Source organism: Cecembia calidifontis, assembly GCF_004216715.1.
Lineage (GTDB): Bacteria > Bacteroidota > Bacteroidia > Cytophagales > Cyclobacteriaceae > Cecembia_A > Cecembia_A calidifontis.
In genome coordinates this window covers 2690858-2921543 of sequence record NZ_SGXG01000001.1, presented here as the reverse complement: position 1 = coordinate 2921543, position 230686 = coordinate 2690858, and the positions used below count along the sequence as shown (strand labels likewise).

Genomic DNA, 230686 nt, shown 5'->3' with positions numbered 1-230686 from the left:
CTTGGAGTACATAGATTACCAAGAGACACCTATTGTTTTGAAAGCTGATGGGTTGGCCGCAGGCAAAGGGGTTTTGATTTGTAAAACCCATGAAGAGGCCAAGGATGCCCTTAAAGAAATGCTCTTAGAATCAAAATTCGGAGCTGCTTCTGAAAAAGTGGTCATTGAACAATTCCTGTCAGGTATTGAATTATCGGTTTTTGTGGCAACTGATGGTCATCATTACCGGATTTTACCAGAGGCCAAGGATTACAAAAGAATTGGAGAACAAGATACAGGGTTAAATACAGGAGGAATGGGGGCGATCAGTCCTGTTCCTTTTGCTGATCAGGAATTCTTAAATAAAGTAGAGAAGAGAATAGTCATACCTACTATCAAAGGCCTTGAAAATGAAGAAATCACATACACCGGTTTTCTTTTCATAGGTTTAATGAATGTCAATGGAGATCCTTATGTAATTGAGTACAATGTTCGTATGGGTGATCCGGAAACTCAGGCGGTTTTACCTAGAATAAAAAGTGACTTTGTGGACCTGCTGTATGCTATGGGAACACAACAACTCCACTCCTACCCTTTAGAAATTAATGACTTCTTTACTTCGACTGTGGTGATGGTAGCTGGAGGCTATCCAGAAGATTATAGAAAAGGAGACATTATCTTTGGGCTTGAAAACCTTTTACCAGAGTCAAAGGCTAAAGTATTTCATGCAGGAACAAAACTTAGCCCATCCGGTGAGGTATTAACTAATGGAGGAAGGGTATTGGCTATCACAGGAAAAGGCCAAAAACTGGAAGAGGCACTTGAAAATGCCTATGCCCAGGTATTAAAAATTAATTGGAACGGAGCGTATTTCAGACGGGATATTGGCCAAGATTTATTAAACTTGAAGAAATAAACCCAATTTTAACGAGGAGGATTTCCTCCCTATTGATATATACTAAGTGATATGGCAGGATGTAGTAGCTGCTCCACTACCACGGGAACAAGTGCGGGATGTAACAATAATGGCACATGTGGTACGAGCGATTGTAATAAAATGAACAGTTTTGATTGGTTATCCCATATGGGAATACCAACAGTCGATAAGTTTGATATAGTAGAAGTTAAATTCAAAGGTGGCAGAAAGGAATATTATAGAAATGTTGACCATATTCATTTGACTACTGGTGATCCGGTAGTAGTAGATGTGCCAAATGGTCATCATATCGGCTATGTATCCCTTCAGGGAGAATTAGTAAGACTTCAAATGCAAAAAAGGAAAATAAAGAATGATGACAACATTCTGAGGATTTACCGGATTGCCAACCAAAAAGACCTGGAAAAGTGGGAAGAAGCAAAAAACAGAGAAATCCCGACCCTTTACAGAACAAAGCAGATTATCGATGAACTCAAGTTGGAAATGAAACTTTCCGACATTGAGTACCAAGCAGACAACTCCAAAGCCACATTTTATTACTCTGCAGATGACAGGGTGGATTTTAGAGAATTGATCAAAATCCTTGCTTCTGAATTCAAAATCAGGGTAGAAATGCGCCAAATAAGCCTAAGACAAGAGGCAGGAAGGCTTGGTGGAATCGGTATTTGTGGAAGAGAACTGTGCTGCTCTACATGGATACATGATTTCAAAAGTGTCTCCACAGCAGCTGCACGCTATCAAAATTTATCCCTAAATCCAAGCAAACTATCAGGTCAATGCGGACGCCTAAAATGCTGTCTGAATTATGAGTTGGACACCTATATGGCGGCGTTGGAGGATGTTCCTACTGTTGAAAAACCATTATTGACCGAAGCTGGTCCTGCAAAACTTCAAAAAACGGATATTTTCCGTAAACTGATGTGGTTTAGCTATAACAATGAAAACAACTGGTATTCCATTTCTTGTGAAAGAGTAAAAGAAATACAAGAACTGAACGAAAACGGGATTCAGCCTTTTGATCTCCACAATAACAAAGCAAAAGGAATTGATGAAGAGGTACTTCAATCTAACTTAGAATTGGAAAGGTTAGATAAGAAATTCAGCACAAAAAAGAAAAAGAAGAAAAAGAAGAAGGGTAATACTGGTGTTCAGGAACCAGTAACTCAGCAAAGTAATAAACCTGTAGCAAAGGCAGAAATCAAAGAAACAATTAAGCCAGCTCAGGAAGGAGATAAAAATAAATCCAACAAACAAAAATCCGGAAGAAAAAACTTTGGAAATAAGGCTTCAAGAACGGAACCCTCTCCTAGCGCTGGGAAGAATTTACCAAAAAGAGAAAACCAAAATTCTGATGCTAAAGAAGTGCAAGAAAACAAGCAAAAGAATAAAGGTAAAAGAAGGTTTCCTCCCAGAAATAAAGGCGACCAAAATAAAGGCGAGTAAAAAATGAAGCAATACCGAATACTTTCTGGATTACTAATTGTCTTGCTGGTATTTACCAAATGTTCAGGGGACAGGGTATATGAACAGTACCATGGCCTTGAAAATCTTACCTGGGCCCTTCAGGACACGATTTCTTTTTCTATGAATTATCCTTTACCGGAAGGTCCTACGATCTTGGCTGTTAAATACAACAACGAGTATCCCTTCAGAAATCTTTATATTAGATACCTTCTCAGGGATAGTACCGACCAAATTTTCGAATCGCAATTGATCAATATTCCTTTATTCGAAAATACTACCGGAAAACCTTTGGGTAAAGGTTATGGCAGTACTTTTACAAGGTATGACACCATCCCTTTAAAATCAAAAGTTCCTTATTCAAAAATTCAGTTTATACAGTATATGAGACTGGAAGATCTTAAAGGGATAGAATCTATAGGATTAAAAAGGATCAAAGACTAATCAGTATTATCCTCTAGATTTTTTCCTAACCAATATTGTCTGGAAAAAAATAAAGCATAGGGCCATTTTTTTTCCTGCAGCTGAATGGGGTGATACGCAAAGGCCTCTTTTGCACCTGAGCACCTGTATAACCTATCATCATCTGTCAATATCGCTTTTGTATATTTTCCTTTTTCCAATTGAGCTAAATCCATCCATTTGGAATCTTTAAAAAGCCGAAGGTCAAAACCCTTATTCTCTTCCAGTAATTTAAGCTTCAGTAGCCATTTGGAATTAAAACTTAACTGATTTTTCTCCTGGATACCATCTTTTCCAAGAACTTGATTTTCAACAAATTCAATGTAAAGCTTGAGCATCTCTACCCCTGGGTTTTTCAACTGATCCGCCTTGAAATCCCGGGAACTTAGACTGGTAATCAAGGTGATACTTTTCCTGGCTCTCGTAACAGCCACATTTAACCGGTTTATCCCTCCAGGCTTTGAAAGTAATCCAAAATTTGCTATCAACCTTCCTGATTTATTTTTTGCATAACCAACAGAAAAAATCACCCTATCAAACTCATCTCCTTGAACATTTTCAATATTCTTAATCTTTATTGACAAAAGATCGATTTCAGCTTCTTCCAAAACCTTCTGCTGAATCAGTTCCATTTGGAAAAAATTGAAGGTGATGACCCCTATCTGGTCTCCTGGAAATTTTTTTTGAAGGAATTTAACCTCTTTAATAACTTCTTCTACCTCTACAAAATTGGTCTGTCGGTCCCAAACACCATCGGTTCTTATTAGTCGAAATGCTTCCTCGGGATGATTCATGAGTTCCCTATCAGGCAACATACTCAATCTTCCTTCGTAGAAATGCACATTAGAAAATTGAATGAGTCTCGCCTGAGTACTTCTGTAATGACCTTGTAACCAATATTTTTCAAAATATTTAGAACAAAGATCCAATAGGGAAACTGTATCATATTCCAAACCCTCTCCTTCCCCTTCAAGGCGTATAGCATACAGATCAAAGGGCTGTAATTGCCGGGAATCCCCAGCGATGACGACTTGCTTTCCTCTTAACATGGCAGGAAATCCTCTTTCCACAAAACATTGGGAAGACTCATCAAAAATTACCAAATCAAATGACTGTTTCAATGGAAAAAGGGCGGACACTGTTTCTGGGGAAGCCAACCAACAGGGCAAGAGTTTAAAAACCTCTTCTTCAAATGACTCCAAGACTTTTTTGACAGTCCACAACCTCTTTTTCTTACTCACCTGATGGTTAAGCTCCCTGTAAGTCAACCGGTTTCCTAGCCTGTTATATTCAAGATTTTTGAATGTTTTTTCCCGAACTCTTAAAGCAGAAATAAATTTTGAAAGCTTCCACTTTTCTTTCACTGCCCACATCAATTCCTCTTGGCTGTGAAGCGATTTTGGGGTACTGATTTCCCTCAGAACAGGATATTTCAATTCGATATGTTCGATCCATGCCAACCTTAAGCCTGCTAAAAACTTTTGGCTAACTGATTCAAAACTGTGTTCTGGATAATGGTCCCATATTCTTTCTATCAATTCTTTTTCCTCATGGGGTATCTGTTCTCTTAAAGTATCAAAAGCAACAAGATCATCAAAAATCAATTTTAGCTCTCCTTTTATATCTTCTATTTCCTTACCAGATTCCTGCAAAAACAAATGATGAATTTGAACTTTTGAAAACAATAAACTCCAATATGGCTGTCTTGTTTCCAACCAATCCAATTTTTCAAGCAAAGACCCAAGTCTTGAAATAAAGTCATTACCTTCTACAACTTGATCCAGAAGAAATTTCCCATCATCACCCAATTCCTCCAATAATTCCCTTGCTTTGATGGCATTGAGATGGGAAATTGAAAAATGATTAAACTGGGTAAAATCAAAAGGTTTATTGGGAAGCTCCAACCAGGATTTTTGAGAAAGCAAGGTGTATTGGTGATTTACATTTAATCTATTTTCCAGCCTTTTTAAGAGTATGTCATTTCCATGATCATCTAGGGACAATTCGTTTTTCTCCAAAATTTCAAATAATGGCAGGAACCTCTTCTTTTTCCATGGCCAAAGCAAAACATTAATTAACTCCCTGTTTCTGTGTTGAAATTCAAGGGACAACTTTAAATTAGTCTCCACCTCTTCATCTGCTGAAAACCATTCCACTCCATATTCGGAAAGCATCAGCTTTATGGCTTCAACTTTTTTATTCAGCCAATCTTGATCTAATACTGAAAAATCAACTTTCAATAGGCCCAAAAATGCTCCCATTGTATCGGGTTGACTCAGGAGTTGGAGGCATTCTTTCAATTTTTCCTTTTCTTCGTATAAGGTAAAAAGATAGGAAATGTCAAAATTTCGGAACTGACCGAAACTAGTGATGACTTCAGACTTAAAGGTTTCGATTTCATCAAAGGTTTCTTGAAACCTTGAGATAGTTTGCGGTGAGAAAAGACTAAAACTAATCCTATGCAGCCAAAATGAATCATTCCTTTGGTATTTTTTGTAATAAATCCCATAAATTTTGAGATTTCTTAAGAAGGAATCCACCTTATTGAATGTTAACTTTTTATAGTATTGGCGCATATCAAAATGCTCCTCTGAAAAATTCGACTCCAGGTATAAGGCTTTTACAGGCAAATCACACTCTTCTGTATTAAAGAGTGCCTTTTTATAATTCTCAAAAAATTCAGCGTTATTTTCTATACTCCTTGACAACTGGAAAAACTGCCTCTCAAGTTGAATAGAATCAATAGACCTATTCGTTTCTTCGTATTTATCAATAGCGTCTATTTGGTGCTGGATTTTTTTAAAAAGTGCTTTTTTATCTGCTCTAAAATCATGTACCAAAGCCAAAAAATCCCCAAAACCAATTTCTGAAAGTCTTTGGAAAACCACATCAATCGCCACTCTTTTTTGGGAAACAATGAGCACTTTTTTCCCTCTGGATATATAATCAAGTGCAAGGTTACTTATCAATTGGGACTTTCCTGTACCGGGAGGTCCTTCGACAACCACCGACATGCCGGATCTCACCGCTTTAAGGACTTGTTCCTGATAGGCATCCAATGGAAAGCAACTGTATAATTGGTCTTCTCTTACCGTATTCGGAAAATCATCCCTCCTTGCAAAATGGTGATAAAAAATATCATCCAGGGAATTAAAATCATTGCTTTTCAAAAGTGATTCATAATCTTGAATCAAGAAACTGGCCTTTTGCGAAAAAAGCCCCAATACGGCAACAGGCATCAGTTTCAGTTTTCCTAACTCAAGCCTTTCTTCATCCAAACTTTTGGAGGATTCAGGGAAATTTCTCAGTCTATTTTCATAAAGTTCAGAATTGAAATTGACAACCAATTCTTTTTTCAAATACTGATAAAGATCATTTAAGAATCCAACGGTATCATCCGAAAAACCTTCAAGCGGATTTTCTTCTTCAAAATTTAAAGGTTCAGTACCGTAGGCATGGGCATAGGCCAAAAAGAAAGTCTTATTAAAAAAAGGCGGATCTGTTTTTGAAAAATGTAATTCCCATATTTCTGCCTGTCTGACCAATTCTACCGGAAAAAAAATCAAAGGTCCACGAACAACCTGACCATTGATCAACTTACCTTCCACAAAAGGCCAGCCAATGAAGAGGCTTTTTTCTCCTGTTTCAGATTCGGCAGTTTCAGCTAGAGAAAGAATCCTGCCCAATTTTTTTGAAACAATATTTACATTTTCATCTCTTGCATCTGCAAGAGGAAGAAGAGGAATGGACTTTTTTTTGCCAAGTAGCTGTTCAATGTAAAAAAAAGCAGGTTGATGGTTCAAAAAGTTAAACTCATTCAGGTCCACCATCTGAGAAGGTATCAGTTTGGAAAGGTATAAGGACCTATTCCTGCTGGACAAATCCACTAACCTGTTTAAATAAACCTGAAAGATATCCTTTAGCATGTACTTTACTTAAATGGGGAATCCTTTTCTTTGGCCATGTGATTGTAAACAATGCCGTCCATTATTCCTGGAATCCATTTATTAAGGAATACAGCCAATTTGCCCTGTCCTGTAAGTACCAGGTCTCTTTTTCTTTTTAGGGTAGCTTTCAAAATTTCATTGGCTACTTCTTCTGAGCTCATCATTTTGGCTTCCTCTCTTGGAGATTCCCCCTGAACCGATCCATCTGCCCTTAGGGCATTGTTCCTGATATTGGAAGCAGTAAACCCAGGGCTAGCCACCAAGATATGGACGCCTCTTTTCATAACTTCCGTCCTTAAGGATTCAAAAAATCCATTCATCGCAAATTTACTTGCTGTGTAAGCCGTTCTTGCGGGTGTACCTCGGTAACCATTAATGGAAGAAACTCCAACGATAGAACCCTTATTTTTAAGGATTTCAGGAAGACAAAACTTGGTGGCATAAACTGTACCCCAAAAATTGGTATCCATAACCTTATGAAATACTTCTAAATCCAGATCTTCAAATAATGCGCGCATGCTAATTCCTGCATTGTTAATAAGGACATCAATCCTTCCAAAATGCCTGATCGTTTGTTCCGCCATTCTTTTATTATCAGACTCAGAAGCGGCATCTGCTAAAATTCCCAAAACGGTAATTCCTCCTTTTTCCAGATTCTTTACCGAATTGGACAATTTTTCTTCATTCCTTCCCGTAATTACAACTTTAGCCCCTTCCCTACCGAAGGCAAATGCACAAGCTTCACCAATTCCAGAAGTGGCACCTGTCACGATTACAACTTTATCTTTTAAACTCATCTATTTGCGGATTAAATGTTAAAGATAAAAAAGATGGTTGTGATCAATTAAAATACGCATCAATTTTCTATGACTATTTTTATTTCTATCCAAAGCAAATCCCAATGTAGTATTCATGTTTTGTCAAGTAGCAGGCTACAAAGAATATTTTTTACTTAATTTTGCGCCCATGTCCAGAAAGATGAAAAATAAGGTTGTCACTAACCTCAAAATAGAAAGAATTGCGGCAGAAGGCAAATGCGTGGCACATCATGAAGGTAAAGTAGTCTTTGTCAATAACGTAGCTCCTGGGGATGTAGTAGATGTCAGGATTACGAAGGGCAAAAGTTCTTTCATGGAAGGTGAAGCCATTGCTTTTCATGAATATTCCAAAGAGCGGGTGGAACCATTTTGCTCACACTTTGGAACTTGTGGTGGCTGCAAGTGGCAACATATCAATTATGAGTTGCAGAAAACTTACAAAAGACAGCAGGTCTTGGATCAATTTACCAGAATAGCCAAGGTAGCTATTCCCGAAGTATTACCTATAATCGGTTCCTCCCATACACAATATTACAGAAATAAACTTGATTTCACTTTTTCTAATAACCGCTGGCTGACGAGAGAAGAGATCAATTCTGGGAAATCTTTTGAAAGAAATGCTTTGGGATTTCATATTCCCAAAATGTTTGATAAAATCATCGATATTGAGAACTGTTTTCTGCAAGGAGGAATATCAAATGAGGTAAGGAATAGGCTGAGGGAATTTGCTTTAGAAAATGGCTTAAGTTTTTATGATTTAAGAAACCAAGTTGGACTGCTCAGAAACCTTATAATAAGGACAACAAGCACAGATGAAACGATGGTTATTGTCCAATTTGGGGAAAATGATCGCGATGGCATCGAGCGGGTTATGCAGTTTTTGAAACTTAATTTTCCTTCTATTACCTCCCTTTTGTACATCATTAACTTAAAGAAAAATGAGACTTTCCATGATCAAGAAGTAATTACCTATCATGGAAAAGACTACATTGAGGAAAAAATGGAAGATCTTAAATTCAGAATTGGTCCAAAATCTTTTTACCAGACCAATTCTGAACAAGCTTATGAACTCTACAGGGTGGCCAGGGAATTTGCTGATTTGAAGGGAGAAGAGATTGTATATGATTTATATACCGGAACAGGAACCATTGCTAATTTTGTAGCTAAGCAGGCAAAAGCTGTCATAGGAATAGAATATGTAGAGGCAGCGATAGAAGACGCTAAGTTAAACTCAATAGTCAACGGATTGGACAATACCTCCTTCTATGCAGGAGACATGAAAGACATTTTGAAAGTTGAATTCTTGAAAAACCACCCAAAACCAGATGTAATCATTACAGATCCACCTAGAGCAGGAATGCATGAGGATGTAGTAAAGATGCTTCTGAGACTGGAAGCTCCAAAAATTGTCTATGTAAGCTGTAACCCAGCTACACAGGCAAGAGACATCGCCTTATTGGCGGAAAAATACGTCATAGACAAAATCCAGCCTGTGGACATGTTCCCCCAGACCTATCACGTAGAGAATGTTGTTCGATTAACTTTAAAATCATGATATCAGATTTCAACGATCCTGAATTATCCGGAAAATATTTAGGAACAATCACCAAAGATTTTGTAAAAGTATCCGATATCCTTAAGGAAGCTTCATATCAGGTCAGAAGTAGGAAATTCTCAGATTTTCCGATTTTTCCCATTTCAAAAGAAGAACAACCTATTGGACAGCTATTCCTTGGCAAAAATGAAAAAAATCTGGATTGGAATTATTACATTACCTATTTGGATGAGTTTATTCAAAGAAAATTAATTGCAGAAGAGCTTGTTGAAGACTTCAAAAAGGCATACAAAAACCCTGATGAATTTTGCTGTCTATTTGTAATGGACAAAGAATTCACCAGCTTTGTTTATGTCCCTTATCCCGAGGATTAAGTTTTGGTACAAGTTGACATAAATCAATTTAAAAACAAAATTTGACTTTTAAAGGATAAGGTCGTTCACTATTTTGGTTAGTCCCTTAATATTCTGTCAAACTCGTCCCTGGTTTTTTGACCTATCCCTTTGACAGATAAAAACTCTTCTTTTGAAGTTTTAAACAATTTTTCGAGGGTATGGAATTTTTGGATTAGGGCTAAAGATTTATCAAATCCTAATCCCGGAAAGGAAGCCAAAACCTTTAATTTTTGGACGAATACGGGATCAAAGGAATGCCCTTTTCTCTTGATTTTTCTCCAAATCTTTGGAATTGGAACAGCATTCACTTGATCCATTTGCCTGTAACATTGAAGTAATATGTCCACGGTCTGGGGGATATCTTTGGATCTTAACACCGGTACCTTGAATCTTAAAGAAACAGAGGCAATAGCACCTTGAATTGCTTCTGGTCTTACCTCTGTTTTTTCAAATTCCTCTTCATTTCCTTCAATTATTAAAACAGCACCCGTTCGAGTATTTGACATTTTTATTAACTGATCAAACAGCCGCCCATCTTTCAAGGATTGACAAAAATCCAATACTGTTTTTCTTTCCACCAATAGTTCATTATCAAAAAGAATATCGCCAACAAAAAGCCTCTTTTTGGTAAGAATTAGATTTCCTCTTTTTTCAAACTCCAAAAATAATCCATGAGGCTCCCGGTCATCCACCGTAACTTCCAATGGCAAAGAAGTAGCTGAAGTAGAAAAATCCATCATAAAAACAAACTTTACCTAAAAATATAAAACATAGAAAAAAAATACAATCCACTTTTGGGTGGATTGCTAAAAATGCTTCCAGCCTTGTGCTTTTAATTGGGCAACCGTTCCACTTTTGGTGACTAAAAGCTTACCATCTTCGGCTTTAGTAATGTGTCCAATGAAATGGATGTCCGGATGTTTCTCAAGCTTCTTGAAATCCTTCTGGTCAATAGTAAATAAAAGCTCATAATCTTCTCCCCCATTCAGCACACAGGTAATAGGGTCTAATCCAAATTCGACTGCGGTATCAAAAGTCTGTTTGTCAATAGGTAGTTTATCCTCATAGATTGTCACACCCACATTCGAAGCTTTACAAATATGGAACAATTCTGAAGCCAAACCATCAGAGATGTCCATCATACTGGTGGGAATAACTCCAAATTCCCTGAGTTCGTGGATGATATCCATTCTTGCTTCGGGCCTCAATTGTCTGGCTGTAACTATTTGGTATTTTTCCAATTCAGGTTTCATATCGGGATTGGACAAGAAAACCTGCTTCTCTCTTTCAAGGACCTGCAGTCCGACCAGAGCCCCTCCCAAGTCTCCTGTCACGCAGACAATATCATGTTCTTTCGCTCCAGAACGATATACCACTTCTTCTTTTTTGGCCTCTCCTATTGCCGTGACAGACAGAATCAATCCGGATCTTGAAGCAGTAGTATCACCACCTACCACATCCACCCCATAATGTTCTGCAGCAGCGTTAATTCCTGCATAGATAGCATCTACAGCTTCCACTGAAAATCTGTTAGAAAGAGCCATACTAACCGTGATTTGTTTAGGAATAGCATTCATCGCTGCCACATCAGAAATATTGACAGCGACTGCCTTAAAGCCAACATGTGTCAAGGGAGCATATGAAAGGTCGAAATGAACGCCTTCCAATAAAAGATCTGTAGTGATAACTTTCACATGATCACCGGCCGAGATAACAGCTGCATCATCTCCAATTCCCTTTAGCGTGCAAGAGTTTTTTATTTTTATTTGCTTATGGATATGGTCAATAAGACCAAATTCGCCTATTTCACTTATTTCTGTTCTTTTTTCTGACATAATTTTAGCAATTAAATTTATCCACCAAAGATAGAATGAAATCTACATCTATCTATCCAATAAAAGAATTACAAAAATACAATGTTAAAATTAGTTAAGATTAATAGTAAAGAAGTAATCAGAATCCCAGCTTAAGACTAAAAAATAAGGCCGATTATATCTAATCGGCCTTAAATCAACTTTTATTTGAAAAATTTAATCGAACTTTCCGATAAATTTATTTTAATTTTGTATTTGCTTTTCTTTGAAGAAATCTGCTTTTGATTTGGTATAGGCTCCACATCCTCCAGCTGGGGAATTACAAGATGTTGAAATTAAAATTTCATTGTTAGGCAATTCTGTAATTGCATTTATCCTACCTGATAACCCCTTGTTTTCTAATTCAATCCTTCTTATTGTACCGCCTCCAATGGTCAATTGAAAAATCTCATTCCCAAAGAATCCAATTACTTTTCCATCAATTTCAGTAAAATCCAATAGTGAAAGTAACTGATTATATTCAACGGTACCTATGACAGACCAATTAGTTCCATTTCGATCTGATGTCCTCGCAACTATGTTGCCTGTCCTACTATCTATTTCAATAGACATCAATCCTTCCTGATATTTAAAAATCCTTCCTTTGTTTTCAGAAATTCTTGAAAAATTTCCATTGGTATCAAATTTATATTTGTAAAAATCTAACTGAATGTAAAAATTATCATAATGAGATTCAATTTTTTCACAATTCACATAATAATCTATTAAATTTTCTTTTATGACCTGAGTACTCCTGATTACCACCCTATCATTTTCCAGATCTGTTTTTATCAACAAAAAACTGGGGGTATTAACAGCTAAACCATTTGACAAGGATCTGTAGGGAATAAATGCTGTACCTGACGGTAATAATCCAAAAGCCTCTCCTTCCCACAATGGAATGTCTTCAAAAAAAAGGAATTCCGGATCAATATCAACCATATTTAGTTTGATGGCATTTTCAAGATTCAAATTTGAAGGATTAAAAACAAAAACTTCTCTTTCAGTCCTTGTAATAAAAGCCTTCTCCGAAATAGGAAGTTTGTATCTCCCGATCCTGGATTGAAACTGCTGGAAACTTATTGGAAAGTTAGCGCTTGTAAGATTTAATGGATTGAAAAAGGCATTTCCTGATACAGCCTTTAAAACGGTCCCAAACAATTTTGTATTTGCAAGCCCCTGATCGACAAACTCTGACTTTGACCAAGATACAATCTCAACCGGTTGGGGAATTGGATCTGGATCATCTTCTTTACTACAACCCAGGATGGTCAGTAAAAAAACACCCAGCAAATAAAATTTATTGATTTTAACTAGTTTCATTATCTTTTTATTTCAAAGAAAATAAGAAAAAATTTAATCTGCAAATTCGTGGTTTTTATTTACAAATACTTATATTTGTATTTCAAAATAATTTATTTGTGATTTATAATCAACAACAAATTTGAAATAAGGAGTTTTTCCTCTTAGCTGACCAAAGTTGCAGTTGATTAAATTTCACAACAAAACTTCAAGTAGGTTAAAAATTAATTAAAACTAAATTGAATCATGAAAGTTAATTTTTTCGATTACCAAATTTATTCTGACGATTTAGACAGAATCTCTTTATCAAAAAAGGTAGTTATAAATACTATCAACCAATATTCGTTTTGTGTTGCGGAAGAAGATGAAGAATTTAAAAATTCACTGTTAAATTCAGATTTTCTAATTCCAGACGGCGAAGGAATAGTTTTGATGAGTTCTTTTTTGTTTAATAACAGGGTAAAGAAAATTTCAGGGTTTGATTTACATAAACACCTACTTGAAAAGAGTAACAAAGAGAAATTAAAATGTTTTTACCTGGGATCAACTAATGCTGTATTAGAAAAAATCACTAAAAATCTTGAATATGAATATCCAGATATTGTAGTTGAAACTTATTCTCCTCCTTTTAAAAGTCAACTTTCTGAACAAGACAATGAAGTCATAGCTGATAAAATCAATTCATTTAATCCAGACATAGTATTTGTAGGCATGACTGCCCCAAAACAAGAAAAGTGGGTAAATCAAAATAAACATAAATTGAATACAAAACTAATTTGCTCAATAGGGGCTGTTTTTGACTTTTATGCAGGAACTGTAAAAAGACCATCAAAAATACTCATTAGTCTCAAACTTGAATGGTTTGGAAGACTTTTAAGTAACCCAAAAAGATTATGGAAAAGGTATATCTATTACGGACCGATTTTTATTTACACTTGTGTGAATCAGTATTTTAAAATGAAATTCCTGAAAGTTTTTAAAACAAATCCTGTTTAAAAGCAATAAATCTGATGAAAAAACTACTACAAAAGGAGATTGAAAACTAATCAATCTCCTGGCAAATTTCAACAAGGACCCCATTTGTACTTTTAGGATGTAGAAAAACTACTAGTTTATTGTCTGCTCCCTTTTTTGGTGAATCATTCAGAATTTGAAAACCTTCTTTTTTTAACCTATCCATTTCTAAATAGATATCTTCTACATCGAAAGCAATGTGATGAACACCTTCAGGTTTTTTATCCAAATACTTTGCTATTGGGCTGTCAGTTCTGGTAGCTTCCAACAATTCAATTTTGGTATTTCCAATCATAAAAAAAGATGTCTTTACACCCTCACCCTCAACGATTTCCTCCTTATAATTCTCTTTACCTAACAATTTTACGAATAATTCATTTGAGCTTTTAAGATCTTTTACTGCTATTCCAATATGCTCTATTTTTCTCATTGTTTTGATTTTTTATATTTGTAAATGAATTATTTCAAAATTACGTATGTTTAATTAATGCTGCTAAATGAATTGAAAAAAATCATATGATTATAGTTACTGATAAGGCAAAGCAAAGAATCCTTGACTTGAAGAAAGAAGAAGGGAGACAGGAAAATGACAATATTAGGGTCTCTGTCAAAGGAGGTGGCTGTTCCGGATTAATGTATAATCTTGATTTTGATGCCAATATTACCGAAACAGACCATGTCTTTGAAGATAAGGGCATTAAAATTCTAGTAGACAGAAAAAGTTTACTTTACCTTGCGGGTACCGTCCTTGAGTTCTCTGACGGTTTAAACGGAAAAGGGTTCCAGTTTGTAAATCCCAATGCATCCAGAACCTGCGGTTGTGGAGAAAGCTTTTCAGTTTAAAAAAGTTGTACTGGATTACTCAAAATTCAACCGGTCTTTCAACCGGTTGAATTTTTTATAAGTTATTTTAATAGTATTGCAGAGAAAATAAACCCTTACGATGACAGATCAAATTAAGAAAATTCAGCTCAATGACTTACATGTAGCTTTGGGAGGAAAGATGGTACCCTTTGCCGGCTTTAACATGCCGGTAAGATATACTTCAGATATTGAAGAACATCAAACAGTGAGAGAAGGTGTGGGTGTATTTGATGTATCCCATATGGGTGAATTTATGGTAAATGGACCAAAAGCCCTGGAATTGATTCAGAAATTAACATCAAATGATGCCTCAAAACTCGTCAACGGTCAAGCACAATATTCTTGTTTTCCCAATGATAAAGGCGGTATAGTTGATGATTTAATTGTTTACAAGTTCGAAGATGAAAAATACATGCTGGTGGTAAATGCTTCCAATATTGAAAAAGATTGGGCTTGGATCAATAAACACAATACCATGGGAGCTAAATTGGAGAATATTTCAGACTCTATTTCCCTCTTTGCTGTGCAGGGGCCTAAAGCCATTGAGGCAGTGCAGGCTTTGACTCCGGTAAACCTATCTGATATTAAATTTTATCATTTTGTGGTCGGAGAATTTGCCGGAATTCCGGATGTTATCATCTCTGGAACGGGTTATACCGGTGCAGGAGGTTTTGAAATCTATGTAAAAAATGAAGAGGCTGAAAAGGTATGGAATGCAATTTTTGAAGCTGGAAAAGACTTCAACATCAGACCAATTGGTTTGGGTGCAAGAGATACACTAAGACTTGAAATGGGCTATTGTCTTTATGGAAATGACATCAATGACGAAACTTCGCCACTTGAAGCTGGATTAGGATGGATCACCAAATTTACCAAAGATTTTATCAACAGCGATAACCTTAAAAAACAAAAGGAAGAAGGAGTAAACAAAAAGCTGGTGGGATTTATTTTGGAGGAAAAGGGAATTCCTAGAGCTCATTACCCTATTATCAACAAAGAAGGACAAACCATTGGAGAAGTTACTTCTGGAACGATGTCACCCTCTATGGGAATAGGTATTGGGCTCGGTTATGTCAAATCAGAATACAGTCAACCCGGAACAGAAATATTTATTACAGTTAGAAATAAAAATCTAAAGTCCAAGGTCGAAAAATTACCTCTTCTTAAAAAATAAAGAGGCTGTATCATTAGTCGAATGGAAGCTTTGATGTTTGGCTATATGAAATTTGATTCTGATACCTACCCAAATAAAAAAGAGGCTGTCTCACTAATGGAGACAGCCTCTTTTTTATCTTAAACCTAATTAATATGCATTTTCGTTCTTAAAAAGAATGTCTTTTATTGTCATAAAAATTATCAAAATATCAAAACCGAAACTCCATTTTTCAATATAAAACAAGTCAAGCTTAAGTCTTGATTCCATATCATAATCAACCCTTATTTCACCTCTAAAACCCTTAGCTTGTGCCAAGCCAGTAATACCGGGCTTCACCAAATGTCTGAAATTATAATTACCATATCTCCTCCCAAAATCACGGTTCATCTCTACTGCATGAGGCCGAGGTCCAACAATTGACATGTCTCCAATTAAAACATTGATTAATTGGGGAAGTTCATCAATGCTTGTTCTTCTGAGAAATGCTCCTATTTTAGTAACTCTTGGATCGTCCTTCCTAGCTTGTTCAAAATTAGCTCCAGGATCATAAGTCATAGTTCTAAATTTCAAACATAAAAATTTATCATTGTATTGCCCATCTCTTAGTTGTCTGTAAAAAACAGGCCCTTTAGAATCCAGCTTAATTAAAATCCCAATCAGAGGAAAAAGCCAAACCCCAACGAATATTAAGAAAATACTTGAGATAAAAATATCCATAATTCTTTTGGCCAAAACCTGAGAACTATCTAAAAGACTATCAGAATACTTTCTAAAAACAATTCCAGTTCTAGGGCTTCTTTCTGTGATGCTGGAAGGATTTGATAAAAGGGTTTCCATAACAATAATAATTTAAAATTAGATGAAATCAAGACAAACTGATCATGTTAAAGTTTTGCTTATGATTTCATAGACCAAAAATAACATTAATAATTTTTCCAACAAATATTAAAAGCATTTTTTTTTATTTGAAATACATTAATCTAATTAAAAGTCGAATAAAAATCGGTCAATTTCATTAAAGATAAAATTTCAAAATGTCCACTTGAAGAAATAAAAAAAGCAAATATCAAAATCCGGCATATTTTTTGTTAATACTATTCAATCCTTATATCCATTTGAATATCATATCAATAGCAAAAAATAAGCCCTATGTTAAAGTTCAAATTTATCGGAAATCCTAAAAAAAAACCCTTAGATTATCCTTTAATCAATGCATTACCAATTCATGCAATTTTTTCCAAAGGTTTAGAAAAATATTTTGTATTAATGCTTACTACTCTTAAATTAATGAATAGAGGGTTCTGCAGAATCAACAATTTTGTCAATACAAAATCAAAAAATTACTTTCTAAATTTTTAAAAAGAGATTAGAAGGGTTTAAAAATCAATTTTCCGATAATGAAATCAATAATAAAAATAAAATATTTATTGACTTTAGCATTAGCAAGTCTATTTTTTAATATACTAAATGCAGCTACCTATCATTTTTCCACTACAGATGGTGATGACAACAGAACAACAGTACAAGCCCAAAACCCAAATACCCCATGGAAAAGTATTGAAAAATTAAACTCAATCTTCCCTTTGTTGCAACCTGGAGACCAGGTGCTTTTCAAAAGCGGGGATGTATTTTATGGGGAAATTAGGATAACAAGATCAGGAACCAGTGGATCCCCAATTGTTTTTGGTAGTTATGGAAGTGGAAACAAACCTTTAATTACAGGCCTTGTCCGCACCACAGATTGGGTAAGCGTAGGATCCAATTTATTTGAAACGAGATTACCGGTAGCGCAGAGCAGCTTAAATGTTGTCATTATTGATGGCGTAATCAGAGCGATGGGAAGATTTCCAAATCCTGATGCAAACAACAAAGGTTACCTAACAATTAATTCTGTTACTCAGGGAACTGTTTCAAGTACTGAATTGAATTCCCCAACAAACTTGAATGGTGGAGAAGTTGTCATACGAAAAAACAATTGGATTATAGATAGACATCCCATTACTAATCATTCGGGAAGCACTATTACCTACAATACAGCAGGAAGCAGTTACAGCCCTGCTGTTGGATTTGGATTTTTTATTCAAAACCACCCCGGAACACTTGACCAACACGGTGAATGGTTTTATAACGTTGGAGAAAACAGGCTTAGGATTTTTTATGATAAAGGCTCACCTAATAATAAAGTCGAAATTTCTCAAGTAACCGATTTAATTACTTTACAAAACAACATTAGCAATATCACATTTCGAAATTTGAATCTTTCTGGAGCCAACAGGAACATAATCTCTATCCAAAACTCCACCAACATTATATTTGAAAACTGCGTTTTAGAAAATGTAGGGGAATTTGCAGTCCGAAGTGTAGGCTCTAATAATTTGACCATTGATAAAACAATTATTCAAAACGTCCACAATGGAGGTGTTTTTCAGCAATGGAATGATACAAAATTGAAAATCTCCAATAGCACCTTTCATAACATCTTCATTTTCCCAGGGATGGGAAGAAATGGTGATCTTCAAGGGATGGGGATTTACATGAGTGAAACCGCAGGTGATGGTCTGATAGAAAATAACATTTTTACCAATTGTGGTTACATCCCAATTAATTTCAACGGTAATAACACTGTTGTTAAAAATAATTATATTGATACTTTCAACACCGTCAAGGATGATGGAGCTGGAATTTATACATACACAGGCAGAAGTAATACCAATTACACAAATAGAAAGGTAATAAATAACATTGTCATCAATGGTATAGGTGCCAGAGAAGGAACAAGGCCTTATGGCCCAAACGATCCACCTTATGTCGAGGGTATTTATATGGATGACAACGCCTCAGGTGTTGAAATTTCAGGAAATACAATAGCAAATATTGCAAGCTCAGGGATTTTTATTCACAATGCCAGAAATATTACCATTACTAAAAACAATATTTATAATACTGCATATTCACTTAAATTCTCCCATGATAATTTGGGAGATCCCATTCGAAACATCTCGGTAACAGGCAACTCATTTTTACAAAGGAGTGAAGCCCAACTCCATGTCACTGCTGTATCAAGACTTAATGACATTAATCAATTTGGAACATTTGACAACAATGTTTACAGCAAACCGGTAAATGAAAAAAACAATTTTATAATTTCTACTCCTCAGGGAAGAAGATCCCTTGATCTTACAGATTGGCAAAACGATTTTGGTTTTGATAAAAACTCAAAAAGAAGCCCCATTTCCTTTCCTGAACCAAAAATATTAGAAATAAAAGGGGAGAATAAAATTAATAATGGGAACTTCGGTACCAATCAAAACAATTCCAGCTGTTGGTCAAGTGCAGGTGGATGTAATACCTCTATTATAGATAATTCTTCACTTGATGGAAGGGCACTGAGAGTTGATAAACCCAATCCAAGTATATTGATGATCAATGTTGGCTCTATTGAAAAAGGAAAATCATATAGGTTTAAATTTTCGATAATTGGAAATAACGGTTCATCATTAAATGCTTATATAAGAGAGAATCAAACTCCTTGGTCCCGAATCTCAAACGAGAGATCAATATCAATAACCAATCAAAGGCAGGAAATTGAATTTGTATTCAATGCTACCGAGACAAGGAATAACGCTGTAGTAATTTTGGAATCCAGGGCAAATGGAACATTTTATCAATTAGATAATTTGGTATTGGAAGAAGTAACAATTGAGGCAATAAAAATTGACGATTTCCTGTTTTTTGATTACAATAGAAATAGTTCTCCCAAATCCATCAGCCTTCCCGGAAATTATGTTGATTTAAATGGGACTGAAGTAGGAAGTAGTGTTTCAATCCCTGGCTTTTACTCTGTCATGCTATTAAAAAAAAACGGTGAAGCCCCTCAAGTAACTTTAAGCCCTTCGGTAAAAATTATAAATCCCAGTCCTAATGCTACTTTTACTACTACTGCCAGCATTACTGTTAATATTGAAGCTTCCAGTCCTAATGGAAAAATCGAAAAGGTTGAATTGTTCAGAAACTCTGTTTTAGCATTGAGTTCTTCCGGAAGTCCATCTATTTATAGTTTTACGATTGGAAATCTACAAGTTGGCACCCTGGAATTAAAGGCTAGGGCTACTGATGAAAAAGGAATAGTTGGTGAATCGGCGATTGTCAGAGTAAATATTGTTAAGCCAAACATTCTCCCCAATGTTCAAATAATAAATCCCACAAATGGGGATAGCTTTGAGAAAGGAAAAATGATACTTATTGAAGCTGTAACTTCAGACGAAGATGGAGAAGTTACCCAAGTGGACTTTTTTTGGGGAAATAACCTCATAGGAACAGTAAATCAGGCACCATTCGTGACCTCCTTTACTCCTCAGAATGTGGGGAATTTTTTCCTTTCAGCTGTAGCTTATGATGACAAAGGAGATTCCAACAAATCGAACACAATTTCGATAACAGTTAATGATGAAACTACTCTCCCAAAAATATTCTTTGTTAGCCCAGAAAATGACCAGGAATTCGCAGAAGGATCAAACATTCTTATTTCAGTCGCATTTGACGGCAGTGATGAATTAATCGATAGAATTGAATATTATAATGGAAGTGAATTAATCGGCAGTTCCAATTCAAAACCTTTTTCATTTGATTGGAAGAATGTTTCTCCGGGTGTTTACAGCATAAAAGCAAGAGCCATAGGTAAAGACCCTAATAAAACCAATGAATCAGAAACCATCCAAATCAGGGTGATTGCTGAGGGACAGAATACCTTTAGAATAGTTTCTCCGGAAAGAAATTCAGTATTACCAGCTGGTTTTGATTTACCAATAAAAGTCCACCTCCCTACAAGTTCAAAAAGTATAAGGACTATTGAATATTATAGGGGCAACACATTAATCGGCCGCGTAAATACTGCACCCTATATTTTCATCTGGAAAAATATTCCTCAAGGAGAATTCAATTTAGTAGCACGTATTATATATGATGACAATACTGCTCTTTTAAGTAATATCTTAAGAGTAAATATTGTAAATAACAGAATCCCCTCTGTTAGAGTGAATTATGACATCCTTGAAACCAATTCAGAAAATAAAAAACCGGATGTTTCCTTTACAGTTGATTATGAAAACGTAGCCACAATTGTTGAAAAGGTTGAATTTTTTGCAAATGGAAAATCAATTGGTCTATCTCTAACGGAACCTTTTGATTTTCTTTGGGAAGGCGTCGAACCAGGTTCTTATTCTGTAAAAGTTGTGATTACTGATAAATTTGGAATAGAATATACATCAGCTATTGAGTCGATAATAATTAAAAACTTATCTGATGACAAAGAAGGATTTTCACTAAAAATTGGCCCGAACCCTACAAGTAATCAGTTGAGCCTGTTCTTTCTTAATTCCAAATCAGATAATTATTATGAGATAAAGATCATTTCTATGAATGGCCAGATCATGAAGGAATTTAGCGAAAATAGTATTGATGCAACAATTACAATGGATGTTTCTTTTTTAATAAGAGGGACTTACATTGTTCAAGTAACTGATGGTTTTAGATTTTTGGTCTCTGAGAAATTTATTAAAAACTAAGATAAAAAGTTGAGTTAGAATATGTCCATATACTAATCATAATCCCCTTATTATGCTTATTTGTTTCTCTTTAAATTATTTCGCATCCATTTTTTGACTTTGTCCAAATTGAAAAACAGTTTACCTGTGTTTTTAATTACTTTAATTAGGTTATCAAAAGCAACTTTTGATATCAGGATAAATGAATGCTTAATATTTAGGGGAAAATAGTAAATGTCCCCACAAAAAATAAACTGCTCTGTAAAATATTCCTTGTGTTTACCTTCCCCTATACAAAGGTCATATTTATTAACAAAATCAGAATTCATGGCAAATTCTATGGTTTTGTATTGTAATACCGTGCCAGGCGAATACTCAGAATAGTTTGAATCATAACCTGTGTAATAGTAAATCATGACACCTCCATCATATATGGGGTTAAGGTTATAGGCAACAGGTTTATCTTCAACAAATAAAATAAACCCTAATATTTTCCCTTCTCTTGCTCTTTCCAAGTATTCATTAATATACAAATCAGAATATTTGAGTCCTTGATTTAAAAATTGAAATTGGAATGATTTATCAGAAATTTCTTTTGCAAGGGGGAGAAATTCCAAGATTTCTTCAGGCGACTTATACACCTTAAAATATTCCGTATGGGTGCAGGAACTGCTAACTTTTTTTATTTTTCTTTTTAATGTAGACCTGGTTTTTGATTGGAATGTCTGAAGATATTCTTCTGGACTAATATTACAATCCAAAAAATAATGTTTATACTGATTGGGAGTGTAACAGATGTAACCATTCTTAAAAGAAAGAACAGGCAATTTTTGTGAAATAGGATAAGAAATATATAACAGTATTTTCCTGTTCTCCTTTCCATTTATGTCAATTATTGGTTCATAAGCCGCAGAGATAGGTTTGGTTTGAAAAATATCAATATTGCACCAATAGCCTTTAAAGTTCAAGTTACGCAATGCAACTTCACCAAAATTAAAGCTCAAATTAATATTGTCATCAAGTATATCGTAAATAGCAGGTATATGCATAATGTTTCAATAATAAATCCTGATAAAGATACATTTTGCATATTTGTACACAAAAAGCACCTATTAAATTAAATAATCTAGTTGTTAGCCTCTCGATAAGCTTCTTTAATTTTAGGATTGATAAAATTCAATCTTCCATCAACATAATTAGTTCACTAATAAAGTCTTTATCTTCCCAAGTATCAACCAATTTAGAAAAGTCAGCTGTAAAAGAAGGATGAACCATGATTTCAACATTTTTGCCCCTTAAGTTGTTTTTTCGAATGACAAAGGCATTTATTGTTTTAAAATAATCAGAAAATGCAAGTCCGTTTGATTTCAAGAGATTATTAATAAATTTTCTATAATAATATTTTACATAATTCCCTTCTGAATAGGTCTGGGCCATTCTCATTTTAATATTTCTCTTTTTGGCAATTTTGAAAAATACAGAAAACAAAAAAGGAATGGTATGAATATGATGATGAGAATTTAAATGACATAAATTAATACCACTATCAATAATTTTATCCAATTGAAGATTTATTTCATCAGTAATTTTTTCAAGGATCCCCCTATTCAAAATTTTAGGATTCCAATAATTATTTTTATTCCAGGTCCCATCATGATTCAACAATAAATCAACATCAAATTTACCCATTGGATACCCTTCAGTCAAATTAATATGTGCACCAATAGTAGACAGCCTGTTTTCTTTGATATACTTAATCGCTGAATCGGTCCCCTCTTCATTTGCCATCAATGAAGCACTGGTAATTAGCTCATTTTTAAAACAAAAGATTATACCCTCATTGACTAATTCTGATTTCCCAAAATCATCAGCATTAATAATAAGATTTGGATGACACCTTAAAAATTCTTTTACTTCTTGGATTTGATCTGTTATTACCATCTCAATACCGTCCTAAATAAAATATGAGAGGTCTGGTTTTTTGCCCAAAATAGCTATTTTGGGTTTGCACCAAAAAACATAAACCTCCCATGAGTAATATTACATTGTTTTCTCAGATTATTAAAAAAATCGAGCGTTCAATTTTCAAGAAACTGGTTGAAGAGAAGCAAACGGACAAGGGCTGCAAAGGCTTTGACAGCTGGACGCATTTGGTTTCCATGCTTTTTTGCCATTTTGCCAAAAGTACTTCTGTAAGGGATATTTCAAACGGCCTGCGTTCGGCCACGGGGAACCTCAACCATCTGGGGATTGCCAAGGCACCATCCAAGTCCAGTATCAGTTATCAGAACAAGCGCAGGGACTCTGACCTGTTCAAGGAGCTGTATTACGGGCTTCTGAAGCATTTAGGACAGCAGGCGTCCCTGAGCAGGGTAAAACTACGGATCAAGGCTCCCGTCTATCTGCTCGACTCCACGGTGGTAAGTCTTTGCCTTTCGATGTTTGACTGGGCAACCTTCAGGACCAAAAAGGGTGCTGTAAAGATGCATACGCTTCTGGACTATGACGGGAAACTCCCTGTTTATGTGAATATTACAGAAGGAAGTATGGCAGACAATAAAGGCGCTTATGATATTCCTTTGGAGAAAGGATCCGTTATAGTGGCGGACCGCTATTACAATGACTTTCCGATGCTCAACATTTGGGACAGCAAGGGGGTCTTTTTCGTCATAAGGCACAAGGATAACCTTAAGTTCAGCACAATCAATGAACGTCGACTCCCTGAAAATACTGCACAGGAAGTACTGATAGACGAAGAAATTGAACTGGTAAACCCGCAGTCAAAAGTGAAGTACCCCGGAAAACTCAGAAGAGTGGCTGTATGGGACGAAAAAAACCGACAGACCGTCGAACTGATTACCAATAACTTCAAATGGTCAGCAAAGACAATCGGTGATCTTTACCGGTGCCGATGGGAGATTGAGATCTTCTTCAGGGACATCAAGCAGTTACTCCATATCAAAACCTTTATCGGAACATCGAAAAATGCCGTGATGATCCAGATATGGACCGCGCTGATCACCATTCTGCTCCTAAAAGTGATGAAGGCAACCGCTAAATTCGGATGGCATCTGTCCAATCTGGTTGCATTTATCAGACTGAACATATTCGTTAAAATAGAGCTGCAAAAGTGGCTGGACAAACCCTTTGAAGACCATGAAAAACCTCCTCAAAAAAGCCAACAGGGGGTTCTATTTCCGGATTACAGATAAAATCACAATAGAAATTGCAGAAACACAGCTAAACATCTGTCTTGTAAATTATTTAGGACAGCATTGTTACCATCTAAACAATTTTTAATGAACAATTAATGATTAATAGAGCAGGAACTTTATATTAAGATTTAGGTTGTAGTATAGTCATTTAAGGCTAAACATTTTCATTAAACCTAAAATGGAAAATTAGTCTCAATTCATTGTTAATTAAGTTGATTAAACCAATAAAATTTTTTGATTCATTTACTTTTCATTTTACAAACCGATTTAATAGACTAAATTTGACTTCATTCATACAATTACAAAATTATTAAATGAAAACCCGTATGAACCCTAAATTCAATAAGTTTGATTATTTTTTAACCTTCATTTTTCTCCTCATAACTTCAAAAGGCACTTTCATCACTCAATCAAACATCATTTGGGGTATTTTCCTTCTAGTGCTCATATCATACAGTTTTTACATGAAGAGGGTATTCAAAGAAGACTTACTGGTTTTTTTCTACTTTATGGTGGGATATTTATTATTAATATTTGTCAGAAACTACACCATTAATTTTCTCCCTTTCAGCTCTTTAATCAGCGATATAATTTTTCTTTTTAAATTTATTTTGCTCAGTTATGCATTTTGCCTGGCATTGAAAGAAAACCTATTTTATCAATTTTCAACAGTTGTCTATCATTTAACTCTCATTTCCTTAGTTTTTTATTCAGTTCAATTACTTGGTGGAGGAAATTTTTTGTTTTCCCTTGGAAGAACTGTCATGGGGGTTCTGCCTCCTATTAATGATATTACAGATACTTATTCAAATATTATTGTTTTCACTTATGATCGGATACATTCAATTAGAAATTCCGGCTTTGCATGGGAACCAGGAGCATTTGGATGTTTTTTGGTTTTTGCTATCTACTTTCACCTTCTTCAAAACGATTTCAAATTAGATAAAAGATTTTTTATCTTATCTATTGCATTAGCAACAACCCTTTCTACAACTGCTTTTGTGAGTTATGCGGTGTTAAGCCTCTTTATTTACAGACAAAAGGGAGGGTCTTGGAATATGGGACTTGTTGCATTATTCACAATAATGGCCTTGGCATTTATCTACTTACCATTTCTAGGTGATAAAATAACCCAAACATACAAAGAGGATTTAGAGAAACTAGAAGATTTTGAGTCAATTAAATTCGATCTTCAGTACTATCTTGAAAACGGAGGAGAAGTTAAAATGAATAGGTTCTCCAGCGCAGTTTTTACATACCGGCATTTAAAGGAAAAACTGATTTTAGGAGTCGGCAATACTTATGGCGATATCCCAAGTACTGTTTATGAAGTTCCAATTTCTAACTTCAACCTATCAAACAGTATTTTTGATTTCATGGCTAGATTTGGCCTTGTCGGATTGTTATTTTTACTTTTTCAAGTAGGAAGATTGGCATTCATAAAATTTGGAAGTTATGAGGCATCTTTCTATCAAATTGTAATCTTTCTCGGTTTAGGTTTTGGTGAACCCATCTTTGCCCTTCCTTTGGGACTGATTTTCATCTTCATCCCCTATTTATGTGTTGGTTTTGAAGAAGAAGATGATGAAGAACAAGAAATTGGCGCTTAGGTTCAAATTATTTTTTGAGTTAAAATTTAGAAAGGGGACTATGACACAAACTGTGTAAGTTGGTTTCACTACTTACGAAGTTAAAGTTAAACCTCGAAATTCTCTGTGTGATTTAGAAGAAATCGCACAGGGAATTTGAGGAACCCGCGGTAGGCGCCCCCCGGTCTGTGTGTGGACAATTTCTTACCTTTATAACACACAGATTACAAAAATGAAAAAAGAAGATCTCCTAAATGATGACTTCCTCAAGCAGTTCAGGACTGCCGGGGAGCTTAATTCCTTCCTTCAACAGCTTCAGAAAAGAGCCGTTGAGAAAATGCTTGAAGGCGAGCTGGATGCCCATCTTGGCTATGAAAAGCATCAGAATTCCGATAATCCCAATTCAAGGAACGGCTATTCCACCAAAACAATAAAAAACACATTTGGGGAAGCTGAAATCAAAGTTCCAAGAGACAGGGAGGGTAGCTTTGAGCCTGCTCTCGTGCCCAAACGCAGAAGCATGGCGGAGGGCGTTGAAAACGTGATCATATCCATGTATGCCAAGGGAATGTCAAACCAGGACATCGAAGAGCAGATCCGCGAGCTTTATGACATCAATGTATCCACTTCCACCATCTCAAGGGTTACCGGTGCCGTAGCGGAGGATATTGTTGCATGGAGAAACAGGCCGCTTGACCCTGTATACCTGATCGTTTGGATGGACGGTATATCCTTCAAAGTCAGGGAGAACTCCAAAGTGGTCAACAAGACCGTTTACATTGCCGTTGGCCTCAGAACTAACGGCCTTAACCCAGATTGCAGCTATCCGCCTGTAAGTAGCTGTAATTTGGGTATTTCTGTTTTTTTGAGTTCAAGTTTGTGTACTACGGATTTTCTTTTTGTAAACGGTTGGTATTTGGCCTGAAGAATATCGTAAATTTCTTTTAGGTTTTTGTTTGGAACTGTACACTTGCGTGTGGTAATGATTTTGTCATAGGTGTTTTTCCCTGATGTAGTGATGACCTTTTGTGTGTTGCCTATTCTTACTATTTCACCCCAGCAGCTTTTTATTCCATTCTGTTTGAGCTGGTACCTCACTGTATTGACTATCCAATATGCAAGGATTCCCAGATGTAGATGCGCCATGGTGGCATCATCATTTTTATGGTAAATCGGTCTAAGGTCCAAGTCGGTTTTGAGGGTGCGGAAAGCATTTTCTATTTCCCTGATAGTGTTATAGATATTCCAGATGATGTACTCCTCCTGCACGTTCAGGTTTGTCCGTAAAAAATAGATACCCAGATTATCAGCTTTTGCCTGCTCCCGTTCCGGGTTTTTCTTCCATGACATTGCTGTCGCCTGTTCTGTTTTAGGGTCACTTTCAACAGTGATCTCATAATAATACTGGACTGATGGATACTTTTCTTTGGCCCTCCCGATGCGCTGGTGGACTTTATCGGTTTTTTTGACCCCTCCCTTGCTGTTGAGAGCATGGTGTATTTTTTGCAGTTCCTGTTCAAACCTTTCTTCGAACTGTAGCTTCATGCCTTCCTCTTTCTTCTCTTTGGAAGGGCTTTTGACTTCTAAATAATAGTCTGTGTTTTTTTCTGTGGACACTGCTCTGAGTCTGATGTTCTGCTTTGATTTTGTTTCCAGCAGAGTTGTAAGCCTGTCGGGCACATAGCTATAATCCTTGAGTTTTGTCCTGCTTACACAGAGGTAGCTGTATCCTTTGCTCTGGATAAGATGCAGGTTTTCTTCGGTGGCTATGCCTGCATCGAGTACCACTACCGCAGGTCCTGTACAGGTGTGGACGGAAAGCTTTTCAATCATTGCGGCAAGTGTGTTGCAGTCTGCTATGTTTCCTTCCAGGATAGAGGAGTACTTGATAAACCCTTCCACATTCACTACCAGTGCCAGCACAACAAGTTTCGCATCTTTTCTTTTTTCCTTACTCCTCCCGTATTGTGCCAGCTTACTGTTCGGTTTTTCTCCCTCAAAGTAGGTGTTGGTCAGGTCATAAAGGATGATCTTATCCTGTAGATCAAAGAGTTCATTGGTACGTTTGGAAAGGTGCTTTTCGAGTGAATCTTTGACTTTGTATAGCTCAAGCGCACTTTTGTACAGCTTGTCCTTGGTTATTTTATCCATATCATAGCCCGTAAGCTCACAGACTGCCGAGTTTTCCTTTATCCAACGGACAGTTTTGAGTTCGGAAGCGGGGTATACCGCACGGGATACAACCTGTGTGGCTGCAAGACTTGCATCTTCGGCGCTGAATCCCGCCGAAAGTAATAAAGGTGTAAGCTGCAGCTTCTCCCATGTCTGGAAAGCAATATTCTCAGCTCCTATTTCTCTGGCATTACTGTGCTGGATGGTATCCATATCCACCATCCGTGACAGCTGCTGTTCCGACTTGATATCCAGCTTCTTGGAAGATACGATCCGATTCCAGAAGTCTTCAACATAGCGTCTGACGATTGGATCTTCCTCCAGGTCAAAAAGAGAAGCCTTGTGCTCATACTTCTCGGTAAGGTGTTTCTGTATTTTGTTGAGCTGCTCGGGTGCGGCATCCTCCATGAAACCTATATTCAGGATAGTGCGATGACACACTCTGTTGTCCGCATTACGGTAACTTTCCACCAGCCGGTAATACCCACTCAGTCTTCCCGTGTCGGGATGTTTACGTAAAGAGAACTTGAAATACATGGTGTAAAGTACTGGTATTGAACCCCAAGATGCAATACCCCTTGTGTACTACAAACCGAAAAATGGCCTTATACAGCCCGTAGAAAAAAAATCACGTAGGGGGGTACGGGTAATCGGAGCTAAAAAAAAGAAAATTTCCCGAAATTTTCTTTTTTAACCCCTAAAAGCTGCAATCTGGGTTAAAGAGATCCTAGGCCTTTGGCTTGGCAAGAATGAATCTTCGGCTTTCTGGATGGGGGTACTTACTGATCTGAAAGCCAGAGGGGTTGAAGATATTCTCATAACGGCAACTGACAACCTGAACGGGTTTACTGATACGATAAAAGCTTCATTCCCCCAATCAGTCACTCAGATATGTGTCGTCCACCAGATCAGAAACGCATGTAGATATGTCGCATGGAAAGACCGCAGGGCGTTTACAAGGGATATGAAGGAAATTTATACCGCCCCTACAAAAGATGCTGCTTGGGCTGCCCTGAACGATTTTGCCAAAAAATGGGAATCCAAATACGCTTATGCCATCAAAAGCTGGAGGGACAACTGGGATGAACTCACCGTTTTCTTCGATTACCCGGCTGAAATCCGTAAAATCATCTATACCACCAACCTGATTGAAAATCTCAATGGAAAGATCAGAAAATACACCAAAAACAAGCTCTCTTTCCCGACAGATGATGCCGTAATGAAGTCTGTTTTTCTCGCTGCAAGAGAAGCATCGAAAAAATGGACTATGCCTATCAGAGACTGGGGAGCTATTCTTAACAGTTTCCTGCTTATATTTGGTGATAGGGTCAGGCTTCTTGATACCTGACAATAAAATCATAATTTAAAGTTTACACACTTATCGGGATAGTGTCTTAGAAAGCATTTTAATAAAACTGAGTTTGTTAAATGCCTTCTAAATTTTAAACTATCCCTTACCTAACTAAGTTTGAATTTTGGATTCAAATAACTATCAGAACAAATAAATCAAAGCTCTTCCTGCAATGAAATTGAATGCCCAGCATCAATTAGATCGATATCCTTTTTGAAAAGAGCCAAGTCAGAAATTACCATTTCACTTACTAAAGCCTCAAGATCATATTTTGGCTTCCAGTTTAACTGTTGCTGAGCTTTTGTTGGATCACCGATCAAAAGATCTACTTCAGTAGGTCTAAAATACATAGGATTTACTTTCACCAAAACATCACCCACTTTAACAGAATATCTAACTCTATCGAATAACTTTTCTGTTATTTCTAAGTCAACACTGTCCAAAATACCCACTTCCTCTACTCCTTCTCCTTCAAATCTCAAATTGAAACCTATTTCTTTAAAGGCCATGATGATAAAATCACGCACCGTAGTTGTTTTACCAGTCGCAATTACATAATCTGAAGGTTTATCCTGCTGTAAAATCAAATACATTGCCTCTACATAATCTTTGGCATGACCCCAATCTCTTTTCGCATCCAGATTACCCATAAACAATTGTTTTTGTAAACCCAATGCAATTTTGGCCACTGCCCTTGTAATTTTTCTTGTCACAAAAGTTTCGCCTCTTAGCGGAGATTCATGATTAAACAAAATCCCGTTACAGGCATACATGTTATAGGCTTCCCTATAATTTACGGTAATCCAGTATGCATACATTTTAGCAACTGCATATGGGGACCGTGGATAGAAGGGTGTTCTTTCTGATTGGGGCGTTTCTTGAACCAATCCATAAAGCTCTGAGGTAGAAGCCTGATAAATTTTAGTTTTATTTTGCAGGTTCAGAAGCCTTACCGCCTCCAAAATTCTCAAAGTTCCAATTCCATCTGCGTTTGCAGTGTATTCCGGGATATCAAAACTTACTTTTACATGACTCATTGCAGCCAAGTTATAAATCTCATCTGGCTGAGTTTCTTGTATAATTTTGGTCAGATTCATTGAATCTGTCATATCACCATAATGAAGGAAGAAGTTTCTGTTTGATTCATGCGGATCCTGATACAAATGGTCAATCCTATCTGTATTAAATAAAGATGACCTTCTCTTTATACCATGAACTTCATATCCCTTTTCTAAAAGAAATTCAGATAAATATGCACCATCTTGACCTGTTACCCCTGTAATTAATGCGACTTTCCTTTTCATAATTAAAATAATTTAAAAATTAAGTTTAACTTCTTTTATGTTTTTCAAATTTTCAATGTACCATTTGTATGTAGACAGTATTCCTGATTCCAAATCAATCTTTGATTTCCAACCTGCATTTTTGAGTTTGGTGACATCCAACAACTTTCTGGGTGTTCCGTCCGGCTTTGTTGAGTCCCACTTAATTTCTCCCTGATGTCCTGTTATGTCCTGGATGAGTTCTGCCAAATCTTTGATGGAGATATCAGTGCCCGTTCCAACATTATAAAGACTTTCGCTCAACTCATTTTCCATTGAAAAAATCACAGCTTCCGCCAAATCATCAACATGAAGAAATTCCCTTAATGGACTACCTGAGCCCCATAATTCTACCGGAATGTTTTGATTCTCTTTTGCCTCATGAAATTTCCTGATCATGGCTGGCAGTACATGGGAAGTTTGTAGATCAAAATTGTCAAATGGCCCATATAGATTAGTAGGCATCAAACTGATATAATCCAATCCATATTGCTTCCTTACAGCCTCACATGCTTTTACTCCAGCTATTTTACTTATGGCATAAGCCTCGTTGGTTGGCTCTAAAAAACCACTGAGTAGGTATTCTTCTTTAATTGGCTGTTGAGCCATTTTAGGATAAATACAAGAACTGCCTAGAAATATAAATTTTTTAATCCCATACTTCAGCGAAAAATCAATCAGATTATTTTGAATCTGTAAATTTTCCATCAAGAATTGATAGGGATATTGAGAATTGGCAAGAATCCCTCCTACCCTGGCTGCCGCATCGATAACTACCTCGGGTTGATTTTCATTGAAAAATTCATCCACATCCTGCTGATTCCTCAAGTCCAATTTAGAACTTTCAATACCTATTACATTCCGGTATCCATTCTTTAGCAGTGATCGAAAAATTGCAGACCCCACCATCCCCCTATGCCCTGCTACATAAATCTTGCTTTCTTTACTTAACATATATTCAGTTAATGTTATATTATAATATTGATGTAAAAATAAAAAACATTTTACAATATTCAAAATACATTTTTAATGTTTTGAAAAATTATCATTTTTATTTAAGGACTTAAATATTTCAAAAAGGTTTAATCCAAATTTTTCAAGTGAAAAATGTTTGTTTTGTAATTCTAATCCCTTTTTCCCCATTTCCTTTCTCAAATTAGGATCTTTCAACAAAATATTAATTTTGTCTTTCCAAGTTTCAACGTCGCCTTCTTTAACAATAAAACCAACTCCTTCTTTTTCCACATCAATATCTATATATGGGTTCTCGGTAATGATTACGGCTTTACCCATAGACATGCTATCAAAAAGGCTGGTTAAGCCTAAAGTAGAACTTTTTGTCATTTTGAAACAAACAAGTACAATTTTAGCCTTATTATAAATTCTACATAAATCATTATTATTTATCCAATGAGTAAAAATTTCAACATTGGAAGGAATTTCATTTGTTTTGGGCTTATAATCAGCTTTCGCAAATATCTTTAGCCTCAAGTCAAGTCCACGGAATGCCTCAATTAGGGTATCAAAATCTCTATCTGTTTGACCGTTTGAAACAGCATAATTTTCTTCTTCCTCCTCATTAATAAACTTTTTATAATAAGAAGTTTCAGATCCCCAATCAATAGTAAGGAGCCAATTCTTACATTCTTCTTCACCTATTTTAAATGCATTAAGAGCATCTTGTTTCAACTTTCTACTAAGAAAAACAACCCTATCATAACCTTTCAAAAGTTTTTTTCCTAACCATAGCTTGAATTTATTGCTTGAATCCATTCCCAATAATGGATAATGGACCATAACCACAATTGGGGTCTTCAAGAACCCCAAAACCCTTAAAATAAGAAGAAGTTTAGTGGCGGCAGTTCCAAAGGGTGAATAATAGGCGTCAATTTCTTTTGAATACTTTAATGCCCTCAACTGAAGATCTAAATGCTGAATTAAAAACAAATTCCCAAGCTTTTTTAAAAACTTGTTTTCTTCATGGGACATGACAATCATTTCAATACCATCCATCTTATCGATTTCGGTTTTTCCCCATAATTGCTGACCAGGAGTAATCCCTTTTTCCCAATCATTATAATAGCTATCCATGGGATAATCATTAAGCAAAAGTACCTTCATAACTTAAAATTATTTTTTCAATAAATTAGTAAAACAATAAAAAAACACAGCTCTTAAATCTATTACAGAAAATTTTAACCTAAGGATTATTTCAAGTGATTCCATGACTGCATATCCGTTTTACCTTTCCATAATTTAAGAAGCAAGCTTCCCAATAAATCTGAATTTTGGGCTGGCTTTTTTGAACAATCATCTAACCACCTTAAAATTTCATTTGCCAAAAACTCATAATTAAATTTCCCCACTAACTTTTGGCTTTTCTGACCAAATTCTTCTTTGACTTTTTCATCCAATTCCAAAAACTTGTTTAAATAATAAGCTATTTCTTTTTCAGAATAAGGATCAAAAACAAACCCGTTTTCACCTTCTTTGATCAATGTATGTGCAGCATTGACATTTTTACTGGATAAAACAGGTAATCCTGAAGCCATAGCTTCATTGACTACAAGCCCCCAACTCTCAGAAATACTTGGCAAAACCAGAAGTTTTGAATTATTTAAAATATTAGCCAACTCCTCATTACTTTTCTTTCCAACAAAATCAACATTCAGTAGCTTCCGGTCACTTACAATATTCATTAAATCTTGCATTTCTGGACCTTCCCCTATTAGCACCAATTTATATTGAGAATTATTCTTCAACACAATTTCCCAGGCCCCAAGTAATCTTTGGAGGTTTTTAATGGGCACCAATCGGCCTACAAATAAAATAATATTATCCCTTTTCTTATAGGGGACGGAATTTGAGAACCTCGCATTATTTATACAGCTTAATCCGTAATAAAGAGAGGATTTTTTTACACCCCATTTCAAATACTCATCATCATAATCATGAGATGGAATCAAAAATGCATCTGACTGAAGAAATATTCTTTTTTTAATAAAATTAACCAGAAAATTCCGCTTGTAAAATGAATGATTAGCATCATCAAAAATCATTATTTTAACCTGATTTTTTTTTGCCCATCTCAAAGAAAGTGCACCCGCCGAAAAAACAGGAGGCCCGGCAATAATATAATCAGGTTCTAAATCATCAAGTTTTTTAAAAAATTCAGTTTCAATAGAATTTAAATCAATATCCTGAGGTGCCAAACCTGGAAAAATACAATACCACCAGTGATGTGTCTTTTTTTGAATCTGAAAATCATAGGGAGATCCCTTACCAAAAATCTCAACAACGATCAATTCTATTTTAATCTTCAAAAAATATTGCTGTAAAAAGAAAAGTCTTTCTACCCAATAACCACTTAAATCATTATGTGTAAGAATTAGTTTTTTCATTTTTGGATTTCCTCAACCTATTTCTAACGGAATCTTCACTCATCAAAATTCATTATTTGTCTATTTAAATAATTTGTCCGTCTGTTTTAAACTTGTCATACAAAAAAGGGAAAATAGTCTTTATCCATAGCTTAGAAGCAATTATTGGAGTGTCCAAAGGAAAATATTTTTTAACAAAGTAAATGAATTCTTTGTATGCCAGTCCTTTAGGACTGTACATATAGGCTAACCGCTCCTTGAAACTTGTTTTCTGTGATTTCCAGCTTTTACCATGATCATATTTACAATACCCATAAACTCCGGGAGCAGAAAAAACTAAAAATCCATTCCTTTTTGCTCTCATGGTATACTCAAAATCTGCAATCCCATGAATAAATTTTTCTCCTAAAATTCCATTTTTTTTCACAATCGCACTTGGGACTAGCATAATGTTGGCACAGCCCAAATCACAAGGTTCCTCTACTTCATTATGGGTTACAAATTTATATTTTAACCTGAATTTTGAAGTCAATTTAAAACCTCCATAGGTAAATTTACCTGATTCTGGATCAACGGTTGTTCCTATAGTAATGCTTTCCTTTTTATATTTTTCAAATAATTTCCTGTTGACATCCAATATTCTGGAAATACAGTCATCGAACAAGTAGGTATCATCATTGAGAAGCAAATAATAATCAAAGTCGGTTCCTTGATTAATTGCCATTTGCCATGAATTCCTCATCCCTCCTGCCCAAAACAAATTACCATCCCCATAACCAACATTTATTTCAGGAAACTGACTTTTAATAACTTTTCCAGTTTGGTCTGGAGAATTATCATCAGTCAAAAAAACCTGAAAAGCAACATTATCTACACCCCTTTGACTGTAAAGAACTTTAAGACAATTAATTGTCTTCTCTACTCTATTGAAACAGGTAATCAGAACTGCAATTTTTATCATAATTAAATTCCCCTCAAATTATTTCCACATTATTTGAACCAAATTCCCTCTGCTTTTTGATTGATGATTTTTTGGCTTTGGATATAAGTAACAATACCTAAAACGAATAAAACAATCGAATTGGCAGAGACAACTCCTATTAATCCCCATAATTTACCCAAATAAATGGACAAAGGGACATTGACAAAAGCTGCTATTAAAATTACAATTACCAAGACGCGTAATTTTCCTACACCATTAATGAGCGTCATGTGGATATTGAACCAAAAAAAGACTAAGAAGTACAAAGAAATAAAGAAAGTAACTTCAAATGGAATATTTAAACGTTCACCTATCCATATTTCAAAAACGAAAGGCGAAACAAACAAGGAAAACACATTTAATATGATAAACAAAAAAAATATTTTACGTAGTTTTTTCATGCTGTTTTTGATCCAGGTGTAATCATTTAACCCAAACGCCTCCGCAAACCCTGTCCAATATGGATTCAAAATAACAGACACTACCATAAATAATGCAGTGAAATACTTGTATACAACATTATAAACAGCAACATCTTCATGCCCTAGCACATTGGCAATAATAATGTTGGAAGTTTGATAAAGAACCAAGGTGCCTATCTGAATAATAAAAAACATACCTCCAACAGAAATTAGGGATTTTGATGTTTTAAAATCAATCTTGTTAAAGCTTGGCCTATACTTTTTTAAGTCATTAAAAAAATAATAGACACTAAAAAAAAGCGTAGCCAGCAAGGAAGCAAAGCCCAAAGCAACTACCAAAAGAACCAAATTGCTTTCTGAAAAATAATAAAATGCAGACAACACTATAAGAGAAAACAACAAACAAAAAGTATTCACCAGGTTAGCTTTATAATTTAAGTGAACTGCAGTGAGAATAGTATGTAAAAGCTGAACAACAAATGAGATACAGACAAGAATCATAACCAAATAGACAACTGTCTTAATAGGAGATGACAAGTTATCAGGGGTATTGAAAACAGTCTGCCAATCGACAAACTGATCGAATATTAAAAAAATCACTAGAAAACCTACCGCAATCAAAGCCATTACAGCATAAATCGAGCTAACATAAACTCTCGCATTTTCAAAATCCTGTAAGGAATTATCTTTGGTCAATTTATTTCTAAGCCCATTACCTAATCCAAAATCAAACTGAATCATCCAACTTGCCACAGAACTTACCGTCAACCAAACACCATACTCCTCAGCCCCGACATAACTAATTGACATTGGAACTAGAATCAATGATAGGACAATCCCCAATCCTTTAAAAAAAATTGAGTTAACAATGTTTTTAAACACCAAAGAAGACCGGTCCCCTCTTGTATATAGATTATTAAATCTATCCAAAAGAATTTCAAAAAAATGCATGATTTTTTTAAGCTTTTTGTTTAACCCTGATATTTTTGCCAGAGCTGTAATACCCATATCCGAATTTGCTACTGGACAATTTATCTGAATCATTTAAAACAATAAAGTTTCGGTTGAATATATTGTTCTGAACAATTTCCTCATACTCTTCAAGTTGACTGATCTTAGTATAATTCAATCTTATAACATAAATTAATACATCAACTAATCCACTTAAAGAAAAAGGATCCGCTACCAATCCCATGGGGGAAGTATCAATAATTATATGATCATAATTTGATCTTAAATTCTTTAGTAATCCCAAAACTTTATTTGAATTTATCAGCTCAGATGGATTATCTATCGGAGTATTTAGCCCCAAAACAGAAAGATTTTCATCAATTCCAGATGGTAAAATTATTTTTTTAAAATCTTTGATTGAATCGTTAAAATAATTGTTAAGAGAAATTTCCGTATCAAGATTTAATGCCTTCAAAATACTTGGACGTCTCAAATCAAAGTCAACAAGAATAACCTTTTTCCCTACCAAACTTAGGGAAATGGCTAAATTAATGCTCGTAAATGATTTGCCTTCTTTTGACATAGAAGAAGAAACGGCAATTACCTGGTTCTCATTTTTGGACAGGAAACCCAAATTGCTCCTAATCAGTCTAAATTGTTCGGCAGGAGGGGATATACTTCCGGGTTTAACAACTACATATCCTTTTTCTTCATTTTTACCGACTTCTCCTAAAATTGGTACTTGGGTAATACCCTCTACGATTTTCTTTGATGTAATTTTTTCAGAGAAATTAAATTTGATAAATAAAACAATTATTGGCAAAGCCAATCCCGCTAAAAAGCCTATGCCCAAAATAGTTAATTTTTTAGGGGATACAGGCTTAACACTAGCTGTTGGAGCATCTATCACCTGCAAACTGCTAACCCCTGCAACTTCCAAAGCCAAGGCAGATTCATCTCGTTTTCTTAATAAATATTGGTAATGTTCTTGCTTGATTCCTTTTTGCCTATCAATTTCCATTAATTCTCTCTCAATTACAGGGATTCTTTGCACTTGGGATCTGTTTACATTTAAATTCTCCTCAAGGTTCTTCCTTGTAATTTCAAAATTTGATCTGTTGCTTCTGATATTTTGAAGGATATTTGATTTAAGGCTTGATAATTGTTCGTTTAAAGCAATCAACTGTTGGTTATTAGGTTGTACGATCCTGCTTATCCTCTGTCTTTCCCTCAACAAATCATTATATTTTGCCAATAGATCAGACAAGGTAGGGTCTAGTGTCACAAAAGAACTGGGAATGGTTTCATTGCCATTGCCTTGAACAGCTATCAGATTCTCAAGAGACTCCAATATTTCTATTTTATTGCTTAGTTCAGAAATTTCTTTACTTGTACTTGCCGTACTTTCCAGAAATATTCTTGAATCCAACCCTATATCCGTAACCCTGTTACGCTGTTTGAACCGTTCCACGTACATCTCCAGGGAATCCAATTCCTTCTTGGCAACCAAGAGTTTTTCATCCAGGAATTTTATAGTCTTCAAAGCAACTTCATTTTTTTGGTTTTGATTTGAGCTATTGTATCCATCTATCAATGCATTAAGAATTTGCTTCCCCCTTGTGGGAGAAGAATCAAGAAGCCTAATAAAAAGAGTACTGGATTTTACAGAAGATTGCTCAAACTTTAAAGCTTTGGCATATCTTTCAGTTTTTACAATGGGGTTCTCCAGAATGACAACAAAAGTGGAAAAAGGAAAACTTACAGCGCTTTCTTCACTTTTCTTCTCTATTGAAAAAACCCCAAACTCAGTCTTTATTTTATCTCCAAAATTAAATTCTGCTTTTTTGTTATCTTTAAAGTTTATTTCAAATTTTTTGTCACCTAAAATAGTGATGGCAAAAACCTCTACACCCGATAAAAACTCTTCATTGAATTCATGTACAATTAAATTGACCGGGACATTATAAGGACTCAATTCCTTCTTAAACATGCCATTGTGGTCATAAAAAGTCACAAAAGCATTCTTAGAAATTACTGCTTCATTAAGAAGTGATTTGGATCTGAGTTTCTCAATCTCATTATCCAATTTAACAGTGGTTTTGATATTCTCAAGATCACTCAAGATTGGGCTTTCAGTTAAATTTCCTGCTCTTTCTCCCTCTCTTATTAGAACGGAACTTGTGATTTCATAATATGGTGTCGCAGATTTAAGATACAAAAACGACAATCCTACAAACAATAATATTGAAGCTAAAATATATGGCCAAAAAGGTAAAACCACCTTCACTGATCTCATTAAATCTATTGGCTCTCCAGCCCCTTTATTTTTAGTCCTATTATGACTCATGGCTACGTTGTTAAAGTAATAATTGTTTTCCCCGGTTTTTACTGTTACTGAAATATATTCTGCCAGTTAAATAAAATAGGGATTATAATAGAAACGGCAAGACCGACCAAAATCATATTTCTTTCATTGGTACTTGCCTTAACTGCTTTCAATTTATGTGGTTGAACATAAATAATATCATTCTGCTTGAGATAGAATAGAGGAGAATCCAAAAGATCGCTTGAATTAAAATTAATTTTGGACACAGTCCTTTTACCATCTTTTTCTCTAATCAAAAGGACACTTTCTCTTAGTCCAAATTCCGTCATGTCTCCTGCCAAACCTAATGCCTCAAGGATATTGATCTCTTCATTTGGAACAAAAAATGTGGATGGATTATTTACTTCCCCAATTACGGTAATTTTGAAATTTGAAAAACGTATTGATACAACCGGATCTTTGATATATTCTCCGATTTTTTGCTCAATAATTATTTTTGCTTCAGTTTTCGTTAAACCTCCAACTTTAACATTCCCTACTGTAGGAATATTAATCTGACCCATCTCATCAACGATAAAACCCTCTGCATTAATATTATTGATTATTGTTCTATTGTAATCCATTACATCAAGTGGATCATTGAACATCGCATTCAATTCCGGCTGAAGTGAGCTTAAGGTTATCCTAAGCAAATCTCCTTTCTGAATTGTGACCCTATTTTCATTTGTAATCTCGGTGGTGTAAATCTTGTCATAGTCCAAATCACTAAAATATGTTAGATTTCTTACAGAACAGGAAGAGAGGTAAAGAACTAAAACTACGTATAGACTTAACTGCCACTTTGAATTGAATAACGTAAACTTATCCATATTAATAAACTATTTTTTTCAAATTAATACCCGGTCCAAACTTCATAAAAAAAAATTAAAATTTAAAGAATTCGCGTAAAACTTTTTTATATATTCAAAATGCATATTTATATATTCAAAAGTTTATATCAGTTGAAGTGCCTCAAACTCACCGCCCCAAAAACCTAAATTTTAACTCATCTTTTCCAGGTTAGAATTAAAGATTTTTTTAACAAAATTTACTGTAAATTTAGCCAAAATAAAATGAATTCTAATTTTTTACAAATACATTTTGGTTCAGACTGGTTTTATTTTTCAATTTTATTTTGTATTTTAAAATTTTTACCAAATTAGATTTATTTATAATAGCCTCATCAAAGGAATGCCTTGGAATCATTTCATCTAACAGCTCATTTACGAAAGAATTACTTTTCTTAAAATGTGCTCTTTTTACAGTTTGGTAAACCGCTGGATCATATCGAAGAAGTTCATCCAAATAAACTGCTGCCTTGAAACAATAAATGGTTTGATCGGTGTCCAAAATTTGCTTTGAGCCTTTTTCTGTAAAAGAGACAGATTGGAAATCAACTCTCACAATATTTCCAAAAGCCGCCAAGTCTTTAGCCTCTTTTATGACTATTGAATATTCTTCATCATTCAAAATTGAATCAGATGCTTCGCTTACAATCAAAACTTCCTCAGTATCTGCTTCAAACGCAGCAAAAGCAATATCTGCTACAACATCATCAGGACAGCTCCTTATAATTTGTTTGAAATTTAAAAATCCAAATTTTTTAAGAATACTATTAACCTGTTTGAAATTCATCAATCGATTAATGATGATCATTTTATCAACAATCTTTTTATTACGCTTAATAGCTTGTTCCAGGGACAATTCCCAATCAGATTTATTTTGAACCAGGTTACCGGAACCCTGATTCATAATACCCAACCCTGCTGTGGAGAATTGATATGGGATTAAAACACAACTTGCTTTCATAACGATAAAATTTAAGCCGCTAATGAGACATTCTTTTTAATAACCTTCCTCTGATCAACTTAATTGATTTTATAAGAAGGTATAATTTTCTGTAATATTAACAATATAAATTTTAAAAACAAATTCTTGTATCTGAAATACATTTTAAATAATTCATAATTTATTTCAAGAGATTTGAAAAATTTAAATTTTAAAATCCTCTTATATTTGAGCCAGACAAAAAACAAAATGAAAAGAATTGAAACCTGCCTAAGCCCTGAACTATTACACTTGTATAATTTACAAGGAAAGAATGTATTAATTGTTGACATATTCAGGGCCACAACTAGTATGATATCAGCTTTGGCGAATGGTGTGATTTCCATTAGACCTTTTAGAAGTCTTGAAGAATGCGAGGCTATGAAACATGAAGGATTCATTATTGCTGGAGAAAGAGATGGCAAAAAAGTTGAAAGTTTTGATCTAGGAAACTCTCCTTTGAGTTATCTGAACCACACTTTTTCAAACAGAAAAATCGCTATGACAACGACCAATGGAACCTTAGCAATTGATGCTGTAAAAGCAATCGCCAATAAAGTGCTCATTGGTGCTTTTATAAATTTAAATGCCACTATTGAATATTTAAAAAACCAAGAAGAAGATTTGGTAATCTTATGTGCAGGTTGGAAAGGAAAATTCAATCTGGAAGATTCATTATATGCTGGAGCAATAGCTTATTTTCTTTCAAAAGACTATACGACGGACTGTGATGGTACATTAGCCATGAAAAGCCTCTATCAGTTCAATCAAAATAATATTAAAGCATTTTTAGCTAATGCTTCCCACACCAAAAGGCTTCAAAATCAGAATATAGAAGCAGATATTGACTTTTGTTTATCATATGACATTTTTGATGTAATTGGTTTAGTCAAAGATGGGGAGATAATTGCCCAACAATCTTAATTGAATAGCACAATTTAATTGGCATTCTACTGATTGCAGGGTTCCTATATGTTCAAATTTTATATCTTTGTTGACAAATTAATATCTCATCCCAAAGCAAATTCACCATGACAGAGGTAAAACTCTTCTCGGGCACCCAAAGCCAGGCACTAGCAGAAAAAATCGCGAAAAATTACGGAAAAAAACTTGGAGACCTCACCATATCCAAGTTCAGTGACGGGGAAATGTCTCCAAGCTTCAATGAGTCTGTAAGAGGATGCACAGTCTTTCTCATACAGTCTACCATGCCCACCGCAGATAATCTATTGGAGCTATGTCTGATGATTGATGCGGCAAAAAGAGCAAGTGCATATAAAGTTTGCGCAGTAATCCCTTACTATGGATATGCAAGACAAGACAGAAAAGATCGTCCGAGAGTTTCTATTGCATCAAAGCTCATTGCTAACATGTTAACCTCTGCAGGAGCAGACAGGATTATGACCTGCGATCTACATGCAGGACAAATCCAGGGCTTTTTTGATATCCCATTAGATCACTTAAATGGATCTGCAATTTTTGTACCATATTTGGAAAGGCTCCATAATGAAAACATGATATTTGCTGCCCCTGATGTAGGTGGTGTGGCCAGGGCAAGATCATATGCAAAACATTTTGAAGTGGAAATGGTAGTTTGTGACAAACATAGAAAAAGAGCCAATGAAGTAGCCTCTATGCAGGTCATTGGTGAGGTAGAGGGAAAAGATGTAATCTTAGTAGACGACTTGGTGGATACTGCCGGGACGCTTTGTAAAGCAGCACAAATAATAATGGACAAAGGTGCCATATCCGTTAGAGCAATCGCTACTCATGGCGTTTTATCTGGAAAAGCCTACGAAAACATTGAAAATTCTATTTTAAAAGAATTGGTCATCACAGATACAATTCCTCTTAAACATACTTCTTCAAAAATTAGAGTTTTGTCAGTAGCTGAGTTATTTGCAAAAGCAATCCATGCCGTTACAGGCAATACTTCTATTAGTTCCTTATTTATTTAAGGATTCCTAAGGTTAAAAATTAATTTCTTTCTATCCAAGAGGTCGTTCTTAATTAAAACGACCTTTTTTCAATGCTGTCCTAAATAATTTACAAGACAGACGTTTAGCTGTGTTTCTGCAATTTCTATTGTGATTTTATCTGTAATCTGGAAATAGAACCCCCTGTTGGCTTTTTTGAGGAGGTTTTTCATGGTATTCAAAGGGTTTATCCAGCCACTTTTGCAGCTCTATTTTAACGAATATGTTCAGTCTGATAAATGCAACCAGATTGGACAGATGCCATCCGAATTTAGCGGTTGCCTTCATCACTTTTAGGAGCAGAATGGTGATCAGCGCGGTCCATATCTGGATCATCACGGCATTTTTCGATGTTCCGATAAAGGTTTTGATATGGAGTAACTGCTTGATGTCCCTGAAGAAGATCTCAATCTCCCATCGGCACCGGTAAAGATCACCGATTGTCTTTGCTGACCATTTGAAGTTATTGGTAATCAGTTCGACGGTCTGTCGGTTTTTTTCGTCCCATACAGCCACTCTTCTGAGTTTTCCGGGGTACTTCACTTTTGACTGCGGGTTTACCAGTTCAATTTCTTCGTCTATCAGTACTTCCTGTGCAGTATTTTCAGGGAGTCGACGTTCATTGATTGTGCTGAACTTAAGGTTATCCTTGTGCCTTATGACGAAAAAGCCCCCCTTGCTGTCCCAAATGTTGAGCATCGGAAAGTCATTGTAATAGCGGTCCGCCACTATAACGGATCCTTTCTCCAAAGGAATATCATAAGTGCCTTTATTGTCTGCCATACTTCCTTCTGTAATATTCACATAAACAGGGAGTTTTCCGTCATAGTCCAGAAGCGTATGCATCTTTACAGCACCCTTTTTGGTCCTGAAGGTTGCCCAGTCAAACATCGAAAGGCAAAGACTTACCACCGTGGAGTCGAGCAGATAGACGGGAGCCTTGATCCGTAGTTTTACCCTGCTCAGGGACGCCTGCTGTCCTAAATGCTTCAGAAGCCCGTAATACAGCTCCTTGAACAGGTCAGAGTCCCTGCGCTTGTTCTGATAACTGATACTGGACTTGGATGGTGCCTTGGCAATCCCCAGATGGTTGAGGTTCCCCGTGGCCGAACGCAGGCCGTTTGAAATATCCCTTACAGAAGTACTTTTGGCAAAATGGCAAAAAAGCATAGAAACCAAATGCGTCCAGCTGTCAAAGCCTTTGCAGCCCTTGTCCGTTTGCTTCTCTTCAACCAGTTTCTTGAAAATTGAACGCTCGATTTTTTTAATAATCTGAGAAAACAATGTAATATTACTCATGGGAGGTTTATGTTTTTTGGTGCAAACCCAAAATAGCTATTTTGGGCAAAAAACCAGACCTCTCATATTTTATTTAGGACGGTATTGACCTTTTTTTTTTAATAAATAGAATCAACTCCTAAGCAAAACCGACATAAATCAGCTTTATTAATATCGGCTTTTAAAATCAGTTGACATTTTTATGCGGGCACTTATAAACTTACTAAAGAATTCTTCTATGATTTTTAGTTGCTACTAAAATCCTCATTATTCCATCTTAAGGATTGAACCAAAACCTTATAAAATATTCTACCGAAAGAGATTTTTTGAGAACAGGGGATCAATAATCATTTTATTGTAAGGTAAACAGATCAACTTTTAAAAAATTTGAATAAAAATAAAAGTATTTTAAATACAATTATTTGCATTTAAAAATATTGTACCTATTATTGTAATCGAAATGAGAGGTCATCCAATAATTTGATCAAACAAATTAGTGGATGAATAATCAGTATTCCCTGGGATGTCAAATATTGTGACTGAAGAGGCGAAGCTGTATCTTATTAAATTCAATTTATTTTTACTAACCTATAACCTTAAATTTAAAAATATGAAAGCTGTAATTTTAGCAGGCGGGTATGGTACCCGGATAAGTGAAGAAAGTGGTATCAGACCAAAGCCAATGGTGGAAATTGGAGGAAAGCCAATTTTATGGCATGTCTTAAAAATCTATTCAGCATTTGGAATAAATGAATTTATAATCTGTTGTGGCTATAAAGGGTACATGATCAAGGAATATTTCGCTAATTATTTTTTACACAACTCGGACTTCACAATTGACCTCCAACAAAACAAAATGGAAATCCACAAACAAAATGGAGAACCATGGAAAGTTACCCTGATTGATACTGGAGAAAATGTCATGACCGGGGGAAGAATAAAAAGAATTAAAGAATATGTAAATAATGGTCCTTTTTGCCTAACATATGGAGATGGTGTAGGGAATGTCAATATAAAAGAGAGTATTGAATTTCATAATAGAGAAAAACCTCTGGTTACAATGACAGCTGTTAAACAACCAGGGAGGTTTGGCGTGTTCTCACTAGGCCAAAAAGAAACATTGGTAAAAACCTTTAGAGAAAAACCTCAGGGAAATGGAAATGAAGACGCTTGGATAAATGGAGGTTTTTTTATAGTAGAGCCAAAAGCTTTAGATTATATTGCTGGAGATGAGACAAGTTGGGAAAAAGAGCCATTAGAAAAAATTGCGCATGAAGGAAAACTATCAGCATACAAGCATAATGGATTCTGGCAACCAATGGACACATTACGAGATAAAAATTATTTAGAGGAAATTTGGTCAAGTGGAAACGCACCATGGAAAATCTGGTGAGAATTCTTCAAACTCTATTTTATTCCTAATGAGAAAAGTTATTGTAACAGGTGGGACCGGTTTTATAGGAAAAAACTTACTTCCAATTCTATCAGAAATGGACGCAGAGTTTTTCCTAATGAACAGAAGAAAGCAGTCGAATCCAGCAGCTTCAAATATTCAAAATATAGAATGTGATGTATTGGATCATAACAGTATAAATCACCATTTAGAGAAAATTCAAGCTACGCATTTAATTCACTTAGCGTGGTCAATTTCTCCAAGCAATGTCAATATGCCTGAAAATTTTGATTGGCTAAAAGCAAGTATAAATCTTTTAGAAGGATTCAGGAATTTTGGGGGTAAGAGGGTGATTTCAGTCGGATCATGTTTTGAGTACAACTGGGATACGGGCTATTGTAAAGAAAATATTACTCCTACCAGAAGTAAATCTTTGTACAGTTCATGTAAAAACAGCTTAAGAGAATACATGGAAGCCTACTGCAGACATTTTGGTCTTGAATTTGTTTGGCCCAGGTTGTTTTTTTTATTTGGAGCTCATGAAAATCCAGATAGACTTATTCCCCATATTATTGTTTCTTTACTTAAAGGACAGGAGGCGACCATAAAAAACGGTATGATTTTCAGAGACTATTTGTATGCGAAAAGTGCTGCCAAATACCTTTCAAAAATTATTTTCAATGATGTGCAAGGCCCTATAAATATTTGTTCAGGTATACCTATTAAATTAGAACATCTAGGAAAAATGGTTGCCGAAATAATCGGCAGACCGGATTTATTGAAAATTGAAAGTCCAGAGACAGTAAGCAACAAAGTTTTGTTTGGAGATTCTTCCAATATTGAAAAGCTAATACCATTGGAAGAAAGAATTGATTTAAGAGAAGGACTGGAGCAAACTGTAGAGTGGTGGAAAAAAGAACTTTCATTTAAAGAAAACATTCAATTAACTTAATATTAATATGGAAGACATTATTGTTTTGGGAGCAGGTATGGCTGGTTATGGGGCTGCAAATGAATTTAAAAAAGCCGATATTAATACCTTTGTTTTTGAAAAAAACAATTACATAGGTGGTCACTGTGCCTCCTTCACTTTTGAAAATAAATGGATCTTTGATGATGGACCTCATATTTCATTTTCAAAAAATGATCAAGTCAAACAAATTTTTGCAGATAACGCGGATAATGATTTTCATGAATTCAGTGCAAATCCGGTCAATTACTGGAATGGTAAATGGATAAAACACCCTGCTCAGATTAATTTAAGTGAACTTCCTCCAGACCTAAATACCCAGATTTTGTTGGAAATGATCGAAGCCAATTACAATGACAATCCACATATAGAAAATTATCAGGATTGGTTGTATGCTTCTTTTGGGAAAACATTTTCAGAAAATTTCCCAATGAAATACACCAGGAAGTTCCACACAACGGAAGCAAAAAATTTAACCACAGATTGGTTGGGACCGAGGATTTACAAGCCTCAACTTTCTGAGGTAATATTTGGGATGTTATCTCCAAGAACTCAGGACGTACATTACATAAAAGAGTTTAGGTATCCTAACAAAGGTGGATTTGTAACATTTATGAAAGGAATCCATGATGTGGCTAAAATCAATCTTAATCATGAATTGACAAAAATTGATTTAAAAAATAAATGCCTCACTTTTAACAACGGGCTTCAAAAAAATTACAAATACTGTTTCTCTTCACTTCCGTTGAGCAAAATTGTTGAACTTATTCAAGATGCTCCCGAAAACATCAAAAAAGCTGGAAAAAAACTTGCCTTTACAAAATGTGTATTAGTAAACTTAGGCATTAATAGAAGAGACTTAAGTGAGAGTCATTGGAGATACGTGTATGATGAAAATTTATTCTCGACTAGGATAAGTTTCCCTCATATGTTTGGACCAAAAACAGCACCTGAAGATGCTGGTTCTATACAGGTTGAAATCTATTTTTCTGATAAGTACAAACCCCTTAATAAAAATCCTGAAGATTTTATTGAGATAGTAAAAAGTGAACTTATTGAAATGGGCATTTTGACCACTAATGACAAAGTAATTTTTGAAAAAGCTTGGCTTTCTCCTTTTGCTCAGGTAATTTTTGACCATGAACGAAAGGAAAATGTAGATTTGATCCATGCCTTTTTGAAAGAAAATAATATTTATTGCGGTGGAAGATTCGCCAATTGGGATTACTCATGGTCTGACGAGTCTTTTTTAAGCGGCGAAAAAGCCGCCAATGAAATCATTAATAAATTAAGGTAATTTTTAATTCCTTTTTCTCAAACTAAATTTTACACCTACCATGTCATTTAATGAAAATTTAAACGAAGTATTTCAAGGAAAAACCGTTTTAATAACTGGCCATACCGGATTTAAAGGTTCTTGGTTAACAAAGTGGTTGCTGCAAAAAGGCGCTAAGATTATTGGCGCTTCGAAAGACATCCCGACAAACCCATCACTTTTTCATACCTTGGAGTTAGCATCCGAAATTGAACATAACATTTTGGATATACGGGACACAAAAAAAACAAAGGAGATTATAATAGAAAGTAAGCCTGACTTTATTTTTCACCTTGCAGCACAACCTATAGTTTCGTTATCCTATTCGGATCCCATCGATACTTTAATGACAAATGCCATTGGAACAGCCAGTGTATTGGAAGGGATTAGATCTCTCACTAATAAGTGTGTTGTAATTGTGGTGACATCCGATAAATGCTATGAAAATGTAGAATGGGTTTGGGGATACAAAGAAACTGACAGGCTCGGAGGTAAAGATATTTATAGTTCCTCCAAAGCAGCAGCAGAAATAATTTATAATTCCTTCTTCCATTCTTATTTGAAAGGGATGTCAAATATAAGAATTGCATCTGTTAGGGCAGGAAATGTAATAGGAGGAGGAGACTGGGCTGAGGACAGAATAGTGCCGGATTGCATCAGGTCCTGGAGCCAACATAAAAAGGTAGAACTAAGAAGACCATATGCCACAAGACCATGGCAGCATGTGCTAGAACCCCTAAGTGGATATTTACAATTAGCAATGGCTTTATGGAATGATAATAAACATAATGGTGACAGCTTTAATTTTGGACCAATTTCCGATAATAATATTACTGTTTTGGAACTAATTTCAAGACTAAGTAAAACATGGAATTTTGAAAACCATGAAGACTCTTTTAGCATCACCAATCAGAACTCCTTTCAGGAAGCGGGATTACTAAAGCTAAATTGTGATAAGGCTATTTTTCATTTGAAATGGACTCCTACATTGGACATTCAAGAATTGATAGAATATACCGGAGATTGGTATTATCGCTTCTATAATGAACCACACAAAATCAATGAATTTACATTTAAGCAAATTGCAGATTATGAACAAAAAATTGCTGCAAAAAACCTTTCTCTTAATCCAATAACTTCCCTATGAATTTACAAGAAAGTTTCATTTCAGGATCCTTTGTGATTAAACCTAATAAAATAGAAGACCACAGAGGTTTTTTTTCAAGAATTTATTGCAAAGAAGAATTCGGAAAGCATAATATTGATTTCCAGGTTGAACAAGTGAATATGTCTTTTTGCACAAAAAAAGGAACCATTAGAGGTCTTCACTTCCAAAAATCACCATTTGAGGAAGCTAAGTTATTGAGGTGCACCCACGGCTCCATTTTTGATGTAATCGTAGATCTCCGTCCCAAGTCACCGAGTTATCTAAAATGGTTTGGAACTGAACTTTCAGAAAAAAACAATGAGATGATTTTTGTTCCCCCAGGATGTGCACATGGTTATCTTAGTTTGGAAGACTTCACAGCTGTAAGCTACATGGTTAACACACCTTACTCCCCAGGGTTTGAAGGAGGAATTCGATATGATGATCCAATTTTTAATATAAAATGGCCTATTGAAATTTCAGTAGTTTCAGAAAAAGATCAAAACATACCAAACTTCATTCCTGCTTAACTTGGTTGTAGGTAAATATTCTTTTTATAAAAATTAAGTTTACATTTTCCTTATTTAAATTTTTATAGAATCATAATCCCCATCCAAAATGACACGAATTCTTATCACTGGAAATATGGGGTATATAGGACCGGTCCTAATCCGCCACTTAAGAAAAAAATATCCAAATGCGGAATTGATAGGTTATGATGTCGGGTACTTTGCAAATTGCCTTACAAATGCCGCGTTCTTTCCAGATATTCAGCTATCACATCAAATTTTTGGAGATGTCAGGAATTTTCCACCTTCTTTATTGAAAGATATTGATGCGGTAATATTTCTTGCTGCTATTTCTAATGACCCAATGGGAAAACAATATGAAGAAATAACAATGCAAGTCAATTGTCATTCAGCGATAAAAATGGCAGAGGCCGCAAAAAATGAAGGGGTCAAATCATTTGTTTTTGCATCCAGCTGTAGTATTTATGGAGCTGCTGATGATGCTCCAAAAAAAGAAAATGATAAACTAAATCCCTTGACTGCTTATGCCAGATCAAAAGTTGAAGCAGAGATAGGATTAGAAAAACTTGCATCGGAAAGTTTTACAGTTACTTGCTTTAGATTTGGTACCGCATGTGGTTTTTCAGAAAGGTTAAGACTTGATTTGGTTCTCAATGATTTTGTAGCCAGTGCGTTAATTAACAAAGAAATTACAATCTTAAGTGACGGAACACCTTGGAGGCCTTTAATTAATGTTCAAGATATGGCCAGGGCTATAGAGTTTGGAATTAATAGACAAAAAGAAAATGGCGGAAATTTTTTAGCCGTGAATACAGGATCTAAAATCTGGAACTATCAAATTAAAGATCTTGCTGAAATGGTAGCAAAAGTAATCCCAGACACAAAAGTAAATATCAACAAAGACGCTTCTCCAGATAAAAGATCATTCCGAGTTAGTTTCGATCTTTATGAAAAAGTTGCTCCTCATCACCAACCTCTTCAAAATCTTGAAGAAACGGTAAAAACATTGTATCAAAATTTAGAATGTTTGAATTTTTCAGATAAAAACTTTAGAAATTCAGAACTAATCAGGCTAAGAGTATTAAGAAGCCTTCAAGAAAAAAAATTATTGAATGAATCTTTAATCTGGAATTGGATATGATTTTTAGGGAAACAAGTCTAAAAGGTGCTTTTGAAATCGAAGTCAATAAGATTGAAGACGAAAGAGGTTTTTTTGGCAGATTATGGTGCGAAAATGAATTAAAAGCGCATGGACTAAATGTTGATATAAAGCAAATTAACGTTTCTTTCAGTAAAAAAAAGGGCACCTTAAGAGGACTACATTTCCAAAAGCCCCCTTTTCAAGAATGTAAATTGATCAAATGTACTAAAGGAGCAATTTTTGACGTTGTAGTAGACCTAAGGCCATTTTCACCAACTTACAAAAAATGGCATGGGGTGGAATTAAGTGGGGAAAATCAAAAAATGCTTTATGTTCCAACAGATTTTGCCCATGGATTTATTACTCTGGAAGAAAACACGGAGGTTATGTTTTTTGTATCCCAATTTTACACACCTCAGGCGGAGTCAGGTATAAAGTGGAATGATGATTCAATTAATATTAAATGGCCTTTGAAACCTAAGATTATTTCAGAAAAAGATAGCGCATTTCCAGACTTTTCGAGTTTTGAAATCAATATTTGATCTTTTTTGATCCCTGAATTATTCTCTGAAGTTTGATACAAAAAGGACTTCCCTTGGCCAATTAACGAAAAACTTAAAAAGACATTAGAAATAAGGAGCATTATTCCCACTATTCCTAGAAAACTAACAATACCCCAATATTTAATCATAAACCTTAAGAATATTCTAAAAATCACTAGTGTCCGACTAAAATCGGCCAACAGTGAAAATGGTTTGAATTGAATAAATTTAAGCACTTTTTCTGTTTGGAATGAAAAGTAAGCCCCTATGTTGGAAACAAAGAGGTCTGACCTTGATTTTTCAAGCTTTCTTTTAGCTCTTTTTCGGGATCATTGAGGAAGTTGATCAGATGAACATAGCTTACCATGTGGAATCTGACCAAAGCCACCATATTGGAGAATGCCCAGTTTCTTTTAATAGTCTTTCGGACAACTTCCATCAGTAGAAGGCAGATAAGTGAACACCAAATCTGTATTTCAATTGCATTCTGGTTATCTCCCAGAAAATATTTGAGCGGGAAGTTTTGCTTCAGTTTCTTAAACAGAAGTTCAATCTGCCATCTGTACTTATAGATTCCTGCTATTGTAGCAGCTTCCTGGTCGAAACTGTTGGTCAAAAACACCATAACCTTGGATTTAGCATCATCCCAGAGTACCACCCTGCGAAGTTTTAAAGTCCCTTTATTACCGTTTGCCGTGTATTCCAGCGTTATCGTTTCATCTTTAATGATTTCCTGGTCTTTATCGTCCGGCAGCTCAATTTCATCTATACTTTCATAAACAGCATTGTCCTTCATTCTTGTAATAAAAAAGATTCCTCTGTCAGTCCATTGGGCATATTGCAGATAGTCTGTATAGCCCTTATCCATTACAATGTAAGACCCTTCAGGCACATTGAGGTGTTTTAGAAATGTGTGGTCATGTCGAACCCCTTCTGTAAACCTGACCAGACAGGGCATCAGCTCTGCCGCATGTATCATCACATGGGCTTTGATGCCACCTTTACTCTTCCCGTCTTTTCTTGGCCTACCTGCGACTCTGAGGATATCTTTAAACAAGCTGATGACGGTGGAATCAACAATAAACAGCTTTTTGATAACCTCCATTTTAAGTCGGCTGTCCGGTAAAATATGGCGGTGCTTTTCAAAAAGGCCCATGTAAATATCTCTGAACACTGCGCTGGGTCTTTTGCTGTTGCCGTCAGATATGGTTGACCGTTTTGGAGAAGTCTTCATTCCAATATGAATCAATTTGTTCTGCCAGGTCAAAAGGCCGGTAGAAAGCTCCCTTAACGATGTTGCACCACTCAATGAACAAAAAAGCATTGTCACTAAATGCTGCCAAGTATCGAACTTCTTGTAGTATCTGTCTGATTGATGTTTGGACTTGACCTGAGACAAAACGGTCTTATCAACAAAAGAAAGTAGCTGTGAAAAAATCGGCTGTCCGAAGAAATGTGTATTTTTACCCATGTGTAATTTATGTTGTCGTAAACACAAAGTACACAAAATAGGGTAGGTTTAAGCAATTGAATCTACCCTTATTTTAAAATCGTTTCTCGGACACTAGTGTCTAAAAATGTAAATTTCTTCTTCAAAATCTTCAGTCAATACCCAACCAGCAATTCTTTAAATATTATAATACTCCCCAAAATTGAGACCAGAGGTTAAGTTAAAAAAAACCGTTTAAATTTAACCTTATGAACAAGCAAACAAGACGAAAGTTTTCTCCTGAGTTCAAGGCAAAAGTGGCCCTTGAAGCAATCAAGAATCAGTTTACATTGGCTGAATTGTCCAAGAAGTTCGATGTTAGCCCTGTGATTATCTCCAAGTGGAAGGGTGAGTTTTTGGATAATATGTCAGCTGTATTTGAAAAGGATCATTCAAAGAAAAAGGAAGAAGGTCCTGCCCTTGAGCAGCTCTATGCCCAGATCGGAGAGCTAAAAGTAGAGAATGACTTTTTAAAAAAAAGCTGCAAGAAACTGGGGATATGAAAGACCGGGCGACATTGGTTTGTTCCGATTATAAGGGGCTTTCTATAAGGAAACAGTGTGAAGTATTGGAGGTTCCCCGAAGCAGTCTATATTACAAACCAAAAGGGGAAAACGAGATCAATCTGAAACTGATGGGAATCATGGACAGGCATCTTACTGATCACCCTACTGAAGGCGTTGTGTCGATGGTCTATCTGTTGACAGGACTGGGCTTCGTTGTCGGCCCAAAGCGCATCAGGAGGCTTTTCAGGCTGATGGGCAGGGAAACCCTTTACAGGAGGAAGAACCTTACCAAATCCGGTTTGCGTGAATATATCAGGCCTTATCTTCTCAGGAACTTAAAGATTGAAAGGCCCAACCAAGTGTGGGTAACCGATATCACCTACATTCCGATGCAGAAGGGGTTTATGTTCCTGACCGCAGTCATGGATGTTTACAGCAGAAGGATACTGTCATGGGGTATATCCAACAGTCAGGACGCCAAATGGTGTAAGCAGGTAATCGAAGAGGCCATCAGAGAATATGGTAAGCCAGAGATAGTCAATTCCGATCAGGGAAGCCAGTACACATCGGCCTTATGGATCAATTACCTTGAAGGGCTGGATATCAAAGTATCAATGGACGGAAAGGGAAGGGCTTTGGACAATGTATATATTGAAAGGTTCTGGAAGTCGATCAAGTATGATTACATCTATCTGAACCCAAGCGAGGACGGTTATGACCTGCTCAAAGGTGTCAAATGGTATATTGAATATTACAACCAAAAGGTTCATCATACCACTAGGGAGAAGCCTGGGGAAAGATATTATGGGCCAACCCGAAAAGCAGCATAAAGTAAAAGTTAGTTGTCCTATTTCCCAAGGGTACCCTTGGGAAATAGGACAACTAAAGAAGTATTAACAAATAAATAAATTAACTTAGCAACTGATACTTTTGGTCCAACAAATGGGGAGTGTTATATATGACCGTACAAAATATATTCAATGAAATTTGGAAACTTTCCAATTTTTATCAAGAACCAAAGGCCTACAGTAAACTGGTAGATTTAACCCAAGAATTGATAAAAATTTATGACCAGCAAGGCAGAATAGAAACCAATCCCTTTGAGCCTGCAAAACATAGAACGCTAGAAATACCTAAGGATAAAATCAATCAGGAACTAAAAAATAGAGTCTGTTTGATAACAGGGGGAATCGGGGCTGTTGGTAACAGATTATTTGAGGATCTTATCTTATTTGATTTAAAAGAAATCATACTTCTTGATAAGAGAATTGAAAAAAACTCAGTAGAGTATATTCAAAGAAAAAAAATAATTAAGGTAAACTGTGATATTAGAAACAAGAAAAAATTAGAGAAAATTTTTAAAGAGCTACAACCTGAAATTGTTTTTCATACCGCAGCGGTTCGGGATCCCGGCTATGCGGAACTACATATTCAAGAAACTATCCAAACCAATATTTTGGGCACATGGAATTTGGTTAATATCTGTGAAAAAACTTTGAGCGTCCAAAAATTTATTTTTTCATCTACAGGAAAAGCGAGCAGATATATAACAGAAGAAGTTTATGCTGCTTCAAAAAAAATATGTGAACACATTTTAGACACATTTGCCAGGGTAGGTAGGGTAAAGTACGGAATGGTTAGGTTTACTCATATTTTTTGTAATAGTTTAATGAATAAAGAGTTAGAAGAATTTGCAAAATCAGGAAGTGCTTTAAAAATCCATTCCCCCGGTAAATTTGTGACAGCCCAAAATTTAAGAGAAGCTTCGTACTTAATGCTTAGCGCATTATTACATTTAGAATCCAAAAGAAGCAAATTTCTGATTGTCAGGAACTTGGAATGGCCGGTTGAAAGTCTTGAAATCGCTTTATATTATATCAAATCATACCAACGTGAGGTTCCCGTTGTTTTTTGTGGAAATCCTTGTGGTTATAAAGAGAAGTTTTTCCGAGGGCAATTGGATTGGAATAATCCCTGCGAGCTTAATCTTTTAATTAATGTGTATGAAAACCAAAAAAGAGAAATAAATGAAGTTGGTGATATAATTATTTCGAGCATTTGTCCAATCTCATATCGTTTGTTAATAAAAACAATTAATTGCATTCAATCAACTCATGATAAGAATTCCGCTAAATTGGTTTTAATCAATTCAATTAGAGAATTTTTCAAAGAATCACTTTTGGAGGTTGATAAAAAAGATACAGTTAATATCCTAAAGTGGGGAATTTCACCCCAATTCTTGGAAGCGGAAAAAACAAAAATCAGTGATTATGGACATTTAGTACCAATTTTAACCGAATCATTAAAGGGTACTGATTATTACAAAAAAATTGAAAACCTAATAGAAGGTCAATTCGCTGGCACTACCCTTAAGACTTCTAATTGATTTTAAAACCTGAAAATTTCAAACAAGGGAAGATTAAATGTAACGTATTTAACTTGTATTATTTTTTAAAAAGTATGATCATATTGAAAAGAAAAAGCCTTTGCCTTATCCTTAATCAAATTGAAAAAGTCGAGGAAGAAAGTTGTGGAATTCTTTTAGGGACTCATAATTCAACAATAAAAAAAGTTGAATGTTTTATACCTACGCAAAACATAACAAAAGAAGATAAAAAAAATCGTTTTGAAATTTCTTCAAAATCTTACTTAGAAGCTGAAAAACAAGCGATAGAATTAAATTTGAAGATTTTGGGAATTTATCATTCCCATATTGAAGCTTCTGCCAATCCATCACTTATTGATCAGAAAAACGCTTTTCCTGAATTTTCTTATTTAATTATTTCATTAAGAAATCAAATGTTTTCTGATATTAAGTCATGGGTACTTAATAAAGATCAGATTTTTATCCAAGAAGAATTATTACTATCAAACCACTAATACTATGGCTACAGTTTTTATTCCGACTCCCTTAAGAAAGTTCACAAACAATCAATCAAACATTCAGATTGAAGCAGAAAATATTAAAGAACTTTTAGAAAAACTGACTCTAGAATATCCACCCTTAAAGAACTATTTGTTTACAGGGGAAGGTGAAATTCCTTCTTTTTTGAACATTTTTCTTGATGAGGACGATATCCGAAATTTAGAAGACAAGGAAACAAAAATAGACTCAAAAAGCAAAGTAAGTATTGTTCCTGCAATTGCAGGTGGAAGTGATGATGAGGAAGACATTGTGCTTTCAAAAGAAGAGCTATCCAGATATAACAGACATATTATTATCCCGGAATTTGGATTAGAAGCACAAAAAAAATTAAAAAAATCAAAAGTTTTGGTGGTTGGCTCAGGAGGACTTGGAAGCCCGATGCTTTTGTATTTAGCTGCTGCCGGCGTAGGCAATATTGGAATAGTGGATTTTGATGTAGTAGATGACAGTAATCTTCAAAGACAAGTCCTTTTTGGAATAGATCAAATAGGGAATCCAAAAGTAATCGCCGCTAAAAAAAGATTAGAACATATTAATCCGCATATCAAAATCAATATTTATAACAAGCAACTTACTTCACAGAATGCGCTGGAAATCATTAAAGATTATGATGTGGTGGCTGATGGAACGGACAATTTCCCGACCCGTTATTTGGTGAATGATGCCTGTGTTCTACTTGATAAAACCAATGTTTATGCTTCTATTTTTCAATTTGAAGGTCAGGTTTCTGTTTTTAACTTTAGAAACAAAAATGGAGTTCTAGGTCCTAATTATAGGGACCTATACCCTACCCCTCCTCCTCCTGGCCTGGTCCCAAATTGTGCAGAAGGCGGTGTTCTTGGCGTGTTACCTGGAATCATTGGAAGCTTACAAGCACTTGAAGTAATAAAAGTAATTACTGGAGTTGGAGAGCCATTAAGTGGGAAACTTTACACTTTCGATGCATTAACTTTTCATTCAAGAACTTTTACCATCACCCGGAAATCAAACAATCCTTTAAACGGGGATAATCCATCAATACATAAACTGATGGATTATGAACAATTCTGTGGAATTCCTGCAGTTGAACGAAAAGTGAAAGAAGTGACTGTGGAAGAGTTTCTTCAGATGAAAAGCAAAGGGATGGATTTTCAATTAATTGATGTAAGAGAAATTCATGAATTTGAAGAATCAAATCTAAATGGTTTGCTTATTCCCCTTTCAGAGATTACCCATAAAGCAGATTTGATTTCTAGAAACAAAAAAGTAATTATTCATTGCAGATCTGGAGCAAGAAGTGCTAAAGCAATCCGGGAGTTGGAAGATAAGTTTCAATTTGAAAATCTTTTCAACTTAAAAGGTGGAATTCTAGCATATTCACAATTGGAAAAAACAATGATAAAAACCTGATTATTAACCTTAAAAACACCTTTAGGTTAACTAAATATAACCCTTCCTGAATTCACAAGGAGAAAGTTTTTCAAAATTATAGTTCAAAAATAAAATTATTTCAACAGCACATTCTTGATCTGAATTTCCAGAAATATTATGCATAATCGAAAAAAAACTCTACCTTTGCAGACCTAAAAAAAGTGGCATTAGGCCATTTTAATCAAGACATCTTAACAAAAACAATTATGAAATCACTAGAGATTATAGGGTTTAAAAGAGCAAATCTCGATAGTGCAGAACTTAAGCAGATCCGTGAGGAAGGAAATGTTCCTTGTGTGGTTTATGGTCCCGCTATCAAAGAGCAGATCCACTTCTATTCTCCTGCTATCCTGTTCAGGGATTTGATCTACACTCCGGATGTGCACATGGTTGACCTTAACATAGAAGGTCAAAAAATGAAGGCAGTATTAAAAGATGCTCAGTTCCACCCGGTTTCTGAGGTGTTGATGCATGCTGACTTCTTGGCTTTCTCTGAAGACAAACCAATCAAATTTGAAATCCCAGTTGAAATCGTGGGTACCTCTCCAGGTGTTCAAAAAGGTGGTAAACTGGAAATGAAAACAAGAAAACTAGCTGTAAAAGGTTTGGCTGCAAACCTGCCTGACAGAATTCAAGTTGATATTTCCGGTTTGGAATTGGGTAAATCTTTCAAAGTTGGTGAATTGAAGGTGGAAGGTTTTGAAATCCTTACCTCATCAAATGTTTCCGTGGTTACCATCGGGATTCCAAGAGCACTTAGAGGTAAAAAAGCTGAATAATTCAGATTCAAATTACCAATATTCGAAATCCTGCTTAATCCTTAAGCAGGATTTTTTATTTTTGCCAACCATTGAAAAAACATACTCTCCATGAAATACCTCATCGTGGGACTTGGAAATATAGGCCCGGAATACGAATTGACAAGACATAACGTGGGCTTCCTGACAGTTGACCGGATGGCTGAAAAATTTGGCGCAGAATGGAAAAGTGACCGCTTGGCCTTTACTGCCCATTTTAAACACAAGGGCAGACAGATTTACCTGATCAAACCCACTACTTATATGAACCTTAGTGGCAAGGCTGTCAATTATTGGATGAAGGAACTGGACATCCCCAAAGAAAACATTATGGTCATCGTAGATGATGTGGCCCTTCCTTTTGGAAAATTAAGGATGCGGGCTAAAGGCTCTTCTGCAGGGCATAATGGACTCAAAAATATTGAAGCCCTCTGCGGTGGTCAGGATTACCCAAGACTAAGATTCGGAATAGGTGATGATTTTCCTAAAGGCAAACAGGTGGAATACGTTCTGGGTAGATGGACCCAAAAGGAAATTGACGAACTTCCTATTTTTATGGATAAAGCCATTGACATGTGCTTAAGCTTCTGCACCATCGGCATCAATATGACAATGACGCAATTTAATGATTAATACTATTGTACCAAGTACAATGTACCAAGTACCAAGTACGTCCTTACATCGGGTCTTTTTGGCAAAAGGGTAATGTATTGGGGCAGGAAAAGATAGAAGAAAACGAAAAAACAAGAGTGAATAATTCGAGAAGTTTGCTTTTGAACTTCCACTGACTTTACTTTGCAATCAATTCAGGCGGAGATTTATAAAGAAGAGGCGAGAGAACAGGCTCTAAGACCCTCTGGCAACCATCCTCAAGCTCAGGAAAGGTGCCAAAACCTGCCCAAATAGGGAACTATAAATTAGTTTATATGACGACAAGGAAAATATTTTTGAGGCAAGTACCAAGTACCAAATACCAGGAAAACAAACGCCTTTACTCCAAATTCTCCAAGCTTTATCTTTACATACATTCCCTTAACACCGCATTAGTTTTAAGTTTTAAGGAAATTTGCCTGATAAATGACAATACCAAATCATTTCACAATACCCTTTTGCCATTCTCTCAAACACCTATTCTCTAAAAACAAGATCCGATATGCATCATTTTGAAACGAAAGCCATAAGACTCAGCAGCACCAAATCCAACCAAAGAGAACACTCCTCCCCCATTTATCTGACTTCATCCTTTACTTTCGAAAGTGCCGAGGAAGCCAGACAAATGTTCGCAGACGAAATCGAAGGAAACATTTATTCTAGATATTCCAATCCAAATACAGCCGAACTTATCCAAAAAGTCTGTGCAGCGGAAGGAACAGATGATGGCATAGCCACCGCCTCGGGTATGGCGGCCATGTTTGGAAGCATTGCCTCTTTGCTTCAACATGGAGACCATATTTTGGCATCACGGTCTTTGTTCGGCTCCACCCATCAACTGCTTACCAAAGTCTTCCCAAAATGGGGAATCACTTCCACTTATGGAGATATCTCGGATATAGCAAATTGGGAAAAGCTACTTCAACCCAACACCAAAATGCTGTTTATTGAAACCCCATCCAACCCAGGTTTGGAAATCATTGATCTGGAATGGGCTGGAAAATTTGCAGCCGCCCATAACCTGATTTTGGTCGTGGACAATTGTTTTGCAACACCTTATTTACAACACCCGGCAAAATGGGGAGCCCATATCGTTACACATTCTGCTACCAAATACATTGATGGTCAGGGGAGGGTATTGGGAGGATTGATTCTGGGCAAACAAAACCTCATAGACGAAGTCACCTATTTCACAAGGCATACCGGTCCATCCATGTCTCCTTTCAATGCCTGGATCCTTTCGAAAAGCATGGAAACCTTAGCGGTAAGAATGGACAGGCATTGCTCAAATGCCCTTGCAGTAGCATCATACTTTAAAGACAACAGGGATCTGGATTTTGTCAAATATCCATTCCTTCCATCTCATCCACAGTTTGAACTTGCCCAAAAACAGATGAAAGCAGGAGGAGGTATTATCACACTGACTTTAAAAGGAGGACTTTCTAGAGCACAAAGGTTTATTGATAGCCTAAAAATGATCTCTATCACGCCAAATCTAGGAGATAGCAGGAGCATTGTAACGCATCCTGCCTCCACCACACACAGTAAACTTAGTAATGAGGAAAGACAAAAAGTTGGAATCACAGATGGCTTGATCAGGATCTCTGTGGGTTTGGAACACGTAGATGATATAATTCAAGATATAGAGATGGCCTTAGAAAAGTCCAGATAACATCGAATTTACAAATCCTCCGTTCTAGGATATCATTGTTTTACAAGAGGGCAAAATAACTGCCCTCTGATTTTTTCTTTGTCTATTTGTAGCAAAACCACCTAACTTTTCGTCTTAAGCGTATAAAATCCATTCACTATGAAAAATGTCATCTTACTCTTAACCGCGATTTTTTTGGCAGCTGCTTCCTGCAATCCTGTCCAAAATTCGGATATTGAACCTGTGGAAGCTAACCTAAGACAATTGACCAGTAATGAGGCTGAGATGGTCCAAAGCAATGTGGATTTTGCCCTCCGCTTTTTTCAGGAGATGGAGAAAGAAAACTTGGACAATCATTTCACAGGGCCATTTAGCATCCATCAGGCACTTTCTATGGCCATGAACGGCAATGAAGGTGATATTTTACAGGAGTACCTAGATGTTTTGGCCTTCCATGGGCTGACAAAAGAAGAGGCCAATACAGCTATAAAAAGCCTAACAGAATATTTAAAAAATGTAGACCCAAAGGTTAAAGTCAATATTGCCAATGGTATTTGGTATAGAGAAGGATTAAGGGTTCAGGCACCATTTAAAACAGCCATGGAAACTTATTTCAATGCAAATATCAGTGCGCTCAACTTTGAACATCCCAATGCCCATCAGGTCATCAACAATTGGATTGCATCCCAGACCAATGATCTGATCAAGGATATGCTCAATAGTATTCCAAGAGAAGCAGTGATGTACCTTGTGAATGCCATTTATTTCAAAGGAGATTGGAAGTTCCAATTCGACCCTCAAAAGACCAAAAAAGAACCCTTCTTTCCCGAAAAAGGCGGATCGGTTCAGGTGGATATGATGGAATCCAAAGAAAAAGTTACCCTAAAAACCGGAGGAAATGGGAGGGTGAATTATTTAGAAATCCCCTATAGTACGGGACAATACCAAATGGCTATTATCCAAGCCAATTCGGGAACCTTAAGCAGCATCCTTCCAGAAATCACCACCGAAAATCTGGCGCTGTGGTCTGAAAACTCAAGGGAATCAAACGTCATCCTAAAAATGCCTAAATTTAAAATGAGGTATAAGGAGGAAAATTTAAACAGTAAATTAGAAAACATGGGATTGGTAACACCATTCAGTCCAAATCCCGCCAATTTCACCAAAATCTTTGAGGGCTCGTTTCCTCCCATGCTGATCTCAAGAGTCATTCATGAAGCGCTAATTGAAGTGGATGAAAAAGGAACTGAAGCAGCCGCAGCCACTATAATAGAAATCAGTGTAACATCCATGCCTTCAGGGCCAAGCATCATAAAATTGGACAAACCTTTTTATTTTCTAATCAAAGAGAAAAACTCAGGCTCGATATTATTTATGGGCAAATTGGGAAACCCTTCCCTTTTGTAAAAATTATCCTCTTCTCGATTTAAAGATGGGTTCAAAAAGACATTAGTCAAAAATATGCCTCCTATGTTTGTTCCCATTGTAACTTGAACAATAAACCCCGGGTTGATCCCGGGGCAATTACCCCAAAAGAAATTGAACCCGTATTGGAGTTTTAGGCTCAATATTCCTTTTAGTCCTCTTAATGAATCCCATTAAAGCCTCTATCCGATAATGTTTAGACTTCCAAAATTCACTTTCCCAATTCAGAAATGTCTTGTATCTAAATTCTCGCTTCTCGCTTCTAGTTCCTCAATAAAGGAACCTGGGCAGCACTGGAACCAATTGTCACGCCCTGATTTTACTTGCCACTTATTTTATTTTCTTCTCTAAAGTTCGACTCCCTTGGAGTCGGGATTCCTGAATATCAAAATTACCTCTCAACCCCGGGTTGTACCCGGGGCAAATACCCTTTGGGATTAAACCCCTATCGGGGTTGTTTTGTCACCATTTCAATACCGTCCTAAATAAAATATGAGAGGTCTGGTTTTTTGCCCAAAATAGCTATTTTGGGTTTGCACCAAAAAACATAAACCTCCCATGAGTAATATTACATTGTTTTCTCAGATTATTAAAAAAATCGAGCGTTCAATTTTCAAGAAACTGGTTGAAGAGAAGCAAACGGACAAGGGCTGCAAAGGCTTTGACAGCTGGACGCATTTGGTTTCCATGCTTTTTTGCCATTTTGCCAAAAGTACTTCTGTAAGGGATATTTCAAACGGCCTGCGTTCGGCCACGGGGAACCTCAACCATCTGGGGATTGCCAAGGCACCATCCAAGTCCAGTATCAGTTATCAGAACAAGCGCAGGGACTCTGACCTGTTCAAGGAGCTGTATTACGAGCTTCTGAAGCATTTAGGACAGCAGGCGTCCCTGAGCAGGGTAAAACTACGGATCAAGGCTCCCGTCTATCTGCTCGACTCCACGGTGGTAAGTCTTTGCCTTTCGATGTTTGACTGGGCAACCTTCAGGACCAAAAAGGGTGCTGTAAAGATGCATACGCTTCTGGACTATGACGGGAAACTCCCTGTTTATGTGAATATTACAGAAGGAAGTATGGCAGACAATAAAGGCGCTTATGATATTCCTTTGGAGAAAGGATCCGTTATAGTGGCGGACCGCTATTACAATGACTTTCCGATGCTCAACATTTGGGACAGCAAGGGGGTCTTTTTCGTCATAAGGCACAAGGATAACCTTAAGTTCAGCACAATCAATGAACGTCGACTCCCTGAAAATACTGCACAGGAAGTACTGATAGACGAAGAAATTGAACTGGTAAACCCGCAGTCAAAAGTGAAGTACCCCGGAAAACTCAGAAGAGTGGCTGTATGGGACGAAAAAAACCGACAGACCGTCGAACTGATTACCAATAACTTCAAATGGTCAGCAAAGACAATCGGTGATCTTTACCGGTGCCGATGGGAGATTGAGATCTTCTTCAGGGACATCAAGCAGTTACTCCATATCAAAACCTTTATCGGAACATCGAAAAATGCCGTGATGATCCAGATATGGACCGCGCTGATCACCATTCTGCTCCTAAAAGTGATGAAGGCAACCGCTAAATTCGGATGGCATCTGTCCAATCTGGTTGCATTTATCAGACTGAACATATTCGTTAAAATAGAGCTGCAAAAGTGGCTGGACAAACCCTTTGAAGACCATGAAAAACCTCCTCAAAAAAGCCAACAGGGGGTTCTATTTCCGGATTACAGATAAAATCACAATAGAAATTGCAGAAACACAGCTAAACATCTGTCTTGTAAATTATTTAGGACAGCATTGTCACCATTTCAAGCAATTACCTTAATGAATCCCTTAAAACCTTAAATCTTAATGTTTTTTCCGGCCCTACATCCTGGCCCGTCGCTAAAATGAGGCTGTCCCTAATTATGAAAAAACCTCATTTTTTTACGATCCGTCCTGCCTTCCGAAATCCCACCTACCTAAGTCTTCTTGGTTCTTGTATCTTAAGTCTTATGTCTTGTTTCTTGTCTCTAGTTTCTAATCTCTAAGTTTTCTAAACTTCTTATAAGCATTGATCAAGCCATTGGTAGAGGCATCATGGCTGGAGATAACCTTATCATCCTCCAACTCTGGAAGAATAGCATTGGCCAAAACCTTGCCCAATTCAACGCCCCACTGATCAAAACTGTAAATATTCCAGATAACTCCTTGGACAAAAATCTTGTGTTCGTACATGGCGATTAATTGACCAAGGGTGTACGGCGTGATCTGCTTGACCAAAATGGAATTCGTAGGTCTGTTTCCTTCAAAAACACGGTGAGGAGCTATTCTCGTAATCTCATCTTGGGATTTACCTGCCTTAGCCATTTCAGCCTTTACTTCCTCTATGGTTTTCCCATTCATCAAGGCTTCCGTTTGTGCAAAGAAATTGGAGAGCAACTTGATGTGGTGATCCCCAATTGGATTGTGCGAAATTGCCGGAGCAATAAAATCACATGGAATCAAATGGGTTCCCTGATGGATCAACTGGTAAAAGGCATGTTGCCCATTAGTTCCCGGCTCGCCCCAAATGATGGGTCCAGTGGTGTAGGATACCTTTTCACCGTTGCGGGAAACATATTTCCCATTGGACTCCATATTACCCTGCTGAAAATATGCTGCAAATCGGTGAAGGTATTGATCATAAGGAAGAATTGCTTCAGAACTTGCCCCTAAGAAATTGGTATTCCAAATGCCTATCAATGCCATTATCACAGGAATATTTTTGCTAAAATCCGTATTCCTGAAATGCTGGTCCATGCTATGGGCACCTTCCAGAAGTTTTTCAAAATTATCAAAACCTATGGCGCAAGCAATGGGAAGTCCAATGGCGGACCAAAGGGAATACCTTCCTCCTACCCAGTCCCAAAACTCGAACATGTTTTGGGTGTCAATTCCAAATTCCGCCACGGCTTTGGCATTGGTGGATAGGGCTACAAAATGCTTGGCAATGGCCGCTTCATCTTTTGCTTTTTCCAAAAACCAATTTCTTGCCGTATGGGCATTGGTCATGGTCTCCAGGGTTGTAAAGGTCTTGGAGGCTATAAAGAAAAGGGTTGTCTCAGGATCCACTTTCTTCAATGTCTCTGATATATGTGTGCCGTCAACATTGGATACAAAAAACACCTCCAAACTGGGGTTTTGATAAGGTTTAAGGGCTTCAGTCACCATCACGGGCCCTAAGTCTGAGCCTCCAATACCAATGTTGACCAAAGATTTGATAGATTTACCAGTGTATCCTTTCCAAGTCCCGCTTGAAATTTGTTCTGCAAAAGCCTTCATTTGGGCCAAAACAGCATTCACATCCGGCATGACATCTTTGCCGTTGACGAATACCGGTGTATTGCTGCGGTTTCTCAATGCTGTATGCAAAACAGCCCTTCCCTCAGTACCGTTGATCTTTTCACCCGAAAACATGGCCTCAATGGCTTCTTTCAATCCACAGTCATTCCCTAAAGCAATTAAAGTGGAAAAAATATCTTTATTCAGTCTGTTTTTGGAATAATCCAATAATAGATCCTCCAGTTGGATTGAGAATTCTGAAAAGCGATTTCTATCCTGAAAGAGATCTTTGATCTGCAAATCCCTGTGTACTTTGCTAAATTGTAAAAGTTGCTGCCAAGATGCAGTGGTGGTAGGGTCAATATTTTTCATTTCTTGTTGGTCTAATAGGATTAACCCTGCAAAAATAGAACTTTATACGAGCAGAGAAAGAACTGAACCTAATTAGCAGAAAAATGAATCTGGAAATTTATTTTTAAATTGGACAATAGTAGAACGCCAATCCCATGTGTGATACCCTTGCAGCTCTTCCAAATTTTACAGCATCCGGCAACTTGATTTTTGCCAAAAATTCCGACCGGGAACCGGATGAAGCCCAAGGCATACTCCATATTCCCAGGACGCTAACTAAATAAGATTTCGTACAATGCACCTACATCCGAATCCCTCAAGTGAAAGAAACCTATGAGGTTATCCTTTCCAAACCTTTTCAGATGTGGGGAGCAGAAATGGGAGTAAATGAATTTGGACTGGCCATTGGAAATGAAGCGGTCTTTACAAGGGTTAAGATTAAGAAAGACAATGCTGGTCTTACAGGAATGGACTTATTGAGATTGGCATTGGAAAGGTCCAAAAATCCCAAAGAAGCCATAGCATGCATAGCCCAATTATTGGAGGCTTTTGGTCAGGATGCATGTGGTGGATATAAAAACAATGATTTTTTTTATCACAACAGTTTTATCATTGCTGATTCTACTTCTGCCTATATTTTAGAAACTGCTGGAAAATCATGGGCTTTGAAAATTATTCCAACCATTGGTTCTATTTCAAATGGGCTACAAATCGGAACAGATTATGATGAAATCCATTTGGCTGAAGAAAAACTTAATTTCCCTTTTCATTACCTGCCCAAACCAAAGCCCTTTTCCTTTCAGGGATATTTTTCGGATTTTCTCTATACCACGGCCGGAAAAGCAAAGAAAAGACAAAACTGCAGCTTTGGTATGATGGAATCACAAAATGGCAGATTCAATGTAGAAAAAGCCATGGCAATTTTAAAAACACACGACAAAGATGAGGAGGTTTTTGAGCCCAAAAATGCCACTACCGCCTCCCTTTGCATGCATGCCACAGGCTACACCAATCCAAGTACGACTACAGGGAGCATGGTAGCGGAAATCAGAAATAATATTCCCTCCACTGTATGGCTTACCGGAACATCCATGCCATGCCTTTCAGTTTTTATCCCTTTCTTTCTTGGAACTACTACACTAAAAAATTTTCCCCAACCGGGCGCATCACCTGACAATTCCTTGTGGTGGAAAGCTGAAATCGTACACCGCTGGGTTTGTGACGATTATCAAAACAGGAAAAAAACCATAAGCCAAGATTTATTTTTGTTGCAGGCTGACTTTTTAAAAAAAGAATCGGAACTGATGAAAGACAGGGCATCATTAAAAACTTTGGAGACATTCAGTTCAGAATGCCTCCAAAAGGTAAATTATTTTTATTCCAGATTAATTCAAAAGGAAGGTATAAGGTTTAGTCCAGCTTAATCCTGAAAGGAACCGCTGGTAGATTCTCGGAATTGTATAAGTTAACCTCAGGATTATCCGCCCAAGCATACCGGATTTCTCTTGGATTTTCCACTAGTGGATGAAACACCTGTACCTCCTTTGAATTGATGACCATCGCTTTGGCCGGATAAAAATTTCCTTCCTGATCGGAAATGATAAATCCCTTTACTTCACCTCCATAAGACAATTTCAGACCATCTCCTACAAAATCAAAAACAAGGTTTATATTTTGGCCTTCCTTCTTAAATTCTTTGAATACAGGCCCAGAATATAGTACTTCATCACCATAAGCTATTTTTTGAGCTGCTTTCCATAGCCGATGCCCCACATCCCTTTTATTTCTTGGGTGGATATCATTTGCATCACCTATGTCAATGGCAACAGCCATTCCCGTATTGGGTAGAGATAGGATCTGGGTCTGTGCTTCCCTAAGATAAGCCCAATTAGATTCTGGTTGTACTTCCCTCCTTTCCATAAAATTGGCAAGCTGTACGTATAGAAAAGGAAAATCTCCAATCCCCCATCGCTCCCGCCAATTTTGAATCATTGTTCCAAATAACTCCCTATAATGCTGATGGTCTCCTGCATTGCTTTCTCCCTGATACCAAATTACGCCTTTGATAGGGTATTTTACGATCGGGGCAATCATGGCATTGAACATCATGCCAGGCAACCAATTGTACCATTCCACAATTGGAAGTTCCTCTTCTACCCGATTGTTGTACTTCCATTCTCCTTCAAGAGAAATCTTTTTATTGCCTGACTTGAGATAAAGCTGATCCTTTTTACCTAAAATCGGAGCATTGTTCCAAGTATTGATGACCCGTACCGCCAGAATGTTTTCCCCTTTGTTCAACATACTTGCAGGCACTGGAAATTCCTTTACCTCTTGTCCCCAATCTTTATAAAAAAGCCTTCCCCCGTTTAGATAAACATAGGCCATCTGCTGGATATCGCCCAGGTTAAGCATAAAATACCTATCTGTGTCGTTTAGGACAAACTTCTTTCTGAACCAGGCAATGTCCTTAAAAGGATTGTCTTCCGGAAGGTTAACAGTTTGCCATTGGCTATCATCAAAATCTAAATTGCCCACTCCCTGGATTTCCCCATTTTGAGGAGCTAATACCAGATCGTTCCTCGTTAGTTCTCTGACTTTATTATCAACCACTTCCTGGATCCAATAATCCTGTCTGTCTAAAACATCCTTGGCTTTCTCTTTGTAAAAATCAAGCCCAAGCAGTTTGCTTGCTTCAGTCCATCCCTCTGCAGGAGTACCTCCCCAATTGCTTTCTATGATTCCAACTGGAACGCCCTTTTCCAGATGGTTTTGCTTGGCAAAAAACCAAGCAACTGCTGAAAAATTCAAAATGTTGTCAGCATTGGCCTTTCTCCACTCTCCTCCCCTAACATCAAATTTTTCCTTTGCATCATAGTCATGCGGAATCTTGAAAAACCGGATCAAGGGATAATCTGCATCAGCTAACTCCTGCTGCAAGCCTTCCACTTGGGCACTCATCACCCATTCCATATTTGATTGGCCACCTGCTACCCAAACATCACCCACCTGCACATCATAAAATTTCTTTTCATTCACTTCCAACTCATACGGACCAGAAGCTGGTAATGGATCAAATTCCAATAACCAATTGCCCTCTTTATCAATTTTAGTCTGCTTTTCTACCCCATTGAAAATGGCCTTAACCTTTTGACCTGGAGTTCCAATCCCCCATACACGAATGGGTTGATTCCTTTGGAACACCATATTGTCTCCAAAAAACTTGGGTAGGGTTACTTCCGCTAGGGTACTGTCCTCATTGCAGCTAAACTGAACTACAACAACCAATAGAAACAGAATATAAGAGAAAATTTTCTTCATAAGGATGGTGGTTTTATAATAGCATCACGAATTTATTTAAGGACTCTTTTTTTGTCAATAGACCGGTTATATAGTGTGACCATTTAGGATCATACCATCTTTTATAGCTTTCAGATAAGTGACCACTTTGCCATCTTGACCAACTTCACATACCCTGAATCCTGGGTGGGGAGACCCCCAACTGCCACCAAAATGTCCTGACCATAGATAAGGTTTTTTCCGGTTTCTCATAATACCGTCAACATCATGGTCATGACCATGGAAAACGGCCCTCACGTTGGGGTATTCCGCGATCAGTCCCAAAACAGGTTCACAGGAAATCCCATGCAGCGTCCAATCATTTTGGGAAATATGAATGAAAAGAAATACATAAGGCAAATTCCTGAACGCCTCAAAAGAATCCTTCAGAAATTCCAAGTCTGCACAAAGATATTCACCCGCTTCATTGGAACTGTTGGCCATTATCATTCCGTAATGCTCTTTCCATACAAATCGGTGATCCGCAGGAATACCCCAAATATTTTTCCAGGATTCCTCTGAAATACGGTCATGATTGCCTTTGACAGGGTAATAAGGAAGCTGCATGCTGTCATACACTTTTTTCACATCAGACATCCATTTGGGGTCATCGTGGATCAAATCTCCATTAAATACCACAAAATCAACTTCATTTTCCTTAAGAATAGCCTGTATCAAGTCCCGATGATTTGCTTCATAATCTGTATTGGGCTGTCCATAATGTCCATCAGAAGCTACTACGAATTTCAGTTTTATCTTTTCAGGAAAATCCATTTTCCCATAATTCAGAAAAGGCATAAGCGTTGACATTGAGGTAATAATGGAAAGTTTTTGGAGAAAGGGACGTCTTTTCATTTCAAGACTGTTAATAAGTGAGGATGGGAATATCATGAACCGGTGGATTTCTTTTCCAACCACTGTTCAATATCAGACTATCATGCGAGATTTAGAAATATCTTCTTTTTTAAAGACAAAAGCCAGCAGGCTAAGAATTGCATGCTGGCTTTTTAATCTTGTATTATACTTACTTTAACTTATCCCAGTTGATCAGGGCATTCCATACCAAAGGGGCATCATGGTGATTCAAATACCTGTGTAATGGATCGAAGGTAAAGGCCAATACATGGCCGCGACCTACTGGCATATTAAAAATGGCTCCATGCCCTATTATTTCCTGTTCATTTCTGACCATACCGGAAACAACATAAGGAGGGTTTTTCTCTTCTTTTTTATCAACTTTTGAGCTTTGTCTTCTTTCCTTCATTCCCATTACAGGTCCCTCATAGGGGATCTCATCTTTCAAAGGCTGAAACCCATATTGAACCAACATCATGTCTCGGTTATATTTATCAGTCTGAAGCAAAGGTCCATTGCCCCTAAAAAGATTGAAAGTCTCAGGATATCCGTACAGTATGGGAGAGTCTGTTTTTCTGGCTTTTGCCATAACGATCGAACCTGGATGGAACAGGCTTCCTGAGGAGACAGGGCTAAGTTCTGATGCAATACCAAGCTCAGCAATAATGCTGCTGGTATTGTCCAAAGTGATGAGCAAACCTCCTTCTTCTACAAATTTCCTTAGGTTTTCCAAACCCACAAAACCCGGACCGCCAGTCATATCATTTGTGGAAGCAGGGAAACCATGTGAAGGAAATTGTACCGTCTTGGTATAAGGCATGGGGCCAAATTTTTTATCAATGCCATGGATGAAATTTTTAGCATTACCCCTTACCCTCGGCAATAAAATCACATCAAATTTTGATTTCAGGTTACCTGCCTTCAAATCCTCCTTGTCAATGGAAGTGTATGGAATCCCCCTTTCCTCAAAGGTATACCTTGACCAACCTTCATCTTGGGTATTGTACCATGAATTGTAAATGGCAACACGGGGAAGTTGAACCTGCTTTTGGTCAGCCGTTGAAATTCCGGTTCCTCCAGCCTTCAGATCCAAACCAAAGTCAGATGCAATTTTGACAGCTTGGTTGGTATTGATTTTTTTAATCAAAATTGAACCGGCTGGCAAGGTATCTCCATCTGCAACAACTGATTTTGGAAGTATGCTCAATTCAGCATTTCTGTTTTGAGACCTGATGGCATACAAAGCGGGGAGCACGGTGTTTTGGGCTTTGTACGTCAAGACGAAAGTATTGCCCTGACCATCAACTTTTCCCTCATACTTTACGGGAGATCTAACAGCTTTTAAAGCTGAAAGATTAAAATCGATGCTATCTTTCGCTTTCACCTCCACACCGTATAAGTTAGGCAAGGTCCAAGCGATAGCATCATAGGGTGGAAATTTGGCGTCCTTTGGATAGGCAGTAGGCGTCATCAAAGACACCAACAGGTTGCGATAAGGCTGCTCGGTTAGTGCTATATAATGGGTCTCATTTTCATGAACCTCTATCCCCTGTGCCAAGAGCTGATTGGCCAGGTAAGCGGCCATAGCAGGATCTTTTTGTGATTTTGAAATAGTGAAGGCTTTTGGCCCTTCTTTTTTGCCCTTTTCCAAACTGTTCCAGGCCTTTTTATAAAAATTGCTCAGCAAAAGTTGGGCATTGTCTGCTGCGTAAGATAAAGAAGCAATCACTCCAACCTGAGTGTAATTGATGTTATTTCTGTAAGACCAATATACCTGAGGTGTGGCTGGATCAGGCCTATACCACTCTTTGGATGTGGCCAAATCTCCCGCAAAACGAGCAGTAGAGATGTCTCTCAAATAGGTGTCTGCCCCTGCATTGCCATAAGTCTCGTAAAAACGTCCGTTGGAATTGTGGTTATTGGCCACCCAAATGCCATAGCCTGGCCACCACCCATCATAAAATGCCCAGGTAAATGCCCCCGGCATTCCCTGAGCCGCCACAGCTGCCACATCATGGTTACCCATTACCTGCCATTCACTTTGGGTAATAGGATCTACGTAATCATTATATGGCCCTGTACCTGTAGAAATGTACAACAAAGGTACAGACTCATGAAGATCCAGCATGACGGTGGGATGAAACTCAAAAAAAGCTTTGAAAATAGACTTTGTAATTTCCTGAGAGATCTGTAAGCCGTCCCTATTGTTGTCATGGAATACATATTTACCCCAGTAAGGCGCACTTCTCGGAAATCCATCATCAAAATTCTCTCTTCCTTTCGTGTATCGGTAATACCAATCCACCTGCTTGTCCCATCCATCAGGCTCCATAATGGGATTGATCACGGTTATGACATTTTCTCTGATTTTCTTGATTTCTTGGGCAGGAGAAGTCACCAATCTGTAAGCAAGTTCCATCAGCATTTCGGGAGAACCCATTTCAGTGGCATGCATCCCGCCAGATACATAATAGATGGGTTTGCTATCCATAACAATTTTCTCCGCCTGCTCCGGGGTGGTTTTTCTTGGATCTGCTAACAGAGCCGTTTGGTTTTTATAATGATCCAATTTAGAAATGGTAGCTTCATCGGCAATGATGACGATAAAGAATGGTCTACCCTCTTCCGAAACACCCATTTGCTGCATTTTAACCATTGGCGATGTTTCTGCAAGTTTTTTATAATAATTGAAGATTTCTTCAGAACGGTGAATCTGTCCCTCAGCTCCTATGATATGACCAAAATGCTTCAATGGATTGGGAATGCTCGGATGGTCCACCACGTCCAAGAGGTTTTTGGGCAGAAATCTTTCATCTGTGGTAAACTCCTTGATTTTTTGGATATAATTCTCATCAAGGGTTTGCGATAGTGCGGACAACTGGAAAAAAATGACCGCGATCGCCAATAAGTAAAGGTGCTTTTTCATACTGGGGGAATTTTTAAATAGGATCAAAAAGCTACAAAATTCAAATCAATAAAAAAATCAGTTTTGAAAAGCTCGGTCATTACCGGGATAAGCGGAAAAAGATTTTGCATTTTGAAAACATCAACTAAAATCCGGTCTGCCTTCTTCATCTCTTCCAAAGTAAATAAGTTGTCCTATATGTCATTCAACACCGTGGTGGGTTTGGGTGCCTCAAGGCCAAAATTTCCGGAAAGTCCAATTCTCTTGGGAGCAAGGAGATATAAGTCATCCAATCAGGATTAAACATACCCATGCCCTCCAATTAGGATTGCTTGATAAAATCTCTTCTTTTAGCCCCCAGAATGGGAATTAATTTAGGCTTTCTCAGCCAAAATCCCATCCAGCACTCCAATTAAAGTTTTGATATCTGCATCGGTGTTGTATAAGTGTAAAGAAATACGAATGGCTTTACCCCTGATCGAAACAAAAACCTTATTTTCCTGCAATCGCTGAATGATCTCACTATTATTCAATCCATCCGGAAGAACAATCCCAAATAAATGTTTGGCTCTATAGGCATCCTCTTCCAGCCAGAAGCCATTTTTCCTGCAATATTCCACCAAAGGCCGGGAGATCTCATCGCAGTAGGTTTGAATATTGGCTACTCCCCAATCTAGTATTTGCCCGAGTGCAGCATGAAACATAGGGAGAAGAATGAAATTGCCGTATTCACCTACATTGAACCTCCCCGCTCCTGGAGAATACTCTTCTACATATTGGGTGAGATTTGAGAATTGCTGTGCATTACTCCGATTGACCCAAGTTTCTTCCAAGGGTATACCGTTATTGAAATATTCAGAAAAATAAGCTGCTCCAATGGCATAGGGCCCCATGAGCCATTTGTAACCTGCACAGACCAAAGCATCCGCTTGGATTTCCTTCACATCTATAGGAAGTGCCCCTACCGACTGGGTTCCATCCAGGATAAAAAAGGCGTTGTTCTCCTTACATTTTTGACCAATGGCCTTCAGATCAAATTGCGTTCCATCTGCCCAGTGAATGGTGGACATGAGCACGACTGCCGTATCCTGATTGATGGCTTCCAATATCCTTTGGTTCCAAATCTCCCCTCTTCCTTGCTTGAACTCCTGTGCGGGAATGGTTTTTAATTGCTTCCCATGATCTCTGCACCATTTTTCTATGGCATAATAACCACTCGGGAACTCATCAGATACAACAATTGCGGTGTTGCCATTATCCAGCGGTAAATTAGTGACGGCGGTGGTAAGTCCATAAGAGGCTGCCGGAATGATAGCCACCTGTTGGGCTGGGCAATTCACCAATCTTGCAAAATTGGCTTTTATTTTTTCCCCTGTCTCAAAAAAATCCTTTGGTTGAATAGAAGTTGGGTTTCTCTTCTGTATAAGCGCCTGAATACCGATTTCTTCCACAGAGCGAAGCAAAGGAGACATATATGCCCCGTTGAGATAATGGATATCTTCCGGAAGTTGGAAAAGATGTTTTTGGTTTTTCAAGATATTTGCCATTTTAAGTTTTCATTGCCACAAAGGCGGTAAGACACTGAGTTTTTCACTTTCCTTAACCGCGAATTTAGGAAGTCCGGACAGCTACTCTCTCACATCAATATGTGAATTGACTTTTTCAACCCGCAAAAAAACATAATCATTTGCTGTCATGCCTTAGGGGTTTTCCAAATTGAAGGTCGGTAAAATCCAGGAACTTTTTCCAATCTTCAGAAATCAGATTTTCATCATAATTCGCCGTCTGTTGGGAATAGGATTCAAAGCCAAACAGGATTGAAAATAGCGCAATCAGTTTCTTCATAAGGTGGGAGATTTGACATTTTGAAAACTACAAAAGAATGGAGGGAAATTCAAACTGATAGGGCAACTATTGGATTCCTTGGCATTTTTCGGTAAATTCATAAGGGCTCCCACTTAAATACTGACCTATATGAAAGCAACCATCACATCAATTCAATTGAAAGGTCCTTTCCAATTTTTCGCTTTGTCCGCAAAGGCCTATGATATCATAAAACAACTTAAGACTACCAATTATAAAGATTTTAAAAAAAGAGGAGTTTGGACCAAACATTATACCATGACCCTTTGGCATTCCGAAGAGGAATTAAAAGCATTTTCAAACAGCGGTGCACATTTGGAAGCCATGAAAAAATCAAGGGAGATCGCCAGAGAAATAAGGACCATCACCATCGATGCTGAGGTGCTTCCTTCTTGGCGAGAAGCTAAAAAATTGCTTGAAAAGGCTAAAGTGATGAAATTTTAAATTATGGATTTTTTAAAAGAAACCCTTAAAATCTATTAGATATGGACCAATTCTTTGAAGAAGCACTTACCCAAGCCAAAAAAAGTTTTCAGGAAGGTGGTATTCCCATTGGGAGTGTGTTGGTGCACAATGGGCAAATCATCGGAAAAGGACACAACCGTAGAATCCAACGTGACAGTGTTATCCTTCATGGTGAAATGGATGCTCTAGAAAGTGCCGGGAGGCAGGAGGCAGCTATCTACAAACAATCGGTCATATACACCACCTTGTCTCCATGCCCTATGTGTACAGGGGCTATTCTTTTGTACGGCATTCCCAAAGTAGTCATTGGAGAAAATAAAACTTTTCTCGGTTCAGAAGCTCTCCTAAAGCAACATGGCGTAGAAGTCATTGTTCTCAATAATCAGGAATGTATTGAATTGATGCGTGACTTCATCCAAAAGAATCCCAATGAATGGAATGAAGATATAGGAGAGGAAGTCCTATAGAATAATTATCACTCATATCCAATCCTGTAAATCTTACCGTCAAACCCACAGATATACAATTCCTGGTTTTGGTCCACACCAAAGGAGGAAACCCTAAATGGAACCCTGAAAATTTCTTTATTGATAGGGTTTTGCAAATTGCTAAAGTCCAATGTCCAAATCCTGCCCGAGACAAAGTCTCCATACACATACAGCCCCTTCAATTCGTCAACCTCTTCCCCCCTATACACAAAGCCACCAGTCACAGACCTATCTCCATTGGAGTGACCGTATTCCCATATTGGCATTTCAAGTCCCTCTTGATTGCATCCTTGGGATGGGTTAAAACAGTGTTTGCCTTCCATGAAACGCCAGCCATAATTGCCCCCATTCTTGATGATATTGATTTCTTCATACCTATCCTGTCCCACATCTGCTGCCCAAAGCAAGCCTGTTTGCGAATCAAAACTCATTCTCCAGGGGTTCCTCAGTCCATAAGCATATATTTCTTCCGCATAATTTTCACTGTTGCCAATAAAGGGATTGTTTCCAGGAATGGCATAATTTTTACCATTAGCCTGCCTATTGACATCAATTCTCAAAATAGCTCCCAATAAAGTTTCCCGTCTTTGTCCATGGTTCTGTGGATCTCCTCCGGAACCTCCATCCCCACTCGATATATACAGATAACCATCGGGGCCAAAGGCAAGTTGGCCTCCATTGTGATTGTTAAAGGGTTGGTCAATTGACAAAATCACCCTTTCACTGTTCATATCGGCCTGATTCGGATTGGAAGAGGAAACCTGAAACCTGGAAATGAAAGTTCTTCTAGGAGATGTCACCGAATAACTCACAAAAAAGAATCCATTGCTTTCAAAATCAGGATGAAAAGCCAGTCCTAAAAGACCTTCTTCATTTCCCTGATTGCTCACTTTTGACCTGATATCCAAAAAAACATTTTTCGCTTCTACTTTCGGGTCATTGGGGAAAACCGAAATCACACCTCCCTGTTCAACCACAAAAATCCGGTTGCTACCATCTCCTGCATGCTGAAAATCCAAAGGCCGGTTAAATGAAAGGCTTGGGAAAGCTTCTATTACAGCCAATGTTCCTTTTTCAACCGGGTCCTTTTCATCAGAATCATCTTCCTGAACATCATCTTGCAAACAGGCGCCTGTGACAAACAGCAAAAGAAATACTAGCGAAATTTTAGGAATAAGGTCTTTCATCATCTCAAAATTGGTTACTATAATAAAACGCTCTACAATCGAATTCGTTTGGAGAATTCAGTAAAATGAATGACAGCAGAATGGATATCATCACCATTTGGGGAGACGATTCGGAGGATATTTAGCTCAATACATACACAAGCAGAAAAGAGAAAATCACTCGGTACAACCTTTCGGATGAATATGGATTTACCTCTGCTATGTTAACTGGAACATGTGGCCTTCTTTTTATGTAGCCAATGAAAATGTAGAATTGATAAAAGGCTTCAGGGGCTACGGTAAAAAAGCCTTAAGGAGGCTGGAAAAATTAGCAGAATAAGATGTAAAGAAAATCTTTCAAATTATTCCTTTAGAAGCGATATCAGTAAATAGGTTTGGCTTCAATCCCCAAGAATTTTCGTTTCAAATCCATCAATACTTACTGTGTTCTTATTTTTCCAATATTCTTTAATATTTTCCTCCCCTTGTTTTTCTGACCAGACATTTAACGAGGTCCTTTCTTCCTTGAAATCCATATAGGGTACTGCAAACCCGCATGAAGTCTGAACCAGGTCTACATCCATTTCTATGATTTGCCTGGCCCCCATATTTTCTGGAAAAAGACCTGAATATATTCCGTACTCCAAATCTCTTTTATGGTAAATCTTAGCCTGCCCATAAAGTCTCAAAATCAGCGGTTTTCCTTCAAATGAACAAAACATAATGGTCATCCTGTTATTTTTAAGCAGATGAGCAGCAGTCTCATTTCCGCTTCCGGTCAAGTTCAACCATACGACTTTATTTTCTCCAATCACCCTGAAAGAGTCAGTGCCCTTTGGAGAAACATTCACCCTGCCCTCTTCTGCTGCCGTACCTACAAAAAAAATCTTTTGCACTTCAATAAAAGTCTTCAACTCGGGTGTAATACAATCTAATTTTTTGGCCATGATAATTTCAATCTGGAATTAAATATTTATTAAATAAATGGCGTAAAAAGCCAAATTATTATTTAGACTTGTATCAAAAATATCGCCAAAAGCTTGTTTTCACTATTTCGCAAAGCGTATTTCATTCTGCTATCTTAGTACTTGGTACATCATATTAAGTAGCGTTTTTTTTCACTTCCCGTATCTCAATCACTACCTGTCTTTCTAAAACTCGGAGCCAGACGTTCCTCAGTTCCCCTTAATTTATCCAGATATTCTTCCAAAAGCTTTTGACTGATTTCTGAGGAATCCCCATACTTTTCTCTCAAGGCCTCCAAATCCTGATGGAGTTTTTGCCTGATTTCTTTGTATGCCGGATCATTGTAAACATTGTTCAATTCTTGAGGGTCATTCAATCTATCATATAACTCCCACTCATCCACATCATAATAAAAATGGATCAATTTATATTCCTTGGTCACAATCGCATAATGCCGCTTGACCATATGGATGGAAGGGTATTCATAATAATGATAGTACACGGCATCTCTTGTCCATTTGTCTGTTTTTCCAGTCAAAAGTGGCATCAGACTTTCGCCTTGCATATCCTCCGGCTGAGGAATCCCTGCAGCCTCCAAAAAAGTCTGTGCAAAATCGAGGTTTTGCACCAATTCATCAGATCTTGATCCAGCTTTAACTTTTCCCGGCCAGGCCACCAAAAGCGGTGTCTTGAAGGATTCATCATACACGAAGCGTTTGTCAAACCAGCCATGATCTCCTAGGTAAAAGCCTTGATCAGAGGTGTAAACTATGATGGTATTCTCCATGAGTCCATTGGCTTCAAGATAATCCAAAACCCGGCCCACATTCTCATCGACCGAGGCAATCGTACCTAAATAATCCTGCATATACCTTTGGTACCTCCATCGCATTTTCTCTTCATCCCTCATGTTGGGAAAAGCCTGGACAAATGCCTCGTTCATGGGCTGATATACTTTATCCCAATTGGCCCGCTGAGTAGCATTCATTCTACCCACTTCTCTTTCAAATGCCCCCTTATCCCAGCCAGAGGCATCAGGAATTCCCAATTGATCCATCACTTCTGGATAAATTTTGGAATCCCCTGCCCAATTCATATGACGGAGCAGATTCATTTCAGCCTCTTTAGCAGCGGAACCTCTTCCGGAATAATCATCAAAAAGGGTTGCGGGTTCGGGGAATGTCTTTTGGGCAAATTCGGCTATATGCCTTTCTGCTGGCAGCCATTCTCTATGGGGGGCTTTGTGTAAATAGGCAAGAAAAAACGGCTGATCAGCTTTCCTTTCATTTTCCAACCAGTCCAATGTCATGTCGGTGATAATATCCGTCACATAGCCTTCTATCTCATAAGTCCCCTCGTTTTTGGTGATAAATATAGGATTATAATACCCCCCCTGTCCAGGTAAAATTTTGAACTGATCAAATCCTTTGGGATTGTTTCCAAAATGAAGTTTCCCAAACATGGCCGTTTGATAACCTGCCTCTTGAAGCAACTGAGGAAAAGTCACATTTGTGGTATCAAAAGGAAAATGATTATCCGTTTTTCCATTGATATGGGAGTGTTTCCCTGTTAGTATAGTAGCTCTCGAGGGGGCACAAATAGAGTTCGTCACACTGGCATTGGTAAACAACATTCCCATATTCGCAATCCTGTCAATATTCGGGGTCTGAATCAATCTGTCATCATAAGCAGAAATAGCTTGATAGGCATGGTCATCAGACATGATAAAGATGATGTTAGGCCTTTGGTATGACTGCTCTTGCTCCGGTTGATTACAGGATAAAAACACAAATACACTAATCAGAATTATGGAAACTTGGACAATTGATGGTCTCATAGGATTGGGATTTATTCTGAAATATACCTGAAATGAAAAATAATGAATAGATTTATTTGATAAAGTGTCCTATTTTTAAACAAACCTATTAACAAAACAATGAAACATTACTCCAAACCACTAGCATTTTGTGTGATGCTGGGGCTATTCAACTGTAGTCCTAAAGAGACAGGGAAAACTGAACAAACTGAAGAAGTCAGCAAATTTGCACACCCTCCATTAGTGTCGCATATGTTTACTGCCGATCCCTCAGCACATGTTTTTGAAGGGAAAATTTACATCTATCCATCCCATGATGTTGAAACAGCAGTAACTCAAGATGACATGGGTTCACATTTTGACATGAGGGATTACCATGTGTTTTCTATGGAAAAACCGGGTTCTGAAGTTATTGATCATGGTCCTGTACTGAAATTAGAAGATATCCCTTGGGCCAGCCGACAGCTTTGGGCTCCTGACGCAGCACAGAAAGATGAGAATTATTATTTATACTTTCCTGCGAAAGACAAAAATGATATTTTCCGCATAGGAGTGGCAGTTTCGGATAATCCTGCAGGACCTTTCAAAGCCGAGCCGAATTATATCCAAGGAACTTTCAGTATGGATCCAGCTGTATTTGAAGATGGGGATGGAAGCCATTACCTATATTTTGGCGGCATATTGGGAGGACAGCTCCAATGGTTTGAAGACCAACAGTTGGTAGAAGGTAGAAAAGGCCCGACAGATGGTTTGCCAGCTGCCGAAAATCCCGCATTGATGCCATATGTAGCCAAACTACAGGATAACATGCTAGAGCTGGCAGAAAGGCCTAAAGAAGTCATCATCCTTGATCAAGATGGGAATCCCATTAAAGCCGGTGATAACAACAGAAGGTTTTTTGAAGCAGCTTGGGTACATCAGCATAATGGAACATATTACCTCTCCTACTCTACTGGTGACACCCATTTTATTGCTTATGCTACAGGAGACAATCCTTATGGGCCATTCACCTATCAGGGAAACCTCCTAAATCCTGTAGAGGGATGGACTAATCATCATTCTATTGTCCAGTTTGAGGGCAAATGGTACTTATTTTACCATGACACAGAAATATCAGGAAAAACACCATTAAGAAACATCAAAATGACTGAGCTGATCCATGAAAATGACGGCAAGATCAAGACCGTGGACCCAATGAAATAAAAAAATAAACCCAATAGCTTGAAGCTGAACGATTAGCTAAAGGCTATTGGGTTTTATATTAGGTATGAGAGATAATGTGTCTGGTTTAATTCCAATCGATTTTGGTTTTGATCAGGTCTCTGGAATTACCACCAACCATGATTTCAAATTCACCTGGCTCCCAGACAAATTTTGCATCCTGATCATAAAACATAAGATCTTTTTGCTTTAGCTCAAACTCCACTTTTTTCTTTTCACCGGATTTAAGGAATAACTTTTCAAAAGCTTTTAATTCTTTTACCGGTCTTGTGATCGAAGCTACCAAATCCCTGATATATAACTGCACTACTTCTGCTCCATCATATTTCCCATCATTACTGATTTCAATTGAAATTTTTAATGATTGATCATCTTTTAAGGAATTAGAGCTTATCTGCAAGTTACTGTAATTGAATTCTGTATAGCTTAGACCAAAACCAAAAGGGTACAGTGGATCATTGGATACATCTAGGTAATTGGACCTGAACTTCTGAAACCATTCGCCTTCAGGTAAAGGTCTCCCTGTATTTTTTTGATTGTAGTATATGGGTACCTGACCGACATTTTGAGGAAATGTGGCCGGAAGCTTACCCGATGGGTTGACATCTCCAAAAAGGACATCTGAAATGGCATCACCAGCCTCGGAACCTGCAAACCAAACATTCAAAATACTGGGGATGTTTTCAGCCTCCCATTTGATGGCAAGTGGTCTACCCGTAAAGAGCACCAGTACTATCGGTTTCCCTGTTGCTTTCAATGCCTGTAACAACCTTCTTTGGTTAGCCGGTAATTCAATATCAGTCCTACTCGATGCTTCACCGCTCATTTCAGCAGCTTCTCCCATAGCAGCAATAATCACATCTGCATTTCTGGCGGCCGCTACAGCTTCCTGAATCATCACCGCTTCAGACCTTTCATCCCTATAGGTTGGTTTACCAAAAATACTGACTCTGGACTCTAACTCTGGATCTTCTACCACATTAGCCCCCCTGGCATGTATAATTCTGGCCTTTTCTCCCAAAGCCTTTTCAAGTCCATCTTTTAGGGAAACAGATTTTTCAAAATTAGCAGCCACACTCCAGGTACCGGTCATATTTTCTCTGTTATCTGCCATAGGACCAACAAGTGCAATTGTGCCTTTTTTCTGCAGAGGAAGTACATTTCCCTCGTTTTTCAATAACACAAAGGATTGGGCAGCAATTTCTCTGGCTATATTTCTATGTTCCTGTGAAAAAACAACTTGTTTGGATTTTTCCACATTTGCATACTTGTATGGATCCTCAAATAAACCCAGTTTAAATTTAGCTACCAATATTCTCCTTGCAGCATCATCGATTTGCTTTTGGGTGATCCTACCTTCTTCCAATGATTTTTCCAAAGTAGTCAGAAAACCCTCGCCAACCATATCCATATCTACACCAGCTTTTAGAGCTAATGCAGATACATGTTGCAGATCTCCCAAACCGTGGTCTATCATCTCATTGATGGCTGTATAATCAGTTACTACAAATCCATCAAATCCCCATTGGTTTCTCAAAACCTCTGTCATCAACCATTGGTTTGCAGAGGCAGGAATACCGTCTACATCATTGAATGAAGTCATCACTGTACCTACCCCTGCTTCAACGGCAGCTTTATAAGGTAAAAAATACTCATTGAACATCCGCTGACGGCTCATATCCACAGTATGATAATCCCTGCCCGCTTCAGGTGCCCCATACAAAGCAAAGTGCTTGACACAGGCCATAATGGTATTATCCAAACTCAGGTCATCTCCCTGATAACCGGTAATCATAGCTTTGGCTATAGCGGCGCCAAGAAATGGATCTTCTCCATTTCCCTCAGATACCCTGCCCCATCTTGGGTCTCTTGAGACATCAGTCATGGGTGAAAAAGTCCAGGAAATCCCATCTGCGCTGGCTTCAATAGCTGCTATCCTGGCAGATTTTTGGATTAACTCCATATCCCAACTACTGGCAATTCCCAAAGGAATCGGAAAGATAGTCTCATAACCATGGATAACATCCATTCCAAAAATCAAAGGTATTTTCAATCTACTTTCCTCTACAGCAATACGCTGAACATCTCTGATCTTTTCAGCTGATTTGAGATTGAAAAGTCCACCTACTTTACCTTCCCTGATCTTTTCAGCAATGTTGGAACTGGATGCCTGACCAGTGGTGATATCTCCAGCTGCAGGTAGATTTAGCTGACCAATTTTTTCTTCAAGGGTCATCAATGCCAATACAGAGTCGGCTTTTTGTATATAATAAGCATCGGTACCTTTTTCAACAGTTGGTTTGCTGCATGCCAGCATTACCATCAATAGCAAAGCAAATAATATTGAATTTCTCATCGCTTTCTTCTTTTTGTTTCTTTATGATTATCAATCTACTTTTTGCAAAGCACTTCTTTGGGAAATCCCGTTTTCATTGAATGCTTCGATTGAAAAATAATAGGTTTGGTCTGTAGTCAGTGATTTTAAATCCAATTGATTGGCCCAATATACCAACCAAGAACTGTACATTTTATCAGGCGCAATTCCCCAGATGACATTGTATCCCTGTGCGTCTTTCACTTCATCCCAGGTAATCATGGCATCCCTTTTATCAGTCTTTCTTTCGACTTTAAAATTCTTAACATGAGCAGGGGCTTTACCTTTGCCAATTCCAAAGACCCTTAACCCTGAAATTGCCAAATAAGGCGTGGGAACATGGATATTTTCATAGCGGACATATCTGGCATCTACTGGAAAATCCAACTCCACATAATCATTTGGCACATCTTTAAAACTATTACTTCGATCCACAACAGTCACCCACTCCTTGCCATCTAGGGAGGTTTTCACCTTATACCGGTGAAATAAACCCTCAATTTTCCCATAAAGATTTGAGTTATGGTCATGGTAATTGATCTGTATAGATCTTACAGATGAAGGGTTTCCCAAATCAATTTCAACCCATTCTTGGCTACCATTTTGTTGAGCCAACCAAAATGTCTTCACATTTTCATCTACCAAATGATGGCCACTATGCCCATTAATTTCTGATGAAGTCTTTACTTGCTTGTTGTAAGAGAGCAGCATCCATCCGGCAAACTCGCCTTTCTTACCAGGTGTGGCCGGTGCAAACCTAGGATAATCCCCAAAATAGGTATCCACATGCATCAAACCATCCTGATCAAAATAAGTAGGGAACATGGAGATTCTCCTTTCCCAGTTAACATTGACAGATACTGCATTGGTCCCAAAATGCCAGTAAGCTTTTTTAGGGCCGACAACAGTACTGCCGTGACCTGCCCCGTTCATAAAACCACCTGGCTTATAGGAAACCGGATTGTTTGGAGCATAAGTATATGGACCTAAAGGATGATCACTCATATAAACTCCATCCCCATACACATTGAATTCTGTTCCCGGTGCACCATATTGCAGGTAATATTTCCCTTGATGCTTCGTCAGCCAGGGGCCTTCCATATAACCGCCCAAGACTGTGTCCGCATGGTTTTCCCCAAACCTTTCCCATCCATGTTTGGACATGTCCAAATGAAAAAGCTCATGGATTTCATTTTCTGGCCGGAATCTGTTTTTCATATCCAGTTTCCTTGCTCTAATTGGATAAACATTAGAAGAACCCCAAAAGACATAGGCTTGATCGTCATCATCTATGAAAATATGAGGATCCTGCAAATCATATAAAATTCCAGGTACTGCATTCCAATCGCCTTTCTTTGGATTATCGGTATACAACACACTCATGGCCCCAGAGGGATTACCTGAAACATAAAGCACGGAATCCTTATAATTATGTGCAGTCGGTGCATTGGAACCTTCGAAATACCATTTTTCAGGTTTGATAAATGTCCAATTTGCCAAATCTGTTGAATGCCAATATCCCATTGAACGGGTCACAAACATGTAATATTCTCCCCTGAACTCTACCACTGCAGGATCAGCTCCTGAGCGGTAAGACAGATCATTATGGGAATTATAAATCATGTAAGTGTAATCCAGATTGATCGGATTACAATATGTTTCCATCACTGGTCTTTGCGATTGGGCCAAAAAAGGAAATGACACCAAAGCAAAAATCAATAAAATCAAAATATTACTCTTATTCATTTTTCGGTTCAGTTTAAATGAGGACTACTAAAGCCTAGTTTAACTAATCCCCTTTTTACCTCCGGCGCAGACATAAATAAGTCCCAAAGTAATCCGGATCGGTAATTTTCAATCATGACTACTATTGGCCCTTGGTCAATGGCCAAATACCTTTGAGGAAACCAATCCTCTTCTTCAGAAAATGCATCATAAAAACCATAAGGTCCAAAAAGCTTTTCCCCAAAGTTTTCAAACCAGAATCTCATCGCTTCCATGGAGTATTCTGGCGTATATGGGAATGAAGATAGTGCTGCTGTTGGGGATATAACCCCCTTATCTTTATTTTCTCCTGGCGCATGGGCTGCATAGCCATTTACCGAATAACTTGCTGTCAATCCCCAGGATTTTTCTCCATATCCTGCAAAACCTAAAGGGTTTTCAATACACCAAGCCCTATTGGCCAGGGTATGGTTTACATTTTGTCTCCAGTAATCCGCATATCGATCTTTCAATCCTCTAGGGTCCAAACCCAAATAGGAATAGTGCGCCCAGAACAAGGGTCCTCCCAATTCTTCCGCGCCATTGTGTCTCAATTCCAAAAGATGACCATAAGGCTCTGCATTAAAAGCAATTTCACCTTTTCTTGCCCAACCATCATGATATACATCTGCAGGAATTGGATAATTTGGTGAAGATGCTGCCAAAATATAAGTGATCAGGGTTTCATCATATCCCTTAATCGGGTGATTCTTTTGAAATCCAATAGAAGGAGACCAGTGCCACAACAAGACATTGTCTTCCTTATTAATGTACCAGGACCATTCCATTTCCTCCCATAATTGATCGATCTTTTCCACAAGCAATTTTTCAGAAGGATGGTCATTTTGAAAATATTGTCTTACCGTAAGAAGTCCTTGGGCTAAAAAAGCAGATTCCACCAGGTCTCCGCCATCATCATCTCTTCCAAATGGTTTTACCTTTCCTGTTTCTCCCTCAATCCAATGTGACCAAATTCCATGAAACCGGTCTGCTTGGCCAAGATAGTCCACGATTTTATCTAATCTTTTCAAGCCTTCATCACGGGTTATAAAACCTCTTTCAATCCCAACCAATATCGCCATAAGACCGAAGCCTGACCCTCCTGTAGTGACTACATTTTGATCATTCTGTGGATAATCTCCATCTATGTGGATTCTTTCCCGGGCCATTCCTGAAGTAGGCTCAGCTCCTTCCCAAAAATATTGAAACGTCCTATATTGTACCAATGTCATCAGGGAATCATCGCTGATGACATTGGTTTCCAACTCAACTTCCCCCTTCTTTTCCTTACAGGAGCAGATTTGAGTCAAATTGATCAATAATATCAAAAAGAATAAATATCTCATTTTTTAAAGTTTAATAGGTGAAATTTAAATTCCGTAATCCTGAAAGGACTTCAGGATTTCTCATAAATAATGACCATAACAATCCAGACCTATGGTTTTCGATCATTAGGATAATAGGGCCTTGGTCTATGGCCAGATAAGAGTTCGCATACCAGGACTCCGTAACATTAAAAGCATCGTAGAAACCATATGGGCCCCATAGCCTATCTCCCATTTCGAAATAAAAAAACCTTAATGCTTCCATTGATTCTTCTGGGGTATAAGGAAAAGAAGAGAGTGCTGCTGTCAATGATATGACGCCAAGGTCATTAATGGGAGAATGGGCACTGTAACCTTGATGGTTATCACTTGCTGTAAAACCCCAACTGTTCTCCCCATAACCGGCAAATCCTTTTGGATTGTTGATTGCATGCGCACGGTTGATTTTGGTATGCATTTTTCCCTGCTCCCAATAATCTGCATAAGCATCTTTCAGGTTTCTCGGGTCCAATCCCAAAAAGGAGTAATGTGAAAAGAATAAGGGCCCTCCAAAATCCTCTCCCAATGGAAGATTGAATTGATAGAAACTGTTTCCATTTCTCATTTGACCATTTCTAGCCCATCCTTGATCATAAACCTCTTTGGAGATTGGGAAGGTAGGTGAAGAAGCAGCCAAAACATAAACTATCAATGATTCGTTGTATCCCTGTATTGGCAAATTCATATCCCAGCCAAAATCTGGCGACCAATGCCAGTAAAGCACATTTTGACTACCTCTGGTGTACCAGCTCCATTCTACTTCCTCCCATAACTGCTGTATGTGATCTATTATAACCTTTTCAGTTGGAATTGATGGTTGGAGAAACTCCTTTACAGTAAGAAGTCCTTGTATCATAAAGGCAGTTTCAACCAAATCTCCTCCGTTATCTTTTTGACTAAAAGGAATGGTTTTACCTGTATTACCATCCAACCAATGTGGCCAGACACCATGAAATCTATCAGCCTTGGATAAAAAATCCACAATCAGAGCTAAGCGTTGAACACCTTCTGACCGAGAAATAAAGCCTCTTTCAATACCCACAATGATTGCCATCACGCCAAATCCAGATCCACCTACCGTTACCAGATTTCCCGAGGTATTCCTCTCTCTTGCCATACCACTTGCAGGATGGGCAAAATCCCAAAAATACTTAAAGGTCTGTTCCTGGATTTTGGTCAATAATGCATCATCTGAGATCAGAGGGAATTTCAAAACTCCATCAGGTCCCGTAAAAAAAACACGCTTTTCTTCCGAAAATGAAGCGCCTGATGCTGACTTTAGGCTATTGTCAATCTCCAATTCAAATTTTGAATAATTGGGAAGCTTACTTGTTGACTTCAAGATTACTCTTTTATCTTCATTGGACAATTCTACCTGAATGCCTGGTATTGACTGGCCATTTATCCGAAAAGCATTCTGAGCAGAAGATCTGTCTATTGCCGCTGAAAAATTGATTTCAATATTGAGGTCAACATTCACATCTATTACCCTATTGGAATTGACCAACCGACCTCCTTCAAATTGAATACTTTCAATCCTTAAGCCTTCTTCTTGGGTCTTGAATTGAATTTGTCTGGACAAAATAGTCTGACCGGATTCACTTCTTAACAAATCAGAAATAGACAACAAATACGTTTCTCCCGCTTCCAGTGCGCCAATTGGCCTCAAAATGACATTTGTATTATCGGAAGATGTGGCAAAATTGACATTTACTGGATTACCGTTCAATCTACTTAAAATAATCCCTTGATTGAGAACACCTTCATCTACAGGCCTGCTAAAATACATGGTTATCGGCCTATCCAAAGGAAGACCTTCACTATATGGGGGGTCCAAATTGATGGCTTCAGTACCCATTTCCACTTTCAATAATGTAAAAGCCGGCACATCTTCTCCTCGTTCACCACAGCCTACAAGAAAAAAAATCAAAACAAATAACAGCGCAAGTTGCTTCATGGTCACATGGGTTTGAGAAAGCAAAGGAGTCCTATGACCCCTTTGCTTAATTAAAGTTTATGGTTTTTCGGCATCAATAATTGTCCTGATCTCATTTTGACTCAATGCCTTATTAAATAACCTCAGTTCATCAAAATAACTCTGATCAGACAAATGACCCCATTCTGTAAATCGTGGTGCTCCTGATCCAATTGACAATACATCACATCCTGTCCAATCGATTCCAGGGAAACCTCCCTGACTCACAATTTCTCCGTTGATATATACAGTCACCTGACTTCCTGAAATGGTAAATGCCAAATGGGCCCATTCTCCATCAGCTGGATTGAGGTCTGCAGCAGCCCCACCATCAAACCAGTTGTCAGATCCACCATTCCCTACATTCAATTTGAAACGTTGATTTGGACCTGCTGCTTCCCTGAAAAATCTGAAACCCTTTGATCTATTATTTGGATTATTCGGATTATTTGGATCAGGTGGTCCTATCACCAACAAACCTGCCCTATCAGGCGATGCATTCACTTTATACCAGAACACCGCAGAGAATTCCTGACCTAACAAGCCTGCTGTTGGGAAAGTCAAATATGCATTAGAAGCCCCAGAATAGGCTCTTCCTGAAATGCCATTTACGAATCCAGGGGATCCAGAAACATTTGCATTTCTGATATTCACCAACTCCGTATAATCTCCATCAAATGGGAGATAGAAAACTTCCCCTTCATAAACAGGTCGATAAGGCTCTACTTTTTCAAACCTAACAGTCTCCACTGTGGATTTACCTGATTTATCTGTCGCTGTGATCGAAAGTATATGTTCTCCGTTCCCCAATGAAGGATAAGTATAGGTCTTTACCACTCTTCTGTAGTCAAGAAAATCATTAAAAGATTCCAGTTGATTGCCATTCAGAGAAATAGTGACAACATCTACTTCAATATCGTCTCTGACTTCGAAATTGATATCAATGGAAGTCACATCCTCTACCACCCTGATCAAGGCACCCTCAATCGGGAAATTGATCAGGATTTCAGGAGCAGCATTGTCCGGTCCTGGATCAACAGCTACAATATCGTCTATATAGCCATCTGTACACCCTGCAAAAGCAAAGATTACAGCTAGTAAAATTATCTGCATTTTTTTCATAACTCAGTTATTTTGGTTAATGAATACTCAACCTCCATTAGAGGCATTTCTTAATTGTGGAATAATATCCAGTTGTTCCAACGGATAAGGAAGGAATCTATGCTGGGCTTGCTGGAATGACCTGCCTTCATAATTCAACTCTGAGGTTTTTCCATGTCTCACCAAATCATAAAATCTGATACCCCATTCAGTACCAAATTCTGCATATTTTTCATCCAAGACTACATCCAAATTGACCGATGAGGCTGGAGCCAAACCTGCCCTTGACCTGACTTGATTGACTGCCTGTTCGGCTGATAAAACAGTACTGTTTGCACCGCTCACCAATGCCTCTGCATGCATCAATAAAATCTCCGCATACCTGATGACTGCAAAGTTTTTATTCTCGCCATAAGTAAACCTACCTGGAGTAAGTTGGGTAGATGGCAAATAAAACTTACCACTTAACATTTTGTACCTAGGGTGATTGTTGAAAACATCCCCATCAGGAGTAATATGTGAAACCCAGCTAGGTAAGTTTTGGAAATCAGGATCATTTCTCAATTCGGTGATGGCATCAGGAGTAAACAAGATTGAAGTCTGAACCCTTGTCTGCTCTCCCCTAGAAAGCAGGAATTTCACATATTTCATACTTGGCTCCCAGAAGCCCCAACCACCACCTGCACCTGCTACTGCCGGTGTCCAGCTGGCAGGTCCAAAGAAATCCCATAGGTATCTGGTATTGGTACCTGTAGGAGTTCCAAAATCAGAGTATTGAAGCTCTAGAATATTCTCTCTGTTAAGTTTTCCTGGAATTTTGAACAGGTTATAATAATCCTGCTCCAAAGCGAATAGATTACTACTGATAATCTGACCAGTAGCATCAGCCACTGCCTGATAATTTTTAAGCTCCAAGTTGGCCATTGCTTTCACTGCCAGTGCAGTGTAAGCGGTAATTCCTCCTCTGACATCTGATCTTTGATTGGGATGTACTGTTGGCAAAGAAGGAATTGCTTCATCCATCTGGGAAACAATATGTTGCAGTACGTCCTCAAAAGAAGACACTTCTACATTGTACAATGCGCTGGGTTGTGATGAATTCGGAATTAGGATATTACCCCAAAGCCTGGCCAATTGAAATAGCTCAAAGGCACGCATCACTTTAATTTCCGCAATGTATTGTTGCGCCAAGGTAGCATTAGCTCCTGCATCCTGATATTTCTGGATTTCTTCCATGGCTCCATGCCAATAAAGCAGATCGGTATATAAATTCAACCAAGTGGAATTATACATCCAAAAATTACGGTCGTACCTGAACAGATCTGTTTCCGTCAAAGGAAATTGATCTCCTGCAGCATTCACATCATCGCCTCTCACAGAAATGATCGGGAAGGTTTCCCATTGCAATGAGTTTAATTCTGCATAAGAACCATATAGCATCAGAACCATATTTTCTGATTGCGTATAGTCAGTTCCATCAGCTACTATTTGGTTTTCCAAAGGTTGGTCAAGAAGGTCCATACAAGAGGAAGTCCCAAATAAGACAACAACTAATGGAATAAGTATTTTAGTTTTAATATTTCTAGTCATGGTAGTGCGCTTTAAAGTTTGATATTCAGACCCAATGTGTAGATTGCTGGGATAGGATATACCTGCCTATCGATACCATTGGCAACTTCAGGATTGAAGCCGTTGTAATTGAACAAGGTGAGCGGCCTTTCAGCGGTAAATGTCACCCTTGTCGCCGGCATTGGAACACCAAAAAGAGATTTGTCCAATAGATTGTAAGATATTCTAACGTTTTGTATTCTGAAGTAAGATCCGCTTTCCACAAAATAGTCGCTCATATTTTGGTTCCAACCTTTTCTCAACCCAGCAGCAGAGGGATATTTGTCTGAAGTGCCTTCACCTCTCCAAAGATTCTCTGCCAATTCCGCATCAATGTTGGTGTCATTGGTAAAGATCAACTCCCCTCTTTTTCTATTCAGAATGCTATATCCAGCCTGTCCCTGTACCAATGCTGAAACATCGAAATTTTTGTAAGTGAATCCCATATTGAATCCATAGGTAAGTTTAGGTAAGAATGAGCCCAAAACTACCCTATCCTGATCATTGATGATTCCATCACCGTTTTGATCCACAAATTGAAAATCTCCCGGTTGTAAATTATTCTCAGCGATAAATTGGGAAGTGTAACCGCTTTGGTCAATTTGCTGTTGATTCTGGAATACACCAGCTACCTGATAACCATAGAATGCCTGAAACGGCTGACCAACAATAGATCTCTGACGGAATTCAGCAGAACCGCCATCCAAATATTGTGGTCCTCCTAGACTGAGCACCTGATTCTTAAGCGTTGCAAAATTCCCCCCTATATAATAAGAGAAATCTTTGCTCACCCTATCTTCCCAATTCAACGTAAATTCCAACCCTTGATTTCTAATTTCTCCCACACTCCTTCTTTCTGTTGCCCTAAATACAGGAGGAATGATATTTACAGCCAGATTTCTAGTATCTCTGATGAAGTAGTCTGCATCTAATGACAGCCTATTATTCAGGAATTTAGCATTGAAACCGAAGTTTTTTTCAACTGTGGTTTCCCATCTATCGATCAAGTCAAAAGTTGGATTCAACCTTCTACCGAATATAAGAACATCATTGATGGCTGTGGAAGTCTCTTGTATCGTTGGCCTTCCCACAGACGGTCTGATGCCATCATTACCCAACTGCCCCCAAGAAGCCCTTAGCTTAAAGAAGTCAATAGCCGAAACATTAAAGAATCTTTCAGAGGACACCACCCAACCTGCACCTATAGTGGCAAAATTTCCCCACTTCTGCTGAAACTTATTGTTCCCATCTCTTCTGAAGGTACCATAAAGCAAGTATCTGTCATCATAATTGTATGACAATCGGCCAAAATAAGACATGAAGAAAAGCCTGGAATTGATAACATCTCCAGTATCTCCAATTCCATTGATATCAAAGTTGGTTGCATTGGACAAATACCAGAAGTTCTCTAAAGCCCTATCCGGAATTGGGGAAATACCTGTTCCTCTTGCAAACAAAACTTCTGAATATTCACTCCTGAAAGATTGGCCCAAAACAGCAGTGAAGCTATGCTTATCGATATAGTCGGTATAGGTAAAGAAATTATCCCAAACCTGGTCAAATCTTGCAAAATTGGTTCTCCCGATGGAAGACTGGAAATCTGTGACACCATCGTTGAAATCAAAACCTACATTTCTTGAGTTGATAATTTCAAGAGCATAATTATAGGCTGTCCTGAATGAAAGTTTGCTAGGCAGAATTTCAAAATCAGCATAGAAATTACCCAATACCTTACCGACATGGTTTCGGTTATCATTGTATAACAAACTATAATAAGGATTCTGTCTGTTTCTGTAACCTAGACGTTGTGCATTGGAAAGTCTAAATGGCTCAGCTTGTGTATTCAGGTCATCGTACACTGGAAGAATTGGAACAGCAAAATAAGCCTGGAACCAAGCTCCGTCATCACCGTTATACTGACGGGCAACGCTGACATTGAAATTACCTCCAACGGTTAGCCAATCTCTGACATCAGTATCAATTTTTGCCCTAAAATTCAATCTTTTGTACTCATTTCTGGTATCATTTAGAAGACCTTTTTGGTCGAAATAAGAACCTCCCAAAGAGTATCTGGTAGTTTCATTCCCTCCGTTAAAACTCAAATTATGGTTCTGAATGGCTGCAGGACTCATGATCTCTGCATACCAATCCGTATTGACATTAGGGATACTAGGGTCAATCCTGCTCCTACCAAATCTCTGCATGGCATTGTTGACGAAGGCTATATCAGCAGTAGATCCTGTTTCATTAATATAACGGACAAATTGCTGGGCATTGGCCATTTTCAAAACATTCTGAGGAACCTGGGTACCATAGTAAGAATCGATAATGATTTCTGGTTTTTGGTTATACTTTCCTGACTTGGTTTCAATCAGCACCACACCATTGGATGCCCTCACACCATAAATAGCAGAAGCAGAAGCATCTTTTAAGACGTTAATGGTCTCGATATCATTTGGGTTCAAGAAGTCAATATTGTCAAAAAACATTCCATCCACCACATACAATGGTGCTGCATTGCCTTCAAATGAACCAACGCCCCTAACCCTTACGGTTGGAGAAGCGCCAGGTGCACCATTACTGACAATCTGAACACCCGCTACCCTTCCCTGCAATGCCTGCATAGCATTAGGAGTTGGCGTTTGTGTGATCACATCCGTCTTAAGTGTGGCTATTGAGGAAGTCAAATCCCTTTCTTTTAGCGTACCATAACCTACGACTACCACCTCGCCTAAAGAAGAAATATCCTCACGCATAGTGACATTAATGGTATTGGTATTTCCAATAACGAAACGCTGTGTTTCAAAGCCTACAAATGAAAAAACCAAGGCATCTTCTGGATTTGCATCAATGGAATATTTACCATCAATGTCAGTAACAGTACCTCTGCTGGTTCCTTCTACGACAACAGTCACTCCTGGTAATGGCTGACCGGATGGGTCAACTACGGTTCCAGTAACCGTAACTTCAGGTTGTAATACTACCTGAACTGGTTGTCTCGAATCAGATTTCTTTACATGTATATTTTCGTTGACCTGTTTGAAATCCAAACCGGTCTGAACAGATATTTCACTTAGGATATCATAAAGAGACATGGAATTAGCCTCTACCGAAACTTTCCCTGCATCTTTCACGTCTCGGTTGACATAAACAAAATTAAATCCAGCATTCTTTTCAATGACTTCGAAAGCTTTGGATAAATTTTGCTCTTTCAATGAAACTGAAAGATACACATTCTCTATACTCTTAGCTTGGTCATCAGCAGCCTTTACTTTGGCACCTATCCCCATTAAAAGAAAAGCTAAAGCAATAGAAAATAATTTTAGCATGTTAAAAACATAGCGCCGTAAAATATTTTTCATAATTTTTTAAGGTTTTTGGATTGTGTTAATCGTTGGTTTCCACCTTCAATAGTTGTGGTGTATTAACTGTCAGAGACAGTTGATAATCAAATGATGCTTAATTCCATAGGCATTATCGTTAGTTTATTTGAAAGTTATTTTGACTTGTTTGGCATTGATTTCATAATTAAACCCAGCAGAATAGCTGAGACCTGATAGCAAATTTTTCAAAGTCTGATCCTGATATTTACCAGTAACTTTTATATCCTTTTTGGGTCTGTTCGCAAAAGTGATGTCTACACCATACCATTTTTCGAGAATATCAAAAACCTCCTTAATGTCGGTGTCTTTCAAGTAGATAATCTTTTTGGTCCACGCCAAAACCTCCTCTTCATCAAAATCAGACACTTTAATACCATTGTCACCATCCGAATAGGAAGCTGCTTTACCAGGCAATAAAAATTCTTCTTCTTCCGGTGTAGCTACTTTTACTTTACCTTCAAGCAAAGAAACTTTCAGTTCCTTACCCTCAATGGCTTTAATATTAAAGGCCGTACCTAACGCTGTTGTCACCAAATCTCCAGAATGTACTGAAAATGGCTTAACCCAGATTGCAGCTTTTAGGGGTTAAAAAAGAAAATTTCGGGAAATTTTCTTTTTTTTAGCTCCGATTACCCGTACCCCCCTACGTGATTTTTTTTCTACGGGCTGTATAATGCCATTTTTTGGTTTGTAGTACACAAGGGGTATTGCATCTTGGGGTTCAATACCAGTACTTTACACCATGTATTTCAAGTTCTCTTTACGTAAACATCCCGATTCGGGAAGACTCAGCGGATACTACCGGCTGGTGGAAAGTTACCGTAATGCTGACAACAGGGTGTGTCATCGCACTATCCTGAATATAGGTTTCATGGAGGATGCTGCGCCCGAGCAGCTCAACAAAATACAGAAACACCTTACTGAGAAGTATGAGCACAAGGCTTCTTTTTTTGACCTGGAGGAAGATCCAATCGTCAGACGCTATGTTGAAGACTTCTGGAGTCGGATCGTATCTTCCAAGAAGCTGGATATCAAGTCGGAACAGCAGCTGTCACGGATGGTGGATATGGATACCATCCAGCACAGTAATGCCAGAGAAATAGGAGCAGAGAATATTGCTTTCCAGACATGGGAGAAGCTGCAGCTTACACCTTTATTACTTTCGGCGGGATTCAGCGCCGAAGATGCAAGTCTTGCAGCCACACAGGTTGTATCCCGTGCGGTATACCCCGCTTCCGAACTCAAAACTGTCCGTTGGATAAAGGAAAACTCGGCAGTCTGTGAGCTTACGGGCTATGATATGGATAAAATAACCAAGGACAAGCTGTACAAAAGTGCGCTTGAGCTATACAAAGTCAAAGATTCACTCGAAAAGCACCTTTCCAAACGTACCAATGAACTCTTTGATCTACAGGATAAGATCATCCTTTATGATCTGACCAACACCTACTTTGAGGGAGAAAAACCGAACAGTAAGCTGGCACAATACGGGAGGAGCAAGGAAAAAAGAAAAGACGCAAAACTTGTTGTGCTGGCACTGGTAGTGAATGTGGAAGGGTTTATCAAGTACTCCTCTATCCTGGAAGGAAACATAGCAGACTGCAACACACTTGCTGCAATGATTGAAAAGCTTTCCGTCCACACCTGTACAGGACCTGCGGTAGTGGTACTCGATGCAGGCATAGCCACCGAAGAAAACCTGCATCTTATCCAGAGCAAAGGATACAGCTACCTCTGTGTAAGCAGGACAAAACTCAAGGATTATAGCTATGTGCCCGACAGGCTTACAACTCTGCTGGAAACAAAATCAAAGCAGAACATCAGACTCAGAGCCGTGTCCACAGAAAAAAACACAGACTATTATTTGGAAGTCAAAAGCCCTTCCAAAGAGAAGAAAGAGGAAGGCATGAAGCTACAGTTCGAACAAAGGTTTGAACAGGAACTGCAAAAAATACAGCATGCCCTCAACAGCAAGGGAGGAGTGAAAAAAACCGATAAAGTCCACCAGCGCATCGGGAGGGCCAAAGAAAAGTATCCATCAGTCCAGTATTATTATGAGATCACTGTTGAAAGTGACCCTAAAACAGAACAGGCGACAGCAATGTCATGGAAGAAAAACCCGGAACGGGAGCAGGCAAAAGCTGATAATCTGGGCATCTATTTTTTACGGACAAACCTGAACGTGCAGGAGGAGTACATCATCTGGAATATCTATAACACTATCAGGGAAATAGAGAATGCCTTCCGTACACTAAAAACCGATCTGGATCTTAGACCGATTTACCATAAAAACGATGATGCCACCATGGCACATCTACATCTGGGAATCCTTGCATATTGGATAGTCAATACAGTGAGGTACCAGCTCAAGCAGAAGGGAATAAAAAGCTGCTGGGGTGAAATAGTGAGAATAGGAAACACACAAAAGGCCATCACTACTTCAGGGAAAAACACCTATGATAAAGTCATTACCACACGCAAGTGTACAGTTCCAAACAAAAACCTAAAAGAAATCTACGACATCCTTCAGACCAAATACCAACCGTTTACAAAAAGAAAATCCGTAGTACACAAACTTGAACTCAAAAAAACAGAAATACCCAAATTACAGCTACTTACAGGCGGATAGCTGCAATCTGGGTTAAGCTCGTCTTTTGCAACTTCAAAATAGGCTTCACCTTCAAGATAAATTTCTCTTCTATCTCCTTCGAAATTTTTCAAGTGTCTCAATACAGTTTCAGCATTGGCGGTAATCCGGGTACCATCAGTCAACATAAAAACAGATTTCTGACCTTTCGGAACTTTGTGTTCTACCCATTCCAACTGAGCTATTTCTTCCACAGGCTTGAAAGCATCGGAAGTCATCAAAAGGTATGTCAAACCGGCCGCCATCAAAAAAATCAGCAAAAATGTGAAATTGACAAAAGTTCTTTTTTTACGAATACTTGGTCTTACTAATTCCCTGTCCTTCATGCCCACCCGCACATTTGGGACTATTGAAATCACTTTTGATTCTTTGCCTGCTATTTCTACGGTTGATACTGAATCTTCAATTAGTTGCCACAATGCCTCTTCTTTTTCGGCTGTCCAAGGATTTACTTTTCTGGACATATTGATGACCAAAACCCTTGCTTTTTGGATATCTGCTTGTTTATGGGGATGCTCAAGAAGAAATTCTTCCCAAAGGGTTCTATTAGCGTTATTGGGATTTAAGACCCATAATCTAAATTCCGGGTCGAGGACAAAGTCTTCTATGCTATAATCGCTTCTGCTCATAATTCACTATTCTGAATACATGAGTCAAGAAGACCTGAAAGTTATCCTTCGATCTTAAAAAAAGTTAAAAAGAATTTCCAGTAAACATATAAGCCACAAGAAGCCCAAGTGTTTTTTCAGGCTTTTAATTGCTTTCCAGGCTAAAGTATAAACTGATCTAAGATTTATTTCCAGAATTTTGGAGCATTCTTCGTAGCTCAGTTTTTCAAAAAATAAGTATTGGATGATCTCTTTTTGTCTAAGCGGAAGGTTTTCGATACCATTGGCCAATCTCCTCTTTAAATCCTCATCTTGTTGTCTTGAAATCCACTCATCTTCAGCTGAACCTATAGAAAATAAATCTTCTTTACCAGTAAATCCAACTTTAGGCTGTTTGGCTTGAGATTTTTTTGCCCTTTTAATTTTATTTGACAGGGATCTAAAAAGATACAATTTAAGGTTTTCTGGCTCAGAAAGATTCTTTTGATACCTCCATAAATCCAAGAACAATTCATGAATGCTATCCAGTACTAATGCATCGTCTTGGACCAAGGACATTCCAAACCTAAAAAGCTCAGCTGAGAAAATTCTGTATATCACTTCAAGCCCCTTTACATCACCAGACCTCAGCATTTCCCATGCTTGATGATCAGAGAGTTGGTTGAGGTTATGGCTAGGATCAGGACTCATCGATACCAAAATTACAAATCCTCATCTTACAATTCAAAAAACTACAAGGATAAACTCCATAAAAATCAGGTTATCAGAAAGAATGATTTAACAAGTTAAGTTAAAAAAACCAGCAGAGTTTCCCCTGCTGGTCCTTTCGAAATCCGACTTTCGATATCCGCAATTAAATAAACTCATTCAGGATATTCTCATAAAGCTCTTGTTTACCGCTGATCTGCTTAGGCTCACCTACAGCGACAGCATGTGCTCTTAAATCTTCCAAGGTCAATTTTCCCTCTTCGAATTCCTTTCCTTTGCCGGAATCAAATGAAGCATAGCGTTGCTTTCTCAGGTCAAGGTAGGCGGATTCTGTAAGAATTCTATCGGCAATCAACAAAGCCCTGGCAAATGCATCCATAGAACCTATGTGGGCCAGGAAAAGATCTTCAAGATCCGTTGAATTTCTTCTAACTTTGGCGTCAAAGTTGACACCTCCACCCTGAAGTCCTCCACTTTGAAGGATCACCAACATCGATTCTGTCAATTCCTGGAGATTCAATGCAAATTGATCGGTATCCCAACCGTTTTGGTAATCCCCTCTATTGGCATCAATAGAACCTAACATTCCTGCATCTGCAGCTACCTGAAGTTCGTGCTGGAAGGTATGGCCGGCTAAGGTGGCATGGTTAACTTCAATGTTCAATTTGAAATCTTTATCCAATCCAAAATGCCTTAGGAACCCAATAACGGTAGCCGAATCATAATCATATTGATGCTTGGTTGGCTCCATTGGCTTAGGTTCAATAAAGAAGGTACCTTTGAAACCATTTTTTCTGGCATAGTCACGTGCCATGGTTAGGAACCTTGCCAAATGCTCAGTTTCTCTCTTCATATCTGTATTGAGAAGGGACATATAACCTTCCCTTCCACCCCAGAACACATAATTCTCACCGCCCAACTTTATGGTAGCGTCTATCGCGTTTTTCACCTGTGTGCCTGCCCATGCCACTACATTAAAGTCAGGATTCGTAGAGGCACCGTTCATATACCTTGGATTACTGAAAACATTAGCTGTACCCCACAAAAGTTTCACACCTGTTTCTGCCTGCTTTTCTTTGGCATAATCGGTGATGATTTGCATCCTTTTTTCATAATCGGCTAGACTTGGACCTTCATCGATCAAATCCACATCGTGAAAACAATAATACGGGGCACCGATTTTGGTAATGAATTCAAAGGCTGCATCCATTTTATCTTTTGCCCTTTGTATGGGGTCGGGGTTTTCATCCCAGGCTCTTTTGATTGTTCCTGGTCCAAAAGGATCACTTCCATTACCACAGAAGGAATGCCAATAAGCAATCGCAAATTTAAAATGCTCCTTCATGGTTTTACCTGCAACCACCTGATCAGGATTGTAGAACTTAAAGGCAAATGGGTTTTTTGATCCCTTTCCTTCAAATTGAATCTTATCAATTCCCGGGAAATAAGTCTTAGACATAATTTTTGGGTTTTAAATAGGTTTAATAAAATTAGAGACCGGCAAATTATCCAATTTCACCGAATATGGAAAACGTTTGCATTGGACCTGTGAAATAAAATGACAAATGGTTGAATCTTGGATGTCTGAAAAATCAGCCAGCTAATTCAACTTTTTGGAAAATTGCGAAGCAAATATTGGAATCAATCAAATCCCTTTTGGATTTTTTCCGCAATCTCCGACATTTCCTCAGGGGAGAGCCTGAGTTTGGGCCTTGAAAAGTTGATATCATCCATACTCCTCAAGGGAATCAAATGAACGTGCACGTGGGGCACCTCCAGCCCAATGACAGCAACCCCGATTCTGGTACACTTGATGGTTTTGTCCATTGCCCGGGCTACCTTTTTAGCGAAAACATGGAGTCCAGCCAATACTTCATCTTCAAGGTCAAAAATATAGTCCACCTCCACTTTCGGGACCACCAAGACATGGCCTTTAGCTAAAGGCATGATATCCAGAAATGCGATATAGTTTTCATCCTCTGCCACAATATAGGCAGGAATTTCTCTATTGATGATTTTTGTGAAAATTGTTGCCATGGGGTAAAAATAAAAAATCCCGAAGGAGAATCCATCGGGACAAAAGAATTAATAGGTAATATCCAATACCTCAAACTCCAAGGTTCCTGCAGGTGCATTGATTTGGGCTACATCACCCACTGATTTGCCCAAAAGCCCTTTACCGAATGGAGATGCCAAAGAGATTTTGCCGGCTTTCAGATCCGCCTCCTCTTCCGAAACCAAGGTATAGGTTACGGTCATTCCATTCTTGACATTTTTGATTTTCACGGTACTTAATATCCCTACCTTGGAACTGTCGAGTTTAGAATTATCCATTACCCTGGCGTTTCCTACAACTTCTTCCAGTTTGGCAATTTTAAGTTCCAGCAAACCTTGCGCATCCTTCGCTGCGTCATACTCTGCATTTTCGCTAAGATCACCTTTATCCCTTGCTTCAGCAATCTGCTTGGCGATATCCGCACGTCCTTTGGTCTTCAGTTCCTGAAGCTCCTCTTTCAGTTTCCTTAATCCTTCTTCAGTGTAATACTGTATTTTTCCCATGGTTTTAAAATTATATGTGCCTATGAAAAATAGAAGAAACGGTCCCGCTTCGAGGAACCGTTTCTTCTATCATAATTGCTATGTTGTTAAAACAAAGGTAATCAAATCAATTTCAGAAAGCAATATTTGCCCAAAAAAGAAATTTCAACCCAAGTTCAATCCCAGCTTAAATCACTGTATTTGATTTTCTCTATCAATACTCTGTTGATCTTTTCATAAGACTGAAAGGTCCAGCCTGCAATATGAGGGCTAAACAAAATATTTTCCCTTGAGGCCAGTCGCTCAAATTCTTTTTTCTGATCCTCAGTGAAAGAATCGAATTTTTCATTTTCCAATACATCCAAAACTGCTCCTTTCAAAATCCCCTCATCAAAAGCCTTATTCAAAGTGGAAAAAGAAATGATCTCCCCTCTCGCAGTATTGATCAAATAAATAGGTTTTCTAAATTTTCGGAGTACTTCATAAGTTAAAAATCCTTTCGTCTCTTGGGTGAGCGGAACATGAAGACTCAAGATATCTGCTTGCTCTGTCAAAGTTTCAAAATCAACTTCCTCCACAAATTCATTCCCAAACTTGGTTTTATACCTGTCATAGGCAATGATGCGAACATCAAAGCCTATCAATTTTTTAGCAAAGGCCGAGCCCATATTCCCATATCCCAAAATACCGACAGTTTTTCCCTGCAATTCCTCTCCCCTGTTTTCCTCCCTGTTCCAAATCCCCTTTCTTACTTCCCTATCCGATCTACTGATATTGTTGAATAAAGCCAATAGCCCACCTAAGGCATGTTCTCCTACCGCATCCCTATTTCCTTCTGCCGCATGAAAGAGTCTGATGTTTCTTTCTTCCAAATACTTCAGATCAATTTTATCCAATCCGGCCCCCGCCCTCCCAATAAATTTCAGGTTCTCTGCCTTTTCAAGCAATTCCCTATCTATAGGTGTTTTTGAACGGATTATAAGTCCAATGTATCCATGGATGATGGCCAAAATTTCAGGTCTTTTGATTTCAGGCCTATAATCCACCATAAAACCCTCCGCTTCTAATAAAGGAATGATTGAAAGGTGCATTTCATCAATAATGAGCACCTTCCGGAATTGATCAAAACTTTGAAACATAATCAGGAATTTATTTTTTGCCAATCAGGCTGCTTCTTTACAGAAAACCACCCTGTTTGACCCAAGACTTTTGGTTAACAGAGAAATGATATCATGTGCCGATTCGGTTCCAAACCCTTGTTCAAGCACAATAATTTGATGCCCTCCGGACTTGAAATAAACCTTCAAAACAGGCTTTTTAATCAATGATTGCCGGATTGACCAAATCCCAAAACCCATCATCACCAAGTAAATAAAAAGAATAATGATTGCTCCTCTAACATCTGCCTGCTGACTAAAAACCGGAAATTTAAATTTCTGAACAGGAAGCAGAATAAGGACCGAAGTAATTAGAAGAAGCCCAAAGCCAAAGGTCAATTTGGGACGCTTCACAGCTACATCATTTAAAATCTGAACCCTTTCAATACTTTCCCAAGCTATAAATGTTGATTTTGGGGAATTAAATTGAATCCCTTCATCAGAAACTTGGTACCAATGTTTTTTTTTGTTCAGATTTTCCTTCATCTATGGTTTATAATTTTAGGAGTGTCATAGCCACACCAAAATAAACTGCCAAGCCCAATAGATCATTGGCAGTGGTAATAAATGGACCTGATGCTATGGCCGGATTGATACCAAATTTATCCAACACCAATGGCGTTACAGTTCCCATAAAGGAAGCCAACAACACCACACAAAACATCGCGAGTCCGATGGTTAAACCAAATATACTCTCAAAACCATAAATAAACACCACAACTGCAAAAACAAATGTCCCTAGAACAATCCCATTAACCACAGCAATCATCAAGCCCTTTATAAACCTCTGCCATGCTGTATCATTAAAAACCGATTTGGAGGCCAATGTCTGCACCACCAAGGAAGAGGATTGGATACCTACATTTCCCCCAGTAGCTGCCACCAAGGGGATGAATGAGGCCAATGCGATGTATTTGCTCAAACCATCCTCAAAGAAACCAATAATCTGGGCGCCCATCAATCCGCCTATTACCCCAATCAGTAACCATGGCAATCTGGCCTTTGATATTTTGAAAACCGAATCAGATTCCTCTATATCCGCCGAAATACCCGTCATGGCCTGCATGTCCTCTTCAGACTGTTCCCTTATCAGGTCAAGGATGTCATCTACTGTAATCCTTCCAACCAACTTGTTTTTTGCATTGACCACAGGAACAGATTCAAGATCATACTTTCTCATGATTTCTGCCACTTCTTCTCCGTCCATATGGGTAGGTACTGAAATCAATTCCGGTTCATAAATGTCAGAAATTTTGGTGTCCGACGATGAAAGGATAATTTTTTTGAGGGACACTCTTCCCAAGAGGTGTTGTTTATTATCCACCACATAGATAGAATAAATCTTCTCAACTTTCTCAGCCTGCCTTCTGATTTCTTCTATGGTCTGGACTACATTCCAATTCTGGTTGGCCTTGATAAATTCCTTGGCCATCAAGCCACCGGCAGAATATTCATCATACCGTAAAAGATCCAGGATATTGGCCGATTTTTCTTTTTCCTGCAAATAAGAAATGACATCTTCCCGCTCTTTGGAAGGCATGAGGATAAGAATATCTACCGCATCATCAGACTCCATTTGATCTATCAGGGCTGCAAGCTCAGAGGCCTCCATCTCCCGAATAACTTTAATGAGCGAGTCTTCATCCAACTCAATAAGGATATCCGCAGCTGTACTGGGACTCAATAACCTGAGGACATAGATCGCCTCATCCAAGTTGAGCTCATCCAAAATAGCTGCAATGTCAGCTACATTGGCCCCTTCAAGGGACTCTGTAATGAATTGGTTGTCCTGAATCTCAATGCCTTCTCTTAGGCTTTCCAGGTACTCTTTGGATAATTCAAATGATTTTATCGGTTCCAAGATTCCTGTAGTTTTTTTGTCAATATAACAAATTCCTGAACGTCCAACTGCTCAGCCCTTTTATCCAGGATGGTATCTCCTTTTAATGCATCAGAGAGGCCAAGAGGCTTCAATGAATTGCGCAGTGTTTTTCTTCTCATGCCAAATCCCTGTTTGACCACCCTGAAGAAGAGCTTTTCATCACAATCCAAATTTACAACCTGGTTTCTCTTCAACCTGATTACGCCCGAATTCACTTTAGGAGGAGGATTGAAAACACCCGGCGGCACAGTAAATAAATATTCAATATCATAATAAGCCTGTAATAAAACAGACAAAATCCCATAATCTTTGTTCCCTTTTGGAGAGGCAATCCGCTGGGCAACCTCCTTTTGAAGCATACATACTACTTCGGTCACACTATTCCTTTCTTCCAGGATTTTAAAGAAAATCTGTGAAGAAATATTATAAGGAAAATTTCCTGCTACCGCATAAGGCCCACCCATGATGGGAGCAAAGTCCTTTTTCAAATAATCCGCTTCAATGATCTTATCACCAAGCATTGGATACTTTTGATGCAGGTACTGGATGGATTCGGTATCAATATCTACCAAATACAGATCCCAATGCTCTTTCAACAGGAAATCAGTCAATACCCCCATCCCAGGACCAATTTCTAGCACCTTCCTCACTCCAAGATGGCCAGTAACTGCCTTGGCAATTTTTTCCGCTATCCCCAGATCGGTAAGAAAATGCTGTCCAAGGTGTTTTTTGGGTTTGACCTTTTCCATTCGCTTTACTAAGATTATTTTATATAAATTGCAGGTCAAAAATAAGAGAATTCTCACAAAGGCTAACTATCATTTGTGAACTCATTCTCGAGCTTTGCCCGATGCTCCAAGTCCAAACTTAAACTTCATGCAGTCGGGAGCCTGAATCGAATTTTATAAACTAAGCAATGGCTTAAAACATGAACCCAAGAAAAAACAAACCCGTCATAGGGATCAGTATAGGAGATATCAATGGTGTAGGACCGGAAGTCACACTCAAAGCACTACTGGACAATCGTCTTCAAAAGCTCATTACCCCAGTCATCTATGCCCACGGTAAGATCGTAACTTTTTATAGAAAGCAGTTGGAATTGGAGGATTTCAATTTTATGCAGATCAAAAGCATCGATGAAGTACACCACAAGAAAATAAATGTCATCAATGTCATGGACGAAAGTCCAGAGGTAATTCCGGGCGTTGAAACGCAAGAAGCAGGAAAAATGGCAATCGCCTCCCTGGATGCAGCAATCAAAGACCTCAAAGAAGGAAAAATAGACGGGCTGGTGACCGCTCCTTTGAACAAGAACAACATCAATACCCCGGAAAGAAAATTTATCGGTCATACAGAATACCTCACAGCTGCTTTTGAGGTAAAGGAGAGTTTGATGTTTTTGGTGGCAGAAGATATTCGGGTAGGATTAGTGACCGGTCACATGCCTATCAAGCAGGTAGCTTCAAATGTTACTGCTGAAAACATCAAAAAGAAATTAGACATCATGCTTCAATCGCTTCAGGCTGATTTTGGAATAGGAAAACCAAGAGTGGCTGTGTTAGGACTTAATCCCCATGCCGGAGAAGATGGATTATTAGGCGATGAGGAAGAACAAATCATCAAACCCGTCATTAGGGAATACAAAGATAATGGACATCTCGTTTTCGGGCCCTATTCCTCTGATGGTTTCTTTGGCATGATGCACCAAAAGAAGTTTGATGGGGTTTTGGCAATGTATCATGACCAAGGCTTAATCCCTTTCAAATCCCTGGCATTTGAAACCGGAGTGAATTTCACCGCAGGTTTGCCAGTCATAAGAACCTCCCCGGATCATGGCACGGCTTACAACATTGCCGGTAAAAAAATTGCGGATGAGGGATCTATGAGAGCTGCTATTTTACAGGCCTACGACATTATCAAGAACAGAGGGGATTGGGAGTCAGATGAAGACTGAGTTCTCCGGAAAAATAAAAAAGCGGCCAAAAAGCCGCTTTTTTTTAAGAACTAATACATAGGAAATTCCTTCTCTAATCCCTCAAAAGCATCGATCATTTCCCAGACAGGTTTGTAATAGGTGGATGCCAATCTTGAAGAAACGGACCCATTTGCTATATAATCCAAAGCTGCTGCCAATCTTCTTTCCAACGGATCTCCCCAATCTCTTGCAGGATTATCTCCAACCCGCATATTGGCTGGGAAACCATCAAAATAATTCGCCTGACCATTTGCATTGGCAATAGCAAAAGTAATCGGCACTATTTCAACATCATTTGCACTGAGTGTCCTGTTAAAACTGGACAAAGGGAAAGAGCCCACTGGCTTTCCATAAGTATTGTCTCCAATCAGGAAAACATTCATGTATGGGGTAAGACAGTTGATGACCAACTCTGAAGCAGAAGCCGAACCTCTGGAAGTAATGAAAATCACCCTGTCAAGGGCAAGGTTTCCTCTTTTAGTGAAGTTAACCGTAACATTTCTTTCAGTTTTATTTCCATTATGGCTATTGGTGTACATGGGCCTCCCTGAAGCAGCTGCAGGCACCAAATAATTCAAAATCTGCTCAGTAACGGCCACGGATCCACCTCCATTGTATCTCAGGTCTATGATCAATTCATTGATACCTTCACGCTGAAAATAGTCGAAAGAATCATCTACCTCCTGACTTCTGGTAGGAGTTAGACCTGCAGTAGCCCTGAAACTCTGGTAAACCCAATGTCCAACTTTTTTGCCAGCCACATGATAGACATCCCTGTGGAGTACAGAATTCGTCTGAAATGCACCTTTTTCAATTGTCCTGGTTGTTTCTGTTCCATCAGGAAGTCTAAACTTGAAAGTATTCGTCACGCCGACATTATTGGGACCCAAATCAAAGCTGTAACTTCCATTTGAATTTCGGTAGGAAGAAATCGGACGGCCATTGATTTCGATAAATTCCCACCCTCTTCTCCAACCATCTCTACCTGCTGGCCCTTGAGAAAAAACAAATGCAACAAAAAGTCTTTCATTCTCATCAAAAGCAAAACTAAAACCATGGGCTCCTGATGCCTGGCCGGTAAAAGCTGCATTGAATTGGGCCCTTGTGGTCAAATAAGACCATCTGTCCAATGGCTGGAACATCAAAGCATCCAATAGCTCTTGATTGCTTGAAAACTTTGACACATCCACATTAGCCGGTAGTTCGGTAGTCCAGAAATACCAATCCTTCATACTGTCAAAAATTGCCTTTTTGACAGCATTTTCTACTTTCTCCAGCTCTACTTCATCCGATTCTGGATTACAGGAGGCGAATACCATGGCAAAAACCAATAGAACCCCCCAGAAATTAACTTTAATTGTACGCATTTATTTTTTGATTGGTATTTTCTAGTCTTTAACGTAAGACCTACCGGAATAGGTTTAAATCACAAAATCATATACCTTGACAGCTGACCATTTGTTTGAATTTCTTTCAATAAATTTCAAATGCAAGGGATCCACCTGATAAGCATTTTGATCTTCAATACTTTTGAAAAACAAGGTACAGGCAACCTGATAACTATGATCTACCACATCTCTTGCCTCTGTGGGCGCAGGGGTTCCAATGTAAAATTTATCTACTGTTTTACATTTACCCAATACAGATGCTTCTTTGATAAAATCTGAAACATCAACACCGTTTTTTAACCAGAAAAAGACCTGGTGAATCATTTTTTGTTTTTTTGTTTGTTCTGCCATAAGTTGAATAGGTAAGCTTGCTGCAGCCCCGGCTACAGTTAAGGTTTGGAGAAATTTTCTTCGGGATTTCATGTAAATTTTATTAATGGCATTAAATATAAACATTTAAATTGCCTCCTGAAATAGCGCTAAAATAAAAGCATTGGAATGAAATATAGAAAACTTGGAAAAACCGGCTGGAGTGTTTCTGAGGTAGCTTTAGGCACATGGCAGGTCGGTGGAGGCTGGGGAAAAACTTTTGATGAAAAAACAGCCCATCATATCATACATACTGCGATAGATCTGGGAATCAATTTCATCGACACTGCTGACGTCTATGATGCCGGGCTTAGTGAGAAAGCGGTAGGCAAAGTAGTCCGTGAAAGAAAAGAAAAAGTTTACGTAGCCACCAAATGTGGCAGGCAAATCCAGCCTCATACCAACGAAGGGTATACCCCTGAAGTTTTGAGGAACTTTGTAGAGAACTCCCTAAAAAATATGGGGTTAGAAACCATTGATCTGATCCAGCTGCATTGCCCTCCTACCCCGGTTTACCAAAGAGATGAAATATTTGAGGAATTTGTAAAATTAAAAGCAGAAGGTAAGATTCAGGCAATGGGGGTAAGCGTGGAACTGGTAGAAGAAGCCATCTCAGCTATGAAGTATGACATTGTTTCCAGTATACAGATCATTTTCAATATGTTCCGGCACAAGCCGGCTGAGTTCCTTTTCACGCAACCCAACATAGAAGATTATGGCATCATCGCAAGGGTGCCGCTTGCCAGTGGCTTGTTAACAGAGAAACTCACCGCAACTTCTGTTTTTGGCCCTCAAGACCATAGAACATTCAACAGAAATGGGGAAGCCTTTGACAAAGGAGAAACCTTTTCAGGAATAGATTACCAAAAAGGCCTAAAAGCAGTGGAAGAACTTAAAGAAATCTTCAAAGGAAATGAACCTTTGTCCGCTTGGGCCATTCGATGGATTCTGATGTTTCCTCAGGTCAGCACAGTCATTCCCGGTGCTTCAAAAGTAGAACAGGTGAGTGCAAATCTGCATGCCATGGATTTACCTATGATTAGTGCTGAGCAAATGGATGCAGTAAGGGAAGTCTATGAAAAATACTTTAAGGCCGATATCCATCACCTTTGGTAAATTTCCTTTGTAAGGAAGCCTATGTCCATAACTTAATCCTGAAACATATACCAAACCGATAAAAACTTGAGCCTCCGACGTGTTCTAATCATCACCTACTATTGGCCTCCATCAGCAGGATCAGGCGTTCAGCGTTGGCTCAAGTTTGCCAAATACCTACCCGAATACGGTTGGGAACCAACAATTTTTACACCTGAAAATCCGGATTTTGAACTGCAGGATCCCTCTTTGGAAAAAGACATTTCTCCACAGTTAGAAGTGATCAAATTTCCTATCTGGGAACCTTATGGTCTTTTTAAAAAACTCAAAGGAAATCTAAAAGGAGACCCTGCCACAATTTTAGAAAAGAAAGAAAAATCACTCATTGATAGACTGGCCATTTGGCTAAGGGCCAATTTGCTTATCCCTGACCCAAGGGTATTCTGGGTCAAACCCTCCGTAAGCTTTTTAGAGGATTCGATGGTAAAAGGCCATTACCAAGCCATCATTACAACTGGACCTCCGCATAGCATGCATCTAATTGGACTGCAACTGCATGAAAAAACCGGAATACCGTGGTTGGCAGATTTCAGAGATCCTTGGTCTAAATGGGAGTTTTTGGACACTTTACCCATGTTATCATGGGTACTAAAGCGACATCAAACTTTGGAGAGCCGTGTGCTTGCTAAAGCCAGTGCCATAACTACTATCAGCCCGACTTTTCAGAAAGATTTAAAAAAATTGGCAAACAGGGAGGTTCACCTTTTGACCAATGGATTTGATTCCGATGATTTCCCTACTTTTTCCCAGAATACAGGTTTGAAAGAAAAAGATCTAGAAATCGTCTATTCCGGGATAATTGATGCTATCCGCAACCCTTTGCCTTTCTTAGAAGCTTTTAAAAAGGCCTTTGAACCATCGGCTTTCTCAGTTCGGTTCCGATTTGTAGGCAAGGTTTCATCCGCAGTGGAACAATTTGTGAAAAATGATAACTGGTTAGAAAGACATGTGGAATTCATAGGTTATGTCAGTCATCAGCGGGTTTTTGAATATTATCAAGCAGCAGATATCCTGTTGCTGATCCTGACCACCACCAAAAATGCCCAGGGAAATATACCGGGTAAGCTGTTCGAATACCTGGCAAGCGGAAAAACAATTTTGGGTCTCGGCGACCCTAACGGAGATGCCGCTTCCCTAATCCATCAAGCACAGGCAGGCAAAATCATTGAACCAAACAAGCAAGATGAAATCGTTTCATTTTTAAAGGGATATAAATCATCGGACCACGCTACAGATAAATCCTTAATCAATAGATTCTCAAGAAAAAACCTTTCCTCACAACTGGCCCAAATACTTGAAAATATTGCGCCATAAAAGGAAAAGACAAACTTTAATTTACCCGAAACTTCAAATCCTCAAACACAAAGTCTCTATCATCACTTAAAGTGAGGCTTAAAGTAACATCAAAGTCCGTTTCTTCTAAGGGAAAATCCTTTACACGAATCAATAAGGATTCATAGCCCAAAAAATTAAATCGGTATTGATATAAAAATTCAAAGGATGGGTCCGATTGGAATCCTGCCACTCGGAAAAGTTCAGTCACCTCTTCTCCGGTTTGAAATTTCATCCCTTTCCAAGATAAAGATTGATTGGTAATCAACTTGATGTGCTTCAAATAATGTTCTGAGCCGGGAGGTATTGGATCACAGGCAAATGCGGAAGAAATGAAAGAAAAACCGGAAAGTTGATTGATTGCACTCGCGTGAGTTACTTCATATACCCAAATTCTGATAACCAAATCATTCACTGAATATTTTTGGCCAGGTTCAGCAGCCTGATTGTTGGCCGTAATCTCAGCCTTCATTGTATCAATCACAAAATTCCTTGTTGGAGTAAGCTTTCCACATCCACAGGAATCATGACAAAATAGATCACAGGACAAAGGAACTAAGCCTAACAAAACAGCTAAAAACAAAAAAAACGTCTTGGAAGGCTTCATAAATACTTTACTTTGAATCCAATATAACACAAAACAAACATTACTGCAATTATCGTTGTCCCGCGTTTCCGAACTCGGGACCACTGAGCAATAATTTTTCAAACTCAAACACTCCCATCTCCTCAAAAAAATAAGCTGAAAGCTCAAAATTCAGCAGTCCAGAGTTAAAAACTCTGGACAACGAAAGAATTTATCTTTAGAATACCTCCTTAGCAATCCTATAGGTAGCCTCCGCCTTACTCATGGTGTAGTAATGCAGCACAGGCACGCCATTCGCGATCAGTTCTTTACTTTGGTGAATGGCCCACTCCACGCCAACTTCCCGGACATCAGCATTGGTTTTACACTTTTCAAGCTCATCCATCAAAGCATCCGGAAGATCAAGATAAAAAGTCCTTGGCAACATGGTGATTTGTCCTAGGGTGGTAATTGGCTTTATCCCCGGGATAATGGGAACTGTAATCCCCATTTCTCTAACTTTTTTGACAAAATCAAAATACTTTTGGTTGTCAAAAAACATCTGGGTTACAATATACTCTGCTCCAGCATCTATCTTTTCTTTTAAGTGTTTGAGGTCAAACTTCAAGCTGGGTGCTTCAAAATGTTTTTCAGGATAGCCTGCTACGCCCACACAAAAATCCGTATGAAAACCCGTCTCTGTTTCCTCATGGAGATACCTCCCATGGTTCATATTCACAATCTGCTTGACCAAATCTTTGGTATAAGCATGCCCGTTGGGTTCTGGAACAAATTTATTTTCACTTTTTGGGGCATCTCCCCTTAAAGCCAGAATATTTTGGACTCCTATAAAGTTCAGGTCGATCAATGCGTTTTCGGTTTCCTCTTTGGTAAAACCACCGCACAATAAATGGGGTACCGCCTCTACCTTAAAGCGGTTCATGATCGCAGCACAAATACCCACAGTACCGGGACGTTTTTTCGTAGCGACCTTTTCCAAAAGGCCACTGGGATGCTTCTTATAAATGAATTCCTCCCTATGGTAAGTAACATCCACAAAAGGTGGATTGAACTCCATCAAGGGTTCTATACCCTCACACAAATCCTTTAGACTTTGTCCTTTTAGAGGAGGTAAAATTTCAAAAGAAAACAGGGGTTTATCTGCCTGCTCGATATATTCTGTAATTTTCATAATTAATTTTCTTGAACCTGAAGTGATGGAGAGTAAGCCAAATTAGGAGATAACCACTTTTCAGCTTGAGCCTTACTGATACCCTTTCTTGAAGCATAATCGGCAACCTGGTCTTCCCCGATTTTTCCCAGCCCAAAATACTTGCTTTCCGGATGGGCAAAATAGAATCCGCTGACCGACGAAGTGGGATACATGGCAAAGCTGTCGGTCAACGTGATTCCAGTGTTTTTTTCAACCTCCAAAAGGTCAAATAAAGTCTTTTTTTCAGAATGTTCGGGACAGGCAGGATAGCCTGGTGCAGGTCGTATGCCTATATACTCTTCTTTGATCAAGGCTTCATTATCAAGGGACTCTGATGGTGCATAACCCCATATTTCTTTGCGGATCAATTCATGGAGGTATTCAGCGCCTGCCTCTGCCAATCGGTCAGCCAGGGCCTTGAGCATGATGTCATGGTAATCATCATGCTTTTCCTGAAACTCCTTCAGCTTGGCCTCGATACCCCATCCGGCGGTTACTGCAAACCCACCCAAATAATCTGTTTTGGAAGGATGTATATAATCTACCAATGACCTATTTGGAACTCCCTTTCCTTTTTTGCCTTGTTGCCTTAAAAAATGGAGGGTGTATTCTTTGGAACCTCCAAAGATTTTAAGATCATCATGGACTCTTTTTACAGGAAAAATACCGACCACTGCCTTGGCCTCCAACCATTTCTCCTGAATGATTTGGTCCAGCATTTGATTGGCATCCTCATACAAGCGGGAGGCTTCTTTTCCAACCACGGGATCTTCCAGGATTTTGGGATACTTACCACTCAGCATCCAAGTGCTGAAAAATGGGGTCCAGTCTATGTACTTCCTCAAAATATTGAGGTCCAAATTATCCAAAACCGTAATTCCTTCCTTACGAGGTGCTATGGGCTGGAAATGTTCCCAATCAATAAAAACAGGATTGGCTTTGGCCTCCTCATAACTCACCAATTGTTTTACTTGCTGTTTGGCTTCATGCTCCTCTCTAAGCTTTTTATAGGTCGCTTTGATTTCTTTGTGGTATGCTTCCTTTGTTTCTTCTGAAATGGCCTCTCCTGCAATCGGGACCGATTTGGAAGCATCTGTAACGTGGACCACTGTCCCGCTGTACACCGGGTCAATTTTTACCGCTGTGTGTATCCTTGAGGTGGTGGCTCCTCCTATCAACAAAGGAATCTTCAGTCCCTGCCTATCCATTTCAGAAGCTACATTGACCATTTCATCCAGAGAAGGGGTGATCAGGCCACTAAGCCCGATAATATCCACCTTGTTTTTTAAGGCTTCATCAATGATTTTTTGGGCATCTACCATCACACCCAGATCAATGATCTGGTAACTATTGCAGGCCAATACTACTCCAACTATATTCTTACCGATATCATGAACATCGCCCTTGACTGTAGCCAACAGGATTTTTTTGATGCTACTCTGTTCCTGGCTGTAGCCGGTATCCCCAAGCTTAGGCATAAATGGTTCCAGATAGGCCACTGCCTTTTTCATCACCCGAGCTGATTTGACCACCTGGGGCAAAAACATCTTCCCCTCTCCAAAAAGGTCTCCCACCACATTCATCCCATCCATTAATGGACCTTCTATGACTTTCAGGGGATTTTGATACTTCAGGCGGGCCTCCTCGGTATCTTCAATGATATAATCAATGATTCCTTTGACCAGTGCATGCTCAATCCTTTTCTCTACTGAGTCCTGCCTCCAAGCTTCTGAAACAATTTCTTTTTTGTCCTGGGATTTGACTGTCTCTGCAAATGCCAACAAAGCTTCCGTTGCATTATCTGACCGATCAAAAAGAACATCTTCCACCTTTTCCAATAAATCCTTCGGTATATCATCATAAACCTCCAACATGGTGGGATTTACTATACCCATATCCATTCCATGGCGGATGGCATGGTACAAAAACGCAGCATGCATGGCTTCCCTCACAGGATTATTTCCCCTAAAAGAAAAACTCACATTACTTACGCCGCCGCTTACTTTGGCTCCTGGCAGATTTTCCTTGATCCACTTGGTCGCAAGAAAAAAATCCAAGGCATTGCGCCTGTGCTCTTCCATGCCTGTGGCTACAGGAAAAATATTGGGATCGAAGATGATATCCTGAGGATTGAATTTGACTTTTTTTACTAAAATGTCATAGCTCCGCTTACAGATATCAATTCTTCTCTGATAGGTATCCGCTTGACCTTGCTCATCAAAAGCCATCACCACTACTGCGGCCCCAAATTTTTTGATGGTCTTGGCCTGTTGGATAAACTCCTCCTCTCCGTTTTTCAAGCTGATGGAATTGACAATTCCCTTACCCTGAATACATTTAAGCCCGGCAAGAATAATCTCCCAGCGGGAAGAATCAATCATAATGGGAATCTTACTGATTTCAGGTTCTGAGGCAATCAAATTCAGAAACCTCTCCATCGCTGCCACACCATCCAACATTCCTTCATCCATGCACACATCCAAAATCTGTGCACCTCCCCTTACCTGGTCCAGAGCAATTTCCAAAGCCTCATCAAATTGACCATTCAAGATCAGCTTTGCGAATTTTTTGGAACCGGTTACATTGGTCCGTTCTCCTATATTGACGAAATTGATTTCAGGTGTAAAAACCAAAGGTTCTAAACCTGATAATTTCAAGACATTATGTTTTTGAATCTTACTCATCTCCAGTATTGACAAATTCCACAGTTCGGGGCTGGTATTTTTCAGCTAACTTGGCCAAAGCAGCAATATGTTCAGGAGTAGTTCCGCAACATCCTCCAAGAATATTGATATACCCCTCTTTCAAAAATTCCTCGACCTGATCAGCCATTTCTTTGGCCCCCTGATCATATTGACCAAATTCATTGGGTAAACCGGCATTGGGATAGGCAGATACATAAAATGGTGCATTTTCAGCCATCACTTTCAAATAAGGTCTTAATTCTTTTGCTCCTAAAGCACAATTCAGCCCAACACTGAACAGGGGCATATGGGAAACGGAGATCAAAAAGGCTTCTGTAGTCTGACCAGAAAGCGTTCTTCCGGAGGCATCTGTGATTGTCCCCGAAACCATAACAGGTACTCCTCCTTCTACAGGATCCAAAGGCAATCCCCTTTCCTCAAATACTTCCTGAATAGCAAAAAGTGCTGCTTTTGCATTAAGTGTATCAAATATTGTCTCTACCAGCAAAATATCAGCCCCGCCATCCAAAAGGGCCCTAACTTGCTCTTTATATGCCTCGGCCAATTGATCAAAAGTAATAGCACGATAACCAGGGTCATTCACATCAGGGGAAATAGAAGCGGTTTTATTGGTTGGCCCTAAAGCACCGGCCACAAAGCGGGGTTTTTCCGGATTTTTTGCAGTAAACTCATCGGCCACCTCCCGGGCAATTTTTGCAGATTGAAAATTGATCTGATAAGCTAAATGCTCCAGTCCATAATCTTCTTGCGCAATTGAAGTTCCGCTAAAAGTATTGGTTTCAATGATATCTGCTCCAGCTTCCAGGTAAGCAGCATGAATGGCTTTGATTATATCAGGTCTTGAAAGAGAAAGCAGGTCATTGTTACCTTTCAAGGGTTTGGGGTGATTTTTTAATTCCGGGGTCCTGAAATCCTCTTCTGAAAGCTTATAACGCTGAATCATGGTACCCATGGCACCATCCAAAATCAAAATTCTCTTCTTGGCAATTGAAAGTAATAACTCGCTTCTTTTCATAAATCTAACATTAAAAAGCTTAAACGAGTCTAACCGGATGAAAAAGGAATTCTTCCGCTCATCTTTTTCCGGCTTTTCCGGAAGGGGAATTAGCACCTTGTGTTCAGGTTGCTAAGACGTCTCAGGGCCCATCCCTCGGTCTTTCTCGATAAGCATATCCAAAGTTAAGGGCTATTCTTGAATTTTATTACACATTTCAATAATTCTTGCAAAAAATTAAATGGAACCTGTTTTTAGGGGACGGTAGTTTCCAAATTCTCATTATTAGGTTCATTTTTTTGAATTTCAAAACTCCAAAGTTATTTTAGAGGCTAGCTCAAACACTTCCTTCTATGAAAAAAATCTTGTTGCTCTTCATTCTTCCATTTCTTTTTTCTTGTTCCAACGAAAAAACTTCTTCCACAGATCCCCAAAACACCTATTGGGATGCGGAAGAGAAACTCCTTTCTTTGGGAATTCACCTGCCTGCTGCCAGCCAACCTGTTGCCAATTATGTCAATGCGGTTAAAACCGGGAATTTGCTTTTCTTAGCAGGAAAGGGGCCAAGTCTTCCAGATGGAACTTACATCACCGGCAAAGTAGGCAAAGACCTCAGCATTGAAGAAGGGAAAGAAGCAGCAAGACTTGTAGGAATAGCCCAATTGGCTGTCCTCAAAGCAGAATTAGGGGACCTCAACAAGGTGAAAAGAATCGTAAAAGTATTGGGTATGGTAAATTGCGGTCCCGAATTCACCCAACAGCCTCAGGTCATCAATGGATTTTCGGACCTGATGGTGGAAGTTTTCGGAGAGAAGGGTAAGCATGCCAGGTCTGCTGTAGGAATGAATGCATTACCTATGGATATAGCAGTGGAAATAGAACTTATCGTAGAAATTGAAGATTAACTGTTATGGCCTTATCCCAACACTGAATTGTAAATAAGGATTGGCCATATATTTGAACATAGCCAAATCTGCCAGTTTATATTGGCTGGCAGGCAGTTCGTAACCTGCATGTATCCCAAGTATCAGATCCATAAATTTCTTTTGAGACAATGGGATACCGTAGGTGATGAACGCCTCAGGTTTAAGCATAGCACCATATGCTGCCAAATACCCATCATGATCAGGTTCTTCAAAAAGTCTTGGAAAATCAGGTTTTATGTCAGAAGTCAAGGTGTATCTTAAATTTCCAAACCCTATCCCTGCAAGGGCCCCAATTTCCAAGTTTCTTAAATCCAATAATTTCAATCCTCCATTAGCATAGACCCTGACACTATTCAAACTATGGCTTTGTGTTTCACTTGCTTTCCCTCCCAGACCAAGGTTAAAAAAGTCCATCCCATACATCAACTGCTTGCTGTAGCCCAATACTTTGAGCCCCCAATTATTAGGTCTTCCGGTGAATGGCTGAAGACCATTATCAACCAAGTGTTCGTTGAAGAAATCCGGACTGGTAAAATTGAGCCCATAAAATATATGTACCCCCAATGAAGCATCTTTATAAAAATACTTGTAATCAGGAAGTGTTATTCCTGCCCCTAATCTCAGGAAAGCCCCTGATTGCGTACTGTTGAAACTAATCCCATTTACATTCCAGGAATTTTCAAAGGGGCTAAATGAATAGCCGAACTTTGCCATTAGGGCTAAAGCTTCATCTCTACCCGGAATAGGTAAATCATAACTCAATTGAAATCCAATCTCGGTCAGGAAACCGGAAAGATTGAGCGAATTTTTATGGATATTCCCATCTCTTAAAATAAATCCCTGTGCAGGACTTTGTAAAAAATCATCCAGGTCCCTGAACTCATTTTCTCTTAACATTTGAAAATTGAGAAAACCTGAACCAACAGACATATAATGGATCAACTGAAAAGGTCCTTCTTCTGTAAATGAAAATCCAACATTGACATTAAACCTTGTGGTACGGTAATCAATTTCATAGCCATTAAAAAGTGACTTTGGTCCAGGGTTATGAAACAATTCCACTCCAAGAATAAAATCATTATACCTTGCCTGATAACCAAAATTGAAATTAGTATACCCCTTTCTCATCGGGCTAAGACCTTTATTTTCAAGCATTTGATTGAACTCTCTCAGATTTGTACCTGTCCTGCCCATCGTAAAATACATGGTAGCCCTACTGGATTGGGATTCTTGCCCCAATACAAGGGGGAAAAAGGTAACCAAGAAAAGACCGGTCAATAAGAGTCTCATACAAAATATTTACATCCCAAAAATAAAACCAATCTCCATAAGTAAAGCAGTCCAAACAAAAATTAAATCTTTAAAAACCGGATAATTTTTGAATAAAGACTATCAGGATTGAAGGGTTTGGGGATAAAGTCATCCATACCAACTTCTTCCAGTTGAACCTTGACATCTATAAGAGAAGAGGCTGTCAGCGCAATGATCGGAACATTTCTTTTTTGAAAATCAGGATGATTCCTGATGAATGAAGCAACCTCAAACCCATCCATTTCTGGCATTTGGAGATCCAATAAAATCAGATTGAAGTCATGCAATTCAAACTCCTTTATGGCCTGTTGACCATTTTCTGCAATTACAATTTCTCCTACACCCCACTTGGTCAAAAATTTATTGATCATAATTTGGTTGACGAGGTTATCTTCCGCTACCAAAACCTTAGCAGAGCCAAGGTTTTTATCATAGGAAGCTACCCGTCTGAAGTGAAGTTCTGTCGAAGCCTTTATTTTCTGGAACTTAATGGTAAAAGAAAAAACCGTACCTCCCCCTGTTCGCTTCCTGATCGTGATGTCTCCTCCAAATAAATTTACCAACCTTTTGACAATCGCCAAACCGAGGCCAGTTCCTCCATACTTTCTGGTCGTATCAGCACTGGCTTGGGTAAAGGCTTCAAATACCGTAGCCATTTTATCCTCAGGGATACCAATGCCGGTGTCTTCTATTTCGAATTGAACTGCTATCTCCTCAGCGTTTTCATCTACTCTTTTCAATGCAATTTTTATAAAACCCTGTTGGGTAAATTTGACAGCATTGGAAATAAGGTTATTGACTACTTGGCCCAATCTCACCGGGTCTCCTATCAACTTCGTCGGGATCTCTTCATCATAATCAAAAATGATTTCCAGGGACTTTTCCCTGGCCTGGTAAGTGTAAGAATGAAGGATACGGTTGATGACATTTTTCAATTCAAAATCCAATTTTTCAAGCTCAACTTTCCCGGAATCAATTTTTGTGAAATCAAGAATATCATTGATCAGGCCAAGTAAGTTTTCTGCTGAAAACTGAAGCGTCTTAAGGTTTTCAAGCTGGTCAGGCCTTGGATTATCTTCAATAAGCAAATGGGCCATTCCAATAACTGCATTCATTGGTGTCCTGATTTCATGACTCATGATGGACAAAAACTGAGATTTCACCTTAGAAGCCTGTTCGGCTTTTTCCTTAGCCAATAACATTTCTCTTTGTGCCTCTTTCAACTGGGTGATGTCACGTGCAATTCCATTGTAAAATACCCTGCCATCTTCAGTGGTTATCAATTTCCCATTTGAACTAAAAATCCTGTAATCCCCACCTTTACGTCTCAGTTTGAATTCGAGGTACTGATTTTCCATTAAGAATTTAATAGGGTCGACTATCAATTCTTTTAATTCTGAAAAATCATTCTCATGCAAAAACTCTGTAAGCTTGAGGTTCAATACCTCCTCAGGTTCATACCCTAAAAACTGCTTGATATTGGGAGAAACATAAGTCAAGGTGAAATCCGGCTCCATGGAGAAGATTATTTGTGTTGAATTTTCAACCAATCTCCTGTACTTTTCCTCACTTTTAAGAAGGTTTTCCTTCGCATTATATTCTTCATTGATATCCCTTAGGATACCTAGGGCATATTCCACTTCACCTTCATGCATGATCGGTTTTATGGTCATTTCATAAACCCTTTGCCTAAAAATCAGGATTTTATTGACATCCTTTTTTTGATATAATGCGGTCTTTACCGCAGGCTCAATTTCGCTGAGATTTTTCTTGTGTACTTCCGAAAGTGTTTTGCCTTCAAAATCAGAAGGTTTCATCCCCCAATTTCTCATGGTAGACCCTTGGGCAACAATATATTTTAAATCCTTATCAATGAGGAATACGCTGATAAATGGAATATTGGATGCCAATACCCTATACCTCTCCTGACTGCGGATAATTTCTTCCCTGGCCTTTTTTCTTTCTGTGATGTCCTGTAGTATCCCTTCATGCAATACCACCTTTCCATCCTGATCCAACAATTCTCTGGATTTATCCTCCACCCAACGGTATTCACCACTGGATTTTTTGATTCTATATTCTCCTGAATAAGCAGGTATTCCCTTTTCATGTTGCTCCTTGAGATGAAAATCAAGCAACTCTTCTAAATCATCCGGATGGATCAACTCCAAAATACTGGCGCCATTTGTAATCAATTCATCTGCCTGGTAACCAAATTGCTTGATATTATCCGATATGTATAAGATCTTGAAATTTTCATTGGGATCAACTGTAAAAAGAACAGCAGGGCTATTTTCGACTACCATTTTAGCCCTTTTGGCCAGTGCCTCCTGCTTTTGCAATAGGGATAGATTCCTTATGAGAAATGAATACCCTAGCTTTTCTCCTTCATCATTTAAGAAAGCCTGAACAGAAAGATCATAAGGCTGTACTGCTCCATACAATGATTTCAGATTCAGTTCCCGTCTATATACTTTCTCATTTTTTAATTCCCCTATAGCAATTTTGATTTCATGCACATCTTCTGAAAGAAAATCAAACAAATCAAAAAGGGTCCCTTGAAATTCAGCGGACTGTAAGAGTTTACATTCCGTCCTGGCAGCTTTGTTTAGATAAAGCACGTTCCATTGGGTATCAGTCACAAAAATGGGGTCATCAACTTGTGCCAAAATCTGTGACTGAAGTTTCAGGTAATTCTCAGCACCTCTTTTGTGTGTGATATCGGAACAATAGCCATAAATCTCTAATTTATCGGTCCCTTCTCCTTGCTTTACAACTATATTGTAGGAAAGGATTTTCTCTTTCCCTTCGGATAATTTTAAGATTAACTCACTTGAAGAGCTGCTTCGATCAAAAATCGCCCTTTTTACATCCCTTATGAAGGTTTTCCTGGTCTCTTTAGATATTTTTGGAAACAAATCTGCCAATTGTACAGAAGACACCCCATCTGTAATTTCAAAAATCTTATTAAATCCTTTCGAAATATGAATGCGGTTTTTGGAGGGGCTATATCTCCATGAACCCGATTTTGCAAGAATTTCTGTAGATTCTAAAAGTTTCTCATTCCTATCCAGGCTCTTTTTGATTGCCCGATTGATAAAACTTCCTGCATAAATATCCCCCAGTTGCCTAAGGACGTATTCATCCTTTTCTACCCAATCCCTCTTTTCCTTTACAGCATCCAAACCAAAAAAGCCAATAAGCCTGTGTTCAGAAAAAATGGGAATTAAAATCACTGACTGAATCCCCTGTTGCTTATAGACTTCCTTTTCCAAAGCAAAGGTATCTGACAAAGATTCGACATCAGATATGATGAAAATTTCCCCCTTCCTGAGTGCTTTAATGGTAGCAGCGTCCTCGTGAACCGGGATATATTTCATGTCCTCAATCTGGGGCAAAATTCCCTCATTAGTCCACTCATAAGCATATTCCATGGACTTCAGGTCATCGTGAACTAGAAAAATATAGGCCCTGTCTGCTTTTTCAAACTCTCCGAGCATTTTTAAAGAGTCCTGAAAAACTTTATCCAGCTGATGATAGTCTGCATTGACAAACTTTGCAGAAATCTTATTGATCAGAATTTCCAGATCGTATCTCTTTTGGAGAGACTTTTTTGCATAGTAGAATTCAGTGACATCTCTAGCGTTAAAGAGTATTCCTTCAACAGCAGGTTCATCCAATAAATTTTTACCATAAGATTCCAAAAAGAATTTCGTCCCGTCTGGTTTGTGCACCCAAAAATCAATCCTGATTTCCCCCATCCTTTCATTTAGTCCATCAAAGTCGCCATCTACTACTTCAATAGCCCCTATTTCTTCAAGCTCATGTAAAGATCTCCCCAAAACGACATCAGGAGTGATTCCGAGCTTATCAATGATGGAGGAACTTACAAACTTAAAAACACCTTCCCCATCAACGATTGCCATCATATCATGGCTGTAATGCAACATGGTTTTAATAAAACCCAGCTCTTGCTGATCAGCTATTTCAACACCCTGACTTTCATATTGCATCAACTCGCCAAACGTGATGTGACGCTTTCCTTTTGCCAAACAGTACCTTTGGTCATTGTTAGAGGTAAGGCTTATAAAGGTCCATTGAAAACGGGTCAAAAAACCCCTTTTATCCTTTAAAGGCCTTAAAAACTCTGTTTTTGGCTTTTCGCCAGCCATAAAAAATCTATACAATTCATTTTGGCTAATTCCATTATTAACAAACTCCTGCCACTTCTGAAAATCATATTGAAAATGCTCCCTCCAGAATTTATTAACAAAAACTATCTGATCTTCACTAAAAACCATCATGGGATCAGTAACTTCATCAAAAAAACTGAAAATGGAAATATCCAATTTTTCAAAATAAGCCATACGGTCCTGTAAAATTAAATGTAGATTTCAATTTTAATGATTTAATTTAAACCTTATTGCGCAATAACCAATCATCATCAAATCAATTCCACCCACAATAAACAAAAATTAATCATGAAGCAAAAGTTAAAAATTATGCTGATTCTTTTTGTGTTCTGCACACCAATTGTACAGGCACAAAGGGATGACCTGATTAACATCAGTGACATCGTAAAAATAGTGAGTACCTCCTCTCATACCATTTCCCCTAATGGAAAAGATGTACTTTTCGTCAAAAATTTCATTGAAGTTAAAAATGAAAATGAATATCAGTACAAGTCACAACTCTGGGTGACCCCAATCGATGGTAAGCATCCGGGGAAGCCTTTGACTTCATCGGAGTATAATGTTTCATCTTTTGAGTTGTCCCCGGATGGCAAAAAAATTGCCTTTTTAAGGCCCAAAGATGGAAAATCACAATTATGGATCCTCCCTTTAGACGGGGGGGAAAGCCAGGTCATGACTTCCGAAAAGTTCAATGTTTCCAATCCGGTTTGGTCGCCAGATGGAAAAAAAATCCTTTTCAGCACCACCATCCCTATGTGGTCTTTAAGTGGCTCTCCTGACTGGAAGATGCAAAGGCCAGGTAGAAGTTATGGTGATGAACCCAATTACAAAGCCATACAGGAAGGGATGGCTAAAGAAGAAATTAAACCCAATCCAGATGGAAATCTTGAAGAGTTAAGGGCATTCCTAGCCAAAAATGCCAGTAAAAATGATCCGAGAGTTATTGATAGGTTAAATTTCTTGGGAGAGACAGACCTGAGTCCCGACCTTTTCTTTTCCCATTTGAATATTCTTGATCTAGAAACTGGAAAAACAGAAAGGATTACAGATGGATTCCAAAGTTACTTTGGTGCAACATGGTCACCTGATGGCACCTATTTACTCGCATCATCGCTTAAAAACACAGAACACCCCGACCTGACAAACCATACAGAGATTTGGAAAATCAACCTCAAAAACAAATCAGCCGAGGTATTCTTTGCTTTGGAAAATCACCGGGTGGGTAACCCTGTATTTTCTCCCGATGGAAAATGGATTGCCTTAGGTGGACAAAATATGGAAGAACCTTCCTATAATATGTCAATGATCGGCATCATTAAACCCGACGGAACTGGTTTTAAGTGGATTACCGAAAGTCTGGACAGAGCAGTTACCAGTCCAAAATGGACAGAGGACAGTCAGTATATACTGTTTACCGGGGCAAACCAGGGAGGATTTAGTCTTTGGAGCGCCCAAATCAATACCGGAAAAATTGAAGCGATCATTTCAGGACCAGTGGGGGTCAATGGTTTTGATACAAGGGGAAAACATATTGCCTATGCCTTAACTAAAATCGAAAATCCTTCTGAAATATACTCTGCCGATTTAAACAACAGAAACCCCATCCAATTAACCCGATTCAATGAGGGATGGCTTGCCGGAAAAAAACTTTCCAAACCAAGTGCCCATCAATTAAAAACAGCAGATGGATTGGTTGTAGATTATTGGGTAATGCCTCCTACAGAAAGACAGGAAGGAGTAAAATACCCTACAATTTTGAATATGCACGGCGGACCTTCCGCCATGTGGGGACCAGGGGAACCCAGTATGTGGCATGAATTCCAAATCATGGCTGCCAAAGGTTACGGGGTGGTATATGCCAATCCGAGAGGAAGTGGAGGATATGGCAAAGCCTTTCAAAAAGGCAACTTCAGAAACTGGGGCGATGGTCCCGCTGCAGATGTACCCGGGTCTTTGGATGCAGCAAGTAATCAATTCGCCTGGATTGATAAAGACCAATTGTTTTTGACAGGAGGCTCTTACGCCGGATACTTGACTGCTTGGATAGTAAGCCATGATCATAGATTCAAAGCGGCCTTTGCACAAAGAGGGGTATATGAACTTACATTCTTTATGGGAGAGGGCAATGCTTGGAGATTGGTCCCTAACCATTTTGGCTATCCTTGGGAAGAAGGTGTCAAAGAAATTTTGGATTACAACAGTCCGCAAACTTATGTCCAAAATATTCAGACTCCATTATTGATCAAACATGGAGATGTGGATTTAAGAACAGGTGTAAGGCAGTCAGAATTGCTATACAAAAGTTTAAAAATTCTGGGCAAACCTGTAGAATATGTTCGCTATCCCGGAGAAGGACATGAACTGTCAAGATCAGGTGCAGTCCATAGAAGGATAGACCGTTTGGCTAGAATAATTGAATTCTTTGAAAGATATGTAAACCATCCAAGAGGCATTCAGTAAGTAAAAACCATGGTTTGGGAAAAATAGAATATGGCAAAAACACACTAAAACTAAACTTGACTTTAGTCAAGATTTAGAAAATTATTAAAACCTTAATTGATTATAATTGACTTATTTTGGCATTAAATTGATTTATTTCGTTATAACGCTAAAAAAAATACCTAACGTTAGGTATTTTTCCGATGTCAAAATATGCCTAAACTTGAAATACTTTTAGAGTTTCTCTAAATAAGTGTTTAAGTTCAAATAAGGGTTATCCTAGAGACTAAAAAGCCCCCAATATTTGGGGGCTTTTTGTTTTTTTTCTTCTTAATTCCAACCGCCGCCCAAAGCACGGTAAAGTTTTACATTGGACTGCAATTGTTTCACTTTTAATTCTATCAACTCAATCTGGGACTGAAGTGCTCTGCTTTGGGCATTGATTACCTCGAGGTAATTGGCATATCCCACCATAAACATCGTGTTGGAATTTTCAACAGATCTTTTCTGCACCTCCACCTCATAGGTTTTGACCTGAAGCTGCTCATCATAGGTTTGGAATTCATTAACCAAGTCAAGAACTTCCAAATAACTCCTAAGGACTGTTTGCTCATAATCATACCATGCAATCCTCTGACGGGAATTGGCTGCTTCAAAGTTTGCTCTAATCTGATTCCTGTTAAATACAGGTGCGACAAGGCCTGCTCCAAATTGGTATACGCTGGATGCCGGATTTAAGAATAGCCTGCTGAAATCAAAGGCATTAAAACCAGCCATCCCAAAAAGGTTAAATGAAGGGAAATAGGCTGCTCTTGCTACAGAAATATCCGCTTTACTCGCCAACAATTCCTGTTCGGCAGATCTAATATCTGGCCTCAATAGCAGTAGATCTGAAGGTAATCCGATTTGAACCAATTCTGGCCTGTCAAAAACCCGGTCCAGTCCAAGTCTTTGGTGGTCAAATTGATAAACACCCAAAAGACCGGTCAACCTTAGCTCTTCAGAACGTAATTGCCTCTGTTTTTCCACTAACAATGCTTTAGAGTTTAGCATCAAAGCTTCAAACTGATCCACGGCCAATTGATTCTCTTTTCCTGCAGTTTTTAGGTCTTTGGTAAGATTTACCGCCAACTCCTGTAATCTGATATTTTCTTCCAAAACCCTCAATTCTTCATCCAGGCCCACCAAAATGTAATAAGACTGCGCTACTTCAGAGATAAGTAAAGTTTTTACAAGATTGGCCATCTCCTGGGAAGCCAAATACCTGGCTGCCGCTGCTTTTTTGCGGTTCTTATACTTTCCCCAGATATCCAACTCCCAATTGAATTGAGCACCTATTATGAAGTCCCTATATGGATCGGGAATTTTCTTGTCTTCTGGTACAGAAGGTGAAAGGTTCGAATCCGCATTTCCTACCCCATCCATGGTATACTCTCCAAATCTTTGCCTATATGCACCTGCAAATCCATTGATTTCAGGGAGCATTCCTACCCTTGCCATTTTGAATTCCGCCCCTGCAAGTTTGATTCTCTCAAGTGTTTTCAGGTTTTCTTGATTGTTGGTCAAGGCAACTGCAATTAAATCCTTCAGTGCAGGATCTTGGAAGAATTCTTCCCATTGCAGAACGGCTATGGTAGAATCCCCATTTTTATTTTCATCAAAATAAACCTTTGGAGTTTGACCATAATTAATATCTTCTTGGATCTTGGTGGCCTGACATCCAAATACCAAAATACTTAATGTCATTAGGCCCACAAATGCAACTGTTCTTGTATTCCAATTCATGATGCTCATGCCTTTACAGAAATTTCTGAGGTTTCTTTTTTCTTGAATTTAGTGGCCATGGTTTCAAATACCACATAAAGACCAGGTATCAGAAATACACCGACTAATGTACCGATAAGCATACCTCCGGCTGCGGCTGTCCCAATAGTCCTGTTACCAATGGCCCCTGCTCCAGAAGCTATGGTCAAAGGAATCAATCCGGCGATAAAAGCAAATGAGGTCATCAAAATAGGCCTTAACCTTTCCACACCACCATAGATGGCACTCCGCAAAATACTAAGGCCTCGCATCCTATTTTGTCTGGCTATTTCAATAATTAATATAGCATTCTTACCAAGTAATCCGATTAACATAACCAGGGATACCTGGGCATAAATATTATTTTCCAAGCCTGTTATTTTCAAAAAAAGAAAAGATCCAAAAATACCAGCGGGAAGAGAAAACAATACAGCCAAAGGCAAAATGTAACTTTCATACTGTGCTGAAAGAAGGAGGTATACAAATACCACACAGATAGCAAACACATAAAGAGCCTGATTACCAGCAGCTATTTGCTCCCTTGTAATTCCTGACCAGTCAATATCAAAGCCTCTTGGAAGAATTTTAACTGCAACTTCCTCCACTGCCCTAATGGCATCGCCAGAAGAAAAACCCTCTGCTGCATCGCCCGTAATCAATGCAGAAGTGTACATGTTGTATCTGGTGAGTTGCTCCGGGCCATAAACCCTCTCCAAATTCACAAAATTGGAATAAGGTACCATTTGTCCGCGATCATTTTTAGCATACATGGATAAAATAGACTCGGGAGAAGTTCTGTATTCAGGAGATGCTTGAATCATGACTTTATACATCAAACCGTACCTTATAAAATTAGAAGCATAAAAACTTCCAATATAACTTTGAAGTGTTTCCATAGCTGATTCCACAGACACTCCCAATTTTGCGGCTTTATCATGGTCCACATTCAAAATATATTGAGGGAAATTTGGCTCAAAATTTGTCTCGACCCCCTTGAGTTCTGGTCTCTGGTTGAGAGCTTCAACAAATTCCTGGGTTATTCTACCCATATTATCCAATCCCGAACTTGATCTATCCTGTAAACGCAACTCAAAACCAGACGCGTTTCCAAAACCAGGCAAAGCGGGAGGTGAAAAAAATTGGATTTTTGCACCTTTAATATGAGAAGTCCTCTCCTCATATTCTTTGATTAATTCATTGACATTTTTATTCCTGCTTCCCCAGTCCACCAAATTGATCATCCCCATCCCATAAGAAGCCCCTGCTGTTTCAGTCATAAGGCTGTAACCGGCTAATGTAGAAATGGTCTCCACCTCACCTAATGGCAACAAATTGGCTTGTACTTGGTCCATGATTTCTGAGGTACGTTCTACAGTGGCACCTGGAGGGGTGGTGACATTCACGTAGATCATACTCTGGTCTTCATTTGGAATAAAACCAGTAGGTAAAACGGACAATACTCCATAAGTGAGGAAAAAGAAAAGACCTAATGCTCCAAATGTTATGACTTTTCTATTGGCAATAATTCTAAGAATAGCCCCATATCTAGAGGTTAATGCATCAAATTTCTTATTAAAATGATAAAAAAACTTTTGCATTATTCCTTTGGATGGATCATGTTTGACGTCTGTAGGCTTTAACAATAAAGCCGATAAAGCAGGTGAAAGGGTAAGTGCATTGATGCCTGAGATAACAATGGCTATAGCAAGAGTAAGTGAAAATTGCCTATAAAAAATGCCCACTGGACCTGAAAGAAAGCTTACGGGAACAAATACCGCTGTCATCACCAAGGTAATCGCAACAATCGCCCCACCTATTTCCTTCATTGCAGCTATGGTAGCATCCATGGCATTCATTCCATATTTGTGCATTTTGACATGCACTGCCTCAACCACTACTATCGCATCATCTACCACTATACCTATTGCCAAAACCAAAGCAAAAAGGGTAAGCATATTAATTGAAAATCCAAAAACCTGCATAAAGAAGAATGTTCCTATTAAGGAAACAGGTACTGCTATGGCCGGTATCAAAGTCGACCTGAAGTCTTGTAGAAAAATAAAAATCACAACTGAAACCAAAATAAATGCTTCAATTAGAGTTTTTACTACATTCCATATTGACGCATCTAAAAACCTGGAAACATCATAAGAAACGTTGTATTCCATCCCCGGAGGGAACGACTCACCTTGTAATTCATCCATTTTGTTTTTGATGTTCTGGATTACTTCCCTTGCATTGGATCCGGGCCTCTGCTTGATCATAATGGAGGCGGAAGGTCTTCCGTCCGTCATTGAAACCATGCTATATTCCTGAGCATCAAAAACTATATCGGCAACATCCTTTAATTTCAATAAAGAGCCATCAGGAAGTGCTTTTAAGGTAATGTTTTCATAATCTTCCTCTTGTGTAAACTTCCCTGTGTATTTTAACACATATTGCAAAGCTTGGGGATCCCTGTCAGAGCTGATGCCTGATTTGCCGGGAGCAGCTTCCACATTTTGAGCCCTGATGGCATTTGTCACATCCTGCGGGGATAAATTGTAGGCAACCAATCGGTCTGGCTTCAACCAAATCCTCATTGCGTAATCTTTGAATCCCATAATCTGGGCAAAACCAACCCCATCAATTCTTTTCAACTCCGGGAGAATATTTATGTCTGCAAAATTGTAGACAAATTTTTCATCCTGAGTAGTATCCGATGTCATTAGGTTTAAGTACATCAACATACTATTAACCTCTTTCTCGGTTTGTACACCTGCCCTGATTACCTCTTCAGGCAATTCATCCAATACCGTTGCCACCCTGTTTTGAACGTTAACTGCAGCAACATCCGGATCAGTACCGACCTTAAATACAATATTGATCAAAGTTACTCCATCATTCGTATTTACGGATGTCATATACTGCATGCCCGGCACTCCATTAATGGCCCTTTCCAATGGAGTGGCAACAGCTTTGGCCAAAACCTCGGCATTTGCACCAGTATATTTCGCTGTGACAGTAACTGAAGGGGGAACTATTTCCGGAAACTGGGTAATAGGAAGTCTAAACAAAGAAAGAAGTCCAACCAAGGTGATCAAAATTGATATTACCGTGGAAAGAACCGGTCTCTTAATAAATATTTTAAGCATCTCTGTCAAATATTAAGATTTCACTAAAGTATCATAGACATCCTTTTCCGGCTTTAATTCAGGGGCAATCTGGATTCCATCTTTAACCTGTTGAATGCCTTCATAGACTATCCTGTCTCCTTGTTCGAAGCTATCAGAAACATAGAAAAGACCAAAACGCTGCAAAGGCTTGAAGCTACGCACTTTTACCTTATTGTCTTTATCTAAAATATACACATAGGTATAATCTTGAATTTCAAAGGTGGACTTTTGGGGAATAAGAAATATGTCTTTTAGTTCCTCTTCCATTTGCACTTTACCCGTTGCCCCATGCTTGAGAAGCTGATCCGGGTTCGGAAATCTAACTCTAAAAGCAATGGATCCAGTACCCCTTTCAAAGTCAGCTTCCATGGTCTCCAGTTTTCCCTTATGCTCATAAACCTCTCCATTAGAAAGTATTAAGGATACTTCCTGATCCAGAACACCTTCATTTTCCAATCTTGTACGCATATATTGAAGGTACTCATTTTCGGTCACTTTGTAGTAGGCAAAAATTTCAGAGATATCTGTAATATTGGTAAGTAAATCACCTGCGGTTACCAAACTTCCAGTTTTGAAAGGTATCCTATCCACAAAACCATCAAAAGGAGCTTTGACGGTGGTGTATGAAAGTCCAATTTTTGCATTTTTCAACATGGCCTCAGCTTCAGCAATAGCAGATTCTGCAACTGCCCGTTTTGACCTTGCCAATTCCAGTTCTGAGGGGGAAATGATGTTTTTATCTACCAATATTTTAAGTCTTTCTACTTCAAGTGACGCTGCCTTGGCCTCAGCCTGGGCCTGTCTTAATTTAGCATTGGCAGAATTGACCATTTCATTAAACTCATTGGAACTTAATTGAAAAAGTGTTTGGTCTTTTTTGACAAACTGGCCTTCATCCACATAAATCCTATTCACAAAACCCTCAACTTTTGCCCTAACCTCTACAAATTGTACTGCCTGAATATCACATACGTATGTTTTCGGAACAGTAATACTCATGGGCTTAAGCTCCACAATTGGCACTTCAATTAAAAGTTGATTCTGATTTTTACCATTTCCCGAACTACAGGAAATAAAACTCGATACAGCTATGATAGCAATAGCTGTGAGTACTTTTGGGAGCCAATAATGGAAATCCCCAAAAGTTACTTTTGAAACTTTTGATGTCATTGTTTATGTAATAATGAGAAATGAATAATCCCTTAAAAGATTACCTGGGTATTGTTAATTAGAAGCAAAATGATGTTGAAAACAAAAAACTAGGGCGCATTGGTGGAGATAATGTGCTCAAAAATTAAAATAGGTATGTAAATGATTACGCTTTCAGCCAGCTTAACCTTTGGCTGAATGATGGAATCTAATCTTAAAAAAGTCTGGATTTGATCGAAAACTTTGATCAATTCCATTCTCTGCACTTTCGTGCTTTTATTTCCAGTAGGTCGGGATATGGATGTGGGAAAATCTACGTAATCAAATTCTGTCTCATCTACAAACTCACCAAAATATTCAATTTTTTCCTCCTCTTCCAGTCTGTCATATACAGCAAGCACAACAAAAAACAGCGCCATAACAAAGGCGAAAACCCTTATTAACGTGTTGAGCCTATACTGCACATTTCTTATCATGGCGCAAAATTAGTTAAAATATCAAATCCGCAATTACTTTTTATATCAATGATTTTTTTTTAATACAGATCCGGATATTTTGTATTGTTTCTAAGAGGAGTAAACAACCATTAGAATAGAAAAAGTTTAATCGTATTGAAGATTTTTGAAAATCGGATAAAATCAGTCTGAATTGGATAATTTTATCTCATTTTTGCCTGAGATATGTCATAAAGTTTGAAATCATGAAGAAAGAAGAAATGAGAATTATTTTCATGGGCACACCTGAATTTGCTGTGCCTTCATTGGAAATATTGTTGGAAAACGGCTGGAATGTGGTGGCGGTTATTACTGCTCCCGACAAACCTAAAGGAAGAGGCCAAAAATTAATTCCATCACCTGTCAAAGAATGTGCCCTGAAACATAATATACCAGTTCTTCAACCTACCAATCTTAAATCACCGGAGTTTTTAGAGGAATTGAAAAATTTTAAAGCTGATGTACAAGTGGTTGTAGCTTTCCGAATGTTACCGGAAATAGTTTGGAACATGCCTCCATTGGGGACTTTCAACCTCCATGCATCATTACTTCCTAATTACAGGGGTGCTGCCCCCATCAACTGGGCCATTATCAATGGTGAAAAAGAAACAGGAATCACTACTTTCTTCCTAAAACATGAGATTGACACCGGAAGTATAATTTTTCAGGAAAAAGAACCCATCCATGAAGAAGACAATGTGGGTAGCCTTTATGAGAGGTTGATGATAAAAGGTGCAAAGCTGGTTCTTAAAACCATTGAAGGAATCGCATCTGGTAATATTCAGACAATTCCGCAAGATGAGCAGCTGGCCAAACATCATGCTCCTAAAATTTTCAAAGAAACTTGTGAAATCGACTGGACAAAACCTGCATGGGAGATACATAATCTGGTAAGAGGGCTTTCACCCTACCCAGCAGCCTGGACTACCTTGGACAATAAGAATTGTAAAATTTTTAAAACCCAAGCAAATCCAAAAAATATTATAGGACTTGCTCCAGGAGAATTTCACTCTGATGGCAAAACCCATCTTACTTTCCAAACAGGGCAAGGGAGTTTGTCCATTTTAGAATTGCAGCTGGAAGGCAAAAAAAGGTTAAATATTGAGGAATTTCTAAGAGGTTATAAATTGTAAAAGAAAAGCAATCAATTGGATTTTTCAGTACTACAATCCCCTATTTATTAGGAGATTACCTTAAATCCGCAGGGCGGATTTAAAAAAAGCCGAAAAAGTGGCTGAATTTATTCAATTCAGGCTTTTCCGGCTCGTTTTTTTTTCACTTATTTAGGTGTTACCACACATCCTTGATAAGCGGTATGAAAATTACGAATTCGACAGAAAAAATCACACCTTTCGGAGGTTTTAATTTTGTTTTTAACTCTTTCAAAAATTCTGGTCTCCCAGAACTCATTGATAATCAATTGGGGGTTAGAGCCTTAAGGGGAGGGTTTTCATACAGTGACATTTTCGCCAATCATATGGCTATTTTCTTTAATGGTGGCGACTGTACTGAAGATATCAATGTTCACTTGAGAGACGCACTTGAACAGGTCCCTTCATTTTCAGTATGCAGTGCCGATACAATTCTGAGAGGTATCAAAGAGCTTGCTGTTGATACAGAACTCTTTATAAATCCGTCCAGTGGAGTAAGCCATGAATTTAATATCAATGGAAAACTCAACAGCTTGTTGTTAAAATCAGCTTGTAAGACCGGATTACTCAAGTCAGGTGTTGCTTACGACCTCGATTATGACAACACCGTCATTCCAACTGAAAAGTACGATTCAAAAAAGACATATAAACACGTCTATGGATATCAGCCAGGTGTAGCTTCCATAGCACATCCTGAATTTTCACAGGCCATTCCTGTGTACGTAGAGGGCAGAAATGGCAACAGTCAGGCCAAATATTTGCAGGCTGATACACTTACACGCATGTTTGGGCAGCTTACCAATGAAAATATCCGTATCGGAAGGTTCAGAGCCGATTCAGCATCCTATCAGGAAGAAGTTCTCCGCACACTGGAAGCACATACCGAAAGCTTTTATATACGGGCAAACAGATGTGCCAAACTGGATAATATCCTTGGAAGTATAGCCCCTGAGAAGTGGCAGAAAATACGTTTGGGTGTACAGGAAATGGAAGTTACTGACCTATCCGACTACAAACCTTTCGGTAAAGACAGGTCTTACAGGCTGGTCATTACCAGAATCAGGCGTAAAGACGGGCAGGCAGATGTGTTTAGTGGAGATGCATTTACTTACAGGGCTATTCTGACCAATGAACATACATCGTCCAATGAAGCTGTTGTAAGGTTTTATAACGCCCGGGGTGCAAGCGAACGCTTGTTTGATGTACTCAACAATGACTTTGGCTGGTCTAAGTTGCCCTGTTCGTTCCTTGCAGAGAATACCTCCTTTATGCTTATGACGGCTATGTATGCCAATTTTTACACCTATATCATTGGAGAGTATTCCAGAAAAGTTGATTGGCTTAAGCCTACCGACAGGCTCAAGAAGTTTATCTTCAGATTTATCACTGTTTCAGCCAAGTGGATAAGAACGGGAAGAAGAGAAGTGCTCAAACTGTTCACGAGTAAGGATTACAAGCCGATTTTGAACTAAATTCAGATAAAAACCCCTCAGGAGCTCAAAAAATAAAGATTTACAGGGAAGAGGTATGCCTTTTCCATTAAAATTGAGGAAAAAAACCGTCCATTTTATCCTCAAACCTAAAATCCATTGTCTCAAAACTATGAACACTCTTCAATCAAAGGGAAGAAATTCCCGAACTAGACCAAAAATGAACACAAACAAGCAGATTCAAATCTCCAAACTAAAATCCTGCGGATTTTAGGGATTAATTCAATTTTGGTTAAATTGTATCAAAACAACATTTTAACCATGAAATACCAAATCCTTTTTCTCATTTTACTTTTTGTATCATTTTCCTTCTCATCACAAGCCCAAATATTAGACAGGGTAAAAAGAGCTGCCGAAAGAGGTGTAAATAAGGCGGTTGAAAAAAGAGTGGAAGCAGAAGCAGAAAAAATTGCACAAAGACAGCTCGAAAAAGTCTTTAGTGGAATTTATGGGCCAGAAGGTCTTCCGGGAATAGACATAGAGAAAATCCTTAGCGGAATTCACGCTGATGTACCGGTAGCAGATAAGTATGAGTTTACCGGTTTTTCCAATATGCTAATCACCGGTCAGGATGAAATGGGCAAAGCCATCGATCCCATGGTCTTTAAATCTTTTTATTCTGAATCCGAATTGGTCATGGGTATGGAAGTAGAACTCAAGGAAAAGGAAAAAAAAGAGGGTACTTCGGTAATCATTTACGATTTCGAAAGAAATGCATCCATAATCCTTTTTGACAATGATGGTCAAAAAAGCAGAATAGCCTATGCTTATGATTTTGAAAAAATGACTGAAGGCATAGAAAAAAGTAACGCTGATTTGAATAATGAAGATGCTTTTAAACTTGTAAAAACAGTTAGAAGTAAAACCATCCTAGGGTATGAATGTGATGAATATCATGCTGAGGATGAAGATGGAATAAGCAGTTTCTGGATTACGGAAAAGACCATAGGAAGAAAATCAGGTTTTTGGGGAGAAAGCAACCCGGTTATTGCTGCTAGAATGAAAAACAATAATTCAAAACAATTCAGTCAACTTCCCCAGGGCAGCATGCTTGAACTGGATTATAAAAGCAAAATAGACAAGAGTGAAATGCAGATGACAATCACCGAATTGAATGAAAACTATACTCAGCGTTTCTTAATGGCCGAGTATCAAAATGTATTTGCCAGCAGTCAATAAATCATCCTTGTCTCCCTACCCTAAAGTTTAATGTTTTATTTAGGGCTCATTTTTTAAAAAAATACCCTTTCATCCTCGGTCAAACCTTGGTATCTTGGGCCGTAAACTTCAATCACCTTGAAAATCTCAATTATAGTAGCAAAGGCTAAAAATGATGTCATAGGGAAAGACAACCAATTGGTTTGGAAACTTTCTACCGATTTGAAATTATTCAAAAAATTAACGACGGGGCATCATATAATCATGGGAAGGAAAACCTATGAATCAGTAGGCCGTCCTTTACCTAACCGGACTTCCGTAGTAATCACCAGAAACAAAAATTTTTCTTTACCAGAAGGTCATGTCGTAGCCCACTCTTTGGAAGAAGCCATTCAGATCTGTATAGGAAGACATCTTTCGCAGGTATTTATCATTGGAGGCGCTGATATTTATAAGCAGGCCATGAAATTTGCTGATGAACTTTTAGTCACCCAAGTTGAGGCTTATCCGGAAGGGGATGCGTTTTTCCCTAAGATTGATCCGAAAGTCTGGCAAATGGTATCTTCAGAACATTATGAAAAAGATCAAAACAATCAATATAGTTTTGATTTTGTGGTTTATAAAAGAAACAGAGCAGATAAATGAACCAAAAAACAATTTGGATCACAGGAGCTTCTTCGGGAATCGGAGAAGCATTGGTAAATGCATATGACAGCTTAGGTCATAAAACCATCATTTCGGCAAGGAATCAAGCTGCCCTCGAACAAATAAAAGAAAAGGCCAATAATCCAAAAAACATTTATGTCCTTCCCTTGGACTTGAATGCCCCAGATAGCTTTGCTATAAAGACCAAAGAAGCTATTGAAGCATTTGGAAAAATTGATGTACTGATCAACAATGGCGGAATCAGCCAGCGTTCACTGGCAGCAGAAACATCCTTGGCAGTGGACAGAAAGATTATGGAGGTCAATTTTTTTGGAACAATAGGCCTTACAAAAGAACTTTTGCCTCACTTCATGAAGAATAAAAGCGGACATTTTGTAGCCATAAGCAGCTTGGTAGGCAAATTTGGTACTCCTTACAGGTCAGCATATGCCGCATCTAAGCATGCCCTGCATGGATTTTTTGACTCGCTAAGGGCCGAACATTATAAGGATAATATTTATGTCACCATAGTTTGCCCCGGCTTTATCCGTACCCATGTCTCTATCAATGCCCTCACCGGGGATGGTACCCCCTTAAATCAAATGGATGAGGCACAGGACAAGGGAATGTCACCGGAACAATGTGCAAAAGAAATCATCAAGGCTATTGAAAAACAAAAAGAAGAGGTGTTGGTTGGAGGAAAAGAAAAATATGCGGTATACCTCAAAAGGTTTTTCCCTGGAATATTTTCCAAAATCCTTAGAAAAGCAAAAGTCAGATAGTACCAATTCATGTCAAGGTAAGTTCAAACCCAGGTCCATCAGATTATGAGTAATTATAAAGAGGTAAAAGCAGAAATTTTGGCCATTGGCGATGAATTGCTTTATGGTCAAATCATCGACACCAATAGCCACTGGATAAGCCAGGAATTGGACAAAATCGGAGTCAGAGTGGTCCGTAGAACTACGGTGGGAGATAACAGGGAATCAATTCTTTCTGCTTTTGAAAGTGCAGAAAAAAGAGCGGATATTATTTTGATGACAGGTGGACTTGGCCCTACCAATGATGACCTGACCAAACCTCTGCTTGCAGAATATTTCAATTGCGGGATAGAGTTGGTCCCAGAGGCTTTAGAAGCGGTAAGGACCTTTTTTGAAAGAAGAGGAAGGGAACTGACACCCCTCAATAGGCTTCAGGCCCATTTGCCCACAAAATGCACCTATATCCCCAATGAATTGGGAACTGCACCGGGTATGTGGTTCTATGAAAATGGAAAAGTATGGATGTCTATGCCGGGAGTACCTCATGAGATGAAGAAACTCATGACTGATCATGTTATCCCTAGAATAAAAGAAATTTTTCCACTACCGCATATTTACCATAAAGTGGTAAAAACCGTAGGAATAGGTGAAAGCTGGCTGGCAGATTTAATCAAAGACTGGGAGGCAAATCTGCCTGCGCACATCAAATTGGCCTATCTACCTTCTTTGGGACAGGTCAGACTGCGGTTAACCGCATTTGGCAATACCATCGAAGAATTGGAGGATGATGTAGAAAAAGAAATTGAAAAGTTACTTCCCCTGATAGACAAATACATCTATGGCTATAACCAAGAAACTTTGGAAGAGGCGATTGGGAGACTTCTTAAACTGAAAAATCAGAAAGTGGCTTTTGCAGAGAGCTGCTCAGGAGGATATATTGCTCATTTGGTGACGACTGTTCCCGGAAGCAGCGATTATTTTCAAGGTGCTATCATCCCCTATCACAACGAATTCAAAAACAAAATCCTTGGCGTAGAAAATTTTGTTTTAAAGGAATATGGGGCAGTAAGTGAAGAAACCGTAATCCAGATGTCTGAGAATGTTAGGAAAATCTTTAATGCTGACTTTGGCCTGGCCAGTAGCGGTGTAGCCGGGCCAAGTGGAGGGACAGAAGAAAAACCTGTTGGAACAGTTTGGATTGCCTGTGCCATGGAAAACAGGACCCTTACCAAAAAACTCCAACTCACTCAGGACAGGATGCTCAATATTCAGCTGACTGCAGTAGCTGTCCTGAACCTACTCAGACTATGCATTGAAGACAAAACAGAATAAAAATTTTTCAATGCAATTTTGCATTGGTTAAAATAAAATTTAATTTTAAAACTCAGAAATAAACCCAATTAAATAATATCAGTATGGCGACTGTAGAAATGCTAATGCCCAAAATGGGGGAAAGTATTATTGAAGGAACAATTCTAACCTGGCTTAAAAAAGAAGGGGATAAAATAGAACAGGATGAATCCGTGCTAGAAGTGGCTACCGATAAAGTTGATACAGAGGTTCCGGCTACGCATGGAGGAGTGCTCAAGAAAATTTTGGCCAAAGAGGGTGAGGTAGTTGCTGTTGGCGCTCCAATTGCCTTAATAGAAACCGAAGGAATTGAAAATGTTTCTTCCGCCACTTCACAGCCTGAAGCTGAACAAAAAGAAGAGTTGATTGCTGCAGCGCCAGCTCAGACCCAAACCATTTTGACTGCCCATATCCCAGCTCCAATCAGCGGAGAAAGTGATGGAAGGTTTTATTCTCCCCTTGTACTGAGTATTGCCAAGGAAGAAAATATCAGTAAATCAGAATTAGCTACTGTTCAAGGCACCGGCAAGGATGGAAGAGTGACCAAGCAGGATATGTTGAATTATGTTAAAAACCGGGGAAGCAAGGCTACTGCGGTTGTTCCTACTACCTCTTCATCTCCTTCTACTTCTGTTCCAACACCAGCTCCCGCAAGAGTTGAAGTTAGCATTTCTGCCCATGATGAAATCATTGAAATGGACAGAATGAGGAAAATGATATCGCAAAGAATGGTGGATTCGAAAAGGATCTCTCCTCATGTGACTTCATTTGTGGAAGCCGATGTTACCAATATTGTACTATGGAGAAACAAAGTGAAAGACAGCTTCAAGAAAAAAGAAGGTGAAGCCCTTACTTTCACCCCTTTCTTTATTGAAGCAGTGGCGAAAGCAATCAAAGATTTCCCAATGATCAATATTTCTGTAGATGGGGACAAAATCATCAAGAAAAAGGACATCAACATTGGGGTCGCTGTCGCCCTTCCTACAGGGAATTTGATTGTACCGGTAATCAAAAATGCAGATCAGTTCAATTTGACAGGCCTTTCCAAAAAAGTAAATGACCTGGCCAACAGAGCAAGAAACAATAAGCTTTCTCCGGATGAACTTACAGGAGGTACATATACCTTATCGAACGTAGGAAGCTTTGGCAATGTCATGGGAACTCCGATCATTATGCAGCCACAGGTAGCAATTTTAGCAGTCGGTGCCATTCAAAAGAAACCTGCTGTAGTAGAAACGCCAACCGGTGATGTAATTGCTATCCGCCATAAGATGTTCCTTTCCCATTCCTATGACCACAGGGTAGTAGACGGATCTTTAGGAGGAATGTTTGTTAGAAGGGTGGCTGATTACCTGGAGGCATTTGATCTCAATACTGAATTATAAAAAAAGAGGCTTAGGCCTCTTTTTTTATTGATAGTTCTTTGTAGTGATCGGCAATCACCTTGGCTATCTCATGGATACTGACTGGCTTGGTCAGGTAATAATTCATTCCTACGGCATAAGCTTTTTCTATATCTTCACTGAAAGCATTGGCAGAAAGACCGACAATCATCATAGATTCAGCGCCTTTGATTGCCCTGATATGCCGGGTTGCATCCAAACCATTCATTTTTGGCATTTGAATATCCATAAATACAAGGTCAAAAAACCTCCCGTTTTTAACTAAATCAACTGCTTCAAGTCCATTTCTGGCAATACTGACCTCATAACCGAGTTGATCCATCAACATCTTCATAAAAATGAGATTGGTATTATTGTCCTCTACCAGGAGAATATCCATCGGACAGCGGTAAGCCAAATCCAAAAGTTGAACTTCCTCTTCATTCAGGCCAAAAATCTGGCTTTCTCTCAATTCTTCATTATGCCTGATAGTTGATCCAAATACACTAAAACTAAAAACCGATCCTGTACCGACTTCACTTTGGATTTGTAATTCTCCTCCCATTAACTCAATGAGCTTTTTGGAAATGGCCAACCCAAGACCTGTTCCCTGAAACTCCCGGGTATTGCTTCCATCCAATTGGACAAAAGGTTCGGTCAGCAAGGCAATTTTTTCCGGAGGTATTCCTTCTCCATTATCTTTCACGGAGAAATTTAATATAATATTCTCTTCCAAAACCGGCTCTACTTCAACAGAAACATGCACAGATCCTCCCTGAGGGGTAAACTTCACCGCATTTCCGATAATATTTAGAAGAATTTGCACCAATTTTTCTTTGTCCAGCCGAACATAACCTGGCATTAATGGTCCAAAGGAATACGTGAATTGGATTTGTTTTTTCTCCACCATTCCAGAGAAGATCCTAAAAACCCTAAGTATTTCATTTTTAAAGTGGAAAACACTCAACTTCAACTCCATCATACCGGATTCTATTTTGGAATAATCCAAAATGTCATTGATGATATTGGTCAGTGATTTACCGGAATCCTTGATGACCTGAATATATTCCTGCTGCTTGTTATCCAGCTTTGTTTGCTCCAATAGTTCAACAATGCCTAACAAACCATTCATAGGAGTCCTGATTTCATGGCTCATATTTGCCAAAAATTCAGATTTGGCTTTATTGGCTTGCTCTGCTGCCTCTTTGGCTTCTTGAAGCCCTTTTTCCCAAAGCTTCTGTACTGTGATGTCCCTGGCCATGGAAACCATTCTCTGTTCGTCCAGCTTAAAAACCCTGGCCTCAAAAATCCGCTTTCCAATGGGTAGAGGTAACTCAAACTCTATATTTTGGAGTTTTCCAGTATTTTTAGCCTTTTCAAATGCGTTTATCAAATCTGAACGCATCGGTTCAGGCATGATATCTTTGAAATTTTTGCCCATTGTTGATTCGGGTGGGACCATCAATAGTGTTTTGTCTTTGACATAATAATCCCTAAAAACGCCATCATTATCATAAATAAAAATGAGGTCTGGCAAACTTTTTAGTACAGCCCTTAACCTATTCTCACTCTCTTTAAGTTTAAACTCTGATTCAAATTTTTCCTGAATATCGGTGCATATTCCAACATTCCCTTTAAAATTTCCCAATTCATCATAAAGCAGTTTTTCGAAAATTTTGACCCTCGTCCAATATCCGTCCCGGTGACGAAAATCAAACTCAAATTGTAAATTATCTTTTCTGGAATCAGTACTGTCTTTAATAAATTCCCCCAATTTTTCATTATGCTCAGGCCGGATATACTTCCTGAAATTGGCTTTGAAATCTTCAGGATCATAACCCAACACTTGCTTCACCTCTTCACTAACAGAATATAATTTCCCGTTCTCGTCCTGAAAATAAATAAAGCCTTTGGACTCCTGAAGCAATAAGGTCTGCCTTCGGAAAAGTTCCTTGATTTCACGGGCACTCGCTTCAATAGCTGAATTTGATACTTGAATGTTCCTTATAAACTTAAATAGTATGATCAATATGAGGACCAAAAGTGCCAGCAGACCAAATAGAATATAAAAATAGTTGACATAAACTTCAGATCCGACTTTAGAAATATCCTGTATAAATACAACCCCATATTTATACTCAAAGGGAACCAGTCGGAAAGGATAATAATGTATCGTTGCCTGTCTTCCTTTACCTCCCTCTTCTAAGCTAATGCTCCCAATTTCCTCCCCTTTAAGACCCAGCTCCAAATCCTGATTGAGTCTATTTAAAACCTTTTGGGATGGATAAAAATCTTTATCATTTCTCTCTACATTCACAGGAAAGAGAAATCCATCCCTCCAGATATATTTTTTGGTATCTATCCCCAGATAAAAATTACTCAATTGATCATTGAAAAACCGATCTGGGTTAGTTACCACTGTTATCCCAACTCCTTTACTCGCATTCTTAAGATGGATTATTCTCGAGCCTGAATTTTCAAATTGTACCAATCCGCTTTGAAATGTCCGGATGAAATTATTCCTTTCATCAAAGTGGAATGAAACAGTTTGATTAGGAAAGGTGACAATTAACGTATCCAAAATAAACCTATGGTTATTAAAAATCCTTCTGGCCCTTTTTTCAAAAGCAAGTTCTTCATTTGAGGATCTTTCATAGGTCCAAGGTTCTAAGTTATTCACAAAGAACAACATGTCTTCATACATAGCCGAAAAGGTATTCTGGATGTCCTTACCAGCAAGCTCAGCTTTTTTGTTTAAAGAGACTTGAATAGACTCAATCTGACTGTCCCGGAGCGCCCCAAAAAAATTAAACGCAAGCAAGGAAATAATGACAGCAACTGCTATTCCTAAAAAAACAAACCACCTATAAATCCCCCTTCTGTTTTCTAAAACAAAATCAATTCTTTTCTCCCCCATCAGAATACCAAATCAAGTACGATCCAATCCAATATTTCCATTTTTGCAGCAGAAACTTGGATTTTTAAACCCAAATCTTTTAAAACTGTCTCCCTTTCATTGTTCAAAATTATATTGGAAGCCATTTTCCTTACCTCTTTACTCTTGCTCCTAAAAAGATTGAAATCTTCCATCCTGAAGCTATCAGAAATAATTGTCTGCTTGTAAGTATGATTTTTTAGCGGGGGTAAGGAAAGAGACTCTATCGCTTTAGTTTTTCCTGCCACTAATGTTCCCGTTACATCCACAATGACAAAATTCCTGTCAAATTTTTCCAAATAGGATTCAATAATGTCATTTAATGTTATGTCAAATCCCAAAACCATTTTGAGGTCATTTTCCACATATACCGGATAAATCAAGGAAATCATCCATCCCCTACCCACAGGATCAATGTAAATTTCATCCACCCAAACAGGCCCTCTATCAGGATTGTGTTCTTGATCCGCCAAATAGTAAAAATTGAAGGTGGTTATATCTAAATCCGGATCCAACATGGCAAGAGCATCATAAGGTGGGTAAAGTTTATTTAAGTGGTACTTACTGTTAAAATAAACTTGCGAAACGACCGGATAACGTTGAATGATTGACCTGAATTTTTCATCTAAAACTTCCGTCAAGATAAACATCTCTCTTGCCTCTTTAAGGTTACCGGCTCTTCCCGGAATATAAATGGTGCTGGATTCAGGGTCCGTTATCCCGGCATTATTGTATACTCCTGCTTCGGTAATAGGGATGTAAGCATCATTCGATTGGGATAAAATAAATTCTTTTTGTGCATATAGTCTCCTCACCTCCTCTCCCAGTAACACGATTTCTTCCTCAAGTTCTTCTAGGTCATACTCCATCAAAGAAATAAAGGCATTGATATCCATCAAGACATCCTCATACCTTTCCTTAGGAGCAGATGTACATTGCATCAGATGCAAGCAAAGAAAAAACAGGATAATTCTTGGGTAATACATCTTCATTTTAGGAATGAACCTAAAGCTAAAGATTTTGCAATTGATTTTGAAGGCTTTGCCCCATTTCTTTGAAACGGAGCATAACCTTATCAAAGAATTCCCCTTTATAAAATTGCTCCAGGTCATCTTCAACTAAAACATCCAATTCTGACACTTTAAATGTCTGCTCCAAAGGACCCAGTTCAAATTTTATCAAAAATTTGTTGTTCCAATTGAAAATGGAAACCCTTATCCCTTCTTTGGTAAATTCCTTTACTACACGCATTATGGTCTTCTGACTTCGGAACTGTAGGTGATTTCAGATTTCAGGGAAGAGGCGACAGAACAGTATTTGTCCACTGATAATGCTACCACCTTAGCGAATTCTTCTTCCGTTGCATCGGGTGAAACTAAAATGAATTTCAAATGTATATGGGTATAATAAGCAGGAATTCCATCATTTCTTGTCCCCTCTAACTCAATAAAAAAATCATTGATGGTCTTTCTTTTCTTTTTCATCATAATTACGGCGTCAACTGCAGAACAGCCTCCCAAAGCAGATAAAAGAAGGTCCATCGGGGATTGGGCTTTTTTGTTCGGGGCATCATACATATCGATATCTACCTTGTTGCCCTGCAAATTGAAAGCCTCATATTCATAGTCCGCCTTCATGCGGACTGTTACATTCCTTTTACTCATGTCTGATTATTGTTTTTTTGCGTGACGGTCAATTAACACCTGAATAACCTCATCCAGTTCAATTTCTTTGGCTTCTAACAGCACCAAATAATGGAAGAGCAAATCTGCTGCTTCTCCTAAAAAAAGTTCCTTGTTGTTATCTTTGGCTTCGATAACTATTTCCACCGCTTCTTCTCCTACTTTTTGAGCTACTTTGTTGATTCCTTTTGCAAATAAAGAAGCGGTGTAGGACTGATTTGATGGGTTGTTTTTCCTGTCTTTGATTATGCTTCTCAACTGGTCTATAAACAGCGTCTTACTGCGATTGGGTTCATCAAAACAGGTATCCGAACCCGTATGGCAAACAGGACCCACAGGATTGACTTTGACCAAAAGGGTATCACTGTCACAATCGATACTGATATCATGGACAAATAAAAAATTACCAGAAGTTTCACCTTTGGTCCAAAGCCTCTGCTTGGTCCTACTGAAAAAAGTAACCTTTTTGGATTCCAAAGTAAGATCCAAGGCTTCCTGGTTCATATAACCCAACATCAATACGACATTGCTTTCAGCATCCTGAATGATAGCAGGAACCAAGCCCCCTACTTTATCAAAATCTATTTTCAGATTATTCATTAAACTTAGTTTAAATAGTATTTTAAATTCTTACGGGTATACCTTCCTGGTCCAGGTAGTTTTTAAGATCGGGAATAGGGATTTCCCTGAAGTGAAATATACTGGCGGCTAAAGCGGCATCCGCTTTCCCAAAGGTAAACACATCTTTGAAATGGGACATACTTCCTGCTCCTCCAGAAGCAATTACAGGAATACTTAGCATGGAAGAAATTTCTGCTGTTATCTCATTGGCAAAACCAGATTTGGTACCATCATGGTCCATGGAGGTCAACAAAATCTCACCCGCCCCCCTATCACAGACCTCTTTGGCCCATTGCTGCGTTTTGATCAAGGTAGGCTTCCTGCCGCCGTGGGTGTGGACAAAATCTAACCCATCAATATTTCTTGTATCAATGGCCACCACGATACATTGGGAGCCGAATTCCAAAGCCATCTCATTGATCAGATGGGGGTGTTTTACTGCAGCAGAATTGATGGAAATCTTGTCTGCCCCGGCATTGAGGAGAACCTTAACATCCTCCACTGTGGAAATTCCCCCTCCTACTGTAAAGGGAATATTGATGGCTTTGGCCACCTTAGTGACAAGTTCTGCCAGGGTTTTTCTTTTGTCCACTGTCGCTGTAATATCCAAAAACACCAGCTCATCAGCTCCTTGATCCGAATAAATTTTGGCCAATTCAACCGGGTCACCCGCATCACGCAGCTGAACAAAGTTGACACCTTTTACAGTGCGGCCGTCTTTGATGTCCAGGCAAGGTATTATTCTTTTTGTTAGCATCTTTTTAAAAGTTCCAAGTACGATCTGTAAAGACGTCGTCCCCTAAAATTCTGTCTGTTAAGCTCATCTCATGAATTGAATCCTGAATGATCAGAAGGCAAAACCGGCCAACTGTTCAAGCGTAATTTTTCCTTCATAATAAGCCTTCCCTACTATCGTTCCATAAACACCGATTTCAGCCAATTTTTCAAGATCCTTTATCTCTGAGACTCCCCCACTTGCAATTAGTCTGATGCCAGGAATCTCGGAGAGGATTTCTCTATACAAATCCAAAGAAGGTCCTTGAAGTAAACCATCTTTGGCTACATCTGTACAAATTACATAACTGATACCCTTATTATAATAGCCTTTGATGAAGTCAATGAGTTCGATTTCTGTTGTTTCTTCCCAACCTGAGATGGCAATCTTCCTGTTTTTGGCATCTGCACCCAGGATAATTTTTTCTCCTCCAAACCTTGATATCCAAGATTCAAACAAATCCTGATTTTTTACGGCTATGCTTCCTCCTGTGACCTGATGTGCACCTAAGGAAAACGCCTCTTCAATAGCTGTATCGGATTGCACTCCTCCCCCAAAATCAATTTTGAGAGATGTTCCTTCTGCTATCGCCTTTAAGGCCTGCTTGTTTACAATTTGTTTTTGTTTTGCCCCATCCAGGTCAACCAAATGCAACCTGGAAATACCTGCCTGTTCAAATCTTTTGGCCATTTCAAGAGGACTATCATGGTATTCTTTTTTTTGACCATAATCCCCTTGGGTAAGTCTGACGCATTTTCCGTTTATAATATCAATTGCCGGTATTATCTCCATTTTTGCTTTTATGGGAATCAAGACCCCTGATTGATTTTCAAATGAAACACTTCTTTTTAAAGGGATAGAAAATTCTTTAATATTCTTTCTCCAACCAAACTGCTTTTCTCGGGATGGGCCTGCATGGCATAAAAATTATCCTTATTCATCAAAGCAGCAAAATCATGAATATAATGGGTTTTGGCGATGGTATATTCACTCAGTTCACAATAAAAACTATGCACATAATACACAAATGAATGGTCGTCCAACCCTTCCAAAAGAGGTGTTTTTAAGTCATAAATATTGTTCCAACCTACATGGGGAACTTTAAACTCTTCGGCATTTTGAGGAACAAACTTTTTAACTTTTACAGGAAAAACACCCAAACAAGTAGTGTCATTCTCTTCTGAATGCTCACATAAAAGTTGCTGACCCAGACAAACCCCAAAAAAGGGTTGTTTAAGTTGAGGGATCAACTTATCCAGTTTTCTTTCCTTGAGGTACTTCATGGCGGTACTTGCCTCTCCTTGGCCTGGAAAGATGACCTTATCTGCTTTGGAAATACGCTCCAAATCATCAGTAAGTATTGCTTCCGCACCTAATCTTTCCAAAGCATACAAAACGGACTGTACATTCCCTGCATTGTATTTAATTACTGCTACATTCATTCAAAAAGCTTTTTAACCAAAAGGCTGGACATGTCCCAACCAGATCTTTAAATTCATTTGGAATAAAAAAACGTTCGTGACTGACAAACCACAAACGCTTTTTGGATTTCAAATACTAATTCCGAATTATTCCAAATACTTATTTTTGTGTTGCCTCTGAAAGCATTTCTTCCAAAACTTCCTCGATTTCCGGAATAGATTGGTACAATTGCTCATAACTGTCAATTACAAAATATTTGTCCTGGAATTTGTCTTTCCAGTATGGCGTATTCATGATTTTTTTCACATTGTAATCATAATGGGCCGGCTCATTGGATAAACTGTATTTGGTTTCACCGGCAGAACTCAATATACCGGCTCCATAAATCCTCAATTCCCCATCTTCCCTGATCAGCCCAAATTCTATTGTAAACCAATAAATTCTGGAAAGCAGTTCAATTGCCCACTTATCATCAATATGCTTAAGCGCAATTCCACTCAGTTTTTCCAAAAAGTCCACATAGGGCTGATTGGTCAGCATCGGCATGTGCGCAAAAGCATCATGGAACATATCAGGCTCTTCGAGATAATCCAGCTGCTCCATCTTTCTTAGCCAGGTAGAGGAACAAAACCTTTTATTGTTCATCAGACCAAAGAAAAGGTCATCATCGATCAATCCCGGGACTACCTGAATTGACCAACCTGTACTCTTGGCGAGTCTTCTATTGACATCATCAAAGTCTGCTATGCGGTCAGAAGTAAAGTTTATTTCTTTAATACCTTCCAAATACGCTTTTGAGGCTGCTTTAGGCAAATTGACTATTTGCCTGTCAAAAAGAATCTTCCAAACTTTAAAATCCTCTTCTGTATAGGCCCCGTAATCCTGTCTCATCTCTTTTAATCTCGGGTCTGAGAAGACCCAGTCTTTGGGTTTATTCGTCATATTATATTTGGGTTTTTAGGATTGCCTTTGTTTTACACCTTAAAACTGTGGATCCCTTCTACTTTTACTATGGTTCACTGACAAATGTTTTCTGATTCCAAAAAACACCTTTTGAAAACCAGTCAAAAATAAGCAATTCTGACTGTTTCTTAAATAAAATTTTGTTGGCGGAAAATCAAAGCAGTTCAAATGTCTTACGCATGGCAAAGGTTTTCCTTATCCAATCTGCCAAACGGGCACTTTGTGCAAAATCCAAAGTCTGTTGACCATCTGAATAGGCTTTTTCAGGCACTTCATGTGTTTCATAGATAATTCCATCTGCACCGGCCATCACACCGGCCAAAGCCATCTGAGGTACAAATTCCCTGATTCCAATTCCATGTGATGGATCCACTATCACCGGAAGATGGGACTTGGATTTGAGAATAGGAACAGCATTGAGATCCAAAGTATTTCTGCTGGCACGTTCATAAGTCCTTATCCCTCTTTCACAAAGAATCAGCTTTTCATTTCCACCTGAAAACACATATTCTGCAGATTGCAGTAATTCTTCAATGGTTCCTGAGATACCTCTTTTGATCATTACGGCTTTGTCCACCTTGCCCAATTCATCCAATAAATTGAAGTTTTGGGTATTTCTTGCCCCTACCTGATAAATGTCCGTGTAAGGATACATTTCTTCAATCTGGGAAACCTGCATGACTTCAGTAACAATTTTAATTCCTTCAGCCCTGGCAATATTGTACCAAAGTTTTAAGCCATCTATTCCCATTCCCCTGAATGCATAAGGGCTGGTCCTTGGTTTAAATACCCCCCCTCGCATCATACGTATTCCGTTTTCTTTTAAATGGGAAACGACTTTTCTGATCTGCTCCTCAGACTCAATTGAGCAAGGTCCGGCGATGATCGCCATATCTCCATCTTTGATATATACACCATCACCCAGATCAATGGAGGTGGGTTTCACTTTCCATTTTTTGGAAACTAACTTATATTCATCCGAAACAATGTGGATATCTTTTATCCCTTCCTTTTGCCCGATTTTCCTTATATCAAAATCTTTCTTCCCAATACCGATCAGATAATCTCCTAATTGGGTTTTTACCTCTGTAATCTTGTATCCGATTTCGTTGACTTCCTGTATCAGTGATGCTTTTTGCTTTTCACTGATATCTTCTTTTAACTGTATGATCATAAATTACTGTATGACTGATTGAATGTAGGACTTGATATCATTTTTCAAGTCTTTGCTGTCTTTGATTTTTTTGATAAAAGCACTTCCAATAATAGCACCGTTGCTGTAGTCTGAAGCAGTGGCAAAAGTCTCTGCATCAGAAATCCCAAAACCAATTAGCCTGGGGTTTTTCAGTCCCATAGACTTGACTCTTTCAAAATATGCAATCTGCTCCTCTGAAATTCCTGTTCTTGCTCCGGTAATGGAATGGGCTGAAACCATGTAAATGAATCCATTGGAATTGGCATCAATTTCTCTGATCCTTTTTTCACTGGTCTGAGGTGAAATCAAAAAGGTATTCCTTAATCCATACCGGTCAAACATCTCCTTGTATTCATCCAGATACTGCTGCATGGGCAAATCCGGCACAATCAATCCATCAATCCCCAATTCCTGGCATTTTTGGCAAAACTCCTCCATACCATATTGTATAATGGGATTAAGGTACCCCATCAATACTACCGGAAGGCTAACAAATTGGCGCATATCCTTTAACTGCACAAATAGCTTCTTTAAACTCATCCCATTGTTCAGGGCAATCATATTGCTATCCTGAATAGTTGGACCATCTGCAATGGGATCACTGTAAGGCACACCCACCTCAATGATATCTGCTCCTCCCTCCTCTATGGCTTGCATGATTGGAACAGTGTCTTCCAGTTTGGGGAAGCCCGCGGTAAAATAAATTGAAAGCACCCGCTCTTTTTTTCTATCAAATAGTTGATCTATTCTGTTCATCCGATTCTTAATTCTTGGCTCTTATCTCTAATTTTTCGTCTCTCGCTTCCGCCTTTCTAGTTTCTCATCTCTCCCTTCTCGCTCCTCAATATCAATACCCTCCCCACTTTATATAAGTATCCAGATCCTTATCCCCTCTTCCGGAAAGGTTGATTACAATGATATCATTCTTTTTATACGCGATCATGTTCAAAGCGTGAAGGGCATGCGCAGTCTCTATGGCTGGAATTATTCCCTCTAACCTGCTCAGCTCAATGCCCGCTTTCATGGCATCTTCATCTTCTACGGCCACAAACTCTGCCCTTCCAATGTCAAACAAATGGGCATGCACAGGGCCTATTCCCGGGTAATCCAAACCTGCAGATATGGAATGTGGCTCCACTACCTGTCCATCTTCTGTCTGCATGAGCAATGTTTTGCTACCATGCAATATTCCAGGAGTCCCTAAAGCAGTTGTGGCTGCTGATTTTCCTGAATTCACCCCCAATCCAGCTGCTTCTGCAGCCACCAACCTCACTTCAGGTGTATTATAATAATGATAAAATGCACCAGCTGCATTACTTCCCCCTCCCACACATGCTATGGCAATGTCCGGATTTTCCCTTCCTTCTTTTTCTTTCAACTGCCATTTTATTTCTTCAGATATTACAGATTGAAAGCGGGCAACCATCTCAGGATAAGGATGCGGACCTACCACTGAACCAATGATATAATGTGTATCTACGGGATTATTGATCCATTGGCGCATGGCCTCATTGGTAGCATCCTTCAGTGTCTGCGAACCTGAAGTCGCCGCCACTACCTTCGCCCCCAAAATCTTCATCCGCTCCACATTAGGCCTCTGTCTTTGAATATCCAGAGATCCCATATAGACAGTACATTCCATTCCCATCAGGGCACAAACCGTAGCGGTTGCCACACCATGCTGGCCTGCCCCCGTTTCTGCAATGATCCTTTTCTTCCCTAGCTTCTTGGCCAAAATTATCTGCCCTACGGTGTTGTTGACTTTATGGGCTCCAGTGTGACAAAGGTCTTCCCTCTTGAGGTATATTTTTGCCCCATATTTTTCTGATAATCTTGACGCATAATATAAAGGAGTAGGCCGTCCCACATAATCTTTTAACAATCCCCTAAACTCCTTTTGGAACTCTTCAGTAGCGATGATTTTTTCGTAATTCTCACGCAACTCCTCAATATTGGGGTGCAGCATTTCGGGTATGTAAGCTCCTCCAAATTTTCCGTAGAAGCCTTTTTCGTCAACTCTGATCATAAATTTCAATGTCTAAACCGCTCCTTCTTCTGAAACAGCCTGTGATTATCTTATATTTTTTAATTCCTCCTTAAATCCCTTCACTTTAGCGATATCCTTAAGGCCTGGTTCAATCTCAAATTTTGAATTGATATCCAATCCTGCAAACTGGTGTAGATTTTTTTTCAGTTCCGAAATCGCATGAACCTGATCCATATCAACCCCTCCACTCAAAAGAAAGGGCTTTTCGAATGGGTAATCTCTTAAAACACCCCAATCAAATGTTTTTCCGCTTCCTCCATGATCCTTGGTATAGGTATCAAAAAGAAAATAATCAACCCATGGTAGGTAGGACTCCAGCTCTGACCATAGCATCTCATCCTTCACTTTAAAAACCTTGAATACCTCCAATCCACTTTTCTCTTTGATCTCCTGAACCTGTCCGACAGTTTCATCACCATGCAGCTGCACACCTGATAGTCCAAAAGCTTCAACTTTTTGAAGAATTGATGCTGAGGGCTCATTTACAAATACCCCCACCTTTTTCATGGAAACCTTAGAAATTTCCGGATCGGCATTTTCTCCTGCAAAGCGTGGCGATGGAGGATAAAATATCAATCCCATCCAGTCGGGCCGGACCTGGGCCTCTAAATCCCGGATATTCCGGAGATATTTCATTCCACAGACCTTGAGCTTCATTTTTCCTGCACCAATCCAGTTTCTTTTAATATTTTTCTGTAAGCATTCATAAAATTCAGCGCAGCCTGATGTGGCCTGCTGGATTTCATAAAATTTTCTCCAATCAGGAAACCATCAAAACCAGCCTTCTTTAATTCAAAAAGGGTTTCAGGATGTGAAATTCCACTTTCTGAAATTTTTATGAATTCCGAGGGGATTTTATCCACTAAGCCAAAAGAGGTATCCAAAGAAACCTCAAATGTCTTCAAACTCCTGTTATTTACCCCTACTAAATCCAAATGCTCATTCAGGCTTTTTTCCAGTTCCTCCCCATCATGAACTTCCATCAAGACTTCCAAACCAAGACTATGGGCAAAAGCAGCCAACTCCTTTAGCCGCTTTGGATCCAATGCTGCTGCAATCAATAAAATACAATCTGCGCCTATGGATTTTGCTTCTATGATCTGATATTCATCTATGATAAAATCTTTCCTCAATATTGGGCAAAAATTGAACTTCCTGGCCAAGGTCAGGTCTTCGTTTTTCCCTCCAAAAAATTCCTTATCCGTCAAAATCGACAAAGCCGATGCACCTGCCTGCATATAACCTATGGTTACTGTCTCCACGGATGCACTGGGGTTGATATCCCCTTTTGAGGGTGATCTCCTCTTAAACTCTGCAATGATTCCTGTTTTATCAGTCCTCTTGATATATTTTTTCATAGAAACCACCTGGGAATCAAAATAGATACTTTTTTCCAACAACTTGATGGGAACCAAGCTGCTTTTTTCCTCAACTTCACTCTTTTTGTGTGTTATAATCTTTTCTAAAATATTCATGGGCTTTTTTTATTGAACAAATGAAATACTGGTTTTGAGGTTGACAAGGGCATTGAATACTTTCAGGGCCTTCCCTGAAAACAAGGACTCTTGGGCTTTAGCTACGGCTTCCTCAAAACTAAGTCCCTCCTGGGCCGTAACCAAAGCGGCAGCAGCATTGGCTACCACAACCGCATTTTGAGCTTCGGTACCCTCTCCTTTAAGAACACTTTCAAATATCCTTGCTGAATCTTCCACTGTATCACCTCCTGCGATAGAAGATGCAGAAATTGTGGGCAACCCAAAACTTTCCGGACTTAAAAGTCTTTCCCCATTATTGGAAATCATCTTAAAATCACCCGTTAGGGAGATTTCATCATAACCGTCTAAAGCATGTAGAATGCTGAACCTCCCTTCCTGCTCTTGATAGAGGTAGGCATATAGCCTGGCCAACTCCAGGCTAAAAACCCCGACCAATTGTATTTGGGGAAAACTTGGATTGACCATTGGCCCAAGCATATTGAAGAAGGTTTTCACCCCTAGTTCTTTTCGGATAGGAGCCACATTTTTCATCGCGGGATGAAACAAAGGAGCATGCAGAAAGCATATCCCCGCATCGTCCAAACTTTTGCGGATTTTATCCTTATCATTGGTAAACTCATAACCAAAATGGGCGAGCAAATTGGAAGAACCACATATGGATGAAACCCCAGTATTGCCATGCTTGGCAACATTTTGGCCAGCTCCGGCCACAATAAAAGAGGCCAGCGTTGAAATATTGAAAGTGTCTTTGCCATCTCCTCCGGTTCCACAGAGGTCCATGGCATTATATTCCTCTATTTCTATGGGAACACACAATTCCAACATGGCTTCTCTAAATCCCCCTAATTCTTCCACCGTGATACTTCTCATCAGATAAACCGTCATAAAAGCCGCTATCTGACTTGGATTATACCCTCCTGTGGCTATATTTTTCAACACCTCACGGGCCTGTTCCTTAGAAAGCGTGCGGTGCTCAATTAAATGGTTCAATATCTCTTTCATAAAATTTCAATTTTCTCTGTTCTTCAACCTACGGAAATCCGTGAATGAGCAAAAGATTGCGTTCTTTTATGTTCTTCCCCGGATTCAAGCCAGTTTTTGACCATTTCTGTACCATATTCCGTAAGAATGGATTCGGGGTGAAACTGCAGGCCTCTAACGGAATATGTTTTGTGCTTTACTCCCATTATCTGCCCGTCCGAAGTCTTCGCTATCACTTCCAACTCACTCGGGAAAGTTGCGGGATTTATGACCCAAGAATGATATCTTCCAATCTTAAATTTTTCGGGCAAACCTTCAAACAGCAAATCCTTTTCAACCTTGACCTCTGAAGCAACTCCATGGACTACCTCAGTCAAATTGGTTAAAGTCCCGCCAAATGCCTCTCCGATGGCCTGATGCCCTAAACAAATCCCCAAAATATCTTTTGAGGCAGCATATTTTTTAATCAAATCAGGCATTATGCCAGCCTCAGATGGGATTCCAGGACCTGGAGACAACAATATTTTATCATACTTGTCGACCTCTCCCAAACTGATTTTGTCATTCCTGAATATATCCATTTGGTTTCCATAACCTAGATGTCTGATGATATAAACCAGGTTGTAAGTAAAGGAATCGTAATTGTCAAGAACCAGTATTTTCATATGCCTATTCTTCAAAGCCAACATTTAATTAAATATTCTCTGCAGTAGTCAAAGCTACCCTCAAGGCCTCGAGTTTATTAGAAACTTCTTGAAGCTCAGACTGAATGGATGACTTAGCTACCACTCCTGCCCCAGCCTGAAAGCGAAGCTCATTTCCTTCGGAAACAAAAGACCGGATCAAAATGGCATGGTTGAAGTCTCCGTTGAAGCCCAAAAAACCGATTGCACCTCCATAAAACTTCCTCGGCGTATTTTCCAGCTCATCGATCAATTGCATGGCCCTGTATTTGGGTGCTCCCGAAAGTGTTCCTGCTGGAAATGTGTCTGCGACCAACTGCAATGGATTGGAATTTTGGGGCAGGGTCCCGGTCACTTTTGACACCAAGTGAATCACGTGGGAGTAATATTGGATTTCTTTGAAAACTTCCACTTCCACTTTTTCTGAAGAACGGCTCAAATCATTCCTCGCCAAATCCACCAACATCACGTGTTCTGAATTTTCCTTGGGATCATCATAAAGCTTCATAGCCAAGGCCGCATCTGATTGGTCATTGCCTGTCCTTTTGAATGTGCCGGCTATAGGGTAAATCGTAGCTTTGTTATTTTTAACCACAATCTGGGCCTCTGGAGAGCTCCCGAAAACTTTGTATGAGCCATAATCAAAATAGAATAAATAAGGTGAGGGGTTCACTGAACGTAAGGCCCTATACACATTGAATTCATCTCCTTTGAATTTGGTACTGAATCTCCTGGACAACACGATCTGGAAAACATCACCACGAAAGCAATGTTCCTGTCCTTTCTTTAAAATATCAAGAAATTCCTCATCCGTATAGTTGGAATACTCTTCCTCAACCAACTTAAATGAATAATTGGGAATGTTCTTACTGTTCAATAGTGTCTCTATCTGGGCAAGCCCGAAAGGCTTTTCGACTCCTTCTACCTGATGCTCAAACAGGTACATTTCATTTTTGAAATGGTCCACTACGATCACATGCTGATAGACAGCATAATGAAGCATAGGAATACTGTCCGGTTTGGACTTGGTCAATGCGATGTCCTCAAAAAACCCTACAGTATCATATTGAATGTAACCGAAAAGACCATTGCTGATGAATTTATGATGGCCATTATCATCCTGAAACTTATTGGCAAAGTCCCTTAATGAATTGATTAAATTTTTATCTTTTCCTACAGAATAACGCAATGTTTCCCCATTGGGCAGCTGTTCTTTTACCTGACCTTCATTAAAAGAAAAAGATGCCAAAGGATTGAAACAGATATAAGAATAACTGTTTTCCTGTCCATGATAATCGGAACTTTCCAATAATATGGGGTTGGCAAAACGGTCCCTTACCTGTAGATAAATGCTTACAGGAGTAATGGTATCAGCCAATAACTTTTTAAAAGAGGTTTTGATATGGAATTTTTTCATAATCATTGCTTGTAAAACAAAAAAGGCTTGCGGGGTAAACCAGCAAGCCTTTTAACATATTGTTAGCGTTACAATTTAGACAATGGCCATCGGTTCTTCCCCGTTTTGAGAAGTTAAATGCCACCACCAATATTTTGCAACCATTCTTTTCATACTATAGGACACAAAAATAAAAAGGGAATTTTACCATCAAAACAAAAAATCGAAATTTGTTGTCAAAAAATTAAAAAAACATCCAAAGATTTAATTTTTCAGCAATTCCTTGTCATGTGTTTTTTCGTTCATTTCGGGTATTTGAATACCTGAATCCATTTTAAGACCGCTTCTTGATGAAAAGCATTTAGGATTTCCTGCCATTCGGAAAAATCCAAGTACCTTTGAAATAAAAGCTGATATTTATGAAAAACATGCCACAATATTTTAAAAGGGTTTTTGATGACTATCAAGTGTTGGTAAAAGTCAACCCAAATGATTTTACGGGAACAGAACTGATTATCCATCCTGACGGTAAGGTAGAGAAAACAGAAATGGAATATGATGAGGAAATTTTTGATGATTTGGCCTTTGATGAATTTTCTCCTTGCAGCCCTTTAGAGTTCAATTTGCATTTGGCCAACTCAATTTAAATCCTTGGCTCAAGCGGTGAATTAAAACTGACCTTTGAGGACAAATACCAAATACTCAGCATTTTTCATCCAAATCAAAATCCATATTAAGTTTTTCAGATCGGTCTTTTTTTGAAATTTTTATATGTAATTAACCTGAACTGACAAAAATCACTTTATTTTCTGAACTTTTTTGATAGCTTAAGGGCCGAAAAGAATATTTTGAAAATCATAATCCAACGCTCAAATTAATCAAATGATCATAGGTATACTTAAGGAACCTGGGGATGAATCAAGAGTTGCATTATTGCCCGAAGCGGTAAAGACTTTGATATCCTGGAAGGTTACGGTCTGGGTCGAAAAAGATGCCGGATCCCGGGCATTCGCAGATGATGAACTCTATATTGAATCAGGTGCCAAAATTCACAATCGGGAAGAAATCCTCCAACAAGCAGATATGATTTTGGGGATTCAGCCTTTGGAAGAAAAGGAGATTTCCAAAATGAAATCCGATGCTGTCTTGTTCGGTCAGTTAAATGCCCTTTACAATCCTTCTCTAACCCAATATTTAATCAATAACAACCGGACAGCCTTCAGTATGGAACTTGTTCCCAGGACAACAAGGGCTCAGGCAATGGACGTGCTTTCCTCCATGGCGACAGTTTCCGGATACAAGGCGGTTCTGATGGCGGCTGATTTATTACCCAGGTTTTTCCCAATGTTCATGACGGCGGCAGGAAGCATAACTCCTGCACGCGTATTGATATTAGGAGCAGGTGTGGCCGGCCTTCAGGCCATAGCCACCGCAAAAAGATTAGGCGCCACTGTATTTGCATTTGATGTGAGACAAGCCGCAAAAGAAGAAGTGCTTTCATTGGGTGCAAAATTTGTCGATGTGGAAGGCGCCAAAGAAGATAAAGGGGCCGGAGGGTATGCTGTTGAACAGACCGAGGAATATCTCCAAAAGCAAAAAGACACCATTCATGAACATGCGATGAAGGCAGATGTCATCATTACCACTGCACAGATTCCGGGAAGAAAAGCGCCTCTTTTGGTGGAAGAAAGGACAGTGAGAGCGATGAAACCTGGCTCAGTGATCATTGACCTCGCCGCTTCGTCAGGGGGTAACTGTGCTTTATCCCAACCTGAATCCACAGTAGACATCAATGGTGTCAGAATCGTTGGGGTGGGTAACCTAGCGGCCAAAATGCCTCAGGATGCCAGCAAAATGTATGGCAAAAACTACCTGAATTTCCTAAAACTCATCATTAAGGATGGAGAAATCCATTTGAATTTCGAAGATGACATCGTCACAGGTACCTGTGTCTGCCACAAAGGAAAACCTGTAAGCCCAAGAATCATTCAAATCCAAAACAACTGATCATGGAAGACTTGCTTAATTATATAGGAGAAAACATGGAAATGATCTATTTCCTTGTCCTTGCCATTTTATTAGGAGTAGAGGTAATTTCCAATGTACCTGCCATTCTCCATACTCCTTTAATGTCCGGTGCCAATGCTATTCATGGTGTAGTAGTGGTAGGTGCAATTATTGTCATGCTTCAGGCTTCTCCTGACAATTACCTTGCCTTGAGTGTGGGATTTTTGGCAGTCATCGTGGGTACCCTCAATGTGATCGGGGGATTCGTCGTGACAGACCGTATGTTGGAGATGTTTAAGAAAAAACCGAAAAAATCATGAGTTTAAATATACTTGAGATAAGCTACCTCATCGCCTCTCTCACATTTATCGTGGGATTGAAAATGCTGAGCCACCCAGACTCAGCACGAAAAGGAAATCTGATTGCCGCTGCTGGAATGTTGATTGCAATTATTGCAACCCTGACCCTGTTCCAGGATTTTGATGAAGACAAAATGCTCAATTACGCCCTGATATTCGGCGGACTTATCATTGGAACATTTATCGGGACCATCATGGCAAAAAAGGTACAAATGACCGCTATGCCTCAAATGGTGTCTTTCTTCAATGGAATGGGGGGCGCTTGTGCTGCTTTAATTGCCATCATTGAATACCAGCATCACCAGCACACCACAGTAACCGGATTTGATGGAGAACTTTTGGTTATGCTCCTCGGTCTTTTAATCGGTTCCGTTTCTTTCTCAGGGTCCATGATTGCCTATGGCAAGCTTGAAGGAAAAATCAAAGACAAAGTACTGCCAATGAATCAAGCCATCAATATGATTTTATTGGGAGCCATAGTGGTATTGATCATCTATCAATTGTTTGCTGAAAGCACACCACTTGAATTCTACATTCTACTTGGACTTGCCTTGGTGTATGGGGTTTTGTTTGTCATGCCTATTGGTGGAGCAGACATGCCGGTGGTGATCTCCTTGCTCAATTCATTTACAGGTATGGCTGCGGCATTTGGAGGGTTCCTTTATGACAACAAGGCCATGCTGACAGGGGGTATTTTGGTTGGTTCGGCAGGAACCATCCTCACTATCCTGATGTGTAACGCCATGAACCGATCCCTTACCAATGTCCTATTAGGCGCTTTTGGTGGAGCCACCGGTGGACAGCCCAAAAGCCAAACAGGAGACCAGACTGTCAGGGAAATCTCCATTTCTGACACAGCAGTTTTGCTTTCTTATTCTCAAAATGTGGTCATCGTTCCCGGGTATGGTCTCGCAGTTGCCCAGGCCCAACATACTTGCCACGAGTTGGAAAAACTGCTAGAGGAAAAAGGTGTAGAGGTGAACTATGCGATCCATCCTGTAGCAGGAAGGATGCCCGGCCATATGAACGTATTGTTGGCTGAGGCCGATGTCCCTTATGAAAAACTACAGGAGATGGAAGAAATCAACCCCAAATTGGCCAATGCCGATGTGGTGGTAGTCATTGGAGCCAATGATGTCGTCAATCCTGCCGCGAAAAACGATCCATCCTCCCCCATTTATGGCATGCCTATTTTGGAGGTAGACCAAGCCAAAAACATCATCATACTCAAAAGAGGCATGAGTGCAGGTTACGCTGGCATAGAAAATGAGCTGTTCTTCTATCCCAAAACAAGGATGCTATTTGGGGATGCCAAAGATTCTCTCCAAAAGCTGACCGCAGAAGTAAAAGAGGTTTAATTTCATAGGCAATTTTGGCTATTTTGTGATAAAAAAGCTGAAAATAATAAATTCAAATAAGGCAGGTAAACCTATCAGTTTCCGTTCCGAAGCCGAAATCCTCGGCCCCTCAGTTGGGATAAGATCGGAAAAGTGGGCTTTTGGGATCAATACCAAATCCATTGCCAACGGAAATATGATAGATATTGATGCGGATTTAAGCGAAGCATTCAGTGATTTCGAAGTGCAGTCCAACAACAACATTTTTAGCATCAACAGTCCTTATAACCAAAGGGTATACCTGGGCAATTGGTCTGAAATAGGTTTAATGCTCGGAAGGGAAATTTTCTCAAATGAAAACCAAAGGTTATCCCTTGGTACTAACTTCAGGATAATTTTCCCACAAAACTATATTAACCTCGGGGTGGACAACATCAGGGGAACTTTAATTCAAGAAAATTTGAATTTTTCACTGACCAATGCAGGTGGACGGGTCAATTTGGTTTATTCATCTGAAAGCATTTCCAACAATAATTTCAATTTTTCCTTTGAGGGCTTTCAGTTCAAAGATCCATCGGGATTGGGACTTGACATAGGTGCAAATTATCAATTATTGGCCAAGGAAGGAACAAAACTGAATGCGGGGCTTGCTTTTAGAGGCTTAGGAAGCATGAGTTATCCTCAAGGAAACATTAACAATAACAGTTACAGCTTCAATATTCCTCAGGGACAATTTTATAGATTGGATGAACTCAGAGGTTCTTTGGAAGAAATCGAAAGAAGAATACAGGAAAGTAACTTTTTTCAAAGGGAAACCCCTCCTTCATCCTTTGAAACTATTCTTCCTACCCAGTTAGTAGTTTATGGGGAATGGATGTTCAATCAAAAATTTTATATCAGTGTGAATAGCCATCAAAGAATGGGTAATAACCGCAGCAACACACAGATCACCTCACAAAATCTTATCATAATTACCCCTAGAATACTTTTGGGGAAATTCGAGATGTATTCCCCTTGGGCACATTTTGAAGTTTCAGGCTTATCAGGGGGACTTGGATTTAGGTTTGGAGGTTTTTTTATAGGCAGCAATTCTGTGATTACAGGCCTCTTAAGCCAAGGTAAAATGATCGATTTCCATACCGGGCTTAGCTGGTCATTTGAAAAAAGACAATAAAACCAATCAAATTCTTATCTTTACGTAGCAAATAGCAATTTTCATTGCAAAATATCATGCTTAAAGACACAAAAATTGCAATTATCGGATGTGGTAATCTGGGCACATCCATAGTCAACGGACTGCTGGAACTTGAGGACTTCCAGCCTCAACACCTTCATGTTACCAAAAGAAATCCTTCCAACCTTCTTTATCTTCAAGATAAGGGAGTAAGGGTGCATTCAGACAACCTGATAGCAGCAAAAGAAGCAGATTTAGTCATCTTGGGCGTAAAACCATTTAATGTCAATGCCATCCTAAAGGAAATCAAACCTGTCCTGAACCCGGAAAATCAAGTGATCGTTTCCCTTGCGACTGGAGTCACTTTGGATGAGATGTTTGAAGTTTTGGATCCCAAAACCACTGCCTTCCGTGCCATGCCCAATATTGCTGCTGACATCCGGGAATCCGTAACCTGCATCACAGCACGCAACAATAAAGAAGAGGCAGAAGCCAAAGTTAAGGCGCTTTTTGATAGCATTGGATTTTCTATTACGATAGATGAAAGCCTGATGGAAGCTGCTACCGTATTGGGAGCTTGCGGGATTGCCTATGTTTTGAGGTTTATGAGAGCCATGATTCAGGGGGGCATACAAATTGGTTTTGATGCGAAAACAGCAAGTTTGATCGTCAACCAAACTGTGAAGGGAGCGGCAGAATTGATGATACAAAAAAATATGCACCCGGAAGAGGCTATCGATAAGGTCACTACACCAAAAGGCTGCACCATTGTTGGACTCAATGAAATGGAACATCAGGGTTTTTCAGCAGCAATGGTCCGCGGAGTATTGGCCTCTTATCAAAAAATTGAAAAGATTTAAAGACTTCCCACCTCTCCATCTTATTGAATACCTGACAATTATCAATCCAGACTTGTTCTAAGAAAATAAATTAAGACCAAATTTTATTTTTCCAACCCATTTCCCTAAATTTGCGGTCTTGAATTAGCAGGAGGAGCCGTGAAATTCTTGAGAAACTACAACATAGACATTATCAAACTGAAGGACGGTAGACATACATTTCAGTTTGAAGTCGGCGATGATTTCTTCAAGTTTTTCGAAGCTGAAGACTGGATCAACGGATCCAAAGTGACTGTTATTGTGACACTTAATAAGACAGCTTCAGTCATTGAGGCGGAATTTAAATTTAGCGGAACAGTCCGGCTGACCTGTGACAGAAGCCTGGAGGAATTTGACCATCCATTGGATTTTACTGAAAAAGTAATCTACAAATATGGACCGATAGAGCAGGAAATCAGTGAAGATGTATTCATGATTACCAGGGACACTCCAAGTATCAACATTGCCCAATTGGTCTATGAATTCATATTATTGGCCATTCCGGCAAAAAAAATCCATCCGGATTATGCTGAAGAAATGGACGATGAGGGGTTCGAAGATGAAGGATCCCTGGTCTATTTGTCAGAGGAATTAGAAAGTGATGAAATTGAAGAACTGGAAGACGGGGAAGAAAATCCTGAAAAGCCAGTGGATCCCAGATGGGAAATATTGAATAAACTTAAGAAAAAAGATTAATCTAAAATAGTTAAGAGATGGCACATCCTAAACGCAAAATTTCGAAAACCAGAAGAGACAAAAGAAGAACACATTATAAGTTAACAGCTCCAGGTCTGGCCCAGTGCCCTACTACAGGTGAGTTCCACCTGCCACACAGAGCATTTTGGCTTGATGGTAAACTGTACTATAAAGGACAGGTTATCATGGAAAAAGAAGTTGTTGCTTAATTGATTCAAAAGGCCTTTTGACAAAAACCTTCCGGGAATAGCCGGGAGGTTTTTTATTTTTCCCTTTATCAATAATTGCTTTTACATTCACCTAAAAACCAAAAATCTTTGGTGAAAAAGCACATTTTAGATAATTTTGATGCCTTGCTTTGAAGCATATTGAAAGGCCAAAAGCCAAGCAACCATAAAAAACTGTAAGCCAAACCCTTAAGCCTTCGGCTCTGGGAAACAAGGCTGAAAATAAATGCTGAATGAAAAAAACTAGAGCAGTAATTACCGGCGTTCACGGTTGGGTTCCTGATTATGTCTTAACAAATCAGGAATTGGAAACTATGGTAGACACCAATGACGAGTGGATAGTTACCAGAACCGGAATCAAAGAAAGAAGAATTCTAAAAGGTGAAAACCAGGGCACATCTGTAATTGGAATCAATGCAGTAAAAGGCCTCTTGAAAAAGACCAATACAGACCCCGAAGACATTGATCTGATTATCTGTGCCACAGTTACTCCAGATATGCCTTTTCCAGCGACTGCAAATATCATAGCAGATGGTGTTGGGGCCAAAAACAGTTATAGTTTTGATATTTCGGCAGCCTGTTCCGGATTCCTTTATGCTCTGACCATGGGAAGCCAATTTATTGAAACAGGCATGCACAAAAAAGTAATCGTGGTGGGTGCAGATAAAATGTCATCTATTATTGATTACCAAGATAGGGCCACATGCATCATCTTTGGTGATGGGGGAGGTGCGGTGTTATTGGAACCGACCGAAGAAGAAGTAGGAATAATGGACTCTTTGCTTCATGCAGATGGTTCCGGGGCTCCTTACCTACACATGAAGGCAGGAGGAAGCCGCAAACCTGCAAGTATTGAGACAGTGATTGCCAGGGAGCATTATGCTTATCAGGAGGGATCAACTGTATTCAAGTTTGCAGTAACCAACATGGCAGAGGTTAGCGCACAGATCATGGAAAGGAACAATCTTCATGCTGAGGATATTGCCTGGTTGGTTCCGCACCAAGCTAACAAACGAATTATCGATGCTACGGCAAACAGAATGGGAATCGGCCCAGAAAAGGTGATGCTCAATATTGAAAAATACGGAAACACCACAGCGGGGACCATACCATTGTGCCTATGGGATTATGAATCCCAACTCAAAAAAGGAGACAATCTGATATTGGCTGCTTTCGGAGGGGGCTTTACTTGGGGAGCTGTCTATCTCAAGTGGGGCTATGATCCAAAATAAAAGAAAACAATAATTCAACTCATACATATGGCAACAACTGCAGATTTCAAAAATGGATTATGTCTTGAAATGAACAATGACATTTATTCCATAGTAGAATTCCAGCACGTAAAACCAGGAAAAGGTGCTGCATTTGTCAGAACGAAACTAAAAAGCTTGACCTCAGGCAAAGTTTTGGACAAAACATTCAGTGCCGGTGAAAAAGTAACTACTGCAAGGGTAGAGAAAAGACCTCATCAATTCCTTTATGCGGACGATTTGGGCTTCCATTTCATGGATACCGAAACTTTCGAACAGATCCCCATCCAAGAGAAACTTATTGAAAGATCAAATCTGCTGAAAGAAGGACAGATGGTGGATATTTTGGTTCATGCAGAAACAGAAACTCCCCTATCGGTAGAACTTCCTCCTTTTGTGGAATTGATGATCACCTACACGGAACCCGGCATCAAAGGTGACACAGCAACCAATGCACTTAAACCTGCCACAGTTGAAACTGGTGCTACGGTAATGGTTCCTTTATTTGTGGATCAGGATACCATGATCAGGGTGGATACCCGAGATGGCTCTTATTCTGAAAGAGTAAAATAATTTCATAAAGCTATGTGATTTACCTAAATTACATAGCTTTATTGCTTATTTCCCAGACAAACCCAAATGTCCAGTTTGGATATTACTAAACTAAAAACTCATGAAAGCAAAAGAAATTCAAGAACTTATAGATTTTATTTCCAATTCCGGTCTAGCGGAGGTTAAAATCGAAACCGAAGAATTCAAACTTTCCATTAAAAAATATTCAGAAGCCCCTTCAGTTAAAGTGGAGACAGTAGCTGTACCTGCAGCAGCAGCTCAACCAGCTGCCCCTGCTCCTGTAGTGGCGGCTCCTGCACCTGCAGCGCCTGCAAAAGAAGATACATCCAGGTATGTGGAAATCAAATCCCCAATGATCGGGACTTTCTACAGAACTCCAAATCCAGATGCTGATCCATTTGTAAGTGTAGGGGATAAAGTTACTGCCGGTCAGACTGTTTGCATCATTGAAGCAATGAAGCTTTTCAATGAAATAGAATCCGAGGTATCCGGTAAAATAGTTAAAGTACTGGTTGACAACGCGTCTCCCGTAGAATATGACCAGCCTTTGTTCCTGGTTGATCCAGCTGGATAATTTTTGTCTAACCAACCTAAGTGACCGTGTTTAAAAAAATTTTAATAGCAAACAGAGGGGAAATTGCCCTCCGCGTGATCCGAACCTGTAAGGAAATGGGGATCAAAACCGTGGCAGTTTACTCTACAGCGGATAAGGACAGCCTTCATGTGCGCTTTGCCGACGAAGCTGTATGCATCGGCGCGGCACCAAGCCGTGAATCATACCTGAACATTCCCAGAATCATCGCTGCGGCAGAAATCACCAATGCTGATGCCATCCACCCTGGTTATGGATTCTTGTCAGAAAATGCAGAGTTTTCCAGAATCTGTGAAGAATACGGCATCAAATTCATCGGTGCCAGCCCGGAAATGATCAATAAAATGGGTGATAAAGCCACTGCAAAAGCTACCATGAAGGAAGCGGGGGTACCTACCATTCCAGGATCTGAAGGCTTGTTGGGAAGTATGGAAGAAGGGATCAAATTAGCCAATGAAATGGGTTACCCTGTCATTTTAAAAGCAACCGCCGGTGGTGGAGGTAGGGGCATGAGAATCGTACGGGAAGAAGCTGAATTCAAAAAAGCCTGGAACGACGCCAGGCAAGAAGCCGGTGCCGCTTTCGGAAATGACGGACTTTACCTTGAAAAATTCGTTGAAGAACCAAGGCATATTGAAATTCAGGTTGTAGGTGACAGTACCGGTAGGGCCTGCCACCTTTCGGAAAGGGATTGCTCTATACAGAGAAGACACCAAAAACTGGTCGAAGAAACCCCTTCCCCATTCATGACTGATGAACTGAGAGAAGCTATGGGCCAGGCCGCCATCAAAGGGGCTGAGGCTATTGGATATGAAGGTGCCGGTACCATTGAGTTCCTGGTCGATAAGCACAGAAACTTCTATTTCATGGAAATGAACACCCGAATTCAGGTGGAGCATCCCATTACAGAAGAAGTAACTGACTTCGATCTTATCAAAGAGCAGATCAAAGTGGCAGCCGGAGAAAAAATTTCCGGCAGAAACTATTACCCAAAACTTTATGCCATGGAATGTAGGATCAATGCTGAAGATCCTTCCAATGGATTCAGACCTAGTCCAGGAAAAATCCTGAACCTGCACATGCCAGGTGGAAGAGGCGTGAGGGTGGACAGCCATGTGTATGCCGGCTATGTTATACCTCCAAACTATGACTCCATGATTGCTAAACTTATTGTAAGTGGCCAATCTAGGGAAGAAGTGATCGTGAGGATGAAAAGGGCATTGGAGGAGTTTGTAATTGATGGTATTAAAACAACCATTCCCTTCCATATTGCTTTATTGGAAAATGAAGATTTCCGAGCAGGAAATTTCACCACGAAATTCTTGGATTACTTTGATTTTAGTGTGATAAAAAATAAATAAACAAAATCCGGTCATTTGGCCGGATTTTTTGTTTCAGTTCTTAGCATCTTAGTCCAAGTATTTTTTAAAATCTTTATCCAATAAAATATTTCCATTTTTCTTCTATTTTTTCGCAAAACATTGTTGTGTAATTTGTTTTTTACGAAATTACCTTTTCCCAAATAACCTTGTCTACAAACAATGAATCCTCTAGCCTTAATCTTTGCTGCTTTTATTTTATTGTTTGTATCCTGTAGTCCGGACAGGCATAATGAATTATTGCTGGACAGCAAAGAACAGATCAGCTACAATTACCATATCAGACCTATTCTTTCTGATAATTGCTTTGCCTGTCATGGCCCGGATGCCAATAAGCGGGAAGCTGGATTAAGATTGGATATTGCTGAAAATGCCTACGCGGCATTGAAGGAGTATCCGGATAAATTTGGAATTGTACCAAATTCGCCCTCCACATCAGAAGTTTATCACCGTATCATTTCATCTGATCCCAACGAAATGATGCCCCCTCCGGATTCCAATTTAAAATTAAGTGAATACGAAAAAGCCCTGATAAAAAAATGGATTGAGCAGGGGGCCGTTTATGAACTACATTGGGCTTTTATTCCCCCTAGAAAAGTTGAACTTCCTTCGGTAAAAGACAAGAACTGGCCTAAAAATGAAATCGATCATTTCATTTGGGCAAAAATGAACCAAAGAGGGCTTGTTCCCAATCCCGAAGCGGAAAAGTCTGCGCTTTTGAAAAGAATTTCACTCGACATCACGGGATTGCCCCCAAGCCCGGAACTCCAAAAAAGGTTTGAAAATGACAAAAGCCCGGATGCCTATGAGAAAATGATAGATTTCTTATTAGAACAAAAGGCTTATGGTGAAAAAATGGCCACATTATGGATGGACATTTCAAGATATGCTGATTCTTATGGATACCAAGATGATAATATCAGAACCCAATGGCCTTATCGCGATTGGGTAATCCATGCCTTCAACAAAAACCTACCCTATGATCAGTTCATAACCTGGCAATTGGCCGGAGACATGCTGCCCAATGCCAATAAGGAACAAATCCTGGCTACAGCATTCAACAGAAACCACAAATACACGGAAGAAGGTGGGGTAATAGATGAAGAGTACAGGGTAGAATATATTTTGGACAAAACCAATACCTTCAGCAAAGGTATTTTGGGCCTGACCATGGAATGCGCCCAATGCCATGACCACAAGTACGACCCGGTTTCACAAAAAAACTATTTTGAACTTTTTGCCTTTTTCAACAACACTCCAGAAAAAGGGTATGAAGGGGATGTCACCCAATCTAAACCTGCCAAAACACCTATTTTATGGATTGAGCGAAATGATATTGATGAACTGTTAGGCTTTATCAACCACAAAGACAGCAGCAAAATCATGGTTTCTGTAATGGAAGAGCTGAAAGAGCCAAGAAAAACCTATATTCTGGACAGGGGATTATATGATGCCCCAACACTCCCCGTCAATCCCAATACTCCTGAAAGTGTTTTTGCTTTTGATTCCAAATACCCTAAAAACCGTCTAGGACTGGCCCAATGGACAGTGGACAAAAAGAACCCGCTGACATCAAGGGTATTCGTCAACCTTATCTGGCAGGAAATCTTTGGTCGGGGAATTGTAAAATCTACCGGTGATTTTGGCATGCAAGGTGACCTTCCCTCCCATCCTGAACTCTTGGATTGGCTTGCCGTGGACTTTATGGAAAACGGCTGGGATGTCAAACGCCTGATCAAACAAATCTTGAGTTCGGCCACTTACAGACAATCATCCAAAGTTGAAAACAAAAAATTGAAAGTGGATCCCGAAAATATCTATCTGTCAAGAGCACCAAGACTGAGACTCCCCGCAGAAAATATCAGGGATCTGGTACTTTCAAGCTCGGGACTATTGGTACAGGAAGTAGGAGGTCCCAGTGTGAAACCTTATCAACCGGAAGGACTATGGGAAGCAGCTACTTCAGGCAGGGGAGATTTGAAAACCTATAAACAGGACAAAGGTGAAAAATTGTACAGAAGAGGACTTTACACTTTTATAAAACTGACTGTACCGCCACCTATGCCCATCATATTTGATGGAAGCAACAGGGATCAATGTGTGGTCAACCGAGGCAGGACCAATACCCCTCTACAGGCTTTGGTCATGTTGAATGACCCCTTGGTCCTTGAGGCATCAAGATATCTGGCCGCCCAACTCATCGCTGATGGTATGGATTCCAAGGCTGGCATTGAAAATGCCTTTACTAGAGTGATTGGGAGAAAGCCAAAAACTAAAGAAATTGAAATCCTGGAAAGCTATTACGAAGCGGAATTGTCCAGGTTCCAAAAAAATATAGAAGGGGCGATAAGTTTGGTCAAACAGGGCGAATCTCCTATTTCAGAAGAGCTCATAGGCCCGAATTTAGCTGCATTGAGTCAGGTAATCACTGCTATATATAACCTAGAGGAAGCCATTACGAAAATTTAAAATGGAAAAAGAACAACTGGAACATGGACTAAGTCTTAACCGAAGAAAATTTCTCGGAAAACTAAGCCTAGGTATTGGCAGTTTGGCCCTGGGAAGTTTGTTGATCCCGGACTTATTGAATAGAAAATCTGAAGAAGATGCGCTTTTTGCTGCCCTTCCACATTTTGCCCCAAAAGCCAAAAGAATCATTTACCTTTTTCAGAACGGAGCACCTTCCCAGTTAGAAACATTTGATTACAAACCTCTGCTCAACCAACAGATGGGAAAGGAATTGCCCGATTCTATCCGTATGGGGCAAAGGCTTACTGGAATGACTTCCGGGCAAAGTTCCTTTCCTTTGGTAGGTTCGTACTTTGGATTCAAGCAATATGGAGAAGCGAGAGCCTGGATTTCAGACATTTTTCCTCATACAGCTAAAATTGTGGATGATATCTGCATCATCAAATCCATGCATACGGAAGCCATCAACCATGACCCTGCACTGACATTTTTCCAGACAGGCGCTCAAGTGGGCAACCGTCCCAGCATGGGTGCTTGGTTGAGTTATGGATTGGGAAGTGAAAACAACAACCTTCCTGCTTTTTGTGTACTCTTAAGTAGAGGGAAAGGAAATGGTCAGGGCGTATATTCCAAGCTTTGGACAAATGGATTCCTGGATTCCGTCCATCAAGGGGTACAGTTTTCCGCAAGCGAAGACCCTGTACTTTATCTTAGGGATCCCAAAGGCATGGATCGCGAAGACAGAAGGAGAATGCTTGATAAAATTTCAGAACTCAATCAACTCAATTATCAGGCTTTTGGCGACCCGGAAATCACCTCCAAAATCCAGCAATATGAAATGGCTTTCCGTATGCAGACTGCTGTTCCCGAAGTTACAGACATTTCAAAAGAACCTGACAGTATCATCAAAATGTACGGGCCAGACTGTCTGATTCCTGGAACCTATGCAGCCAACTGCCTTTTGGCAAGAAAACTCTCTGAAAACGGGGTGCGCTTTGTGCAACTTTATCACCAAGGATGGGACCAGCATGGGAACCTGCCCAATGAAATGGCGACTCAGGCCAAAGATGTTGATCAGGCTTCGGCAGCTTTAATCCAGGATCTCAAACAACGTGGACTTTTGGAGGAAACTTTGGTCATCTGGGGAGGAGAATTTGGGAGGACAAACTATTGCCAGGGAAAAATACAGGTTGACAATTATGGAAGAGACCATCACCCAAGGGCATTTTCCATTTGGATGGCCGGAGGTGGAGTCAAGTCCGGAATGGTGTATGGGGAAACGGATGAATTCGGATACAACATTACTGAAAATCCGGTGCATGTCCATGATTTTCAGGCCACAATACTTCATTTGATGGGAATCGACCATGAAAGACTGACTTATAAACATTTGGGAAGACGCTACAGACTTACCGATGTACATGGCCATGTAGTAAAAGATATTTTGGTTTAAAGGTCCTTTTTTATGCCTTCTCAAAAGAGATTATCTGCAATCCTACAAAATCTATTGGTAGTATTTCATGGCCTGACATTGGTTTTGGCTTTTGGACATGAGCATTTGCAAATTCCTGCGATTTTGGAATTTTTTGGTAGAATGCACCCGCTGATCCTCCATTTCCCCATTGTCTTGCTTTTATTCTTAGCCCTTCTTTTTTGGAATCCAAAAATTAGGTTTTTGGAAAACAAACCTTTTTCCAATATTCTATTTCTCATCACATTACTTCTTACTGGATTGACCGTCATGGCGGGGCTTGTATTGGCCACAGAAGAGGGCTATGAGAGAGACGCATTTTACTTGCATCAATGGACAGGAGTGGTTCTATTTTGGCTAAGTACTATTTGGTACCTTCTTTGGGAAAAAGAAATTTATCAGGGTGCAAAAATATTTTCCCTGCTCTCCATTATCCTCATTATCATCACAGGTCACCTTGGTGCTTCCCTTACCCATGGAGAAGATTTTCTATTAGGTCCTTTAATGAAAGAAAAAAATAAAACTCAGGTAAGTCTGGAGGAAGCCTTGAGTTATGAACATGTAATCCAACCTATTTTGGAACAAAAATGCGTGTCTTGCCACAAAGCCTCCAAGCAAAAAGGGGATTTAAGGCTGGACGGTGCAGCATATATTCTGGCAGGAGGTAAAAACGGGCCGGTAATCGACATTAATCGGGCGGAAGATTCCCATCTCTTACATAGGATCTTGCTACCCATTGAAGATGAAAAACATATGCCTCCTAAAGGGAAATTACAGCTAACAGACATAGAAACCGAAATTCTTATCAGCTGGGTCAGAGAATCAGCTTTTTTTGATAAAAAACTGGTGGATTATCCTGAGGAAAGCAATTTGTTCCGGTTGGCCAAAAATATATTCACCGCATCTGATGGGAAAAATTATGATTTCCCTTTCGCTTCATCCAGTACCGTGGAAAAACTGAATAATGAATACAGGGTCATCCAGGCCATCTATCCGGATGCACCGGCCCTGAGGGTCAGTTTTTTTGGAAAAAAACAATTCAATTCCAAAGCACTGGATGAACTGGACAAAATAAGCGAACAGGTTGTGGAACTCAACCTCAACAACATGCCGCTTACTGATGAGGATATCAAAAAAATATCCCGTTTCAATAACCTGGAAAAACTATTCTTGAATGCTACCAGCTTGACCGGCAATACTTTGGGTCACTTAAAAAACCAGAAAAAGCTTCAAAGCCTATCACTCTCCGGGAATCCTATTAAAGAATCCAGTCTTGCTGAACTCGGCCAATTGAGTCAATTAAAGAATCTTTTCATTTGGAACACCGGCTTAAGCGGTCAAGATATTGAACGGCTAAAGAAATCAATGCCCGACACAAAAATAGAAACAGGGTTCGAAGACAGCGGTGAACGCTACCAACTCAATCCCCCAATTATCCAAGCACAGAACAACATCTTCAGCGATGAACTTGAAGTAAGCCTAAAACATCCAATTGGAACGGTCAGTATTTTTTACACATTAGACAATACCAAACCGGACAGCTCCAACCATATCCTCTACCAAGGTCCTTTTAAGCTTAATAAAAACACTACCTTAAGGGCTAGGGCTTTTGCCAATGGATGGTTGGGGAGTGATGAAAAAAGCAGTTCCTTTTTCAAATCGGGTATTAAACCCGTCTCTTATCAACTCACTTTTCCTCCCCATAAGAGTTACCCCGGAAATGGTGCAGGCACATTATTTGACCAAGAAAAAGGTGATGAAGATTTTGGTTCAGGTAAATGGCTTGGATTCCAGGATCAACCTTTTGAAATCATCATCGATTTGGATAAAGGCAAGCAGGTGGAAAGCATCGCTTTTAGTTTGTTGGCTGCAGAAGGTTCTCATATTTTTCCACCCAAGCAGGTTGAAATTTGGACAAAAGGAGAAACAGGAGAATGGACACTGATCCAGGCGGACAGACCCAATCAACCCAATAAATTGAGGAATAGGGAACTTTTGCTTTTGGAATATCCGATCACGGGACAACATCCAATACAAATAAAAGCCGTATTAAAGCCTGTCCCTCAAATTCCAAAATGGCATCCCAGCGCCGGCCAAAAAGCCTGGGTATTTATCGATGAGGTATTGATCAATTGACATGAAAGCATACAAAAAATTCTTTAGGCAAATCCAGCAAAAACTTCAACTGGTGCAGGAACAATCTGATAAAATTGAAGAAGCCGCTGCTTGGGTTGCTGAAAGTATGTCAAAAGGTGGATATATCCTTACAAGTGGCACCGGGCATTCCCATATGTTTGCAGAGGAAATTTTCTACCGTGCCGGTGGCTTTGCAAGAGTGGTCCCGATTTTGGATGACGCTTTGATGCTTCACAAAGATGCTTCCTACAGTACCGAAATGGAAAGGATGGAAGGCTATGCAGCGAAACTTTTGGGAGCCTATTCCATCACTGAAAAGGACATATTTATCATTTCCTCCAATTCGGGCAGAAATACAGTCAGTATAGAGATGGCAATGATTGCCAAGGAAAATGGGGCCAAAGTGATAGCAATTACCAACCTCAAACATACGCTATCGGTGGAATCCAGACATCCTTCCGGCAAAAAACTTTTCCAGATAGCCGACCTTTATTTTGACAACGGGGGGGAAATCGGAGATGCTTCGGTTGAAATAGAAGGACTTGAGTTTAAAGTGGGCGCTACATCTACGGTAATAGGAACTACAATCCTTCAGGCCATTATGGTTCAGGCCACCGAAAACTTGGTAAAAAAAGGTATCCGTCCAGAAGTTTTCAGCAGTTCCAATTCTGATGAAGGAGAGGAACATAATGAAGCCCTGATCCGAAAATATAAAGGAAAAATCAAAGGACTCTGATTGGATAAGGAAATTAGGGTTCAACCCATTTTAGATACTATCCATCTTGCAAAACCAGGGAAGTGTTGTCCTATAAATGCCAGAACTTTCCCATGTCCCGTAAAAACAAAAGAACGTTTTCTTTTGGCAATGGCCCTGACCATTACTTTTGCGGCTTTATGGGTCGGCCACATCAATTGGGCAGGTCTTGGATCCGGATTTTCTGGATGAAACACTCCTTCATTATCCACTTTGGCAATATCTGATTCCACAAATCCCGGGTGAATTACCGTGCAAGAAACCCCTGTCCCTTTTAGTTCCACTTGCAAGGTCTGACCAATGGACCTTACAGCTGCTTTTGAAGCACCATATGCCCCTACCCCGGGATTGGGTACATAGGCAGCCACGCTTCCAATCAATGCCACCCTTCCTTTGGTTTCCTTCAAATAAGGAAATGCATATTTATAAGTCAAAGCCAAGCCTGTGACATTAACATCCATTTGCCTTCGCCATTCCTTAGCACTGAGGTTTTTTATTTTACCCACAACCCCATATCCTGCATTGGCCACGGCTACATCTAATCTGCCAAATTCTTTTACAATAGTTTGGACAGCTGCTTCCAATTGACTCTCCTCTAAAACATCACAGGAAACAATCAAACAGGTACTGCCAAGGGTCTGAACCTGGACACTTACTTCTTCCAATTGTTCCTTTCGTCTTGCAGAAATTGCCAAGATGGCTCCGTTTCTGGCAAATTCATAGGCCATATACTTCCCCAAACCTGAGGAAGCACCGGTTATCCAAACCACTTTGTCTTTGAACATGATACAAATTAAACAATTATCCATTACTGGAAAAGGTATATTTCCCGCAATGCTGCGGGGCAGGCATCCACCTCAGGAAATTCAGTCCAAATGGAAGATTTTTTTAATGTCTCTCTTCTCAGCTAAAAACCGAGAAGAGAGACACCAAAGCTAAAAGTCAAAGGTATATTTGGTGACCTTTATTCATAAATCCCCAAAATATCAAAAACAAAGGCATATTCCAGGGCTATTTCTTTCAACCTTTCGAAACGGCCACTTGCCCCACCATGTCCAGCATCCAAATTGGTATACAAAAACAGCCTATTGTTGTCTGTTTTCTTGGTCCTAAGCAAAGCCACCCACTTGGCTGGCTCCCAATATTGTACCTGGGAATCATGTAGACCTGTTGTCACCAAAAGATTGGGATAGTCTTTTGCCTCCACATTATCATAAGGGGAATAAGAGAGCATGTATTCATACTGCTCTTTGATGTTAGGGTTGCCCCATTCCAACCATTCAAAAGTGGTCAGAGGAATCGATTCATCCATCATGGTGGTGACTACATCCACAAATGGAACAGCGGCAATCACCCCTCTGTACAATTCCGGAGCCATATTGACCACAGCACCCATCAATAATCCCCCGGCACTTCCTCCTGATGCAAATAATTTATCCTTTGCTACATAGCCATTATCCTGAAGCCATTTTGAACAATCGATAAAGTCTGTGAATGTATTCTTTTTGTTCATCATTTTCCCATCCTCATACCACTCTCCACCCATTTCCTGTCCTCCCCGGATATGTGCAATCGCATAGACAAATCCCCTATCCAGCAAACTCAGGCGGGTAGAGCTGAACGTGGGCTCCATGGAATAGCCGTAAGAACCATAAGCATAAATCCATCCGGGCATGGTGCCGTCCTTTTTGAACTTATCCTTTCTGTAAACAATGGACATCGGAATGCGCTTTCCATCCCTAGCCGGCACCATCACCCTTTCTGTCTTGTAATTATTCTTATCAAAACCCCCCAAAACAGGCTGCTCTTTCATCAAGGTTTTCTCCCTGCTCTCCATGTTGTAATCATAGGTGGAATTAGGAGTAGTCATGGAAGTATAGGAATAGCGAAGCGTTTTGGTATCAAAATTGGGGTTGTAACCTATCCCTGCAGAATAGGCCGGTTCATCAAATTTCAATTCATGTTCGGATCCATCACTCCATTTGACGATCCTGATTTTGGCCAATCCTTCAAAAGTTTCCTGAATGGCCATATACTCTTTGAAATAGTCAACACCTTCCAGGAATATATTTTCTCTATGAGGGATGACATCTTTCCAATTGGCTGCATGGGGTTGGGACACCGGAGCCTGTACCAAGCGGTAATTGACCGCATCCAAGTTGGTATGGATATAAAAATTATCGCCTCCTGCGTGGTCCACGTGATATTGGACATTATCCTGTACTTTTTCAACCAACTGAGGTTTTCCGGGTTGATCCGCATCCATGAACAGGGCATAAGAAGCATCTGTCCTTCCTGAACCAATGATGATATACTTTTTGGATTTTGTTTTGCTGACATAACAGTCCAGGGTAGGATCTTTTTCCTCGAAAACCAGTTCATCCTGAAAGGTGGGTACACCTAAAATGTGCCTTTTTATTTGGAAAACCCTTAAGGTTTGTTTGTCGGGAATAGAGTAATAAAATGACCTGTTATCATTGGTCCAGGCGATTCCTCCTCTAGTATCCTCAATCCTATCCGGCAGCATCTGACCTGTCCTCAGGTCCTTCACCATGATGGTATAAAAATTCCTTCCCTGGGTATCCATGATGATGGCGGCCAGGTTATGATCAGGACTGACAGAAGTGTAAAAATTAAGGTATGCTTTATCTTTGCCCAATTCATTACCATCCACTATGATTTCCTCTGGAGCATTTAGATTACCTTTTTTCCTACAATAAATGGGGTACTCTCCCCCTTCCACATATCTCACATAATAGAAATAATCATCCAACTGATAGGGAACCGAGGAATCATCTTCCTTAATCCTGCTTTTCATTTCCTGGAATAGCTTTTCCTGAAAGACTTTGGTATGCCCCATCATGGTGTCCAAATAGGCATTTTCAGCTTCCAGGTAAGCAATCACTTCCGGATTTTCTCTGTCATTTAACCAATAATAATTATCCACACGGACATGCCCATGCTTGGAAAGGATTTCATAGGGCTCTACTTTGGCTACAGGAGCTTGTACATCAGGCAATATCACTTGGGATTCTTTTTTCGAACAAGACATTAGAATACTGTTACAAATTACAATGAGAATTAAATGGAATCTTTTGAACATATGAAATGGTTTGCATGAATTATATGAACAATTTAGCGACAAAGAATAATGATTTTACAATAATTACCTTCTACAAATATTAAAATAAATCAAACAAAATCTTCAAAAGAAGAACGCATATAATCTCTACTCTGATGCAATACTCTTACTATAAAAACTCCATATGTCGTAGGTAAATAAAAGATTAAGTGAGATTTAAAAGCATATTTTCTTAATCCAAGATAAAGCTCTGATACATCAATACCGCTCATATTGAATCTGGAAAGTCCCTCAAAAGTTTGTTCAATTTCCATTAGAAAATACTGCGCTTGATTTAATCCAAACTGAAAAATACCATATTCAAAAATTGAAGCCAGGTCTCTCTCAGCCTGAATAGACAGTTTATATTTGGCCATCTGATTTCAATCGACTCTGAACTTCATTCATAATATCCTTTACTGTTTTCTCAGATATTCCAGAATCAATACCTTCTTTTATGGACTCTTTTAGCCTAATAAATTTTTTATTTCTCGCTTGGTCTTCCCGTATCAAATGTCTGATATATTCAGATTCATTTGTAAACCCACCATCCTTGATTTGGGCCTTAATCCATTTATCCTGTTGTTCTGTAAATGTCAGTGTTTTCCTGATTGTTGACATATTAATCTATTTTGCACCAATTAATCATACTATTGATGCAATATAGTATAAAAAAATAAATTCCCGTGAAACTTATGTCCACGGGATATTGGAATTATCTAAACCTATTCTTGAGCATCGCCAATTTAGCGGCAAGGTCTCCTTCTGCCTGAGGCTCCTCCCTTCTTTTCTTTTCTCCTCCGGGCTTGGGTTTTCCTCTTTCGGCAAAAGGATCTGATTTCATACTCAATCCGATCCGCTTTCTTGGTATATCAACCTCCATTACGGTTACTTCCACTTTTTGGTTGACAGTCACAACTTCAGCAGGGTCATTGACAAATCGGTCTGCCAAATGGCTCAGGTGAACCAATCCATCCTGATGTACACCAATATCCACAAAAGCCCCAAACTTGGTAATGTTGGTAATGATTCCCGGTAACTTCATCCCTACTTTCAGGTCTGAAATTTCGTTGACCCCTTCCTGGAAATTGAACACTTCAAAAGTTTCCCTCGGATCTCTTCCAGGCTTGGAAAGCTCCTCCATGATGTCCTGCAAAGTAGGTAAACCCACTGTTTCTGAAACATAATTCTTGAGGATAATTTTTGACCTCAATTCTTCAGAACTCACCAGATCTGTAACTTTGGCTCCAATGTCTTTCGCCATTTTTTCAACCAGTTCGTAACGCTCCGGATGAACAGCAGAAGCATCCAATGGATTTTTGGCATTGCGGATGCGTAAAAATCCCGCTGCCTGTTCAAAAGCCTTATCTCCTAATCTTGGCACTTTTTTAATATCATTTCTGCTCTTGAAAGGACCGTTCTCATTCCTGAAGCTAACGATATTCTGGGCAAGAACAGGTCCCAAACCGGAAACATAGGTCAAGAGTTGTTTGGAAGCTGTATTCACCTCTACTCCTACTCCATTCACACAACTCATAACGGTGTCGTCCAAGGAGTTCTTTAAAGCAGACTGATCCACATCATGCTGGTACTGTCCCACTCCAATGGATTTAGGATCAATTTTCACCAGTTCGGCCAATGGATCCATCAACCTTCTTCCGATCGAAACTGCTCCTCTCACTGTAAGATCATAATCCGGAAATTCCTCTCTTGCTACTTCAGAAGCAGAATAGATAGATGCCCCACTTTCATTGACCATGGTCACGATTATATGCTTGGGCAATCCCAATGATTTCACAAAAGCCTCTGTCTCCCTGCTCGCGGTTCCATTGCCTATGGCTATGGCTTCCACCTGATGCTTTTCAACCAAATGCTTGATAGTCGCACCAGCTTCTGAGGTTTTCCGCTGAGGTTCATTCGGGAAGATGGTATCATAGCTCAACAATTGACCTTGTGGGCCAAGACAAACGGTTTTACAACCTGTTCGGAAACCCGGGTCAATGGCCAAAACAGATTTTTCACCCAAAGGTGCTGCCAATAAAAGCTGTCTCAAATTTTCCGCAAAAACCTTGATGGCCTCTTCATCAGCCTTCTTCTTGGTAAAAAGCCTGACTTCTGTTTCCATGGAAGGTTTCAAAAGTCTCTTATAGCAGTCTTTGATCGCTAGCCTGACTTGTTCCACAGCTGCATTGGATGCGTTTTCCAGTACCATTTTATCCATCAATGCCAAAGCAGAAAATTCATCCGGTGAAGAATCCAACATCAAGAACAACTCTTTTTCCCCCCTTCTCATCGCCAGCACCCTATGGGAAGGAGCCGTTTTTATAGGTTCTTTCCAATCGAAGTAATCTTTGTATTTGATGGCCTCCTCATCTTTACCCGGAATTACTTTAGACACGAACTCCCCTTCTTCTATAAAGAGATCCCTCATTTTTTTCCTCAATTCCACATTCTCATTGATCCACTCAGCAATGATGTCGCGGGCGCCCTGTAAGGCTTCCTCTATGGAATTCACCTCTTTTTCCGCATCAATATATTTTTCAGCTTCTTCATTTAGATCGAAGGAGCCTTGTTCAAAAATCTTGACTGCCAAAGGCTCCAAACCTTTTTCTTTAGCAACGGTCGCTTTTGTTCTTCTTTTGGGCTTGTAAGGCAGATACAAATCCTCCAATACCGACATGGTTTCGGCTGCATATATTTTTTCCTCCAATTCAGGGGTAAGTTTACCCTGTTCCTGAATGGATTTCAGGATTGCCTCTCTCCTTTTGTCAAGTTCCCGCAGTTGCTGGATGCGGTCTCTTATTGCGGCCACCTGCACCTCATCCAAACTACCGGTAACTTCTTTCCGGTAGCGGGAAATGAAGGGCACTGTAGCCCCCTCATCCAATAATTCAATGGTATCTGTAACCTGCTTGACCTTAATATTTAACTCCTGGGCAACTTTAACAAAATGTTGGATATTCATAAATTCCTCTGTTTTTTCAAATAATGGCGCAAAGTAAGAAGACCAAAGAGTCTCTCAAAAAAATGGCTTTTCAAATTCTACGACAGACAAGTAAAAACCTGAATACTAGGGTATTTGATTTAGCCTCTGCTTGATAACCATCAGGCAGAGGCTAAATGATTAAAAATCAAAATCTTTGTAATTGGACAAAAATGCAGCACCAAATACCATAAAGACTACAATATAAAGCCCAATGATTATGGCAAACCACAAAAGTGTAGCTTTTGCCCAATTTTGCTTATTGGGATTGACAGCACCTCCTCCAAATCCCCAAACAAATAACATGACAAAACCGACAATTGGAATGGCAGCAATTAAAATGGTAATCATCCAATCTTTAATACTCATTACGGGAATAGTTGAATTTTCCATACATAGTGATTGTTTTAGGTTAGCAATGAAACAAAAATATAATTTACCGAAAAAACCTAAATAAAGAAATTTTATTCCTGATGAAAGGGAATTAAACAAAAATAAAGTTATAACATTTCCCTAAATACCCAATCATTCCAAAGTTCATGCTAAAAGGTAAAATAGGTAACCAACCACTAACATCAACCCCAGTATTTGGATTCCATCATTAACTACCCTTCCCGCTGATTACCGGCAACAAAAGATGCGTCAGGGACCTTAATCCAACGCGAACAGTAATGAAATTCAACATTACTGCCTGAATCCCTACTGAAATCTGAATTGTCCTTTAAAAAAACTATATATCAAAATTTTTTGAAGATTTTTTCTCTAATTAACTAAACTAAAAATTAATTACCCAACCTGAAAATCATACCTCCAGTGAAACCAAACTGGATGACAGAAGACCAACCGTTAAGCCCGACCTGTGTACCTCCTCCAGGACTCCACCATAAGTTGGCCCCCACATTTGAAATAGGCATCATCAAATTCGCTTGAAGTCTAATTCCTACATTATCTGAGAGAAAATATTTCATACCGCCATTGATACCAACAGCAAAGCGACTGATGTCCCTGTATTCATTATTTGGAAACGAAAGAATTCCAGCACCAATCTTTAGACCAGAGAAAAATGCCATTTGTGAAGATACTGGAAAAAGCCTATTGCCCCCTATCATAGCATAATGAGCGTTAGTTCTGGCCCTAACATCACCCTGAATAGCGGTTGACCGGGCAGTACTTGTACCGCTTTGGAAACTGTAAAGTGTTTCTATTTCAAAAAAATCATTTAGCTGAAAACCAATCATTCCCCCAAAAGTCTGGCCTCCACCCAAAGTCGCCCTTCCTCCAAGAATGGGAAACCCGTGATTAAAAGTATATCCAGTAAAGGGTGTTATTTCTATGGTTTGGGCGTTGATTTCAAAAATCAAACACAAATACATTAAGGCCAAGGCTATTAATTTTTTCATAGAATTATATTTTTTATGAAAGGTAGTCATTAAAATTTTTATATTAAACAATTGTTTTACAACAAATTTAAACAATCAATTCATTTTTCCCTCCAAATTTATCAGATCAGGTCAATCAAAATGGGGCTACACTTGGAATTTGCTCAAATTCAAAGAATGATTGCAAATTTCTAAATATCAACTGCTGCTATTTTACCTCTGACATTCTACCCTTTTTCAGCCTTTCCCTTGCCTCTTTCTTTAATTCTAGTATCTTTTGTCACAAGAAATGAAACAGTCATTTTTTAAATTGCACAAAAATTGAATGTAGCACATGATCGATTGGAAAAAAGAACTGAAAAGCTGGGGCATTATGCTGGCAGTTTTTGCTTTTCTATATTTTACAGGATTGATAACTCCCATTATGGGTGGCGTACAATCCTTGTTGCTTGCCACAGGTATTAAAAAACCAAAAATCACACTTGTTGATAAATCCAATACCCAATTTGACTATCAAGGTGCATTCCTTGACATGGAGGGCAACCGGGTGATATTGGAAGAATACCGAGGAAAAACAGTATTCATCAACCTTTGGGCAACCTGGTGCCCTCCCTGTAGGGCTGAAATGCCACATATCGAATCCTTGTATAAAAAAGTCAGTGGGCAGGAAAACCTGGAGTTCCTTATGATCGCCCTGGACAAAGAATTTGAAAAGAGTAAAGATTTTATCGATAAAAAAGGATTTACTTTCCCTGTGGTGCATGCCAGTTACGGACTGAATGATGCCTTACAAAGCCAATCCATTCCTACCACTCTGGTCATTGACCCTAATGGTGAAATCGTATTTTATCAGGAGGGAATGAGTAATTTTGACACACAAGAATTCCGTGATTTTCTCATCAATCAAAAATAACCAACATTTCTCCTAAGAATTTAAAAATAATTTTCCCTTTTTTTAACTGCCATGTTCAAGTCATAAATGCAACGCCTAATTTTTTCATTAGACATTCGATAGGACTAAGATAATTAAACTTTCTTATTGGCCTGTTATTGATTTTGGTTTCTATATTTTGGATCTGTTCCCGAGAGATTTGATTGAGGTCAGTACCCTTTGGCAGGAAAGCCCTGATAAGTCCGATTCTGTTTTCCACTGTTCCTTTATCCTGTGAAGTGTATGGTCTTGTAAAGAATGTTGGGATATTGAATTTATCTCTGATTTTATAATGGTTTGCGAATGCCATATCATTATCGAAAGTGATTGATTTGAAGAACGAAGCACCAATTCTCTGTATTCTCTTTGCTATTTTCTGTTCAATGATATCTGCATTTTTACCATCAAGTTTCTCTATGGTAGTAACCAAGGTTGCCCTGTCCACCAGTACCAAAAGAGCTGATTTGTGGTTTTTCCCCATCATAAGGTCTACTTCAATATCTCCTATCCTTTGTCTTTTTTCAACTACAGGAGGCCTTTGGTCAATTGGAACTCTCTCCCTGATAATTCCTCTGGTATGCCTGTAATTACCTCTCTTACGCTTTCTTTTACCATGCCGGAGATTCTTGTAAAGCTCCCTGTCCCTTCGGTATCTCCAATGGCTACTTTTTTTGGCAGTAAATATCCAGTTGTAGAGTGTCTCATGACAAACCCCTTCTTTACCTTGTTTCTTCCAGGTGACCGATATTAGCTCTGGGCTCAATTTGTCAACAACAAGGAATTTGCGGGCCTCTTCTTTAAGGGACTCGGTAAATTTGATTCGCTTTCTCTTGAGTCTATGTCTTTCGTCTGTACGGTTCTGGGCAACTGCAGCCTTATATTCACCGCTATAACGGCCCCTCTTGCCGGTATTTCTTTGAAGTTCTCTGGATACAGTACTTTTGTTGACACCGATAATCGCAGCGATTTTGGTCTGGGAAGTTCCGTTTCTAAATAAAGCCTCTATTTGGTACCTTTGTTCCTGGCTGAGATGTTTAAATTTATTCATGACAACACTAAATTAATATTTTCAGCCTAAGGGAAGGAACCTAGGTTCCTTCCCTTAAACCCTTAGTGTTGCATTTATGACTTGAATATAGGACTATTCACTTTTTTTGCCGTTATGATGATTATGTTCCTTTATAAACTAATATTTTATGAGAAAAACCTTTATTATTTCCTTTTTGATTTTGGTAATTAGCTCCACTTCCTTTTCCCAGGAAATGCAAAAAACCACCATTTTTGATTATTCCGAAGATAAACATGAGTTTTCAATAGACATCTCACCAGTACTGTTAGGGAATTTCCCCAGCAGCTTGTTATACCGAAACAATTATGTGAGCAAAAAAGGAAAAAATGCAGCATTTAGGCTCGGGGCAAACTTTTCTGGGACCTTCACCTCTCAAAAAAATGAGGAAAATCCACAAAGTACAGTTGACCTAAATAGTCATCAAGTCAACTTTTTAATAGGAAAAGAATGGCAAAAAACCATAAAAAACAGAATATTGGCTTATTACGGAATGGACCTCAACCTTGGATATGGAAGAAGTTCAACAGGGGGAAATTTCATTAACCTTCCTGAAACCAGTTTCAGCACTACCAACACCACTTACAGTATCAGTGCCATTGGATTTGTAGGTATGAAATATCATCTATCCAGACATTTTTCAATTTCGGCAGAATCAGGATTAAATGCAGGATTTAACAACAGCAAATCCTCAAATAAAACTGAAAATCCAAATTTTTCTGAAAACATCAGAAGAAGTAGTTTGTTCGTTGACATGTTGCCTCTTCGTGCCATCCGGTTTGCTTTTCATTTTTAAGTCAAAAAGAGCAGATTTTAATCCCATTATTTTACATACAATAAAAAAAGTGTTGCTTTTTAATCGGTAAATTGGCAAAATACTCACTACCTAATTACCGACCTATGAAGTCAACTATTTTTTTATCACTTTATCTATTCTGCGCTTTTTGTGTGCATAAAACGCTAGCTCAAAGCTTACTTTGGTACGAAAAGCCTGCAAGCATTTGGGAAGAAGCCCTTCCTATAGGCAATGGCAGATCAGGAGCCATGGTCTTTGGGCAAACATCAAAAGAGCGGATCCAGCTCAACGAAGATTCCCTCTGGCCGGGTGGACCTGATGACTGGGGACCGGCAGAAGGAAAACCGGAGGACCTGGAGTTCATCCGGCAGCTACTCTTGCAAGGAGAAAATAAAAAAGCAGATTCTTTATTGGTAGCCAAATTTTCAAGAAAAAGTATCACCCGCTCCCATCAGACTTTGGGTGACCTTTGGTTAGATCTGGGACATGAAGCGGTCAGTGATTACAGACGGGAACTGGATCTGGATCGGGCTTTGGTAACCGTAAGCTATAAAGTGGAAGGCCATGATTTTTCCCAAAAAGTATTCACCACCACACCGGATCAGGCCATTGTGATCCATCTTCAATCCAATCACCCAAATGGAATCAATGGAAAAATCAGGTTGAACAGACCGGAAGATGATGGCCATCCTACCGTAACAGTAAAGGCCACCTCCAATCAAACTTTACTAATGGATGGGGAAGTTACCCAGAGAAAAGGGCAAATTGACTCCAAACCCAGCCCCATCCTCCATGGTGTCAAGTTCCAGACTATGGTATGGATTGAAAATTCAGGGGGTAAAACCAAGGCCAAAGCTGATCACATCGAAATAGAAGGTGCTGAAGCTCTTCTTATCAAATTGGTCACCAATACTTCCTACTACCATCCAAATTTCCAAAAGAAAAATGAAGAACAACTTCAAAACATCAAAGCCAAAACCATTGAAGAACTCCAACAAAGGCATATCACAGATTATCAATCCCTTTTCCATAGGGTGAAATTTTCTTTGGAAGATCCCAGCCCTTATGACATCCCAACTGATCAAAGAATTGCAGGGGTCAAAGGAGGAAAAACTGATCTTTATCTGGAATCCTTGCTTTTTGACTTTGGAAGGTATTTATTGATTTCATCTTCCAGACCTGGAACCTTACCCTCCAACTTGCAGGGAATCTGGAACAGGCATATCGAAGCGCCCTGGAATGCGGATTACCACCTGAACATCAACCTTCAGATGAATTACTGGCCAGCTGAGGTCACCAATTTATCAGAGCTTCATGAGCCATTCTTTGATTATATGGACCAACTGATCATCAGTGGCAGAAAAACCGCCCGGGAAACTTATGGTATGCGGGGAGCTGCCTTGGCCCACGGCTCTGATCTTTGGCACATGACTTTTCTTCAGGCAGCCCAGGCCTATTGGGGTTCATGGTTGGGTGCTGGAGGTTGGATGATGCAACACTTTTGGGAGCGATACCAGTTTACTCAGGATAAAAAGTTCTTACAACAAAGATTCTTGCCTGCCATGGAAGAAATTGCAGCTTTTTATCTGGATTGGTTAATCCCTTATCCAGGAGATGGCAAGTGGGTTTCTTCCCCATCCACCTCACCAGAAAACAGTTTTATCAATGCAAAAGGGGAATCCGCTGCTTCCACCATGGGGGCAGCGATGGACCAACAGATTATCGCTGAGGTTTTTGACAATTTTATGCAGGCAAGTAAAATTTTGGGCTACCAATCCCCTATACTTGAAGAAGTGAAGACTAAAAGACAAAACTTAAGGTCAGGTTTAAGAATTGGAAGCGATGGAAGGTTATTAGAGTGGGATCAAGAATATGAAGAACCTGAAAAAGACCACAGACATATGTCCCATTTATATGCTTTTCATCCTGGAAATGCCATTACAAAAAATAAAACGCCTGATTTATTTGATGCCGTCAGAAAAACATTAGACTACCGACTGGCACATGGAGGCGCAGGAACCGGTTGGTCCAGGGCTTGGCTTATCAATTTTTCTGCCAGGCTACAGGATGGGGAAATGGCCCATGAACATATCCAAAAACTCATTCAACAATCCCTGTACCCCAATTTATTTGATGCCCATCCTCCCTTTCAAATTGATGGGAATTTCGGTTATACCGCAGGAATTGCTGAGATGCTCTTACAAAGTCATGATGGTTCTATTCACCTTTTGCCTGCACTTCCCAAGGAATGGCAGAAGGGTAAAATAACCGGGCTTAAAGCGAGAGGAAATTTCATTATCGATATGGAATGGAAGGAAGGCCAATTAATTACCGCACGTATTTCAGCGCCTATCGGGGGAAAAGCGTTTGTAAAATATAAAGGGAACCTTTTAGAGGTTGAATTGAATAAAGGGGAAACATTTGACTTTTCACTACAATAAAAAACAATGAATCAGGTGATTGTTATAGGCGCTGGCTTTTCGGGAATTGCCGCAGCCAAAAAGCTATTTGAAGCCAATATCCCATTTATTGTTCTGGAAGCCAGGGAAAGGCTTGGGGGAAGGGTTTTTACCAAGCAACTTAATCAGGACCTTTATCTTGATTTTGGAGGGCAATGGATCGGCCCGAGCCATGACCGCATGTATGCACTCTGTGAAGAATTTGGAATCGAGTATTTTGAAACTTACGATGAGGGTTTCAACCTCCTTGATTTGGACCAAAAAGTCAAAAAGTTCAAAGGATTGATCCCCAAAATGGACATACTCTCCTTGCTCAATCTGGATTATGTACTCAAAAAACTGGAAAGAATGGCCAAAAGCATTCCATTGGATAGCCCTTGGAACCATCCTAAAGCAATGGAATTTGACAGCATCACACTTGGGGCTTTTGTCACATCAAATTGTAAAACCTTTGCCTGCCGGAAAGTAATCACCTTGGCACTTGAAACTGTTTTTGCTTCCGAACTGAATGAAATTTCCTTACTTCACGGTCTTTTCTACATCAAATCCGGGAGAGACCTTAACACCCTGATCAATATCAAAAACGGCGCACAGCTTCACAGGATAGTAGGCGGTATGCAGACCATCATTGAGAAAATGGCAATTCCATTTAAGGAAAGGATTTACTTCAACCACCCTGTTGAAAAAATCACAAAAGAAAAGGACGATTACCTGGTGACCGGCAGGGATTTTTCTTTTACTGCTAAAAGGATCATTATAGCCATTCCTCCACCCCTTGCAGCAAAAATTGAATTCCAGCCCATGTTATCAGTCGAAAAAAGACAGGTCATGGACCGGATTGCCATGGGACAAGTGGGCAAATGTTTTATGATTTATCAAAGACCTTTTTGGAGAGATTCTGGATTTAGCGGACAGGCATTCGCAGACGGTCACTCTCCTTTTCAATCCATGTTTGACACCTCTCCCAAAGATGGTAAATACGGGATCATTCTGGGTTTTACAATTGGAAAAAGGGCCCGGGAATACTTCCAAAAAAGTAAGGAGGAAAGGAAAAAACTGATGTTGGATAAACTTGTTTGCTATTATGGCAGGGATGCAGCCCATCCAATAAGCTATGAAGATTTCACCATGACGGATGAGGCCTGGAGTCGGGGTTGCTATGCGGGGCTTTACCCTACGGGAGCATGGACCGGTTTTCAGGATGCCTATTCCAAAACTGAAGGGAATATTTATTGGGCAGGTACAGAAGCTTCAAAAATATGGTTCGGGTACATAGAAGGTGCTGTCAGGTCAGGAGAACAGGCCGCTGAAAACATAATTCTAAACCTGAGCGAAGGAGCTCATAAAAAATGAAAAAACTAGCTTTCGCTTTATTGATCATACTCCTATTATGGACCATTTGGGCCAATACGGGAAACTTAAAGGGCTTACCAGAGGTAGAGGCCCATATCAGCCATGTGGAGAACCTCAGCCCACCCTTGACAGACAGCATTCGGGGAAATGTGGTCGGCATACAACCTTATATGGAAGAGACTGATTATTTATCTGAAGAAAGGTTTTTTCAAAAAATGGAATACTATTTTGAAAAAGCCAAAGAGGCAGGATTTTTCAAAAAAAACACCATTGTATTGCTCCCTGAGTACCTCGGAACCTGGTTGGTTATTTTGGAAGAAAAACCTTCAGTGGCAAAGAGTACTACCCTGACTTGGGCAATGGCTCAACTGGTTTTGACCAATCCATTTGAATTTATCAAACACTATCCTTTGTCAAAAAATGAAGGGGACAGAATAGCCTCCACCCTCTTCAGAATGAAGTCAAATCAAATGGCAAAAGCCTACGAAAAATGCTTTTTAACACTGTCTAAAAAATACCAGGTGTTTATAAATGCGGGTTCTATTAATTTACCGGATCCACAGATAGTTGACAATCAAATTGTTGTAAAAAAAGAAGCCGCACTTTATAACAGCTCCTTTCTTTTTGGTCCTGATGGCAGTATTTTTCCCCAAGTCATCAAAAAGGCATTTCCCATCGAGTCGGAAAAGCCATTTATCACTGCATCTACTCCGTCTGGCATTCCAAGTTTTGATCTTCCAATGGCCAAAGTGGCCATTTTGGTCTGTGCAGACTCATGGTATCCGGAGGCTTATGAAGCTATCGAAGGGGTGGATTTGGTTTTGGTCAATTCCTATTGTGCCATTGATGGTGCGATGGATGTTCCCTGGGCGGGCTATAATGGTGCCCCCGCTCCAAATGATGTGGATTTGAGTGATATCGGGAAAATATCCGAAAAGGAAGCCTGGAAAAAATATGCCCTCCCTGGAAGAATTGGAAAATCAGGAGCTAAAAATGGCGCCAATGTATTCCTGAGAGGGCATTTGTGGGATTTAGGTACTGATGGACAACCCTTCTTTATCCGAAATGGAGAACTAATTCATTTACATGCTGCTGAAAAAGCCGGTATTTGGAATATGGATTTCTAAAATACGTATCCAAAACCAATCCCTACCCAAAGCGGCCAGAAACCATTATGGTTAAAGATTGGATTGAGGTTGGCTTTAAATGTAAATCCACCATCCACGGGAATCCTTCTTTATCCAAAATTCAAAGTTCCGATAAAGGCCGGGGTATCTCCAGAATTCAGAATAAAATCGAAATCTTAATGTACCCTGGGCTCTCCATTGTTCCAGTCATTGAGACGTTCCCTATAATAAATGAATGTCGTACCTCCACCCAGTTCCAAGAAATGTTTCAGTTTACCAAATAACTTGTTGACTTGTAAAGGAATGGTCAGCAGGCCCTCTGACAGCTATTGCTTTCAGAGGTTACTGATCTTGGATAATTGTGGATTATTTAGCAGGAAGGACTTTACTGGATACTTCTCCGAATCCTACTCTTATTCCATCTTTTTCTGCAAATCCTTTCATAATGACGGTATCCCCATCTTCAATAAATTTCCTTTCTCCCCCTTCTTCCAATTGTACCGGTTTGGTACCTTTCCAAGCAAGTTCCAGCATGGAACCGTAACTGTCCTCAGTAGGACCTGAAATGGTACCCGATGCCATCATGTCCCCAACATTGATATTGCAGCCGTTGACCGTATGGTGTGCCAGTTGCTGCGCAATGTTCCAATACATGTATTTAAAATTCGATTTACATACCTTGGTGGCTTTCATGCCTTCGGGTTGAATATATACTTCCAACTGTATATCAAAAGCGTGGTCCTTTTTACATTGCAAATAGGGCAAAACCTCCGGGTCCTGCTTTGGACCTGCCACTCTAAAAGGTTCTAAAGCCTCTAATGTCACTACCCATGGAGAGATGCTGGAAGCAAAATTTTTCCCTAAAAAAGGACCTAATGGCACATATTCCCAAGCCTGAATGTCTCTCGCTGACCAGTCATTGAAAAGTACCATACCAAAAATGTAATCTTCTGCGTCTTCCGTACTGATACTGTCTCCCATCTTAGTAGGGCCACCGGTAATAAATGCCATCTCCAATTCAAAATCCAACCTTCTAGTAGGTCCAAACTCGGGTTTTTCCATATTGGCGTCTTTAAACTGTCCTTTAGGCCTATAAAAAGGAACTCCGGAAGGAATAATCGAAGACGATCTTCCATGATAGCCTACTGGAAGATGTTTCCAGTTCGGAAGCAGCGCATTTTCCGGATCACGGAACATCATACCCACATTGGTGGCATGTTCCATACTGCTGTAAAAGTCAGTATAATCCCCCACCTTAACCGGCATCAACATCTGTGCCTCGTTGCGGTTCACCATGGCCTTCCCACGGCAAGTATGCTCACGGAGATGTTCATTGTCCTCTTTCAACAAGTTTTGGACAATTTCTCTGACTTTTCTGGTAACTGGTTTACCCAGTGCGATAAAATCATTCAGAGCATCTCTTACAAAGATGTCATTGGGCAATTGAGAAAGTTCAGAAAAAAAGCCCTCCTCATGCAATACTGAAAGATCTACGATCTTATCTCCAATGGCGATCCCAATTCTGGGAGAAAGCCTCTTATTTTGAAAAATACCAAAAGGCAAATTGTAAATGGTGAAATCTGAATCTTTGGCTACCTGTACCCAGGAGGTCAGGGGTGTTATATTTGGGCTACTCATCTGCAAAAGTTTTTTTGACCCTGCAAAGGTAGAGTTTTCAGGTAGAAGATAAAAACCTGAAAGAAGTGGCAAAGGCTTCATTGAGAATTCAATCAACCCTTGTAATCTATACTTCCCTTATGGGAATCATTTACCCAATCCCGATGGAAGAGAAATTTAATTTTAATAATTTATAAAAAACAAAATAAAATTAAGGCAAACTTATTTTGTTCAGTCATCGAATCAGCCTTGCTAAAAATTGCAAAAACAACTTATATTCAGTAACTTACATAACTATAAAACTTTAATTTTCACAATTTTAACTCATGCACTATGGGAGTATTAAAAGTTATCGAAGTATTAGCAAATTCCAACAAAGGTTGGGAAGATGCAGCAAGAAATGCGGTTGCTCATGCCTCCAAAACAGTTAAACATATCAGATCTGTCTATGTCCAGGAACAAAGTGCAACTGTTACCAATGGAGAAATCAGTCAATACAGGGTCAATGTGAAAATCACTTTTGAAATCGAAGAATGAGTGAAAACCGGTATCCTTTTATTCCAATACTTAAAGGATACCGGTTTTTTTTAAGACAAGTTCACTAGGAATTCCTTTTTTTGGACATACAATGTCATTCCCAAAAGCCTCCATTCCAGGTTTCCCCTTACTTTATAGGATTCTTCAAAGCCTGGATTATCTTCCAATTTCAAAAAATCCAAAGTCTGCCAATGGAACCCCAATTGAAAACCCTGAAGGTCGATATACTGAGGATCAACATGATATGTTCTCTGACCTTCTTCGGGTAAGCAGGTGAAATAGGTTAAAATGATACTTTGTATGAGATTACTATCCAGAAGGGCCTTCTCAAAATTAGCTTTGGGGCATTCAATCAACTGCCCTTGACTTGCCCCCCTCATGACAATTTCTATTTGTTGATTTAATTTTTCTTTTTGTGGGGAAATGGCATGAATAGAAATTATACCCACAAAGATTGCCGCAAACCAACCAAATCTACTTTTTACAAAGCCAAGCCAATCAAAAAAGAGTATGACTAGGCCTATGCCCAATGCTAGATTCAACAGAAACCAAAGTAAATGCAACATAGGGGATTTGTTTAAAAACTAAATATATAAAATTTTTCTCTGTTTTTGAAAAATGGATTATTGAATAAGATATGTGGTTTGCTTTTGTTTCTATAGTGGTTCCAAACCATTTTTATCTTAATTTTGCGGCTTGAGTTTTAAAAAACCTCTTCTTACAATGTCATTAGCTACCAAATACAATCCTGAAGCCGCTGAGGCCAAGTGGTACCAGTACTGGATGGAGCACAAATTTTTCTCCTCCCATGTTGATCATAGCAAAGAACCTTATACTATCGTCATTCCGCCACCCAATGTGACAGGAGTGCTCCATATGGGGCATATGCTCAACAATACCATTCAGGATGTTTTGGTCAGAAAAGCAAGAATGGAGGGCAAAAATGCCTGCTGGGTACCCGGTACGGACCACGCTTCCATTGCTACAGAAGCCAAAGTTGTCGCCATGCTGAAAGAAAGAGGCATTGACAAAAAATCCCTTAGCAGAGAAGAGTTCCTTAAATATGCCTGGGAATGGAAGGAGAAATACGGGGGTATTATCCTTGAGCAATTGAAGAAACTGGGGGCTTCCTGTGACTGGGACCGCACCAAATTCACCATGGATCCAGACCTCAGTGATGCAGTAATTTCTGTTTTCGTTGATCTTTATAATAAAGGGAAAATCTATCGAGGTGTCAGGATGGTCAATTGGGACCCTCAGGGTAAAACCGCCCTATCGGACGATGAGGTGATTATGAAGGAAATCCAGTCCAAGCTGTATTACATCAAATACAGAATCGAAGGCTCTGAGGATTTCTTGACCATCGCTACCACACGCCCCGAAACGATCATGGCAGATGTCGCTATCTGTATCAATCCAAACGACCCAAGATTTTCCCACCTAAAGGGCAAAAAAGCTATTATTCCCCTGATCAACAGGGCCATCCCTATCATTGAGGATGAGTACGTGGACATGGAGTTTGGTACAGGTTGCCTGAAAGTAACCCCTGCCCACGACATCAATGACTATGAACTGGGCATCAAACACAAATTGGAAGTCATCGATATTTTGAATGATGATGGTACTTTGAATGAAAAGGCGCAGATTCTGGTCGGAGAAGACAGGTTTATTGCCAGAAAGAAAATCGGCAAATTACTGGAAGAAGCCAGTCAGCTTGATAAAATCGAGGATTATAAATCGAATGTAGGCCATTCTGAAAGAACTGATGCGGTCATTGAGCCCAAACTTTCGCTTCAATGGTTCCTGAAAATGGAAGAAATCACCAAACCAGCCCTGAAAGCGGTTATGGATGACGTAATTCAGCTCCATCCTCCAAAATTCAAAAACATGTACAGGGTATGGATGGAGAATGTCAGGGATTGGTGTATTTCCCGTCAGCTTTGGTGGGGGCATCAGATTCCGGCTTTCTACCTGCCCAATGGGGAATTTGTCGTGGCCAAAACCAAGGAAGAGGCCCTTTCCTTAGCCAATGAAAAATTCCACACTTCTTACAAGCTTGAAGACCTCAGACAAGACGAAGACGTGCTGGACACATGGTTCTCCTCCTGGTTGTGGCCAATCTCAGTTTTTGACACAGATGTCTTCACCACAGGCAAACCCAATGAAGACCTGAAATACTACTACCCTACCAATGACCTGGTCACCGCCCCTGAAATCCTTTTCTTCTGGGTGGCCAGAATGATCATTGCAGGTTACGAATACCTGGGTGACAAACCTTTCAAAAATGTGTACCTGACCGGTATCGTAAGGGACAAACTGGGCAGAAAAATGTCCAAGTCTTTGGGCAACTCTCCGGATCCGTTGGATCTGATCGCCAATTATGGCGCGGACGGAGTGCGAACAGGCATGCTCTTTTCCTCTCCTGCCGGTAATGACCTGCCATTTGACGAAAAGTTGGTGGAACAGGGCAGGAACTTTGCCAATAAAATCTGGAATGCTTTCCGATTGGTGAAAGGCTGGGAAATCGACGAAACAGCTTCTGGAGCTGAAAATGTAGCCGCCATTCATTGGTTTGAAAACCGGTTCAACGAGGCATTGACAGAAATTGAAGACCATTTCAGCAAATTCAGGATTTCAGATGCCCTGATGACGACGTACAAACTGGTTTGGGATGATTTCTGCTCCTGGTACCTGGAAATGATCAAACCAGCCTACCAGCAGCCAATCGATAGGGCTACGTATGACAAGACCATTCTATTCTTTGAGGATATCCTGAAAATCCTACATCCCTTTATGCCATTCCTTACGGAGGAACTTTGGCATCAGATCAAAGAAAGAACAGTTTCTGAAGCATTGATCGTTGCAGCCTGGCCAAAAGCAAAAGCTTTCGATGCCAAACCAATTGCAGAAGCAGCTCAGATTTTCGAAGTGGTATCCCAGATCCGAAATATCCGTTCTTCCAAAGGAATTTCCCCAAAAGAAGCCTTCGCTTTGACAGTAAACACCAAGCAGCCTGAACTTTACAGCAGTTTCGAGTCAGTATTGAGGAAACTGGCCAACCTTTCGGAACTGGCTTTTGGGAAAAAGGTGGACAATGCAGTGAGCTTTGTTGTGAAGGCTGATGAATGCTTTATCCCGCTTGGCGAACAGATTGACGTGGAAAAAGAAAAAGAAAACCTGCTTAGGGAACTGGAATATACCAAAGGCTTCCTGAATTCTGTGGTGAAGAAACTCAGCAATGAGCGTTTCGTGACAGGGGCACCGGCAGCCGTGGTAGAAAACGAGAAGAAAAAGCAGGCAGATGCAGAGGCCAAGATCAAAACCTTGGAAGAGGCTTTGGCCAAATTTGGGTAATTGACAGTCTTAATAACATCAAAAATCCGAAGCCTAACCGCTTCAGATTTTTTGTTCTAAAAAAAATTTTTTTTTCAGTAAATATTTATTGTTTTTCAATAAATATTTACCGATGTTTGAGCAAATTCTAATCATAAATACCATGAATCTCAAAAATGAATGGAATGAAAAATGGGTAACCCAGCCTGGATTAATGCTGATTACCATAGTGATTTGGTCCATATTTATCGGGCTTTGCATCAAAGCAGGGGCTTTGATGTTTACTACCATTTACAGTTTCTTTAAACCTATCGTAGCCCAGGACCTTTATGAAGGCCTGAACTTGTATGGCTTGAGAAACCAGGAAATTGGGTATTACATCGGCTTGGTATCTTTATTGGTAGTCATAGCTTGCCTAAAAGCCTATATTTTTTATTTGATGATCAGAATATTTCTCACCATCAACCTCAATCATCCATTCAGTAAAAAAGTATCCAACCTGATTTCAGAAATTGCTTCTTTCGCCATCCAAACGGGCATTTTGATTATTTTCACATCAGCATCTTTGAAATGGCTGATCAAACGTGGTTTTGAAATCCCCTCTTTGGGAGGTTTTACGGGTGGTGCCTTTGAGTACCTGCTCATGGGCGCCCTGATTTATGCCATTGCCCGGGTCTTTAAGAGAGGGGTAGAAATCCAATCCGAAAATGAATTAACAATCTAAGCCATGCCTATCATAGTCAATTTGGATGTGATGATGGCCAAGCGGAAAATGTCCCTCAACGAGCTTTCCGAAAAAGTGGACATCACCCTATCCAATCTTTCGATATTAAAGACAGGGAAAGCCAAAGCTGTCCGGTTCAGCACCTTGGAAGCCATCTGCAAGGCTTTGGATTGTCAGCCGGGAGATATTCTGGAATTTGTGGATGAGTAATTGCATAAGAAAAAAGGCTGGTCAATGAACCAGCTTTTTGTTTTTATCAAGCTTTGCTATACCATTTTCAACTTTTGGCTTGTTTTTTCCTTACCAACTTGATTACCACCATCGTTAAAATGGCTAGTACTCCAAGTGGCCAAAGCCTGACCAATGCGAGCAATAACCAGATAAACATGTCCCAGCCTCCTTGGAAAGATTTGACCAACCTGCTGAAAAAAGATGGTTTTTCAGCTTTGCTTTGATCCTTAACCTGATAAAAATGTAAATTGATGGTACTATAACTGATATCGTTTTGCAGGGTTCTTAACCTGGCCTCATACCCTTCTATTTCATTTCGGAGATCATTTAAATTTCTCTCTATCTCCAGCATATCTTTGATTTGGGTGGCCTTGCTCAACAACTCCCTGTATCGGTTTTCCAGGGCTTTTTTGCTTTCAATTGTGGCTTTCAAATCCCTGAAATTCCTTGTCACATCGTCAGTATTGGAGGACCTATTGGTGGTTTTCTTTCCTATGGATGAAAGTGTATCCATCAAGTCTTCAAAATGGGCAACAGGAACCTTGATACTCAGTTGATAGGTACTTGAAAAATCATTATTGCTAAAATTCTCCGAATCCACATAGGCCTTGAAATGGGGAAGAATTTTACGCACTTTTTGGTTGTCGTCTTCCAAATGAACAGATTCAAATTCCAAATTCCCTCTTTTAACCAGCAGCCTTTGGATTTCTGTAGCAGGTTGAAGTTCTTCTACCGGAAACTTTGCAGGTTGTTCACTTGGAGGAACATCCAAGACCTCCTCAAACCTCTCTCCCGTTTCCACTATTTGAAAATCAGAATTCCCTGTATTCTGACAGGCCCCTATGATAAATAAAAATAAGGACGGTTGAAAAATTAAAAGAAGCTGTTTCATTTTGTGTTATTTCATCTGAAAAATAACATTATTCTCATTAAAAAACCATAATGATTCCGCTTTAGCTTTTCTGACAGATTCAAATTTTAAAGCCACTTTTATAAAAAACGCAAGTTAATCTTGGCGGCAATTCCAAAAAAATACTATCCAAGGATAAATCAATTAATGATTTTCTAACCCTTGATCACAGACAATGGCCTCAGCCTCGCCACCTTTTTGGCAATTCCTGCCTGATGGACCACTTCGATCACTTCATCGATATCCTTGTAAGCTATCGGAGCCTCTTCACTCACGCCAGAACGGGACCCTGCCCGCACAAAAATATTCCTTTCAGCCAGTTCTTTTTCGAGTTCATGGATATTGACTGCCTTTTGAGCTGCCCTGCAGGACATCCGCCTGCCTGCCCCATGACAGGTTGAACCAAAGGATTCCTCCATGGCATGTTCTGTCCCTGCCATCACATAGGAAGCCGTGCCCATACTCCCCGGGATAATGACGGGCTGACCGGTATCTTTGTAGCAATCTGTCACCTCGGGATGTCCAGGCCCAAAAGAACGGGTAGAACCTTTGCGGTGGACGATCAGCTTTTTCTTTTTTCCATCCACTATGTGGTCTTCCACCTTCGCAATATTATGGGCAACATCATACAGGACATCCAAGCGGGTATCTTTGCCTTTGAAAAAATCTTTCCAAGCATTCCGGATCTCCCAGGTGATCACCTGTCTGTTGCACCAGGCATAATTGGCAGCAGCTGCCATGGCCCTAAAATAGTCCTGTCCTTCCGGCGAATTAAATGGCACACAAGCCAACTCCCTATCCTGAACCGAAATACCATACTTCCCCATGGAAGCAATCATCACTTTCATATAATCGGAAGCGACCTGATGGCCCAGACCTCTGGATCCCGTATGGATCAATACCGTCAACTGCCCCTCCTTTAAACCAAATATCCGGGCTACTTCATGATCGAAAACTTTATCCACATAGGAAACCTCCACGAAATGGTTTCCGGAACCAATCGTCCCCAATTGGTCAATTCCCCGATTTTTGGCATATTCTGAAACACATCCGGGATCTGCATTATCCAACCTTCCCCAAGACTCAATCTTGTCAATATCTTCCTCAAGCGCATAGCCATTTTTCAAAGCCCATTGCACACCATGGGTAAGTACCTTGTCCAGCTCCTTTTCGCTCAATGGGATATTCCCTCCCTTTCCGACACCTGAAGGAATCCGGGAAAAGAGTGCTTTGGCCAATTCTTCTCCCCTACCTTTCAGGTCATTTTTTGTCAACTTTGAAGTCAAAAGTCTCACCCCACAATTGATATCATAACCGATACCCCCGGGGGATATTCCACCATTCGGCCAAGAAGTGGCAGCAATTCCCCCAATTGGAAAACCATATCCTTCATGCACATCCGGCATGACGATAGAAGCCTTGGTAATCCCGGGCAACATGGCCACATTGGTCAGTTGCTCCAATGATTTATCCCCTCCTATCTCTTCCAAAATCTTCCTGGAAGCGTACACCTGTGCCGGCACCTTCATCCCCTTCTTGACATGGGGAGGAAGTTCCCATAGATAGTCACTCTTTTTTATCAATTGGTTTTTTAGTTCCATATTCTAAATATCCAGAACAATAAGTGTTTCAAGCATACCTGATTTATTTTTCTCCACCTGGGCTTCATGGTAAGTCACCGCTTTGATGTCTTCATCAAATGCTTCTACCCTCTTCCCCAGGATTTTTGCCCTCACCTCCTTTTCTCCAATATGCTGAAATTGCACATCAAAAAACACAGATTTACGGGTATGGGAATGCAGGAGTACCTCATTCAGAAATTCCACCAATAGCGTGGTCATGTCCAAAGAAACCAAAGAAATCTCTACCATTTCATTTGCCTGTGGAGGATTTTCAAAGACCTCGGCCTTCAAAATCCTCCCAATTTCCTCCACACCTATCCTGAAGAGTTCTTCTTCAGAACTCTCTTGGATTTTCATCCTGACATCTGCCGTATGGGACAAATATTCCAGTGACTTCATGTGGCGCATTTCTCTTTTTTCTCGAAACTTTAAGTTAGCAAAAATCTTAATCTATTGCTTGAACTTTCCCTTTCAATAAAATTTTAACCGCTCCAAAAATATCCGAAACTACTGTCGTCCGAGAACTGATACAAGATAAAAAATAAAATCCTAGAATAGTACAAAAATCAAAGATGGGCAGCTCTTTTGGAACTTACCCATCTTTTTTATATTGTTGTTTCGACCAAGAACCAACAATATGTCTCAAGTTAAGCATAAATTTTTGTCTGGGCATCCTATCATCGCCCAACTTCTTTCTCTTATTCCCAAAGAGCTATTCAATCAGGTCGTTGAGGAAGAAAACTCGGATAGGTACTACAAGAAACTTAAAACAAGTGATCACTTTATCTGTATTTTTTATGCCGTGTTGACCAGAAACAGCAGTCTAAGAGAGGTATGCAAAAACATCGGCCTGATCATTACCAAGCTTATTCCTTTTGGAATGAAGCAGCTGCCTGCAAGGAGTACTCTTTCTGATGCAAACCGTAAGCGCAGTTATCGTGTTTTTGAGCAACTGTACAAAGGGCTGTATTCATACTATAGGGCATCTTTGGTAGGAAATTGGCTTGATATCGGTGGAGAGGTCGACCCCAGCCGTGTTGAGGTTTTTGATTCCTCAACGGTCACGCTGTTCAAGGAAATCCTCAAAGGGGCCGGACGCAATCCCCTGAACGGAAAGAAAAAAGGAGGTGCCAAGATTTTTGCTAAAATGAATCTGGCAGAAGGCGTTCCCAATTTTATATGTATCCGTTCTGCGGCCACAAATGAAAATATGTTTTTAAAAGTGATGGATCTGCCTGAGCATGGGATAGCTGTTTTCGACAAGGGATATAACCGCTATTCCTGCTTTGAAAAATGGGACAGTTCAAACAGATATTTTGTGACCAGAAAAAAAGACAATGCAAGATATGAAGTGGTCAGTGAGTTTGACTGTACGCATGCTATTGATATCATCAAGGACCAGATTATCTCACTGAGCTACAGGGAGAAGGGAGTTTCTCGGACAGTTGAGGCCAGACTGGTGGTTTATGCTGACCCTGAAAGCGGTGAAACGCTGGAATTTATCACCAATCTTAAGGGATTGGATGCATTGACCATAGCTCTTCTGTATAAGAACAGGTGGGTTATCGAAGTGCTTTTCAAGCAGATAAAGCAGAATTTTGAGCTCAGAAATTTTTTGTCGGACAGCGAGAACGGGATCAAAATCCAGATTTGGATGGCATTAATACTCAACCTGCTGTTTACAGTTCTACATAAGCGGATAAAAGAGGCTGAAGACTTCTCGACCATGGTCATGGTAGCAGCAAAAAATCTTTGCTCCTACGTCAGTCTTGAAAAGTTCTTACTTTTTCCTGAAGCTTACTTTAAAAGTATATTTCAAAAAGACCTTCAAAATATGCAAACCCAATTATTCCTCTCAGGATAGGGGGTACTTTTTGAAATCAAAAAAAAAGTCCTCTAACATCATTCTAGAGGACTTTATTCTAATTTTCGTAATTTAGTCGGACGACAGTAATCCGAAACAAGGATTCTTGATTTAAGTTATAAATTGCATTGTTATAAACCCATAAACTCAAAACACAATGAAAAAACAAGTTTTATTATTTGCCGGTATTTTATTTGTATTCCTTTTCGGAATCCAGGTTGAATCTATGGCCCAATTACAGGCCCCTGCGGCAAGCCCTGCAGCCTTTGTTTCACAGAATGTAGGATTCACCAAAATCAGCATTGACTATTCTTCCCCCGCTGTCAAGGGCAGAAAAATTTTCGGTGAGATCGAAAAATATGGGGTGACCTGGAGGGCAGGAGCCAACGCTGCCACAATGATCGAGTTCAGTACGCCGGTGAGCGTGGGTGGAAAAAACCTGAGAGCCGGAAAATATTCCATCTTTATGACCCCTGAAGCTTCTGGAGAATGGACTGTAAGATTGAATGCCAAAGGCAATTCCGTTTTCAGCTACATGAAAGATGGCAAAATCGACGAAGAAGCTTTGGCAAAAGATGATGCAGTAGCCATTAAAGTTAAGGCAGAAAAACTTCCAACAGTTCAGGAAAGATTACAGTACAGCATCTCCGCTGAGAACAACAAAGTAGCCAAAGTAACCATGACTTGGGAAAATGTTAGTGTTTCCTTCATGGTAGACACGCAAGTGGACCAAAAAATGGAAGCTTTCAAAGCAGCATTTTAATAAATTATTTGTTTAATGACAGGAATAAAGGTGATGGTTGACCATCACCTTTATTTTTTTCCCTAAATTTAAATTCACCCTTTTTTATCCCATGACCAAAATTCAGATTTCAACTTCCCTCCAGATCAACAAAACACCCATTGAAGTATTTGAGGGGATCATTGACCCTGCCCATATGACCCAATACTTTATCTCCAAAAGTTCAGGGAAAATGGAAGCAGGCAAAATACTGGATTGGGAGTTTCCCGAATTCCCGGGCAGTTTCCCGGTCAGAATCTTGTCTGTAAAGCCTTTTGAATCCATCACTTTTGAATGGGATGGAGACAGTCAGCCACTGACCGTGGATATTAACCTTGAAGAAAGAAATGAAGGAAACAGCACCTTGGTCAAGGTGGAAGAAAAAGAAATGGAGGCGAATGAGGAAGGGTTGAATTGGTTGAAAAACAATACTGCCGGTTGGGCCAATTTTCTGGCCTGCCTAAAGGCCTATTTGGAATATGGCATCAACCTAAGGAAAGGTGCTTTTGACTTTATGGTTCCATAAGAGAAACAACTAAAACAAAAATACCACCCCACTATGAAAAACCTTAAAATCGAAATCAAATGGGCGCTGATCTTTGTGCTCATGCAGCTTTCCTGGATGGTCATGGAGAAGCTCACAGGATTACATGATGTGCATATTGACAAACATGCCATCGTTACCAATGGGGTAGCTATTCTGGCCTTTCTGATCTATGCACTGGCGCTCTTGGACAAAAGGAAAAATTTCTACCATGGAAAGATGAGCTATCTGCAGGGATTTGTCGCGGGAATTTGGATTTCGCTATTTGTCACCCTGCTAACACCCATCACCCAATACCTTACTTCCTATTGGATCAGTCCGGAATATTTTGACAATATGATCGCCTATACTGTTGGCCAAGGAAGTATGAGTCAGGAGGAAGCCGAAGCTTTCTTTAATTTCAACAGTTACCTGATGCAAAGCACCCTTTTTGCCCCGGTGGCTGGAGTTATCACAAGTGCTATTGTGGCTATCTTCACCAAGAAGTCTTAGAAAGGTGAAAATGAGGAAGAATGAGTGAGGAATGAGGAATGAAGAACAAAGAGCCAGGGCAAAAGTAAAAAGAGCCAAGTGGGATGTACTTTGTTCTTCCCTGAATAGCGTTGACCGTTTGGTTCAACATTCATTAAATATTTCCATCGGGCAATCATGAGCCAGAGGTTCTTCTCTTGGGCAAACTTCGAAGGGGCTCGATGCCCCTAAGAAGTTTTTTCTTCCTTCGGTATAAACAATCACCGTCGGTCTTTCTTGGGCTTTTAAATTTAGTATATTTTTATAAAATCCCATGGGGGTGTATTTCATTTTAAATCCCCTGTGTAGTCTTATGCTGTTGTAGTTGGCTACAGCTTTCGCCACTTTTCTTTTCAGGTCGCTGAAATCTTTGATTATCCACCTTTTGAGGTATTCATTTTTTATGATTCCATTGATTCGTTCTGCGTAGGGGTTTTCCCATGCGATATTTCCCATACTGATATGGATATTGTTTTTGTTGAGCAAGGAGGTGTATTCTTTACTACTGTACTGGGAACCTTTATCTGAGTGGTGGATCAGGCCCCAAGGCTGGTATCTCAAAGTACTGAGGGCCATTTTCATAGCTTTGATATTACCTTCTGTGCGCAAGTTGTCGTTGACCGAATATCCCACGATGATCCTGGTATAAACATCAATAATGAAGACCAAATAATAGAATTCACCATTGAGGTAAAAGTAAGTGATATCGGTTTGGATGACCTGAAAAGGTCTGTTTATGGCCATACCTTCGATAAGGTTTGGATAAGAATAAAGGCCTGCGTAAGTGGTTTTCTGGTAGTTTTTTATTTTTTTGATACCATATCCCATTTCCATGAAAATTTCACAGAATTGATCCCTTCCCATGAATTCGGGTTTCAATGTATAATACATTTTTTCGACCCCACATCCTGGATGGTCTTCCCTGAGCTCATCGGCCAGGATTACCAGTTGGGCAATTTCAAGATCGAATGCTTGCTGCCTTTTTTTGGCTTGTTGAACGGCCTGCTTGGTTACTCCAACAGTCCGATAAAGTTCATTGAGCGAATGGTTTATCATACTTTTGTTGGATTGGAACCACCAGAGTGTGGGGTTTTGGAGTTTTTTTTAATATCGATTGAGTAAGTTTCTTTGGCCAAATCAATCATTTTTTCCAAATAATCAATCATGATCTGTTTTTGGCCAACGGTACGCTCGAGATCTTTGACCTTTTCTTCGAGTTCTTTGAGCCTATTGGTTTGACTGTCTTTCATCTCAATTATCCTGATATTTTTTTCATTATAGGTCGAATACTTATAAATCCAATGATAAATAACTGAGTTCACAATTCCATAATGTCGCTCCATTTGCTGAACTGTCATGATTCCTTTCTCAAAATCATCAACCAACTTACGTTTAAATTCCTCTGAAAATCTACGCTGAGAATTAATCCTTTTTCCTGTTTTTAACATCTTTTTTCTCGGTTAAAAACGGTCAACCTATTTCAGGGAAGGACACTTGTAGGTTTGATTAGATCAGTTCCAGATCAAAAAAGCCATTTACCACTTTAGTTCGCAATGAATTAAAAAAATGTTTAAAGAATTGGAGAGTTCTGGCAAGGTGAATTATCCTGCCTCATGCAAAATTCGACTAAAATAACTCTAAGAAAATAAACAAAAACCATATCTTAGTTTTTCTAAAATTTTCAATAACCCAAACCTATTATGAAAAACGGAAAAGAGGAGAAATCATGCCAAAGCCGAAGGGATTTCATCAAAAATGCGGCACTAGCATCCTCCATATTCATCGTTCCCCGTCACGTTTTGGGCGGTGTTGGATTCACCGCGCCATCTGACCAATTAAACTTGGCCGCAATTGGTGCCGGTGGAAAAGGAATCTCAGATATCAAGAACGCATCCGTCAATGGCAGGGAAAGGGTAGTGGCCCTTTGTGATGTGGACTTTTCGGGATCTGCTAAACAGTCCATTGAAAATTTCCCAAAAGCCAAACTGTATGCCGATTACAGAGAGATGCTCGACAAGGAAAAGAATATAGATGCAGTGACCATTTCTACCCCGGACCATGTACATGGCCCGGCGGCAAAATATGCCATGGAAAGAGGGAAACATGTTTATGTTCAGAAGCCTTTAACCCATAACATCAGGGAGGCCCGTCTGCTGACAGAAATGGCCCGGGAACAAAAAGTAGTTACCCAAATGGGCAATCAAGGAGCTTCCAATCCATTATTGGGCATGGTTCAAAAATGGGTAGACAGCGGAAAACTGGGCAAAATATCCAAAGTTCAAATCTGGACCAACAGACCCGTATGGCCTCAGGGTTTTGCGTTCCCGCAGCCTGATCCCAGTCAACGGCCGGATGCCTTGAATTGGGATTTATGGTTAGGACCGGCCCCCGAGATCCCCTACACCCCAAACCTTCACCCATTCAACTGGAGAGGTTGGTGGGATTATGGTACCGGAGCCCTTGGAGATGTGGGCTGCCACTTAATTGACATCCCTTTCAGGACATTGGGCTTACATTATCCTACAGCCGCAGAATGCAGTGTGGGAACCGTTTTCACCAAAATGTGGACGCCTGATTATCATCCGGAAGGATGCCCTGCCTCCTCTTTTATCACCATCAATTTTGCAGCCACTGACAAAAGCAGGTCTCCTATTGAGATGACCTGGAGCGATGGCGGAATAAGACCATCCCGTCCGGAAGCCATACCGGCGGACCATGACATGGGAGGTACCAATTCAGCCAATGGTGTGCTGATAATAGGAGAAAATGGGGTCATTTCTACCAATATCAACGACAGCTCCCCATTGATGCCCAAATTGTATATGAATGACGGTTATACTGAATTTGGACCTGAAAAAGAGGAAGGTGACGAACCGGAATATGGCCATCAAAGAAAATGGGTGGATGCCTGCAAAGCAGGTTTCGGCTCTAAAGAGCACAAGGAACTCACTTCTTCTTTTGACTATGCCGGTCCAATGACCGAAACGGTTTTGATGGGCAATCTTGCTATCAGAAGCTACATGCTGCGCAGACCAAATAGCAGGGGTCAGATGGAGTTTTTCGGAAGAAGAAAACTACTTTGGGATGGCGACAATATGCGCATCACCAACCTGGAAGAAGCCAATCAATTTGTGGGGCGGGAATACCGGCCAGGATTTGAAGTGTAAAAACATTAGCGCGGGCAATTCCCGCGTTTTTGGTTTTTACCATCAATAGATGCAATCAAGATCCAACACTTAAATTCCTTGGGGAAAAACTTAACCTTCAATGCTTACTTTTTTACATTTGCATACCTTTGGAATTGACTATGTCTATCTACCAACCTACACCTCCTTCCCTATGGTCAGGCAGAGATGCTGGGACTACAGCATATTGGCATCAGGCTGTTACCTGCCTTGATTACCCTGAAATCCCATCAGGAATACCAGAAAAAAAAATAGCCATAGTAGGCTATGCAGGAGATGAAGGGGTAAGACGGAATCAAGGGAGACCAGGGACAGCTCTGGGACCAGATCAGATCCGGAAAATGATGGGACCTATGGCATATCACTTACCTGAATCCCTCCGGGTATATGATTTGGGAAATTTCATAACCGTGGGGGATCAAATGGAAGAAACCCATAGACAACTCTATGCCACAATCAAAAATCTGCTTTCCGAAAAAGTATTCCCCTTAATTCTGGGAGGAGGTCATGACCTGGCCTTTCCCCATGGAAAGGCAGCAATAGAACACTGCCTGGACAAAGGCGAAAAACTTGGAATCATCAATCTAGATGCCCATTTTGACCTCAGATCAAAAGTGGACGGGAAAGGTCACTCCGGATCCCCTTTTTTTCAATTAGCTGAAAGCTATCCAAAAGATTTTCATTACCTCTGCCTTGGATTGCAGCGTGCGGCCACTCCCCAAGAACTTTTTGATCAGGCCATTTCCTGCAAGACAGCATGGGTGGAAATCGAGGACTTCAATATGTCCAATTGGCATCAGATTGTGCAGGTTATCGACAACTTCTGCCAGCAAGTCAATAAGATATACCTGAGCATCGATTTGGACGGTTTTTCTTCTGCCTATGCACCTGGGGTCAGTGCCCCTTCACCATGGGGCTTCTCTCCTGAACTGGCCGCAAAAGTTATCCAATGGATTGCCGGAACAGGTAAGTTGATGACTTTGGATATTGTGGAACTCAACCCTCACGTTGATATAGACAATGCTACCGCAAGGTTGGCCTCCCGGTGTGCAGAATACACCCTGAGAAATATTTTTTCCCATTGATATTTTTGCTCAAAATCAACTAAAAACATGACGTTTGTCATACATTTCTGACAGGCTTTTTTGTAAATTTATACTGTTAAATAATTCAGTCAGTCACTTTAAAAACCAAAAAACCATGAGCACACTTGCTAAAAAAAACGGAGGTTTTTGGCCCAAAATGATTCAGGATTTTTTTGGAGCTGATCCCTTTGCCTGGGATGAAAAATTCTGGTCACCTGAAAAGGCCATTGAAGTCCCCTCAGCCAATGTCATTGAAAATGACAAGGAATTTAAGCTGGAGCTTTCCGCTCCCGGTTTCGACAAGAAAGATTTCAAAGTCGAAGTCAGTGATGGCATTTTGAACATCAGTGCAGAAAAAGAACATAAAACTGAAGAGAAAAAGGAAAATTACCGCAAAAAAGAATTTTCCTACAGCAGCATTAGACGTTCTTTTAGCCTGCCTGACAATGTGCTCGATGACAAAATCGATGCAAAATATGACAATGGTATTTTAAATGTGATCATTCCAAAGAATGAAAAAGTGGAAAACAAGTCCAAAAAAGCCATCACAGTAAATTAAATTCATTTTTTGCATAGGTAAAGCCCTGGCCATTTATGGTCAGGGCTTTTTTTTTGGAACACAAAATCTTCCCAAACTTTTGTTAAAAGAACATAACCTTTGAGTATTTTGCTTTAATTTCGATCACCAAAGCAGCTTCAATAAACACTAAATGAATAAAATCAAACATTTTGCCTCATTGATATTTTTGTCTTTAGCCTTTGTATTCCATACAAGTTCGGCTCAGACTTTCAGGATTTTTGAAAAACCCATCATTTTTAACGAGGAAAGGGAAAAACTGTCCTTAGAGTACCTTAAAAGCAGACACGGTATCGATAAAGAATATGCAATAATTGACCCCGACATGGTGGTGGTCCATTGGACGGCTGTACCCACCCTGGAAGCTACGTTTGATGTTTTTAACCCTGTACATCTGGGAGGAAGACCAGAATTAACAGCTGCAAGCAATCTGAATGTCTCCGCCCATTTTCTGGTGGATAGAGATGGGACCATCTTCAGGCTACTTCCCGACACCACCTTTGCCAGGCATACCATTGGTTTGAATTATATGGCTATTGGAATTGAAAATATTGGTGGTCCGGACGCCCCTTTGACCAAGGCCCAGTTGAAAGCCAATGCAGAACTTATCAGGTACCTCCATAGAAAACACAACATCACCTACGTCATCGGCCATCATGAGTATTATGCATTTCAGGGCTCAACACTTTGGAAAGAAACTGATCCTAACTATCTTACGCAGAAGGAAGATCCAGGAGACCGGTTCATGAGACAATTAAGAAAAAAATTGACTGACCTCAACTTCAAATATAAACCTTGACCGAGCATGATTAAGAATTTTTCAAGAAGAGGCTTTTTGTTGGTTTGCATGATGGGATTATTATTGGTTCCTTTTTTCCAGTCCTGTAAATCGAGTGTTCCTGCTTCAACTTCAACTCCAACAGGGACATACACCGACGGATTGGAGGACGGATATCCCAGTAAGATTTATTCCAATCTCCCAAAGACACTGTACTATCGCACCATTGAAATGGACATGCCCCAAAGTCTCAGGGAATTCAGGGGGGTATGGATTGCTACAGTGGCCAATATCGATTGGCCTAGTTCTCCCAATGATCCTTATTCCAAACAAAAAGAAGATTTCATAAAGCTGCTGGACTACTACAAATCCCTCAATTTCAATACCGTAATAGTTCAAATAAGAACAGCAGGGGATGCATTCTATCCCTCAAGGTTTGCCCCTTGGTCCAAATACCTTACCGGAACCCAAGGGAAGAGACCTGATACCATGGAAGACCCCCTTTCCTGGATGATCCTGGAATCCAAACGCCGGGGATTTGAATTTCATGCCTGGCTCAACCCATACAGAGCTACCATGGATTTGGACCTGCAGAGCCTAAGCCCGGAACATGACGCCCTACTCTACCGTAATTGGATGATTCAATATGGCAACAGGTATTATTACAATCCGGGTTTGCCGGAAGTGAGGGCTCATCTACTTAAAATCATAGAAGAAGTCATCAAAAATTACAACATTGATGCCATCCATTTTGATGATTATTTCTACCCTTATAAAATCAATGGACAGGTCTTCAATGATCAGGATACTTACAGACGATTTGCTAAGAATGGTCAAACCTTGGAAGATTGGAGGAGGGAAAATGTAAACACTCTAATTTACGAAATCAACCAATTGGTAAAAAGGGAAAAACCATGGGTTCAATTCGGAATTTCTCCTTTTGGGGTTTGGCGCAACATTGACCAAGACCCAAGGGGCTCCAACACCCGGGCTTCCCAAACCAATTATGATGACCTATACGCAGATGTGTTGACCTGGACCCAAAACGGCTGGATAGACTACCTGATACCGCAGCTTTATTGGAGTATGGATTACGAACCTGCCTCCTACAGGGAATTGGTAAATTGGTGGTCTTCCAACCATAACAATACCCCAATTTATATAGGTAATGGACCTTATAAAATCAGGGACAACGAGGACAATGCCTGGAATGATCCCATGCAACTGATCGATCAATTGAGCCTTTCCAACATTACGCCTAACATGTACGGCAATTCCTTTTTCAGTGCGCGGTCACTTTATCAGAAAAACAGGGATGTGGCGGATTTGCTCAAACAATACCATTATGAGTTTCCGGTGTTACCTCCTGTACCCCATAAAACAGTTCTTCCTCCCCCTGCACTTCCCAACCCCACCTTGATTTTGCATGGAGGGGGTTATGCCTTTCAATTTGACAAGGTGATCAGTCCTGATTACCGCTTTGCCCTGATCTATACCGCTCCTACGCTTTCAGATTTACAGAAAAGAAATACTGAAACCAATTTTCAGAAAATCTACATGGATGACAATGACCGGTTTGTTGTGCCCATCCTGAGTTATGAAGGAAAGCCTTATATAGCGCTAAGTTTTATTGACCGCTATGGTGTGGAAACAAAACCAATGGTATTTAAGATAGAAGGTAAACTTTTGACCAGAACAGAATGAAAGACATGCTGGTCCGGCTCATGGACCTTCCAGATGTTTCCGAATTGGAATCTAAACTCTTGAATGAAGGTGTCATTTTTAGGAGACCCATACCTCCAGAAAAATCCTTTGTGAAAGATTGGGTCCATGTGAATTTTGGGACCTATTGGGCCAATGAGGTGGATGCTGCATTCTCTCACTTGCCTGTACATTGTTTTATTGGCCAAAAGGGCAACGAAATCCTTGGGTTTGCCTGTTATGAAGCTACTGCCAAAAACTTCTTTGGACCTACCGGAACAGCAGAAAATTTAAGAGGAAAAGGAATCGGAAAAATCCTTTTGATAAAATCCCTTCAGGCCTTAAAAGAAATGGGTTATGCCTATGCCATAATCGGAGGTGTAGGGCCTGCTGAATTTTATAAACATACTGTGGATGCAGTTCTGATAGAAAAATCCGAAAATAGTATTTATCAAAACCTTATCAGAAAAGAGCAATGAACCCAAATGTCAAAAACAACCCCTGGTATTGGGTTCCTCCGCTTTATCTTACAGAGGGCATTCCCTATGTGCTGATCATTACCGTTTCTGTTATCATGTACAAAAAGATGGGGATTGACAATGCTGACATTGGCCTTTACACCAGTTTTCTATACCTCCCCTGGGTCATTAAGCCTCTTTGGAGCCCTTTGGTGGACATTTATAGTACAAAAAGGAAATGGTTCCTTAAGATGCAGCTTTTGCTGGCTTTGGCCTTTTTGGGAGTGGGACTCTCCATTCCAACCAACCAGTTTTTTGTTTTGAGTTTAGCTTGCTTCTGGATAGCCTCATTTGCTTCCGCTACGAATGACATCGCCTCAGATGGGTTTTATTTATTGGCCTTAAAAGAAGATCAGCAATCCTTTTTCATAGGATTAAGAAGCACATTTTACCGGGTGGCCATGGTAACGGGCCAAGGGCTTTTTGTTATTCTCGCCGGTTATCTGGAAACTTATTATGGCGACAACAGCAAAGCTTGGTCCCTTACCATGATCCTTGTGGCAGGCTTAATGTTTGTACTTACCTTGATCAATCTTTGGGCTACACCTAACATTGAAAAAGAAAGTACTTATATCAAACAGGAGTCCCTGACTTTTGCCAAAGTCTTCTCCTCTTTCTTCCAAAAAAAGGGAATATGGGTTGCTTTGGCATTTATCCTAATGTACCGGCTAGGGGAATCCCAACTGGTAAAAATGGCTTCCCCGTTTCTTTTAGACGGCAGGGAAGTGGGTGGGCTTGGCCTGAGTACAAGTGATGTGGGTCTCATCTATGGCACCTTTGGGATTATAGCCTTATCACTGGGCGGAATTATGGGAGGAATTGTGATTTCAAAAGATGGACTTGGCAAATGGATGCTTCCCATGATCCTTTCCCTGAATATCCCAAATTTTTTCTACTACCTTCTTGCCTATTTCCAGCCCGAGTCTGTTTTTTATGCGGGATTTGTAGTCGTTGTAGAACAATTAGGATATGGCTTTGGCTTTGCGGCTTTTATGATGTACCTGATCTATGTAGCCGATGGACCTTCCAAAACCTCTCATTATGCCATAGCTACCGGTTTTATGGCCTTGGGCATGATGCTCCCCGGGATGATTTCGGGATATGTTCAGCAATGGTTGGGATATGAAGGATTTTTTCTTTGGGTGGTCGCGGCTGCTATACCGGGAATTTTATTGGTCAAATTAGTAAAATTCCCTTATGACTATGGCAAAAAGAAAGGATAGAAATTCAAGGATTTTATTGGCAACCATCAGGTTTTCAAAGTTTTTGCTTATTTTTGAAAACCCTTACTTGAACACATAGACCTTTATTTTTATGACCTTGAAAGAAAAGATTGGACAATTGTTTTCTCCGGCAGCTTTTATCCATGATACTGAAGAAAATATCCTTGCACTTGAGCGATTGATCACCGAGCAAAATATCGGAGGCATTACTTTTTTTCACAGCCGTCACTCTGCTGCTGCGAATTTTGAACAAAGACAGGAAATTCTAAACTACGATTTCACTCTCGAAAAGCTGACCGAAAGGATTCAACGCTTTCAAAAACTGGCAAAAACACCGCTTTTAATCAGTATTGATGCGGAATTTGGCCTGGCAATGAGGGTTGAAGACACCCCGCAATATCCTTATGCCATCAGTCTTGGGGCTATCCCTGAGAGCCAGATCAAACTGATCCGGGAAGTGGGCTACAGAATCGGCAAAGACCTCAAACAATGTGGAATACACCTCAACTTTGCCCCTGTGGCAGACATCAATACTAACTCCAACAATCCGGTAATCGGTTACAGGTCTTTCGGAAATGACAAAGAAATAGTAAGCAAATACGCTTTGGCCATGTATGAAGGGATAGAGAAAGCGGGGATAAAAGCCTGCTATAAACATTTTCCCGGACATGGGGACACCGATGTAGATTCCCATTTAGGGCTTCCCATTATTTATAAAAGCAAAAGAGAACTGCTCGACGAAGAATTATATCCTTTTATGGAAGGGATTAAAGCGGGTGTAGATATGATCATGGTTGGCCATTTGGCGGTTCCTGCCTTATCTGCAGGCAAAAAAATACCTGCTTCCCTTTCAAAAGAAGTTATTACTGATTTTCTCAGAGAGGAGCTTGGATTCAATGGAATTGTGTTCACCGATGCGCTGAACATGAAAAGTGTCAGCAGTATGTTCCCAGAACCTGGACAATTGGAATGGGAAGCATTCAATGCAGGAAATGACATCCTTTGCTTTTCAGAAAATGTCACAGAAGGAATTAAGCGCATTGCTTCCAATGCCGAAGAAACCCAGGTCGACAAAAGCTTCCAAAGAATAATGGATTTGAAACAAAGCCTGGATATAAAAAATATCGTACCACAGACTCCTATTATTTTTGATTGGGAAAGCCATAATTCATTCAATGAAAAATTGGCAAAACATTATATCAAGGTACTTGAAGACAACAAGAAAGATGATATCATAGACTGCAGGTCTTTTGCCAAAGTTTCTTTATTTTCTCCTTTGTTCAACCCATTTTTCAATGAGATTGACAACTACCAATCTACGCCTTCATTTGAAATCAATTCTTCCAAAGATTTGGTCTGGAAGGATCTCGAACAATTTGAAAATTTATTGATCGCACTGTTTGTTCCATCAGCCAAACCTGTTAATAATTTTGGTATGGATATGGATGTAGTCCATAAAATGGCACAGATAACCAAATCCAAAAATTGCCAAATCTATGTCTTTGGCAATCCCTTGGCCTTGGACAAAATCCCCAACAAAGGGGATGCATGCAAAGTTGTCGGTGCTTATCAAAACTTTGAGCCGGCACAAAGAATAGCCGCCTTACATTTCCTTGATGAATTGGATCAGGGTACGAATTTTCAACCTTAATTTTAATTCCTTGTCAATATCCTGAATTGATCCATTACCCTATAGGTGGCTTTGGTCAAATCTGTCTCAAAATCAGGCGACAAAAAATCAAATGAGGCTGGAGAATATCCCTGCCAAATGGTATTTCCCCTTCTGTTATCTATGACATAAATAACCAGCAAACCATTATTGTCAAGATACTTCACTCTGTTATAGTTTTCGTCTTTTTCTCGTTGCTCCTCTGTCTCCATTACTTTCTCCATATCTACATTTTCATTTCTTCTTTGTAACCAAAAATCAAAATTAGGCTGCTCATATCCCCTGTATTTTACCTGTTCATTAAAAATCTTATAATTAATCAGGAGATCAGGCCTATCTGCCTGCATCTTGAAACCCTGCGATCCAAGCCTGTTAGCTATCGTCCTTTCTATGGCTTGGAAATATTGCAAAGAATCATTCGGAAATGGATTCCCTACAAAACCGAAAGTTTTATACCTTTTAAAATTTCCTGAATAATTGAAATCATATTCCGCTATAAAGTCCTTTTGGCTCATACAGGACATAAGGATTAGGACCAAGGCAAAGAAGTAAAGGGTTGGTTTCATAGCTGACAACGTTTGGATTTATTACATAATTTTACTGTTTGCGTATAACTAACAAGAGCAAAAAAAAATGTTTATCAAGTTTCTTGATAGTCAGACTATTATACGAATTTTCTATTTGAGAATCAAGACTGTTTGACCGTTAAGAAAGGTTTTATGAGAAAAACCAAGAAAAAATATCGAGCAAAAAATGGATCTATTTGTCATAGGTGATGTCCACGGGTGCTTCTACACTTATCTGAAATTATTGGAACATTGGAACCCTAAAACCGAAAAGCTTATTCAAGTGGGAGACCTGGTAGATAGAGGTAATTTCCCCCACCTCACTGTGCGTCTTTCTTATGAAATTCAACTGACTTTTAAAAAACAAACTGTTTTTTTGAAAGGCAACCACGAACAAATGATGGTGGATTATCTCTTGGGAAAAGATAATAAAGGGCAATGGGAATTCAATGGAGGAGCCGATACACTCAATAAATTTGAACTTGCTGGTGTAGACCCTGACAAATACCTCAGCTGGTTGAAGGATCTTCCTTTGTTTTGGGAAAACCGGTATGTCTTTATTTCCCACGCTGGAATCTCAACTTATACCCTTTATCCCTTTTCCTCTTTAGACCCAAATGGCCTTCTTTGGAACAGAAAGCCATTGAAAAATATCCAAAAGCTCCAGGTAATAGGGCATACGCCAAGGCTTGATGGCAAACCGGAATATGATGCCCAGGCCAAGGCCTGGAGGATTGACACAGGTGCATACGGAGGAATCTGCCTAACTGGACTAAAGTTAAAAAATAATGGAAAGTTCAAAGAAACCATTTCTATCCCCACCGATAGCCGGGACATACAAAAAAGGTGAAACTAATGGGGCTCTAATTCAAATACTTTATCCACGCACACAGGAATATCTTCTTGGTAATGGCTCACATAGATCATAGTAAGCGGATATATTTGACAAACCTGATCAATTGTTTTCTTAAACAACAAACACTGAAACTCATCCATACCCTGTGAGGCCTCATCCAAAACCAATAAAGAAGGAACCTTGATGAGGGCCCTTGCCAGAAGTACAAACCTTTGCTCTTCTAAACTCACCTGTCTCAATAATTTGTGGGCAATAGCTGAAAGTCGAAATAATTCCAACCAATCCTTGGCTAACTTTTCTTGTTCAGGGCTAACTTTTTTAAAAAGCCCCATGGTATCAAAAAGACCTGAAAGCACTACTTTGATACAGGTCTGGTTACCAGGGAAAAACCTGCTCAATTCAGGAGCGACAAATCCAATTTCCTTTTTGATATCCCAAATACTTTCCCCAGTACCCCGTTTTTTCCCAAAGAGCCAGATATTGTTGGCATAGGCCTGAGGATTTTCACCCAAAATCAGACTCAGCAAGGTGGATTTTCCTGAACCGTTGGGCCCTTTTAATAGCCATTTTTCACCCGATCGGATGGTCCAATTCAGTTTATCCAAAATGGTTTTGTCTCCATATTGGATATATACCTGTTTCAGATCGACAATTTCTTCCCAAGAAGTTTTCTTTTCTAAGGACAAAAGCAGTCTTTGCAAATGCTGCTGATCAAAAGTGTCTAAAGTCACGCCTTCGAAATCTCCTGCCTGTAATGCCTCTCTCTTAATGATATTTTTGATTGTCTTCTCCCCAAGCATAGCAACATGGGTTATGCTTTGAGGGACTTCATAACTATGGGTTGAAAGTATGACATGTATTCCTGAAGCTTTAATTCCTTTTAGGATATCATCAAAATTATCCCTGTTTTGTACATCAAGACCTGTCAAGGGCTGGTCCATCAAAAGGATTTTGGGATTTTTCAATAGGGCTGCGGCAATCGCCAACCTCCTTGTCTCCCCATTGGAAAGCTTGATTAAAGATTCATCCCCCAACTCCTGTAAACGTAAAAACTGCATCACTGAATGCAGGTTCCATGCGCCGGAATGTTTTTGCTCAATGTCAGCAAGAAATTCAAATACAGTGGCGGCCTCCTCTGAATCCAAAGAATTGAATCGTTGCTGGTAGTAGAAGTTCTGGAGGTTGGATTTATTTCTGAAGGAGTACTTTTGTGAAACCTCAGCCATCAGGTCCCTAAAAGAATGCACCTCCCCTGCTTTGGTTTTTTCTTCCTGGTAAGATTGTGCAAAAGGGCGGTAAATATTTCCCTGGGTTAACATCGTCCTGCCAAGCAAAGTATCTAAAAAAAATGTCAATTCAGCACCGGAGTTTCCAACAACAGCCCAGTGCTGTCCTGCTTTCCATTCAAAATCAAGATTTTCAAAGACCAATTGGTCCATAAAACGGACAGTTGCTTCTGAAATCCTGATAAGTGTTTCCATTTGCTTACAATTAGGTTATTCCAAGAGTTTTGCCTGTCAAGTCCTCCACTTTTTTCCTCTTGATGTCCTTCCCTGAAATAGGTTGACCGTTTTTAACCGAGAAAAAAGATGTTAAAAACAGGAAAAAGGATTAATTCTCAGCGTAGATTTTCAGAGGAATTTAAACGTAAGTTGGTTGATGATTTTGAGAAAGGAATCATGACAGTTCAGCAAATGGAGCGACATTATGGAATTGTGAACTCAGTTATTTATCATTGGATTTATAAGTATTCGACCTATAATGAAAAAAATATCAGGATAATTGAGATGAAAGACAGTCAAACCAATAGGCTCAAAGAACTCGAAGAAAAGGTCAAAGATCTCGAGCGTACCGTTGGCCAAAAACAGATCATGATTGATTATTTGGAAAAAATGATTGATTTGGCCAAAGAAACTTACTCAATCGATATTAAAAAAAACTCCAAAACCCCACACTCTGGTGGTTCCAATCCAACAAAAGTATGATAAACCATTCGCTCAATGAACTTTATCGGACTGTTGGAGTAACCAAGCAGGCCGTTCAACAAGCCAAAAAAAGGCAGCAAGCATTCGATCTTGAAATTGCCCAACTGGTAATCCTGGCCGATGAGCTCAGGGAAGACCATCCAGGATGTGGGGTCGAAAAAATGTATTATACCCTAAAATCCGCAGGATTTTAGTTTGGAGATTTGAATCTGCTTGTTTGTGTTCATTTTTGGTCTAGTTCGGGAATTTCTTCCCTTTGATTGAAGAGTGTTCATAGTTTTGAGACAATGGATTTTAGGTTTGAGGATAAAATGGACGGTTTTTTTCCTCAATTTTAATGGAAAAGGCATACCTCTTCCCTGTAAATCTTTATTTTTTGAGCTCCTGAGGGGTTTTTATCTGAATTTAGTTCAAAATCGGCTTGTAATCCTTACTCGTGAACAGTTTGAGCACTTCTCTTCTTCCCGTTCTTATCCACTTGGCTGAAACAGTGATAAATCTGAAGATAAACTTCTTGAGCCTGTCGGTAGGCTTAAGCCAATCAACTTTTCTGGAATACTCTCCAATGATATAGGTGTAAAAATTGGCATACATAGCCGTCATAAGCATAAAGGAGGTATTCTCTGCAAGGAACGAACAGGGCAACTTAGACCAGCCAAAGTCATTGTTGAGTACATCAAACAAGCGTTCGCTTGCACCCCGGGCGTTATAAAACCTTACAACAGCTTCATTGGACGATGTATGTTCATTGGTCAGAATAGCCCTGTAAGTAAATGCATCTCCACTAAACACATCTGCCTGCCCGTCTTTACGCCTGATTCTGGTAATGACCAGCCTGTAAGACCTGTCTTTACCGAAAGGTTTGTAGTCGGATAGGTCAGTAACTTCCATTTCCTGTACACCCAAACGTATTTTCTGCCACTTCTCAGGGGCTATACTTCCAAGGATATTATCCAGTTTGGCACATCTGTTTGCCCGTATATAAAAGCTTTCGGTATGTGCTTCCAGTGTGCGGAGAACTTCTTCCTGATAGGATGCTGAATCGGCTCTGAACCTTCCGATACGGATATTTTCATTGGTAAGCTGCCCAAACATGCGTGTAAGTGTATCAGCCTGCAAATATTTGGCCTGACTGTTGCCATTTCTGCCCTCTACGTACACAGGAATGGCCTGTGAAAATTCAGGATGTGCTATGGAAGCTACACCTGGCTGATATCCATAGACGTGTTTATATGTCTTTTTTGAATCGTACTTTTCAGTTGGAATGACGGTGTTGTCATAATCGAGGTCGTAAGCAACACCTGACTTGAGTAATCCGGTCTTACAAGCTGATTTTAACAACAAGCTGTTGAGTTTTCCATTGATATTAAATTCATGGCTTACTCCACTGGACGGATTTATAAAGAGTTCTGTATCAACAGCAAGCTCTTTGATACCTCTCAGAATTGTATCGGCACTGCATACTGAAAATGAAGGGACCTGTTCAAGTGCGTCTCTCAAGTGAACATTGATATCTTCAGTACAGTCGCCACCATTAAAGAAAATAGCCATATGATTGGCGAAAATGTCACTGTATGAAAACCCTCCCCTTAAGGCTCTAACCCCCAATTGATTATCAATGAGTTCTGGGAGACCAGAATTTTTGAAAGAGTTAAAAACAAAATTAAAACCTCCGAAAGGTGTGATTTTTTCTGTCGAATTCGTAATTTTCATACCGCTTATCTAGTTTGAGTGGTATCATCTAAATAAGTGAAAAAAAACGAGCCGGAAAAGCCTGAATTGAATAAATTCAGCCACTTTTTCGGCTTTTTTTAAATCCGCCCTGCGGATTTAAGGTATACATTGAAACCCGAATTCATGGGAAGGGATCAATTCTGTGAAATTTTCATGGAAATGGGATATGGTATCAAAAAAATAAAAAACTACCAGAAAACCACTTACGCAGGCCTTTATTCTTATCCAAACCTTATCGAAGGTATGGCCATAAACAGACCTTTTCAGGTCATCCAAACCGATATCACTTACTTTTACCTCAATGGTGAATTCTATTATTTGGTCTTCATTATTGATGTTTATACCAGGATCATCGTGGGATATTCGGTCAACGACAACTTGCGCACAGAAGGTAATATCAAAGCTATGAAAATGGCCCTCAGTACTTTGAGATACCAGCCTTGGGGCCTGATCCACCACTCAGATAAAGGTTCCCAGTACAGTAGTAAAGAATACACCTCCTTGCTCAACAAAAACAATATCCATATCAGTATGGGAAATATCGCATGGGAAAACCCCTACGCAGAACGAATCAATGGAATCATAAAAAATGAATACCTCAAAAGGTGGATAATCAAAGATTTCAGCGACCTGAAAAGAAAAGTGGCGAAAGCTGTAGCCAACTACAACAGCATAAGACTACACAGGGGATTTAAAATGAAATACACCCCCATGGGATTTTATAAAAATATACTAAATTTAAAAGCCCAAGAAAGACCGACGGTGATTGTTTATACCGAAGGAAGAAAAAACTTCTTAGGGGCATCGAGCCCCTTCGAAGTTTGCCCAAGAGAAGAACCTCTGGCTCATGATTGCCCGATGGAAATATTTAATGAATGTTGAACCAAACGGTCAACGCTATTCAGGGAAGAACATGATTCTGGTCTCTTGCTTATGGTCTCTCGCTTCTTCGCTCTGACACCTTGGGCTCCCTTTATGTCCAGGGTGTCCAACTTCGGATCCTGATACCTGAGCTTACTTTTTACCAAAATCCCTTCCTTTAATTACTTTCTTGTGTCTTGTATCTTGCTTCTTTCCTCTCCCATCTCGCCTATCTCTTTTACCACCTCCCCGCCCAAAAAACTACACCCTATTCTTACTATCAATAATAATAGTCACTGGCCCGTCATTCACCAAGGCGACTTTCATATCTGCACCAAATTCACCGGTCTGAATGGGTCTCCCCAGTTCATTTTCCAATGCATGGATAAATTTTTCATACATGGGTATGGCAAAATCAGGTTTGGCGGCTTTGATATAGGATGGCCTGTTCCCTTTCTTGGTGCTGGCATGTAAAGTAAACTGAGAAATCAAGAGGATATCCCCGACCACGTCGAGGACACTTCTGTTCATCACCCCATTTTCATCCGGAAAAATCCTTAAGTTCACGATCTTTTTACTGAGCCAATCAATATCCTCTTGATTGTCAACATCTTCAATACCCAGCAAGACCATTAGTCCATTTCCGATTTGCCCTTTTACTGACCCATTGATGGTCACTGAAGAGGAGGACACCCTTTGAATCACTGCGATCATTTCCTAAAAACTTTGCATATCTCCGGAAGAAATTACTTCCACCTTTACTGATTTTACCTGATTGGCATGATGGATCATGGCTTTGGCTACCTGATAGTCATAGATGGGACGGACATTTCGGGTCAGCTTGAACCATACCAAAGGTTTCATAAAAATCTTGGCCATCTCTTCCCCAAATCTAAACTCGCTTCTATGTCCCAATAACAGGGAAGGACGAAAAATTCCCAAATACTCAAAAGGAATTACCTTGAGATCTTCTTCTGTTTCCCCTTTGACTTTGTTATAGAAAATTTTGGACTGGGGGTCTGCCCCCATAGCTGAAACCACTAAAAATCTACTGGCTCCGAGTTTTTTTGCCCAGGCAGCAAATCCTACCACAAAATCATGATCTACCTCTTTGAATTTTGCCTGACTGCCAGCTTTCTTGATGGTAGTTCCCAAAGTGCAAAAGGCATGAATTTCAAGCTTGTGATTTTCCAGGGCTTCCCATAAGGGAAACATTAGCCCCCCAATGTCTTCTGCCCTGAGTTTTTCTTCCAGGTCCCAATCTAAAATCCGCCCCATATCCCCTTCAACCTGAACCAACTTTTCATGTTTCAAGGCCAATTTTCTCCTTCCAACCGAAATGATGACATCATACCCCGTATCTTTGATCAGTTGGTGCAGGAGCTGCATCCCGATCAAACCTGAGGTACCTGCCAAAAATGCTACTTTTTTCATGGTCTTTTGGCGTTATTTTTCAAAGTTTTGTTTTTTCCCACATCTTGAATGCATCAACTTCGTGTTTGACCGAATTGTAAACGGCAAGCAAAACAGAAAGATCATCTGCAAACCCGATCAAAGGCATAAAATCAGGAATAAAGTCAAGAGGTGTAATGAAATATACCAAGCCTAAGACGATAAGGCCTAATGTTTTGTTGGATACCTTAAATTCTCCGGAAAGATGGGCCTGTATCATTCTTTTGAACACTAAGATTGGCTCCAAAGCGGCCTTTATTTTGGGATTGCCTGAAACCTTTTCTAATCTTTCTTTGACTTGAAGGATAAGCTTACTCAACTTCCCATCCTCACCGGCAATTTCCTTTGCCTTTTCCTGATAGACTATTTTGGCTTTGGTGAAAAAATCCACCGTTTTGTCTCTGAATGATGCCATACCTTCACTTAGAAAAATACCCTGATTTCATCTTTAACATTTTTGAGTGCCTGCTGAATCGCATCATTTTTTTGTTCCAAGGAAAGCTGGAAAATACGCTTGGCAAGATCTATTCCACGAGATTCATTATTCATATCCTGCATGGCAGTATTGATTAGGGTGATTACACTTTCCACAGCTCTTCTGACACTTTCCCAAGTTTCATCTGTGAAATACACCTGCTGGGAAAGGTTGTGATTGAACTCTTCCCTGACCTCGTGAAGCAGTTGGCTATAAAGATCTCTGGATGAATAATCCGGGTCATTTACTCTTCTGACGAGATTGTTGGGGGTGATCCTTTCCAGCAAAAGGCAAAGCCTCTCCCCCGCCTGCAACCTGATCGGCAGTATGGTCTGTGTATTTTGGGTTTTGATGTCAACCAGCATTTTCTCTCTTTCTTTGCGTAAAAAAGACATGATGGTAAGGTACATCCCATAAATTACCAAACCTGCCGGCAAAACGATTTTCAATAAATCAGCGATATACTCCATGATTTTCAATTTATGATCCGAATATCCAAAAATAATACTTGGGATAAAACTTTGAGTTTTGATATTTTTTCAACCTAAATTTGAACTTCCTAACGTAAAACCGCATTACAAGGACATGCTGATTCCAATAAAAATTACAGAAAAAGCCCAAAAAGAAATCAAAAACATCATCCAGAATAAAAACATCCCCAAGGATTATTACCTGAGAGTGGGTGTCAAAGGAGGGGGATGTGGCGGCATGTCCTATTTATTAGGTTTTGATAAGCCAAAAGACGGGGACCAACAATTTGAAATTGAAGGAATTCCAGTATTGATCGAAAAAAAACACTACATGTTTTTGATGGGCATGCAGGTGGATTTTTACGAAGGCAATGATGCCAGGGGATTTACTTTTGTCAACCCGGATATTCCCAAAAGGCACGATACCTAACCCCTCCGCTTTAACAGCTCGATTGCCTGTCTTTCTTCACCTTTCAGCTTCAGCAAGCGGATAATTCTATCCGGACTAGGCTTCCCTAAAGAACAAAACACCAAAGTAATGGCAAACGCGATGGTGTATCCGGGATTATGAAACAATAACAGCCCAACAGAACAGATCATACCTGAAATGAAAAGCACCCAAAACCTTTGCATGGTCGCCTTGGCGTAATCTTTGATCTTATCCTCCAAATTAGGGTTGAAATCCAAGATTTTCTTAAGTGCAGAATGAAAAGTGAAATAATGCATGCCTAGCCCTACATACACAAAGCCAATACCGAAAGAATTCCAAAATTCAGGAACCTCTGGCAAATCCAAGGAAAGCGTTCCATTCTGGGAATTCAGATAGGCAATGGCAAAAAAGGGAATAGGAATGGCAATCAAAATCAGCACATTCCTTTCCAATTTATCATATATTCTTTTGATCTCTAAATTTTCCAAAGCAGCTTATTCAATAATTATTTTTACATCAGAACTGGCAGGTTTGGAAGAACAACATAAAATATATCCCTCCTCAATTTCCGATTTGCTCAGCCCTGCATCTTCAATCATGTCAACTTTACCGGAAAGCAACTTACCACGGCAGGCAGTGCACAGACCACTTTGACAACTGTACGGCATATCGACATCATGATCCAATCCGGCTTCAAGGATGGTTTTACCAGCAGGAACTTCGAAATGGTAGGTTTCCCCTTCCAAAATAACTTCCACTTCTCTTGTGAGTTCAGGTGCAAGTTTACCCGCTGCTTTCAGCTCTTCCTCCTTGGCTTCCAAATTGGAATAGAAACTTTCTTTATGGATAAACTTGCTATCGACACCCATTCCGAGCAGTGTGCTTTCTGCTGTTTCCATGATGCCTTCGGGACCACAGAGGAAATATTCAACCTGTTTCAACTCCGGATAGGAAATGCTTGACAGGATATCTTTGATTTTTTGGGAATCGAGCCTTCCTTTAAGTCCTGTCCAGGAATCCGATGGCTGGCTAAGGTTATGAATGACCATCAGCCTGCCTTCATATTTGGACTCGAGATCTTCCAGGGCTTTTTTGAAAATGATTTCATTTTCAGACCTGCTGCAATAAATCAAGGTGACTTTAGATTGAGGCTCATTAATCAAAACAGACTTGGTGATGCCCATAATGGGTGTAATCCCACTTCCTCCGGCAATCATCACAAAATGTCTCTGATTTTGGGAATGATAGTCTGTGGTAAAATGCCCCATAGGTTTCATGATTTCTATGGTTTTACCAGGTCTTAATTGGTCATTGAGATAATTCGAAACCAATCCGCCCCTTACCCTTTTCACCGTAATGCCGGGATGGGGATCTACATAAGGAGAAGTACAAAGACTGTAAGACCTCCTTTCTTCTTTTCCATTGATATCCAGGATTACGGTCAGGTATTGACCTGCCTTATATTCCAAGTAAGGCTCAGGCTGCTCAAAATAAATGGTGACTGTATCAGGAGTTTCTCTTACGATCTCCCTTATTTTCAGAGAAGTATATTGACTTCCTTTATGATCTTCTTTTTTACGCTTGAATAAATTGAACATGTTTTCTGTTTTCCAAATCTGATCAATTGCAAGGGCCAAAATTAATGCACGAATCTCAATTTAAAGTCCCTTGCACAGATAATTATTTGATTTAACAAAAATTACGACAAACAGGTTTACTTCTTTAGAAAAATCAAGTCCCTGATCTCAAAACTAAGACATAGTCAGATGGCTGAGGATGCCTAAAGTTTACAGACACATTAAAATACTTCCAAAACACGGATTTTTCCCCTGTATCCCATAAATTAGCAGGCTTAATCAACAATCTCACTCTATGAAGCTCACAACCCTGACAGCAGTAAGTTCGGTGGATGGAAGGTATGGCTCCAAAACAGCCCCCTTACGTGAATATTTTTCTGAATTTGCACTTATTAAGTACCGTGTTCACGTAGAAATCGAATATTTTATTGCTTTGTGTGAATTGCCACTGCCACAGCTCAAGAGTTTTGACAGTAAACTTTTCCCACAACTCAGGGACATTGTAAACCAATTCTCTTTGGAAGATGCTGATAAAATCAAAGAAACTGAAAAAGTCACCAATCACGATGTCAAAGCAGTAGAATATTTTATCAAAGAAAAATTCGATCTACTCAAACTGGAACCTTTCAAGGAATTTATTCACTTTGGATTGACTTCACAGGACATCAACAATACCGCCACTCCCATGATGCTGAAAGATGGCCTTGAAAAAGTAATCCTTCCTGCGCTTCATCAGGTGATCTCCAAACTCCAAGAACAGGCTGAGCATTGGAAAGATATCGCCATGCTGGCCAAGACGCATGGGCAACCCGCATCTCCTACCCGATTGGGCAAAGAAATACAGGTATTCGTAACCAGGCTTGAAAAGCAGTTGGACCTATTAAAACAGGTCCCCTACTCCGCCAAATTTGGTGGAGCTACCGGGAATATGAATGCTCACCATGTCGCTTATCCGCAATTTGACTGGAACGGTTTTGCAGAACGCTTTGTCTCTCACTACCTACATTTGGAAAGGAGTTATCCAACTACCCAAATTGAACACTATGATAATCTTGCGGCCTGCTTTGATGGACTTAAAAGGATCAATACCATCCTTCTGGATCTTTCTAAAGATGTATGGCAGTATGTTGCCATGAATTATTTCAAACAGAAGATCAAAGCCGGGGAAATAGGTTCTTCTGCAATGCCCCACAAAGTCAACCCTATTGACTTTGAAAATGCGGAAGGTAACTTAGGAATCGCCAATGCCTTGCTGGAGCACCTTGCTGCAAAATTACCCATCAGCCGGTTGCAAAGAGACCTTACAGACAGCACGGTATTAAGAACCATCGGAGTTCCTTTGGCCCATATGCTGATTTCATTGGAATCTCTTCTCAAGGGATTGAATAAATTGGAACTCAACAGGGCAGCCATTGATGCCGATCTGGAAGAAAACTGGGCGGTGGTAGCTGAAGCAATTCAGACTATTCTAAGAAGAGAAGGTTATCCAAAACCCTATGAAGCATTAAAGGATCTGACACGGACTAATGAGAAAATCACCAAAGAGTCCATTCATAAATTCATAGGCTCTTTAGAAGTGAGCGAAGCTATCAAAGAAGAACTCTGGCAAATAAGCCCCTTCAATTATACGGGCTTATACGAATAAAATTAATTATAAGAATCAACCCTGTTTTATGCCTTTTTGCCGTAAAACAGGGATGTTCCTGGTTTATTTTTCCAGGTGCTATTTTTTTCAATAGCAAAAAGCATATTTTAGACAAATGAATCATATTTCCATTGATTTTTAATCATGATTGGTCAGCGATCCAATTTCACCAGACTCAATAGCGATCTGCCAGCCGGATTGGTGGTTTTTCTTGTTGCCCTTCCTTTGTGTTTGGGAATTGCCCTGGCTTCTGGGGCACCTCTTTTCTCTGGAATTATCGCCGGAATAGTCGGAGGGATAATTGTTGGTTCGTTATCCGGATCCCATACATCCGTTTCCGGACCGGCAGCAGGCCTGACCGTTATCGTATTGAATGCCATTACTGAATTAGGAGCTTTTGACATATTTCTAACTGCTGTATTCCTTGCCGGGGTTTTTCAGGTGTTGATGGGAATTTTAAAAGCAGGGGTGATCGGATATTATTTCCCCTCAGCAGTCATCAAAGGAATGTTGGCAGGTATAGGAATAATTTTGATCATTAAGCAGATCCCATATGCTTTTGGGGTAAATGAATCCAAAAGCCTCGCCAATTATATCCCATTTGTCAACGATTGGGAAACTGTGCTGGAGTTGAGAAATCTAACTGAGGAATTTGAACCGGGAGCCATTCTCATCACGCTCTTGTCCCTGGCAGTACTGATCATTTGGGAGAAACCATTTATAAAAAAAATGTCATTTTCCCGCCTGATCCCCGGCCCGCTCGTGGTGGTGCTTTTGGGAATTGGGCTCAATCTCCTTTTCAAGTCTGCCATTCCAAGTATGTATCTCCAAGATGAAGACAGGGTGATTTTGCCAGTATTGAATTCTTTCGCTGGATTTTTGGATCTCTTTGTGTTCCCTGATTTTACACAGGTATTCAACAGTGATGTGTGGTTAGCTGCCTTTACAATTGGGATAATTGCCAGCTTGGAAACCTTATTGAGCCTCGAGGCAGCAGACAAAATTGACCCATTTAAGCGCATTTCACCACCCAATAGAGAGCTATTTGCCCAGGGAATCGGCAATATGGTAAATGGATTAATCGGTGGCTTACCGGTAACTGCCGTGATTGTCAGAAGTTCGGCAAATATAAGTGCAGGAGCTAAGTCAAAACTTTCTGCTATCTTCCATGGTGTTTTACTTTTTGGCAGTGTCCTTACTATCCCCAAAGTTCTGAACCTTATACCGCTTGCCTCCTTAGCTGCTATTCTTCTGTCGGTTGGCTATAAATTGGCAAAGTTTTCCCTTTTCAAAGCCCAGGCTAAATTGGGATGGGACCAATTCCTGCCTTTCATCATCACCATTTTAGGAATTGTAATTTTTGATCTTTTGATTGGCATTGGACTCGGTATGGGGGTGTCTATTGTCTATATCCTGTTGAGGAATTTCCAGAACTCCCATCTTTTGGAAAGCCGGAAGGCAGAAAAAGGTGACACCATTAAGATTACCCTCTCAGAGGAAGTCAGTTTCTTGAACAAAGGTGCACTGATCAAAGCACTTGAAGAAATCCCTGATGGAAAGCATGTCATTATAGATGGTTCCAAATCCAAAATAATAGACCATGATGTACTGGAGGTAATAGAAAATTTCAGAACCAATGCCCCAAGCCGGAACATTGATGTGGATACCATCAAAATCCGCGGCATCAAAGTCAGCGGATTACAATAAGGGCAGAAATATTTCAGCCATCATACAGCGTACACTCCCTCCACCCAATTTCTCAATGGTTGGGATTTTAGGCACTAAAATTTTTGTGTATTTCTCAATGGATTTTATCTGGGCTTCGTTCAAGGAATGGTAGGCCGTATCAGACATTACAGTAATCTTCTCCCCTCTCTCATTCTTTATTTCAAGCATATTCCCTGCAAATTGAAACTTCTGCTTTACGGTGATGGGGATGATCTTTTTACCGGATTGAGTTAGCTTGTTTTGAAGTTTCAATTTATCGGATTTTACCGGCAAACTGTCCAGGCAGACTACCGCCAGATCTGTGCCCACATGCATCATGACATTGGTATGATAAATAGGCAATTCTACTCCCTCTACGGTTTGAACAGCATCAAAATCAAGCACTTCGAAACCAAAAAGACGACCAAAGTATGCCAATGGGACCGGATGTGTCCTTACAGATTTACAGGCATAAGCGATGCGGTTTGCTCTGTCCAAAACAAGGCTGCCTGTACCTTCAAGGTATTGCTCATCTTTTTCAAAAAAAGAGAGGTCTACGATTTCTGAAATACTAAACCCGGATTGGATCAAAAATTCCAAAATATCTTTTCTCCTTTCCAACCTTCTGTTTGGGGAAAACATGGGATAAAGGATCACTTTTCCATCTTCATGCGTACTGAACCAGTTGTTTGGAAAAACAGCATCTGTTTTTTTGGGTTCTATTGTATCCTCGACTACCAGAACCCGTACTCCATTTTGCCGCAGCATGGAAACAAATCCATCAAATTCTTCCTGGGCCAAAGCATTGATTTCCACAACAGACCGCTGGTCCTGTTTCTGATAAAAATTATTGGCCGCTGTTTCCGGATTAAATCCAAAATTGGCCGGCCTTACCATTAAAATTGTCGATGTGGTCTGCTGAGGCATAAAACTAGAAATGATAGGCAAATTACTTATTTTTTATCATAACGGTATAAGACAGGATGAATATTGAAGCGTGTTTCACTCAAAGTGAAATAGCTTAGCCCCACCGGGTCAAAAGCTATTGCCTCACCCTGAGGCTCAGGCTTATAGGGCAAGATTTTAGCCTGCCTTTTTAAGGCATCTGGGACGGTTTCCCCGGGTTTTCTTTCCCAATAGAAAACTGTGAAATAATTTTTGATGATAATCTTAGAACCGTCATCGGCAATATCTCCTGCAACTGACATGGTAAATGGCAATTCCATCACCTTTTGAAGCGTATATTCACCTTGTGAAAAGGCCGATTGGGGAACTCGGTAGAGAATGTTGACTGAATCTCTTTTAGACAAAATAAAAATATCTTGAGTAATCGGATCGACCATCAGGGTTTCAGCATCTCTGGGCCCATCAGGATACTGGAGAACCAACACTTCAGGTTTAGCCTGCATTTCTTTTTCCAAAACGTCAGGCTCCGGTATTCGAAATATTTTAATTTGCTTGTATCGCCCGTCATTATCTCCAATCTCACCTACATAGATATATTTTCTTTCAGGATCAGGTCCTGGTCCTATGGCAATATCCTCCCAGTCCCTGTTTTTAACTCCAACTAAATTGATTTCTCCAATATGTCTGCCTATGGTGTCCAAAAGGTAAATCACAGGCTCTCCTCCACTATCATTATGGGTGTATAAAATACCTGAATGTTTCCTGGAAAAAACCAATCCGCTGGCCTCATCTATGGCTCTGTTGTGTATTTTACCCATGGATTTGGGTCCAGTATACAGGGAGTCCTGATAAGAAGGTATCATGGGTAGTTTCTTGGCTTGAGGTATCCTTTCAGCTATCAAAAAAGGAAGCGCCAGAAAAAGCAAAAAGCTCTTGATGATATAATATTTCATGGTACTCATATTTTAACTGAACGAGCATAAAATTACAGGGTTTATTAAGAATTGTTAAAGTTTTTAAGATTTACAAATCCCCACCGTTCTATCCTAATAGATACTGTAGATTGTCTGTCTGAATTAAAAACAAATTGAACTCCAAAAACAAATTGTTTGATTTTTGTAATGAACGCTTTGAATCTCATTCACTTAAAGGTGAGTTTTATATTAACTTTGTCCCATCAATTGAAGACAAAATAACTGATTATTAATATTTTGTATTTCGATTCATTATCCATTGAACCTAAGAACAAAAAGTGAAGCCCTGCAGATCAAAAAAAAATCGTTTGACATTTATCGTAGTCCTGATGGCTACCCTATGGCATTACACCATTCCGGAGGCCTATTCCCAAGACAATCAATCCTCTGGCACAGGGCATTTCAGGGGAAATATCAGCGTGACCAATAATGGCCTTTCTCTGATTCCGGCCTTTTCTCTCAACAGGCCTGCCGCGATATTTGAACTGTCTTTGGGAGGGGAGCGTCTAAGCTTTGATCCGGAGATGCGCTTCGCCCTTGACGGACAACCTTGGTCTTTCATCTTTTGGTGGAGATATAAAATCATCAAATCTGAAAAATTCAGGTTACATGTGGGAGCACACCCTGCCTTCATTTTTGAAAACAAATTGGTGGCCAATGGCAATGGCACCATGGTACAAAGCATGGAAGCCAAGCGTTTTTTTGCAGGAGAGATTTCTCCCAGATATGCTTTGAATGAAAAGGTTACCGTAAGTTTTTTATACCTGGCTGGAAGGAGTTTGGGCAAAGTTCCCTTTGCGCTAAATCAATTCGTGGCAACGGGTGTCCAATTCAACAGGGTATCCCTTTCTGAAAAACTATTCTTCAATGCCAGCCCACAGCTTTTTTACCTAAAAATGAATGAGAAAGATGGATATTTTGCCAGTTCTTCAATCGTAATCGGAAAAAAAGACTTTCCTATTTCATTGGGATCGATTATCAGCAAAAAGATTGTTTCAGAAATTGAAGTGGACAATTGGATCTGGAATGTCAGCTTGATTTACTCTTTCAATAATGAGTTTGTAAAAAGGTCAAACCCTATGCTTTAAATAAATTCCAGTGATTTAAGTGGATTTTGAAATAGAGGAGAAATAAAGTAGAAATATGATAGAAATAAGGTTGAAATAAGCTCCAAAATCAGCACTCAAAATATTTAAGTTGAGTGATGCCAGGAACTTATATCGCCACAGGCATATATCTATCAATATCGCGTAGCATATATCATTTTAAACATGACTAAACCCGAAACACTAGAAGAATTCTACAAAAGGAAATTCAACTGGCTTCCTGAAAATATCCGGAATGATTTCGGTCATTTCAATATGTTTGGTTTAGACCAATACTCCCATGGGAAACAGACAACGATTCCTTACCGTCGCAGGGACTTTTACAAAATCATGTTGGTCAAAGGTCATGGTACGGTCTATTATGCTGATCAGGTCATTGAAGTAAAAAAACAAGCGCTATCCTTTTCAAATCCTCTGATTCCCTATAAATGGGAACATCATGAGGAGCTTCAGGGCCAATATTGTATTTTCAATCAGCACTTTATGAGCCATTTCGGAAATATCATGCAGTATGAAATTTTCCAGCCTACCGGAAACCATGTTTTTGAACTTTCTGATGCACAGGTGTTGGAAATTGAAGCAATTTTCCAAAAGATGGAAAAGGATTTCAAATCGGATTACAAATACAAATACGATAGCATCCGAAACCACATCTTTGAACTCATCCATTACGGGCTCAAATTGCAGCCGAACACCCTGAATGACCGGCAGCCATTCAATGCTTCCCACAGGATTACGGCCATGTTTACCGAATTGCTCGAAAGACAATTCCCCATAGAAGATAACCATCCCAAGATTGAGCTCCGTTCCCCCTCCGAATTTGCCGAGCACCTCAATGTCCACGTCAACCACCTCAACCGTGCCGTAAAAGAAGTTACAGGAAAAACTACCTCACAGGTGATAGCAGACCGCTTGGTGCAGGAATCCAAAGTACTACTCAAACACAGCAAATGGAATGTAGGGGAAATTGCCTATGCCTTGGGTTTCGCGGAAGTAACCCATTTCAATAATTTCTTCAAAAAGCATATGGAGACCAGTCCGCTAAAGTTTCGGGAGGGGTAAACTGTTTTTCCTTCTTTTCATACCAAACCGGAAAGTTTACCACAATTGGAAAAAACGCCTTTATCAACCAAGGTTGTTCTTTTTTGGATTTGGGTGGGATTATCATTGAAGATGAAGTAATGATTGGTCCTCAGGTGAAAATTACCAGCGAAAACCATCCTTTAGATCCCAAGAACAGAAGGCAATTGATTTTAGGGCAGGTTCATATCAAGCGCAATGCCTGGATTGGAGCCGGAGCCACCATCCTCCCCGGTGTCACTGTATGAGAAAATGCCATCGTGGCAGCAGGAGCCGTTGTCAATAAAAGATGTGCCGGACAATGCGATTGTAGTTGGTATTCCAACAAAGGTGATCAATATGATTGAAGGGTAATCAGAAATTAAAAAAAGTTCGACCCATATAGGGCCAGAAGGAATTAATGAATATATAAACCTCCCCATCCCCGGGTTGCACCCATAGCTATTGAAAGGTTTGACCCCATTCGGGGTGACCTGTGTATTCACTTATGAAAAAAAAATGATCCTGAAAGGATCAAACTTTTCAATAGCCCCCAGTGAAACTGGGGGATCAGGATTTTTATTCGAAAAAGTCATCCCGACCCTAAAGGGGTCGAACTGTTCGAACCTTTATTCTACAACAAATACCTCGGATCAAATTCAATTTCATATTCCTCCAACAAAGACTTGTACTCTTCCAAAAATGTAACCTTTTTATGATGCTCCTCTTGATTTTTAACATACTGGATCAGCCTATCTTTGGCTTTAATCGTCTCTGTGAATGCGGCATAACCATCTTGCCAACCATTAAAATTTGGAAAGATACGTTCAGTTTTGATGAAATCACTGCTTGCCAATTTGATGTCTTTAATCAATGATGAAGGTGCTACAACCGGATGTACATGTGTCAAAATATGCAGATGATCTTCCATACCATTGATCCGATATAAATGGCAATTCTTATTGGTCAATAGCTGGTGGATATAGGCGAAAAGCCTTTTCTTTTCGGATTGGACTAAGGTCGGTTGGCGGTGTTTGGTAGCGAATACAAAATGGTAAATAATCTGCGTGTAGGTGCTCATAATGAAAGAATTAAATGCCAAAAAATAAAAATATCGGTAATTTTCACAAAGTTCTAGAAGTTCAAAAAACTTATCCGATTAATATCAGTTCGGCCCTTTTAGGGTCGGGAGATAATTGGGTTAATTTATCACCTTTTCCCACGAGTTGTACCCGTGGCTATTGAAAGGTTTTACCCCATTCGGGGTCTTTCATTGATTTTTGTCATTTATTTGAAAAAATGACCATGAAATTCCTATATGGAAAAAAAACTCAAACTACTCGATAGCTTATCCATCGTTAAGGATACCATGAGAAATTGAGATATTATAATAAATCATACTTTTGGTCTTCTCGATCCTGATAGGATCAAACCTATCAATAACTTGTCCGCTGTGGCGGAGCCCCGGTAAAACCGGGGGATTAAGGTAAATTGGGCATTTGATCATCCCGATCCCGACAGGCCTGCCTGACGGCAAAGGCAGGGTCGAACTTTTAAAACTGAAAATCTATTTTCTCCCTTTCCCGTAACCTAATTAAAATTATTTCTTTCAACTCTTCCTTGGAAATTCTGAATTGGTTTAGATTCAAAGCCGCTAATCTAATACTTTCCTCAAAATCCTTTTTGGCTTGGGCAATTTTGGAATCCACCCCATTGAATTGAAGTTCATCTTGGGTATATCCTTGGTATTCCAATTTCCAATAATCAATCGCCTTTGGATTGACAGGCAATTGTAT

General features: G+C 39.4%; 201 protein-coding genes, 2 pseudogenes and 2 riboswitches (2 of these 205 cut by a window edge). Of the genes and pseudogenes, 98 read left to right on the top strand and 105 right to left on the bottom strand.

All coding sequences use genetic code 11. The annotated features are described in order from the left end of the window. The 3 genes from purD to BC751_RS12600 all read left to right on the top strand — a co-directional run. Positions 1-895: the 3' portion of a phosphoribosylamine--glycine ligase gene (gene purD, locus BC751_RS12610; protein ID WP_130275849.1), read on the top strand. It extends 404 nt beyond the left edge of the window; the window shows 895 of its 1299 coding nt (coding positions 405-1299); its start codon lies off the left edge, out of view; the stop codon is at positions 893-895. A gap of 141 nt (positions 896-1036) precedes the next feature. After that, positions 1037-2359: a PSP1 domain-containing protein gene (locus tag BC751_RS12605; protein WP_242617466.1), complete on the top strand. Its 1323-nt coding sequence runs from the start codon at positions 1037-1039 to the stop codon at positions 2357-2359. A gap of 3 nt (positions 2360-2362) precedes the next feature. Continuing rightward, positions 2363-2821: a gliding motility lipoprotein GldH gene (locus BC751_RS12600; protein WP_130275847.1), complete on the top strand. Its 459-nt coding sequence runs from the start codon at positions 2363-2365 to the stop codon at positions 2819-2821. Here the strand turns inward: BC751_RS12600 and BC751_RS12595 are convergent. Both BC751_RS12595 and BC751_RS12590 read right to left on the bottom strand, forming a co-directional pair. After that, on the bottom strand, positions 2818-6765 hold the full coding sequence (locus tag BC751_RS12595) for an AAA domain-containing protein (RefSeq protein ID WP_130275846.1): 3948 nt from the start codon (positions 6763-6765) through the stop codon (positions 2818-2820). The two genes, BC751_RS12600 and BC751_RS12595, sit on opposite strands and share 4 nt — an antisense overlap. Before the next feature lie 5 nt (positions 6766-6770). Next, positions 6771-7583 carry an SDR family oxidoreductase gene (locus BC751_RS12590; protein WP_130275845.1) on the bottom strand — a complete coding sequence of 271 codons (813 nt, stop codon included), beginning with the start codon at positions 7581-7583 and terminating at the stop codon, positions 6771-6773. Between the two features lie 169 nt (positions 7584-7752). On the opposite strand from BC751_RS12590, the gene rlmD reads away from it, so the two are divergent. Both rlmD and BC751_RS12580 read left to right on the top strand, forming a co-directional pair. Beyond that, complete coding sequence (gene rlmD, locus BC751_RS12585; protein ID WP_130277575.1) at positions 7753-9159, top strand: 23S rRNA (uracil(1939)-C(5))-methyltransferase RlmD; 1407 nt, start codon at positions 7753-7755, stop codon at positions 9157-9159. Continuing rightward, positions 9156-9533, top strand: coding sequence for a hypothetical protein (locus tag BC751_RS12580; protein ID WP_130275844.1), 378 nt, complete (start codon positions 9156-9158; stop codon positions 9531-9533). Before rlmD ends, BC751_RS12580 begins: the two co-directional genes overlap by 4 nt. Before the next feature lie 77 nt (positions 9534-9610). Here BC751_RS12580 and BC751_RS12575 read toward each other — a convergent pair whose 3' ends face one another. The 3 genes from BC751_RS12575 to BC751_RS12565 form a co-directional block, all read right to left on the bottom strand. Beyond that, the gene (locus BC751_RS12575) at positions 9611-10294 is read right to left on the bottom strand and encodes an ERCC4 domain-containing protein (RefSeq protein ID WP_130275843.1); all 684 of its coding nucleotides are present in this window, start codon (positions 10292-10294) and stop codon (positions 9611-9613) included. A gap of 66 nt (positions 10295-10360) precedes the next feature. Beyond that, complete coding sequence (gene thiL / locus BC751_RS12570) at positions 10361-11389, bottom strand: thiamine-phosphate kinase (RefSeq protein WP_130275842.1); 1029 nt, start codon at positions 11387-11389, stop codon at positions 10361-10363. A 222-nt stretch (positions 11390-11611) separates the two neighbouring features. Beyond that, positions 11612-12349, bottom strand: coding sequence for a hypothetical protein (locus BC751_RS12565; RefSeq protein WP_130275841.1), 738 nt, complete (start codon positions 12347-12349; stop codon positions 11612-11614). Positions 12350-12955: 606 nt separating this feature from the next. Between BC751_RS12565 and BC751_RS12560 the strand changes: the two genes are divergently transcribed. Then, positions 12956-13705 (top strand): WecB/TagA/CpsF family glycosyltransferase, encoded by a 750-nt coding sequence (locus tag BC751_RS12560; protein ID WP_130275840.1) that lies wholly within the window; start codon positions 12956-12958, stop codon positions 13703-13705. A gap of 46 nt (positions 13706-13751) precedes the next feature. Here the strand turns inward: BC751_RS12560 and mce are convergent, their stop codons facing one another. After that, positions 13752-14153, bottom strand: a complete 402-nt coding sequence (gene mce, locus BC751_RS12555; RefSeq protein ID WP_130275839.1) for a methylmalonyl-CoA epimerase — start codon at positions 14151-14153, stop codon at positions 13752-13754. A gap of 86 nt (positions 14154-14239) precedes the next feature. Between mce and BC751_RS12550 the strand changes: the two genes are divergently transcribed. Together BC751_RS12550 and gcvT are read left to right on the top strand one after the other, a co-directional pair. Continuing rightward, positions 14240-14566 carry a HesB/IscA family protein gene (locus tag BC751_RS12550; RefSeq protein ID WP_130275838.1) on the top strand — a complete coding sequence of 109 codons (327 nt, stop codon included), beginning with the start codon at positions 14240-14242 and terminating at the stop codon, positions 14564-14566. Between the two features lie 100 nt (positions 14567-14666). Next, entirely contained in the window at positions 14667-15761 is a 1095-nt protein-coding gene (gene gcvT / locus BC751_RS12545) for a glycine cleavage system aminomethyltransferase GcvT (protein ID WP_130275837.1), read from the top strand. A 129-nt stretch (positions 15762-15890) separates the two neighbouring features. Here gcvT and BC751_RS12540 read toward each other — a convergent pair whose 3' ends face one another. Beyond that, positions 15891-16580 carry a sugar transferase gene (locus BC751_RS12540; protein ID WP_130275836.1) on the bottom strand — a complete coding sequence of 230 codons (690 nt, stop codon included), beginning with the start codon at positions 16578-16580 and terminating at the stop codon, positions 15891-15893. Between the two features lie 560 nt (positions 16581-17140). On the opposite strand from BC751_RS12540, the gene BC751_RS12535 reads away from it, so the two are divergent. Further along, complete coding sequence (locus tag BC751_RS12535) at positions 17141-21307, top strand: Ig-like domain-containing protein (protein ID WP_130275835.1); 4167 nt, start codon at positions 17141-17143, stop codon at positions 21305-21307. A gap of 56 nt (positions 21308-21363) precedes the next feature. Here the strand turns inward: BC751_RS12535 and BC751_RS12530 are convergent, their stop codons facing one another. Then, entirely contained in the window at positions 21364-22335 is a 972-nt protein-coding gene (locus tag BC751_RS12530) for a GNAT family N-acetyltransferase (protein ID WP_130275834.1), read from the bottom strand. Between the two features lie 127 nt (positions 22336-22462). Next, a complete protein-coding gene (locus BC751_RS12525; RefSeq protein ID WP_130275833.1) occupies positions 22463-23227 on the bottom strand; it encodes a ChbG/HpnK family deacetylase in 765 nt (254 codons plus the stop codon). 89 nt (positions 23228-23316) lie between these two features. Between BC751_RS12525 and BC751_RS12520 the strand changes: the two genes are divergently transcribed. The 3 genes and pseudogenes from BC751_RS12520 to BC751_RS12510 all read left to right on the top strand — a co-directional run. After that, on the top strand, positions 23317-24498 hold the full coding sequence (locus BC751_RS12520) for an IS4 family transposase (protein WP_130273808.1): 1182 nt from the start codon (positions 23317-23319) through the stop codon (positions 24496-24498). A 467-nt stretch (positions 24499-24965) separates the two neighbouring features. Continuing rightward, the gene (locus BC751_RS12515) at positions 24966-26111 is read left to right on the top strand and encodes an O-antigen ligase family protein (RefSeq protein ID WP_130275832.1); all 1146 of its coding nucleotides are present in this window, start codon (positions 24966-24968) and stop codon (positions 26109-26111) included. Positions 26112-26322: 211 nt separating this feature from the next. After that, positions 26323-26895, top strand: a pseudogene (locus tag BC751_RS12510) (IS256 family transposase); the annotation flags it as partial. A 17-nt stretch (positions 26896-26912) separates the two neighbouring features. Here the strand turns inward: BC751_RS12510 and BC751_RS12505 are convergent. Next, positions 26913-28799: an IS1634 family transposase gene (locus tag BC751_RS12505; RefSeq protein WP_242617464.1), complete on the bottom strand. Its 1887-nt coding sequence runs from the start codon at positions 28797-28799 to the stop codon at positions 26913-26915. A 181-nt stretch (positions 28800-28980) separates the two neighbouring features. Here BC751_RS12505 and BC751_RS12500 point away from each other — a divergent pair. Beyond that, positions 28981-29610 (top strand): annotated as a pseudogene (locus tag BC751_RS12500) (IS256 family transposase); the annotation flags it as partial. A 158-nt stretch (positions 29611-29768) separates the two neighbouring features. Here BC751_RS12500 and gmd read toward each other — a convergent pair. The 9 genes from gmd to BC751_RS12455 all read right to left on the bottom strand — a co-directional run bounded on the left by gmd (position 29769) and on the right by BC751_RS12455 (position 40844). Further along, a complete protein-coding gene (gmd, locus tag BC751_RS12495; protein WP_130275831.1) occupies positions 29769-30917 on the bottom strand; it encodes a GDP-mannose 4,6-dehydratase in 1149 nt (382 codons plus the stop codon). A gap of 12 nt (positions 30918-30929) precedes the next feature. Next, positions 30930-31889 carry a GDP-L-fucose synthase family protein gene (locus BC751_RS12490; RefSeq protein WP_130275830.1) on the bottom strand — a complete coding sequence of 320 codons (960 nt, stop codon included), beginning with the start codon at positions 31887-31889 and terminating at the stop codon, positions 30930-30932. A 72-nt stretch (positions 31890-31961) separates the two neighbouring features. Continuing rightward, positions 31962-33056 (bottom strand): glycosyltransferase, encoded by a 1095-nt coding sequence (locus tag BC751_RS12485; protein WP_130275829.1) that lies wholly within the window; start codon positions 33054-33056, stop codon positions 31962-31964. Between the two features lie 86 nt (positions 33057-33142). Continuing rightward, complete coding sequence (locus tag BC751_RS12480) at positions 33143-34336, bottom strand: glycosyltransferase family 4 protein (RefSeq protein ID WP_130275828.1); 1194 nt, start codon at positions 34334-34336, stop codon at positions 33143-33145. Positions 34337-34400: 64 nt separating this feature from the next. Beyond that, positions 34401-35276 carry a glycosyltransferase family 2 protein gene (locus BC751_RS12475; protein WP_207226881.1) on the bottom strand — a complete coding sequence of 292 codons (876 nt, stop codon included), beginning with the start codon at positions 35274-35276 and terminating at the stop codon, positions 34401-34403. Between the two features lie 29 nt (positions 35277-35305). Beyond that, on the bottom strand, positions 35306-36763 hold the full coding sequence (locus tag BC751_RS12470; RefSeq protein WP_130275827.1) for a lipopolysaccharide biosynthesis protein: 1458 nt from the start codon (positions 36761-36763) through the stop codon (positions 35306-35308). Next, positions 36678-39017, bottom strand: a complete 2340-nt coding sequence (locus tag BC751_RS12465) for a GumC family protein (protein WP_130275826.1) — start codon at positions 39015-39017, stop codon at positions 36678-36680. Before BC751_RS12465 ends, BC751_RS12470 begins: the two co-directional genes overlap by 86 nt. A gap of 44 nt (positions 39018-39061) precedes the next feature. Further along, positions 39062-39865, bottom strand: coding sequence for a polysaccharide biosynthesis/export family protein (locus tag BC751_RS12460; protein ID WP_130275825.1), 804 nt, complete (start codon positions 39863-39865; stop codon positions 39062-39064). Positions 39866-40115: 250 nt separating this feature from the next. After that, positions 40116-40844, bottom strand: a complete 729-nt coding sequence (locus BC751_RS12455) for a glycosyltransferase family protein (protein WP_130275824.1) — start codon at positions 40842-40844, stop codon at positions 40116-40118. Positions 40845-41072: 228 nt separating this feature from the next. Here BC751_RS12455 and BC751_RS12450 point away from each other — a divergent pair, with 228 nt between their 5' ends. Next, positions 41073-41786 (top strand): 2-phosphosulfolactate phosphatase, encoded by a 714-nt coding sequence (locus BC751_RS12450; RefSeq protein WP_130275823.1) that lies wholly within the window; start codon positions 41073-41075, stop codon positions 41784-41786. Positions 41787-41893: 107 nt separating this feature from the next. Further along, the gene (locus tag BC751_RS12445; protein ID WP_130275822.1) at positions 41894-42820 is read left to right on the top strand and encodes a ribose-phosphate pyrophosphokinase; all 927 of its coding nucleotides are present in this window, start codon (positions 41894-41896) and stop codon (positions 42818-42820) included. Positions 42821-42955: 135 nt separating this feature from the next. Here BC751_RS12445 and BC751_RS12440 read toward each other — a convergent pair whose 3' ends face one another. Then, complete coding sequence (locus BC751_RS12440) at positions 42956-44137, bottom strand: IS4 family transposase (RefSeq protein ID WP_130275821.1); 1182 nt, start codon at positions 44135-44137, stop codon at positions 42956-42958. Positions 44138-44726: 589 nt separating this feature from the next. Here BC751_RS12440 and rfbF point away from each other — a divergent pair. The 7 genes from rfbF to rfbC (BC751_RS12405) all read left to right on the top strand — a co-directional run bounded on the left by rfbF (position 44727) and on the right by rfbC (BC751_RS12405) (position 51154). Next, on the top strand, positions 44727-45509 hold the full coding sequence (gene rfbF / locus BC751_RS12435) for a glucose-1-phosphate cytidylyltransferase (RefSeq protein WP_130275820.1): 783 nt from the start codon (positions 44727-44729) through the stop codon (positions 45507-45509). A gap of 28 nt (positions 45510-45537) precedes the next feature. Next, positions 45538-46461, top strand: a complete 924-nt coding sequence (locus BC751_RS12430) for an NAD-dependent epimerase/dehydratase family protein (protein WP_130275819.1) — start codon at positions 45538-45540, stop codon at positions 46459-46461. 7 nt (positions 46462-46468) lie between these two features. Beyond that, the gene (locus BC751_RS12425) at positions 46469-47776 is read left to right on the top strand and encodes a protoporphyrinogen/coproporphyrinogen oxidase (RefSeq protein ID WP_130275818.1); all 1308 of its coding nucleotides are present in this window, start codon (positions 46469-46471) and stop codon (positions 47774-47776) included. Between the two features lie 40 nt (positions 47777-47816). After that, positions 47817-48941 (top strand): CDP-glucose 4,6-dehydratase, encoded by a 1125-nt coding sequence (gene rfbG, locus BC751_RS12420; RefSeq protein WP_130275817.1) that lies wholly within the window; start codon positions 47817-47819, stop codon positions 48939-48941. Beyond that, a complete protein-coding gene (rfbC, locus tag BC751_RS12415; protein WP_130275816.1) occupies positions 48938-49471 on the top strand; it encodes a dTDP-4-dehydrorhamnose 3,5-epimerase in 534 nt (177 codons plus the stop codon). The genes rfbG and rfbC (BC751_RS12415) overlap by 4 nt, the downstream gene beginning before the upstream one ends. A gap of 88 nt (positions 49472-49559) precedes the next feature. Continuing rightward, on the top strand, positions 49560-50612 hold the full coding sequence (locus tag BC751_RS12410) for an NAD-dependent epimerase/dehydratase family protein (protein ID WP_130275815.1): 1053 nt from the start codon (positions 49560-49562) through the stop codon (positions 50610-50612). After that, complete coding sequence (gene rfbC, locus BC751_RS12405; protein WP_130275814.1) at positions 50609-51154, top strand: dTDP-4-dehydrorhamnose 3,5-epimerase; 546 nt, start codon at positions 50609-50611, stop codon at positions 51152-51154. The genes BC751_RS12410 and rfbC (BC751_RS12405) overlap by 4 nt, the downstream gene beginning before the upstream one ends. Before the next feature lie 265 nt (positions 51155-51419). Here rfbC (BC751_RS12405) and BC751_RS12400 read toward each other — a convergent pair whose 3' ends face one another. After that, positions 51420-52625 (bottom strand): IS4 family transposase, encoded by a 1206-nt coding sequence (locus BC751_RS12400; protein ID WP_130275813.1) that lies wholly within the window; start codon positions 52623-52625, stop codon positions 51420-51422. 227 nt (positions 52626-52852) lie between these two features. Here BC751_RS12400 and BC751_RS12395 point away from each other — a divergent pair, with 227 nt between their 5' ends. From BC751_RS12395 to BC751_RS12350, 10 genes are all read left to right on the top strand, one after another. After that, a complete protein-coding gene (locus BC751_RS12395; RefSeq protein ID WP_014770860.1) occupies positions 52853-53146 on the top strand; it encodes a transposase in 294 nt (97 codons plus the stop codon). Then, complete coding sequence (locus BC751_RS12390) at positions 53143-53979, top strand: IS3 family transposase (RefSeq protein ID WP_130275812.1); 837 nt, start codon at positions 53143-53145, stop codon at positions 53977-53979. Before BC751_RS12395 ends, BC751_RS12390 begins: the two co-directional genes overlap by 4 nt. A gap of 128 nt (positions 53980-54107) precedes the next feature. Beyond that, a complete protein-coding gene (locus tag BC751_RS12385) occupies positions 54108-55535 on the top strand; it encodes a polysaccharide biosynthesis protein (RefSeq protein ID WP_130275811.1) in 1428 nt (475 codons plus the stop codon). Between the two features lie 83 nt (positions 55536-55618). Continuing rightward, a complete protein-coding gene (locus tag BC751_RS12380; RefSeq protein WP_165389833.1) occupies positions 55619-56029 on the top strand; it encodes a M67 family metallopeptidase in 411 nt (136 codons plus the stop codon). A gap of 4 nt (positions 56030-56033) precedes the next feature. Next, a complete protein-coding gene (moeB, locus tag BC751_RS12375) occupies positions 56034-57464 on the top strand; it encodes a molybdopterin-synthase adenylyltransferase MoeB (RefSeq protein WP_130275809.1) in 1431 nt (476 codons plus the stop codon). A gap of 227 nt (positions 57465-57691) precedes the next feature. After that, positions 57692-58264: a 50S ribosomal protein L25/general stress protein Ctc gene (locus tag BC751_RS12370; RefSeq protein WP_130275808.1), complete on the top strand. Its 573-nt coding sequence runs from the start codon at positions 57692-57694 to the stop codon at positions 58262-58264. Between the two features lie 90 nt (positions 58265-58354). After that, a complete protein-coding gene (pth, locus tag BC751_RS12365) occupies positions 58355-58915 on the top strand; it encodes an aminoacyl-tRNA hydrolase (protein WP_130275807.1) in 561 nt (186 codons plus the stop codon). A gap of 182 nt (positions 58916-59097) precedes the next feature. After that, a riboswitch (SAM riboswitch) is annotated at positions 59098-59201 on the top strand. A gap of 234 nt (positions 59202-59435) precedes the next feature. Further along, positions 59436-60605: a trans-sulfuration enzyme family protein gene (locus BC751_RS12360; protein WP_130275806.1), complete on the top strand. Its 1170-nt coding sequence runs from the start codon at positions 59436-59438 to the stop codon at positions 60603-60605. 138 nt (positions 60606-60743) lie between these two features. Beyond that, a complete protein-coding gene (locus BC751_RS12355; protein WP_130275805.1) occupies positions 60744-61991 on the top strand; it encodes a serpin family protein in 1248 nt (415 codons plus the stop codon). 576 nt (positions 61992-62567) lie between these two features. Next, the gene (locus BC751_RS12350; protein ID WP_130275223.1) at positions 62568-63749 is read left to right on the top strand and encodes an IS4 family transposase; all 1182 of its coding nucleotides are present in this window, start codon (positions 62568-62570) and stop codon (positions 63747-63749) included. A gap of 285 nt (positions 63750-64034) precedes the next feature. Here BC751_RS12350 and pgi read toward each other — a convergent pair whose 3' ends face one another. Next, complete coding sequence (pgi, locus tag BC751_RS12345) at positions 64035-65690, bottom strand: glucose-6-phosphate isomerase (protein WP_130275804.1); 1656 nt, start codon at positions 65688-65690, stop codon at positions 64035-64037. A 134-nt stretch (positions 65691-65824) separates the two neighbouring features. Here pgi and BC751_RS22580 point away from each other — a divergent pair, with 134 nt between their 5' ends. Together BC751_RS22580 and BC751_RS12340 are read left to right on the top strand one after the other, a co-directional pair. Continuing rightward, on the top strand, positions 65825-65953 hold the full coding sequence (locus BC751_RS22580; protein ID WP_278043588.1) for a hypothetical protein: 129 nt from the start codon (positions 65825-65827) through the stop codon (positions 65951-65953). A 36-nt stretch (positions 65954-65989) separates the two neighbouring features. Continuing rightward, the gene (locus BC751_RS12340) at positions 65990-67093 is read left to right on the top strand and encodes a carcinine hydrolase/isopenicillin-N N-acyltransferase family protein (RefSeq protein WP_242617462.1); all 1104 of its coding nucleotides are present in this window, start codon (positions 65990-65992) and stop codon (positions 67091-67093) included. Here the strand turns inward: BC751_RS12340 and BC751_RS12335 are convergent. The 3 genes from BC751_RS12335 to BC751_RS12325 form a co-directional block, all read right to left on the bottom strand. Further along, complete coding sequence (locus tag BC751_RS12335; RefSeq protein WP_130275803.1) at positions 67080-68990, bottom strand: sialate O-acetylesterase; 1911 nt, start codon at positions 68988-68990, stop codon at positions 67080-67082. The genes BC751_RS12340 and BC751_RS12335 overlap by 14 nt on opposite strands. A 66-nt stretch (positions 68991-69056) precedes the next feature. Further along, positions 69057-69863: a metallophosphoesterase family protein gene (locus BC751_RS12330; RefSeq protein ID WP_207226880.1), complete on the bottom strand. Its 807-nt coding sequence runs from the start codon at positions 69861-69863 to the stop codon at positions 69057-69059. Positions 69864-70032: 169 nt separating this feature from the next. Then, complete coding sequence (locus BC751_RS12325; protein WP_130275802.1) at positions 70033-72789, bottom strand: M14 family zinc carboxypeptidase; 2757 nt, start codon at positions 72787-72789, stop codon at positions 70033-70035. Positions 72790-72900: 111 nt separating this feature from the next. On the opposite strand from BC751_RS12325, the gene BC751_RS21935 reads away from it, so the two are divergent. After that, positions 72901-73071 (top strand): hypothetical protein, encoded by a 171-nt coding sequence (locus BC751_RS21935; protein ID WP_165389832.1) that lies wholly within the window; start codon positions 72901-72903, stop codon positions 73069-73071. A gap of 71 nt (positions 73072-73142) precedes the next feature. Here the strand turns inward: BC751_RS21935 and BC751_RS12320 are convergent, their stop codons facing one another. Both BC751_RS12320 and BC751_RS21930 read right to left on the bottom strand, forming a co-directional pair. Then, positions 73143-74303 (bottom strand): aminotransferase class V-fold PLP-dependent enzyme, encoded by a 1161-nt coding sequence (locus BC751_RS12320; protein WP_242617461.1) that lies wholly within the window; start codon positions 74301-74303, stop codon positions 73143-73145. A 148-nt stretch (positions 74304-74451) separates the two neighbouring features. After that, positions 74452-74613 carry a hypothetical protein gene (locus tag BC751_RS21930; protein ID WP_165389766.1) on the bottom strand — a complete coding sequence of 54 codons (162 nt, stop codon included), beginning with the start codon at positions 74611-74613 and terminating at the stop codon, positions 74452-74454. A gap of 129 nt (positions 74614-74742) precedes the next feature. On the opposite strand from BC751_RS21930, the gene BC751_RS12315 reads away from it, so the two are divergent. Then, positions 74743-75075 carry a DUF3291 domain-containing protein gene (locus BC751_RS12315; protein WP_130275800.1) on the top strand — a complete coding sequence of 111 codons (333 nt, stop codon included), beginning with the start codon at positions 74743-74745 and terminating at the stop codon, positions 75073-75075. Positions 75076-75116: 41 nt separating this feature from the next. After that, the gene (locus tag BC751_RS12310) at positions 75117-75563 is read left to right on the top strand and encodes a nucleoside deaminase (RefSeq protein WP_130275799.1); all 447 of its coding nucleotides are present in this window, start codon (positions 75117-75119) and stop codon (positions 75561-75563) included. Between the two features lie 8 nt (positions 75564-75571). Here BC751_RS12310 and BC751_RS12305 read toward each other — a convergent pair whose 3' ends face one another. The 3 genes from BC751_RS12305 to BC751_RS12295 form a co-directional block, all read right to left on the bottom strand. Continuing rightward, positions 75572-76774 (bottom strand): PQQ-dependent sugar dehydrogenase, encoded by a 1203-nt coding sequence (locus tag BC751_RS12305; RefSeq protein ID WP_207226879.1) that lies wholly within the window; start codon positions 76772-76774, stop codon positions 75572-75574. Between the two features lie 377 nt (positions 76775-77151). Beyond that, positions 77152-77697 carry a pyridoxamine 5'-phosphate oxidase family protein gene (locus tag BC751_RS12300; RefSeq protein ID WP_130275798.1) on the bottom strand — a complete coding sequence of 182 codons (546 nt, stop codon included), beginning with the start codon at positions 77695-77697 and terminating at the stop codon, positions 77152-77154. A gap of 185 nt (positions 77698-77882) precedes the next feature. Continuing rightward, positions 77883-79553, bottom strand: a complete 1671-nt coding sequence (locus BC751_RS12295) for a sulfatase family protein (protein ID WP_130275797.1) — start codon at positions 79551-79553, stop codon at positions 77883-77885. Between the two features lie 99 nt (positions 79554-79652). Between BC751_RS12295 and BC751_RS12290 the strand changes: the two genes are divergently transcribed. Next, positions 79653-80735, top strand: coding sequence for a glycoside hydrolase family 43 protein (locus BC751_RS12290; protein ID WP_130275796.1), 1083 nt, complete (start codon positions 79653-79655; stop codon positions 80733-80735). A gap of 85 nt (positions 80736-80820) precedes the next feature. On the opposite strand, the gene bglX is transcribed toward BC751_RS12290, so the two are convergent. From bglX to BC751_RS12250, 8 genes are all read right to left on the bottom strand, one after another. Continuing rightward, positions 80821-83109: a beta-glucosidase BglX gene (gene bglX / locus BC751_RS12285; protein WP_130275795.1), complete on the bottom strand. Its 2289-nt coding sequence runs from the start codon at positions 83107-83109 to the stop codon at positions 80821-80823. Positions 83110-83139: 30 nt separating this feature from the next. Further along, positions 83140-84873: a family 43 glycosylhydrolase gene (locus BC751_RS12280; protein ID WP_130275794.1), complete on the bottom strand. Its 1734-nt coding sequence runs from the start codon at positions 84871-84873 to the stop codon at positions 83140-83142. A gap of 8 nt (positions 84874-84881) precedes the next feature. After that, positions 84882-86237 (bottom strand): glucoamylase family protein, encoded by a 1356-nt coding sequence (locus BC751_RS12275; RefSeq protein WP_130275793.1) that lies wholly within the window; start codon positions 86235-86237, stop codon positions 84882-84884. A 10-nt stretch (positions 86238-86247) separates the two neighbouring features. Beyond that, positions 86248-88212: a glucoamylase family protein gene (locus BC751_RS12270; protein WP_130275792.1), complete on the bottom strand. Its 1965-nt coding sequence runs from the start codon at positions 88210-88212 to the stop codon at positions 86248-86250. A gap of 57 nt (positions 88213-88269) precedes the next feature. Next, complete coding sequence (locus BC751_RS12265) at positions 88270-89352, bottom strand: LamG domain-containing protein (RefSeq protein ID WP_242617460.1); 1083 nt, start codon at positions 89350-89352, stop codon at positions 88270-88272. A gap of 27 nt (positions 89353-89379) precedes the next feature. After that, positions 89380-90921, bottom strand: coding sequence for a RagB/SusD family nutrient uptake outer membrane protein (locus BC751_RS12260; protein WP_130275791.1), 1542 nt, complete (start codon positions 90919-90921; stop codon positions 89380-89382). A gap of 11 nt (positions 90922-90932) precedes the next feature. Then, complete coding sequence (locus tag BC751_RS12255) at positions 90933-94301, bottom strand: SusC/RagA family TonB-linked outer membrane protein (protein WP_130275790.1); 3369 nt, start codon at positions 94299-94301, stop codon at positions 90933-90935. A gap of 123 nt (positions 94302-94424) precedes the next feature. Further along, the gene (locus BC751_RS12250) at positions 94425-94853 is read right to left on the bottom strand and encodes a FecR family protein (protein ID WP_242617580.1); all 429 of its coding nucleotides are present in this window, start codon (positions 94851-94853) and stop codon (positions 94425-94427) included. Positions 94854-95064: 211 nt separating this feature from the next. Between BC751_RS12250 and BC751_RS12245 the strand changes: the two genes are divergently transcribed. Continuing rightward, the gene (locus BC751_RS12245; RefSeq protein ID WP_242617459.1) at positions 95065-96951 is read left to right on the top strand and encodes an IS1634 family transposase; all 1887 of its coding nucleotides are present in this window, start codon (positions 95065-95067) and stop codon (positions 96949-96951) included. Here BC751_RS12245 and BC751_RS12240 read toward each other — a convergent pair. From BC751_RS12240 to rsmA, 9 genes are all read right to left on the bottom strand, one after another. Next, positions 96849-97598, bottom strand: coding sequence for a FecR family protein (locus tag BC751_RS12240; RefSeq protein ID WP_130275788.1), 750 nt, complete (start codon positions 97596-97598; stop codon positions 96849-96851). The two genes, BC751_RS12245 and BC751_RS12240, sit on opposite strands and share 103 nt — an antisense overlap. Positions 97599-97652: 54 nt before the next feature. Next, positions 97653-98210, bottom strand: coding sequence for an RNA polymerase sigma factor (locus tag BC751_RS12235; protein ID WP_278043605.1), 558 nt, complete (start codon positions 98208-98210; stop codon positions 97653-97655). Positions 98211-98430: 220 nt separating this feature from the next. Next, positions 98431-99744: a xylose isomerase gene (xylA, locus tag BC751_RS12230; protein WP_130275786.1), complete on the bottom strand. Its 1314-nt coding sequence runs from the start codon at positions 99742-99744 to the stop codon at positions 98431-98433. 182 nt (positions 99745-99926) lie between these two features. Then, on the bottom strand, positions 99927-100322 hold the full coding sequence (locus BC751_RS12225; protein WP_130275785.1) for an HIT family protein: 396 nt from the start codon (positions 100320-100322) through the stop codon (positions 99927-99929). A gap of 48 nt (positions 100323-100370) precedes the next feature. Beyond that, positions 100371-100844: a transcription elongation factor GreA gene (gene greA, locus BC751_RS12220; protein WP_130275784.1), complete on the bottom strand. Its 474-nt coding sequence runs from the start codon at positions 100842-100844 to the stop codon at positions 100371-100373. Between the two features lie 155 nt (positions 100845-100999). Next, complete coding sequence (locus tag BC751_RS12215) at positions 101000-101962, bottom strand: 2-hydroxyacid dehydrogenase (RefSeq protein WP_130275783.1); 963 nt, start codon at positions 101960-101962, stop codon at positions 101000-101002. A 24-nt stretch (positions 101963-101986) separates the two neighbouring features. Continuing rightward, positions 101987-102466, bottom strand: coding sequence for a hypothetical protein (locus BC751_RS12210; protein WP_130275782.1), 480 nt, complete (start codon positions 102464-102466; stop codon positions 101987-101989). Positions 102467-102473: 7 nt separating this feature from the next. Continuing rightward, complete coding sequence (gene mgtE, locus BC751_RS12205) at positions 102474-103841, bottom strand: magnesium transporter (protein WP_130275781.1); 1368 nt, start codon at positions 103839-103841, stop codon at positions 102474-102476. Next, complete coding sequence (rsmA, locus tag BC751_RS12200) at positions 103829-104611, bottom strand: 16S rRNA (adenine(1518)-N(6)/adenine(1519)-N(6))-dimethyltransferase RsmA (RefSeq protein ID WP_130275780.1); 783 nt, start codon at positions 104609-104611, stop codon at positions 103829-103831. The genes mgtE and rsmA overlap by 13 nt, the downstream gene beginning before the upstream one ends. Positions 104612-104790: 179 nt before the next feature. Between rsmA and pdxA the strand changes: the two genes are divergently transcribed. Beyond that, entirely contained in the window at positions 104791-105816 is a 1026-nt protein-coding gene (gene pdxA, locus BC751_RS12195) for a 4-hydroxythreonine-4-phosphate dehydrogenase PdxA (protein WP_130275779.1), read from the top strand. A gap of 50 nt (positions 105817-105866) precedes the next feature. Here pdxA and BC751_RS12190 read toward each other — a convergent pair whose 3' ends face one another. Together BC751_RS12190 and BC751_RS12185 are read right to left on the bottom strand one after the other, a co-directional pair. Then, positions 105867-107204: a S41 family peptidase gene (locus BC751_RS12190; RefSeq protein ID WP_130275778.1), complete on the bottom strand. Its 1338-nt coding sequence runs from the start codon at positions 107202-107204 to the stop codon at positions 105867-105869. Between the two features lie 54 nt (positions 107205-107258). Continuing rightward, positions 107259-107648: a Dabb family protein gene (locus tag BC751_RS12185; RefSeq protein WP_130275777.1), complete on the bottom strand. Its 390-nt coding sequence runs from the start codon at positions 107646-107648 to the stop codon at positions 107259-107261. Positions 107649-107723: 75 nt separating this feature from the next. On the opposite strand from BC751_RS12185, the gene BC751_RS12180 reads away from it, so the two are divergent. Together BC751_RS12180 and BC751_RS12175 are read left to right on the top strand one after the other, a co-directional pair. Then, positions 107724-108710, top strand: a complete 987-nt coding sequence (locus BC751_RS12180) for an aldo/keto reductase (protein ID WP_130275776.1) — start codon at positions 107724-107726, stop codon at positions 108708-108710. 66 nt (positions 108711-108776) lie between these two features. Beyond that, positions 108777-110063 carry a glycosyltransferase family 4 protein gene (locus BC751_RS12175; protein WP_130275775.1) on the top strand — a complete coding sequence of 429 codons (1287 nt, stop codon included), beginning with the start codon at positions 108777-108779 and terminating at the stop codon, positions 110061-110063. Positions 110064-110079: 16 nt separating this feature from the next. Here the strand turns inward: BC751_RS12175 and BC751_RS12170 are convergent, their stop codons facing one another. From BC751_RS12170 to BC751_RS12155, 4 genes are all read right to left on the bottom strand, one after another. Beyond that, complete coding sequence (locus BC751_RS12170; RefSeq protein ID WP_130275774.1) at positions 110080-110688, bottom strand: hypothetical protein; 609 nt, start codon at positions 110686-110688, stop codon at positions 110080-110082. 196 nt (positions 110689-110884) lie between these two features. Then, on the bottom strand, positions 110885-111838 hold the full coding sequence (metF, locus tag BC751_RS12165) for a methylenetetrahydrofolate reductase [NAD(P)H] (RefSeq protein WP_130275773.1): 954 nt from the start codon (positions 111836-111838) through the stop codon (positions 110885-110887). 2 nt (positions 111839-111840) lie between these two features. Continuing rightward, a complete protein-coding gene (metH, locus tag BC751_RS12160; RefSeq protein ID WP_130275772.1) occupies positions 111841-114543 on the bottom strand; it encodes a methionine synthase in 2703 nt (900 codons plus the stop codon). Further along, positions 114536-115579, bottom strand: coding sequence for a homocysteine S-methyltransferase family protein (locus BC751_RS12155; RefSeq protein WP_130275771.1), 1044 nt, complete (start codon positions 115577-115579; stop codon positions 114536-114538). Before BC751_RS12155 ends, metH begins: the two co-directional genes overlap by 8 nt. A gap of 55 nt (positions 115580-115634) precedes the next feature. Next, a riboswitch (SAM riboswitch) is annotated at positions 115635-115734 on the bottom strand. Between the two features lie 177 nt (positions 115735-115911). Here BC751_RS12155 and BC751_RS12150 point away from each other — a divergent pair. Next, on the top strand, positions 115912-116463 hold the full coding sequence (locus tag BC751_RS12150; RefSeq protein ID WP_130275770.1) for a RidA family protein: 552 nt from the start codon (positions 115912-115914) through the stop codon (positions 116461-116463). A 3-nt stretch (positions 116464-116466) separates the two neighbouring features. Here BC751_RS12150 and BC751_RS12145 read toward each other — a convergent pair whose 3' ends face one another. Beyond that, positions 116467-117774, bottom strand: a complete 1308-nt coding sequence (locus BC751_RS12145; RefSeq protein WP_130275769.1) for a hypothetical protein — start codon at positions 117772-117774, stop codon at positions 116467-116469. Between the two features lie 62 nt (positions 117775-117836). Beyond that, positions 117837-122162: a PAS domain S-box protein gene (locus tag BC751_RS12140; RefSeq protein ID WP_130275768.1), complete on the bottom strand. Its 4326-nt coding sequence runs from the start codon at positions 122160-122162 to the stop codon at positions 117837-117839. A 114-nt stretch (positions 122163-122276) separates the two neighbouring features. On the opposite strand from BC751_RS12140, the gene BC751_RS12135 reads away from it, so the two are divergent. After that, entirely contained in the window at positions 122277-124448 is a 2172-nt protein-coding gene (locus BC751_RS12135; RefSeq protein ID WP_130275767.1) for a S9 family peptidase, read from the top strand. A gap of 309 nt (positions 124449-124757) precedes the next feature. Here BC751_RS12135 and BC751_RS12130 read toward each other — a convergent pair whose 3' ends face one another. The 4 genes from BC751_RS12130 to BC751_RS12115 form a co-directional block, all read right to left on the bottom strand. Then, positions 124758-126212: an efflux transporter outer membrane subunit gene (locus BC751_RS12130; RefSeq protein WP_130275766.1), complete on the bottom strand. Its 1455-nt coding sequence runs from the start codon at positions 126210-126212 to the stop codon at positions 124758-124760. Between the two features lie 5 nt (positions 126213-126217). Further along, a complete protein-coding gene (locus BC751_RS12125; RefSeq protein WP_130275765.1) occupies positions 126218-129364 on the bottom strand; it encodes an efflux RND transporter permease subunit in 3147 nt (1048 codons plus the stop codon). Between the two features lie 12 nt (positions 129365-129376). Further along, on the bottom strand, positions 129377-130555 hold the full coding sequence (locus BC751_RS12120; protein ID WP_130275764.1) for an efflux RND transporter periplasmic adaptor subunit: 1179 nt from the start codon (positions 130553-130555) through the stop codon (positions 129377-129379). An 89-nt stretch (positions 130556-130644) separates the two neighbouring features. Then, positions 130645-131010, bottom strand: coding sequence for a hypothetical protein (locus BC751_RS12115; RefSeq protein WP_130275763.1), 366 nt, complete (start codon positions 131008-131010; stop codon positions 130645-130647). Between the two features lie 224 nt (positions 131011-131234). On the opposite strand from BC751_RS12115, the gene fmt reads away from it, so the two are divergent. The 7 genes from fmt (at position 131235) to BC751_RS12080 (ending at position 138968) form a co-directional block, all read left to right on the top strand. Then, entirely contained in the window at positions 131235-132161 is a 927-nt protein-coding gene (gene fmt / locus BC751_RS12110) for a methionyl-tRNA formyltransferase (RefSeq protein ID WP_207226878.1), read from the top strand. 182 nt (positions 132162-132343) lie between these two features. Next, on the top strand, positions 132344-133651 hold the full coding sequence (locus BC751_RS12105) for an IS1380 family transposase (protein WP_130273823.1): 1308 nt from the start codon (positions 132344-132346) through the stop codon (positions 133649-133651). 279 nt (positions 133652-133930) lie between these two features. Continuing rightward, positions 133931-134848, top strand: coding sequence for a DUF4412 domain-containing protein (locus BC751_RS12100; protein WP_130275762.1), 918 nt, complete (start codon positions 133931-133933; stop codon positions 134846-134848). Positions 134849-134965: 117 nt separating this feature from the next. Continuing rightward, on the top strand, positions 134966-135472 hold the full coding sequence (locus BC751_RS12095) for a dihydrofolate reductase (RefSeq protein ID WP_130275761.1): 507 nt from the start codon (positions 134966-134968) through the stop codon (positions 135470-135472). Next, entirely contained in the window at positions 135469-136254 is a 786-nt protein-coding gene (locus tag BC751_RS12090) for an SDR family oxidoreductase (RefSeq protein ID WP_130275760.1), read from the top strand. Before BC751_RS12095 ends, BC751_RS12090 begins: the two co-directional genes overlap by 4 nt. A gap of 45 nt (positions 136255-136299) precedes the next feature. Continuing rightward, a complete protein-coding gene (locus BC751_RS12085; protein ID WP_130275759.1) occupies positions 136300-137565 on the top strand; it encodes a competence/damage-inducible protein A in 1266 nt (421 codons plus the stop codon). Between the two features lie 83 nt (positions 137566-137648). Continuing rightward, positions 137649-138968 (top strand): dihydrolipoamide acetyltransferase family protein, encoded by a 1320-nt coding sequence (locus tag BC751_RS12080; protein ID WP_130275758.1) that lies wholly within the window; start codon positions 137649-137651, stop codon positions 138966-138968. A 10-nt stretch (positions 138969-138978) separates the two neighbouring features. Here BC751_RS12080 and BC751_RS12075 read toward each other — a convergent pair whose 3' ends face one another. The 17 genes from BC751_RS12075 to BC751_RS11995 form a co-directional block, all read right to left on the bottom strand. Then, positions 138979-141882, bottom strand: coding sequence for a PAS domain-containing hybrid sensor histidine kinase/response regulator (locus tag BC751_RS12075; RefSeq protein ID WP_130275757.1), 2904 nt, complete (start codon positions 141880-141882; stop codon positions 138979-138981). Further along, positions 141882-142886 carry a PDC sensor domain-containing protein gene (locus tag BC751_RS12070; RefSeq protein WP_242617458.1) on the bottom strand — a complete coding sequence of 335 codons (1005 nt, stop codon included), beginning with the start codon at positions 142884-142886 and terminating at the stop codon, positions 141882-141884. The genes BC751_RS12075 and BC751_RS12070 overlap by 1 nt, the downstream gene beginning before the upstream one ends. A gap of 25 nt (positions 142887-142911) precedes the next feature. Continuing rightward, positions 142912-143151, bottom strand: a complete 240-nt coding sequence (locus BC751_RS12065) for a hypothetical protein (RefSeq protein ID WP_130275755.1) — start codon at positions 143149-143151, stop codon at positions 142912-142914. Beyond that, positions 143151-143564: an OsmC family protein gene (locus BC751_RS12060; RefSeq protein WP_130275754.1), complete on the bottom strand. Its 414-nt coding sequence runs from the start codon at positions 143562-143564 to the stop codon at positions 143151-143153. The genes BC751_RS12065 and BC751_RS12060 overlap by 1 nt, the downstream gene beginning before the upstream one ends. 6 nt (positions 143565-143570) lie before the next feature. Then, complete coding sequence (hisIE, locus tag BC751_RS12055) at positions 143571-144182, bottom strand: bifunctional phosphoribosyl-AMP cyclohydrolase/phosphoribosyl-ATP diphosphatase HisIE (protein WP_130275753.1); 612 nt, start codon at positions 144180-144182, stop codon at positions 143571-143573. 22 nt (positions 144183-144204) lie between these two features. After that, the gene (gene hisF, locus BC751_RS12050; RefSeq protein ID WP_130275752.1) at positions 144205-144960 is read right to left on the bottom strand and encodes an imidazole glycerol phosphate synthase subunit HisF; all 756 of its coding nucleotides are present in this window, start codon (positions 144958-144960) and stop codon (positions 144205-144207) included. Between the two features lie 90 nt (positions 144961-145050). Continuing rightward, positions 145051-145770 (bottom strand): 1-(5-phosphoribosyl)-5-[(5-phosphoribosylamino)methylideneamino]imidazole-4-carboxamide isomerase, encoded by a 720-nt coding sequence (hisA, locus tag BC751_RS12045; protein WP_130275751.1) that lies wholly within the window; start codon positions 145768-145770, stop codon positions 145051-145053. A gap of 56 nt (positions 145771-145826) precedes the next feature. After that, complete coding sequence (gene hisH, locus BC751_RS12040; RefSeq protein ID WP_130275750.1) at positions 145827-146420, bottom strand: imidazole glycerol phosphate synthase subunit HisH; 594 nt, start codon at positions 146418-146420, stop codon at positions 145827-145829. Positions 146421-146559: 139 nt separating this feature from the next. After that, positions 146560-147342: a phenylalanine 4-monooxygenase gene (locus tag BC751_RS12035; protein WP_130275749.1), complete on the bottom strand. Its 783-nt coding sequence runs from the start codon at positions 147340-147342 to the stop codon at positions 146560-146562. Positions 147343-147517: 175 nt separating this feature from the next. Beyond that, complete coding sequence (gene aroF / locus BC751_RS12030; RefSeq protein WP_130275748.1) at positions 147518-148537, bottom strand: 3-deoxy-7-phosphoheptulonate synthase; 1020 nt, start codon at positions 148535-148537, stop codon at positions 147518-147520. A gap of 3 nt (positions 148538-148540) precedes the next feature. Further along, on the bottom strand, positions 148541-149314 hold the full coding sequence (trpA, locus tag BC751_RS12025) for a tryptophan synthase subunit alpha (protein ID WP_130275747.1): 774 nt from the start codon (positions 149312-149314) through the stop codon (positions 148541-148543). Between the two features lie 91 nt (positions 149315-149405). Beyond that, entirely contained in the window at positions 149406-150584 is a 1179-nt protein-coding gene (trpB, locus tag BC751_RS12020) for a tryptophan synthase subunit beta (RefSeq protein ID WP_130275746.1), read from the bottom strand. A gap of 45 nt (positions 150585-150629) precedes the next feature. Continuing rightward, on the bottom strand, positions 150630-151262 hold the full coding sequence (locus tag BC751_RS12015) for a phosphoribosylanthranilate isomerase (RefSeq protein WP_130275745.1): 633 nt from the start codon (positions 151260-151262) through the stop codon (positions 150630-150632). Beyond that, the gene (trpC, locus tag BC751_RS12010) at positions 151259-152080 is read right to left on the bottom strand and encodes an indole-3-glycerol phosphate synthase TrpC (RefSeq protein WP_130275744.1); all 822 of its coding nucleotides are present in this window, start codon (positions 152078-152080) and stop codon (positions 151259-151261) included. Before trpC ends, BC751_RS12015 begins: the two co-directional genes overlap by 4 nt. Positions 152081-152089: 9 nt before the next feature. Continuing rightward, a complete protein-coding gene (gene trpD / locus BC751_RS12005) occupies positions 152090-153103 on the bottom strand; it encodes an anthranilate phosphoribosyltransferase (RefSeq protein WP_130275743.1) in 1014 nt (337 codons plus the stop codon). Between the two features lie 23 nt (positions 153104-153126). After that, positions 153127-153747: an anthranilate synthase component II gene (locus BC751_RS12000; protein ID WP_130275742.1), complete on the bottom strand. Its 621-nt coding sequence runs from the start codon at positions 153745-153747 to the stop codon at positions 153127-153129. Between the two features lie 28 nt (positions 153748-153775). Next, a complete protein-coding gene (locus tag BC751_RS11995) occupies positions 153776-155182 on the bottom strand; it encodes an anthranilate synthase component I family protein (RefSeq protein ID WP_130275741.1) in 1407 nt (468 codons plus the stop codon). A gap of 398 nt (positions 155183-155580) precedes the next feature. Here BC751_RS11995 and BC751_RS11990 point away from each other — a divergent pair, with 398 nt between their 5' ends. The 14 genes from BC751_RS11990 to BC751_RS11925 all read left to right on the top strand — a co-directional run bounded on the left by BC751_RS11990 (position 155581) and on the right by BC751_RS11925 (position 169555). Beyond that, entirely contained in the window at positions 155581-155808 is a 228-nt protein-coding gene (locus BC751_RS11990) for a hypothetical protein (protein WP_130275740.1), read from the top strand. Between the two features lie 235 nt (positions 155809-156043). Further along, positions 156044-157168, top strand: coding sequence for a Re/Si-specific NAD(P)(+) transhydrogenase subunit alpha (locus BC751_RS11985; protein WP_130275739.1), 1125 nt, complete (start codon positions 156044-156046; stop codon positions 157166-157168). 2 nt (positions 157169-157170) lie between these two features. After that, positions 157171-157488 (top strand): NAD(P) transhydrogenase subunit alpha part 2, encoded by a 318-nt coding sequence (locus tag BC751_RS11980; RefSeq protein WP_130275738.1) that lies wholly within the window; start codon positions 157171-157173, stop codon positions 157486-157488. Further along, positions 157485-158885 (top strand): NAD(P)(+) transhydrogenase (Re/Si-specific) subunit beta, encoded by a 1401-nt coding sequence (locus BC751_RS11975; protein ID WP_130275737.1) that lies wholly within the window; start codon positions 157485-157487, stop codon positions 158883-158885. The genes BC751_RS11980 and BC751_RS11975 overlap by 4 nt, the downstream gene beginning before the upstream one ends. A 25-nt stretch (positions 158886-158910) precedes the next feature. Then, complete coding sequence (locus BC751_RS11970) at positions 158911-160038, top strand: DUF5723 family protein (protein WP_130275736.1); 1128 nt, start codon at positions 158911-158913, stop codon at positions 160036-160038. Between the two features lie 56 nt (positions 160039-160094). Continuing rightward, positions 160095-160898 (top strand): pyrroline-5-carboxylate reductase, encoded by an 804-nt coding sequence (proC, locus tag BC751_RS11965; RefSeq protein WP_130275735.1) that lies wholly within the window; start codon positions 160095-160097, stop codon positions 160896-160898. 138 nt (positions 160899-161036) lie between these two features. Beyond that, the gene (locus tag BC751_RS11960; RefSeq protein WP_130275734.1) at positions 161037-161612 is read left to right on the top strand and encodes a YceD family protein; all 576 of its coding nucleotides are present in this window, start codon (positions 161037-161039) and stop codon (positions 161610-161612) included. A 17-nt stretch (positions 161613-161629) separates the two neighbouring features. Further along, complete coding sequence (gene rpmF / locus BC751_RS11955; RefSeq protein WP_106566393.1) at positions 161630-161821, top strand: 50S ribosomal protein L32; 192 nt, start codon at positions 161630-161632, stop codon at positions 161819-161821. A 251-nt stretch (positions 161822-162072) separates the two neighbouring features. Then, positions 162073-163071, top strand: a complete 999-nt coding sequence (locus BC751_RS11950; RefSeq protein ID WP_130275733.1) for a beta-ketoacyl-ACP synthase III — start codon at positions 162073-162075, stop codon at positions 163069-163071. A gap of 27 nt (positions 163072-163098) precedes the next feature. Further along, a complete protein-coding gene (gene efp, locus BC751_RS11945) occupies positions 163099-163662 on the top strand; it encodes an elongation factor P (protein ID WP_130275732.1) in 564 nt (187 codons plus the stop codon). 100 nt (positions 163663-163762) lie between these two features. After that, entirely contained in the window at positions 163763-164236 is a 474-nt protein-coding gene (gene accB / locus BC751_RS11940; protein ID WP_130275731.1) for an acetyl-CoA carboxylase biotin carboxyl carrier protein, read from the top strand. Positions 164237-164262: 26 nt separating this feature from the next. Continuing rightward, positions 164263-165615, top strand: a complete 1353-nt coding sequence (gene accC, locus BC751_RS11935; protein WP_130275730.1) for an acetyl-CoA carboxylase biotin carboxylase subunit — start codon at positions 164263-164265, stop codon at positions 165613-165615. Positions 165616-165795: 180 nt separating this feature from the next. Beyond that, the gene (locus BC751_RS11930; RefSeq protein ID WP_130275729.1) at positions 165796-168102 is read left to right on the top strand and encodes a PSD1 and planctomycete cytochrome C domain-containing protein; all 2307 of its coding nucleotides are present in this window, start codon (positions 165796-165798) and stop codon (positions 168100-168102) included. A gap of 1 nt (position 168103) precedes the next feature. After that, complete coding sequence (locus BC751_RS11925) at positions 168104-169555, top strand: DUF1501 domain-containing protein (RefSeq protein WP_130275728.1); 1452 nt, start codon at positions 168104-168106, stop codon at positions 169553-169555. A gap of 10 nt (positions 169556-169565) precedes the next feature. Here BC751_RS11925 and BC751_RS22440 read toward each other — a convergent pair whose 3' ends face one another. Next, positions 169566-169766 (bottom strand): hypothetical protein, encoded by a 201-nt coding sequence (locus tag BC751_RS22440; protein WP_242617457.1) that lies wholly within the window; start codon positions 169764-169766, stop codon positions 169566-169568. Between the two features lie 11 nt (positions 169767-169777). On the opposite strand from BC751_RS22440, the gene BC751_RS11920 reads away from it, so the two are divergent. Then, positions 169778-171709 carry a c-type cytochrome domain-containing protein gene (locus BC751_RS11920; protein WP_242617456.1) on the top strand — a complete coding sequence of 644 codons (1932 nt, stop codon included), beginning with the start codon at positions 169778-169780 and terminating at the stop codon, positions 171707-171709. Position 171710: 1 nt separating this feature from the next. Next, the gene (locus BC751_RS11915; RefSeq protein WP_130275726.1) at positions 171711-172445 is read left to right on the top strand and encodes a sugar isomerase domain-containing protein; all 735 of its coding nucleotides are present in this window, start codon (positions 171711-171713) and stop codon (positions 172443-172445) included. 20 nt (positions 172446-172465) lie between these two features. Here the strand turns inward: BC751_RS11915 and BC751_RS11910 are convergent, their stop codons facing one another. The 7 genes from BC751_RS11910 to BC751_RS11880 all read right to left on the bottom strand — a co-directional run bounded on the left by BC751_RS11910 (position 172466) and on the right by BC751_RS11880 (position 179967). Then, complete coding sequence (locus tag BC751_RS11910) at positions 172466-173248, bottom strand: SDR family NAD(P)-dependent oxidoreductase (protein ID WP_130275725.1); 783 nt, start codon at positions 173246-173248, stop codon at positions 172466-172468. A gap of 179 nt (positions 173249-173427) precedes the next feature. Further along, complete coding sequence (locus tag BC751_RS11905) at positions 173428-175515, bottom strand: S9 family peptidase (RefSeq protein ID WP_130275724.1); 2088 nt, start codon at positions 175513-175515, stop codon at positions 173428-173430. Positions 175516-175655: 140 nt separating this feature from the next. Then, positions 175656-175961 (bottom strand): type II toxin-antitoxin system RelE/ParE family toxin, encoded by a 306-nt coding sequence (locus BC751_RS11900; RefSeq protein ID WP_130275723.1) that lies wholly within the window; start codon positions 175959-175961, stop codon positions 175656-175658. Next, the gene (locus tag BC751_RS11895; protein ID WP_130275722.1) at positions 175948-176205 is read right to left on the bottom strand and encodes a type II toxin-antitoxin system ParD family antitoxin; all 258 of its coding nucleotides are present in this window, start codon (positions 176203-176205) and stop codon (positions 175948-175950) included. Before BC751_RS11895 ends, BC751_RS11900 begins: the two co-directional genes overlap by 14 nt. A gap of 94 nt (positions 176206-176299) precedes the next feature. After that, the gene (locus BC751_RS11890) at positions 176300-178549 is read right to left on the bottom strand and encodes a Tex family protein (protein WP_130275721.1); all 2250 of its coding nucleotides are present in this window, start codon (positions 178547-178549) and stop codon (positions 176300-176302) included. A 159-nt stretch (positions 178550-178708) separates the two neighbouring features. Next, entirely contained in the window at positions 178709-178936 is a 228-nt protein-coding gene (locus tag BC751_RS11885) for a hypothetical protein (protein ID WP_242617455.1), read from the bottom strand. A 413-nt stretch (positions 178937-179349) separates the two neighbouring features. Next, complete coding sequence (locus BC751_RS11880; RefSeq protein WP_130275719.1) at positions 179350-179967, bottom strand: outer membrane beta-barrel protein; 618 nt, start codon at positions 179965-179967, stop codon at positions 179350-179352. A gap of 313 nt (positions 179968-180280) precedes the next feature. Between BC751_RS11880 and BC751_RS11875 the strand changes: the two genes are divergently transcribed. After that, positions 180281-180859 (top strand): TlpA family protein disulfide reductase, encoded by a 579-nt coding sequence (locus BC751_RS11875; RefSeq protein ID WP_130275718.1) that lies wholly within the window; start codon positions 180281-180283, stop codon positions 180857-180859. A gap of 55 nt (positions 180860-180914) precedes the next feature. Here BC751_RS11875 and BC751_RS11870 read toward each other — a convergent pair whose 3' ends face one another. Then, complete coding sequence (locus tag BC751_RS11870; protein ID WP_130273814.1) at positions 180915-181925, bottom strand: IS30 family transposase; 1011 nt, start codon at positions 181923-181925, stop codon at positions 180915-180917. A 148-nt stretch (positions 181926-182073) separates the two neighbouring features. Here BC751_RS11870 and BC751_RS11865 point away from each other — a divergent pair, with 148 nt between their 5' ends. The 4 genes from BC751_RS11865 (at position 182074) to BC751_RS11850 (ending at position 187678) form a co-directional block, all read left to right on the top strand. Continuing rightward, a complete protein-coding gene (locus BC751_RS11865; RefSeq protein WP_130275717.1) occupies positions 182074-182739 on the top strand; it encodes a hypothetical protein in 666 nt (221 codons plus the stop codon). Between the two features lie 104 nt (positions 182740-182843). Beyond that, a complete protein-coding gene (locus BC751_RS11860; RefSeq protein WP_130275716.1) occupies positions 182844-185180 on the top strand; it encodes a glycoside hydrolase family 95 protein in 2337 nt (778 codons plus the stop codon). A gap of 6 nt (positions 185181-185186) precedes the next feature. Continuing rightward, entirely contained in the window at positions 185187-186551 is a 1365-nt protein-coding gene (locus BC751_RS11855) for a flavin monoamine oxidase family protein (RefSeq protein ID WP_130275715.1), read from the top strand. After that, entirely contained in the window at positions 186548-187678 is a 1131-nt protein-coding gene (locus BC751_RS11850; protein ID WP_130275714.1) for a nitrilase-related carbon-nitrogen hydrolase, read from the top strand. Before BC751_RS11855 ends, BC751_RS11850 begins: the two co-directional genes overlap by 4 nt. Positions 187679-188044: 366 nt before the next feature. On the opposite strand, the gene fahA is transcribed toward BC751_RS11850, so the two are convergent. Continuing rightward, positions 188045-189316: a fumarylacetoacetase gene (gene fahA, locus BC751_RS11840; RefSeq protein WP_242617454.1), complete on the bottom strand. Its 1272-nt coding sequence runs from the start codon at positions 189314-189316 to the stop codon at positions 188045-188047. 312 nt (positions 189317-189628) lie between these two features. Here fahA and BC751_RS11835 point away from each other — a divergent pair, with 312 nt between their 5' ends. Then, the gene (locus BC751_RS11835; RefSeq protein ID WP_130275713.1) at positions 189629-189832 is read left to right on the top strand and encodes a dodecin family protein; all 204 of its coding nucleotides are present in this window, start codon (positions 189629-189631) and stop codon (positions 189830-189832) included. A gap of 50 nt (positions 189833-189882) precedes the next feature. Here BC751_RS11835 and BC751_RS11830 read toward each other — a convergent pair whose 3' ends face one another. Further along, positions 189883-190398 carry a hypothetical protein gene (locus BC751_RS11830; RefSeq protein ID WP_130275712.1) on the bottom strand — a complete coding sequence of 172 codons (516 nt, stop codon included), beginning with the start codon at positions 190396-190398 and terminating at the stop codon, positions 189883-189885. 157 nt (positions 190399-190555) lie between these two features. On the opposite strand from BC751_RS11830, the gene BC751_RS11825 reads away from it, so the two are divergent. The 3 genes from BC751_RS11825 to BC751_RS11815 all read left to right on the top strand — a co-directional run bounded on the left by BC751_RS11825 (position 190556) and on the right by BC751_RS11815 (position 194099). Beyond that, entirely contained in the window at positions 190556-193186 is a 2631-nt protein-coding gene (locus BC751_RS11825) for a valine--tRNA ligase (RefSeq protein ID WP_130275711.1), read from the top strand. Between the two features lie 142 nt (positions 193187-193328). Further along, positions 193329-193889 (top strand): DUF2975 domain-containing protein, encoded by a 561-nt coding sequence (locus BC751_RS11820; protein WP_130275710.1) that lies wholly within the window; start codon positions 193329-193331, stop codon positions 193887-193889. A gap of 3 nt (positions 193890-193892) precedes the next feature. After that, positions 193893-194099, top strand: coding sequence for a helix-turn-helix domain-containing protein (locus tag BC751_RS11815; protein ID WP_130275709.1), 207 nt, complete (start codon positions 193893-193895; stop codon positions 194097-194099). A gap of 67 nt (positions 194100-194166) precedes the next feature. On the opposite strand, the gene BC751_RS11810 is transcribed toward BC751_RS11815, so the two are convergent. From BC751_RS11810 to BC751_RS11800, 3 genes are all read right to left on the bottom strand, one after another. Further along, positions 194167-195012 carry a DUF4349 domain-containing protein gene (locus BC751_RS11810; RefSeq protein ID WP_130275708.1) on the bottom strand — a complete coding sequence of 282 codons (846 nt, stop codon included), beginning with the start codon at positions 195010-195012 and terminating at the stop codon, positions 194167-194169. Between the two features lie 173 nt (positions 195013-195185). Continuing rightward, on the bottom strand, positions 195186-196631 hold the full coding sequence (locus BC751_RS11805) for an RtcB family protein (protein ID WP_130275707.1): 1446 nt from the start codon (positions 196629-196631) through the stop codon (positions 195186-195188). Between the two features lie 3 nt (positions 196632-196634). Next, positions 196635-197051 (bottom strand): archease, encoded by a 417-nt coding sequence (locus tag BC751_RS11800; protein ID WP_165389830.1) that lies wholly within the window; start codon positions 197049-197051, stop codon positions 196635-196637. A gap of 238 nt (positions 197052-197289) precedes the next feature. Between BC751_RS11800 and BC751_RS11795 the strand changes: the two genes are divergently transcribed. The 4 genes from BC751_RS11795 to BC751_RS11780 all read left to right on the top strand — a co-directional run bounded on the left by BC751_RS11795 (position 197290) and on the right by BC751_RS11780 (position 200333). Next, positions 197290-198516, top strand: coding sequence for an IS4 family transposase (locus tag BC751_RS11795; RefSeq protein ID WP_130273777.1), 1227 nt, complete (start codon positions 197290-197292; stop codon positions 198514-198516). Between the two features lie 157 nt (positions 198517-198673). Continuing rightward, on the top strand, positions 198674-199279 hold the full coding sequence (locus tag BC751_RS11790; RefSeq protein ID WP_130275705.1) for a DUF2911 domain-containing protein: 606 nt from the start codon (positions 198674-198676) through the stop codon (positions 199277-199279). A 91-nt stretch (positions 199280-199370) separates the two neighbouring features. Further along, positions 199371-199823: an SRPBCC domain-containing protein gene (locus tag BC751_RS11785; RefSeq protein WP_130275704.1), complete on the top strand. Its 453-nt coding sequence runs from the start codon at positions 199371-199373 to the stop codon at positions 199821-199823. Between the two features lie 33 nt (positions 199824-199856). Beyond that, a complete protein-coding gene (locus BC751_RS11780; protein WP_130275703.1) occupies positions 199857-200333 on the top strand; it encodes a DUF4199 domain-containing protein in 477 nt (158 codons plus the stop codon). 123 nt (positions 200334-200456) lie between these two features. Here the strand turns inward: BC751_RS11780 and BC751_RS11775 are convergent, their stop codons facing one another. Beyond that, positions 200457-201407 carry an IS3 family transposase gene (locus BC751_RS11775; RefSeq protein WP_242617320.1) on the bottom strand — a complete coding sequence of 317 codons (951 nt, stop codon included), beginning with the start codon at positions 201405-201407 and terminating at the stop codon, positions 200457-200459. Further along, entirely contained in the window at positions 201404-201799 is a 396-nt protein-coding gene (locus BC751_RS11770) for a transposase (protein ID WP_130273830.1), read from the bottom strand. The genes BC751_RS11775 and BC751_RS11770 overlap by 4 nt, the downstream gene beginning before the upstream one ends. Before the next feature lie 252 nt (positions 201800-202051). On the opposite strand from BC751_RS11770, the gene BC751_RS11765 reads away from it, so the two are divergent. The 8 genes from BC751_RS11765 to BC751_RS11730 all read left to right on the top strand — a co-directional run bounded on the left by BC751_RS11765 (position 202052) and on the right by BC751_RS11730 (position 211069). Beyond that, positions 202052-203518: a Gfo/Idh/MocA family protein gene (locus BC751_RS11765; protein WP_130275702.1), complete on the top strand. Its 1467-nt coding sequence runs from the start codon at positions 202052-202054 to the stop codon at positions 203516-203518. Between the two features lie 140 nt (positions 203519-203658). Then, positions 203659-204621, top strand: coding sequence for a formimidoylglutamase (hutG, locus tag BC751_RS11760; RefSeq protein WP_130275701.1), 963 nt, complete (start codon positions 203659-203661; stop codon positions 204619-204621). A 115-nt stretch (positions 204622-204736) separates the two neighbouring features. Then, a complete protein-coding gene (locus BC751_RS11755; RefSeq protein ID WP_130275700.1) occupies positions 204737-205180 on the top strand; it encodes an Hsp20/alpha crystallin family protein in 444 nt (147 codons plus the stop codon). 151 nt (positions 205181-205331) lie between these two features. After that, complete coding sequence (locus tag BC751_RS11750; RefSeq protein WP_130275699.1) at positions 205332-205997, top strand: N-acetylmuramoyl-L-alanine amidase; 666 nt, start codon at positions 205332-205334, stop codon at positions 205995-205997. A gap of 6 nt (positions 205998-206003) precedes the next feature. Further along, positions 206004-207680, top strand: a complete 1677-nt coding sequence (locus BC751_RS11745) for a glycoside hydrolase family 10-like protein (RefSeq protein WP_130275698.1) — start codon at positions 206004-206006, stop codon at positions 207678-207680. Further along, positions 207677-208156, top strand: a complete 480-nt coding sequence (locus BC751_RS11740) for a GNAT family N-acetyltransferase (protein ID WP_130275697.1) — start codon at positions 207677-207679, stop codon at positions 208154-208156. The genes BC751_RS11745 and BC751_RS11740 overlap by 4 nt, the downstream gene beginning before the upstream one ends. After that, positions 208153-209418 (top strand): MFS transporter, encoded by a 1266-nt coding sequence (locus tag BC751_RS11735; protein WP_130275696.1) that lies wholly within the window; start codon positions 208153-208155, stop codon positions 209416-209418. Before BC751_RS11740 ends, BC751_RS11735 begins: the two co-directional genes overlap by 4 nt. Before the next feature lie 91 nt (positions 209419-209509). After that, the gene (locus BC751_RS11730; protein WP_130275695.1) at positions 209510-211069 is read left to right on the top strand and encodes a glycoside hydrolase family 3 protein; all 1560 of its coding nucleotides are present in this window, start codon (positions 209510-209512) and stop codon (positions 211067-211069) included. A 2-nt stretch (positions 211070-211071) separates the two neighbouring features. On the opposite strand, the gene BC751_RS11725 is transcribed toward BC751_RS11730, so the two are convergent. Further along, a complete protein-coding gene (locus tag BC751_RS11725) occupies positions 211072-211653 on the bottom strand; it encodes a DUF4136 domain-containing protein (RefSeq protein WP_130275694.1) in 582 nt (193 codons plus the stop codon). A gap of 187 nt (positions 211654-211840) precedes the next feature. Between BC751_RS11725 and BC751_RS11720 the strand changes: the two genes are divergently transcribed. Next, complete coding sequence (locus tag BC751_RS11720) at positions 211841-212503, top strand: metallophosphoesterase family protein (protein ID WP_130275693.1); 663 nt, start codon at positions 211841-211843, stop codon at positions 212501-212503. Between the two features lie 2 nt (positions 212504-212505). Here the strand turns inward: BC751_RS11720 and BC751_RS11715 are convergent, their stop codons facing one another. Further along, positions 212506-213990, bottom strand: coding sequence for an ATP-binding cassette domain-containing protein (locus tag BC751_RS11715; RefSeq protein ID WP_130275692.1), 1485 nt, complete (start codon positions 213988-213990; stop codon positions 212506-212508). Between the two features lie 108 nt (positions 213991-214098). On the opposite strand from BC751_RS11715, the gene BC751_RS11710 reads away from it, so the two are divergent. Both BC751_RS11710 and BC751_RS11705 read left to right on the top strand, forming a co-directional pair. Continuing rightward, a complete protein-coding gene (locus BC751_RS11710) occupies positions 214099-214494 on the top strand; it encodes a transposase (RefSeq protein WP_130273830.1) in 396 nt (131 codons plus the stop codon). Then, entirely contained in the window at positions 214491-214688 is a 198-nt protein-coding gene (locus BC751_RS11705; RefSeq protein ID WP_242617453.1) for a hypothetical protein, read from the top strand. Before BC751_RS11710 ends, BC751_RS11705 begins: the two co-directional genes overlap by 4 nt. Positions 214689-214899: 211 nt before the next feature. Here BC751_RS11705 and BC751_RS11700 read toward each other — a convergent pair whose 3' ends face one another. Then, positions 214900-216207: an IS1380 family transposase gene (locus BC751_RS11700; protein WP_130273823.1), complete on the bottom strand. Its 1308-nt coding sequence runs from the start codon at positions 216205-216207 to the stop codon at positions 214900-214902. 144 nt (positions 216208-216351) lie between these two features. Between BC751_RS11700 and BC751_RS11695 the strand changes: the two genes are divergently transcribed. Continuing rightward, positions 216352-217110, top strand: a complete 759-nt coding sequence (locus BC751_RS11695; protein ID WP_242617452.1) for a DDE-type integrase/transposase/recombinase — start codon at positions 216352-216354, stop codon at positions 217108-217110. Between the two features lie 240 nt (positions 217111-217350). Here the strand turns inward: BC751_RS11695 and dtd are convergent, their stop codons facing one another. Genes dtd through BC751_RS11675 form a run of 4 tightly spaced genes read right to left on the bottom strand, consistent with a single transcriptional unit; the run spans position 217351 to position 219486 of the window. Then, positions 217351-217803: a D-aminoacyl-tRNA deacylase gene (gene dtd / locus BC751_RS11690; RefSeq protein ID WP_130275691.1), complete on the bottom strand. Its 453-nt coding sequence runs from the start codon at positions 217801-217803 to the stop codon at positions 217351-217353. A gap of 3 nt (positions 217804-217806) precedes the next feature. Next, positions 217807-218523, bottom strand: a complete 717-nt coding sequence (locus BC751_RS11685; RefSeq protein WP_130275690.1) for a Rossmann-fold NAD(P)-binding domain-containing protein — start codon at positions 218521-218523, stop codon at positions 217807-217809. Between the two features lie 19 nt (positions 218524-218542). Next, on the bottom strand, positions 218543-218956 hold the full coding sequence (locus BC751_RS11680) for a YkvA family protein (RefSeq protein ID WP_130275689.1): 414 nt from the start codon (positions 218954-218956) through the stop codon (positions 218543-218545). Positions 218957-218964: 8 nt separating this feature from the next. Next, positions 218965-219486, bottom strand: coding sequence for a DUF7935 family protein (locus BC751_RS11675; protein WP_130275688.1), 522 nt, complete (start codon positions 219484-219486; stop codon positions 218965-218967). A 115-nt stretch (positions 219487-219601) separates the two neighbouring features. Between BC751_RS11675 and BC751_RS11670 the strand changes: the two genes are divergently transcribed. Next, positions 219602-219916: a HesB/IscA family protein gene (locus tag BC751_RS11670; RefSeq protein WP_165389829.1), complete on the top strand. Its 315-nt coding sequence runs from the start codon at positions 219602-219604 to the stop codon at positions 219914-219916. On the opposite strand, the gene BC751_RS11665 is transcribed toward BC751_RS11670, so the two are convergent. Continuing rightward, positions 219913-220404, bottom strand: coding sequence for a hypothetical protein (locus tag BC751_RS11665; RefSeq protein ID WP_130275686.1), 492 nt, complete (start codon positions 220402-220404; stop codon positions 219913-219915). The two genes, BC751_RS11670 and BC751_RS11665, sit on opposite strands and share 4 nt — an antisense overlap. 6 nt (positions 220405-220410) lie before the next feature. Then, positions 220411-221514: a ferredoxin--NADP reductase gene (locus tag BC751_RS11660; RefSeq protein ID WP_130275685.1), complete on the bottom strand. Its 1104-nt coding sequence runs from the start codon at positions 221512-221514 to the stop codon at positions 220411-220413. 274 nt (positions 221515-221788) lie between these two features. On the opposite strand from BC751_RS11660, the gene purB reads away from it, so the two are divergent. Both purB and BC751_RS11650 read left to right on the top strand, forming a co-directional pair. Next, positions 221789-223138, top strand: coding sequence for an adenylosuccinate lyase (gene purB, locus BC751_RS11655; RefSeq protein WP_130275684.1), 1350 nt, complete (start codon positions 221789-221791; stop codon positions 223136-223138). 144 nt (positions 223139-223282) lie between these two features. Further along, positions 223283-224845 (top strand): SulP family inorganic anion transporter, encoded by a 1563-nt coding sequence (locus tag BC751_RS11650; protein ID WP_130275683.1) that lies wholly within the window; start codon positions 223283-223285, stop codon positions 224843-224845. On the opposite strand, the gene ctlX is transcribed toward BC751_RS11650, so the two are convergent. Next, positions 224837-225772, bottom strand: coding sequence for a citrulline utilization hydrolase CtlX (gene ctlX, locus BC751_RS11645; RefSeq protein ID WP_130277566.1), 936 nt, complete (start codon positions 225770-225772; stop codon positions 224837-224839). The two genes, BC751_RS11650 and ctlX, sit on opposite strands and share 9 nt — an antisense overlap. Before the next feature lie 26 nt (positions 225773-225798). After that, the gene (locus BC751_RS11640; protein ID WP_207226876.1) at positions 225799-226704 is read right to left on the bottom strand and encodes a hypothetical protein; all 906 of its coding nucleotides are present in this window, start codon (positions 226702-226704) and stop codon (positions 225799-225801) included. A 329-nt stretch (positions 226705-227033) separates the two neighbouring features. Between BC751_RS11640 and BC751_RS11635 the strand changes: the two genes are divergently transcribed. From BC751_RS11635 to BC751_RS22660, 3 genes are all read left to right on the top strand, one after another. Further along, a complete protein-coding gene (locus BC751_RS11635) occupies positions 227034-227813 on the top strand; it encodes a hypothetical protein (RefSeq protein WP_242617451.1) in 780 nt (259 codons plus the stop codon). Between the two features lie 183 nt (positions 227814-227996). Next, on the top strand, positions 227997-228893 hold the full coding sequence (locus BC751_RS11630) for a helix-turn-helix domain-containing protein (protein WP_130275681.1): 897 nt from the start codon (positions 227997-227999) through the stop codon (positions 228891-228893). Positions 228894-229027: 134 nt separating this feature from the next. Further along, positions 229028-229159, top strand: coding sequence for an acyltransferase (locus tag BC751_RS22660; RefSeq protein ID WP_341272838.1), 132 nt, complete (start codon positions 229028-229030; stop codon positions 229157-229159). Between the two features lie 365 nt (positions 229160-229524). Here the strand turns inward: BC751_RS22660 and tnpA are convergent, their stop codons facing one another. Then, complete coding sequence (tnpA, locus tag BC751_RS11620) at positions 229525-229971, bottom strand: IS200/IS605 family transposase (RefSeq protein ID WP_130275680.1); 447 nt, start codon at positions 229969-229971, stop codon at positions 229525-229527. 472 nt (positions 229972-230443) lie between these two features. After that, positions 230444-230686, bottom strand: the 3' portion of a protein-coding gene (locus BC751_RS11615) for a hypothetical protein (protein WP_130275679.1). The gene runs 192 nt beyond the window's last position; the window shows 243 of its 435 coding nt (coding positions 193-435); its start codon lies beyond the right edge, outside the window; its stop codon occupies positions 230444-230446.

Coding starts and splice junctions, on each gene's coding strand:
- BC751_RS11630 (WP_130275681.1), top strand. CDS start 227,997: ATGACTAAACCCGAAACACTAGAAGAATTCTACAAAAGGAAATTCAAC.
- dtd (WP_130275691.1), bottom strand. CDS start 217,803: ATGATCGCAGTGATTCAAAGGGTGTCCTCCTCTTCAGTGACCATCAAT.
- BC751_RS11740 (WP_130275697.1), top strand. CDS start 207,677: ATGAAAGACATGCTGGTCCGGCTCATGGACCTTCCAGATGTTTCCGAA.
- BC751_RS12410 (WP_130275815.1), top strand. CDS start 49,560: ATGACACGAATTCTTATCACTGGAAATATGGGGTATATAGGACCGGTC.
- BC751_RS12295 (WP_130275797.1), bottom strand. CDS start 79,553: ATGAGACCATCAATTGTCCAAGTTTCCATAATTCTGATTAGTGTATTT.
- BC751_RS11995 (WP_130275741.1), bottom strand. CDS start 155,182: ATGAAAAAATTCCATATCAAAACCTCTTTTAAAAAGTTATTGGCTGAT.
- hisF (WP_130275752.1), bottom strand. CDS start 144,960: ATGCTAACAAAAAGAATAATACCTTGCCTGGACATCAAAGACGGCCGC.
- BC751_RS11805 (WP_130275707.1), bottom strand. CDS start 196,631: ATGGAACTAAAAAACCAATTGATAAAAAAGAGTGACTATCTATGGGAA.
- BC751_RS12450 (WP_130275823.1), top strand. CDS start 41,073: ATGAAAAGAATTGAAACCTGCCTAAGCCCTGAACTATTACACTTGTAT.
- BC751_RS11720 (WP_130275693.1), top strand. CDS start 211,841: ATGGATCTATTTGTCATAGGTGATGTCCACGGGTGCTTCTACACTTAT.
- BC751_RS12490 (WP_130275830.1), bottom strand. CDS start 31,889: ATGTTAAGTAAAGAAAGCAAGATTTATGTAGCAGGGCATAGGGGGATG.
- BC751_RS12135 (WP_130275767.1), top strand. CDS start 122,277: ATGAAGCAAAAGTTAAAAATTATGCTGATTCTTTTTGTGTTCTGCACA.
- trpD (WP_130275743.1), bottom strand. CDS start 153,103: ATGAAAGAGATATTGAACCATTTAATTGAGCACCGCACGCTTTCTAAG.
- BC751_RS11640 (WP_207226876.1), bottom strand. CDS start 226,704: ATGAAATATTATATCATCAAGAGCTTTTTGCTTTTTCTGGCGCTTCCT.
- BC751_RS12425 (WP_130275818.1), top strand. CDS start 46,469: ATGGAAGACATTATTGTTTTGGGAGCAGGTATGGCTGGTTATGGGGCT.
- BC751_RS12070 (WP_242617458.1), bottom strand. CDS start 142,886: ATGTATTACCCAAGAATTATCCTGTTTTTTCTTTGCTTGCATCTGATG.
- rlmD (WP_130277575.1), top strand. CDS start 7,753: ATGTCCAGAAAGATGAAAAATAAGGTTGTCACTAACCTCAAAATAGAA.
- BC751_RS11905 (WP_130275724.1), bottom strand. CDS start 175,515: ATGTCTTGTTCGAAAAAAGAATCCCAAGTGATATTGCCTGATGTACAA.
- BC751_RS12145 (WP_130275769.1), bottom strand. CDS start 117,774: ATGAGACTCTTATTGACCGGTCTTTTCTTGGTTACCTTTTTCCCCCTT.
- BC751_RS11800 (WP_165389830.1), bottom strand. CDS start 197,051: ATGAAGTCACTGGAATATTTGTCCCATACGGCAGATGTCAGGATGAAA.
- BC751_RS12090 (WP_130275760.1), top strand. CDS start 135,469: ATGAACCAAAAAACAATTTGGATCACAGGAGCTTCTTCGGGAATCGGA.
- BC751_RS11755 (WP_130275700.1), top strand. CDS start 204,737: ATGAGCACACTTGCTAAAAAAAACGGAGGTTTTTGGCCCAAAATGATT.
- hisH (WP_130275750.1), bottom strand. CDS start 146,420: ATGAATGTAGCAGTAATTAAATACAATGCAGGGAATGTACAGTCCGTT.
- BC751_RS12180 (WP_130275776.1), top strand. CDS start 107,724: ATGAAATATAGAAAACTTGGAAAAACCGGCTGGAGTGTTTCTGAGGTA.
- BC751_RS12140 (WP_130275768.1), bottom strand. CDS start 122,162: ATGGCTTATTTTGAAAAATTGGATATTTCCATTTTCAGTTTTTTTGAT.
- BC751_RS12080 (WP_130275758.1), top strand. CDS start 137,649: ATGGCGACTGTAGAAATGCTAATGCCCAAAATGGGGGAAAGTATTATT.
- pdxA (WP_130275779.1), top strand. CDS start 104,791: ATGAACCCAAGAAAAAACAAACCCGTCATAGGGATCAGTATAGGAGAT.
- BC751_RS12065 (WP_130275755.1), bottom strand. CDS start 143,151: ATGCGTGTAGTAAAGGAATTTACCAAAGAAGGGATAAGGGTTTCCATT.
- BC751_RS12550 (WP_130275838.1), top strand. CDS start 14,240: ATGATTATAGTTACTGATAAGGCAAAGCAAAGAATCCTTGACTTGAAG.
- trpB (WP_130275746.1), bottom strand. CDS start 150,584: ATGATCAGAGTTGACGAAAAAGGCTTCTACGGAAAATTTGGAGGAGCT.
- BC751_RS12235 (WP_278043605.1), bottom strand. CDS start 98,210: ATGCTGAGGTCTGGTGATGTAAAGGGGCTTGAAGTGATATACAGAATT.
- BC751_RS12270 (WP_130275792.1), bottom strand. CDS start 88,212: ATGAAGCAACTTGCGCTGTTATTTGTTTTGATTTTTTTTCTTGTAGGC.
- BC751_RS11825 (WP_130275711.1), top strand. CDS start 190,556: ATGTCATTAGCTACCAAATACAATCCTGAAGCCGCTGAGGCCAAGTGG.
- proC (WP_130275735.1), top strand. CDS start 160,095: ATGCTTAAAGACACAAAAATTGCAATTATCGGATGTGGTAATCTGGGC.
- BC751_RS11880 (WP_130275719.1), bottom strand. CDS start 179,967: ATGAAAAAATTAATAGCCTTGGCCTTAATGTATTTGTGTTTGATTTTT.
- BC751_RS11895 (WP_130275722.1), bottom strand. CDS start 176,205: ATGTCAACAATCAGGAAAACACTGACATTTACAGAACAACAGGATAAA.
- BC751_RS11710 (WP_130273830.1), top strand. CDS start 214,099: ATGTTAAAAACAGGAAAAAGGATTAATTCTCAGCGTAGATTTTCAGAG.
- BC751_RS11795 (WP_130273777.1), top strand. CDS start 197,290: ATGTCTCAAGTTAAGCATAAATTTTTGTCTGGGCATCCTATCATCGCC.
- BC751_RS11860 (WP_130275716.1), top strand. CDS start 182,844: ATGAAGTCAACTATTTTTTTATCACTTTATCTATTCTGCGCTTTTTGT.
- BC751_RS11985 (WP_130275739.1), top strand. CDS start 156,044: ATGATCATAGGTATACTTAAGGAACCTGGGGATGAATCAAGAGTTGCA.
- BC751_RS11980 (WP_130275738.1), top strand. CDS start 157,171: ATGGAAGACTTGCTTAATTATATAGGAGAAAACATGGAAATGATCTAT.
- BC751_RS11735 (WP_130275696.1), top strand. CDS start 208,153: ATGAACCCAAATGTCAAAAACAACCCCTGGTATTGGGTTCCTCCGCTT.
- BC751_RS12515 (WP_130275832.1), top strand. CDS start 24,966: ATGAAGAGGGTATTCAAAGAAGACTTACTGGTTTTTTTCTACTTTATG.
- BC751_RS11695 (WP_242617452.1), top strand. CDS start 216,352: ATGGGAAGGGATCAATTCTGTGAAATTTTCATGGAAATGGGATATGGT.
- rfbF (WP_130275820.1), top strand. CDS start 44,727: ATGAAAGCTGTAATTTTAGCAGGCGGGTATGGTACCCGGATAAGTGAA.
- BC751_RS12170 (WP_130275774.1), bottom strand. CDS start 110,688: ATGAAGCCTTCCAAGACGTTTTTTTTGTTTTTAGCTGTTTTGTTAGGC.
- mce (WP_130275839.1), bottom strand. CDS start 14,153: ATGAGAAAAATAGAGCATATTGGAATAGCAGTAAAAGATCTTAAAAGC.
- BC751_RS12210 (WP_130275782.1), bottom strand. CDS start 102,466: ATGAAGGAAAATCTGAACAAAAAAAAACATTGGTACCAAGTTTCTGAT.
- BC751_RS11670 (WP_165389829.1), top strand. CDS start 219,602: ATGCTGATTCCAATAAAAATTACAGAAAAAGCCCAAAAAGAAATCAAA.
- BC751_RS11890 (WP_130275721.1), bottom strand. CDS start 178,549: ATGAATATCCAACATTTTGTTAAAGTTGCCCAGGAGTTAAATATTAAG.
- BC751_RS11765 (WP_130275702.1), top strand. CDS start 202,052: ATGAAAAACGGAAAAGAGGAGAAATCATGCCAAAGCCGAAGGGATTTC.
- BC751_RS12325 (WP_130275802.1), bottom strand. CDS start 72,789: ATGAAAAAGCACCTTTACTTATTGGCGATCGCGGTCATTTTTTTCCAG.
- BC751_RS22580 (WP_278043588.1), top strand. CDS start 65,825: ATGTGTGATACCCTTGCAGCTCTTCCAAATTTTACAGCATCCGGCAAC.
- BC751_RS12115 (WP_130275763.1), bottom strand. CDS start 131,010: ATGATAAGAAATGTGCAGTATAGGCTCAACACGTTAATAAGGGTTTTC.
- BC751_RS12370 (WP_130275808.1), top strand. CDS start 57,692: ATGAAATCACTAGAGATTATAGGGTTTAAAAGAGCAAATCTCGATAGT.
- BC751_RS11675 (WP_130275688.1), bottom strand. CDS start 219,486: ATGGAGTATATCGCTGATTTATTGAAAATCGTTTTGCCGGCAGGTTTG.
- BC751_RS11650 (WP_130275683.1), top strand. CDS start 223,283: ATGATTGGTCAGCGATCCAATTTCACCAGACTCAATAGCGATCTGCCA.
- BC751_RS12525 (WP_130275833.1), bottom strand. CDS start 23,227: ATGGTAATAACAGATCAAATCCAAGAAGTAAAAGAATTTTTAAGGTGT.
- tnpA (WP_130275680.1), bottom strand. CDS start 229,971: ATGAGCACCTACACGCAGATTATTTACCATTTTGTATTCGCTACCAAA.
- BC751_RS12360 (WP_130275806.1), top strand. CDS start 59,436: ATGCATCATTTTGAAACGAAAGCCATAAGACTCAGCAGCACCAAATCC.
- xylA (WP_130275786.1), bottom strand. CDS start 99,744: ATGTCTAAGACTTATTTCCCGGGAATTGATAAGATTCAATTTGAAGGA.
- aroF (WP_130275748.1), bottom strand. CDS start 148,537: ATGATCATACAGTTAAAAGAAGATATCAGTGAAAAGCAAAAAGCATCA.
- BC751_RS12520 (WP_130273808.1), top strand. CDS start 23,317: ATGAGTAATATTACATTGTTTTCTCAGATTATTAAAAAAATCGAGCGT.
- BC751_RS12305 (WP_207226879.1), bottom strand. CDS start 76,774: ATGATGAAAGACCTTATTCCTAAAATTTCGCTAGTATTTCTTTTGCTG.
- BC751_RS12085 (WP_130275759.1), top strand. CDS start 136,300: ATGAGTAATTATAAAGAGGTAAAAGCAGAAATTTTGGCCATTGGCGAT.
- BC751_RS12150 (WP_130275770.1), top strand. CDS start 115,912: ATGAAAAAAATCTTGTTGCTCTTCATTCTTCCATTTCTTTTTTCTTGT.
- BC751_RS11885 (WP_242617455.1), bottom strand. CDS start 178,936: ATGAGTATTAAAGATTGGATGATTACCATTTTAATTGCTGCCATTCCA.
- BC751_RS12225 (WP_130275785.1), bottom strand. CDS start 100,322: ATGGCAACAATTTTCACAAAAATCATCAATAGAGAAATTCCTGCCTAT.
- rfbC (WP_130275816.1), top strand. CDS start 48,938: ATGAATTTACAAGAAAGTTTCATTTCAGGATCCTTTGTGATTAAACCT.
- rpmF (WP_106566393.1), top strand. CDS start 161,630: ATGGCACATCCTAAACGCAAAATTTCGAAAACCAGAAGAGACAAAAGA.
- BC751_RS12105 (WP_130273823.1), top strand. CDS start 132,344: ATGAAAATTACGAATTCGACAGAAAAAATCACACCTTTCGGAGGTTTT.
- BC751_RS12280 (WP_130275794.1), bottom strand. CDS start 84,873: ATGAATAAGAGTAATATTTTGATTTTATTGATTTTTGCTTTGGTGTCA.
- BC751_RS12260 (WP_130275791.1), bottom strand. CDS start 90,921: ATGACTAGAAATATTAAAACTAAAATACTTATTCCATTAGTTGTTGTC.
- BC751_RS12335 (WP_130275803.1), bottom strand. CDS start 68,990: ATGAAGAAAATTTTCTCTTATATTCTGTTTCTATTGGTTGTTGTAGTT.
- BC751_RS12540 (WP_130275836.1), bottom strand. CDS start 16,580: ATGGAAACCCTTTTATCAAATCCTTCCAGCATCACAGAAAGAAGCCCT.
- BC751_RS11855 (WP_130275715.1), top strand. CDS start 185,187: ATGAATCAGGTGATTGTTATAGGCGCTGGCTTTTCGGGAATTGCCGCA.
- BC751_RS12130 (WP_130275766.1), bottom strand. CDS start 126,212: ATGAATTGGAATACAAGAACAGTTGCATTTGTGGGCCTAATGACATTA.
- hutG (WP_130275701.1), top strand. CDS start 203,659: ATGTCTATCTACCAACCTACACCTCCTTCCCTATGGTCAGGCAGAGAT.
- BC751_RS11835 (WP_130275713.1), top strand. CDS start 189,629: ATGGGAGTATTAAAAGTTATCGAAGTATTAGCAAATTCCAACAAAGGT.
- BC751_RS12185 (WP_130275777.1), bottom strand. CDS start 107,648: ATGAAATCCCGAAGAAAATTTCTCCAAACCTTAACTGTAGCCGGGGCT.
- BC751_RS12440 (WP_130275821.1), bottom strand. CDS start 44,137: ATGAGTAATATTACATTGTTTTCTCAGATTATTAAAAAAATCGAGCGT.
- ctlX (WP_130277566.1), bottom strand. CDS start 225,772: ATGCCTCAGCAGACCACATCGACAATTTTAATGGTAAGGCCGGCCAAT.
- rfbG (WP_130275817.1), top strand. CDS start 47,817: ATGTCATTTAATGAAAATTTAAACGAAGTATTTCAAGGAAAAACCGTT.
- rfbC (WP_130275814.1), top strand. CDS start 50,609: ATGATTTTTAGGGAAACAAGTCTAAAAGGTGCTTTTGAAATCGAAGTC.
- moeB (WP_130275809.1), top strand. CDS start 56,034: ATGGCTACAGTTTTTATTCCGACTCCCTTAAGAAAGTTCACAAACAAT.
- BC751_RS12455 (WP_130275824.1), bottom strand. CDS start 40,844: ATGAAAGCAAGTTGTGTTTTAATCCCATATCAATTCTCCACAGCAGGG.
- fahA (WP_242617454.1), bottom strand. CDS start 189,316: ATGAGTAGCCCAAATATAACACCCCTGACCTCCTGGGTACAGGTAGCC.
- BC751_RS12015 (WP_130275745.1), bottom strand. CDS start 151,262: ATGAAGCTCAAGGTCTGTGGAATGAAATATCTCCGGAATATCCGGGAT.
- BC751_RS11830 (WP_130275712.1), bottom strand. CDS start 190,398: ATGTTGCATTTACTTTGGTTTCTGTTGAATCTAGCATTGGGCATAGGC.
- hisIE (WP_130275753.1), bottom strand. CDS start 144,182: ATGAATAATCTGAAAATAGATTTTGATAAAGTAGGGGGCTTGGTTCCT.
- efp (WP_130275732.1), top strand. CDS start 163,099: ATGGCAACAACTGCAGATTTCAAAAATGGATTATGTCTTGAAATGAAC.
- BC751_RS12465 (WP_130275826.1), bottom strand. CDS start 39,017: ATGAGTCATAATAGGACTAAAAATAAAGGGGCTGGAGAGCCAATAGAT.
- metH (WP_130275772.1), bottom strand. CDS start 114,543: ATGAGTAAGATTCAAAAACATAATGTCTTGAAATTATCAGGTTTAGAA.
- fmt (WP_207226878.1), top strand. CDS start 131,235: ATGAAGAAAGAAGAAATGAGAATTATTTTCATGGGCACACCTGAATTT.
- BC751_RS12530 (WP_130275834.1), bottom strand. CDS start 22,335: ATGCATATACCTGCTATTTACGATATACTTGATGACAATATTAATTTG.
- BC751_RS11875 (WP_130275718.1), top strand. CDS start 180,281: ATGATCGATTGGAAAAAAGAACTGAAAAGCTGGGGCATTATGCTGGCA.
- BC751_RS12300 (WP_130275798.1), bottom strand. CDS start 77,697: ATGGCCAAAAAATTAGATTGTATTACACCCGAGTTGAAGACTTTTATT.
- BC751_RS11685 (WP_130275690.1), bottom strand. CDS start 218,523: ATGAAAAAAGTAGCATTTTTGGCAGGTACCTCAGGTTTGATCGGGATG.
- gcvT (WP_130275837.1), top strand. CDS start 14,667: ATGACAGATCAAATTAAGAAAATTCAGCTCAATGACTTACATGTAGCT.
- BC751_RS11745 (WP_130275698.1), top strand. CDS start 206,004: ATGATTAAGAATTTTTCAAGAAGAGGCTTTTTGTTGGTTTGCATGATG.
- BC751_RS12505 (WP_242617464.1), bottom strand. CDS start 28,799: ATGTATTTCAAGTTCTCTTTACGTAAACATCCCGACACGGGAAGACTG.
- BC751_RS12475 (WP_207226881.1), bottom strand. CDS start 35,276: ATGATAAAAATTGCAGTTCTGATTACCTGTTTCAATAGAGTAGAGAAG.
- BC751_RS11815 (WP_130275709.1), top strand. CDS start 193,893: ATGCCTATCATAGTCAATTTGGATGTGATGATGGCCAAGCGGAAAATG.
- BC751_RS12100 (WP_130275762.1), top strand. CDS start 133,931: ATGAAATACCAAATCCTTTTTCTCATTTTACTTTTTGTATCATTTTCC.
- BC751_RS12000 (WP_130275742.1), bottom strand. CDS start 153,747: ATGAAAATACTGGTTCTTGACAATTACGATTCCTTTACTTACAACCTG.
- hisA (WP_130275751.1), bottom strand. CDS start 145,770: ATGGAGATAATACCGGCAATTGATATTATAAACGGAAAATGCGTCAGA.
- BC751_RS12485 (WP_130275829.1), bottom strand. CDS start 33,056: ATGAAGGTACTTTTGCTTAATGATTATCCCATGGATAGCTATTATAAT.
- BC751_RS12605 (WP_242617466.1), top strand. CDS start 1,037: ATGAACAGTTTTGATTGGTTATCCCATATGGGAATACCAACAGTCGAT.
- pth (WP_130275807.1), top strand. CDS start 58,355: ATGAAATACCTCATCGTGGGACTTGGAAATATAGGCCCGGAATACGAA.
- metF (WP_130275773.1), bottom strand. CDS start 111,838: ATGAAAATTACAGAATATATCGAGCAGGCAGATAAACCCCTGTTTTCT.
- BC751_RS11900 (WP_130275723.1), bottom strand. CDS start 175,961: ATGGCCAAATATAAACTGTCTATTCAGGCTGAGAGAGACCTGGCTTCA.
- BC751_RS11910 (WP_130275725.1), bottom strand. CDS start 173,248: ATGTTCAAAGACAAAGTGGTTTGGATAACCGGTGCTTCCTCAGGTTTG.
- BC751_RS11750 (WP_130275699.1), top strand. CDS start 205,332: ATGAATAAAATCAAACATTTTGCCTCATTGATATTTTTGTCTTTAGCC.
- BC751_RS12430 (WP_130275819.1), top strand. CDS start 45,538: ATGAGAAAAGTTATTGTAACAGGTGGGACCGGTTTTATAGGAAAAAAC.
- BC751_RS12075 (WP_130275757.1), bottom strand. CDS start 141,882: ATGGGGGAGAAAAGAATTGATTTTGTTTTAGAAAACAGAAGGGGGATT.
- BC751_RS12560 (WP_130275840.1), top strand. CDS start 12,956: ATGAAAGTTAATTTTTTCGATTACCAAATTTATTCTGACGATTTAGAC.
- BC751_RS12600 (WP_130275847.1), top strand. CDS start 2,363: ATGAAGCAATACCGAATACTTTCTGGATTACTAATTGTCTTGCTGGTA.
- rsmA (WP_130275780.1), bottom strand. CDS start 104,611: ATGGAAAAGGTCAAACCCAAAAAACACCTTGGACAGCATTTTCTTACC.
- BC751_RS11730 (WP_130275695.1), top strand. CDS start 209,510: ATGACCTTGAAAGAAAAGATTGGACAATTGTTTTCTCCGGCAGCTTTT.
- BC751_RS12310 (WP_130275799.1), top strand. CDS start 75,117: ATGGACCAATTCTTTGAAGAAGCACTTACCCAAGCCAAAAAAAGTTTT.
- trpC (WP_130275744.1), bottom strand. CDS start 152,080: ATGAATATTTTAGAAAAGATTATAACACACAAAAAGAGTGAAGTTGAG.
- BC751_RS12395 (WP_014770860.1), top strand. CDS start 52,853: ATGAACAAGCAAACAAGACGAAAGTTTTCTCCTGAGTTCAAGGCAAAA.
- BC751_RS12385 (WP_130275811.1), top strand. CDS start 54,108: ATGACCGTACAAAATATATTCAATGAAATTTGGAAACTTTCCAATTTT.
- BC751_RS12240 (WP_130275788.1), bottom strand. CDS start 97,598: ATGAGCAGAAGCGATTATAGCATAGAAGACTTTGTCCTCGACCCGGAA.
- BC751_RS11780 (WP_130275703.1), top strand. CDS start 199,857: ATGAAAAACCTTAAAATCGAAATCAAATGGGCGCTGATCTTTGTGCTC.
- BC751_RS11785 (WP_130275704.1), top strand. CDS start 199,371: ATGACCAAAATTCAGATTTCAACTTCCCTCCAGATCAACAAAACACCC.
- BC751_RS12265 (WP_242617460.1), bottom strand. CDS start 89,352: ATGAAAAAAATGCAGATAATTTTACTAGCTGTAATCTTTGCTTTTGCA.
- BC751_RS11725 (WP_130275694.1), bottom strand. CDS start 211,653: ATGAAACCAACCCTTTACTTCTTTGCCTTGGTCCTAATCCTTATGTCC.
- BC751_RS12390 (WP_130275812.1), top strand. CDS start 53,143: ATGAAAGACCGGGCGACATTGGTTTGTTCCGATTATAAGGGGCTTTCT.
- BC751_RS11680 (WP_130275689.1), bottom strand. CDS start 218,956: ATGGCATCATTCAGAGACAAAACGGTGGATTTTTTCACCAAAGCCAAA.
- BC751_RS11870 (WP_130273814.1), bottom strand. CDS start 181,925: ATGAATAAATTTAAACATCTCAGCCAGGAACAAAGGTACCAAATAGAG.
- BC751_RS12290 (WP_130275796.1), top strand. CDS start 79,653: ATGAAACATTACTCCAAACCACTAGCATTTTGTGTGATGCTGGGGCTA.
- accB (WP_130275731.1), top strand. CDS start 163,763: ATGAAAGCAAAAGAAATTCAAGAACTTATAGATTTTATTTCCAATTCC.
- BC751_RS12595 (WP_130275846.1), bottom strand. CDS start 6,765: ATGCTAAAGGATATCTTTCAGGTTTATTTAAACAGGTTAGTGGATTTG.
- BC751_RS11705 (WP_242617453.1), top strand. CDS start 214,491: ATGATAAACCATTCGCTCAATGAACTTTATCGGACTGTTGGAGTAACC.
- BC751_RS12565 (WP_130275841.1), bottom strand. CDS start 12,349: ATGGTTGATATTGATCCGGAATTCCTTTTTTTTGAAGACATTCCATTG.
- BC751_RS11660 (WP_130275685.1), bottom strand. CDS start 221,514: ATGTTCAATTTATTCAAGCGTAAAAAAGAAGATCATAAAGGAAGTCAA.
- BC751_RS12315 (WP_130275800.1), top strand. CDS start 74,743: ATGAAAGCAACCATCACATCAATTCAATTGAAAGGTCCTTTCCAATTT.
- BC751_RS12535 (WP_130275835.1), top strand. CDS start 17,141: ATGAAATCAATAATAAAAATAAAATATTTATTGACTTTAGCATTAGCA.
- BC751_RS12350 (WP_130275223.1), top strand. CDS start 62,568: ATGAGTAATATTACATTGTTTTCTCAGATTATTAAAAAAATCGAGCGT.
- BC751_RS11915 (WP_130275726.1), top strand. CDS start 171,711: ATGAAAGCATACAAAAAATTCTTTAGGCAAATCCAGCAAAAACTTCAA.
- gmd (WP_130275831.1), bottom strand. CDS start 30,917: ATGAAAAGGAAAGTCGCATTAATTACAGGGGTAACAGGTCAAGATGGT.
- BC751_RS12120 (WP_130275764.1), bottom strand. CDS start 130,555: ATGACATCAAAAGTTTCAAAAGTAACTTTTGGGGATTTCCATTATTGG.
- BC751_RS12355 (WP_130275805.1), top strand. CDS start 60,744: ATGAAAAATGTCATCTTACTCTTAACCGCGATTTTTTTGGCAGCTGCT.
- greA (WP_130275784.1), bottom strand. CDS start 100,844: ATGGGAAAAATACAGTATTACACTGAAGAAGGATTAAGGAAACTGAAA.
- BC751_RS12470 (WP_130275827.1), bottom strand. CDS start 36,763: ATGATTCAGATAAATTGTCCAGTAGCAAATTCGGATATGGGTATTACA.
- BC751_RS12400 (WP_130275813.1), bottom strand. CDS start 52,625: ATGGGTAAAAATACACATTTCTTCGGACAGCCGATTTTTTCACAGCTA.
- BC751_RS12125 (WP_130275765.1), bottom strand. CDS start 129,364: ATGCTTAAAATATTTATTAAGAGACCGGTTCTTTCCACGGTAATATCA.
- BC751_RS11925 (WP_130275728.1), top strand. CDS start 168,104: ATGGAAAAAGAACAACTGGAACATGGACTAAGTCTTAACCGAAGAAAA.
- BC751_RS11950 (WP_130275733.1), top strand. CDS start 162,073: ATGAAAAAAACTAGAGCAGTAATTACCGGCGTTCACGGTTGGGTTCCT.
- BC751_RS11990 (WP_130275740.1), top strand. CDS start 155,581: ATGAAAAACATGCCACAATATTTTAAAAGGGTTTTTGATGACTATCAA.
- BC751_RS12155 (WP_130275771.1), bottom strand. CDS start 115,579: ATGAAAAGAAGCGAGTTATTACTTTCAATTGCCAAGAAGAGAATTTTG.
- BC751_RS11975 (WP_130275737.1), top strand. CDS start 157,485: ATGAGTTTAAATATACTTGAGATAAGCTACCTCATCGCCTCTCTCACA.
- BC751_RS11865 (WP_130275717.1), top strand. CDS start 182,074: ATGAGAAAAACCTTTATTATTTCCTTTTTGATTTTGGTAATTAGCTCC.
- BC751_RS11715 (WP_130275692.1), bottom strand. CDS start 213,990: ATGGAAACACTTATCAGGATTTCAGAAGCAACTGTCCGTTTTATGGAC.
- BC751_RS11700 (WP_130273823.1), bottom strand. CDS start 216,207: ATGAAAATTACGAATTCGACAGAAAAAATCACACCTTTCGGAGGTTTT.
- pgi (WP_130275804.1), bottom strand. CDS start 65,690: ATGAAAAATATTGACCCTACCACCACTGCATCTTGGCAGCAACTTTTA.
- BC751_RS11770 (WP_130273830.1), bottom strand. CDS start 201,799: ATGTTAAAAACAGGAAAAAGGATTAATTCTCAGCGTAGATTTTCAGAG.
- BC751_RS11790 (WP_130275705.1), top strand. CDS start 198,674: ATGAAAAAACAAGTTTTATTATTTGCCGGTATTTTATTTGTATTCCTT.
- BC751_RS11820 (WP_130275710.1), top strand. CDS start 193,329: ATGAATCTCAAAAATGAATGGAATGAAAAATGGGTAACCCAGCCTGGA.
- BC751_RS12480 (WP_130275828.1), bottom strand. CDS start 34,336: ATGAAAAAACTAATTCTTACACATAATGATTTAAGTGGTTATTGGGTA.
- BC751_RS21930 (WP_165389766.1), bottom strand. CDS start 74,613: ATGAAGAAACTGATTGCGCTATTTTCAATCCTGTTTGGCTTTGAATCC.
- thiL (WP_130275842.1), bottom strand. CDS start 11,389: ATGTCAGAAAAAAGAACAGAAATAAGTGAAATAGGCGAATTTGGTCTT.
- BC751_RS12330 (WP_207226880.1), bottom strand. CDS start 69,863: ATGAAAAGACGTCCCTTTCTCCAAAAACTTTCCATTATTACCTCAATG.
- BC751_RS12580 (WP_130275844.1), top strand. CDS start 9,156: ATGATATCAGATTTCAACGATCCTGAATTATCCGGAAAATATTTAGGA.
- BC751_RS12215 (WP_130275783.1), bottom strand. CDS start 101,962: ATGTTTCAAAGTTTTGATCAATTCCGGAAGGTGCTCATTATTGATGAA.
- BC751_RS11810 (WP_130275708.1), bottom strand. CDS start 195,012: ATGAAACAGCTTCTTTTAATTTTTCAACCGTCCTTATTTTTATTTATC.
- BC751_RS12575 (WP_130275843.1), bottom strand. CDS start 10,294: ATGATGGATTTTTCTACTTCAGCTACTTCTTTGCCATTGGAAGTTACG.
- BC751_RS12245 (WP_242617459.1), top strand. CDS start 95,065: ATGTATTTCAAGTTCTCTTTACGTAAACATCCCGATTCGGGAAGACTC.
- BC751_RS12275 (WP_130275793.1), bottom strand. CDS start 86,237: ATGAGATATTTATTCTTTTTGATATTATTGATCAATTTGACTCAAATC.
- BC751_RS12190 (WP_130275778.1), bottom strand. CDS start 107,204: ATGCGTACAATTAAAGTTAATTTCTGGGGGGTTCTATTGGTTTTTGCC.
- BC751_RS12445 (WP_130275822.1), top strand. CDS start 41,894: ATGACAGAGGTAAAACTCTTCTCGGGCACCCAAAGCCAGGCACTAGCA.
- BC751_RS12035 (WP_130275749.1), bottom strand. CDS start 147,342: ATGACGAATAAACCCAAAGACTGGGTCTTCTCAGACCCGAGATTAAAA.
- BC751_RS12060 (WP_130275754.1), bottom strand. CDS start 143,564: ATGAGTAAAAGGAATGTAACAGTCCGCATGAAGGCGGACTATGAATAT.
- trpA (WP_130275747.1), bottom strand. CDS start 149,314: ATGAACAGAATAGATCAACTATTTGATAGAAAAAAAGAGCGGGTGCTT.
- BC751_RS12460 (WP_130275825.1), bottom strand. CDS start 39,865: ATGGATAAGTTTACGTTATTCAATTCAAAGTGGCAGTTAAGTCTATAC.
- purB (WP_130275684.1), top strand. CDS start 221,789: ATGAAGCTCACAACCCTGACAGCAGTAAGTTCGGTGGATGGAAGGTAT.
- BC751_RS12255 (WP_130275790.1), bottom strand. CDS start 94,301: ATGAAAAATATTTTACGGCGCTATGTTTTTAACATGCTAAAATTATTT.
- bglX (WP_130275795.1), bottom strand. CDS start 83,109: ATGAGAAATTCAATATTATTTGCTTTGCTATTGATGGTAATGCTGGCA.
- BC751_RS12590 (WP_130275845.1), bottom strand. CDS start 7,583: ATGAGTTTAAAAGATAAAGTTGTAATCGTGACAGGTGCCACTTCTGGA.
- BC751_RS11850 (WP_130275714.1), top strand. CDS start 186,548: ATGAAAAAACTAGCTTTCGCTTTATTGATCATACTCCTATTATGGACC.
- BC751_RS11775 (WP_242617320.1), bottom strand. CDS start 201,407: ATGATAAACCATTCGCTCAATGAACTTTATCGGACTGTTGGAGTAACC.
- BC751_RS11930 (WP_130275729.1), top strand. CDS start 165,796: ATGAATCCTCTAGCCTTAATCTTTGCTGCTTTTATTTTATTGTTTGTA.